A 228678-nucleotide genomic window follows, 5' to 3' on the forward strand; every position below is an offset into this window, starting at 1 on the left:
AAGGACGACCGGACCGTCGTCTACGCACTGCCCGGCGACTTCGGCGCCGACCTGTACGCAGTGCCCGCCGACGGCACGGGCGCCCCGGCCCCGCTGATGACGTCGGCCCTCGCCCCCGCCTTCCTCGGCGGATAGCCGGGGAGGGGACGGGGCGAGGGCCGACGGAGAAGGACCGTTACGCCGAATGCAGGACCGTTACGCCGGGACCAGCGTCTTGCGCCGCCGCCTGCGCGGCGCGGCGGGCGCCAGCCGGAGCTCGATGATCGAGCGGACGGTCGGCCACTCCTCGTCGAGGACCGAGTAGAAGGCCGTACTGCGCACAGCGCCGTCCAGCCCCCGCGAATGGGCCCGGCGCACCCCTTCACAGGTGAAGCCGAGACGCTCCATCGCGGCCCGCGAGCGGCCGTTGCGGGCGTCCGCGCGCAGCGAGACGCGGCGCACGCCCCAGGTCTCGAAGGCGTGGCGGAGCATGAGCAGCTTCGCCTCGGTGTTGATGCCGGTGCCCTGGGCCTGCGGGGACAGCCAGGTGTTCCCGATCTCGGCGGCGTCGGGGACCGCCGTCGCCGGATCGCCGAACGGGACCCCGGGCACGGCGGGCCACACGAGCGGTCCCTGCCAGTAATCGAGTTCCAGGAACCGGGTCGAACCGACGACCCGCCCGTCGGTGGCTCTGACCACCGCGAACGGGAGGGATCGACCGGCCGCCTGATCGGCGAGCGCGCGGTCGATGTACTCGTGGGACGCCTGCAACCCGTGCGGCACGGGAGTGAAGGCGTAAGTCGTACGATCCTCGGCACCGGCCACGGCCAGGGCCTCGGTGTGGTGGGGGGCGAGGGGCTCCAGCCGCACGGAGCGGCCGGCGAGGAGTACGGGTACGGGCACGGAGCCTTCGGTCCTTCTGGGCGGTGGGGTGGTTGCACAGTCTGCGCTCCTGACGTCACCCCCCGCGCAAAACGCGGGTGAAAGGCAACGGGCTGTCAGGTGAACGCGAGTGGCTCAATGTAGCTCCTTAACGTGCTCCCATGAACCCCCAAAATGGCAATGCCGCGACGATGTTTTCGGCGGACTTCGGTCCCGGGGGCGCGCAGGCCGTTCCGCTGGTTCACGGACACCCCTCCGACCGCACGATGTGGGTTCCCCAGGCCACCGCCCCGGCTGCCGTCGACTACCGCGCCACCAGTCCTGACCTGCGGGGATACCGAGAGAATCCGGCGCGCCCGGGCGCCACGCCGGGCGCCGCGTCCGCGGACGGCCCCGTCGCCCTCCTCGACCACCTGGCCATCGAACAGGCGGTCGTCGGCGCGGTGAGCACGGGCGGTCGGATCGCGTACGGCTTTCACGGCCCCGCGGGGCGTGCGGCAAGTGGCCCGCTGAAACGCTGCCCGACTGGCCCACGGGGCGGGGCCAGTGGGCTGGTCCAATGATCAGGTGACCCTACGCTTCCTGCCCCCGCCCGGAGCGCCGCGCCGACTGGCCGCCGCACAGCTGAGCAATTCCGTCGGAGACGGCGCCTACTACGTGTGCTCGGCGCTCTACTTCACCCGGGTCGTGGGCCTCTCGCCCGCCCAGATCGGCCTCGGTCTCACCGTGGCCTGGGCCGTCGGCTCGGTCGCCGGGGTACCGCTCGGGGCCCTCGCCGACCGGCGGGGTCCGCGCGGCACCTCGGTGTTCCTCGCCCTGGCCACCGCCTGCTCGGTCGCGTCCTTCCTGGTCGTCCGCTCCTTCTGGGCGTTCCTGCTCGCGGCGGTCTGCTACGCCGCCGCCCAGTGCGGGCTCTCCGCCGCCCGGCAGGCGCTGCTCGCCGGAGTGGTCGCGCCCGGCGAGCGGACCGGGGTACTGGCCCACCTCCAGGCCGTCCTCAACGGCGGGCTCGCCGTCGGCGCCGCCCTGGGCGGGCTCGCCCTGGGCGCCGGCACCGAGCGGGCTTACCTCGCCGTGTTCGCGCTGGACGCGGCGAGCTTCCTGCTGTGCGCCGCCTTCCTGCTCCGACTGCCCGCGGTGGCACCCGTACCGGGGCGGGCGGCGGGCGAACCCCGGCTGGCGGTGCTCCGCGACCGGCCGTACGCCCTGGTCACCCTGCTGAACGCGGTACTGCTGCTGCGGATGCCGCTGCTGAGCCTGGCGATCCCGCTGTGGATCGTGGAGCGCACCAGCGCCCCCGGCTGGCTGGTGTCGGCGCTGTTCGTGCTCAATACCGCGGCCGTGATGCTGTTCCAGGTGCGCGTGGCCCGCCCGGTCACCGGCCTGGACAGCGCGGGCCGGGCCGTACGCCGCTCCGGGCTGGTGATGGCCGCCTCGTGCGCGGTGTTCGCCCTCTCCGCGCTGCCGGGGGCCGCGTGGGCCGCGGCCCTGCTGCTGGTGGCGGGCGCCGTGCTCCAGGTGGACGCCGAGATGCGCCAGTCCGCCGGGTCCTGGCAGATCGGCTTCTCGCTGGCCCCCGCCGAGCGCATCGGCCAGTACCAGGGCTTCTTCGGCACGGGCGTGCCCCTCGCCCGCACCCTGGGGCCGGTGCTGCTGACCTCGCTGCTCCTGCTGTGGGGGATACCGGGCTGGCTGCTGCTCGGCGCCGTCCTGCTGGGCGCGTCGTACGCCATGGGCCCCGCGGTCCGCCGGGCCGGGGCGGTTCACCCTGAAGTCCTTCGTGCGGCGGCCGCCTGAGATCATCGCCGGATGGAGCTGACCGGGATGGAAGACGTACTGGAGCGGCTGGCCGCCGTCGGGCCGTTCTTCCGCGTGCCGTACGGCGAGGAGCCGCCCGGGCCGGGCTTCCGTCCGCTGGCCGAGCTGTACGGGGAGCCGCTCGGGCCCTACGTCGCCGAGACCGGACGGCGGCTCGGCAGCGGGCCGGGCCGGGTCGCCGCCTCGACCGCGGAGTTCGGCATCGCCGCACGGCTGTGGTCGCTCGGGCTCGGGTGCGCGGCGCTCTCGGGGCGGGTGCCGGATCTCGGACCGGACCGCGTGTGGTGGCGGCTGCCCGGGGCGGGCTCGCTGGAGCTGTGGCTGCCGGACCCGGACCACGGCGTACGGCCCGCCGGCTCGCTCGGGGAGATCGTGCCCGGTCACCTCGGCGTGCTGGACGCACGGCTGCGCGAGCGGTTCGCGGTGTCGCCCCGGGTTCTGCGCGGAAACTCCGCTTCGGCGCTGGTGGGCGCCCTGCGCGTGCTGGTGGACCGGGTGCCGGGAGGCGCGGCGGTACGGCTGGCCGAGGCGCTGCTCGCCGACGGCGGTCCGCTCGGCGGGACGGGCACCTTCATCCACGAGGAGGGCCTCGGGGTGGCCTTCGTCCGCCGCAGCTGCTGTCTCTACTACCGGGCCCCCGGCGGCGGCCTCTGCGGGGACTGCGTCCTGCGGAGCAGATGACGCGACGGGCCCCGGGGTGCGGTGGCGCCGCACCCCGGGGCCCGCGGGGCCGGGAGACCTAGAAGGTCAGGTTCCAGGCGTCGATCTTGCCCGTGTCGGAGGCGGCGTTGTCGTTGACGCGCAGCTTCCAGGTGCCGTTCGCGACCTCCGAGGAGGCGTTCACGGTGTAGGTCTGGGCGATGTTGTCGGCGCTGCCGCCGGTGTGGTTGTGCAGGTTGTAGACGGTGCCGTCGGGCGCCACCAGGTCGACCTTGAGGTCACCGATGTAGGTGTGCTTGATGTCCACGCCCACCTTGAGGGTGGCCGGGGCGTTGCCGGTCACGCCGGAGACGGTGATCGGGCTCTCCACGGTCGCGTTGTCGTTGACGGCGAAGTCCGCGAGGTTCTCGAAGTACTTGCCGGGCGGCGGGGTGGTCCCGACCGCCTTGAGGGCGTCGACCTGTCCCTCGCCGAAGAACGAGTTGTTGGCCGTGGTGCCCGTGCAGCGGCCGTCCGACGGGCAGGCGATGTCGTTGGCCTGGGCCGCCAGCTTGTCGCGGATCTGCGCCGGGGTGATGCCCGGGTTGGCGCTGGCGATCAGCGCCGCCACGCCGACCACGTGCGGGGTGGCCATCGAGGTGCCGCTCTTGGTGCCGTAGCCGCCGCCCGGGACCGTGGAGTACACGTTGCTGCCCGGCGCCGCGACGTCGATGACGCCCTGGCCGTAGTTGGAGAACGAGGCCTTGGTGACGCCGGTGCCGTTGGCCGCGACCGTGACCACGCCCGGCAGCTCGGTCGGGATGTCGAGGCAGGCGTTGGTGATGGTGCGGGTGACCGGCGTCGAGTCGTTCGGGCTCGCGGAGTCGGTCGTCTTGTGGGCGAGGTCGTAGTCCTCGTTGCCCGCCGCGGCGATCTGGAGCGAGCCCTTGCCCTCGGCGTACTCCTGGGCGCGCTTGACGCCCTCGATGATGGCGGCCTGGTCGATGTTGTCCGGGCAGTTGAACTGCCACGGGTCCGTGTAATAGCTGTTGTTGGTGACCTTGAAGCCGTGGTCACCGGCCCATACGAAGCCGCAGATGGTGTTCTCGGCGAAGAAGAACGAGTTGCCCGGCTCGGCGACCCGGACGGCGGAGATCTTCACACCGGGGGCCACGCCGACGACGCCCTTGCCGTTCTTGGCCGCGGCGATGGTGCCCGCCACGTGGGTGCCGTGGGTGTCCACGTCGCGCCAGGCGCCCGTACGGGTGTCGGGCTTGCCGTAGGCGCAGGAGACCGAGTCGGCCGCGTTGAAGTTCGGCGCGAGGTCCTGGTGCTGGTCGTCCACGCCGGTGTCCAGGATGCCGACCTTGACGGAGGCGGAGCCCGGGTTGACGGCCCAGGCCTGGTCGGCCTTGATCTGGCTCATGTCGGCCCGGACCGGTTCTCCGGCCGGGGTCGAGGCCTGGGCCGGGTTCGCGGGCAGCGCCGGGTTGTAGGCGTCGGCCGGGACGTCCGAGGTACGGGTGGCGCCGACCTGCTGGACGCCCGCGACGCCGCGCATCGCGGCGGCGAAGCCGCCGGACGCCGAGTGGGCGACGATCACGCCGATGGCGTCGAAGTTCGAGAAGACGGTGCCGCCGTTGGCCGCGACGGCCGAGCGGACCGCCGAGCTGTCACCGGGGGCGGTGATCACGAGGTAGGCGCGGGTGCCGGCAACCCAGGTCGCACTCTGGGAAGCCGGCGCGGCGGCCGGAGCGTGGGCCTTGGCGGCCGGCGCGGTGGAGGGGGCGACGGGGAGCGTGCCCGCGAGGGCGCCGGGGGCGCCGAACGCGAGGGCGGCGCCGAGGGCGGCCGCCAGCACCAGCGTGCGTCGAGGTCGGCTGGATATGTGGGGTATCAATGCGTCCTCCGGAGACGGCCCGGCGGTACTGGTGGCACCGGCCGGGCCGTACGAAACGAGTGGTGGACGCAAGATGTCAGACGCGTGCCCCTGTGCGGAAGTACCTTTCAGTGCCAGGCGGTTACGAGGGGTATGGCTGAAACCCGATGGTTTCCGAGGAGGGGGGAGCCGGCCGGGCCGGGCACCGTGGGGGCGAACCCCGCCCGGCCGGTCCCGGATTCAGGGCGCCACGCCGTCCTTGCCGGCCCCGCTCTGGACGGGGACGGGCGCCGGTGGTTCGCCCGGCAGCGGCGCGTGCCCGTCCTCGGCCGGTGCGTTCTCGGCCGGCGCGGTCTCGTCGAACGGCAGCCGACCGGAGAGGACTTCGGCGGCCCGGGCCCGGTCGAACTCCTTGGTCCACGTCCCGATGAGGACCGTCGCGATCGCGTTGCCCGCGAAGTTCGTCATCGCCCGCGCCTCACTCATGAAGCGGTCGATGCCCACGATCAGGCCCACTCCGTCGACCAGTTCCGGCCGGTGGGACTGGAGGCCGCCGGCCAGCGTGGCGAGGCCCGCGCCGGTCACCCCGGCCGCGCCCTTCGAGGCCACGATCATGAACAGCAGCAGCGAGATCTGCTCGCCCAGTGCGAGGGGTTTGTCCATCGCCTCGGCGACGTACAGGGAGGACATCGTCAGGTAGATCGCGGTCCCGTCCAGGTTGAAGGAGTAGCCCGTCGGCACCGTGATGCCGACCACCGGACGCGAGACGCCCACGTGTTCCATCTTCGCGATCAGCCGCGGCAGCGCCGACTCCGACGAGGAGGTGGACAGGATCAGCAGGAACTCCCGGCCGAGGTAGCGCAGCAGGGCGAACACGCTGATCCCCGTACACAGCCGCAGCAGCGTCCCGAGCACCACGAAGACGAACAGCAGGCAGGTGACGTAGAAGCCGATCATGATGACGGCCAGCGACTTCAGCGCGTCGATGCCCGTCGCCCCGACCACCGCGGCGATCGCCCCGAAGGCGCCCACCGGCGCCGCCCACATGATCATCGCCAGGACCCGGAACACCAGCTTCTGCAGCTGCCCGATCCCGCGCAGCAGCGGTTCGCCCGCCGTTCCCATCGCTTGGAGCGCGAACCCGCAGAGCAGCGCCACCAGGAGGGTCTGCAGCACCTGGCCGCCGGTGAAGGCGGACACCAGCGTCGTCGGGATGATGCCCAGCAGGAACTCCGGCGTGCTCTGCGCCCCGCCCGCCTTGGCCTGCGCCTCCCCGGCGTGCCGCGCCGCCTCGGTCAGGTGCAGCCCGCTGCCCGGCTCCAGCAGGTTCCCCACCAGCAGCCCGATGGCCAGCGCCACCGTGGACATCACCATGAAGTAGCCGAGGGCCAGACCGCCGACCGCGCCCACCTTCGCGGCCTTGCGCACCGAGCCGATGCCCAGCACGATCGTGCAGAAGATCACGGGCGAGATCATCATCTTGATGAGGTTCACGAAGCCGGTGCCCAGCGGCTTGAGTTCGACGGCCACGCCGGGCGCGGCGAAGCCGACGGCGATGCCGAGCAGCACCGCGGCGATCACCGCGATGTAGAGATAGTGGGTCCTGTCGCGCCTGGCGGCCACGATGCCTCCTGGTGGTGAATGCGTTCCGGGAGACCATCGCCCACCCTGTGACCCCGGTCACCGTTGCGTTCATTGAGTTCACGGCCGGGTGCACACTGAACGGCATGTTCCGCCTCCCCCGACCGCCCCGCAGCCTCGCCGGGCAGCTCTTCGCCATGCAGGTGCTGCTGGTCGCCGTCGTCGTCGCGGGCTGCGCGGTCTTCGCCTACGCGAGCGCCCGCGGACAGGCCGAGGACGCCGCCCGGCGTCAGGCCGGGGCCGTGGCCAGGGGCGTCGCGGACTCGCCGTCCGTCCGGGAGGCGGTGCGGGGCGGGGAGCGCGGGAGCGACCCCTCGGCCGCGCTCCAGCCCTACGCCGAGCGGGTCCGGGCCGACTCCGGCGTGGACTTCGTGACGATCATGGCGCCGGACGGGCGGCGCTGGACCCACCCCGACCCGCGGCGCATCGGTGAACCCTTCCTCGGCAACACCGCCCCCGCCCTGCGCGGCGAGACCTTCAGCGAGACCTACACCGGCACCCTCGGCCCGTCCATCAGGGTGGTCACCCCGCTGCTGGACGACGGCCGGGTCATCGGCATGGTCAGCGCGGGCATCACCGTCCGGGCGATCAGCGCCCGGCTCGCCGAGCAGCTCACGGCGCTCGCCTGGGTCGCGGCCGCAGCCCTGGCGCTCGGCGGCGCCGGGACGTACGTCGTCAACGCCCGGCTGCGCCGGCACACGCACGGTATGAACGCCGCCGAGCTCAGCCGGATGTACGACTACCACCAGGCGGCTCTGCACGGCGTCCGCGAGGGGCTGCTGATGCTGGACGGCCGGCGCAGGATCACCCTGATCAACGACGCCGGGCGCGAACTGCTTGGCCTGTCCGGGGAGGTGCGGGGAACCGGCGCGGCCGACCTCGGGCTGCCCGCGCCGCTCACCGGGGCGCTGCTCGCCGACCGGCCCCGGGTCGACGAGGTCCACCTGACCGCCGACCGGCTGCTCGTGGTCAACAGTTCCCCCGTCGCGGGCGGCGGCCGCCGCGGTACCGTGGTCACCCTGCGCGACCACACCGAACTCCAGGCGCTGACCGGGGAATTGGATCATGAGCGGGGATTCACCCAGGCGCTGCGCTCCCAGGCCCACGAGGCGGCCAACCGGCTCCACACGGTGGTCTCCCTGATCGGCCTCGGCCGGGTGGACGAGGCGGTGGAATTCGCCACGGCCGAACTGGAACTGGCGCAGGCCCTCACCGACCAGGTGATCACCGCCGTCGGGGAGCCGGTGCTGGTGGCGCTGCTGCTCGGCAAGGCCGCGCAGGCCCACGAGCGCGGCGTCGAGCTGGTCGTCACCCCCGACAGCAGCGGCGTCGACGGCGGCCCCGGCACCCCGCCCGCGCGGGACCTCGTCACGGTGCTCGGCAACCTCCTGGACAACGCCGTCGACGCCCTCACCGGGGTCCCGGGCGGGCGGGTCGCGGTCACCGTCCGCTCCGACGGCCGGGCGCTGCTGATCCGTGTCGCCGACAACGGCCCCGGCCTGCCGGAGGGGCCCGGGACGGACGTCTTCCGGCGCGGCTGGTCCGGCAAGGGCGAGGGCCGCGGGCTCGGCCTCGCCCTGGTCCGCCAGGTCGCGCACCGCCACGGCGGCACGGCGGGGGCCGCGCGGGGGCCGGAGGGCGGAGCGGTCTTCACCGTGACGCTGCCGCTGGGCGCCGAGCGGAGCCGGCCGTGAGCGCCGCCGAGGTCCGGCCGTGAGCACCGAGGGGCCGGACGTGCGCGCCGGCGGCGACGTACGGGTGCTCGTCGTCGAGGACGACCCGGTGGCGGCCGACGCGCACGCGCTGTACGTCGGCCGGGTGCCCGGCTTCAACGCCGTCGGCGTGGCCCACTCGCTGGCGGAGGCGACCCGGGTCATGGAACGGACCCGCGTCGACCTGCTGCTGCTCGACCTCGCCCTGCCCGACGGCCACGGGCTGCGCTTCGCGCGCGGCCTGCGGGCCGCCGGGCACCCCGTCGACGTGATCGTGGTGACCTCCGCGCGGGACCTGGCCGTCGTCCGCGAGAGCGTCTCGCTGGGCGTGGTCCAGTACGTGCTGAAACCCTTCGCCTTCCCCACCCTGCGCGAACGGCTGCTGCGCTACGCCGCCTTCCGCGCGACGGCGGGGGAGGCGGCCGGCCAGGGCGACGTCGACCGGGCCCTCGCGGCGCTGCGCGCCCCCGGCCCCGCCGAACTCCCCAAGGGCCTGAGCGCCCCGACCCTGGACCGGGTCGCGGCGCTGCTGCGGGCGGCCCCGGACGGGCTGACCGCGGCGGGGGCGGCCGAAGCGGCCGGGACCTCGCGGATCACCGCCCGCCGCTACCTGGAACACCTGGTGGACACCGGCCGAGCGGACCGCACCCCCCGGTACGGTCAGGTCGGCCGGCCCGAACTGCACTACCGCTGGCTGGCGGCGGCCGGTTCGGCGTCGAAGGCGTAGAACTTCCGGTGGTCGAGCATGTCGGCCGGGGTCACGTCGTTCCAGGGCCGCATGGTGTCGTTCAGGTCCACCACGTTCGGCGTACCGGCGGCCGGCAGGTACGGGGACTGCGGATGGCGGGTCTGCCATTCGGACCACAGCTTGTCGATGTAGGCGTGGTGCAGCCAGAACACCGGGTCGTTGGGGGACACCCCGGTGGCCATCTGGCCGCCGACCCACACGTGCACCCGGTTGTGCAGGTTGGCGCCGCGCCAGCCCTCCAGGTTGTTGCGGAAACCGTTCGAGGAGCTGTTCCAGGGGGCGGCGTCGTAGACCGGGATGGCGAGGACGGCCTCCACCTCGGCCTTGGTCGGCAGCTGGGCGACGCCCTCGCCGAGGGCTCGCCGCAGGTACGCGCGTCCGTCCACCCGCACGTTCACCTCCCACTTGCCCGCCGCGTACGCGAACGGTCCGTCCAGGACCTGTCCGTCACGGGCCCGTCCGGTGCCGCCGAGGAAGTCGGCGGCCCAGAGGGAGGCGCGGGGCGTGCGGTCCGTGGTCCAGTCCCAATAAGGCAGCGAAACGCTTTTGTCCACGGCTTGCAGGGCCGCCTCGAATTCGAGCAGGAACCGGCGGTGCCAGGGGAGGAAGGAGGGGGAGCGGTGGCCGACCCGGTCGCCCGAATCGGTGTCGCCCATGATGAACCCGTTGTGGGTGGTGACGAAGCGGTCGTAGCGGCCGGTGCGCTTGAGTTCGAGCAGTGCGTTGGTGAAGGCGCGCTTCTCCTCGGCGGTGAGCGCGGCCTGGTTCTTGCGGACGGTCATCACATGCCACCCATCGGGACGAGGGCCGCGCCCTGGAGTTCGCGCACCGCGGCGCGGGCGAGCGTGAGTGGGTCGGCGAACGTCTCGTAGTGGTTGACGACGCTGATCCAGGTGCCGTCCGCGTTCTGCATCACGTGCAGTTCGCGGCCGTCTATCCGGACGCCGGGCAGGTCGGCCGAGTGGTGGCCGCCGTGGTGGGCGCCCCCGGTCGCCGGGGTGATCTCGATGCGGCGGCCCTGGTAGACCTCGTCGACGCGGCCGCCGGACAGCGCGGTGCGGGAGTCGGTACCGGCGGCGTACGCGGTGGCGCCCGCCAGGCCGAGGACGGTGAGTGCGCCGGCAGTGGTGCCTAGGGCCTGCCGGCGGGTGATCTTGTTCATAGCCCGTAGAACTACCAGTACGTCCGGGGCAGTTGACCGGTATCCGGACATCGGCTGACAAGTTGCGCATAGAACGAAATGGGTGATCTTTTCGTCCCGGCCGCCGGCGGGGATGCCGACCGGAAGATCTGCGCCGAAAAGCCTACTCGTCAGTAATTATTACTGCCATGTGGCGACGGCATGAACGGGATCACACCGGTGACTCGGCCGGAAGAGGTGAGGTTGGTTCAGCGGGGATCGCCCCGGTCTGTCACTTATAGTCCGGACATGGCACTTCATGAGATGAAGGACGCACACGCCGACGACGCCGAAACGGACGTGTTCGCGTCCGCCCTCAGCGGCCAGGTCCTCCCCAAGCGCCGGATGCCCGACGACCACTCGCCCACCGAAGTGGTCTACGAACTGCTGCGCAACGAACTCCTCCTCGACGGCAACGCCGCCCAGAACCTGGCGACGTTCTGCACCACCTGGTCCGACGACGGCGTGCACCGCCTGATGAACCAGTGCCTCGACAAGAACATGATCGACAAGGACGAGTACCCGCAGACCGCCGAGATCGAGTCCCGCTGCGTCGGCATCCTCGCCGACCTGTGGAACGCACCCACCGGCGGCGCCGCCACCGGCTGCTCCACCACCGGCTCCAGCGAGGCCGCCATGCTCGGCGGCCTCGCCCTCAAATGGCGCTGGCGCAACCGCCGGCGCGCCGAGGGGCAGCCAACCGACCGGCCCAACCTCGTCTGCGGCCCGGTCCAGGTCTGCTGGGAGAAGTTCGCCCGCTACTTCGACGTGGAACTCCGCCAGGTCCCCCTGGAGGCCGGCGCCACCGGGCTGCGCCCCCACCAGCTCGCCGAGTACGTCGACGAGAACACCATCGGGGTCGTCGCCATCCTCGGCGTCACCTACACCTGCGTCTACGAGCCCGTCGCCGAGATCTCCGCCGAACTCGACCGCATCCAGGCGGAGCGGGGCTGGGACGTGCCGATCCACGTGGACGGCGCCAGCGGCGGCTTCGTCGCCCCCTTCCTCCACCCGGAGGTCGTATGGGACTTCTCGCTGCCGCGCGTGGCCTCCATCAACGCCTCGGGACACAAGTACGGGCTGGCGCCCCTCGGCGTCGGCTGGATCGTCTGGCGCACCGCGGACCTCCTCCCCGCCGACCTCGTCTTCGACGTGGACTACCTGGGCGGCGACATGCCGACCTTCGCCCTCAACTTCTCCCGCCCCGGCGGCGAGGTCATCGCCCAGTACTACCTCTTCCTGCGCCTGGGCCGGGGCGGGTACCGGCGCGTCCACCAGGCCTGCGCCGACACCGCCCGGTACCTGGCCCGGGAGATCGACGGGCTCGGCCCCTTCACCCTGCTCTACGACGGCCAGGGTGCGCTGCCCGCCGTCTCGTACACGCTCACCGATGCCGAGGGCGCCGGGTTCAGCCTCTACGACCTCTCCGACCGGCTGCGCACACGGGGCTGGCAGGTTCCCTCGTACCCGCTGCCGGCCGACCGCGGCGAGACGGTCATCCAGCGCGTGCTGATCCGGCACGGGGTGACCCGCGACCAGATCGCGCTGCTGGTGGCGGACATGGGGCGGTCCGTGGAAGAGCTGAAGGCCGGGCCGCGCGCCGCTCCGGCGTCGGCGGCCCGCTCGGGGTTCCACCACTGAGCGGCGCGCCCCCCACGGGCCGCTACGGCGCGGTCAGGACGAGGACGCCGACCACACCATGTCCAGGGCCGTCAGGTCCGCCACCCGCTCCGCGCTGAGGGTGGCGGACCGGGCCCGCTGGTTGGCGATCCAGGACCCCAGCCGGAACTCGCGCCCGGCCACCCGCTCCACGTGCGTACGCGGCACCCGCAAGTGCCGCTCGCGGGCGTGGAACTGCCGGGCGGCCGCCAGGTGCGCGGCCCACGCGTCGGCGTGGCTGCGCCGCGGCCGGGGCAGCTCCGCCCCGCTCGCCGGCGTCAGCCCCAGGGCGTGCTCCAGCAGCCAGCGCTGCGCCCAGGACAGCCGGTCCCACGACAACCGCTGACCGCGCACCCACCGGCCCAGGTCCTCGCCCTGCGCCAGCACCTCACCCGGGGCCAGCGGCAGCCGGCCGCCCGCGTCCAGGTGCACCCGCGTCAGGTGGAAGGCCCGCTGCCAGGAGACGTCCCAGGCGGGGCACCAGGACGCGTCGATCTCCTCCAGGGCCTCCCGCCGCTCCTGCGACAGCGCCCCCGGCCCCTCCCGGCGGGCCGCGGCCCGGTTGTTCTTGACCCACACCCCGACCGGTAGGCCGTGCCAGGTGGCGTCGACGGGCGGCAGCAGGTGCCCGTGCTCCGCCGCCCAGCCGCGGGCCGCCGCCAGCCCCTCCTCGAAGGCCACGTCGAAGTGGCTCCACACCATGCCGATCCCGTCCAGCTGCGCGGCCCGCTCCCGGCCCAGGGCGCCGCGCCGGTAGGTCCGCCGTACGTCCGCGATCCACTGCCCCAGCGGGAACCGGGCCAGCCCGGCGGGCCACCGGTCGTCCCCCGCCGGCACCTTGTACGCGAACGGCACCTTCAGGTCCCCGTACGCGGCCGCGTACGTCCGGGCGGCCGCCACCCCCCGCCGCCACTGCTCGTGCTCCGGGTTCAGCACCCGCAGCCGGATGAACGCCGCCAGCAGCGCCGGGTCCCGCGGGGTGGAGAAGCTCAGCAGCGCCTCGGCGCCCGGCCGGTGCGCCTGCGATCCGGTCCTGCCGCCCGGCGCCTGCGGCTGGGCGAGGGCCTCGACGAGCCGGCTGTCGTGGGCCCGCAGCGCCTCCAGGAGCCGCGCGAGGTCACCGTACGCCCGGGAGGTCAGCATCGACTCAGGTGTCTCGCCCGGACCCAGCAGCACCGGCACCACCAGCGAGGCCACCTTCCCCTCGCCCGGCCGGATCCGCAGTGCCCGGCCCACCGCCTGCACCAGGTCCGGCATGGAGCCCCGTACGTCGGCCCAGAAGACGGAGTCGCACTCCTTGGTGTCGACGCCCTCGCCCAGCACCCGGACGCTGCCGAGGAACGCCTTGTCGGCGATCCGGCCGTCGGCGAAGGCGTCCAGGACCCGCCGCCGGTGCGGGGCCGGGTGCTGCCCGCACAGCCAGTCCGCCCAGACCGTACGCGGATACACCGGCAGCGGGGTCCGGCTCGCCTGCCGCAGCCGGGCCGCGACCGCCGGGAGTCCGGCCGCGAAGGCCTCCGCCTCCTTGGTCAGGTGGTGGAAGACCAGCGTCCGCCGGAACCCCTGGTCCGCGGCCGCCTTCACCAGCGCTGCCTGGAGCGCCGCGAGCCGGGCCCCGCGCACCGCGTCCGAACGCCCTTCGGGACCGAGCAGTACCGCCGACTGGAACCCGGGGTCGGACACGTCCACGCACACCACCCGGTACGGCGCGCAGATCCCCCGGTCGATGGCCTCCGACAGCGACAGGGTGTGACAGCGCGCCCCGAACGGACCGTCCGGGTCGTCCTCCATCGAGGCGACCAGATCGCCCCGGCCCCGGTCGGCCGGTCCTGTGCCCGCCCGGGCGCCCGAGGACGCGGGCAGGGTCTCCTCGGGCGGTTCGCCGTCCCGCCACACCCGGGGCGTGGCCGTCATGTACAGCCGCCGGACCGACGGGATCCGGGCGTTGTCGTGCACCACCGCCCACGGCTTGCCGATCCGCCCGGACGTCCGGTGCGCCTCGTCGACCACGATCAGGTCCCAGCCCGGCAGCCCGGCCCGGTGCGCGCCCTCGACGGTGCCCAGGCCCAGCGACGCGTACGTGGCGTACACCGTCAGCCGCTGCACCGGCGCGGCACCCCAGCGCGCCAGCTCCCGCGCGTCGGTGGTGGTGGGCATCCCCGCGTCCTCGGGCCGCAGCGAGCACACGGCCAGCGCCCGCCCGGTCCGGCCGCCCTCCCGCCAGGCCGCTGTCGTCTGCGTGAGCAGGTCGAGCGAGGGCACCAGCACGAGCACCCGGGCCGCCCGCAGCTGCTCGGCGGAGCGCACGGCGACGAGGGACTTGCCGGAACCGGTGGCCATGATCACCTGGGTGCGCAGGCCCCGTTCGGGCACCCGGCCGGTCGCGGGCAGGTCCAGGGCGCGCACGACCGCCTCGACGGCCTCGCGCTGGTGCGGACGGAGTTCTTTCCTCGCCAATGACCTCATCCCGCCCACTGTGGTCTGCTTCTTCGGTTCCAGCTCCCATCTTGCCCGGATTCCGAGTCAGCGGGGGGACGCGGGGGACGGCCGCGGCCGCAGCCGCGCCGACGTCACATCCGGGCGCCGAAGTTCTGCGTCCACCAGGGCCCGCCCGGGCCCTGGTGGACGCCCACGCCGATGTCCTTGAAGGAGCAGTTGAGGATGTTCGCGCGGTGGCCCGGGCTGTTCATCCAGGAGTCCATCACCGACTCGGGCGTCTGCTGGCCCCTCGCGATGTTCTCCCCGTACGTCGACCAGCGGTACCCGGCGGCGGTCGTCCGCGTCCCCGGGTCGCCGCCATCGGGGTCGGTGTGCGAGAAGTAGTCCCGCTGCGCCATGTCGTCCGAATGCCCCTGGGCGGCGTTGCGCAGCTGCGCGTCCTCCTTGAGCGGGCCGCAACCGGCGGCCGCCCGCTCCTTGTTGACCAGGGCGATCACCTGGGCGGCGGTTCCGCTCGGCGCGGCCGGCGCCGGGGCGGGCGCCGCCGCACGCGTCGCGGGCGCGCTGGTCTTGGTCCGCGACGGCGCCGGGGCGGCGCTCGAACTCGCCGGGGCGGAGGGCGGGGCTGAGGCCGACGGGGACGCCGACGCGGAGCCCGACGGCGAGGCGGAGCCGGTGGCCGAGGGGGACGCGGAACCCGCGCCGGTGGCCGACAGCGCGGCCAGCGGGGAGGCCGGAGCGGCGCCCCCCGCCTCGGCGGAACCGGAACCGGGCAGGGTGCCGAGGTAGGCCAGACCACCGCCCGCGACGCAGGCGGCGATCACCGCGCCGGCGACGACCCGGCGGCGGTGCCGGCGCCGCCTGCGCTGACCCCCGCGGCCGCCCGCCGGGTCGGCGCCCGCCTTGTCCGGGTCGCCCGACCGGCGCCGGGCGGCCCGGCCCGGGCCCGCCACCACGGGCGCGAGCTGGGTCGCGGCGTCCGAGAACGCCGCGTCAGCGCCGGGCACGGTGCCCGGGGCCGCGAAGGCCGCGCCCGCCGGGGCGAGACCGGCGCCGCCCGCGACGGCCGACCGTACGCCTGCCAGCAGTGCCGCCCCGACCGGAACCAGGGCCAGCCCGGCCAGCAGCCCCTCCGCCGGGACCAGCCCGCTCCACAGCCCCGAGCACCGCACGCACTCGCGGGCGTGCCGGGCTATTCGCTTGCGCCACAGCGCCGACGGCTGCCCGTCCCAGCTCGCCGCCACCGTCCGCAGCGCCTCGCACGGCGGCTGCGCCTCCAGCGCCCGCTCCACCACCCGCGCCGCTTCCAGCTGGGCCTTCATCCGCTGGACCCGGACCGCCGTGTGCTGCGGCGAGAGCTCCAGGGCCAGCGCGACCTCGGCCCGGGTCAGCTCCCCGGCGCACTCCAGCCACCACAGCGACAGCAGCGCCCGGTCGTCCGGCTCCAGCCAGCGCGTGGCGCGGGCCGTCTCGCGGCGCTGGCCGGCCAGGTTGAGCCGGACGACCGTGAGGTCCGCGAAGTCGGCGCCCGGGTCGGCCACGTCCGCGGCCGCCTCCAGGCCGGTCGGGCCGGTGCTGCGGTCCTGCCAGTGCGCCCGTATCCGGTTCATCGTGATCGCCACCAGCCAGGACCGGAAGCTCTCGTCCGCGCGTAGACCGGGCAGCCCGTCGAGCGCCCGCAGCATGGTGTCCTGCACCACGTCGTCCACGTCGCAGGACCCGTTCAGGGCCCGCCCGACGATGTTGTAGACGAGTGGCAGGCAGGCGCTGACGAGCTCGTCCTGCGCGCGGGGATCGCCCGCGCGGGCCGCTGCCACCAGAGCTGCCGTGTGCTGTGTACTCATGTGAAGTTTCCCTGTCCGTACCGGCGGTCGATGATGCCCACTGATGGGGAGACCGTCCAGGGGCGCCCCGATAACACTTATCCGGTAACTCTTATCCGGAAGTCGGATCGTCCGCGAGCTCGGGGGGCCGGCGCCGCCCTTCCCGTTGACAGCGCGGCTCCCGGCGCGGGTAAGGTCTGGACCAGTGAAGTGCCGGTGCGCGGAGCCTGGTCGGGGGTCCGCAGAACGGGTGGGGGTTCGCTTGTCCTGTCATCCCTTCGCGGTGCTCACCGCCCAACGGCTGCTGCCGGTCCTGCGGGACGCCGACGCGGGACGGGCCGTCCGCCGGACCGCCGCCCTCCTCGCTGCGGGCTGCCGCGCCGTGGAGCTCACCACCTCCACCTCCGGCTGGGCCGAGGCGGTCGCCGGTACCGCTGCGCTCACCGACGCGCACGGCAGGGCCGCCCTGATCGGCGTCGGTACCGTCACCACCGCCGCACAGGCCGGGCGGGCCCTCGACGCCGGCGCCGGCTTCCTGGTCTCCCCGTACCCGGCCCCCGAGGTCCGCGCGGTCGCCGCGGAGCGCGGGGCGGTGTTCCTCGAAGGCGCCTTCACCCCGGGCGAGGTCGCCGCCGCCGTACGGTCCGGGGGCGCGGCGAAGGTCTTCCCGGCCCACGTGGGCGGCCCGGGCTTCATCCGCTCCCTCAAGGCCGTGCTCCCACAGGCCCTCCTCGTCCCGACCGGCGGGATCCGGCCCGCGGCGGTACGGGAGTGGCTCGCCGCGGGGGCCGCCGCGGTGGGCATCGGCAACGGGCTGCCCGCCGGCCCGGGCGAACTGGCCGCCGTCTTCGCCGACCTGGCGGGGCCGTGCTGCTGCGACCACACCCGGGAGGACCGCTGACATGGCCGCGATCCCCGCGCAAGGGCGCCCCGACGCCCCCTACGACGTCCTCGTCCTCGGCGAAGTCCTGGTCGAGATCCACGCCGCCACCGCACTGCACGCGGCCGCCGACGGCACCGCCGCCCGGATCTCCTACTCCGGCGACGCCCTCAACGCGGCCGCCGCGGCGGCCGCCGCCGGGGCCCGTACCGCCCTCCTCGCCGTCGTCGGGGACGACGAGCTGAGCGGGCCCCTGCTGGAGCGGGCCGCCCGCCTGGGCATCGACGTCTCCCACGTACGCCGCTCCCCGCGCCCCAACGGCGCGTACCTGCTGTGCGCCGACCCCGACGGCGACCGCGCGTTCGTCTACTGGCGCACCGGCAGCGCCGGCGCCACGCTCTCGCCCCGCCACATCGAATCCTGGCGGGAGCTGCTCACCGCCTCCACGGCCCTCATCACCAGCGGCATCACCGGCGCCCTGGCACCCGGCGCACGCGAGGCCGTGCTCGCCGCCGCCGAAACCGTGCACACGGCCGGCCGGCACCTCTCGTACGACCCCAACTTCCGCTCCCGGCTCACCGGCCGGGCAGAGGCCCGGGACCTGCTGGCGCGCGTCGCACCCATGACGGGGCTGCTCAAGACCTCCTGCCCCGGTGACGCCCTGGCCCTGGTCGGCACCGACGACCCGCGGCTCGCGGCCGCCCGCTACCGGGCGCTCGGGGCCCGCGCGGTCGCCGTCACCGCGGGTCCCGGGAGGCTGCTGCTGCACGACGGGGTGCGCGCCGCGTACCACCCGGTCCCCGTCAACCCCGATCCGGTCGACGCGACGGGCGCCGGCGACTGCTTCACCGGCACCGCCACCGCCCGGCTCGCCCTGGGCGACCCCCTCGCGCGGGCGGTGGCGTACGGCACGGCCGCCGCTTCGCTGTCCGTATCCGGCCGGGGCGGCACCGGCCGCGTCCCGGCGTTCACCGAGACGGCGGCCCTGGCGGGCCTTTGACACCGCCTGACCGCGGTCCGGCTTCCCCGTGCCCGACAGTGCCAGTAAGGGGGGGACCGCGGTTCAGGGTCCAGGCGGGTCGCAGCTGGGCCGCGCGTCCGGGGCGCCCACCCCCCCGGCCTCCTCGCCCGCTCCCGCGATGGCGAAGAACGGTACGAACGCCACCCCCTGCCGGGCACACGCGTCGAGGAACGCGTGGTCCTCGGCGGGGCACCGATCCGGTACGGGTTCTGCACGCGGACGACCCGTGCGATCGCCCTCGCCTCGGCGAGGTGGCCGAGGCGGACGTCGGACACGCCGAGGTGCCGGATCAGCCCGGCGGTGCGCAGCCCGGCGAGCGCGCCGGTGCTCGCGCGCGGCCGCTGCACGCGGAGGTTGACCACGTCGAGGTGGTCGCGCCCCAGCTGGCGCAGGTTCTCCCCGACCTGCCCGCGCATCTGGCCCGGCTCGGCCCGCGACCAGGCGCCGGAGGGGTCGCGGTCGGCCCCGGCCTGGTGATGAGCTCGTCGCCGTGCGGGGCGAGCGCCCGGTTGATCAGCTCATTGGCCGAGCGCAGGGGGAGGAATGGAACGCCGCGGTGTCGATGTGGCTCAGGCCGAGTTCGACGGCGCGGCTCGGCAGGCCCGTCACCCCCGGTCGCGGTCGCGGGGTGCTCCGTCGGCCGAGTGCGCCAGGTGCGTGGCGCCGAAGGCCGCCGAGCCGCCAGGTCCCGGCGGCCGCCGCGTCGATCGATTCGTTGATCACGGTGGGCAGCCTCCCGCATGCCCGTCCGGGCTCCGGTGTCCGTCGGTGAGTCCGTCGGCACCGGGAGCCAACGCCCGCGACGGCGCGGCCCCGATGGGCGTTCGCCCCGCCCGCACGGGGCGTTGGAGCCCGCCCCGCGCGGGCGTGGCCGGCCCTCACCCGTGGCCGGCGGCGAGTCGCGGTACGCCCCGCGGCCGGCCGGGGTGCACTTCGGCCACGGGCAGGGTGAGCACGTGGTCCGGCCGGATGCGGTGGAAAAACCTGCTTCATGGCACTGGGCACCTCCGCGGCCCCTCGCTACCCTCCGCGCATGATTCCCACGGTGGTCTGGGGCACCGGCAACGTCGGCCGCGCGGCGATCCGCGCCGTCGACGCCCATCCGGCGCTCGAACTTTCGGCAGTCATCGTCCACGACCCCGCGAAGACCGGCCGCGACGCGGGGGAACTCGCCGGGCTGGCACACCGGCTGGGCGTCGCGGCGAGCGACGACATCGAGGCGGTGCTGGCCAACCGGCCGGCCGCCGTCGTGTACGCGGCCTCCGGCGACACCCGCCCCGACGACGCCCTCGCCGACATCACCCGGGCCATCACGGCCGGGGCCGTCGTCGTCAGCCCCGCCCTCTACCCCCTCTACGACCACCGCAACGCCCCGCCGGAGTTCCGCGATCCGGTACTGGCGGCCATCGCGGCCGGCGGGGGCTCGCTGTTCGCCTCGGGCGTCGACCCAGGCTGGGGCAACGACGTCCTGCCGCTGCTGATCAGCGGACTCGGCAGCACCGTGGACGTGATCCGCTGCCAGGAGATCTTCGACTACTCCACGTACGACCAGCCCGACTCCGTCCGCTACCTGGTCGGCATGGGACAGCCCATGGACTTCGAACCGATGATGCTGATGCCGTCCGTCCCGACCATGGTCTGGGGCGGGCAGATACGGATGATGGCCCGGGCCCTCGGCGCCGAACTGGACGAGATCCGCGAGACGTCCGCCCGGCGCGCCCTCGACACGACGGTGACCACCCGCACGATGGGCGAGTTCGAGGCCGGTACCCAGGGCGCGATCCGGTTCGAGGTACAGGGCATCGTCGGGGGCGAGGCCCGCCTGGTCATCGAGCACGTCACCCGCATCCACCCCTCCTGCGCCCCCGACTGGCCCCAGCCGCCCGACGGGGCCGGCGCACACCGGGTGATCATCGAGGGCCGCCCGCGCATCGAGGTGACGATCGAGGCCGGCGACGAGGGAGAGAACCGTTCCGCCGGCGGCAACGCCACTGCTGTCGGCCGGCTGGTGGGGGCGATCGACTGGCTCGTGGACGCGCCCCCCGGCATGTACGACGCGCTCGACGTCCCGCTGCGGCCGGCCGTCGGAAAACTCGGAAGGAAGCAGCCATGAGGATCGACGTTCCGGAAGGTCAGCATCCCATCGAGTACGTCTGGGGCGACCTGGTCCCCGGCATCGGGACGGCCGCCGCCAACTTCTCCCTGTCCGTCTACGCCCACACCACACTGGGCCTGCGCGAGTTCGAGGCGGCCCGGCTGCGGATCGCGCAGATCAACGGGTGCGTCTTCTGCCTTGACTGGCGCACCGACCGGGACGGCGAGAAGGTCGAGGAGGGGTTCGCCGACGCCGTCACCGAATGGCGCACCACCGACGCCTTCGACGACCGCACGCGACTGGCAGCCGAGTACGCGGAGCGCTACGCACTGGACCACCACGGGCTCGACGAGGAGTTCTGGGAGCGGATGACGGCGCACTACAGCCAGGTGGAGATCGTGGAACTGAGCATGAGCATCGGCTCCTGGCTCGCCTTCGGCCGCCTCAACCATGTCCTGGGTCTCGACAGCGTCTGCGTGTTGCCGGGCGGCTGACGCGGTCCGGGGCCGGCCGGGCCTCCGCTTCGCGCGGGAGCCCGGCCGGCCCCGGTTCGGGTCCGCGCCGCTACAGGTCGCTGGCGATGATCTTCTCGATGTTCCGTTCGGCGAGCGCCGTGATGGTGACGAACGGATTGACGCTGGTGTTGCCGGGGATCAGCGCCCCGTCGATCACGTACAGGCCGGGGTGGCCGTGCAGCCGCCCGTAGTTGTCGGTGGCCTTGTCCAGCACCGCGCCGCCGAGCGGGTGGTAGGTGAGGTGGTCGCCCCAGATCTTGTTGGTGCCGAAGAGGTCGCTCCGGTAGATCGTCCCCTCCTTCGAGTTGATCTTGTCGAAGATGGTCTTCGCCATGTCGATGGCCGGCTGCTTCCAGGCCGTCTGCCAGTTCAGCTCGGCCTTGCCCGCCGCCGCGTTCCAGGTGAACTCGGCGCGGTTGGGGTTCTTGGTGATGGACAGGTAGAAGGAGGCGTACGTCTCGATGCCCGTCGGCAGCGGCGCCACTTCGGCGAACGCCCCGCCCGCCGCCCAGTTGTCGATGCCGCCGCAGGGGATCGTCGCCTGGAGCTTGCCGGTGGGGTCCCAGAGGTGGTTCGCCCGGCCGCACATGACGTTGCCGTTGTCGCCCCAGCCCTTGCCGATCTCGTTGTTGAGGTTGGGGAGCGCGCCGGTGGCCTTCAGCTTGACCAGCAGCTTGCTCGTACCGACGCTGCCCGCCGCGAAGAACACCCGGTCGGCGGTGACGGTCTTGGTGGCGATCGTGTCGCCGGTGGTGTCGAGCTGTTCGATGACGACGGTGTAGCCGCCTCCGGTCGTGGGGGAGACCGTGGTGACCTTGTGCAGGGGCGAGATGGCGACCTTGCCGGTCGCCTTGGCGGCGGCGAGGTACGTCTTCTGCAACGACTTCTTGCCGTGGTTGTTGCCGTACAGGATCTCTCCGTCCAGCGCCGACTTGGTGGCCGTGCCGGCCGACTCCTGCTTCATGTAGTCCCAGTCGTAGACGTCGGGCACGAAGACGAACGGGAAGTTGGAGCGCTGGGCGTGCTTGCGGCCGACCCGGGCGAACTGGTAGCAGTCGACCGTGTTGAACCAGTCCGGGTCGATGAGGCCGACGCCGAGTCCGGCGTTGGCGCGCGGGTAGTAGACGTCGTACATCTCGTCCGCGTTCACGGACGGGAGGACGGCGCCGAAGTTCTCCCGTTTGGGAGTGACGGCCATACCGCCGTTGACGAGGGAGCCGCCGCCGACCCCGCGGCCCTGGTAGACGATGATTCCGCCCATTTCCTCGGCGTCCAGGATGCCCGTGTACTTGGGGATGTCGCGGTCGATGGGGAACCCGAGGAAGTAGTTGAGCGGTGCCTTCGTCCGGGTGCGGAGCCAGTACGAACGCTGGTCGGGGCTGAGGGTGTTGCAGAAGATCTTGCCGTCCGGACCGGGGGTGTCCCAGGCCATGCCCATTTCGATCATGTGGACGTCGACACCCGCCTGGGCCAGGCGCAGTGCGGCGACGGAGCCGCCGTAGCCGGTGCCGATGACGAGGGCCGGGACATGGGCCCCGGTGTCGATGGGTGCGGAGGGGGCGGTGGCGGCTCCCGCCCGGGCCGGGGTGGGGTTGACCGCCAGGGCCATGGCTCCAAGAATGGAACCGGTTCCAGCGATGAAGCCGCGGCGTGAGATGCCGTGGGACACCTTGTTGTGCAGGGATTTGTCACTCATGTGACGTTCCTCACTCTCGACGGAGTGAGAACAAGTTCTACTGTCGGGCGCGTGGTAAGTCACTACACGCGGCGCGGTAATTTCTGGCTGGTTCCGTAGGGAGGGAATGGCCGGCCGCCTCCGGACCGGGGCGCCTCGGCTGCCTTCCGTCTCATGCAGCGGACAGCCTGCGGAATTCGTTGGATCTTCGGGTCGCCCCGTGTCATGGTTGGTCTCGCCGAAGGGGTGTAGCTCAGTTGGCCAGAGCAACGGTCTCCAAAACCGTAGGTCGCAGGTTCGACTCCTGCCGCCCCTGCCAGTACGAACACGCCGGACGCCCGGCCGGGACCTGTTCCCGGCCGGGCGTCCGGCGTTGAAATTGGAACGGGTGGTTCAGGAACGCCCGTAGACCGCCTCGACGTTGTCCTGGGCGGGGTGCGTGCGACCGGCCGGGCCCGCCGCGAACACGCGCAGCAGGTTTTCCGTCACCCGTGTCGTCAGCGCGCCCGCACGGGCGTCCAGGCCGTGGTTGGACCCGCTGCGGCCGTCGCCCGTGGCGTCGAGCGCTTCGACCCAGCGCATCGTCCCCGTGGCGAAGACCCCCGCGCCGCTGGGAACGGTGTAGTACGCCGTGTCCTGGTGGCTGGGGCGGCCCTCGCAGACGACGGGGGAGTGGGCGAGGATCTCGATCGGGCGGGGCGTCGGGAAATCGGTGACGACCTTGTCGTACTCGACGCCGACCAGATGCGGGAAGCCGTCCCCCGCCCTCACCCCGGTGCCCGCGAACAGCCAGTGGGAGGGATTGGTCACGACGTACGGGGCGTCCACCGGATAGCCGTCGTAGATCACGCCGAGCAGGGAACTCTCCGGGTCGGCGGCGGGAGGCGAGCGGAAGTCGACGGTGGCCGGATGGCCGCGCCGGAACCCCGGGTCCTGCTCGTAGGAGGACTTGTAGCAGACCACCGTGCGGTCCGGGCCCAGGTCGGACGGCTCCAGCCGGATCCGGCGGAAGCAGCAGTTCGCGCCGAGGACGGCCACGTTCGTCCCGGCGTCACGGGCGGCGGTGAAGTGCGCCCGCTGCTCCGGCGACCAGTACTCGTCGTGGCCGAGCGACAGCACCGCGGCGGCCCCCTCCAGCAGCCGCTTGTCCCGCGCGACGTCGGTGGTCGTCGCGTAGGCGAGGGGGATGCCGAGCCGCTCGGCGAGGGCGACCAGCGGCGCCTCGTACACCAGGAACAGGCCCGCGCCGTCGTCGTACTCGTACGGCCGGTCGAAGGTCACGGCCAGCGAGCGGGTTGCGTACGCGCCGTTCGGGCCGTCGTAGCTGCCGTAGCCGCCCCAGCGGTTGTAGGCCTGCCAGGTCGCCACCGCGTTCACGATGACGGTGCGTCCGGCCGTGGCCGGCGAGCGGACGGTGAGCGGTACGAAGCGCTGGCCCTCGCCGCCCTGCGCGTCGAGCCGGAGCAGGTAGCAGCCCTCGGGCCAGTCCTTCGTCTCGACCGTGGTGGTGCGGGACCAGTGGGTCCGGACCATGCGGGTCGCGGAGTCGACGGTGTGCTCGGGCTGCCGGACCCCGGTCAGCGCCTGCGAACGCCACACCAGCCGGGCCCGCGCACCGCCGTACCAGCCCATCCGGTAGGCGGAGACGGTGAAGCGGGGTGCGGTGGTGGACACGTGGAGGCCGAACCCTTCGCCCGACAGGACGCTGACCTTGTCGGCGAAGCCCTCGATGGCGCGGGCCGGCCCGGCCTTGGTCACGGGCCAGTCGGCGTGGCCGGGCCGGGCGTTCTCAGCCCGGACGTCGAACCCCCGCGCCGCCGCACCTGCCGGAGCGGACGCCGAGCCACTGGGCGCCGCCCCCTCGGGCGCGCCGGCGCCGCTTCCGCAGCCGGCCAGCGCCCCCAGCCCGGCGGTGGCCGCCCCGGTCGCGGCGATCGCCAGGAAACGCCGCCTGCCCGCCCCTTCGGCCGCCCCGGCCGTCTGCTCCTGTTCCATGCGGGGCACGTTATGCCACGCCCGCCCTCCTGCCCGTACCGCCCCGTGCCCCCGGGCCCAGCCGGGCGGGACGGCGGCGGGGTGTTCGGGTGCACGGGGGCTTCACGGCAGGCGTAGCACCACCTCCTGGCCGGCTCCCGCGGCCCCCGTGAGGTCCCCGAAGGTGAGCCGGAGCCGGGCGCCCGGCTCCGCCGATGCCACGCTCGGCGGCCGGGACAGCACCGCCGCCACGGGCCGGTTCCACACCACGGTCAGCGCGGTGAGCGCCCTGGCCGGGTCCGCGACGGACAGGGCGGCCGTGCCGTCGGGTCTCTCCCGCACCGTGACGGAGCACGCGCCGCTGGCCTCCAGCGCACCGGCCCTCCCCGCCTGCCAGAAGTTGACGCCCGTGAATCCCAGCGAACCCACCGACACCCCTTGGGCCGCTCCGGTGTTGGCCAGCACCTGCAGCCAGCCCGTCGAGGCGGCCCGGGCGGCCGTCTGCGCCGCCGTGGCTCCCGGGAGCATCTGGTGGACGTATCCGGCGGCGACCGGATCCGTACCGTGGTCGTACCAGAGGGTGAGGTAGCGCCGGGTCAGCGCGGTCGTGGCGCCGCCCCGGTTGATGTCGCTCCAGCGGCCGGTGCGCGCCTCCCGGAGGGCTTTGAACGCCCCCGGACCGGACATCACGTACCCGCCGAAGCCCGCCACGTGGGCCCAGCCGGGGGAGGGGAAAGCAGCCGACCAGCCCAGGACGGCCGGCTGTACCGTGCCGCCGACGGTCAGGGCATGCGTACCCGCCGCGCCCAGGTTGCGGTTGTCGACGACCGACTCGACGGGTACCCCGTCCGTCGAACCGATCTCCGCACCCAGGCAGACGATGGTGTCGGCCAGGAAGAACCACGATTTCCGCGCCGTCAGTGTGCTGCCGAGACCGCGCAGGTGCTGGCCGACCGACGCGAACTCCCCGTCCGTCGTTCCGCCCACCCATACCGCGTCCGGCCGCGAGGCGCCCCAGTCGCCTCCCGCGCCGTCGGCCAGCGCGCGCCGCGAGACGGTGGTCCCCGGCAGCCGGTAGGGGTCCACCGTGGGCCAGAAGGCGTCCGCGTACTGGCCGTTGCCGTACGTGGCGCCCCACCAGGAGAGCATCCCGCTCCCGGTGTGCCAGCCGCGCAGGTTCTCCCCGTTGCCCGTCTCGTAGTGCGCGATCCGTCTCGACGCCATGGAAAGCGATGCGGCCCAGCCCGGCCGCCGGTGCGTGGCCCGGTCCATCGACGCGAACAGCCGGTGGCCGACCGGTTCGGGCAGTGCGGCCACCGTCGTATCCGCTGCCACCTCCGCCAGCCGGGCCAGGGCGGACAGCCCCAGTGTCCGGTCCGCCATGGGCGGCCCGTAGTAGTCCCGGGCCGTCCACCCTTTGACCAGCCCCCGCCAGCGGGCCCGTTCGGCGCTGCTCGCTCCCTCTGCCAGCAGCAGGATCCCGGCCAGCACCGCGTGGCCCCGCGTGTGGTCGTCCTGCTGGATCGGCCGGACATCCAGGGCGGACAGGCCCCGGCTGACCGCCCGGCCGGACACCGCGTCCATGACCAGCCCGTTGAACAGGAACGGAGCCCAGGCCCGCTCGACGGCGTCGAACACGATCTGCGCGCCCGGATCAGTCACCTCCCAGGGTGTTTGCCGCAGCAGGGCGAACAGCATGCCGAGTCCGCCGAGGAGCACCGCGCCGTAGGTACCGGTGTAGGGCACCCAGGTGTGCTGGACGAAGGAACCGTCCCGGTAGAGCCCGTCACCGGAAGAGACGTACGGGAAGACCGGCGCGAGCGCGTCCCGGGCCAGGGCGACCTTCCCCGCATCGGAGCCGACCACCCCGCGCAGGGCCAGGACGCGGCAGAGGTCCACCCGGTTCGCTCCCGTACTCGTCCCGCTGTAGGAGGCGACGACCGAATCGGGCACGAAATGGTCCACCGCGGCCCAGGCATCCGCGATCCGGGCCGGAGGCAGGTCCGTTTCGAGCAGGACGCAGAGGTCGAGCAGCGCTTGCGGGGCGCCGATCTGCCAGCAGTACCAGTTGCCGTACGGCACTTGGCCCGCGTGGTAGACCTCCGTGTGCAGATGGTCGAGCCCGGTCAGCAGCGCCGTGCGCAGCGCGGCCCCGCCGGTGCGTCCGGTGCCGGGCCGGACATAGGCCTCCGCCATCGTGCGCAGCCGGTAGTAGCTCTGCATCATCATCTCGGGATTCGTGGCGAACCCCAGATCGGGCCAGAGCGCTTTCGGAGCCGGAGCCATGGCGGCGCGCCAGCCGTCGGCCTGCTCGCCGAGTTCGGCGAGCCTCGACCGGAACGGCTCGGCCGTCGCGGGGAAGCCACCACCCAGGTAGAGCCCGCGCCAGACCGAGCGCATCGTCCCGTACGTGTCCGCGTCTGTGTCCGCGTCCGTGCCCGTTCCCGCGATCGGGCCGGCCTGGACACGCGCGTGCGGGACGCCGAGCCACAGCGCACCTCCGCCCGCCGTGGAGAGGAAGGCGCGCCGACTCCATGGGTCTGTCATCGCATTCTCCTTTTCCGGCACTCACCGTCTGCTGCTGCCTACTGCCGGCCCTGGGCGGCGCCCGGGCCCTCGTCTCACGCGACGTGCTCGCGAAAGCGCTCGATCACCTCCCGCAGCACCTCGGACCCCTGCCGGGCCCACAGCCCCGGATGGAAGATCTCCACCTCGACCGGGCCGTGGTAGCCCGCCCCATCGGCCAGTTCGCGCAGTCCCCGGAGATCGATGCAGCCGTCACCGAGCTGCCCCCGCCCCAGCAGCACCCCTTCGGGCAGCGGGGTCACCCAGTCGGCCACCTGGACCGACACGATCCGGCCGCCGGCTCCGGCCCGGCGCAGGTCGGCCGGGAGCCGCTCGTCCCACCACAGGTGGTAGGCGTCCACCACCACGCCGACCCGCTCCGCGGGGAACCGCTCGGCGAGGTCCAGTGCCTGGCCCAGGGTGGAGACCACGCAGCGGTCCGCCGCGAACATCGGATGGAGGGCCTCGATGCCCAGCCGCACCCCGTGCCCGGCGGCCCAGGGCATCAGCTCGGCGAGGACGTCGGCGATCCGCTCCCGCGCACCGACCAGGTCGCGGTCCCCGTCGGGCAGCCCGCCCGATACCAGGACCAGGGTGTCCGCCCCGAGCTCGGCGGCCTCCTCGACCGCCCGCCGGTTGTCCTCCAGGGCCGCTGCCCGCCCCGCCGGATCGGCGGCCGTGAAGAACCCGCCCCGGCACAGCGAACTGACCCGCAACCCCGCCCCGGCGATCAGTTTCGCCGTCTTCCGGACTCCGAACCGCCGTACCGGCTCGCGCCACAGGCCGACCGCCCCCACCCCGGCCGCCGTACAGCCGCTCACCAGCTCGGGGAGCGACCACTGCCGGATCGTCTCCTGGTTGAGGCTGAACCGGGCGGGAGCCGGCGCCCGGTTCACGACGCCACCCCGTACACCGCGAACAGCTGCCGCATCCGGGCCTCGGCGAGCCCCGGGTCGGGGAAGAGACCCAGCCGGTCGGCCAGTTCATAAGCCGTGGCCAGGTGGGGGAGCGACCGCGCCGACTGGTGCCCGCCCAGCATCGTGAAGTGCTCCTGGAAGCCGGCCAGCCAGGCCAGCAGGACCACCCCGGTCTTGTAGTGGCGGGTCGGCGGCGCGAACAGGTGCCGGGCCAGTGCCACCGTAGGATCCAGCAGTTTCCGGAAGGCCGACGGGTCGCCCCGGTCGAGTGCGCCCGCCGCCCGCGCCGCGATCGGGGCGATCGGATCGAAGATCCCCAGCAGGGCGTCGCTCGCCGGCCCGCCGTCCCCGCCGATGAGTTCCGGATAGTGGTAGTCGTCGCCCGTGTAGCAGCGCACGCCCGCCGGCAGCCGGCGCCGGATGTCCACCTCCCGGTCCGCGTCCAGCAGGGAGACCTTGATCCCGTCCACCTTCCCGGGATACTCGGCGATGACCTTCAAGAAGACCTCGGTGGCCTCCTCGGGGTCCTCGTGCCCCCAGTAGCCGGTCAGTTCCGGATCGAACATCGGGCCCAGCCAGTGCAGTACGACCGGTCCGGCGCTCTGCCGGAGCAACTCCCCGTACACCTCCAGATAGTCCTCCGGGCCCCGGGCGGCCCTGGCGAGCGCCCGGGACGCCATCAGCACGGTCCCCGACCCGCACGCCTCGCTGTGTGCGAGCTGTTCCTCGTACGCGGCGGTGATCTCGGCGAGCGAGTGGTCCCCGGCCGCGGCCAGTTGGTCGGTTCCGACGCCGCAGACGATCCGGCCTCCCACCGCCCGCGCCTCGGCCGTCGAACGGCGGATCAGCTCGGCCGCCACCGGCCAGTCGAGGCCCGCCCCGCGCTGCGCGGTGTCCATGGCCTCCGCGACTCCGAGCCCCAGCGCCCACAGCCGGTGCCGGAAGGCGAGCGTGGCCTCCCAGTCGACCTCGGGCGGCCCTTCGGCGCAGGTGGCGAGCGGATCGGCCACCACGTGGGCCGCCGCGTAGAACACCCGGCTCCGGGCCGGACCGCAGGTCAGCGGGGGCAGCGGGTCGGGGTTGGGCCGGTACGCGCGGGAGCCGCCCGCCGCGGTGGGCAGCAGGATGGCGTTCACCGGATCACCTCCGGGACCGGCAGCCGACGGCCCTCCGCCGAGGACCGCAGGCCGAGCTCGGCCAGTTGCACCCCGCGGGCCCCGGCCAGCAGGTCCCACTGCCAGGGCCCGTCCCGGACGACATGGCGCAGGAACAGTTCCCACTGGGCCTTGAAACCGTTGTCCGCCGGGGTGTTGTCGGGTACCTCCTGCCATTGGGAGCGGAAGGACTCGGTCTGCGGAAGATCCGGATTCCACACGGGCTTGGGCGTCCCCGCCCGGTGCTGGATCCGACAGGAGCGCAGCCCCGCCACCGCCGAACCGTGGGTCCCGTCCACTTGCAGTTCCAGCAGCTCGTCGCGGTGGACCCGGACGGCCCAGGATGAATTGATCTGTGCGACGGCGCCGCCCTCCAGTTCGAAGACGCCGTACGCCGCGTCGTCCGAGGTCGCCTCGTACGGTTTGCCGTCCTCGTCCCAACGGCGGCCGATGTGCGTACGGGTGAGGGCCTGCACCGAGCACACCCGGCCGAACAGCTCGTGCAGCAGGTACTCCCAGTGCGGAAACATGTCGGCGGTGATGCCGCCGCCGTCCTGTGCGCGGTAGTTCCAGGAGGGCCGCTGGGCCGGCTGCCAGTCCCCCTCGAACACCCAGTAGCCGAACTCCCCGCGCACGGACAGGACCTCCCCGAAGAAGCCGCCCTCGACCAGCCGCCTCAGCTTCAGCAGACCCGGCAGGAACAGCTTGTCCTGGACCACGCCGTGCTTCACTCCGGCCGCCTGCGCCAGCCGCGCCAGCTCCAGCGAGGACGCGAAGGACAGCGCGGTCGGTTTTTCGCAGTAGACGTGCTTGCCCGCGGAGACGGCCTGACGCACGGCCGCCTCCCGGGCACTGGTCACCTGCGCGTCGAAATAGACCTCCACCTCGGGATCGGCCAGTACCTCGGTCAGATCGGTACTGACGTGTTCGAGCCCGTGCCGGTCGGCGATCTCCCGCAGCGCCGCCTCCCGCCGTCCCACCAGCACGGGCTCGGGCCGGAGCACGGTGCCGTCTCCCAGGTCGAGGCCCCCCTGCTCGCGCAGCGCGAGGACGGATCGCACCAGGTGCTGGCGGTATCCCATCCTGCCGGTCACGCCGTTCATGGCGATCTTGATCGTCCGCACCGAGCCGTGTGTCTTGTCGACTGCCTTGTCTTCCATGGGACACCTCCTTGATGGAAAGCGCTTTCACTCGCCTCAGGCTAGGTCTGAGCCAGCTCCTGGCACAACACCCGTACGAGTGATGGAAAGCGCTTTCCGATTGGGGCACACTGAGATCACGACGGACGAGACGACGGCCCGGCACCGAGTGTGCGGGGCAGAAGGAGGGGTGCGAAATGGCGGTGACTCTCGCCGAGGTCGCGGCGCACGCGGGCGTTTCGCCCGCCACGGTCTCGCGTGTACTGAACGGCGGCCACCCGGTGGCCGGAGGCACCCGGACCCGGGTGGAACAGGCCATCGAAGAACTCGGCTACATCGCCAACGGCCCGGCCCGGGCCCTCGCGGCCGCCACCTCCGATCTCGTGGGCGTACTCGTCCACGACGTCGCGGACAGCTTCTTCGGCATCCTCGCCGGATCCCTCCAGAAGGAGCTCGCGCCGACCGGCCGAGGAGACGGCCGCAGGCTCGCCATCGTCTGCAACACCGAGGGCGTCCCCTCGGCCGAACTCGACTACCTCTCCCTGTTGGAGGGCCAGCGGGCAGGCGGAGTCGTCCTGACCGGCGGAGCGGTCGAGAAGCCGGACCACACCGACGCGCTCGCCGCCCGGATCGGCCGGATGGCGCTCGCGGGCACGCCGGTGGTGCTGTGCGGGAGACCGCCGCTGCCGGTGCCCGCCGCGCTGCCCGTGGCCACCGTCATGTTCGATGACCACGGGGGCGCCTTCCGCCTCGCCGAACACCTGCTGGCACTCGGCCACCGGCACATCGCCTACGTCGCCGGCCCGCCGGGCCTGAGCACCAGCCGGGAGCGGCTCGCAGGGCATGCCGCCGCCCTGCGACGGCACGACCCCGCCCTGCCCGACGCCTGTGCCCCGCTCATCGTGCACGCCGGCTTCGAGCGCTCCGCCGGCTACGACGCCACCCGCGAACTGCTGCGCCGCGGGTCGCCGTTCACCGCCGTGGCGGCGGCCAATGACACCGTCGCCGCCGGAGTGGCCGCGGCCCTGGGCGAAGCCGGGCTGCGCATTCCCGAGGACGTCTCGGTCGCCGGCTTCGACGACTTGCCGTTCAGCGTGGACACCTCGCCCGCCCTCACCACCGTCAGAGTCCCGCTGCGCGAGGCGGGCGTGCTCGCCGCGCAGTTGGTCACCGGCCGCAGACCGGCGCCCCCGGGGCGCATCACCACCCTGCCCACCGAGCTGATGGTGCGGGCGTCCACCGCACCACCGCCCCGCGAAGGGAGCCGGCCGTGAAGTACGCCTTCTCCACGCTCGGCCTGCCCGGCACCCCGCTCGCGCGCAGCGCCGCCCTCGCCGCCGAGCACGGGTACGACGGCCTCGAACTGCGGGCCCACGCCGAGGAACCCCTGCACCCCGCCAGCCCCGCCGGCGACCGGGCCGCCGCCCGGCGTACCCTCGCAGCCGCCGGAGTCGCAGTCCTCGCGGTCGCGGGGTACGCCGAAGTGGCGGCCGCCGGGGAGGACGAGCCGGTCCTGACCGAGCTGCGCTCCCTGGTCCGGCTCGCCGCCGATCTCGACGCCCGCTACGTACGCGTCTTCCCCGGCGGCGGGAACCTGCCCCCGGCCGACGCGGACGCCCACGCCGTCCGCAGACTGCGCGCCGTGGTGCCGTTTGCCGAACGGCACGGCGTACGGATCCTGCTGGAGACCCACGACTCGCACCGCACCGGGGCCGCCGCCGCCCGGGTACTGGACCGGGTCGGGCAGCCGGGCGCGGGCGCGCTGTGGGACGTACTCCACACCTGGCTGGGCGGCGAGCGGCCCGCCGACTCCTGGTCCGGCCTCGCCCCGCACCTGGGGTACGTACAGGTCAAGGACGTGGCCTCGGCCCGCGACCTGACGCCCCTGGGCCTCGGTGACGGAGTCCTGCCGCTCGCCGAGGTGACCTCCCGCCTACCGTCAGGAGGCTGGCTGTGCTGGGAGTACGAGAAACGCTGGTACCCGGGAGCCCCGGAGCTGGCGGGGCAGCTGACGCGGGGCCGGGAGTACCTGGCGCGGCTGCGGCGCGAGCGCCCCGGCGTCCCGTCCGCCGAGCCGGTCCGGCGCCCGGTGAACCCGGACGGAGCCCCGCCATGACGCGCCGCGACCCGCGAAGTGCGCGGGCAGCCCTTGAGGCCCCCGTCGGCCCGGGCCGCAAGGGTGTCCTGCCGGAGCCGGCCTTCGCGGCCGGACGGCGCTGGTCAGGCCGAGTAGGCCAGCCGGGCCGGGTCGACCGGGTACCGGAAGGCCAGGCCGTGGGCGTAGCGCTCCAGCTCCCCGACGGCCGTCGCGGCCAGGCGGTCCAGCTCCCCGCCCAGCGAACCGGCCACATGGGGGGTGAGGAGTACGTTCGGCAGGTCGAAGAGCGGCGAGCCGGGGGGCAGTACCTCGGGCTCCGTGTGGTCGAGCACGGCGTGCAGCCGTCCGGTGACCAGTTCCTCCGTCAGCGCCTCGGTGTCCACGAGCGAGCCCCGTGCGGTGTTGATCAGCGTGGCGCCGTCCGGCATCAGGGCCAGCCGGGTGGCGTCCAGCAGGTGGCGGGTCCGGGGCAGCGCGGGCGCGTGCAGGCTCACTACGTCGCTGCGGCGCAGCAGTTGGTCGAGGGCGCAGGCCTCGCCGCCCAACTCCGTGATCTCGGCCGGGTCGGCGTACGGGTCGTGCACCAGCACCCGCAGGTCGAAGGGCCGCAGCAGCTCCATGACCCGACGCCCGATGAGCGAGGCGCCGACCAGTCCCACGGTGCGGCGGTAGTTGCCGATGGCCGGATAGCGGCCCAGCAGGTCCATGGGACCGCGCGCCGAACGGTAGGCGTGGGCGGATTCCAGCACCCGCTTGTTGGTGAACAGGATCGCGGCGAGCGTGTACTCGGCGACCGGTACGGCGTTGGCGGCGGCGGCGCTGGAGACCAGCAGGCCGCGGTCCCAGCAGGCGGCGGTCACATGGTGCTTGACGCTGCCCGCGGCGTGGACGACGGCGCGCAACCGGGGCATCCGCTCCAGTGCGCCGGTATCCAGGGGCGGGCACCCCCAGCTGGTGAACAGCACCTCGGTCTCGGCGAGCCGGTGGCCGAGCGCCGGGTCGTCGTCTGCGAAGTCGGTGAGCAGCAGATCGGGATCGAGGTCGGCGACGCGGGCGAGCTCGGGCAGCATCCGGCCGCTGAGTACGGCCGCGCGGGTCCCGGGGCTCATGGCGAGGACCGTTGCCGGGCGCCGCACCGGATACGAAGGGGGAGGGGTCACTTGACGGCTCCTGCGGTGAGACCCGAGCGCCAGAAGCGCTGGAGGCCGAGGAAGGCGAGCACGAGCGGGACGACGGCGACGAGAGAACCGGTGATGACGAGCGGGTACAGCTCGGGTTGCTGGTAGACGCTGCGGTTCCACATGAACAGGCCCAGACTGACGGGATAGAGCCGCTCGTCGTTCAGCATGGTCAGGGCCCCGTAGAAGTTGTTCCAGATGGCCGTGAAGGTGAACAGGAAGATCGTCACAAAGCCCGGCCACAGCATCGGCAGCGACACGTGGGCGAAGAGCCGCAGTTCACCCGCCCCGTCGACGCGGGCGGCTGCCAGTACCTCGTCCGGGACGTAGCCCTCCGCGAAGACGCGGGCCAGGTAGACGCCGAAGGGGTTGACGAGGGCGGGCACCAGGTAGGCCCAGTAGGTGTTCACGGCCCCGGCGGCCGAGGCCATGAGGTAGAGGGGGAGCTGGAGGACGGCGGCCGGTACGAGCACCCCGGCGAGGACCACGCCGAAGAGCCGTTCCTTGTGCCGGAACTCGTAGGCGTGGAAGGCGTAGCCGCAGGCCAGGCTGATCAGGGCCGAGAGGGTCGAGCCGGCCACGGTGTACAGGAGGCTGTTGCCGAGCCACCGCCCGAAGATGCCGTCGTCGTAGGTGAAGAGGTCGCCGAGGTTGATGAGGAGGTGGAAGCTGCCGGGGGAGTACGGGTCGGTGGCGAGGAGGTCCCGGCGGCTCTTGGTCGCGGCCAGCACCAGCCAGGCGAGGGGCATCAGGGTGTAGGCGGCCACGAGCAGGAGCACCGCGTTGACGGCCGCTCGCGAAAGGACTCGTGGGCGGGTGCCGGAGCGGCTCCCGGGGCGGGTCGCGGGGCGACGGCGCGGAGGACTGGGGGCCGGGGTGGTGGTCATGCGGTCCTCCAGCGGTTGCCGAGCCTGGTCACGACGTAGGAAGCGGTGCCCGCGACCAGGGCGAGGAGCAGCGCGCTCGCGGCGGCCAGTCCGTAGTCATGGCTCTTGAAGGCGGCGCTGAAGACGTACATGGTCGGCGACCACGACTCGCCCATCTCGGTGGCGCGCAGCTGGAGCAGCTGGGGGGCGTCGAACAGCTGGACAGCGCCCACGCAGGTGAACAGGACGGTCAGTATGACGGTGGGTTTGATGCTCGGCACCTTGATCTGGAAGGCGGTGCGCAGCGCGCCGGCGCCGTCCATGGTGGCGGCCTCCAGGGTTTCGCGGGGGACGGCCTGGAGCCCGGCAAAAAAGATGATCATGTTGTAGCCCATCCACTGCCAGGCCGAGATGTTGACCACGGACAGCAGGGCCTCGTCCCGGCCGAAGAAGTTCCAGGACAGGCCGGCCGTGTCGAGGACATCGAGGACGGGGCTGAGACCGGGTGTGTAGAGGTAGAGCCAGATGGCCGCCGAGATCAGGCCGGGCACGGAGTGCGGCAGGTAGAAGGCGATCTGGAAGAAGCGCTTCGCGCGGGCGAAGACGGAGTCGAGCAGCAGGGCGAGGACGAGGGCGCCGCCGACCATGACGGGGATGTACAGGAGGCAGTAGACGGCGATGTGGCGGAAGGAGGCGAGGAAGAGCGGATCGGTGAGTGCCTTGGTGTGGTTTCCGATCCCGCTGAAGATCCGTTCGGTGCCTGCGAAACCCAGCCCGGACTGTTCGTCATGGAAGAGGCTCAGCCAGCCCGCGTAGCCGACGGGGGCGACGGTGACGAGCGCGAAGAGGACGAAGAACGGCGCCATGAAGAAGGTGGCGGCGCCCCGCCCGGGGGGCCCGCCACCCCGGGCGCCGCCGCCGGGCGGCGCGGGCGGCCCGGTCACGGGTCGGTGGCGGCGGCCGGCGGCGTCGGCCCGTGGAGCGGTCACCGTGGCACCGGCGCCGCCCCCGGGGCGGGCCCCCGCTCCCTGGCGGGCTCCCGCGTGCTCCGGCGAGAGCCGGTGGCCCAGCACCCGGCCGCCCAGGGGCCGGCGGCCCGGAGCCTGCGCGCGGCCGGCGCCGCTCACGGGCGGCGTGGGCGGCGTGGGGGTGGTGGGCATCAGCCGGCCAGCCCGAGGCCGCGGTCCTTGATGGCTTTCTCGGCGGCCGACTGCCCCTCGGACAAGGCCTTGACCAGGTCCGGCCCGGCCGCGTTCTGCGCCGCGTTCACCTGGAGCTGGGCCGGCCCCCAGGTCCAGCCGGGCACGATCGTGGCCGCCGCCGCACCCGCCACGGCGTACGGGTCCTGCCCCTCGAAGTACGAGGCGTCGAACAGCTTCGCCGCCTCCGCCCGCATCTCCGGGTTGGCCGGCAACGCGCTGCTCGGGGACTTGAGCGAGCTGAGCCGGGCCCGGATCGCCTCCGGCTCGGTGGTCACCCAGCGGATGAACTCGGCGGCCGCCTTGGTCTGCTTGCTGCCCTTGGGCACGACGTACGAGGTGCCGCCGTACATCCCGGTCGCCGCTCCGCCGTCCCAGGTCGGCAGCGGGGCGATGCCCCACTTGCCCTTCAGGTCCGGGTAGTTCGCCAGGAAGGTGCCGGCCGTCCAGGCTGCGCCGATGACGGTCGCGACCTGCCCGGAGGAACGTTCCTTCGCCTCGCCCTCGCCCCACAGCGGCGTTTTCGAGGCGGCCCCGGACGCCATCAGCCCGTTCCAGTACTCGGCCACCTTCTTCGAGGCGGGGTCATCGATGGCGACCTTCCACTTGTCGCCCTGCGTCCCGTACCACTTGGCGCCCGCCTGCCACGAAAGCCCTGCCAGCACCGCCGGATCACCGCCGCCCATGTTGGTGATCTTCACGGAGGGATCGGCCTGGTGGATCTTCTCCGCCGCCGCCCGGTACTCGTCCCACGTCTTCGGCACGGGCACCGCGTACTTCTCGAAGATGTCCTTGCGGTAGAAGAGTTCGAGCGGGGTCACGTCGAAGGGGACCGCCCAGGTCTTGCCGCCCAGCTTCACCAGGGACTGGAGCGCGGCCGGGAACTTCTCGGCGACGAGAGTGCCGGACGTCCCGCTCAGATCCTCCAGGTTGCCGCCGCTCGCGAATTCCGGGAGCGCCGAATAGTCCATCGTCGCGACGTCGGGCGCGTTCCCGCCCTTGACCGCGTTCGCCAGCTTCGCCGCCCCGTCAGGGCCGCCCGGCACCGCCGAGAACCTCACCTGGATGCCGGGGTGCGTCTTGTTGAAGGCGTCGGCGGTCTGCTGGGCGCCCGCCGAGGAGGACCAGTACGTCACCGTCACCGGCGCCTTCGCCGCGCCCGCAGCCCCGGACTCCGGCGCGGTCCGCCCACCGCCGCATGCCGTGGCGAGCAGGACCACCGACACCGCCGAGGCGGTGACGGCGGCCCGGGGCGGGCGGGACGGGCGCCGGGTTCCCGGCGCGGGTGAGAGGGAGGGGAGGCGGAAGCTGCGCGGCATGGTTCGGCTCCTACGGACGACCGCTGGACGCGGCGGATGGGAGAACGCGGCCCATCTTTTGCGCGAACATGCACACCGTCAAGAGCGAATGCGCAACTCGATCAAAACAATCATCTGAGTGCGGCGACCACCGCTCTCCCGGCGATCCCGGTCCTCACGAACGGATCGTCAGCCGCGGCAGCAGTTCCAGGTGCTGGCCCGGCTGGTCCTTCCCCGCCCCCGTCAGCCGGTCCAGCAGCAGCCCCGCCGCCCGCGCGCCGACCTCCCGCTTCGCCGGTGCCACCGCCGACAGCGGTACGTCGGCCAGTCCCGCCACCTCGTCGTCGTACGTGATCACCGCCAGGTCCTCCGGCACCCGTACCCCGCGCGCCTGGAGCCGCGGGATCAGCATGATGGCGTCCGTGTCGCTGTGGATCAGGGCGGCGCTCACCCCGCCCGCCGTGACCGCCTCGCACAGGTAGTCCAGCGTCCGCGCGAACCGGTCCGCCACCGACAGCCGCTGTGCCGCACCGGCCGCCGGCCACGGCGGAGCCGGTTCCAGCCCGAGCGCCGCCACCGCCGCCTCGTACCCGGACCGCAGCCGCGCCGTGGTCGGCGTCTCCTGGCTGGCCAGCGCGATCCGCCGGTGCCCCCGCTCCACCAGGTGCTGCACCGCCAGCGCCGCCCCGTGCGCGTGGTCCGACCCCACCCGGTCCAGCGCGGCCGCCGGATGCCCGGCCGGGGCCCACCGCTCCACCAGTACGGTCGGCACCGCGAGCCCGGCCGTCCACGCCCCCTCCCCGGGACCGGGCGAACCCGCCTCCCAGTTCGGCGTCAGCAGCAGCCCGTCGGCCCCGGTGGACAGCAGCCGGTCCGCCTGGGTGCGGTCCTCGCCCGGCAGGTACCGGGTCAGGCCGACCGTCAGCCGGGCCCCCCGGGCCTCGACCACCTCCCGGGCGCCCCGCACGACATCGGCGTAGTAGTACTCGGTGGTCGGCACCACCATTCCGACCACCAGTCCCGCCCGCCCGCCCGGCCGCTCGGGGGACCGGGCGGGCGACGCCTCGGCCGGCCGGTGCTCCACCCGGCTGATCACCCCGTGCATCCGGTGGATCTCGCCCCGGGCCGCCATCGCCTCGATGTCCCGCCGCAGCGTCACCGGCGAGATGCCGAGCTCCCGGGCCAGGTCCGCGACGCGCACGCTGCCCCGCTCCCGGACGAGCGCGAGCACCTGCGCCTGGCGCTGGTCGACGTGTGGTCTCAAGGTCTGCCCCCTGCGGTCGCGGTCGTCCGCGGTCCTCCCGCGGCCGGTCCCCGCCCATCATAGAGAATCGAAACGATCGATTCGATCGAAGACGTTCAACCGGTCATTGACGGAGCGGCCGGGGCGTTCATATATTCGGCGGCGACCCGCTTTCCACGCCAGCTTCTCGACCTCTCCCGGGAGCCCGCGCCATGCTCACGTACGACCAGGACGGATTCCGGCGCGCAGGCCGCCCCCACCGCATCGTCTCGGGGGCCCTGCACTACTTCCGGGTCCACCCCGGCCTGTGGGAGGACCGGCTCACCCGGCTCCGTGCCCTGGGCGTCAACACCGTGGACACCTACGTCCCCTGGAACTTCCATGAGACCGCTCCCGGCAAGGCCGACTTCACCGGCCCCCGCGACCTCGCCCGGTTCCTCACCCTCGCCCAGGACCTCGGCCTCGACGCCATCGTCCGCCCCGGCCCCTACATCTGCGCCGAATGGGACTTCGGCGGCCTGCCCGCCCGCCTGCTCGCCCTCGACGGCCTGCACCTGCGCTGCTCCGACTCCCGCTTCCAGGCCGAGGTGGACGGCTGGTTCGACGCCGTCGTACCCGAACTGCTGCCCCTCCTCGCCGGCCGCGGCGGCCCGGTCGTCGCCGTACAGATCGAGAACGAGTACGGCTCGTACGGCAACGACGCCCGCTACCGCGCGCACGTCGAGCGGGCCCTGACCGAACGCGGCGTCGACTGCCTGCTGTTCACCGCCGACGGCCCCGAGGACGCCATGCTCCAGGGCGGTATGCTCCCCGGCCGGCTCGCCACGGCCACCTTCGGGGCCGAACCGGCCGAGCGCCTCGCACACCTGCGCCGCTACCAGCGGACCGGCCCGCTCGCCGCCATGGAGTTCTGGATCGGCTGGTTCGACCACTGGGGCGAGGAGCACCACGTCCGCTCCGCCGAGGAAGCGGCGCGATCGCTGGACGAACTCCTCGCCACCGGAGCCTCCGTCAACCTCTACATGGCCCACGGCGGGACCAACTTCGGCTTCTGGGCCGGCGCCAACCACACCGGCTCCCGCCCCGGCGACCCCGGCTACCAGCCCACCACCACCAGCTACGACTACGACGCGCCGATCGGCGAAGCCGGAGAGCTCACCCCCAAGTTCCACGCCTTCCGCGAGGTCATCGGCAGGTACGTGCCCCTCCCGGACGGCCCGCTGCCCGCATGCCCGCCCCGCATCGCACCGGCCCTCGCCACCCCTGCCGGCGCCGCGCCGCTCCTCGCCCACCTCCCGCTCCTCGGCGGCGACCCCGTCGAGCGCCCCGCGCCCGAACCCATGGAGAAACTCGGCCAGGCCCACGGCCTGATCCACTACCGCACCACCGTCACCGGCCCCCGCCCCGCCATGCCCGTCCGCATCGACGGCCTCGGCGACCGCGCCTACCTGTTCGCCGACGGCCGCCCCCTCGGCACCCTCGACCGCAACATGCCCGACGACGGCATCGACCTCCCGGTCGGCGAAGGCGGCGTCGTCCTCGACGTCCTCGTCCGCGCCCAGGGCCGGGTCAACTACGGGCCGCTCCTGGACGACCGCAAGGGCATCTGGCGCGGCGTCCGCCACGGCCACCAGCACCTGTTCGAGTGGGAGATACGGACCCTGCCGCTCACCGCTCTCACCGGACTGCGCTGGTCAGCCGAAACCCCGCAACCGGGCCACCCCGCCTTCCACCGCTTCACCCACACCCTGCCCACCGGACCCGCCGACGCCTTCGTGGACGTCCGCGACTGGGGGACCGGCCTGCTGTGGCTGAACGGCTTCCTCCTCGGCCACTACGACACCCCGCGCGGCCCGCAGCGCACCCTCTACGCCCCCGCACCCCTGTGGCGGACCGGCGAGAACGAGCTCGTCGTCCTCGAACTGGAACGCCCCGGCGCCGAACTGCCCCTGCGCGACCGGCCCGACCTCGGCCGCCCCACGGTCGTCACCCTCCAGTGAGAGAAGGCCCGTACGTGAAGCGCACCGCCGCCCGGCTCGCCGACGGCCGCGAGATCCTCTACTACGACACCGGCGACGGCGCCGCCCGCGCCTTCCCCGACACCCGCCCGCTCGACGCGTCCGCCCACGCCACCACCTCCGAGGTACGGCGCGACCCGCTGCTCGGCGACGCCGTCGTCATCGCCTCGCACCGCCAGGGCCGCACCCACCTGCCGCCCGCCGACGCCTGCCCGCTCTGCCCCACCGCGCCCGGCCGGACGAGCGAGATCCCCGCCCCCGACTACGAGGTGGCCGTATTCGAGAACCGGTACCCCTCCCTCGCCGGAGCCACCGGCCGCTGCGAGGTCATCTGCTTCACCCCCGACCACGGGACCTCCTTCGCCGAACTGGACGAGGAGCGCGCCGCCCTGGTCCTGGCGGCCTGGACGGACCGCACCGTCGAACTCTCCGCCCGCGAGGGCGTCCGGCAGGTCTACTGCTTCGAGAACCGGGGCGCCGAGACCGGCGTGACCCTCGCCCATCCGCACGGCCAGATCTACGCCTTCCCCTACGTCACCCCGCGCACCACCCGCATGCTCGCCACCGTCGCCGCCCACCGCGAGCGCACCGGGCGCAACCTCTTCGAGGACGTACTGGCCCGCGAGCTCGCCGACGGCGGCCGGGTGGTCCTCGAAGGGGAACACTGGAGCGCCTTCGTCCCCTACGCCGCGCGCTGGCCCTACGAAGTGCACCTCTACCCGCGCCACCGCGTCCCCGACCTGCCCGCCCTCGGCGACGCCGCCCGCGCCGAGTTCCCCCGCCTCTACCTGGAACTGCTGCGCCGCTTCGACCGGCTCTTCGAGCGCCCCGAACCGACGCCGTACATCTCCGCCTGGCACCAGGCCCCCACCGGCCCGGGCCGCGACCGCGACGACTTCGCGCTGCACCTGGAGCTGTTCACCGTCCGGCGCGCCGCCGACAAGCTCAAGTACCTCGCCGGAACCGAATCCGGCATGGAGGCCTTCATGAACGACATCCGGCCCGAGGACGCGGCCGCGCGGCTGCGCGAGGCGGCGAGCCCGTGAACGCGACCGCGCGCGAGTTCCGCGCCCTGTACGGACGCCCGCCCCACGGGGTCTGGGCGGCCCCCGGCCGGGTCAACCTGATCGGTGAGCACACCGACTACAACGACGGCTTCGCCCTGCCCTTCGCCCTCCCGCACCGGACCGAGGTGGCCGCCGCCGCGCGCCCCGACGGCCTGCTGCGGCTGCACTCCGCCGCGACCGCGTCCGGAGCGGTCACCCTCGACCTCGCCGCCCTCGATCCGGCCCGCCGCCCGCGGGGCGCCGACGCCTGGGCCGGCTACCCGGCCGGGGTGGCCTGGGCGCTGCGGGAGGCGGGGCTCCCGGTCGGCGGCGCGGACATCCACGTACGGTCCGACGTGCCGGCCGGCGCCGGACTGTCCTCCTCCGCCGCCCTGGAGGTGGCCACCGCACTGGCCCTCGCCGAGCTGTACGGGCTCACGCTCACCCGCCCCGAACTGGCCGCGCTCGCCCGCCGCGCCGAGAACGCGTACGTCGGCGTGCCCTGCGGGATCATGGACCAGACGGCCTCCGCCTGCGCCACCGAAGGCCACGTCCTGCGCCTGGACACCCGCGGCCCCGAACACCGCCACATCCCCTTCGACTGCGCGGCGGCGGGCCTGCGCCTCCTGGTCATCGACACCGGCGTCAAGCACGACCTCGCCGACGGCGCCTACGCCGAACGCCGTGCCTCCTGCCACCGGGCCGCCGCCCGCCTGGGCCTGCCGGCGCTGCGCGACCTCCCGTACGGGGAACTCGACCGCGCGCTGGCCCGGCTGGACGATCCGGTCGCCCGACAGCGGGTCCGCCACGTCGTCACCGAGAACGAACGCGTCCTGCGCGTCAGCGCCCTGCTCGGCGCCGGACGGCTGCGCGCGACCGGCCCCCTGCTCACCGAGGGCCACGCCTCCCTGCGCGACGACTACGCGGTGTCCTGCCCGGAGCTGGACCTCGCCGTGGCCACCGCGAACGCGGCGGGCGCGTACGGTGCCCGGATGACGGGAGGCGGCTTCGGCGGCTCCGCCCTGGCCCTCATCGACGCGGAAGCCGAACCTGCGGTGACGCGGGCCGTGACGGACGCGTTCGCCCGGGCCGGCCACGCCCCGCCCCGGATCACCCCGGCCACCCCGTCACCGGGCGCGGCCCGGATCGCGTAGGCCCGTCACTCAACACCCCGCGGTACAGAAGACGCACCCCTCCCACCAGGGCAGCGCGTCCAGCACCCGGTGGCGCACGCACGAGGCGCACGCCGCCTCGTGCGCGTCCGGCAGCACCTTCCACTCCGGGGGGCCGGCCTGTTCGGGGTCGAACCCCTCGACCAGGGACCGGAACTCGCGCAGGTATCCCTCCGCGCGCGCGGGCTCGTAGGACAACTCCTCCCACCGGTGCCGGCCGAGCGCCAGATCGACGACGCGGAGCAGGAAGTCCTTCGCCGCCGCCCGCTCGTGCGGGCCGTCACCCCAGTCGAGATCGCCGAGGTCGAAGCCGACCGCGCCCCGCCCCAGCACGCTCTGGTCCTGGAGCGTCAGCAGGGCGGCGAAGCGGAAGTGCCACGGCTCCCGGGCGAGCGCGGACACGGCCAGGACCAGCACGTCGACGAAGACGGCGGTCGCGCTGTTGTTCAGGTGCAGGACACGGCCGGCGCCGCCGCGGAAGGAGTTGGACACGACACCAGGTTGCCGCACCGGGAAGGTTCCGGAGGCCCGGGCCAGGGGCCGGTGCGTAGACTGCCGGCTTGATCCATTACGTGCCGGTCGAGTGTGGAGGAAGAACCCGTATGCGCTATCTCCCCCTGGGCAATTCAGGGCTCCTGGTCTCCGCCGTCGGCCTCGGCTGCAACAACTTCGGCGGCCGCCTCGACGCGCGGGCCACCCGCGCCGTCGTGGACGCCGCACTCGACGCGGGCGTCACCCTGCTCGACACCGCCGACATCTACGGCGGGGCCGGCGGCTCCGAACGCCACCTGGGCCAGGCCCTCAAGGGCCGCCGCGACCAGGTCGTGCTCGCCACCAAGTTCGGCTTCGAGGGCGTCGACATGGGATACGGGCCCGCCGCCGGGTCGCGCGGCGGCCGCGCCTACATCCGGCGCGCCGTCGAGGAGTCGCTGCGCCGCTTGGAGACCGACCACATCGACCTCTACCAGCTGCACAGCCCCGATCCGGCCGTCCCCATCGCCGAGACGCTCGGCGCGCTCGGCGAACTCGTCACCGAGGGCAAGGTCCGCTACATCGGCCACTCCAACCTCAGCGGCTGGCAGCTCGCCGAAGCCGCCCACATCGCCCGCGAGACCGGAGCGACGCCCTTCGTATCGGCGCAGAACGAATGGTCGCTGCTCCAGCGCTCCGCCGAACGGGACCTCGTCCCGGCCGCCCTCCACTACGGGGTCGGCGTCCTGCCCTACTTCCCCCTCGCCAACGGCCTGCTCACCGGCAAGATCCGCCGGGGGGCGCCCGTCCCGGCCGGCTCCCGCCTCGAAGGGCGCGACGCGTACCTCACCGAGGAGCGGCTCGACACCGTCGAGGCCCTCGCCGCGATCGCCGAGAAGCACGGCCGCACCGTGCTGGAACTCGCCATCGGTTGGCTGTCCGCCCAGCCCGGCTGCGCCTCCGTCATCGCCGGTGCCACCTCCCCCGAGCAGGTCCGCGCCAACGCGGCCGTCGCCGACCGCCCGCTGGAAGCGGAACTGCTCGCGGAGATCGACGCCGTCGCCTGAGCCGCCGCACGCACGGGGAGAGCCGTCGAAGACCCGGTCCTCGACGGCTCCCCACGGCCTCCGCCACCCGCTCAGGACACGATGTCCTTGTGGGCGAACCCCCGGAACGCGAGGGCGAACAGCACCACCGCGTACGACACCGACACCGCCGCGCCCTTGACCATCCCGCCCCACTCCAGCTGCGGCTGGAGCGCGTCCGCCCACGCGAACTGCCAGTGTGCGGGCAGGAACTCCCGCCAGGAGCCGAGCGCGGTCACCGCGTCCAGCACGTTCCCGACGATGGTCAGCCCGACCGCCCCGCCCACCGCGCCCAGCGGTGCGTCGGTCCGCGTCGACAGCCAGAACGCCAGTCCCGCCGTCGCCAGCTGCGACACGAAGACGAAGGCGACGGCCAGCGCCAGTCGCGGTACCGCGTCACCGGCCGCCAGCGCGCCGCCCGTGGGGAGTTTCAGCGGTCCCCACCCGTACGCGGCCGTGCCCGCCGCCAGCGCCACCACCGGCAGCAGCACCATCGCCGCCAGGCTGAACCCCAGCGCGACCACCAGCTTGCTCCACAGCAGCCGCGCCCTCGGCACCGGCGAGGCCAGCAGGTAGCGCAGCGAGGACCAGCTCGCCTCCGACGCCACCGTGTCCCCGCAGAACAGGGCCACCGGCACCACCAGCAGGAACCCCGCCGACACGAACAGGCAGGTCGCGGCGAAGTTCGCGCCCGAGGCGGTGGCGGTGTCGATGAGCGTGACCCGCCCGGCGCCGCCGCCCCGGCCGCCGTCCTGGCCGCCGCCCACCGCGAACGCGATGATCATGACGAAGGGCAGCGCCGCCAGCACCCCGCCCATCACCAGCGTCCGCCGCCTGCGCCACTGCCGCAGCGCCTCCACGCGCAGCGGGAGCGTCCGCCCGGGCCGGTACCCGGGGGCCGTTTCCACGACAGCCGTCATGCCGCACCTCCGATCAGGGTCAAGAACGCGTCCTCCAGCCGCCGGTGCGGCCCCACCGCCGACACCGGCACCTCCAGCCGGACCAGTTCGGCGATCAGCCCGGCGGCGCTCGCGCCGTCGAGCCGTACCAGCAGCCCCGCATCGGCGGCCACCACGGAGCCCACTCCCTCCAGCGCCGCCACCTTCTCGACCACGCCCTCGTCCACCGGCCCGGCCAGGGTCACCAGCAGGGTGTCCCCGCCGCCCGTGATCTCCGCGACCTCGCCCGCCCGCACGAGCCGCCCGCGGTCCATGACCACCAGGTGCGTGCACGACTGCTCGACCTCCGACAGCAGGTGGCTGGAGACGATGACGGTCCGCCCGCCGGCCGCGTACCGGATCATCACGTCCCGCATCTCCCGGATCTGCGGCGGGTCCAGACCGTTCGTCGGCTCGTCCAGGATCAGCAGGTCCGGCATCCCCAGCATGGCCTGGGCGATCGCGAGCCGCTGCCGCATGCCCTGCGAGTACGTCCGCACCGCCCGCTCCAGGGCGTCACCGAGCCCGGCGATCTCCAGTGCCTCCGCCATGTGCGCGTCCTCGGCCGGGCGGCCGGTGGCCCGCCAGTACAGCTCCAGATTGGCCCGGCCCGTCAGGTGCGGCAGGAAACCGGCGCCTTCCACGAAGGCCCCGACCCGCGAGAGCACCGGGGACCCGGCCCGCACCGGATGCCCGAACACCCGGATCTCCCCGGCGTCCGGGCGGATCAGCCCCATCAGCATCCGCAAGGTGGTGGTCTTCCCGGCGCCGTTGGGCCCGAGCAGACCGAGCACCTGGCCCTGCTCCACCCGGAACGACAGGTCCCGCACCGCGTACCGGTCGCGGGCCTTGGCGTAGCGCTTCGTCAGCCCGGTGATCTCCAGCGGTACGTCGGCCAGTGCGGGGTCGGGCTGCGGTGCGCCCGGCCGGGTCCCGCCGCGGCCCCCGCCGGTCCTGCGGACCAGCAACAGCCCCGCGGCCAGCGCCACCGCCGCGAGCGGCAGCCACCAGGTCCAGGCGGGCAGCGCGCCCGCCGCTGTCCGCACCCCGGCGGCGACGGGCACCGCCAACGGCCCCTCCACCGCCACGGTGTACGCGGCGGGCTCGACGGGGGAGGCGTAGCCCAGGTCCGTGGCCGCCACCACCAGCCGCAGCCGGTGCCCGGCCTCGACGGCGTGGTCGACGGCGGGGAGCCGCAGCTCCACGCTCCGGCCCTGCCCCGCGTCCGTCACCCGCACCGGCGCCACCAGCTGACTCGGCAGCACCGCCTGCCGCCCGTCGGGCCCGACGTCGTACAGCTTGCCGAACAGCACCGCCGAACCGTCCGCCGCCGTGGAGCGCACCCTCAGGCTGACGGTCGGGGTCCCGGTGATCCGTACCCCCTCGCTCAGCGGCTCCGACTCGAACCGGGCGTTCTGCCCGGGGAAGTCCAGCGACAGCCCGGCTCCGAGGGCGGCGAGCTGTCCGCCGACGCCGGGCAGCGAGGACACCGACGGCGGGCTCGCGCCGGCCGGGTTGGCGAAGCCCTGCTCCCGGCCGGCGAGGGCGAACCGGTGCGGGCCGGAGGTCAGCCCTGGGTAGGCGTCGCCGCTCGCGCCGCGCAGCCGCACGGCGCCGTCCGTGGAGTCCAGGCCGCCGGAGCGCGAGACCCGGAACGCGGGACCGGTGGCCGCGTCCGCGTCGCCCTTGAGGTACCGGTCGAACCAGGCCGTCACCCGCGACTCGACCCGGCCCGCCTCGCGCAGGCCGCCGTCGTGACCGCCCGCGGCCCAGTCCACCGCCACCGGCGCCCCGTTGGCGGCTATCGCCCCGGCCATGGCGTCGGCCTGGTCCAGCGGGAAGAGGGAGTCGTCCTGGCCCTGCACGATCAGGGCCGGCACCGTGATCCTGTCGCCCACGGCGGACGGGCTGCGCCGCTCCAGCAGCGCCCGGGCCTCGGCGTCGGGCTTCCCGGACACCGCGACCCGCTCGTACATCGCGCACAGCTCCGGCTGGAACCGTCCGCAGCCGGTGCCGGTGTGCGCGGGGCCCGCGGGCGGCTGGTCGGGCGTCGGGGCCTGCGCCGTACCGGTGGTGAAGAAGACCCCGGCCCACAGCTTCTTGAACACGCCGTTCGGGAAGAGGGAGTCGGCGAGGTTCCAGTACGTGATCTGCGGGGCGATGGCGTCCACGCGGCGGTCGTACCCGGCGGCCAGGAGCGCGGCCGCGCCGCCGTAAGAGGCCCCGGCCACCCCTACGCGCGGGTCGCCGGCCCCGTCGAGCCGCACTTCCGGGCGCCGGGCGAGCCAGTCGATGAGCCGCGAGACGTCCTTGACCTCGTAGTCCGGGTCGTTCAGCCCGATCCGGCCGCCCGAGTGGCCGAAACCGCGCGCCGACCAGGTCAGGACGGCGTACCCGGCGCCGGCCAACCGCTCCGCCTGCGCGCGGACGTCGTCCTTGCTGCCGCCGAAGCCGTGGCCGAGCAGCACGGCGGGACGTTTCCCCGTGCCCCGCTCGCCCCCGCCGGCGGTGAAGTAGGAGATGTCGATCCCGGCGTCGGGCATCTGCACCACTTGGTCCAGGCGGTGCACCGCCGGCCCGTCGGCGGAGGCCACGGCCGTGACCGTGCCGGTCCCCGCCAGCACGGCGACCGCGGCGGCGCCGGCGAGGAGGCGGTCCCGGCGGCGCCGGGGGAGTCGGAGCTTCATACGGGAACCCTACGGGTCCGGCCCCGGGGCGCCGGAGCGCCCTCAGGCTGAGCCCGGGACGTCCTCGAGGAGTACACCGGCGGTCCTGGATACCGCACTCGCGGTACGCGGCCTCCGCGCGCGCCGCGCCCGCCCGACCGCGCCCGCCCGCGCCCCGACCTGCGCGGGACGCCGAGCGGCGGCACTATGGTCCGCATGCTGCTGGCCGAGGTCGCTCGCGTGTCCCGGGAGGTCGCCGAGACCTCCGCCCGCTCCCGCAAGACCGCCCTGCTCGCGGAACTGTTCGGCGCCGCGCCGTCCGAAGAGGCCGCGCTGGTGATCGCGTACCTCGCCGGACGGCTCCCGCAGGGCCGCCCCGGCATCGGCTGGAGCACCCTCGGCCGGGAGACCGCGCCCGCCGACCGGCCCACCCTCACCGTCAGCGACGTCGACCGGGCCGTGACCCGCCTCGCCGCGGTCTCCGGCGCGGGCTCGCAAGCCGAGCGGCGCCGCCTCCTCGACGGCCTGCTCGGCGCCGCCACCGAGCCCGAACAGCGGTTCCTGCGCAGCCTGCTGTCCGGCGAGGTGCGCCAGGGGGCCCTGGACGCCGTCGCACTGGAAGGCGTGGCCGCCGCAGCCGGGGTGCCCGCCGCGGCCCTGCGCCGGGCCGTGATGCTGGACGGTTCGCTGCCCCGGGTCGGGGCCGCGGCCTTGGCGGAGGGCGCCGAAGCGCTGCGGGGCGTGACCCTGCGCGTCGGGCAGCCCGTCCAGCCGATGCTCGCGGGCACCGCACCCTCGGTCGCCGAAGCGGTGGCCGCGCTCGGCCCCTGCGCCGTCGAGGAGAAACTGGACGGCATCCGCGTCCAGGTCCACCGCACGGGCGAGGACGTACGGATCTACACCCGCTCCCTGGACGAGATCACCAGCCGGCTCCCCGAAGTGGCCGCCACGGCCCGGGACCTGCCCGGCGACCGGTTCATCCTCGACGGCGAGGTCATCGGGGAGGGCGCCGACGGCCGTCCGGTCCCCTTCCAGGAGATCGCGAGCCGGGTCAGCTCCCGGCTGGACGTGGCCACCGCCCGCCAGACCCTCCCCGTCAGCGCCTACTTCTTCGACGTCCTGGCCGCCGGCGACGACGTCCTGCTCGACCTTCCGGTCGGCGACCGGTACGCGGTGCTCGCGCAGCTGGTGCCCGAGCACTCCCGGGTGCGCCGGCTGGTCGTCGACGACCCCGGGGCGCAGTCGGCCGACGCCGAGGCGTTCGCGGCAGAAGCGCTGCGCCGCGGGCACGAGGGCGTGATGGTCAAGGCCCTCGACTCGCCCTACGCCGCCGGCCGGCGCGGCAAACAGTGGCTCAAGGTGAAACCGGTGCACACCCTCGACCTGGTCGTACTCGCCGCCGAATGGGGCCACGGACGGCGCACCGGCCTGCTGTCCAACCTGCACCTCGGCGCGCGGGCCGCCGACGGCAGCTTCGCGATGCTCGGCAAGACCTTCAAGGGCCTCACCGACGAGATGCTCCGCTGGCAGACCGAGCGGCTGCGGGAACTCGCGGTGCGCGAAGACGGTTACACGGTGTGGGTGCGGCCCGAGCTGGTGGTGGAGATCGCCTACGACGGCTTGCAGCGCTCCCCGCGCTACCCGGCGGGCGTCGCCCTGCGCTTCGCCCGGGTGCTGCGGCACCGCCCGGACAAGAACGCGCAGGAGGCGGACACCGTGGAGACGGTGCTCGGCGACCGGACGAACTAATGGATTTGCCTCAGAGGCAAGAAGAATTGCCCGAGCGGTAAATATCTGGCTCAATCGAGGCATGACAACCGGTCCCGCCCCCGGCGCCGACGCAGCGCCCGCAGGCGAAGAGCTGCCCGCCGTCGCCCCGCAGCTGCGCGAGCTGCGCCGCCGCGCCGGGCTCACCCTGGAAGCCGCCGCCGCCCGGGCCCGGCTCTCGCCCGCCCACCTGTCCCGGCTGGAGACCGGCCGGCGACAGCCCTCGCTGCCGCTGCTCCTCGGCCTCGCCCGCACCTACGGCACGACCGTCTCCGAGCTGCTCGGCGAGACCCCGGCCGTGGCCGACCCCATCGTACGGGCGGGCGGACCCGGGGCCCGCGAGGCGGACGGCTGGACGTACTGGCAGGCCGGCGGCTCCGGCCGCGGCATGCAGGCGCTGCGGGTACACGTCCCGGCCGGCCGCGGGCCGGGCGAGCTGGTCCGCGTCCACCCGGGCGAGGAGTGGCTGTACGTGCTCACCGGCACGCTCCGGCTGCACCTGGGCGAGACCGAGCACCTGCTGGAGCCGGGCGACAGCGCGCACTTCGACTCGCTCACCCCGCACCGGATCGGCGCGGCCACCGCCGCCGGCGCCGACCTGCTGTTCGTCCACACCCTGCTGCAGAGCAGCCTCGCCGGGCTGTGCCTCGGCGGGGCGACCACCGACCACCGCTGACCGAGGAGCCGCCGCCATGTCCCACACCCCGCCCGAACAGCCGCTGAGCGTGCTCAAGCGGATCGAGTCCAAGTTCCCGCGCGGCCTGGTCATCCGGCTGGTCGCCTACCTCTTCGTGGGTCACCTCTTCGCCGCCTTCGTCTACCTGCTCTTCGTCCTCGGCGCCCGCAACCAGTGACGGTTCAGCGCCGTCGCCGCACCCACCCGAGCACGAGCACCGCCGCCACCGCCGCGAAGGCGCACCAGGTGGAGGCGAACTCCAGCCGCCACAGCCCCGCGCAGACCACCGCGCCGACGGCCAGCACCGCCCCGAGCAGCCGCAGCCGGCGGTCACCGGTCAGCAGCAGGGCGCCCAGCGTGGCGAACAGATAGCCGGCCAGGACCGGCGCCGGGTACGGCACGTCGACGCCGTAGCCGACGGCATGACCCCGGAGCCGCGCCGAGACCGGCCGGGTGGCCAGGCAGTACGCCAGCACCCCGGCCACGGCGAGACCGACGGCCACCGGACCCCACAGCCGCCGTGGCGCCCCCGGCCCGGCTGCCACCAGCACCCCCAGCGACACCCACACCGGCAGCACCGGCAGGGCGATCACCGCCCACGCGGTGGCGGCGACGCCACAGCCCCCGCCCGCGTCCCAGACGGCGGCCTCCACCAGCTGGTGCACCCCGAGCAGCAGCGGCAGCGCGGCGACGGGCAGATCACGGGGCCGCCGTACCCGGACCACACACACGGCTCCCACAGAGGTGACGACGGCGCCCGCCGTCAGGTCGGCCGTCGCGCTCCAGCACATCGCGGTGCGAAGGCCTCACCGCTCCGCCGCGCGCGGCGGTTCCAGCGGCGGCGAGGTCACCCCGCAGCAGGTCCGGCACAGCGGGTGGCACGCCGCGGGCGCCGGGTTGCGTACGGTCGCCCACGCCAGGACCGACCCCGCCACCAGGATCCCCGCGCACCACAGCATGGCCCGCCCGAAGGCCGCGTCGAAAGCCGGCGCGGAGAGGTAGGAGTCGGGGCCCATCCCCGCCAGCAGCGGCAGCGCGGCCACCGCGAGCAGCCCCGCCGCCCGCGCGGCGGCGTTGTTGATGCCGCTGGCCAGCCCCGCCCGGCCGGGGTCCACCGAAGCCAGCACCGTCGCCGTCAGCGGCGCCACCAGCGTCACCATCCCCATCCCCATCACGATCAGCGCGGGCAGCACGTCCGCCGGGTACGAGGCGCCCGGCCCGACGCGCAGCATCAGCACCATCCCGCCCGCGCACAGCAGCGGCCCCACCGTCAGCGGCAGCCGCGGGCCGATCCGCTCCCCGAGCGCCCCCGCGCGCGCCGACAGCAACAGCATCAGCACGGTGGTCGGCAGCAGCGCGGCCCCGGCGGCGAGCGCCGAGTACCCGACGACCACCTGGAGCTGGAGCACCACGAGGAAGAAGAAGCCGCCGAACGCCGCGTACACGCACAGGGTGACGAGGTTGACGGCGGTGAACTGCCGGGACGCGAAGATCGACGGCGGCACCATCGGATACTCGCGGTGCCGCTCGACGTAGACGAACAAGGCCCCCAGCAGCAGCCCGCCCACCGCCGCGGCGAAGACCAGCGCCGTGCCGTTGCGCGCCTCGATCAGCGCGTAGGTGAGCAGGCCCAGCGCGCTCGCCCCGATCAAGGCGCCCGCCACGTCGAACCGCCCGTGCGCCTGCGGATCGCGCGACTCCGGTACGTGTCTCAGCGCCACCGGCACGCACAGCGCGGCCACCGGCACGTTGATCAGGAACACCCAGCGCCAGCCGGGCCCGTCGACCAGCCAGCCGCCGAGGAACGGCCCCACGGCCGCCCCCACTCCGCCCAGCCCGGACCACAGGCCGATCGCCCGCGCCCGGTCGCCGGCCCGGATCGAACCCTGGATCAGGGCCAGCGAACCGGGCGTCAGCAGGGCCCCGCCGATGCCCTGGAGCGCGCGGGAGGCGATCAGCACGCCCTCGTTCGGCGCGAGGCCGCACAGCAGGGAGCCGACGGCGAACCAGACCACGCCCAGCACGAAGATCCGCCGGCGCCCGAAGCGGTCCCCGAGCGCCCCGCCGACCAGGATCAGCCCGGCCAGGGTCAGCAGATAGGCGTTCACCGTCCACTGGAGCACCGCGAGGTCGGCGTGGAGATCCCGGCCGATCCGCGGGAGCGCGACATTGACCACGGTCGAGTCCAGCAGCGCCATGCTCGACCCGAGCACCGTGGTGAGCAGGATCCACCGGCCCCGTCCGGAGGCGAGCGGGACGTCGGGAACACCGGACCCGGCCGGCGGCGGAACCGGCCGCCCGGGCATCCCCGACGCGTCGGCGGACGGTTCGGGCGGCGGCTCAGCGGGTGCGGTCATGCCCCCAGGCTGACCCGCCCGCCCCCGAAAGGCCACCCGGCCGGGCCACCCCGGCACCGACGTCATCGAACCGGCCGGGGCGGCGGCGCGCGGGACCCCGCGCGGGGCGCCGCGGGTCGCAGTCGTACCTCCCGCGTCCGCCTCGATCACCGACCGGCGGCCGGCCGCGAGACCGGCACCGACCACGATCGCGGCCGCAGCGTCCGGCCCCGGGCCGAGGCTCAGCCGGCCGGCCTCGGGGGAGGGGTTCAGCGGATGGACCGCGCCGTCCAGCAGGTACCTCCGGTACGCGGCGGTGGGCCGGACCACCGCCGCGTACCGGCACCCGTGTCCCCGTCGAGCGCGTCGAGCGCGTCGAGCGCGTCGAGCCCGGGCAACCGGGAGCCGTCGGGCTGCCCAGCGCCGGAGTCCGCCGGTCGGCGGCTTGCGAGGACCGGCCGGCGCGGCCCCGTCTCCGCGCCGCGGCACCCGGGCGGGCTGCACGCCGTACAGCCGGACTGCCCCCGGCAGCCCAGCGCTGGCGCGCGCGGCGGGTGCACGGGTCCGGGGTGCGCGGGCGTCGGGCCGGGCGGGACCCGCGGACCCAGGCGCATGCGGATAGTCGTACCGGCATCCGGGTGGAGCGGGCCGGGCGCGCCGCAGTACGCCGACGGGACCGGGACCGCGGCCCGCTAGCGTGGCGGACCATGACGCTGCGGAGCGAGCCGGCGGACCCGGCCGGGCAGGACGAGGAGCCGGCGGCGTGGCAGCGGGACCTGGCCCGCGCCGCCGGCCCCGACGCGGTCTGGGCCGTCGGGGACCCCGAGGAAGCCCTTGCCGCGGGCGGTGACCAGGACGGCGGCCTCGACGTCAGCGGGCTCGCCGCCGTACTGGCGCTCTGGCCCGTGATCGGCGGCCTGGTCGCCCAGGGCGAGCTGGCCCTGCACACCCCTCTCACCGCATATGGGCCCCGCACCGCTCACGGCCCCCTCGCCTCCTACGGCCCCCTCACCGGCCAAGGGGCCGAGGCACCCGACGGCAGCACCGCCCACCACCTCCTCACCCGCTCCGGCGGCGTCCCCGTCCTGACCCGGCTCGCCGAGCACCTCTGTGGCGGCCCGCTCGCCGAGCACGCCCCAGCCCGCGTCTGGCGACCGCTCGGCATGACCCGCACCCGCTTCACCGGCGCCGCCCTGCACAGCACCGCGGCCGACCTCGCCCGGTTCCTGCGCCACCTGCTCTCCACCGCCGACCACCCGGTGCCGCGCGCCTGGACCGCCGAGTCGCTGCGCATCCGTACCGGCGAACTGGTCCCGGCCCGCGGCCTCCTCTGGCGGCCGGCACCCGCCGGCGTCTGGACCCACGGTGACGGCCCGGCCCTGTGGATCTCACCCCGCCGGCGCCGCTGGGCGGTACTCGTCCCCGCCTCCCCGGGCGGCCCGTCGCCCACCGCCTTCCGCGAGACGGCGTTCACCGTCCCGCGGCGCCCCGGGGCGGTTCCACTCCCGTAGCGCACCCGGAGCGCGCACCCACCACCTCCGACGTACGGTGATCCCGATGTCACCGACCGTTGAACCACGGCTGCGGCGCTCCGCCACCCCCGGGAGCCCGCCCGACCAGGCAAGGTGGTCCCGGCCATGACCCAGTCGACCACGGCGGCCGGCCGTCCGGCCGAGGCCGCAGCCGGGCAGCCCGCCAGGGCCGGACGGGCCGAGACGGTCCGCTTCGCCGCCACCCACGCCCTGCCGGAACTCGTCCGCGGCTTCGCGAGCCGCCCCCCGCACCCGGCCCGGCCCTGGCCGGTCCTCGCCCGGCCGCACTGGTCCGCCGCCACCCTGCGGGCCATGCGCGCCCGGCACGGCGGAGCGCCCGTACTCGTCCGCGGTCTGTCCGGGACGCTGCTCGTCATCCTCGACCCGCAGGACCTGCACCAGTTCTACTCGGCACCCGTCACCGCCCTCGCCGCGGACCCGCCCGGCACCTGCGACGGCCGCGGGCCCGTACCGCCGGCCGGTCCGTTCCGCACGGACCGGCGCGGCATCAACGACGCCGTCCTCGCGCCCGGCCCCACCGTCCACCCCTCGTACGGGCCGTTCCTCACCCTCATCGCCGACGAGGCCCGGCAGTTCACCGCCCCCGGCACCCTCCGGCTCGCCCGGGCCCGGCACGCCGTCGCCCGGGCCGGCCGCCGCATGGTGCTCGGTGACGCGGCCGCGGACGACGAGGAACTGGCCGGCTGGCTCCGCCGGTTGCGGGGCGCGGACGGCCGGCCGGGCCGGCGCGGAGGACTGCCGCGCGCCCTGCGCGAACTGTCCGACAAGGCCGCCGCCCGCATCGAGCGGTACGCCGCCCACGCCGAGCCGCACACCCTCGTCGGGAGGGCCCGCCGGCACGCAGGTCCCACCGGCGCCCTCGTCCCCACCGGACAGGCCCGGCAGTGGCTCCAGGCCATGGACACCGTCCCCGCCACCCTGCTGCGCACGCTGCTGCTGCTCGCGGCGCACCCCGCCGAACAGGACGTGGCCGCCGCCGAGGCCCGGGCGGCCGACGCGGCCTCGGGCGAACTGCCCCGGCTGCGGGCCTGCGTCCGGGAGTCGCTACGGCTCTACCCGGTGGTGCCGGACCTGATCCGGGTCACCCGCGCCGAGACCGAATGGCGCGGTGTGCGCCACCCCGCGGGGACCGCCGTACTGCTGCCGGTCCTGTTCCACCAGCGCGACCCCGAACACGTGCCGGCCGCACACGTCTTCGTCCCCGGGCGGTGGGCGTCCCACGGGGCCCACCAGGACATCCGGATGGCCCCCTTCAGTCACGGAGCCGGCCGCTGCCCCGGCGACCAGCTGGGCCTGCTCGTCGTGGCCGCCTTCTGCGCGGAAGTGCTGCGCGGACACCGGGTCCGGGACGGGCGGCCCGCCCTGGACCCGATGGGGCCGCTGCCCGCGACGCTCGACCCGCGGGGGATCCGGCTGCGCCTCGCCCGCCGGTGAGCCCGCCGCTTGGAGCGCCGGTGAGCCCGCCGCTCCGGCCGCCGCCGCGGCCGTGGAGAGCCCGCCGGCGAACGCCTTCGCCGGAGCCCGCCGCCCGGATCCGAACCACCGAGGTGCCCATGTCCGACACCCCGACCCACGCGTCCACCACCGAGGACGCCGAACTGCTGCGCGCCCTGTGCCGGGAGCTGGCCGAGGCCGCCGACGCCGTGGACGAGGCCGCCCGGTACGCCTCCCGACTCGCCCTCGGCGGCCGCCTGCCCGTCACCGCGCTCGGCCGCGGCGGCGGCCCCCGGCTGGCGTGGCGCACCCTGCTGCGCACCCTCACCGACCCGGCGGGACTGGGCTGGGCGGCGCGCGGCCGGGGCGCGGCCCGGGCCGGGTGGCTCGCCGGGATCCTGGCCGGCCGGGAGAGCCTCGCCGTCAGCCTCGCGGTCTGCGGCCTCAAGACCAGGCTCCGGGCCGCGCGCGAGACCGAGCCCGCGCTGCTGGCTGACCCCGACTCCGCGGCCGTGTTCCGGGCGGTCGAGGACAACCGGCAGGGCGAAGCCGTCCGGCTGTTCCGCGCGGTGCTGCGCGACCGGGGAGCCGAGCGCGCGTACGGCCTGCTGGCCCCGTCCTTCGCCGACCTCCTGGCCTGGGACGCGCTGACCGACGACAACCCGTTCAACGATCACGCCGGCTGGCAGATCGCCACCGGCCGGGGCCGGCCCGCCCCGCGGCTGCTCGGTCTCGGCGCGGCCCTGCGGGCCTTCATCGGCCGGGGTCCCCGCCCCGCCGACCCGGTCACCGCAGCCCCCGGCCCGGTCGGGGCCGCCCCCGGGTACGTCCGGTACGAGGGCGGCCCGCCGCCCTGCGATCCACCGCCACCGGGACCGCCCGGACCGGACCCCGACGCGCTCGACACCTCCGCCACCCTGGCCGGGTACGCCCGCAACCTGGCGCTGATCGGGGCCGCGGGCGCCGTCCTCGTCCAGCAGGTGACCGGCCCCGACGGAGTCCCGCGCCACGTCGTGCAGCTCGCGGGCCCGGCCGGTCCGGCCGCCGGGAGCGGCCACTACCGGCGCGAAGTGGCCCGGCTGGTCCGGGTGTCGGTGCCCTCGGGAACCGAACTGGCCCTGGTGGGCCGCGGGGAGGGCGGAGCCACCGCGCTGGAACTCGCCGCGGACCGGGACTTCACCACCCTCTACACGGTGACCCACGTCGTCACCCTCGGCTCTCCGCCCCGCGCGGGCGGCCCCGCGGGCCCCCGCACCGCCGTCTTCGCCCTGCCTGCCGAGGGCGATCCCACCGAGGGTGGCCCCGCCGAACCGGACGCCGCCGGGGTGAGCCCGCTGGTGGCGGCCGAGGACTCGATGGCCACCGCCTACCGCGGCCCGGTCACCGCGAGCCTCGTCCACCGGCCCGGCGCCCGGTGAGCGCGGCCCCGACCCCCTGGAGGACCCCGTGAACCGCCTGCCCGCCACCCCGGTCCGCCCGCGCCCGGCCGCCCCCGTCGACGGCCTGCGGGCCCATTCCGCCGCCCTGCGCTCGCACGCCGAGCGGCTGCGCTCCGTCGCCGCGGACCTCCGGCGCCGGGGCCCGCACACCGACCCCCTCGGCACCGAGGTCAGCGCCCTCGCCGAGCGCTGCGCCGTCGCGGCCGCCGCGTTCACCCTCGCCGCCGCCCAGTTCGGTGCCCGGCGGCGGCCACGGGGTACGACCGGACCGGCCCTGCGCCGCACCGATCCCTAAGCGCCGCCCGGGTGTTCGGCAGCCAGCGCGCGCACCGCGGTCACCGCCCGCTGCGCGGTCTGCTCCGGCGTCCCGGCGACATCGACGACCACACCGGCCTCGTCGTCCTGCAGCGGCTCCAGCGCGGCGAGCTGCGAGTCCAGCAACGCGGCCGGCATGAAATGCCCCGTGCGCCCCGCCAACCGCTCCTCGATCAGCGCGCGCTCCCCGGTGAGGTGTACGAAGACCACCCCGGGGGCCGCGGCGCGCAACCGGTCGCGGTAGACGCGCTTGAGGGCGGACGCAGCGACCACACCGCCGCCCCGCCCCGCCGCCCGGTCCCCGATCCACTCCCCGACGGCGTCCAGCCAGGGCCACCGATCGGTGTCGTCCAGGGGCGTGCCCCCGGACATCTTGGCCACGTCGGCCGCCGAATGGAACGTATCGCCCTCCGCGTACGGAAGGCCGAGCGCCTCCGCGAGCAGCCGGCCCACGGAGGTCTTCCCCGAGCCCGCCACGCCCATCACCACGAACACGCGCCCGGTTCGGGCCGCCTGTTCCGTCCCCTGCCCCACGTCCGGGCACCTCCCCGCTCCTTCGCCGCCGGTCCTTCCCACTGAAGCCGGTCGGGTACGACGCATTCAAGCGGAGCCGGGGCCCGGTGGGCGCCGTCATACCGGGCCGTCCCGGCCCGTGGCCGGATACCGTCGACAGCCCGGGCAAACACCCCCCGGGGAGAGATCACCGCTTCGAGGTAAACCACCGGCTTCCCAGGGCCGATCGGGCGTAGCGGCCGCTAGCGTTCCCAGAGATCTGGATTCCCGAACGTTCGCCCTGTTGTTTCCGCTTTCACCGGCGGACGCGCGGGTACGCCGGTCACCGCCCCCGCGAAGGAGAGCCCGCCCGATGACCGTTGACACCAGCCCGGAAGCGCAGCCGGCGCCCGCTCCGCGGTCCAGCCTGGGCACGGCGGCCGCCCGGAACCTCGCCACCACGACCAAGTCCGCCCCGCAGATGCAGGAGATCACCTCCCGCTGGCTCTTGCGGATGCTCCCCTGGGTGGAGGCCAAGGGCGGCGCCTACCGGGTGAACCGCAGGCTGAGCTACGCCGTCGGGGACGGGCGCATCGAGTTCGTCCAGGACGGCGCCCGCGTCCGGGTGATCCCCCGCGAGCTGGGCGAACTGGGCATGCTGCGCGGCTTCGACGACATCGAGGTGCTCGCCGCGATCGCCGGGCGGTGCGTCCAGCGCGACTTCCGGGCCGGCGAGGTGCTGGCCGAGCGCGGTGACCCCGCCGAGCAGATCCACCTGATCGCCCACGGCCGGGTCAGGCAGACCTCCGTAGGCAAGTACGGCGACGAGGACGTAGTCGCCGTACTCGCCGACGGCGACCGGTTCGGGGACCACGCCCTGCTGGACGGCGCTGCCCGGTGGGACTGCACCGCCACCGCCGAGACCGGCGGCACCCTGCTCACCCTGTCCCGCACCGACTTCGCCGCCGTGCTGTCCTCGGCACCGCACCTCCAGGACCACGTCCGGCGGTACGGCTCGCTGCCCCGTCGGCGGCAGAACCGGCACGGCGAGGCCGAGATCGCGATGTCGGCCGGTCACACCGGTGAGCCGGAACTGCCCGGCACCTTCGTGGACTACGAGCTCGAACCGCGCGAGTACGAACTCTCCCTCGCGCAGACCGTGCTGCGGATCCACACGAGGGTCGCCGACCTCTACAACGAACCGATGAACCAGACCGAGGAGCAGCTCAGGCTCACCATCGAGGCGCTGCGCGAGCGCCAGGAACACGAGCTGATCAACAACCGGGAGTTCGGTCTGCTCCACAACGCGGCCTTCAAGCAGCGGATCCAGCCGCACTCCGGTCCGCCCACCCCCGACGACATGGACGACCTGCTCTGCCGTCGCCGCGGCACCAAGCTCTTCCTCGCGCACCCCCGGACGATCGCGGCGATCGGGCGCGAGTTCAACGCCCGCGGGCTCTATCCGGACCACGTCGACGTCGGCGGGCATCAGGTCCCGGCCTGGCGCGGGGTCCCGATCCTGCCCTGCAACAAGATCCCGATCAGCAAGGAGAACACCAGCTCGATCCTCGCCATGCGCATCGGCGAGGACAACCAGGGAGTCATCGGCCTGCACCAGACCGGTCTGGCGGAGGAGTACGAGCCGGGGCTGTCGGTGCGCTTCATGGGCATCGACGAGAGGTCGATCATTTCCTACCTGGTCACCGCCTACTACTCCGCCGCCATCCTGGTGCCCGACGCGCTCGGCGTGCTGGAGAACGTGCAGATCGCCCACCGGCGCGCGTAGCGGACCCGCCCGAAGGCGCCGACAGCCACCACCGTCACGACAGCCCGTACCTTCCCGGGCCGACCGAGCGTGCCCGGGATCCGGGACAGCCCGCCCACACCACCAAGGAGCCATGGATGCCCGATCCCGGGCCTTCCCCCCTGCAATCGAGCCTGCCCGCCGCTGCCGCCCGCTTCGGGGCCGATCTCCTCCTGGGCGCCCTGGCCCACGCCCCGGGCCCGGATGCCGGGCACGCGCCGCCCGCCGTCCCGGCCCCCGCTCCCACCCCCGCCGAGGGCGCGCTCCCCGTGGAGCTGCCCGCGGACGTGCCGGTGCCGGAGGGCGCCGCCGTAGTCGTGCAGCGGAGTCCCGCCCTGGAGCGGGTCCTGCGCGGCCCCAGCGGTCTGGGTACGGCGAGCCTGTACCCGGCCCGGCGCGTGGCGCCGGGCCTTCCCGAGGTACCCGAGCCGGCGGCGGAGGGCCGTCCGGTCCCGGGCCTCTACCACCATCCGGTGGCGGAACCGGATCCCGCGCGGGTGGCGGAGGTCAGCCGGAGGATCAAGGCCTGGGCCCTGGACGAGGTCGAGCTCTACCCCGAGGACTGGGAGGACCAGTTCGACGGCTTCTCCGTCGGGCGCTACATGGTCGCCTGCCATCCGGACGCCCCGACCGTCGACCACCTGATGATCGCCACCCGGCTGATGGTCGCCGAGAACGCGGTGGACGACTACTACTGCGAGGACCACGGGGGTTCGCCCATCGGCCTCGGCGGCCGCCTCCTGCTGGCGCACACCGCCCTCGACCCGCTGCACACGACGCAGGAGTACCAGCCGCAGTGGGCGGAGTCGCTGCACGCGGACGCCCCGCGGCGGGCCTACCGCTCCGCCATGGAGTACTTCGGCCGGCAGTCCACGGCCTCCCAGGCCGACCGGTTCCGGCACGACATGGCCCGGCTGCACCTGGGCTACCTCGCCGAGGCGGCCTGGGCCCAGACCGACCACGTCCCCGAGGTGTGGGAGTACCTGGCGATGCGGCAGTTCAACAACTTCCGCCCCTGCCCCACCATCACCGACACCGTCGGCGGCTACGAACTGCCGGCCGACCTGCACGCGCAGCCCGCCCTCCAGCGGGTCATCGCGCTCGCCGGCAACGCCACCACCATCGTCAACGACCTGTACTCGTACACCAAGGAACTCGCGAGCCCCGGCAAGCACCTGAACCTGCCCGTGGTGATCGCCGACCGGGAGGGCGTCTCCGACCGCGAGGGCTATGTGAAGGCGGTCGAGGTCCACAACGACCTCATGCACGACTTCGAAGCCGAAGCCGCCGCCCTGGCCGCCGCCTGCCCCGTACCGAGCGTGCTGCGCTTCCTGCGGGGAGTGGCCGCATGGGTCGACGGCAACCACTACTGGCACCAGACCAACACCTACCGATACAGCCTGCCCGACTTCTGGTAAGGACGGACCCCACTGTGACCAGCACCGATCTCACCGCGGCCGCCACCTCCGTGTTCATCCCCCGCCCGGCGACGCCCTACCAGGGCGACATCGCGCGCTACTGGGACGTCGAGGCCAGGCCCGTGAACCTGCGTCTCGGCGACGTCGACGGCCTCTACCACCACCACTACGGCATCGGTGACGTCGACCACGCCGCCCTCGGCGGGGCCGGCGACAGCGGGTACGAGAAGAGGCTGGTCGCCGAACTCCACCGGCTGGAGTCGGCGCAGGCCGAACTCCTCCTCGACCACCTCGGCCCGATCGGGCGCGATGACACGCTCGTTGACGCCGGCTGCGGCCGCGGCGGCTCGATGGTCATGGCCCACCAGCGCTTCGGCTGCAAGGTCGAGGGAGTCACCCTGTCGGCCAAGCAGGCCGAGTTCGCCAACCGGCGGGCCGGCGAACTCGGCATCGACGACCACGTCCGCGCCCGCGTCTGCAACATGCTCGGCACGCCCTTCGAGACCGGGCAGGCCGCCGCCTCGTGGAACAACGAGTCGAGCATGTACGTCGACCTGCACGACCTCTTCGCGGAGCACTCCCGGATCCTCGCGGTCGGCGGCCGCTACGTGACCATCACCGGCTGCTGGAACCCGCGTTACGGCCAGCCCTCGAAGTGGGTCTCCCAGATCAACGCGCACTTCGAGTGCAACATCCACTCCCGCCGCGAGTACCTGCGCGCGATGGCCGACAACCGTCTCGTTCCGCAGGCCGTCATCGACCTGACCCCCGCGACCCTGCCCTACTGGGAGCTGCGGGCCACGTCTTCCCTGGTCACCGGCATCGAGGAGGCCTTCATCAACTCCTACCGGGACGGCTCCTTCCAGTACGTCCTGATCGCGGCCGACCGCGTCTGACCGACCGCCGCCCGGGAGGGCCGGGCCCGTCAGCCGACGGTCCCGGCCCCGGCCACCGGATCGAAGCCCTTGGCGATGAGCCGGACGGCCAGCGTCACCTCCCACGCGAAGACCGGGAGCGCCGCGAGCGAGCCCGCCGCCGAGACCTGCTGGTAGAGGCCGAACAGCACGGCGACCGCCGAGGCGCAGATCATGGTTCCGCCGACCAGGCCGAGCACGGCGATGAAGCGCGGCACGAGCCGGGCACCGTACATCAGTGACGCCAGCACCAGGGTGTTCGCCCCCAGTACGAAGTTGGGGCCGAAGAGGAACGTCCAGTCGTGGACGGCGATCAGCGTGTCGCCGGCCGTGGCGAGGGAGCCGGCACCGTCGGTGCCCGCTCCCGCCGCGTCCCTGCGCAGCGTCACGACCGACAGCACGCTGATGATGCCCACGACGATGACGGCCGCCTCCAGCAGCCGCCCGCAGACGTAACCCAGTGCGGCTCCCTCACCGTGCCGCTTCACGACCGGGAAGAGGACGACGCCGGTACCGATGACGGCGAGGGCGAGGACGAACTCGCACAGTGCGCCGAGGAACACCCGGGTGTCGGCGCCGGAGCCGGTGACGTACGCCGCGCCGTGCAGGGCGGGGCCGTAGAGCGTGAGCCCGCCGATCGCCGCTGTCTCGGTGACGAGGAACAAGACGCCCGCCACTGCGGCCGTTCTCCTGGTTGAGCTCATCCGGACCTCCTTGGAGGTGTACGGCGTACACCTGACGTGCACCCTAGGTGTACGGCGTACACTCGTCAAGCCGGGCCTTTGGCACCGCCTTCGAAGGGAGCTGACCGGGATGGCCGAACCGACCGGGGCCGTACGCCGGTCCCCCCTGAACCGGGACCGGGTGCTGCGCACGGCCGTCGCACTGGCCGACCAGAGCGGGATCGACGGCCTGAGCATGCGCAGGCTCGCCCAGGAACTGGGCGTCGTGCCGATGGCGCTCTACAAGCACGTCGCCAACAAGGAAGAACTCCTGGACGGGATGGTGGACGTCGTCGTCGGCGAGATCGGGCACCAGCCCCCGGGGACCGACTGGAAGGACGCGGTCCGGCGCCGGATCCTCGCGGCGCGGAGCGCGCTGCGCACACACGCCTGGGCGTCCCAGGTGCTCCAGTCCCGCACCAGCCCGACGCCCGCCGTGCTGGCCCACCTGGACTCGGTGATCGGCACGTTCCGGGCCGGCGGCCTGTCCGTCGACCTCACCCACCATGTGATGCACGCCCTGGGCAGCCGGGTACTGGGCTTCACCCAGGAGCTGTTCGAAAACCCGCCGCCGCAACCCGGCCCGCCGCCCCAGGCGTTCGCCGCCGCCGCGCAGCGGTACCCCCATGTCACGGAGCTGGCCCGGGCGGTGGCTCACGACCAGGGGTCCGTCGTGGGGCAGGGCTGCGACGACCAGTTCGAGTTCGAGTTCGCGCTGGACCTGCTCCTGGACGGTTTCGAGAAGCTCCACCGGCAGGGATGGAAGTCCTCGGACGCGAACGGCGCGCGCCGTTAGGCTGACGGCGTGGCAGATGTGGGCGGGGCACTGATCGGCGGCCGGTACCAACTCCTGGAGCTCATCGGCCGGGGCGGCATGGGCCGGGTGTGGCGGGGCCGCGACGAGCGGCTGGGGCGCGAGGTCGCCGTCAAGGAGGTCATGCTCCCGCCGGGCATCGGCGAGGAACAGCGTGCCGTGCTGCTCCAGCGTGTCCTGCGCGAGGCGCGGGCCGCGGCGCGGCTCAACCACCCGGGGATCATCACCGTGCACGACGTGGTCGAGCACGAAGGAGCTCCGGTCATCGTCATGGAGTACGTGACGGGCCCCTCGCTGGCCGCCGCCGTGACGCGGGCGGGCAGGTTACCGGTAGGCAGGGTCGCCGAGATCGGCATGCTGATGCTCAAAGCGCTCTCCCGGGCGCACGCCTCGGGCATCGTCCACCGCGACCTCAAGCCGGACAACGTGCTGCTGATGGACGACCGGGTCGTCATCACCGACTTCGGCATCGCCCACATGGCGGACGCGACGATGACGCTCACCCACACCGGCACCCTCATCGGCACGCCCGCCTACATGGCCCCGGAGCAACTGGAGGGCAAACCGCCGACGCCCGCCACCGACCTCTGGTCGCTGGGGGCCACGCTCTACAGCGCGCTGGAGGGCCGGCCGCCGTTCCGTGCCGATACGTTCTCCGCCCTGTGCGTCGCCATCGTCACGAAGGAGCCGCCGGTGCCGGAGCGCGCGGGCCCGCTGGCCCCCGTACTCGCCGCCCTGCTGACGAAGGACCCGGACGGCCGGGCCACCGCCGAGCAGGCGCTGGCCGCGCTGGAAGCCGTCGGTCGCGGCGCCGGGGTGGCGGAGGCCGCAGGGCCCGCGGAGGGCGGCCGTATGACGGCCGCCGAAGGCGCCGCCCAAGGGGCAGGCCCACCGGGGTCGCTGCTGCTGCGCGCCGCGGGCTGCTTCGCGCTGGTCTGGCTCGGCACCGTACTGCCGTGGAACGCGGTGCGGGGCTGGCACGGCTACAAGCGGGAGGTGCTCATCTCCGCCACCGCGGGGGTGATCGCCCTGGTGAACGCCGTCCTGCGGCCCCGATGGCCGGTGGCCGTCGGATGGCCGCTGTTCGTCCTGGTGAACATGTGGCTGTTCTTCGGCGTCGCCGCGATCTGGCCCCTCTGGGGCTTCGTCGGGGTCGTCGCCAACGGCCTGCTCCTCGGGACGGGTTGCTGGCTCCTGTGGTGGCTGGTGCCGGGCGGCGGCCGCCGTCAGCCGTAGGGATCGAAGGGGACGGGCGGCTTCGAGGCATTGAGGGCGTCGTTGAAGCGGGCGTCGGAGATCTTGATGGTGGCGGCGCCGAAATCGGCGTTCATGAGCCTGTCGCGCAGGCCCGCCGGGTAGCCGTTCCAGCCGACGAGGCGGGGGAAGAACCAGTTGCCGGTGTGGTTCTCCGCCGGCTCGTCGTTCCCGTTGGCCAGCCGGAAGAAGTGCGTCGAAGCGCCGTCCTTGTGGTAGACGACCTTGGCGTGCGTTCCGTCGAACCGGACCTGGGAGCGGGGGTACCACTTCCAGCCGCTGTGCTGGGAGGTCGACACGTACTCCACCTGGTTGTCCTTGATCCAGACGACCACGTGTTCGAAGTCGTGCCGGTGGCCGATGGCCGCCGGGCCGAAGGTGGCCTGATCCTTCTCGAAGTAGCTCGCGTACATGACCGCGCACCAGCCGTTGTTGCACTTTTCGCGGGCGTAGGTGTTGGAGTTCTGGAGCTGCGCGTAGTCCCGGCAGTGGCCGTTGACGTCCCCGCCCGGTTTCAGCCCGGGGTTGAGGGTGCCGTCCGGGCTGATGGCGGCGGTGGCGTAGCAGCCGTCGTGGTCGTAGTCGTAGGCGGGGGAGAAGGTCTGCTCCAGGCCGTCCGCGTGCTGCGGGAGCTGGGGAATGACGGCGGCTGTCGCCGTGGTGGGGAGCGCCATGAAGAGGGACGCGGCTCCCAGGCCGGCGGTGGTCAGTACCCGGCGGAACCGGCGCCGGGGCTCGTTCCTGGGCGAGGCGTTGCGCACATCGACTCCTTGGGGTGGGCGGGGAGGTGGCCGGGGCAAGCGCCCCAGTACACCCCGGCCGCCCGGCCACGGGAATGACCGCCGGGTGAACTGCCGGTGCGAGCACCAGAAATGGCGCGAAGGCCCCCCTCCGGCTGGCGCCGCGCGACTCGCTCCGCCCAGCCCGGCGGCCAGGCTCCCTCGACGGCCCGGGCGGCCCAGCCGCGCACTCGCCCCGAACCCCGGCCGGCACCGGGCGGGGGGCATCTGACGGGCGGTTCTGGCCCGTCCGGGATACCGCGGGGTGCCGCGGTGGTGGTCCGGGTCCCGCAGCCGGTCGCCTGACCGGTGGTTCCGGCCGGCCGGTTCGGGGCCGCCCGGCGTGCCTCGGTACGGGTACGGGCCGCGACGGCGGCCCGTACCCGTGCGGCCGTGGCGGCGGCGTCGGATGTCCGGTGCGCCGCCCGGCCCGTTCGGCGCTGCCGTCCAGCCGCCCGGCGGCCGGTTCGGGGCCGCGCCTGGCGGCCCGTACCGGTCCCGCCGTGGTGGTGGTGTCGGTTCTCCCGTACGCGTCGTGGCCGACGGCGGCCATCTGACGGGTGGTTCCGGCCGACCGGCCGGGGGGCCTCGTGCGGTGCGTTCGGCGGTGCCGGCGAGCGCGACAGCCGGCAGCAGGCCCGCGTCAGGCGCCCGGGACCGGTACCGCGTCGTCCGGGGCGGGGCCGACGGTGGCGGCGGGGGCGAACTGGGTCCGGTACAGCTCCTCGTAGCGGCCGCCCACCGCCAGCAGCTCGGCGTGCGTCCCCCGTTCCACGATCCGGCCGTCCTCCACCACCAGGATCAGATCGGCCGCCTGCACGGTCGACAGCCGGTGCGCGATGACCACCGCGGTACGCCCCGCCAGCGCCTCCGCGAGGGCCTCCTGCACCGCCGCCTCGGAGGTGGAGTCGAGGTGGGCCGTGGCCTCGTCGAGGATCACCACCCGCTGGCGCGCCAGCAGCAGCCGCGCGATCGTCAGCCGCTGGCGCTCGCCGCCCGACAGCCGGTAGCCGCGCTCGCCGACGACGGTGTCCAGGCCGTCCGGCAGCGAGGCGACGAGCCCGTCCAGGCGGGAGCGGCGCAGGGCCTCCCAGAGTTCCTCCTCGCTCGCCCCCGGCCGGGCCAGCAGCAGGTTGGCCCGTACCGACTCGTGGAACAGGTGGCCGTCCTGGGTGACCATGCCGAGGGTCTCGCGGACCGAGTCGGCGGTCAGGTCGCGTACGTCGATGCCGCCGAGCCGGACCGCGCCCTCGTCGACGTCGTACAGGCGCGGGAGGAGCTGCGCGACGGTCGACTTGCCCGCGCCGGAGGAACCGACCAGCGCGATCATCTGGCCGGGCTCGGCGCGGAACGAGACGTCGTGCAGCACCCGGGTACCGCCGCGCGCGTCGAGGGTGGCGACCTCCTCCAGCGAGGCGAGCGAGACCTTGTCGGGGGAGGGGTAGCCGAAGGAGACCCGGTCGAACTCCACGGCCACCGGCCCCTCCGGGACCCGCCGGGCGTCGGGCTTCTCGGCGATCAGCGGCTCAAGGTCGAGGATCTCGAAGACCCGCTCGAAGCTCACCATCGCGCTCATCACCTCCACGCGGGCCCCGGCCAGGGCGGTCAGCGGCGAGTAGAGCCGGGTGAGCAGCAGGGCGAGGGCGACGACGGAGCCCGCTTCGAGGGTGCCGTGCACGGCGTAGTACCCGCCGAGGCCGTAGACCAGCGCGAGGGCGAGGGCGGAGACCAGGGTGAGGGCGGTGATGAACGCCGACTGGGCCATCGCCGTGCGGATGCCGATGTCCCGGACCCGGGCCGCCCGCGCCGCGAACTCGGCGGACTCCTCCGACGGCCGTCCGAACAGCTTGACCAGGGTGGCGCCGGGCGCGGAGAACCGTTCCGTCATCTGCGTGCCCATCGCGGCGTTGAGCGCCGAGGCCTCCCGCTGCATGGCGGCCATCCGGGCCCCCATCCGCCGCGCCGGCAGCACGAACACCGGGAGCAGGACCAGCGCCAGCAGGGTGATCTGCCAGGAGATGCTCAGCATCACGGCAAGCGTCAGCAGCAGGGTGACGATGTTGGAGACCACCCCGGACAGGGTGTTGCTGAAGGCCCGCTGCGCGCCGATCACGTCGTTGTTGAGCCGGCTGACGAGAGCGCCGGTACGGGTGCGGGTGAAGAAGGCGACCGGCATCCGCTGCACGTGGTCGAAGACCGCGGTCCGCAGGTCCAGGATCAGCCCCTCGCCGAGAGTGGCGGACAGTTTGCGGGTCAGCAGGCCGAGGCCGGCCTCCGCCACCGCGATCAGCGCGATGAGCAGGGCGAGCCGGGTGATGGTGGTGCTGTTCCCGCCCGCGACGATCGTGTCCACGACCCGGCTGGCGAGCAGCGGGGTCGCCACGGCGAGCAGTGCGGTCACCACGCTGAGGAGCACGAAGCCGCTCAGGCCCCGTCGGTGCGGGCGGGCGAAGGCGGCGATCCGGCGCAGGCTCGCCCGGGAGAGCGGGCGGCGGTCCTGCTGCGCGTTCATGGCGCTGTGCAGCGATGTCCAGGCGGTGACTTCCATATTCATAGACCGAACGTTAAGACCTCAAGTAAACTTGAGGTCAACCGTTTCCAGTGCCGTGCCCCAACTACGCCGTACAGCAAGGACGTTCACGCCCCCTCCGATGTCCGTGCCGGGTGGCATCATCGGTCCATGACGCAGGGATCAGAGACCACCCGCTCAGAACGGCAGGCCCTCGACAGTGTCCTCCGGCGTTTCGAACAGTGGGCGCACGACGCCCCCGGGGCCCCCGCGCTCATCGCCGGACCGGACAGTCTCACGTACGGGCAGCTCGACGCCCGCGCCAACCGGCTCGCCCACCACCTGCTCGCCGCCGGGCTGCCCGGCCAGAGCCTCGTGGCCGTGGCCACCGCCCGGCAGCCGGAACTCGTCGTCGCCCTCCTCGCCGTCCTCAAGGCCGGCGCGGCCTACGCGCTGATCGACGTCGCCGACGCACGCACCGGACGGCGGCAGCTCGCCGCGATCCGGCCCGACGCCGTCCTCACCCACGCCGCCCACCACGCCCGGCTCGACGACGGCCGGGACCTGCGGTTCATCCGCCTCGGCGCCGACGCGGCCGCCATCGCGGCGCGGCCGGCCGACCGGCCCGCCCCCGCCGCGCGCGACCGGGCCACCGCCGCCCTGTTGTTCACCGGGGCGGCCGAACCGCGCCCCGTGCCCGTCAGCCACACCCTGCTGCTCGCCGCCTGCGAGAGCTGGGCCGAGGTCGCGCCGCCGGCCCCCGCCGACCGGCACCTGATCACCGCCGGGCCCGACGTGACCGCCTTCGCCGCCGGCTGGCCCCGGGCGCTGGCCACGGGCGGCGCCCTGGTCCTGGCCGTGCGGAGCCCCTGGTCGGCGCAGGACGTCCGCGCGGCGGTCGAGGCCGACGGGGTCACCGTCCTGCACACCGACCCGGCCGGGGCGGTCCGGCTGATCCTCGGCGACCGCCCGCCCGGTGCCCACGGCGCAGTCCGGTCGCTGCGCCTGGTCACCGTCACCGGAGACCGCCTCTACCTGGACGAACACGCCGCCCTGCAAGCCCGGCTGCGGCCCGGTGCGCGCGTGCTCGCCCTCTACGGAACCGCCGAGAGCGCCGGGATCGGCACCTGGTTCGAGCTGTCCCGGCTGTCCGCGCCGCCCGCCGTCCCCGAACGGCTCGCGCTGCTCGGTACCCCCTTCCCCGGCTGCCGCGCCGACCTGCGCGACGGACAGATCCTGCTCACCCCGCCGGACGGCGGCGACGCGATACCCACCGGCGACCTCGGCCTGTCCCTTCCGGACGGACTGCTGGAGTTCCGCGGCCGGCTCCGGGACCGGATCACCGTCGAGGGCCGCCCCCTCGACCCCCACCACCTGGAGTCCCTGATCCGGGGTCATGAAGGCGTCGGCTCCGCGCTCGTCGCCGGCACCCGCCCGGACGACGGGCCCGGCAAACGCCCCCGAGCGGGGTTCCGTGGGCTCGTCGCCTACCTCGCCCCGCCACCCGGTGTCCGGCCGGGCACCGATCTGCCCGACATCGCCGTGCTGCGCGCCCATCTGGCGGACCAGGTCCCTCCCGAGCACCTCCCGCACGCCGTTGTCCCGCTGCGCGCCCTGCCCCGCGGCAGGGCGGCCCGCGAAGACCGCGCCGCCCTGCCGCTGCCGGTCCTGCCGAACAGCACCACGCGGACCGCCCGCGGCTCGGGCAAGTACGGCGGCGCCGGCGGCGAGGCACTATCGCCGGGCTGCGCCACCGGCTGCGTGGTGTTCCCCCTGACCCTCTTCGCCCTCGCGTTCACCGACGTGTTCTGGCCCGGTTCGACCGACCTCACCGGGGTGCCGGCCCCCTGGGCGGCGCTCTTCTTCGTCCTCTACGTCTTCGAGGCGCTGGCCTTCGCCCTCGGCGTCGTCTTCCTGTTCGGCGGCGGCTCCCCGATGCGGCGCCAGGGCCGGGGCCGCGCCCTGACCAGGGCCGCCCACCTGGCTGTCTGCTACCTGCTCGTCGCCTGGTGGCCCCAGGACAACCTTTACCGGCTCGCCGCCAAGCACGACTGGCCGCGCCAGGCCGCCCTCGTCTACGCCTTCAACATCCCCCTGATGATCGCCGGCGCCGTCGTGGCCTTCTACCTGACCCGGAAACCCGCCCCGGCGGTCGGGGCCGACGACTGAGGCCACCGCCCGTCCGCGAACGGCCGTCCGACGGCGAGCGCCTCGGCCCGCACCAGTGCCTCGGCCGCGTCCAGCACCTCTCTGCTGTGCGCGGCCACCAGAACGCCCAGCCAGGGCGCCGGTTCGAACGCCGCCGTCGGGATCGCCGGGACGAACACCGCCCCGAGCCGGGCGCAGGCCCGCGCCAGTTCCCCGCACAGCTCGTCGAACTGCCCGTCCGGCAGCCGGGCCCCCAGTTCCACCCGGTCCGCGATCCGTACCAGGTGCCCCGCGCCCCGCAGCGCGTCCAGCCGGGCCGCCACCATGAAGGCGACCGCCGGTCCGGTCAGCCGCAGGTTCGTCTCGGTCGGTGCCAGGCCACCCGCCCCGTCGGTGACGAAGTCGACGTCGAACCAGCCCCGGTAGCCGGCCGCCGCCAGCTCCCGCCCCACCGCCGAGCCGAAGGCCAGCAGCGGCCCCTCGGCCTCGGCGGCCACCACTCCCGGGCCGACCGTCGCGCCCCGGTAGCCGCCGTCGGCCACGTCCATCACCGCCGCGCCCACCGGGTGGACGCGGCCCGCGCCGTCCACGAACCCGTCGTACGTGAGGTCCCGCGGGCCGCCGCCGGGTTCGCCCGCTGCCGGGCCCGGCACGTACTCCTCCACGAGCAGCGGGCCGCGCGGCAGCCGCCGCAGCAGCGCCCGCGCCCCGCCCGCGGTCCGCAGCCGCTCGGGGGTGACCACCGTGACCCCCGAACCACCCACCCCGTACTCGGACTTGAGTACCGAGCCCGCTCCGGCGGCGGCCCGCCGCGCCAGGATCCGGGCCGCCGTCCGCCGGGTCGGGGCCCGCCACTGCGCCGGCAGCCTGATCCCGGGATGTCCGCCGCCCGCCAGGACCCGGCCGAACAGGTCGTGCGCGGCCGACTTGGACTCGTAGCGCAGCTCGCCCGGGTGCCAGGGCCGGCCCGCGAGCCGCCCGAAGGGCTCCGTCAGCCCCCACGGTACGAGGGGCAGCCCGGCCCCCGTCAGCCGCTCGGCCAGCGCCGGCCGGGCCCGTACGGCTTCCGACAGGCCCGGCCCCGCCCCCGCCAGGCCGTCGTACACCTCCACCTCGCCCCAGCCCAACTGCCGCCCCACCAGGCCCGGCCACCCCGTCGGCACCGGCCTCGGCAGCACCAGAACCGCCGGATCGGGGCTGTAGAACGCCGCCAGCGCGGCGTAGTGGTGCGCGGGGAGCTGCTCCCGGTCCAAGGAGGCGTCGGCGAACTGCGCGTTGAACTCGGCGACGTTGCCCACGTGCACCGCGCGGGCCCCGCCCGTCCACGCCCGCGCCCACCCGGCGAGGGCGGCCGGAGCCACTTCGAACCGCACCAGCCCCGCCGGGGCCCCCGCGACGGCGACCGCGCCCATCACCCGGTAGAACCCGGCCGCGTGCGGATCGGCGTCGATCAGCAGCCTGCGCACGCCCAGCCCGACCGCCCGGCGCAGCACGTCCCGGTACAACAGCCGCCCCACGCCCTGTCCGATGGCCGCAGGCTCCACGAACAGCAGCCCGAGCCGGGCCCGTACTCCCTCGCCCTCCAGGGAGGCGAGCCCCAGCACGGCGCCGCGCGCGTCCTCGGCGACCACCACCCGCCGGGCCGGCACGTCGTCCGGCCGGAGCGTCAATTCCGCTTCGCAGGCGGCCAGGAACCGCGCGTCGTACCCCCAGTGGGCCTTGGACCGCAAGACGAGCGCGGTCAGAGCGCGCGCCTCCCCGGCCCGTGCCGCCCTCAGCCGTACCACCTGCCGACCTCCCCATGGTCCGCCGCCCGGACCTGCGATAGATTCGCCCGGCCCCCGGCGGGGTGCAACCCCTTCCCGCCCGCTCCCCGGTTCCCACGCGCAGACAGGCTTCCCCATGAGCGACATACTCGACGGACTCGGCCGGACCAGCGCCTTCGGCGCCCTCGGTCTGGTGCTGCTGATCCTCGGCATCGTCCTGGTGGACGTACTGACGCCCGGGAAGCTCCCGCAGCAGATCTGGGAGGAGCGCAACCGCAACGCCGCGCTGCTGCTCAGCTCCGCGCTGCTCGGCATCGGCGGCATCGTCTTCACTTCGATCTGGACGACGTACGAGGACTTCGGCAAGGGCCTGTTGTCCACCGCGGCGTTCGGCGTGCTCGGGCTGGTGCTGATGGCGGTGGCGTTCCTGGTGCTGGACCTGGTGACCCCCGGAAAGCTCGGCGCCATCGTCGTCGACCCGGAGCCCCACCCGGCGGTCTGGGTCACCGCGTCCTGCAACCTCGCCGTGGCCGCGATCGTCGCCGCCTCCATCGCCTGACGGTCCGCACCGGCACCCTCACGCCAGGCCCAGGGCGAACACCGCGTATCCCGCCGCCAGTACGCCCGCCAGCGTCCGGCGGACCGCGGTCGCCCGGGTCCACGGCTCCTCGAAGCGGCGCGCGTAGCGGGCGATGCCCACCAGCAGCGCCGCGAACACGGGCGTCCAGGCGAGGCGCGCCGCGATCCAGCCCAGGCTGTCGGGGGCCGTCGTCAGACCCGCCAGTTCCCCGACGAACGAGCCGGGCACGGCAGCGGCCAGCATGGCGCTCTGGTGCCAGCACAGGATCGTCATCGCGCACAGGTTGACCACCACGACCGGCGCCCACAGCGCGGGCCGCGACAGCAGCGCCGCCAGCCGGTCGCGCACCAGCATCGCCGCACCCGACTGGGCGGCGGCCAGTGCCAGTACCAGCAGCGACGGCGGGTGCGAGTTGGTCCGCGCCGCGCCCGGCACGCCGACCATCGACGCCGGGTAGTGGAACACCACCAGCAGCGCCGCGAACAGCGCGACCCCGCCCGCCAGCAGCGCCCACGCCCCGCGCCGCCCGATCCGGCCCTCGCCCCAGGCCACGCCCAGCTGGTACGCGAACAGCCAGCCGGGCAGGATGTTCAGCAGCGACAGCCAGCCGGGTACCGAGCCGGCGAGCGGCCCGTAGCGCAGGAAGTCCACCACCGCGACGGAGGCCAGCGGGGGGGCCGCCGCCCACCCGCCGAGCCGGCGCGCCGCCCGCACGCAGTACGGGGTCAGGGCGGTGACCACCACGTACACCCCGACGAACCACAACGGCTGGACCACCAGCGTCGCCCCGGTCCGCAGCGTCGCCTCCGGCACGCCGAGCGCGTACAGCGCCGGAGCCGCCAGGGCCCACACGGCCGTCACTCCGAGCACCGGCCGGCCGAGCCGGGCGATCCGGCCCGCCAGCCAGGCCCGCGTCGAACCCGCGCGGCGGTGGAAGGACAGCACGGAGGCGTAGCCGCCGACCAGGAAGAAGACGCCGAGCATCTGGAGCACCCAGCTCGCCGGGGCCAGGCCGCCGAAGGCCGACAGCGGGCTCGCGTTGTGCAGGCCGCCCCCGGCATCGAGGGTGAAGCCGCCGAGCAGCCAGTGCCCGGTGGGCACGGCCAGCAGCGCGAGGGCGCGCAGCCCGTCGATAGCGCGGTCCCGGTGCGCGGGGGTGCGCTGCTCGATCCGGGCGGCCGTCGCCCGCAGCGCGGTCAGGGCGCTCATCGGGCGTCCCCCATCGCGATCGCGGCGAAGGCCGCCAGGGACTGGGTGCCGGGCGTGAAGTAGCCGGTGTGGCCGTCCACGTCGGCGGCGGGTACCCGGCGGGCGCCGAACGCCGCGGAGGTGGGGTCGGCGCCGTGGCCGAGACCGGCCAGCTCGACGTTCGGCACGTCGGCGATCCAGTCGGAGGGGCCCCGGGCCGCCCAGACGCGGGCGCCGGTGCGCAGCGCGGCGGCGCTGCCGGCCCGCATGCCCGGCGAGCCGAACACGACGATGTCGGCGGCGTCCGTGTGCCGGGCCGCGAGCCCGCAGACCACCGAGCCGTAACTGTGGCAGAACAGCGCCGGATCGGGGGCGCCGACCGCGTCGAGCCCCGCCGTGAACCGGGCCAGCCGGACGGCGCCGGCCTCGGCCAGCCGCCCCTCGGCCGCGTCCAGGCCGACCCCGACGGGAGTGGTGTAACCCGTCCAGGCCACCACGGCGGTGCCCGAGCCCTCCGTCGCGCTGTGCAGCGCCCGGGCCATCCCGGCGGGTCCGGTGCCGGGCTCGCGCGGGTTGTCGTGGCCGGTGGCGTCGTTGTCGGAGCCCGGGACGATCACCGCGACGTGCGCCGCGCGGGCCAGGTCGCCGAACACCTCGGCGACCTGGCCCCGGCCGCGCGGGTCGAAGGACAGGATCTGCCGGCCGGGACGGGCCAGGGAGGCGTACCGTGCCTCACCCGTGGCCGTGATCGCGAGCCGGTTGGCCTCGTACCGCAGGGTGACCGGCGCGCCCTCCAGATTGCCCACCACCAGCGGGTGGCGGCTCAGGAGTTCGCGCCGCCGGGTGTCGTCGAGCCCCGCGAAGAACCGGGCGACCTCGGGCGCCGACGCGGTCGCCGGATCGGGCAGCGGCCGGCCCGGCAGCGACTCGGCCAGCCAGCCGGCGGTGCCCGGCGGCGGACCGGTGACCGGCACCGCACTGTCCGCACCCGCCCATCCGGCGGTGCCCGCGACCAGTGTGGCGGTCAGCGCGGCGGCTGCCAGCGTCCTTCCGAAGCGGCGCATCCGCTTCCCCCTCTCCTCGTGGTGAGGCAGAAGGTAGGAAGGAGGTACGGACCCCCACGTCGGACCGTGGAGCCAAGTCGCGGTTCATACCTGGGTAGGGGGTGGAGGAGACGCGGCCCCGGAACTCAGGCGCTGTCGCCGGGCCGGACCAGCCCCGCCTCGTACGCGAAGATCACCGCCTGGGCCCGGTCCCGCAGGTCCAGCTTGCCCAGCACCCGCCCGATGTGCGTCTTGACCGTCTGCTCCGCCACCACCAGGTGCCCGGCGATCTCCTGGTTGGACAGTCCGCGCGCGATGAGCTCAAGTACTTCGGTCTCACGGGGCGTCAGGCCGTTCAACCGCAGCGCCGGGTCCTTGCGGGGCGCCGGGCGCTGCTGCACGAAGTCCGCGATCAGCCGGCGCGTCACCGAGGGCGCCAGCAGCGCCTCGCCCGAGGCGACGATCCGGACCGCCGCGATCAGGTCGGCCGGCGGGGCGTCCTTGAGGAGGAACCCGGACGCGCCCGCGCGCAGCGCCTCGTACACGTAGTCGTCGATGTCGAAGGTGGTCAGCATCAGCACCTTCGGCCGGTGCACCACGCCCGGCGGCGGCGTGAGGATCTCCCGCGCCGCCGTGAGGCCGTCCATCTCCGGCATCCGTACGTCCATCAGCACCACGTCGGGGTGCACGGTGCGTGAGACCCGCACCCCCTCCCGGCCGTCCGGCGCCTCGCCCACCACATCGATGTCGGCCTGTGCGGACAGCAGTGCGGCGAACCCGGCGCGCACCATCGCCTGGTCGTCGACGATGATCACGCGGATGGTCAACTGGCCTCCTCGGCCGTAGGGTTCACGGGCAGGCGGGCGGCGACCCGGTAGCCGCCGTCGGGCAGCGGGCCGGTGTCGAGCGTCCCTCCCGTCAACCGTACGCGCTCGCGCATCCCCACCAGGCCGTGGCCCGTCCCCGAGGTCTCCACCGCCACCACGGCGTCGCGCGCCGGACCGTTGACGACCAGTACGAGCACCTCGTCGGGCCCGTCCGCGGACCGGGTCACCGAGACCCTGGCCGGCGCCCCCGGCGCGTGCCGCACCACATTGGCCAGCGCCTCCTGCACGATCCGGTACGCCGACAGGTCCACCGCCGGCGGCACGCCCAGCTCCGCCCCCGCCGCGAGGGACAACTCCACCGGCTGCCCGGCCCGTACGGTGGCCTCCACCAGCTGCTGGAGCCGGTCGATCCCCGGCTGCGGAGCCCGTTCGCCGGCGGGCCCGTCGCCGCCGTCGCCGCGCAGCACGGTCAGCAGCCGGCGCATCTCGCCCAGCGACTCGCGGGCACTGGCCGCGATCGCCGCGAACTCCTCCCGGACCGGCTCCGCCATGCCCGGCAGCCGGTACGGCGCGGAATCGGCCTGCACCGTGATCACCGACATGTGGTGGGCCACCACGTCGTGCAACTCCCGCGCGATGCGGGCCCTTTCCTCCAGCAGGGTGCGCCGGGACCGCTCCGCCTCGCTGATGCCCTCCTGCTCCGCGATCCGCTGCTGGGCGTCGCCCAGTACGCGCAGCGCCCCCGTCAGCGCGAGGAACGTGCCGCCGAGGACGAAGAGGAGGGCGGCCGTGTCCGTCACCCCCGCGGGCGCGAAGAAGCCCAGCACCACCCCGGCGGCGCCGGTCGCCAGCCACACCCCGACCAGGGTCCGGACGGACTCGCGCAGCCCCAGGCAGACCATCAGCAGCAGGTAGCCCACGATGCCCATCGGCGTCCACGGCCAGGCGTGCCCCGCCACGTGGTCGGCGTGGATCAGCAGCACCGCCCCGGCGGCGTCCGCGAACAGCACCATGCCCCAGGCGGCCAGCGGCCGGGTGACGGCGAGCAGCAGCGGCACCGTCTGCGCGACGCCCAGTGCCCCCGCCCAGCCGCCGCCCGCCCGGTAGTCGTTGGTCAGCACCGCGATGGTCACCGGCAGCAGCGACACGGTGAAGACGGCGGTCACGACGAACGGCACCCAGCGCTGCCAGCGGCGCGGCGCCCGCGCGAAGAGCGGTTCCCCGGGCCGGGCCGGCGTCCGCAGCACCATGGCGAACCGGGTGACCGCACGTGGTCCCCGGACGGGGGCGGGCGAGGGGGCCGTCGGCCCGGGTGCGTCGCTCATGACGGACCAGCCTATGCGGCCGCGGCGGCGAAGGAGCGTACGGATAGGCTGCACCCGGTCGATCAAGGAGGACCGTACCCATGGGCGGGGCAGCCGCACTCGAAAAGCTGGTGCCGGTATTGCTGGCCTTCGGCGGCGGAGTGCTGCTGGCGCGGCGCAAGACGGTCCCGCCCGAGGCGTCCAAGGTGTTCGCCGACTACGCCTTCCTCTTCGCGGTCCCCTGCTACCTGTTCGGCAACATCTACGCGAGCGACCTCGGCGCCCTCTTCGACTGGCGCGCCATCGGCGGCTACGCGGCGACGGCGGCCGTCGCGGTGCTCTGCGTGGTCCTCGGCGCGGTCGCCTACGGGATACGCGAGCCCCGCGCCGTCGCGCTGCGCGTCATGGCGGGCGTCCAGGTGAACACGGCCTACTTCGCCGTCCCGGTCTTCATCACCGTGTTCGGAACGGCGGCGCCGATCTTCCCGGTGCTGCTGTTCCAGGTCTGCGTGCTGTCCCTGGTCGTCATCGCCATCATGGAGCTGGGCCGCGCGGGCACGGCGGCCGGCGGCCCCGGCGTCCGCCTCGCCCGGGCGGTCCGGGCCTCCCTCGTCACCCCGCTCGTGCTGGCCTGCAACGCGGGCATCGTGTTGAACCTGCTGTCGGTGCACCTGCCGAAGGTGGTGCTCGACGGCGCCGCGTTCGTCGGCGACAGCGCCTCTCCGGTCGCACTGTTCGCGCTCGGCCTGCACCTCGGCGGCACGGGACTGGGCCTGCGGGACACCACGCGCGAGGAGCTGGCGCTGATCGCGGTCAAGTGCCTGGGCTTCCCGCTGCTGGCCTGGCTGGTCTGCGGGGCCGTGTTCGGTGTCCGCGGGGACTGGCTCGCCTACCTCGTGCTGATCGCCGCGATGCCGACCCCGCAGAACCTCTTCATCTTCGCGCAGCGCTACGACGTGGGCGTCGACCTCTCCGCCTCCGTGGTGATCAAGAGTTCGGTCGTCTCCCTCCTGCTGCTGCCGCTGTGGCTGCAGACTGTCGTCTCGTGACCACCTCCCCGACGCCGCGACCCGCCAACGCCGTCACCCTCGGGCTGGCGGCGGCCTGGGCCGTGCACGACCTCGAAGAGGTCCGCACGATGGCCCGCTGGTCCCGCACCCGGGTACCCGCCCTGCGCGCCCGCCTTCCCCGCGTCCCGGCCCGGGTATGGGCCCCTTTCACGGACGTCGACGGCCGCGAGTTCGCCACCTCCGTCGGCCTCATGGGGCTCGTCGTCGCGGCGGCCGCCGCCGACGGGTACCGCACGGGCGGCCGCTCGGCCTTCTACCAGGCGTCCCTGAACGGTTCCGGCCTGCACGGCCTGGTCCATCTCGCCCAGTCGGCCGCCGCCCGCGGCTACCCGCCGGGCGTGGTCACCTCGCCGCTGGCCGTCATCCCCTTCACCCTGTGGGCGCGCGGACGCCTGCGCCGGGCCGGGGTGCTGCGGCCCGCCCGGGCCCGGGACGTGGCGGTCGGCCTCGGCCTCGCGGGGGCGGCGACCGCCGCCGCGCACGCGGTGGCCCGGCGGATCCGGTAGGGCCCGTTCGTTCCCCCCGGCGGGCTCAGGTCGTTGACCCGGCATGGAGCTGCTGCCGATCAACGCGGCGCCGGGTGTCGGTGAACGGGCCGACGCCGCGGCCGATGCCGCCTGTCACCTCTACGACGCCGTCGCGCCCCTGGGCGCCGGCGGGCCCGGCGGGTGGAGCCGGACCGCGGCCGAGGACGCCGCCGAGACCATCGAGACCACCGCGCACGCGCTGGCCGGCATCCACCCGCGCGCCGAGGTCATCCTCGCCCCGGTGCACGCCGCCCTCGCCGAACTGCGCCGTCAGCTCGCCCTGGCCCCGGCGGACCCGCTGAGCGCCGAGGAGGTCCCGGCGACCCCGCCCACCGTCGGCAACCCGCGCCGCACCCGCTGGGTACGGGTGCACGCGCAGCCGGGGCCGCTCACCCGGCCCGGCCCGTCCACGTCGCCCGCGCCGCCCGCCCCGAGGCGACTGCCGTCTCGTACAACGCCCTGATCTCCGCCCCGAAGTAGGAGCTGTACGAGGTGTCGTCGGTGTCGCCGCCGGTCTTCCAGCCGCCGATGACCCCGATCACGTCACCGGTGCGGCTCCGCCGGTCGAAGTGCGTCAGGAAGGGCCCGCCGCTGGTCCCTCCCGGATAGCCGGTGCAGTCGATCCGCTGGAAGGAACCCGGGATCTTCGGATCGGCGCTGATGAACTTCGTCGTCCGGTTCACGCACAGCCGCGGCCGGGCGGCGGCCGCCGGGTAGCCGACGAGGGTGACCGAGGACTGCGCGTAGGCCGCGCCGGTCACCAGCCGGTTCCCGCCGACGACGTCCTCCACCAGGGCGCCCGAGGAGTTGGGTCCGACCTGGGCGAAGGCCACGTCGAGCGTCGCCGCGCGGTCGGCCCCCTCCCGCCGGTAGCGCGGGTCGATCCACACCTTGGCGCGCCCGGCGGAATCGCGCAGCACCGGGAACATCCCGTACGGCTGCGGCTTGTCGGCCCGGTAGTGCGGTACGAAGGCCACCTGCCGGGCGTCCGCGCCGAGCAGGCAGTGCGCGGCGCTGATCACCAGGTCGCGGCCGGGGGAGGAGACCACGCTCGCGGTGCAGAAGTACGCCCCGCCGCCGGTCATGACGAACATCCGCCCCACGACCGGCATGCCGTCGAAGTCGCGTCCGACGCCCGGGTGGGCGGCCGCGGCCGCGTAGGCCGGATCGGGGGCTCCGCCGGGCCGGCCGGCCGCCACGGTGGGCGAAGGCACCGGCGTCGGCGTCACCGCGGGCACCGGCGTCGGGACCGGCGTCGGGACCGGCGTCGGCGTCGCCGTGGGGGAGGGCGACGGAGCCGGAACGGGGGCGCCCGCGGCGGGATCCGCGGGATCCGCGGGATCCGGGGACGCGTCCGGCTCCGGGGACGCGTCCGGCTCCGGCGGCGCGGGCCTGGCCGAGGCCATCCGCTCGGGCGTCCAGAAGGCCTGCGCCTCCACGGCCGACCAGCGCCCGAGCACCGGGGCGCCGCTCGCCTCGGTGACCGCCAGCGGCCCGCCCACCAGCGTCAGCGCGGCCGTGGCCGCCGCCATCGTCAACGTACGTCGCATGCAAGGGCTCCCTAGATGGCTTGCGGAAAGCGGAACAGCCGGGCGGGGTCGTAGGTGCGCCGTACCTCTTCCAGCCGGGCGAGGTTCGGGCCGTAGTAGGCCTCGCGCCAGCCAACGAGCTTCGGGTCGACGTAGTTCTGGTACGCGCTGCCGCTCGCCCAGGGCCGCAGGTCCCGCCAGAGCCCGTCCAGCCACCGCTGGTGCCGGGCCACCTCGGCGGCCGACGCCGAGTCGGGCCAGTAGGCCAGGTACTGGGCGAGGAAGGCGTGGTCGCGGTGGGCGAACGCGGTGGCCGTGGCCGCCGGGCGGTTCATGGCGCCGCCGCACTCGCCGAGGAACTGCACCACCCCGCGGCCGCCCGCGGGCACCGCCTCCCGGTAGCGGCGCACGGCGTCCAGCACGGCCCGGACCGCCGCCTCCGGAAGCCCCGGCTCCGCCCAGAAGTCGGAGCGGCCCGCGTAGGAGTGCCGGCCGACCTGCTCCCGCGGGTCCCGGCCGGGCAGCCGGCCCGGCAGCCGGCACTGGGCGACGCTGCGTCCGGCGCACCCCGACATGGTCCGGACGGTGTCGCCGTACCCCTGCACGGTGACCGAGCCGTCCTGCGGCTCGCGGCCGACCAGGCCGGACAGCCGGGTCAGCTCCCGCTCCAGCTCGTGGCGCCCGTCGAAGCACAGCACCCTGACGGCCGGGGCGTCGTCGCCGCCCGCTTCGACGAGGAACTCCAGGTGGCTCCAGAACGGGTCCGGGAGCCCGCCCAGCCAGCGCTGCCAGCCGTCGAGCACCGCCGCGCCGTCCGCACCGGGCCAGCGCAGCTCCGCCGAGGCGACGTCGCCGACCGGGTGGGTGCGGAAGCGGAACTCGGTGACGACGCCGAAGTTCCCGCCCCCGCCGCCGCGCAACGCCCAGAACAGATCGGCGTCCCGGCCGGCGTCGGCCTCGCGGACGACCCCGTCCGGGGTGACCACCCGTACCCCGGTAAGGGCGTCGGAGGTGGTTCCGTAGGCCCGCGACGCCAGGCCCATGCCCCCGCCGAGCGCCAGCCCGGCGATCCCGACGGACGGACACAGGCCCGTCGGGATGCCCAGGCCCCGTGCGGCGAGGCTGCTGTTGAGGTCCCCGAGCCGGGCCCCGGCGCCGATCCGCACCCCGTCCCCCTCGACGGCCAGCGCGGCCATGGCCCCGACGTCGACCACGAGCCCGGCGGTGGCGGTGGACCAGCCCGCGTAGCTGTGCCCCCCGCCGCGCGGCACCACGGGTAGGGCGCAGCGCCGGGCGAATTCCAGACAGACGGCCACGTCACCGGCGTGCGCCGGGTAGACCACCGCGCCGGGCGCGACGGCGTCGTAGCGGGGCTGGAAGAGCTGCCGGGCCTCGGAGTAGTCCCGGTCGCCGGGGACGATCACCCGGCCGTCCACCGCGCGGGCGAGCGCCCCGAAACCAGGGCCTCGCGAAAGCCTGCGGGAGGAGGCCCGGGCACCCGGCCCCACGGTGGAGAGTACGGCGGCGGCCGTGCTTATCAGGACCAGGCGGCGGTGGAGACTCATCCCTCCTTCCTGCCACCGGCCGCAGCGTTCGGGACGAAGGCGGGCCAGCAAAGCCCCAGTTGCCCCCCGAACGGCCCAAACCGCTGTTACCTTCCCGCGCCGTGGGCGGCGCCGGCCCGGCCCGGCGTCACGCCGAGGGCTTGCGCGCCGGCCGGAACCCCTGCGGCGACATCTCCTGGCCCTCCGGCTCCCGCACCAGCCGCACCCGCTCGTCCCCGGCCTGGAACGCCACCGGCGCGCACCCGACCGGGCGCGAGGACGCGGGCGAACTCCGCACCCAGGGGCCCCGGTTCCCCGGGCCGGGTGTGCACCGTGGAGTACCGGGCCACCACGCCGCCCAGGATGTCCGGCGCGGCCGTCGGCCCCACCTCGAAACGCAGCCGCGGCTACGTCCTGCGGGCCGTCGCCTCCGTGGCGGGCGAGAGCCCGACGCCGAAGGCCCGTCCCCCGAGGCCGGCCCGCCGTGCGGCATGGCGGTACGAGGTACCGGTCATGCTCCCGGACCCCACGGCGCGCCCCGCCGGGCGGCGATCGGATGGGGCAGCTCCGCCCACTGGTCACCGGGTACGCCGGGGCTCAGCCGCATCAGGGTCAGCGCCTTCACCGGGAGCGGCTCCCGGGCCAGGGCCGCGCTGTCGGCGGTGGCCGCGAGCGAGTCCAGCTCCGCCAGGGCTTCGCCGAGCGCCCGTGCGGAGCCCACCGTGGCCGCGAGCGACCCGGCCACCGCCGAGCCGAACACCTTGCGCCGAAGCGCCGCCACGTCGTCCGTGATCTGCCGGTCCGCCACCGCGGGCACCGGCAGGCCGTGCCGGGCCAGCCGGGCCGGGCTGATCCGGATGTCGCCGAGGTCGCGGTAGACGAGCCGGACGGGGGCGCCGTCGGGGGAGAGGACCACCAGCAGGTTCTGCCCGTGCGCCTCCAGCGCGACCCCGAGGTCCAGCACCTCCAGGCACACCGACAGGACGAGCCGGGCGAACCGTCCCCGCCAGGCCGCCGACCGTACCGGCGCCGTGCCCGCGAGGGCCGCGATCGGCACCACCCGCTCGCCCGGGCCCGCGTACGCCTCCGGCGGCTCGCGGAGCACGGCCGCCAGGTCGGGGCTGTGCGCGCTGACCGCGCCCAGCGTGCGGGTGACGTGCAGGCGGCCGCCGAGCCGCTCGCACAGCAGCTGCGCGAAGTCGGAGACGGCCGTCGCCGTCTCGACCGACCGGCCGGAGATGTCCCGTACGGAGGAGGTCAGCCGGGTGCTGAGCGCCGTCTTCACATGGGCGCCGCCGGCCGCCGGGGCGAGGGTCCGCAGCGCCATCAGCGGATGCGCGCTGATGCCGGGGCCGGCCGGAGCGGCGTCGGCCGGGACCTTCAGGACGTGCTCCGCCTGCCAGGGGTGCACCGGGATCAGGATCCGGTTCCCGTCCCGCAGCCGGTCCGGCCAGTTCCCCGTCACCAGGTACGCGCCGGCCGGGACGGCCACCGTCCCGAGTTCGACCACCGGCCGGTGCTCCGGTGCGTACGCGAGCTGCTCCGCGACCGAGAAGCCGGGACGGGAACGGCAGTTGGGGTGGTACGGGTGCCCGTCGACGACCCGCTGCTCCCACTGCCAGCCGGTCTCGGGGGCGTGGTCGAGGTCCGCCCGGGGCTGCCCCGCCCGGGACAGCGCGAGCGAGGCCGTGCTGTGGTCCAGTTCGGCGGCGAACCCGGCGCCGTGCGGTACGTCCAGCGCCGCCATCAGCCGCGCGGGGTGCCGGTGGACGCGCCCGTCCAGGCGCAGCTCCGTCACCCGGTCGGCGGTGGCGTACGGGTCGGGCAGCGGGCCTTCCAGTCGGCCGCCCCCGGCCGTGTACACCACCAGGGAGTCCGGCCCGCTCTCCCGGCGCTCCACCCAGGGCAGCGGTTCGAACGCCAGTGCCCGCCACAACCGGGTCAGCACGGCCGCCCGCGCGCCCTCCAGCGCGGCTGCGTAGGGCGCGCCGAGCCCGGGGCGGACTTCGGCCAGTTCGGCGGCGACCGTTTCCTCGGCCGAAGGGCGACGGGTGTGCGTACTGCGGTCCAGGGTCCCGTTCCTCTCTCATAATTGTCTTACCCGATGATCGGTGATGATCATCGAATGGATCGAATGGAACCAGTGGACCTCAACGCCGCCGCCGATGCCTACGCCTCCACCCCGCTGCTGAACTGCCTGCTGCGGGAGGCGGCCGATCCCACGGGTGAGGACGGCGTCCACCGGCTGCGCGGCAGCGGGCGGCTGCTGCGGGCGCGCGGGGGCCGCCGGGCGGTGCGGCCCGAACTGGGCACGGCGCACGGCTGGCGCCTGCTCAGCCATGCGGAGCTGGTGAAGCTGAGCTCCGACGAGCTGCGCCAGTACACCGGTGTCCCCAACGACGAACTGCCGGCCGAGATCAACGACAGCCGGGACACGGTCGCGGCGCTGCTGGCCGCCCGTGCCACGGCCGAGGCCCCGGCGGACCCGTACGTCCGCTCGGAGCAGGCGCTGGTCATGGGGCATCCGCACCACCCGGCCCCCAAGGCCCGCGGGGGCGCCCCCGCCGCGAGCTGGCTGCCGTACGCCCCAGAGGCGCATGCCCGCTTCCCGCTCCACTTCCTCGGGGTGCGCGAGGACCAGGCCGTGCAGGAGGGGGGCCCGGGCGTCGGCGCCGCGATCGAGGCGCTGGCCGCGCTCCTCGACGGCCCCCGGGCGCCCGCCGGGTACCGGCTGCTGCCCGCGCACCCGTGGCAGCTGGCCCTGGTCGAAGACCGCCCGGCAGTGCGCGAGGCCTTCGCCGACGGGCGGCTGGTGCGGCTCGGCCCGGGCGGCGGGACCGTCTGGCCCACCGCCTCGGTCCGGACCCTGTACGTGCCGGACCCGGCCCGGGACATGTTCGTCAAGTTCAGCCTCGATGTCCGGATCACCAACGACGTACGCCGGCTGTGGCGGCACGACCTGCTGCGGCTGCGGCGTACGGACGACGCGGTCCGGGCCGCCTTCGCCGACCTGCGCCGGACCGGATCGAACGCGGTCTGGCTCTCCGACCGGGGTTACCGGACGGCCGGCTTCGCCTTCGAAGAACTCGCCGTCGTGGTCCGGGACGGGCTGCACGGGCGGCTCCTGCCCGGGGCCGGCCCGCTGCTGGCAGCCGCACTCGCCGAGGGCTTCGAGGGAAGCCCGCTGGCGGCCGCCCCGGACCCGGCCGCGTGGTGGCGGGCGTACCTGCGCCAGGTGGTGCCGCCGGTGCTGGGGCTGTTCGCCCGGCACGGGATCGTGCTGGAGGCCCACCTGCAGAACTGCCTGGTCGCCGTCGACGGGCAGGGCCTGCCGGTCCAGGCGGTCTTCCGCGACGCGGAGGGCGTCAAGCTGCCGGCCGACCTGCCGCGCGAGGCCGCGTGGCAGCGGCTCGTCTACTGTCTGGTCGTCAACCACCTGGCGGAGATCGCGGAGGCGCTGGCGGACCGGCACCCCCGGGTCGCCGGGCAGCTGTGGCCCGCGGTCCGCGAGGAACTGCTGCGCTTCGACGCCGCTCACGGGCTGCCCGAGATCGCCGGACTGCTGACCGCCCCCGCCCTGCCCGCGAAGACGAACCTGCTGCTGCGGTGGACCCGGGCGGACGGCGCGGAGGCGCGCTACCTTCCGCTGCCGAACCCGCTGCGGAATTCTCTGCGGAACCAGGAGGGGTAGGGATTCGGCCAAGGTGGTTCCGGTTGCCCGGCGCACCCGTGTCAAAGGTATAGACCACTGCTACGTTGGACGGGCAGACCGCAGCCCTTGGCCCCCGTCAGAGGAGAAGTCATGCCCGGCCCGGCCGCCATGCCCAAGTACCAGCGGATCGCCGTCGCCCTGCGCCAGGAACTCGACCGAGCGGCGCGGAGCCCGGGCGGGAAGCTGCCTTCCGAGCGCAGCCTCGCGGCCCGGTACGGGGTCAACCGGCAGACGGTCCGGGCCGCCCTCCAGCAGTTGCGGGCGGAGGGGCTGATCGTCACCGGACGGCGCGGCACCCGCCCCGCAGGGGCTGCCGACCCCGCGCCCCCGGCCGCCCCGCCGGGCGGCCGCCCGGCCGCCGCCACCCAGGGCCGGCTCACGCTCGTCAGCGTGCCGCCGTCCTTCGCCGCGATGCTCGGGATGCGCGGCGGGGAGCGGACGCTGGTCCACCACCACCGCGCACTCGGCCCGGCGGGCGAGACGCGCCGGCACGCCGTGACGTACCTCTGCCCGCGCGTCGTGGCGCGGACGCCGGAGCTGGCGGACCTGCGGGACCGGGTGGCCGTCCGGGATCTGGACCTGACCCCGCTGGAGCGCTGGCTGGAGCGCGCCGCGAACGAGGGGCGGACCGTCGAGACCCTCACCATGACCCGGACCACCCACCCGGCGGCCCGCGCGGCCCCGGCCTGCGGACTGACGGTGCGCCGCGCCCTCTACGACCCCTCCGGGGCCCTGCTGGCCCTCACCGACCTGGCCTTCCCCGCCTGGGACCGGCTGACCTTCCACCGGGACCGCCCGGCGGACGCGTTCCGGGTGATCTGAAGGTGATCCCGGCCACAGTGCTGGCCGGCTCCCGCTAGCCGCCGACCCCGACGCCCGCCCCCGCTTCGGACTCCGTGCCGGTCTCCGGGTGGTGCTGCGTCGGGGCGCCGGCGAGGAGGGCGAGGAGGCCCGCCACCTGGACGCCCGCCTCGGCCGGGTGGCGGAACAGGGCGTTGCTGGAGATCTCGTACCGGTTGCGGCGGCCGTCCCGTACGCGCCGCAGGTAGCCGTCCGTCTCCAGGTCCGTGACGATCGCCTGGACGGTGCGCTCGGTCAGCGCGCAGGTCATCGCCACGTCGCGCAGGCGTACGCCCGGATCCCGGGCGATGGCCACGAGGACGCGAGCATGATTCGTCAAAAATGTCCAATTATGTCGCTGAGACGGACTGCCCATACGCTCATGATGCGACACCCGATTCAGGTGGCGCAATACGCGAAACGCGTTTCCGGTATTTCTTGACGTAAGAGCGGAAGCAGTCCAACATCTACCGCAGTCAAGGTCCCGCGCCGCAAGCCGACCAGCCCAAGGAGCGAACCCCCATGCCGGTCCCTGTCCCCTCCTCCCGCACCGCCGACACCGCTCGTCCGGCCGACACGGGAGTCCCCGCCCCCCGCCCCCGTCCGTACACGGCGGGTCTCCCGCTGATCGAGGACCCGCGGGAGGTGGCCCCCTCGGACGCGCGGGAACTCTCGAAGGTCTTCTTCTCCCGCCTGCGAGAGCTGTCCGAGGGCACCCCTGAGTACCAGTACGTCCGCAACACGCTGATCGAGATGAACGCCTCGCTCGTCCAGTACGCCGTCCGCCGCTTCCGCAGCCGCGGCGAGGGCGGCGACATCGAGGACATCGTCCAGGTCGGAACCATCGGGCTGATCAAGGCCATCGACCGCTTCGACCCGACGCTGGAGAACGAGTTCTCCACCCTCGCCATGCCGTACATCACCGGCGAGATCAAGCGGCACTTCCGTGACACCAGCTGGGCGGTCCACGTCCCGCGCAGGCTCCAGGAGCTGCGCATCGACATCGCCAAGGCCAAGGAAGAGCTGACGGTGCGGCTCGACCGCTCGCCGACCGTCGCCGATCTCGCCGCGCACCTGCGACTCAGCGAGGAGGAGGTCGTCGAGGGCCTGGTCGCCGCCAACGGTCACACCAGCGGCTCCCTCGACGCCCCGCAGTCCGAGCACGGCGACGCGACCGAGGGACAGAGCCTCGCCGAGGTCATGGGCGAGGAGGAGCCGGCCATGGGGCTGGTCGAGGACATCCAGACCCTCGCCCCGCTGCTCGAACAGCTCACCGACCGCGAGCGCCGGATGCTCCAGCTGCGCTTCGGCGAGGAGCTCACCCAGGCCCAGATCGGTGCCGCCCTGGGCATTTCGCAGATGCAGGTCTCGCGGCTGCTGACCCGGCTGCTGGCCCACCTCCGGAAGTCCATGCTGGCCGACCCCGAGCCGTCCGAGGCTCCGGCAGGGCGTCCCGCGCCCGCGCGCCGCGGCTGAGCCGCTCGCACCCGCGAAGGCAACCGCCGAAGCCAGGCACCACCCCGACGCACGTCGCCACCCCAGGCGGCGTGCGTCGTCGTATGCCCGCCGCTACCCGCTCCCGCACCGTGAGGTAGATCACCTTTGCGTTTGCACTGAATAAAGCCGGGAACGAGGGGATCTGGAACGGAACCTTCCACCAGCCTGTCCCACGGCCGGCGGAGGGGCGGGCGGATCCCGCACCGCTCCACGGTCCGCGCCGCCCCACCGCGCGCGAGCCGTATCCCCACGACCCGCGAGGTGTATGTGTCCACGCTCCAGGCCGAGCACGTGTACAAGGTGTTCGGCAGACGACCCGGCGACGCCGAAGGCGACGCGCAGGTGATCCGCACGCTGGAAAGCGGCACCGACCGCGAGGAACTGCGGGCCGACGGCGTCACGGCCGCCGTCATCGACGCCTCCTTCCGCGTCGAGCCCGGCGAGATCTTCGTCGTCATGGGTCTGTCCGGATCCGGCAAGTCCACCCTCCTGCGCATGCTCAACGGACTGCTGGAACCCACCGCGGGACGCATCCTCTTCGACGGCGAGGACCTCACCGCGCTCGCCCCGGCCGAACTGCGCCGGGTCCGCTCCACGAAGATCAGCATGGTGTTCCAGCACTTCGCGCTCTTCCCGCACCGGAACGTGCTGGAGAACGCCGGTTACGGTCTGGAGGTCCAGGGCGTCCCCCGGGCCGAGCGCGAACGGCGCGCCGCCGAGGCGCTGGCGCTGTGCGGGCTCGGCGGCTGGGAGAACTCCTGGCCCGACGAGCTGTCCGGCGGCATGCAGCAGCGCGTCGGCCTCGCCCGCGCCCTCGCCACGGACGCCGACCTGCTGCTGATGGACGAGTCCTTCAGTGCCCTCGACCCGCTGATCCGCCGTGACATGCAGGACCAGCTGCTCGAACTCCAGCGCACCCTGAAGAAGACGATCGTCTTCATCACCCACGACCTCAACGAGGCCATGCGGCTCGGCGACTCGATCGCCGTCATGCGCGACGGCCGGATCGTCCAGCAGGGCACTGCCGAGGACATCCTGGTCCGGCCCGCCGACGACTACGTCGCCTCCTTCATCCAGGACGTCGACCGCTCCCGGGTCCTGACGGCCGACGCCGTCATGGACGAGCCCGAGCCGCATGCGGACGCCTGCGACTGCCCGACCGTCAGCGCCGACACCCCGCTCGCCGACCTGTGCGCGATCAGCGCCCGCGTCCCGCACCCGGTCGCCGTCACCGGCGCGGACGGCGCCGTCGTCGGCACGGTGGGGCAGGACCGCCTCGTCGCCTTCATCGGCGACGAACAGCGGCCGCCGATGCACTGCGCGGAGGTGGCAGCCTGATGCCCCGCATCCCTCTCGGCGCCTGGGTCGACAGCGGCGTCGACTTCCTCCAGCGCCACCTGAACTGGCTCTTCGACGCGATCAGCGCGCTGGTCAGCGGCCTCTACGACAGCATCGACGCCGTCCTGTCCGCCCCGGCCCCGCTGCTGTTCGCCGGCATCCTCGCCATCGGGGCGTGGTGGCTGCGCGGGCTGCTCGCCGGCCTGCTGGCCTTCGCCGGGTTCGCACTCGTCGACTCCGTCGGCCTGTGGGACGACGCGATGTCCACGCTCTCCCTGGTCCTGGTCGCCACTCTGGTCACCCTCGTGATCGCGGTGCCGCTGGGCATCTGGGCGTCCCGCTCGGACCGGGTGAGCGCCGTACTGCGGCCCGCTCTGGACTTCATGCAGACCATGCCCGCGATGGTCTACCTCATTCCCGGCATCATCTTCTTCGGGGTCGGCGTGGTGCCCGGCATCATCGCCACCATCATCTTCTCGCTGCCCCCGGGCGTCCGGATGACCGAGCTCGGCATCCGCCAGGTCGACGGTGAGCTGGTCGAGGCCGCGAACGCCTTCGGCACCACCCCGCGCAACACCCTGGTGCGGGTACAGCTGCCGCTCGCACTGCCCACGATCATGGCCGGCGTCAACCAGGTCATCATGCTCGGCCTCTCCATGGTCGTCATCGCCGGCATGGTCGGCGGCGGCGGACTCGGCGGCGCCGTCTACCGCGCCATCGGCAGCGTCGACATCGGCCTCGGCTTCGAGGCCGGCATCTCCATCGTCATCCTGGCCATGTACCTGGACCGGATGACCGGCGCCCTCGGCCGCCAGGTCTCCCCGCTCGGCCGGCGCGCCCTCGCCAAGGCCCGCGCCGCCACCCGGGGCGCCGCCCGGGTGTGGCAGCACCGGCCGCAGCCCGTCCACGCCCTGAGCGGCGTCGTGGTCCTGGCCCTGGTCGCCGGCGGCCTCGGCGTGTTCGGCGGCGGGACGCCGGCCGCGACCGCCTCCGGCCTGCCCAACACCGGCAAGGGCCGCACCGTCAGCATCGGCTACATCCCCTGGGACGAGGGCATCGCCTCCACCTACCTGTGGAAGGAGCTCCTGGAGCGGCGCGGCTACAAGGTCGACGCCCGCCAGCTGGAGCTGGGCGCCCTCTTCACCGGCCTCGCGGGCGGCCAGATCGACGTCCAGACCGACGCGTGGCTGCCGGTCACCCAGTCCGAGTACTGGAAGAAGTACGGGAACAAGCTGGACGACCTGGGTTCCTGGTACGGCCCGACGTCCCTCGAAGTGAGCGTCCCCTCGTACGTGAAGGACGTCACCTCGCTCGCCGACCTCAAGGGCAAGGGCGACCGGTTCAAGGGCCGGATCATCGGCATCGAGCCCAGCGCGGGCGAGATGAAGATGCTCAAGGACAAGGTGCTGCCCCAGTACGGCCTCGACGGCGAGTACCAGGTCGTCGACGGCTCCACCCCCGGCATGCTCGCCGAACTCAAGCGGGCCTACGCCAAGCAGGAACCGGTTGCGGTCGTGCTCTGGTCCCCGCACTGGGCCTACGCCTCGTACGACATGAAGAAGCTCCAGGACCCGCAGGGTGCCTGGGGCAAGGGCGACGGCATCCACACCGTCACCCGCAAGGGCTTCGCCGCCGACGAGCCGGAAGTCGCGGCCTGGATGCGCTCGTTCAAGCTCACCGAGCAGCAGCTGACCGGCCTGGAGGCCAAGATCCAGGAAACCGGCAAGGGCAAGGAACAGCAGGCCGTCCGGGCCTGGCTGGACGCCCACCCGGAGGTCGCGAAGCTCGGCTGAGCGGGCACGCACACCAGCGCCGGTGCGCGAAGGACCGTACGGTCCTCCGCGCACCGGCGCTTTCGCGGCAGCGGTGCGGGGGCGGACGGGCGCCTGGCGGCCGGACCGGCCCCGGGCGCGGCCCGGTGACCTGCCGGAACCCGGGGCGAATCGGCCGTGCGTACGAAGTGCCGGGCGTGGCACAGTGCCAGCAGCACAACCCCCGGACCAGGGAGCCGCCATGCGTGACCCGCACACCGCGCCGCCGCCGCTCACGGCCGCGTCCGAGAGTCCCGGGCCGCGGCCCGGACCGCTGCCGCCCTGCCCGGTGTGCGCCGCCCGTACGGAACGGATCTCCTGGCGCCAGCGGCCGGGGGAGCCCGTGGTCCTGGTGTTCGACCCCTGCGGCCACCGGCACGCCGCGGTGGCCCCGCCGCGGCTGGCCGTCACCCCCGGCGTACCGCTCGACTTCTGACCCCCGTACGACCGTCGCGCGGGCCGCCCGTCAGAGCGTCACCCTGCTGGTGGGCCGGGGCCCCTACGAGTGCTTCCCGAGCGGTGTGGGCCCGGGCGGTGGCCGGGGCGGATACCGCTCGGCCGGGGGCGTGCCACTGCGCGGGAAGGAGCGGCGCGGGTGTATGCAGGAGTCATGGACCTACGCCCGCAGCACGGAGGTACTCACTGGTACCGGGAACCGCGCACGGCGATGTTGTCCGTCCCCCTGGCGCTGATCGCGATCGTCACCACCGTCGACGTGCTGGCGCCGCCGGACGTCCATCTGGGCCCCTTCCTGGCCGCCGCCCCGGCCGTCACCGCCTCGTTCGCGGGGCCCCGGGCGACCGCGTTCGTCGGCGCCGTGGCGGTCGCGGCGCAGGTGGCGGTGGCCATCGCCAGGACCACCGTCACCGACCTGAACCACACCTTCCAGATCATCGCGCTCATCCTGATCTCGGTGTTCGTCACCTTCTTCGCGCACCTGCGGGAGGTGCACGAGGCGCAGCTCACCCAGCTCCGTTCGGTCGCCGAGACGGCGCAGCAGGTCCTGCTGCGGCCCCTGCGCGAGCGCATGGGACCGCTGCGGCTTGCCTCGGTCTACCTGGCCGCCGATGCCGAGGCGCGGATCGGCGGTGACCTGTACGCCGCCGCCCGCACCGACGACAGCACCCGGCTGCTCATCGGGGACGTCCGGGGCAAGGGTCTGGAAGCGGTCGGCGAGGCGGCCATCGTCCTCGGTGCCTTCCGCTCCGCCGCCCACCGCAAGGCCGCGCTGAACGACCTGGTCGCCTACCTCGACGGTGCGGTCGCCGCCGACATGGACGACGACACGCACGAGGACGGGGGCCCGCCGCCGGGGGAGGGGTTCACCACGGCCGCCGTGGTCGACATCCCGGACGCCGAGATGGTCCTGCGGGTGATCAGCTGCGGCCACCCGCCGCCGCTGCTGCTGCGCGGCGGCCGGGCCGTCCCGCTCCAGGTGGCCCAGCCGGCACCGCCGCTGGGACTTTCCGAACTGGTGCTCGGCGGCTTCACCCCGCAGTCGTTCGCCTTCGAGCCCGGCGATCTGCTGCTCCTGTACACGGACGGGGTCATCGAGGCCCGCAACGAGGCCGGTGCCTTCTACCCCCTGACGGAGCGGGCCGCAGCGTGGCCCGGCGGCGGCCCGGACAGCCTGCTGCGCCACCTCTGCGCGGACCTGCTCCGGCATTCGCCGCGAGGCCGGCTGGAGGACGACGCGGCGCTGGTGGCGATCGAGCGCCTGGACGGCGACGCCTGAGCCACAGCCCGGAGCGCCGGGCGATTCCTGCGCGAAGCTGCTTGCTAGGGCGCAATTTCGAGCATCTTCCTTCATCCGGCCCTCAAGAGCCGCTATCTTGGCCGTGTTGTTTGCCAGGCGCATGCCAAAGCGGTGTGTCCGTGACCCCGGACCGCACGAGGAGCTGCCCCATGAGACTGACCCTGAGGCGCATCCGTCCCGTCCCCACCCCCACCAGAGCCCGGGCCCGCGGGCGCCGCCGCAGCCCCGGCGCCGCCCTGCTCGCCGGCGCCCTCGCCACGGCGGGACTCGCCGCCGCCGGCCCGATGGCCGCACCGGCCGATGCGGCCCCGGCCCCCGCCACCGCGGGCAACGCCACCGGCCTCACCCAGTCCGGCAACACCTTCACCGTGACCACGTCCTCCGGCGCCAAGGCCCGCGTGGTCGTCGCCCGAGCCGACATCTTCCGGCTGTGGCTCTCGCCCGACGGCGCCTTCACCCAGGACCCGGCCGGCTCCGACCTCGCCACCACCACCGACTTCGGCCCGGTGAACACCGGCTACACCGACGCGGGAGCCTACTACCGGATCACCACCGGCGCCCTCTCCGTCCGCGTCAACAAGACGCCCCTGCGCTTCTCCGTCTACCGCGCCGACAACACCACCCTGGTCTGGCAGGAGACCCAGCCCACCTCCTGGACCGGCACCCGGACCACCCAGTACCTGGCCCGCGGCGCCGACGAGCAGTTCTACGGAACCGGCCTGCGCCTCGGGGAATGGGCCCTGCGCGACAAGACCGTCCCCGTCGCCGTGGACAACGGATGGCGCGAGAACGACAACGCCAGCCCCGCCCCCTTCTACATGTCCACCAACGGCTACGGCGTCATGCGCAACACCTGGGCCCCCGGCTCGTACGGGTTCAACGCGCCCACCACCCTCGCCCACGACGAGAAGCGCTTCGACGCCTGGTACTTCACCGGCGACTCCCTCAAATCGGTCCTCGACGCCTACACCGACGTCAGCGGCAAACCCTTCATGGCGCCGATGTGGGGCTTCGAACTCGGCAACGCCGACTGTTTCAACGCCTCCAACCCCGCCTACCAGGGCGACCACGGCCGGCTGCGCCACCAGACCACCCCCGACGTGGTCGGCTACGCCGCCGACGCCCGCGCCGCCGACATGCCCTCGGGCTGGTTCCTGCCCAACGACGGCTACGGCTGCGGCTACACCGCGCCCCTCAAGTCCACCGTCGACGCCCTCAGGGCCAAGGGCTTCCAGACCGGCCTGTGGACCTCCACCGGCCTCACCGACATCGCCACCGAGGTCGGCGCCGCCGGCACCCGGGGCGTCAAGACCGACGTCGCCTGGATCGGCGGCGGGTACAAGAACGCCTTCACCGGCGTCCGGCAGGCCGTCGACGGCATCGAGCAGAACTCCGACGCGCGCCGCTACGTCTGGACCGTCGACGGCTGGGCCGGCACCCAGCGCAACGCCGTCGTCTGGACCGGTGACACCAACGGCACCTGGGACGACATGCGCTGGCACGTCCCCGCCATCACGGGCGCCGGCCTGTCCGGCCTCAACTACGCCTCCGGCGACGTCGACGGCATCTTCGGCGGCAGCCCCAAGACCTACGTCCGCGACCTCCAGTGGAAGGCCTTCACCCCGGCCTTCATGACCATGTCCGGCTGGGGCGCCACCAACCCGGCCGCCGGCTACCAGGACAAGCAGCCCTGGCGGTTCGCCGAGCCCTACCTGTCCATCAACCGCAAGTACCTCCAGCTCAAGATGCGGCTGATGCCGTACCTGTACACCATGAGCCGTGCCGCGCACGACACCGGTGTGCCCAGCACCCGCGCGATGGTCCTGGAGTACCCCGACGACCCGGTGGCCCGCGGCAACCTCACCAGCGGCCAGTTCATGGCGGGTGACTCCTTCCTCGTCGCGCCCGTCGTCTCCGACACCTCGGTACGCGACGGGATCTACCTCCCCGCCGGCACCTGGACCGACTACTGGACCGGCACGACGTACGCGGGCCCGGGCTGGCTGAACGGCTACCGGGCGCCCCTCGACACGCTGCCGCTGTTCGTCAAGGGCGGCGCGATCGTGCCGATGTGGCCGCAGATGAACTACACCGGGGAGAAGCCCGTCTCCACCCTCACCTACGACATCCACCCGCGCGGGAACTCCGCCTTCAGCCTCTACGAGGACGACGGCCGCACGCGCGCCTACCAGTCGGGCGCCTTCGCCCGCCAGCAGGTCGACGTCAGCGCCCCCAGCGCGGGTACGGGCACCGTCACCGTCTCCGTGGGCGCCCCCACCGGCAGCTACGCCGGCCAGCCGGCCTCCCGGGGGTACGAGTTCAGCCTGCACGTCGCCTCGGCGCCCACCGCGCTCACCGTCGACGGCGGTGCGCTCACCCGGCTCACCACGAAGAGCGCGTACGACGCCGCCGCCACCGGCTGGTTCTTCGACCCGGCCGACCGCTCCGGCGTCCTGTGGGTCAAGACCGGTACGAAGCAGGGCGCCTTCACCGTCACGGCCACCGGGGTCACCCTCCCCACCGCCGGCGCCATCCCGACCGGCTCCGCGCCGCTGCCGCAGTCGGCCTGGCGCCTGCTCTCCGCCGACAGCCAGGAGACCGCCGCCGAGAACGGGAGCGCCACGAACGCCTTCGACGGCGACCCGGCCACGATCTGGCACACGGCATGGTCCTCCGGCACCCCCGCGCCGCCGCCCCACGAGGTGCGGATCGACCTCGGCGCCCGCTACACGGTGGACGGCCTGGGCTACCTGCCCCGCCAGGACGGCGGCGTCAACGGCCGCATCGGCTCCTACGAGGTCTACGTGTCCGACTCCACCACCGACTGGGGCCCGCCGGCGGCCACCGGAACCTTCGCCGACAGCGCCGCCCTGAAACGGATCACCCTGCCCGCCACGACGGGCCGCTACCTGCGGCTGCGCGCCTTGACCGAAGCGGGCGGCCGGGGACCTTGGACCAGCGCGGCCGAACTCACCCTCACCGGACGGGCGACCCCCCTCCCGGCCGACGCCACCCTCGTCAACTCGGCGGCGGGCGGCTGCGCCGACCTGCCGCACAGCAGCACCACACCCGGCACCGAACCCACCCTCTACACCTGCCACGGCGGCCCCAACCAGCGCTGGACCCTGGGCGCCGACGGCCACCTCACCGGCCTCGGGGGCGTGTGCCTGGGCGCCACGAACGCGGCGGCCGTCACCGTACAGCCCTGCGGCGCGGCCGGCGGCCAGACCTGGCAGCCGGGACCCGACGGCAGTCTGCGCAACGCCGGCCAATGCCTGACCCCGGAGGGATCGGCCACCGCCAACGGCACCCGCCTCACCCGCACGGCCTGCGCCGGCACCCCCGCCCAGCGGTGGGCCTTCACGCCCTGAACCCCCGGGGTGGGTCGGCACCCGGAACCCCGCCCGCCCGGAGTCCGGACTCCGGGTCGGGCGCGGTCCCGGGTTGCCGCCCGGGCCCTGTACCGATCCTCACCGAGCCCAAAACCCAAGTCAATCCCCGGGTTTCGACGCCGGACCCAAGCTGTAGCTTTGCCCCCATGACCCTCGACGACCTCCGCGTCTTCGTCGCCGTGTGCCGCGCCGGCAGCCTCAGCGCCGTCGCCCGTGAGCTCGGCCGGACCCAGCCCGCCGTCAGCCAGCACGTCCGGCGCCTGGAGCAGGAGACCGGCGCCGCCCTCCTGGAACGCCACGCCCGCGGGGTGGTCCCCACCGAAGCCGGCCGGATCCTGCTCGCTGCCGCCGCCGACGGCATCGCGGGCCTCGACGGCGCCCTGCGCCGCCTCGACGACCTCGTCCACGGAGACGCCGGATCCGTCCGGGTCACCACCGGCGCCACGACAGTGCGGCACTTCATGTCCGAGGCCGTCGTCACCTTCCGCCGCCGCCACCCCGAGGTGAGCCTGGAGTTCCAGACCGAGAACTCCAGCCGCAGCTGCTTCGCCGCCCTCGCCGCCGACGACCTCGACCTCGCCTGGATCACCATCGGCGACCCCGTACGCGGCATCGAGCAGCGCCCCGTCATGCACCTGCCGTGGGTGCTCGCGGTCGGCGCGGAGGACCCCCTCGCCACCCGGGCCCGCGTCGAGCCCGCAGAGCTCGGCGGCATCCGGCACATCCGGCTGCCGGAGAACTCCGCCTCCCGCGCCCACCTCGACGCCGCCCTCGCCGCCCGCGGGGTCCGGATCAGCCGCTCCGACACCAGCGTGGCCGACTGGGACACCGCCCTGCTGCTGGCCGAACTCGGGCTCGGCCACGCCCTGATACCCGCGCTGCCCGGCTGGCAGGTCCCCGGTACCGAGGGCCCGCTCCGGCTGCTGCCCGTCCCCGCCCTGCCGCCCCTCGCGGTCGGCTGGGCCGTGCGCCGCTGGAGCGCCCTGACCCCGCCGGCCCGGATCTTCGCCGACGAGGTCGCCCGCTCCTGCACCGCCCGCCCCGCCGGCCCTTTCCGGTCACAGCACTAGCCGCACTCCCGAGGCGGGGCGGGCGCGCCGGCCGGGGGCGTCGGGGCCGGGCCCAGTGTCGTGGCGCCCGGTACCGCCCGGTGGCCGAGGCCGGTGCGGTACACGTCCAGGGCGGCCTCGGGGCGCCCGTCGCGCCGCAGCAGGTCCCCCAGGAGCCGGCACAGGTCCGCGAGGTCCCCCGTCGCCCCGCTGCGCTCCAGCAGTGCCAGCGCCCGTACGTAGTGCCCCTCGGCCGCCCCGGTGTCGCCCCGCTCCTCCGCGATGAGGCCGAGCAGCCGGTGCGCTCCGCCCGCGTGCACGGCGCCGTGCCGCTCGCCCAGCTCCAGCAGCGCCGCCAGCAGCCCGGTGGCCTCGTCGTACCGCCCGAGCCGGCGCAGTACGTCGGCCAGCTCGACCTCCACCTGGGCGGTGTAGAGCGCCGCCCGCTGCGCCGCCAGCACGTCCCGCGCGGCACGCAATTCCACTTCGGCCGCGGCGAGTTCCCCCCGCTGGGCCTGGACGTAGCCGCGCATCCAGTGGCAGTGCGCCAGATCGGTGCGCATCCTCAGCTGCCGGTAGACCGCCTGGGCCTGGGCGAGGGAGGCGTCCGCGTCGGCCGTGCGCCCCTCCGCGAGGAAGGTCCGCGCGACCTGCCGGTGCATGCCCGCCACCAGCGCCGGGTTCTGCACCTGCGGGGCGAGCGCCAGGGCGAGTTCGGCGGCGTGGGCCGCCCGGGCGTGGGCGCCCATGTCCATGTAGGGGCTGATCACCGCGGCGTAGAGCAGCACCAGCGCCTCGGGGTCGCCCAGGCCGCCCGCGGTCAGCCCGTCGATGGCCGATTCGAGGAGGTAGCACGCGTAGCGCAGTTCCCCGGCGAGCAGATGGGCCACGGCCCGGCCGCGGACGGCGCGGGCCCGGCGGGGGAGCGGCTCCTGGGCCAGCAGCCGCTCGGCCGCTTCGAAATGACCCATGGCGTCGGTGAGTTCGCCGCGCTCCAGGGCGCAGTCGCCCAGCCCCAGCAGCGCCTCGGCCCGCTCCGGCTCCAGGCCGAGCCGCTCGGCGTCGGTGAGCAGCCGCCGGAAGAGGACGGCGGCCTCGTCGGCGGCGCCGGTGGCGAGGGCCCGCTGTGCGTCGGTCAGGGCCAGCCGCAGCTCGGTGGCCAGCCGGGCGGGGCGGCCGGTGGCGAGTTCCTCGTAGGAGGTGCCGAGCCGGTCGGCGAGGAAGCGCAGCGCCGCCTCGGAGGGGCGGACCCGGCCCGACTCCAGGGTGGAGATGTAGGCGGGCGTGTACTCGGGCTGCGCCAACTGCCGTTGGGTGAGGCCGCGCTCGGCGCGCAGCCGGTGCACGCGGCGGCCGATTTCGGCCGGTTCATCCATGAAATTCCCCCTGGGCTTGCGAACTCCCCATTATTCAGAGGGAGATGGCCATTGCGCGCGTCCCGTGCGCGCCCCTAACTTAAGCACCCGGTTAAGCCTGCTTATCTTATTGTTTATGTTCCTCGGGGAGGGACTTCATGGGGTCACCCGTCCGCTCGACCGTCCGCCTGGCCGTCGCGGCCCTCGGGGCGAGCGCCGTTCTCCTGGCCGCCGTACCCGCCGTACCCGCCGCAGCGGCCGCCCCGCCGTCCGGTCCGTCGGCGCCGCACCGGGTGGAGGTCGAGGTACCGGGGCCCGAAGAGGGCGGCGAAGCCGGATCCGGCCACGTCCGCGTCCCGGCCACCGGCCGCGGCACGGCACCGCCCGGGCTCTCCGCCGCCGAACGCGAGGCCGACGGGGAGGTCAACAAGACGGTCGACAACGGCCCCACCGCCGACCGCCTCGACGTCGTCGTCATCGGCGACGGCTACACCGCAGCCGAACTGGGGAAGTTCCACGACGACGCCCGGCGCAAGTGGGCCGAGGTCACGGCCGTCGAGCCGTACGCGACGTACCGCAACCTGTTCAACGTCTGGACCGTCGACGCCGTCTCCCGCGAGTCCGGCGTCTCCGGCGACCCGGACCCCGCCACCACCCGCGACACCGCCCTCGGCTCCTACTTCTGGTGCGAGGGCATCGAACGGCTGCTGTGCGTGGACCAGCCCAAGGTGGACGCGTACGTGGCGAAGGCCCCCGCCGCAGACCTCGTCATCGTCCTGTCCAACAGCACCAAGTACGGCGGGGCCGGCTACAACGAGCCCAGCCCCGGCCTCGGCTACGAGGGCATCTCGACCGCCTCCGCGGGCAACGCCAAGTCCGGCCAGGTGGCCGTCCACGAGACCGGCCACTCGCTCGGCAAACTCGCCGACGAGTACTTCTACCCCGGCACCCCCGGCTACGAGCAGTACACCGGCCCCGAGCCCGCCGAGTCGAACACCTCCACCCTCACCGCCGACCGCATGCGCGACGCCCGCGCCAAGTGGTACCGCTGGCTGGGCGAGCCGTCCCCGGACGGCGGCACGGTGGGCGCCTACGAAGGCGGCGGATACTTCGTCACCGGCCTCTACCGGCCCACCGACAGCTCGATCATGCGGGTGCTCGGCAAGCCGTTCAGCCTCCCCGGCGTCGAGGCGATGATCGCGGGCTTCCACCGGCACGCCCGCACCCTCACACCGCTCACCCCCACCGGCCGCACCCTGCGCCCGGGCGACCGCGCGAAGGTCTCCGTCCCCCGCCTCACCGGCCCCGACGGCCGACAGCTCGTGGTGCGCTGGTACCTGGACGGCCACGAGCTGAAACGATTCGCCGGACGGACTGACGTCCGGGTGGGGGACCTGCCCCTCTCCGGCTGGAAGGCCCACAGCCTGACGGTCACCGCCGAGGACCGGACGCCCTCGGTGCGCGACCCGCAGATCTCCGCGAGCCTGCGCACCACGGTCGGCTGGCGCGTCCGGCGCTGACCGCGGGCCCGGTCAGGACCCGGCCGCGTACCGCCAGAACTCCTCCATCAGGGCGGGCGAGGCCGGGCCGGCCAGTTCCCGCTGGGTGAGCAGGACCGTGACGGAGCCGGTGGCCGGGACGATGTGCGACGCCGTCCCGGTACCGCCGATCCATCCGTAACGCCCGGGCTCGTTCCAGGGGTTGCGGCGCTCCACGTCCACGCTGCCGCCGAACCCCCAGCCCTGGCCCTCCAGGAAGAGCGCGCCACCGGCCCGCTGGGCCGGGGTCAGCCAGTCGCCGGTCAGCTGCCGGACCGACTCGGCCGACAGCAGCCGGCGTCCGTCGGCGGCGCCGCCGGCGAGCAGCATCCGGCCGAACGCGTACAGGTCGTCCGCCGTCGAGACCAGCCCGCCCGCGGCGGAGGGGAAGGCCGGCATCCGGCTCCACTGCCCGTCGGGGGCGTCGACCAACTCCAGGCCGCCGCCTTCGCCGCCGCCCCGGTAGTACCCGGTGAAGCGGCCGAGATCGGCCGCCGGGACGGCGAAGCCCGTGTCCCGCATCCCGAGCGGTTCGAAGATCCGCTCCGCGAGGAACTCGGGCAACGGCTGCCCGGCGACGCGGGCGATCAGCACGCCGAGGATGTCGGAGCAGGTGTTGTAGAGCCAGGCCTCACCCGGCTGGTACAGCAGCGGGATCCGGGCCAGCGCCTTCATCCACGCGTCCGGCTCCGCGATCAGCTGGGGTTGCGGGGGACCCTGTCTGAGCTCGGTGAACAGCGCCTGCACCGCGGGCAGCGAGAAGTCCGAGGGAAATCCGTACCCCGCCCGGAACGTCAGCAGGTGCTCCACCGTGATCGGCCGCTCGGCCGGCACCACGTCGTCCAGCGGGCTCGACGGCGTACGGACGACCACGGGCGAGGCGAGCTCCGGCAGCCGGTCGCGGACCGGTTCGTCGAGGGCGAGCCGGCCCTCCTCGATCAGCGTCATCGCCGCCGCGGCCGCGACCGGCTTGGTCAGCGAGGCCACCCGGAAGATCGTGTCCCGGGCCATGGGGGCGGAACCGCCGGTCCCGGCCGAGCCGACGGCCGCCACCTCGACCCGGTCGCCGTGGGCCACCAAACCCACCGCCCCGGGCAGGTATCCGCTGCTCACGTACGGTGCCAGGATCTCGCGCAGGCCGGTCATGACTCCACCTTCCCGAAGGCTGTGAAGGGGCCGCGTCCGGCAGTGGACCGGCTCCCTGGAATCAGGACCGCCGCGGCGCCCCGGACTCATCGGTGCGCCGCCCACGACTTACCCGCGGGATCCCGGTACCCGCGGGATCCCGGTACCCGCGGGATCCCGGCAACCGCTACCGGCGCTCCAGCACGCCCCGGGCGAAGGCCGCCTGCCCGGCGTGCTGGAGGTCGTCGGTCAGCACGCTCACCAGCCGCACTCCCAAGGTGACCGGCGGATCCCAGCGCTCGTCGACCACCCGGCCCAGGTCGGCGGCCCCCAGCCCCCGCACGAAGCGCAGGGTCTGCTCGTGCACGGCGTCGAAGTAGCCCAGCAGCAGCTCGCCCGAATCGACCCGGACCTTCCCGGCCTCCCGCGCCGTGTGGCCGTAGCCGGTGGCGCCCGCAGGCAGCGGCAGAGCGAACCGCTCCGCCCAGCCCTGGGCCTGCCAGACCTGCTCCAGCCCGGCCGCGTCCGCCACGTGGTCGTCCTGCACCCGGGTCAGGTGCCAGACCAGCCACGCGACGGAGTTCGCCGCCGGGTCGACCCGCGCGTTGAGTTCCTCGGCCGAGAGCCCGTCCAGCACCTCGTGCACCACCTCACGGACCCGTCCGTAGGCGTCGGCCAGTACCTCCGTGGCCTTCACGGCGCGCCCCGTCCGCTACCGCGGGTCCATGCCGGGATCGTCCATGATGCGGCTCTCCATCTCGCTCTGCTCCTGGAGCCGGCGGGCCTTGTCCTCCAGCCGCTTGCGCTCCTGGGGGTCGTCGGACCGCGCCGCCGCCGTCCTCATCTCCTGGGCCTTCTCGCGCAACTGCCGCGACCGGCCACCGGATCCGCCTGCAACGCTCATGATCTGCTCCTTGGCTCAGTGGTGGAGAGCGGGCGGAACCAGGGAATCAGCAGCGCGGCGCACCCGCATCTCGAAGCCCCGCCCCGGCCCGTCACCGCAGGTCGGCTACTCGCCGGCGATCCCGGTGATCACGGGATCCCCGAGCGGGGCGGTCCCCGGATCCAGTCCCGCGCCGTGCAGCGCCGACGACGCCAGGTCCCGCGCCTTGTCCACCGCCGACGCGGTGTCGGACGCCTCCACCTCCACGTGGAGGCTGAACGCGGAGGAGCCGGAGTAGAACGACAGGATGTCCAGGTCCTCGGCGACCCCCAGCTCGGTGCCCCGCGGATCCGCCGGCCGCAGCGCGCCCACCAGCCGCGCCCGGGCCTCGGGGGTGAGCTCGGTCAACAGGGTGCCGGGGATGGTGACGAGATAGACAGTCATGCAAGACCGCTTGCCCCGAGGCGGCCCGGGAAATCACCGGCGCCCGCGCCACCCCCCGTTTGCCCGCCCCGAATGGCGCAGTACCCGCATATGCCGCTCAATGCAGCTAAGCGTGCGATTCCCATGACGCACGATGACCGGCGTGCGATGTGTAGACCCCGTGCGTCGGCGAACGGAGCTGTCCATGAATGACCGCAACACCCGCGCGGCGGCGCAGTACGACGACCGCGACGGCACCCCCGAACCCCTCCAGGACCGTGCCCCCGCCGCCGAGGAGCGGGCCGGGGAAACCGACAGCCCCGGGCGTCCCCCGTCCCCCGGGCCGGCCGGTGAACCACCGGAGTCCGTACGGACCCTGCTGGACACCGCGGCCACCTGCCGGCCGGTCGAGGAGGTCACCGCCCTGGTGGGCCTCCTGAAGGAGACCGGCCTGCTGTCCCGGTCCGGACGGGAGGCGTTGGCCGCGGCCGCCGTGTCGCGTTCCGTCGACGACGTCCGGCACATGGTCGCCCTGCTGGGCGAGCCGCCCGACGGAGAGGTGGAGGCCGGCATCACGCTGCGCGCGGCCGCCCTCGGCCGGCCCATCGAGGACGTGGCCCTCCTGGCCAGGTCGCTCGGCGGTAGCTCCGACCAGTCCCCGGAACCCGCCGCCTGCGCGCCCGAACCGCCCACCGGCGAACCGCCTCCCGGCGGGCCGCCCGCCGCCGAGCCGCCCGTCACCGGGGCGCCGCGCGCCGACGACACCGCGGCGGGGGGCCCGGGCGGCGGCCGTCCCGCGGACCCGGCCGCGGCGCAGCGCCACGAGCCGGCCCCCGCGCCGCCCGCCCCCGGCCGCGAGCCCGGCCCGCCCCGGCGCGGCGTCCTGCACCACGTGCTGCGCTGGCCCGCCGCCGCCGCCCTGCTGCTCTGCGGGGTCATGCACCTGCCCAGCAACCTCGCCGCCCTGCCGGCCGTGAACCCGGTCGGCTACCTCCCCACCGCCGTCTCGGTGTTCTGCCTGGGGCTCGGCGTGCTGCTGGCGGTGTGGGACACCCAGACGGTGTGGCGGGCCGCGGCCGTCGCCACGCTCGCGGTCGTCGCGCTGCACCTGGCGGGCGGGATCGCCGTGTTCGACCCACTGGCTGGAGCCCTGGGCGGCCCCCACGCCTGGTCGGGCGTCATCACCGTGCTGTGCGCCGGCGCGGGTTCCGTGCTCGCCGGACTGGCCCTGACCTACGGCCCCCGGCGGGCCGCGGTGGCCGAGGAGGGCGACGGCGCCTGACCCCGGGACCGGCCCGCCGGGGGCCCGGGCGGCGCGAGGCCGCCCGGGCCCCCGCGGTCCGTCAGGCCAGCAGGTTGACCGCCCGCGTGAACACCCCGGGCAGCCGCGCGGCGGCCGGCACGATCCGCCCGGCCAGCCAGGGCCGCCCGCGCGCCCACAGCAGCGACCCGGTCAGCGCGCGGTAGCTCCGCGACACCTCCCGCCAGGCCCGCTCGTACTCCTGCGGCCGGCCCGCCCGTACGCACCGTACGAGTTCCCCCGCGGCCGCCAGCGCCAGCGTGAGGCCCTCACCGGTCAGCGCGTCGACGTACCCCGCGGCGTCCCCGACGAACAGCACCCGCCCCGCCACCCTGACCCGGGAGCGCTGGCGCAGCGGACCCGCACCGCGCACCGCGTCGCCCGGCCCCGGCGGCGGCAGCCGGGCCGACAACAGCGGGAACCGGGCCAGTTGCTCCTCGAACGGGGCCTGCTCGCAGGTCAGCACCGCCACCCCGATCCGGCGCGGCCCGAGCGGCGTCACGTACGCCTCGCACCGTGCCGCCCAGTGCACCTCCACCAGATCGCTCCACGGCGCCACCGCGTAGTGCCGGCGCAGACCGTAGCGGGCCGGCCGCCGCGGCGCGGGCGGTGCCGAGAGGCCCAGCGCGCGCCTGACCGGCGAGTGGAGGCCGTCCGCCGCCACCAGGTACCGGGCGGTCAAGCCCGCCGCCCCTACCCGGTGTTCGTCCTGCCGGACCTCCTCCACCCGCCGCGCGACCACCCGTACGCCCAGGTCCGCGGCCCGGGCCGCGAGCGCCGCCTGGAGGTCCGTACGCCGTACCCCGCGCCCGGGGCCGTCCCGGAACAGCCCCTCCGCCCGCTGCCCGGTCACCCCGTCGACGTAGCGGATGCCGTGGAAGGCGCGGCCCGTCACCGGGACGCGCAGTTCCGTCAGCCGGCGCACCGCGCCCGGCATCAGCCCCTCGCCGCAGGCCTTGTCGATCGGGGTCGGGCGCGGTTCGGCGACCACGACCTCCAGCCCGGCCAGGGCGCCCTGGATGGCCGTCGCCAGCCCGGCCGGACCGCCGCCCGCCACGAGCAGGTCGATCACGGCGCGGCGCCCACGAGGCCGCTGCCGGTACGGGCGGCCGCCAGCGCGGAGTCCTCGCAGCGGATCCGCACCCGCAGCAGCAGCGCGTTCAGTACGCCGAATCCGGCCGCCGTCACCCAGGCGCAGTGGACCAGCGGCAGCGCGAGCCCCTCCACCACCACCGCCAGGTAGTTGGGGTGGCGCAGCAGCCGGTAGGGCCCGGCCGAGATGGGCGTCAGCCCGGGCACGACCAGCACCCGGGTGTTCCAGCGCGGGCCGAGCGCGGCGACGCACCGCCAGCGCAGCCCCTGCGCGGCCAGGGCCAGGACGAGCGCCGGCCAGCCGAGCAGCGGCAGGAACGGCCGTCCCGCGGCCCACGGTTCGACGGCGCATCCGGCCAGCAGCGCCGTGTGCAGGGCCACCATGGCCGGATAGTGGCCGCGGCCGTACTCCCGGGCGCCGCGGGCCAGGCTCCAGGCCGTGTTGCGGCGGGCCACGGCGAGTTCGGCGAGGCGCTCGCCCGCCACGAGGGCGAGGAGCAGCAGGTACCAGGTCATCGGCATGAGGGCATCACCAGCGCAGGAGGACGAGTTCGGAGGCGAAGCCCGGACCGAAGGCGATCATCAGCCCGACCGAGCCCGGCGGCGGCGGCCCGGCGCTCTGGACCTCGCCGAGGATGTGCAGCACGGAGGCGGAGGAGAGGTTCCCCGCCGTCGCCAGCGAACGCCGGCTGGCGGCCAGCGCCGAGTCGGCGAGCCCCAGGGCGTCCCCGAGGGCGTCGAGGATCTTCGGACCGCCCGGATGGCAGATCCAGGCGGCCACGTCGGCGGGCTTGAGGTCGTGCCCGGCGAGGAAGGCCTCGACCTCCTCGGCCACGTGCAGCCTGATCAGTCCGGGCAGCTCCCGGCCCATCACCATGCGGAAGCCCCAGTGGCCGATGTCCCAGCCGAGCAGGGCCTCGGTCCCCGGGTAGAGGCGGCTGCGCGCGTCCACCACCGTGGGCCCGGCGGCGCTCCCGTACCGCGGATGACCGGCGCCCACCGCCAGCAGCGCCCCCGCCCCGTCCCCGAAGAGCGCCCCGGCCACGAGATTCGCCATCGAGGTGTCGGTGGGCTGGAGGGTGAGCGAGCACAGCTCCGTGGACAGCAGCAGCGCGGCGTGCCCCGGCCGGCCCGTGAGGTGGTCGTGCAGGTGGCCGAGGCCGGCGGCGCCCGCCGCGCAGCCCAGCCCGAACAGCGGCAGCCGCCGGACGTCGGGCCGCAGACCGGTCCGGGCGGCGAGCCGCGCCTCCAGCGAAGGGGTGGCGAGCCCGGTCACCGTCGTCGACATGACCAGGTCCACGCCCCGGGCGGGGAGGGCGCCCCCGGCCAGGGCGTCACGGACGGCGCGGGCGCCGAGCTCCAGCGCCGCCTCCACGAACAGGGCGTTGTTGGTCCCGAAGTCGTTCCCGGGGCCGTACCGCTCCAGCGGCAGCGCCAGGTGGCGGCGCTCGACCCGCACCGAGGCGTGTACCCGGCGCAGCAGGCCGCGGTCGGACCCCGGCGGCAGGCAGCGGGCGAGCGCCTCGGTGATCTCCGACTGCCGGTACGCATGGGGCGGGAACACGCTGCTCACTGCCAGGACACGTGTCATCGCCCCAACATAGGGAAGAATCGGCATTTTTCACTGAACCGTACGAACCGGGCGTGCCGCCTCCCGTCCGGCCCGCGCCCCGGGGCGCACGGCCCTTAGCGTGGGGCCGTGCCCACCACCCGCGAGACCGCACCGCCCGGGGAGGCCGCCGCCCGCCCCGGCCCCGGCCCCGGGCCCGTCGCCGCGGCGCTGCTGGCCGCCTGCCACCCGCTCCCGGCGGCCGCCGTCACCCTCTTCACCGCCGTGCTGGCCGCGGCCGCCGGCCGCGGACCCGCCGGCTGCGCGGTCTCCGCCGGCGCCGTCGCGCTCGGCCAGCTCTCGGTGGGGTGGTGCAACGACCGGGCCGACCTGCGGCGCGACCGGCTCACGGGCCGGCCGGACAAGCCCTTGGCGGTGGGGGCCGTCAGGCCCGCGACCGTGAGCGCAGCCGCGGTCGCGGCGCTGGCGCTGTGCGCGGCGCTCTCCCTGGCCTCGGGGTGGCTCGCGGGCACCGTGCACCTGTGCGCGGTGGCGGCCGCCTGGGCGTACAACCTGTGGCTCAAGAGCACCCTCGCGTCCTGGCTCCCGTACGCCCTCGCCTTCGGCCTGCTCCCGGCCTTCGTCACGCTCGGCCTCCCGGGGCAGCCGTGGCCGCCGCTGTGGCTCGGCGCGGCCGCCGCACTGCTCGGCGTCGGCGCCCACTTCGCCAACGTGCTGCCCGACATCACGGACGACCTGGCCACCGGGGTGACCGGGCTCCCGCAACGGCTCGGCGCCCGCCGCTCGGCCGCACTGGCCGCGCTCCTCGTACTCGGCTCGGCCGCCGCGCTGGTCGTCGGACCGCCGGGGCCGGTGACCCCGCTCCGGTGGGGGCTGCTCGCCCTCACGGCGGCCGTGCTGCTCGGCACCGGCCGGGGCCGCGGCCGCGCCCCGTTCCTCGGCACGCTCGCGGTCGCGGCCGCCGACGTCGTCCTGCTCCTGGCCCGCGGCGCGGGCAGCCTGTGACCGCTCCGGCTCAGCTCCGCGCGTGCAGCGCCGCCGTGTGCTCGCGGACCTGCTCCGGCGTCAGGTAGGAGTCGGTGTGCTCGAAGTCCCGCAGTGTGGCGGGCCGCTCGGCGAGGAAGCCGGTACGGACGAAGTCGTCCCCCGCGACGGCGTTGAGCAGCCAGTTCGTCAGCACCCGGGTCTTGGCCACGTTGGTCCGCAGTGCCGACCAGTGGTAGCCGCGCGCCACCGCCTGCGCCGGCAGGCCCCGCAGCTCGATGCCGAGCGGCTTGGAGACCGCGTCCCGCCCGCCGAGGTCCACCACCAGGCCGAGGTCCTTGTGCACGTACGGGCGCGGCGCCGCGCCCCGCAGCGTCGCGATGACGCTCTCGGCGGCGGCCCGCCCCTGCCGCATGGCGTGCTGCGCCGTCGGCGGGCACAGCGCGTCCCCGCCCGTCGCCAGGTCCGGCACGGCCGCCGCGTCCCCGAGGGCGAGCACCCCGTCGGCGCCCGGCACCGTCAGGTCCGGGCGCACCACCAGCCGGCCCTTGAGCAGCTCCGCGCCCAGCGTGCCCACCAGGGGGCTCGCGGCCACTCCCGCCGTCCAGATCAGCGTCCGGCTCGGCAGCACCCGGCCGTCGGTGAGCGTCACCTTCTCGGCGTCCACCTCGGCCACCGATACCCCGAGCGACACCTCGATGCCGCGCCGGCGCAGGATGTCCAGCGCGGTCCGGCCGAGCTTGTCGCCCAGCTCCGGCATCAGCTTGGGGGCCAGGTCCACCAGGTGCCACTTGATCCGGCGCGGGTCCAGCCGGGGGTAGCGGCCCGCCGCGTTGCAGGTCAGGCGCTGGAGGCAGGCAGCCGTCTCGGTGCCCGCGTAACCGCCGCCGACCACCACGAACTGCAGCCGCGCCGTACGCTCCGCCTCGTCCTGGCTGGCGTCGGCCAGGTCGAGCTGAGCGATCACGTGGTCGCGCAGGTACGCCGCCTCGGCGAGGGTCTTCATGCCCCGGGCGTACTCGCCCAGCCCGGGGATGTCGAACGAACGGGTGACGCTGCCGGGCGCGAGGACCAGCAGGTCGTAGGGCTGGTCCACGGTCTCGCCGGTGATCTTGCGGATCACGCAGACCTTGGCCTTCGGGTCCACCCCGATCGCCCCGCCCGGGATGATCCGGGTGCGGTGCTTGCTGCTGCGCCGCAGCGAGACGGCGACGGACTGCGGGGTCAGCACCCCGGCCGCCACCTGGGGCAGCAGCGGCAGGTAGAGCTGGTACGAGAACGGTGTGACCAGTGAGATCTCGGCCTCGGCGGGGGACAGCCGGCGCTCCAGCCGACGTACGCACTCCACCCCGGCGAAGCCGGCGCCCACTACGAGAATCCTCGATCGCGACACGGTGCAGGTCCCTTCGCAAGAGCTCGGTTGCTGTGTCCGGTACGTCTGCCCCGTCGCCGCCGGTCATGAACCCCCGGGCGCCCGTTCCACGCCTACGGGACGGCTTCGGACCGCCGCAGGGGCGGGCGCCGGGTGCGGGTCCAGGCGATCAGCTCGTCCGCCGGCCAGGTGTTGACCACCCGGTCCGCCGTCACCCCGCACTCCACCGCCCGTTCGCAGCCCAGCAGCTGCCAGTCCAGCTGCCCGGGGGCGTGCGCGTCCGTGTCGATGGCGAAGAGGGTTCCGGCCGCCACGGCCAGCCGCAGCAGCCGCCGCGGCGGATCCAGCCGCTCCGGCCTGCTGTTGATCTCCACGGCCGTACCGGACTCGGCGCACGCCGCGAACACCGCGGTCGCGTCGAACTCCGACTCCGGACGGGTCCTTCCCGTCAGCAGCCGCCCGGTGCAGTGTCCCAGGACGTCCATCAGCGGATTGCGCACCGCCGCGATCATCCGGCGGGTCATGGCCGGGGCGTCCATGCGCAGCTTCGAGTGGACGGAGCCCACCACCACGTCGAGCCGCTCCAGCAGCTCCGGGTCCTGGTCGAGCGACCCGTCGAGCAGGATGTCGCACTCGATGCCGGTGAGCAGCCGGAACGGCGCCCACCGCGCGTTCAGCTCCGCCACCACGTCCAACTGCTCGCGCAACCGCTCCGGCGAGAGCCCCCGGGCCACCTTCAGGCTCGGCGAATGGTCCGTCAGCACGGCCCACTCGTGGCCCAGCTCGGCGGCGGTACGGCCCATGGCCTCGATGGGACTGCCGCCGTCGGACCACTCGGAGTGCAGGTGGCAGTCACCGCGCAGGGCCGCCCGCAGCGCCCGGGCGGCCCCGGTGGCGGGCGGTCCCTCGGGGTGCGCCGCGACCTCGTCCTCCAGCTTCCGCAGGTACCCCGGGATCTCCCCGGCGAGCGCCTCCCGGACCACCTGGGCGGTCTTGGGGCCCAGGCCCTTCACGGCCTCCAGCGAACCGGCCCCCGCCCGCTGGGCCACCTCGTCCGGGCCGAGCCGTTCGACGACGCCCGCCGCCGTGCGGAAGGCCTGCACCCGGTACGTCGGGGCCCGGCCGCGCTCCAGCAGGAAGGCGATGCGGTTCAGCGCCGCCACCGGGTCCATCGCGCACCTCCTGTGCCCAGTGTGGCAAGGGACGACGCGCCGGGCACATCGGCGATCACGGCTCCAGCGGCGTCGACAGCGACGTGGTGAGGGTGAACAGGGCCCCGTCCGGATCGCGCAGCGCCACCCACCGCTCCCGGGCGTTGGAGGTGACGTCCGAGACGGTGCGGCCGCCGAGCGAGACGGCCGCCTCGATGGCCGGCTCCAGCCGCGGCACCCGGAAGTGGACGTGCCACCGGGGCCGGCTGTGCGGGCTGTACGCGGCCGCCTCCACGGGCCCGCTGTTCAGCCGGGCCACGGGCTCCCCGTCGTGCCGCAGCACCACCTGGTCCTCCTCGTAGGAGACCTCGCAGCAGCCCGGCCGGCCGGTCGCCCACTCCAGCACCTCCCCGTAGAACAGGGCCGCGTCGAACGCGTTGCGGGTCCGCAGCTCCAGCCACGCCGGGGCCGAGCCGCGGCCCACCCGCCAGTCGGAGGACACCGGACCCTCCCAGATCCCGAACACCGCGCCGTCCACGTCGGCCGCCAGCGCGCCGCGGCCGCCGATGGGGAAGGAGACCGGCCCCACGGCGACCGTGCCGCTGCGCTCCCTGATCCGGCTCACGGCCACGTCCGCGTCGTCCACCGCGAAGTACGGGGTCCAGGCCACGGCCACCGCCAGGTCCACGGCGAGGGCGCCGATGCCGGCCACCGGCACCCCGTCGACCCGGGCCACGGAGAACCCCTCACCGAGGCGCGTCCGCCGGAAGCTCCAGCCCACCACCGCCGCGTAGAACCGCTGGGAGGCCTCCAGGTCGCGGGCCATCAGACTCACCCAGCAGGGTGCCCCGAACACGTCCTTCGTCGAAATCTCCACCGCTTGTTCCGCCCTTCACCGCCACCGTGACCGCCCCGTCCGGTCACAAGAAGTAGCGCCCGAGCACCCTCGGTGGCGCGCAGGCGCGCCACTGTGGAGTCACCACCAATAGGCAGGGTACTTCGGGGCCTTCCGGCGGATGCGGGAGCCGGCGTAGCCGGTGAGGACGAGCAGGACGGTGGAACCGAACAGCAGCGGCACGAACCTGGCCGGCGCCGGGTTCTGGAGGACCACGATGACGGCGGTCGCGCAGGCCGCGGAGTGCGGGGTGCGGGCGAGGATGAGCAGGGCCAGGGTGACGCCCGCGGCGACGGCGGCCGCCCAGGCGCTGCTGCCGGCCAGCGAGAGCACCCCGTAACCGACGGCCGCACCGAGCAGGTGGCCCAGCACCACCCCGCGCGGCTGCGCCAGCGGCAGCGTGGGCGCGCTGTGCACCAGGGCGGCGCTGGCGGCGAGCGGCGGTATCAGCACCGGCTCGTGGATCATCGCGCCGATCGCCACGAGGCCCAGCAGTACGGTGGTCACGGCGCTGACGCTGTGGAAGGCGGCGGCCGGGGTGGGGCGCGCCGGAGCCCTGCCGGTCAGGGTCCGGGGTTGCCGGGACGGCTCGGCGACGACGGGTCCGGCCGGGGCGGGGCCGTCGGTGGCGGGCGGGGGCGGATACAGGGCGGTGTCGGAACTCATGTGCGGCAGGGCGATTCCGGTGCGGGCGGCCGGGCCGGGGCACACGGCGGCAAGGGCGGGACGGCAGACGGTGACCTGATCGGGGGATCGGTGTCCTGATTTTATCGGTCAGACGCACGACGACCGTTGTCGGGGGTCGGCGAAGTACCGATCGGCCACGAATGACCGGAACCGATCGTGTATGACTGCGGGGGCCACGGGCAGTCCCGCTGAGGGACCAGGAAGGACGAACATGACGACGCGCTCGCACCTCGCCGGTGCCCCCACCGACCTGGAGGCGGTCATCGCAGCAGCCCCCGCCGACGCCAGCGGCGCGCTCTGGCGGCTGACCGAGGCGGGACGCGCACTGGACGCCAACCTGATCCGGCTGCCGCCCGGCGGCGCGATCGCCGAACACCGCGAACCGCTGCTGGACGTGCTGCTGGTGGTGGTCGAGGGCAGCGGCCGGCTCGACACCGACGACGGCCCGCACGGTCTGCGTCCCCACACCGCCGCCCTGCTGGCCAAGAACACCCGGCGCGCCCTCACCGCGGGCCCGGACGGCATCGCCTACCTCACGGTCCACCCGCGCCGCCCCGGCCTCGGCATCGGTGCGCCGTCCGCCGCCGACGGGGGCGGCGAGCCGGCCTGCCTCCTGCACCGCGTGTGCGCCCAATGCGGCCGCCTCGCGGCCGAACGCGACGCCCGCTACTGCTCCCGCTGCGGCTCCGGCCTCCCCGACTGAGCGTACGGAGCCGGACCGGACCACGGACGGCCTAAGGTCGACGTCATGACGACCTTCACCGCCCGCGACCTCACCCGCACCGTCGCGGAAACGGTGGACGCCCTGCGCGAGGTGGCGGACCGCGACTGGTCCGTAGCGGCGGCTGGGCTGGAGTGGAGCTGTCATGACACGGCCGTCCACCTGGCCGCGGACCTGACGGCGTTCGCCGCCCAACTGGCCGGGCGCGTTCCCGCGTCCTGGCTGCCGCTCACGGTCGGCGCCGCTCCCCGCACCCCGCCCGGCGGCCTGATCGACCTCGTCGCAGCCGGCGGCCGGCTGTTGGCGGCCACCGTCCGCGCGGCCGCCCCGGGAGACCGGGCTTGGCACCCCGCGGGCGTGGCCGGCGCCGACGGGTTCGCCGCGATGGGCGCCACCGAGCTGCTGCTGCACGCCCACGACATCCGCCGCGGCCTGGGCGCCGCCGACCGGGCCGGTTCCGCCCGGACCAGTGCCCTGATCCTCGACCGGCTCTTCCCGCACGCCCCGCGCTCCGCCGCCGCGGACGCGTGGGGCTCGCTCCTGGCCGCGACCGGCCGGGCCCACCTCCCCGACCTGCCGGGCCGGCGCGATTGGCGCTGGTACGCCGACCCGGTCAGGGGCGCGGGCGTGGTGCTGTGCGAGATCGGCCCCACGGCCGCCGCCGACCTGCACGCCGGCGGCCCCGGCGGCTTCGTCTGGGCCGGGGACGGGCCGCCCGAGGGGACCCGGATCGCCGCCGGGATGCTGGGCCTGGCGCGCGAGGTGGGGGAGTACCACCCCGGCTGGGGCCCGTACGCCATCGTCCGCGAGGCCGACCACCGGGCGATCGGCGGCATCGGCTTCCACGGCGCCCCCGACCCCGAGGGGCGCGCGGAGATCGGCTACGACCTCGTCCCCTCGGCCCGGGGCCGCGGCCACGCCACCGAAGCCGTGCGCGCCCTGGCCGGGTGGGCCTTCGCGCAGCCGGGCCTGACCGCGCTGCGGGCCGTGGTCGAAGACGGCAACGCCCCCTCGCACGCCGTGGTCCGGCGGGCCGGGTTCGAGCGGGACGCCGCTGTGGACGGCACGGTCCACTACCTCCTGCGCCGCCGCTGAGCCCCCGCGCGGGGCCCCGATTAACCCTGGTGGGGCCGCGTTCGGCAGGATGAGGGCATGACCGAGATCCGTACCCCCCGCCTGCTGCTCCGCCGCTGGACCGACGACGACCTCGTCCCGCTGTCCGAGATCAACGCCGACCCCGAGGTGATGCGCTGGATCGGTGACGGATCCACGCTCGACCTGGAGGAGACGGCCGATGCCATCGAGCGCTGGGAGGACGAGTGGGACGAGGAGGGTTTCGGCCTGTTCGCCGTGGAGCTGCTGGCCTCCGGTGAGCTGATCGGCGTCGTCGGTCTCACGGTGCCGGAGTGGCTGCCCGCGGTGATGCCGGACGTGGAGATCACCTGGCGGCTCGGCCGCCCGTTCTGGGGCCAGGGGTACGCCTCGGAGGCCGCCCAGGCCACCTTGGAGTTCGCCCTCCAGGACCGCGGACTGGACCGGGTGATCGCGGTGAACCGGGCGGGCAACGAGGAGTCCGAGAACGTCATCCGCAAGCTGGGCATGGAATCGGACCGACGGGTCGAGGCCCCCGGGTCCGGCGCCCTGCTCGACGTCCACTCCATCGACCTCACGGAGTACGAGGCCTGACCCCGACCCACCCGCCCCCCAAGCAGCCCTTTGGGGTGCCATAAGAGCTGTTTATGGGGTCATAAGCAGGGGCCGGGTGCCGGGTTAGGGTCGCCTTAGTTTAGGGTTCCCTTGATCAGTCAGTTGTCGGTCGAAGGGAACCCACACCATGCCTCGCCCTCTGCGGGTAGCGATAGTCGGCGCCGGCCCCGCCGGCATCTACGCGGCCGACGCGCTGCTGAAGTCCGAGGCGGCCGCCGAACCCGGCGTCTCCATCGACCTCTTCGAACGCATGCCGGCCCCCTTCGGCCTGATCCGCTACGGCGTCGCCCCCGACCACCCGCGGATCAAGGGCATCATCACCGCCCTGCACCAGGTGCTCGACAAGCCGCAGGTCCGCCTCTTCGGCAACGTCGACTACCCGAACGACATCTCCCTCGACGAGCTGCGCGGGTTCTACGATGCGGTGATCTTCTCCACGGGTGCCACCGCCGACCGCGAGCTGCGGATCCCGGGCGTCGAACTGGACGGCTCGTACGGCGCCGCCGACTTCGTCTCCTGGTACGACGGCCACCCGGACGTCCCGCGCACCTGGCCGCTGGAAGCCGAGAAGGTCGCGGTCCTGGGCGTCGGCAACGTCGCGCTCGACGTCGCCCGCATCCTCGCGAAGACGGCCGACGAGCTGCTGCCCACCGAGATCCCGCCGAACGTCTACGCGGGCCTCAAGGCCAACCGGGCGCTCGAAGTGCACGTCTTCGGCCGGCGCGGCCCGGCGCAGGCGAAGTTCAGCCCGATGGAGCTGCGCGAACTGGACCACTCGCCGAACATCGAGGTCATCGTCAACCCCGAGGACATCGACTACGACGAGGGCTCGATCGCCACCCGCCGCGCCAACAAGCAGGCGGACATGGTCGCCAAGACCCTGGAGAACTGGGCCATCCGCGACACGGGCGACCGCCCGCACAAGCTGTTCCTGCACTTCTTCGAATCGCCCGTCGAGGTGCTCGGCGAGGACGGCAGGGTCGTCGGCCTGCGCACCGAGCGCACCGAACTCGACGGCACGGGCAACGTCACGGGCACGGGCCGGTTCACGGACTGGGACGTCCAGTCGGTGTACCGGGCGGTGGGCTACCTCTCCGACGAGCTGCCCAAGCTCCCCTGGGACGTCGAGTCCGGCACGGTCCCCGACGAGGGCGGCCGGGTGATCGAGGCCGGTGCGCACCTGCCCTCGACGTACGTCACCGGCTGGATCCGGCGCGGGCCCATCGGCCTGATCGGCCACACCAAGGGCGACGCGAACGAGACCGTGGCGAACCTGCTCGCCGACCACGCCGAAGGCCGGCTGCTCACCCCGGCCGCGCCCGCGCCGGAAGCGGTCGAGGCGTTCCTGGCGGAGCGCCGGGTCCGCTTCACCACCTGGGAGGGCTGGTACAAGCTGGACGCCGCGGAGAAGGCGCTGGGCGAGCCGCAGGGCCGGGAGCGCGTGAAGCTGGTGGAGCGCGAGGACATGCTCGGCGCGAGCGGCGCCTGAGCGCGAGGTGTGACAGTACGAGGGGGGCCCGCCGTCGGCGGGCCCCCCTCGTGCGTCGGATCGCGGATCAGCCCTCGATCGCGGTGATCTTGCGCGTCTTGAGGTCGGCCTGGACGTGGATCTCTGTGGTGTCGCCGCCGCCCCACGTCAGGGTGACGGTGGCGTTCGTCTTGCCCGTGCCGCTGCCGGTGGAGGCGACCTTCCACTGGAGGGGCACGTTCTGCGCGCGCAACACGCCGTTCGCATGGTTCGCGGCCTCCCACTGCTTCAGCTCCTGCTGGAGGGGCTTGGAGAGGTAGAAGGCGCGCAGCTGGTCGGCCGTCTTGCCGTCACCGTCGTACACGGCGTCGATGTAGGAGCCGTAGAAGTCGGCGATCCGGGTGAACGCGCCCTCCGGGCTGCCCGACACGGACGGCAGCGCGGCCGCGGCGTGCGGGGCGGGCGTGGCGGCGGCCGCGCCGGTGACGAAAGTGAGGGATACCGCGGCCGCGGCGGCGGTCGCCGCGGTGGCGAGGGCAATGGACGTGCGCCTGGCCGGAAGCTTGGGCATATTTTCGTACCTTTCCCCGTGTGCGATACGCGCCGGTACGGTCCCCGGCGCTGCCCCGAAAGACCGCACCCGGGCCACTTCGGTTCTCACGCCACGGAAAATGGCCGAAAAACCACCCGGAAGGACCGAGCGGGCCGGAATGCCGTGGCGCCCCGCGGGGTTCGGACGAAGGCGATACCCGAAACCGCGTACTGCACTGGAGAGCTCATGAAGATCGGCATCATCGGCGCCGGCAACATCGGCGGCAACCTCACCCGACGGCTCACCGCCCTCGGGCACGAGGTCGCCGTGGCCAACTCCCGCGGACCCGAAACCCTCACGGCGCTCGCCGAGGAGACCGGCGCCACGCCCGTCCCGGTCACGGAGGCGGCGCGCGGTGCGGAGGTCGTCGTCGTCACCGTCCCCCTCAAGAACGTGCCCGACCTGCCCGCCGGGCTCTTCGACGCCGCGGCGGACGGCTTCGCCGTCATCGACACCTGCAACTACTACCCGCGGGAGCGGGACGGCCGCATTCCCGGCATCGAGGACGACGGCCTGACCGAGAGCCGCTGGACCGAGAACCACCTGGGCCACCCCGTGGTCAAGGCCTTCAACGGCACCTACGCCGCCGACCTCCTGGAACGGCCCCGGCCGGCCGGGGACCCCGACCGGATGGCCCTGCCGGTCGCGGGTGACGACGAGAACGCGAAGAAGACCGTACGGGCCCTCATCGACGAGCTCGGCTTCGACACCGTCGACGCGGGCGGCATCGACGAGTCCTGGCGCCAGCAGCCCGACACGCCGGTCTACGGCCTGCGCGCGGGCACCGAAGCCGTCACCAAGGCGCTCGCCGAGGCCTCCCCGGAACGTCCGCGGTCCTTCCGCGGCTGACCGGACCGGGCGGGACCGGTGGAGGGTGACCGCTCCCGTGGCCCCGCCCGCACCGGCCGGGAATCCGGCGGCCTGCGAATATCTGTCGCCGTCGGTACAGAAATTCATCGAATGCCGGTGAAGATTCGCGGCGTTGGGAATGAAAAAGCGGAAACCTTCCGTGCCGGTGGGGCTGCACTGTGCTACGGTCAGCGCAGTTGCAGTTGTGGTTCCCAAAGACTTCAAGTGCCCCCCTCGGATTAACCTCCGCCGGGTGCACTTTTTATTTCCGGATGATTTTCGGACGGGGCAATCATTACTTCGACGCCGGTGCCCGCACAGTGTGGGTCCGGGAACAGCCCCAAAGGAGAAACTCATATGGCATCTGGCACCGTGAAGTGGTTCAACGCGGAAAAGGGCTTCGGCTTCATCGAGCAGGACGGTGGCGGCGCTGACGTGTTCGCCCACTACTCGAACATCGCCACCCAGGGCTTCCGTGAGCTTCAGGAAGGCCAGAAGGTGAAGTTCGACGTCACGCAGGGCCAGAAGGGCCCCCAGGCCGAGAACATCGTTCCCGCCTGACGCGCAATCGGCGTGTGACAGCCGTCGGGGCCCGCACCGTGAGGTGCGGGCCCCGACGCATGGTCAGGCGCAGGTGGGCAGGTGTCCCTTCCCCGGTGCGTTCCGCACCGGTGGGGCGGACGGCAGACTGTGCGCCGTGACGATACTGAGCAAAGGTGCCAACCTGACCGTCGACGCCTCCCGCGTCAGAGCCGTGCTCGGCTGGTCGCCCGGCCCGGGCGTACCGGACGTGGACGCCTCCGCCCTCCTGCTGACGGACCGCGGGTGCGTCCGCTCCGACGGCGACTTCGTCTTCTACAACCAGCCGCGGCACGCCTCCGGCGCCGTGTGCCACCTCGGAAAGCAGCCCGGCGCGGACGCGTTCGACGTCGATCTGGCCGCCCTGGAACCGCAGGTCGAGCGGGTCGTCCTGGGCGCGTCCGCCGACGGCGGCAGCTTCGGCCAGGTCCCCGGGCTGCACCTGCGGCTGCTCGACCCGGCCTCCGGGGTCGAGCTCGCCCGCTTCGACATGACCGCCGAGACCGAGACCGCGTACATCAGCGGCGAGCTCTACCGGCGCGCGGGCGCCTGGAAGTTCCGGGCGGTCGGGCAGGGGTACGCGAGCGGTCTGGCCGGGCTCGCGACCGACTTCGGCATCACCGTGGACGAGGAACCGCCCGCCCCGGTCCCCGCCCCGGCCCTCACGCCCGCCCCGGTCCCCGCCCCGGCCCTCACGCCCGCGCCGCTCCCCGTCCCGGCGGCCGAGCCCGCCGTTCCCGTCCGGCTGGTCAAGGGCGAGGAGCAGCTGCCCCCCGAGATGCGCGAGCGCCTCTCCCTGCGCAAGCAGCAGGTCGCCGTCAGCCTGACCAAGAGCGGCGCCGCCGGAGTGCGCGCCCGGGTCGTCCTCGTGCTCGACGCGTCCGGCTCGATGTCCTCCCTGTACGCGCGCGGCACGGTGGCCGGCGTGGTGGAGCGGATGGCCGCGGTCGCCGCGCAGCTCGACGACGACGGCGAGATGCAGGCCTGGACCTTCGCCACCCACCCCGCCCGGCTGCCCGACCTCACGATCGCCGAACTCCCCGAATGGCTGCGCCTGCACGTCCGCGTCGGTCAGATGAGCCTCTTCGGCCGCAACAAGCCGGCCAAGGGACTGCTCCCCGGACAGGTCGACATGCGCGCCGTCGGCTTCCAGAACGAGGAGCAGCGGGTCATCGCCGAGGTGCGCGCCTACGTACGCGACCACCCGGTGCCCGCCCCGACCCTGGTCCTGTTCTTCTCCGACGGCGGCGTCCACCGCAACGCCGAGATCGAACGCGAGCTGCGCGCCGCCGTCGAGGAGCCCGTGTTCTGGCAGTTCGTCGGTCTCGGCCGGGCCGGGTTCGGGGTACTGGAACGCTTCGACACCATGCCCGGCCGCCGGGTCGACAACGTCGGCTTCTTCGCCGTGGACGACATCGACCGGGTCTCCGACCCCGAGCTGTACGACCGGATCCTGTCGGAGTTCCCGTCCTGGATCCGCGCCGCCCGTGAGGCCGGCATCCTGCGCTGACCGGCGATGCCGCCCCAACCGGCCCGTGCCGGGGCGGGGTTGACCGCGCGCCCCGGCCCAGTCGGATTGGTCTGGACCCTTGACCTCGCGCTGGTCCAGACCAATCATGGGGCGTCCGCCCGTTCGCTCGCGCCCCACCGGGAGCTTCGATGAGACGACGTCCACGCCCCGTCCACTCCTTACTCACCGCCTTCGCCACCCTGGCCGCGTCGGCCGGCCTGGTCCTCGGGGCGGGCAGCGGCGCCGCCCAAGCCGCGACCCCGCTGCCCGCCCACGTCTTCGCCCCCTACTTCGAGGCCTACTCCTCCGGCAGCCCCGCCGACCTCGCCCAGAAATCCGGCGCCAAGTACCTGACCATGGCCTTCGTGCAGACCGAGGCCAAGGGCTCCTGCACCCCGTACTGGAACGGCAGCACCGGCCAGCCGGTCTCCGCGTCCGTCTTCGGCGCGGACTTCGCCACCATCCGCTCGCGCGGCGGGGACGTGATCCCCTCGTTCGGCGGCTACGCGGCCGACAACGGCGGCACGGAGATCGCCGACAGCTGCACCAACGTGGACTCGGTCGCCGCCGCGTACGAGAAGGTCATCACCACCTACGACGTCACCCGCCTGGACATGGACATCGAGGACAACTCGCTGACCAACAAGGCGGGCATCGACCGCCGCAACCAGGCGATCAAGAAGGTGCAGGACTGGGCCGCGGCCAACGGACGCCCCCTCCAGGTCTCCTACACCCTCCCCACCACCACGGCCGGCCTCGCGAGCAGCGGACTGGCCGTGCTCAAGAGCGCCAAGACCGCGGGCGCGCAGGTCGACGTCGTCAACCTGATGACCTTCGACTACTACGACGGCGCCACGCACCACATGGCCGACGACACCCGCTCCGCCGCGGAAGGCCTCTACAACCAGCTCGCCGCCCTCTACCCGGCCAAGACCCCGGCCCAGCTCTGGGGGATGACCGGCGTCACCGAGATGCCCGGCATCGACGACTACGGCCCCGCCGAGACCTTCACCACCGCCGACGCGACGGCCGTCTACGACTGGGCCGCCGCCAAGGGCATCAACACCCTCTCCTTCTGGGCCCTCCAGCGCGACAACGGCGGCTGCCCCGGAACCGGCGGTTCCGACACCTGCTCGGGCATCGCCCAGGACCCGTGGTACTTCAGCCACACCTTCGCGCCCTTCACGGGCGGCGGTGGACCCGTCGCGGACGACTTCTCCGTGTCGGTCACGCCCGGATCGGCCTCCGTCGCACCCGGCGGCACGGCCACCGCCACGGTCGCCACTTCGGTCGTCTCCGGCACGGCGCAGTCCCTCGCCCTGACCCTCACCGGGGCCCCCGCCGGGGTGACGGCCACCCTCACTCCCGCCACCGTCACGGCGGGCGGGTCCGCCCGGCTCGCCGTCGCCGTCGCCGCGTCGGCCGTGCCGGGGAGCTACCCGCTCACGATCACCGCCACCGGGAGCCGGCTCGCCCACTCCGCCGGCTTCACCCTGACCGTCCCCGGACCGGGCGGCGGCAGCGGGCCGCTGGTCAACGGAGGTCTGGAGAGCGGCTCGCTCACGCCGTGGACCTGCGAGAGCGGCGGCGCCGTCGTCAACGCCCCCGCGCACGGGGGCTCGTACGCCCTCAAGGCCTCGCCGACCTCCGCGCAGACCGGCGAGTGCGCGCAGAGCCTCACCCTCGCCCCCAACACCGCCTACACCCTGAGCGGCTGGGTGCAGGGCAGCTACGCCTACCTCGGCGTGCGCGGCGGCGCCACCGGCAGTACGTGGACCAGCTCGGCCGGCTGGACCAAGCTGACCGTGCCGTTCACCACCGGCGCCTCCGGCTCGGTCACCGTCTACCTGCACGGCTGGTACGGCCAGGGCGCCGTCTACGCCGACGACCTCGCGGTGGGCTAGCCGCTAGGCTCGGCCGGGCCCGGGTGCGTACCCGGGCCCGGAAGGGCGGCGACATGAGCGACGGCACCACCGACGGCACCGGCGGCGGGGTGCGCGTCCTGCGCGCGGCCGGCCGCGCGGCGGCTCCCTGGAAGAACGGCGGGGGAGTCACCCGGGAGATCGCGGTCCTGCCCGAGGGCGCCGGCACGGAGGACTTCCACTGGCGGGTGAGCCTCGCCGACGTGACCGCCGACGGCCCGTTCTCCGTGTTCCCCGGCGTGGACCGGACGCTCACCCTCGCCGAGGGCGTGGGCATGGAGCTGACCATCGGCGGTGCGCGGCGGCTCGTGGACGAACGCTTCGCCCCGCAGCACTTCCCCGGCGACCGGCCCACCGAGTGCCGGCTCCTCGGGGGCCCCGTGGTGAACTTCAACGTGATGTACCGCAGGGCCGCCGTCGCGGCCGAAGTCGCCGTCGTACGCGGCGAGCTGGTACTCACCGTGCCGCCCCGCGCCACCCTGCTGGTCGTCGCCCTGGACGGGCCGGCGACGCTCGGCGGCTCCCTCCGGCTCGGCCGCTACGACGCCGTCTCGGTCACCGGCCCGGACACCCGCGCGCTCAGCGCCTCCGGCCGGGCGGCCGTGGTCCGGCTGACCCCGCGCCCCTGACGACCGCATGCCGGACGGGGGCGGATTTCCGGAGCGGCGCCGACCGGTTTCTGTTCTACGCTGACCGCATGGCGAAGCAACAGCGTGGCCGGGCCACTGTCGACCTGGTCCTGGACTCCGCGCTGCGCGTCTACGCCGAGGCCGGACAGCAGGGGTTCACCGTCAACGCCGTCACCAAGGCCAGCGGAGTCAGCCTCGGCAGCCTCTACCACCACTTCGGCAGCTTCGACGGCCTCGCGGCCGCCCTCCACACCCGCTGCATGGGCGAGCTGTTCGATCAGATGACCACCGCCCTGCTGCGTACCCGTACGGCGCGCACCGGGATCGGGGCGCTGGTCCGGTCGTACCTGCGCTTCACCGAGGAGCAGCGGGACGCCGCGCTCTTCCTGCACGCCTCGGCCGGCTCCGGCCACCTCTCCGTCCACGCCGAGGAGATCTCCGCGGCGAAGGCCGTCATGCTCCGGCCGATGGCGCAGTGGTTCGGTGTCCAGGTGGCCAAGGGCGAGATCGCCCTGATGCCCGGTCCCGTCATCGAGGTCCTGGTCATGGGGCCGGTCGCGGAGGCCGCCCGGCGCTGGCTGTCCAGCACGTACGAGATCGACCTGGCGGAGGCCGCCCGGCTGCTCCCGGACCGCATCTGGCTTTCCCTGCGCCCGGAGTGAGCGGTGCTGCGCGCCGCGGCCCGCGGGGGCCCGCGGCGCGCATCCGGGTCAGGCGGCCCGGTTCAGTGGAACAGCATGGAGGCGCCGCCGGCGTCCGTGGTGACCGAGCCCGGACAGAGGAAACTGCCCGAGACCTTGGTCGCCGTGAAGGCCTGGTTCAGGTACTTGCGGGTTGAGCCGTCACGGTTCCAGACGATGTTGGTGGCCTTGTAGCGGCAGGAGATGAAGCTCTGTTTGCCGCTGATGTCGATGGCGTCCGTCCTCGCGACACCGCTCGCGTCGTCGAAGGTGAACGCCGGGTTGTTGTTGAGGGTGGCGGTGATGCCGCCGCCGCAGGCCAGGTTGCCGCCGGGGGCGTTGATGCTCGTTCGGTCGACGGTCAGGGTGCCGGGCGGGACCGCGCTGGTGCGCGCGTTCGTCCAGCTACAGGTGTTGCCCGCGACGACGATGACGCCGTCCACCGTCTGGCCGACGGTGGGCCCGAGGGCCAGGGCCGTGCTGGATCCGCCGAGCACCACCGCGGCGACCAGCGCGGTGACGCCCGACCAGGTCGGAAACTTCCTCATGTCGCTCCTCCTTGCCACGTACGTGTGGGGGTGTACGGGCGGGGCCCGGGGGGCCGCGCCGCAGTGCGCCCGGCCGTGGCGGGAGGTGGGGACCCCGTGGGCCGGCCGGGGGAGAGAGCCTGCGTGCCCGGACCGGAGACCGTCCGGGGGACCGGTGCGGTCCGGTCACGTCCACGGAAGGTGCCACAGGGGTCTTGAAATGTCAGGCCCATGCCAAAGATTTGGCCGGATGGCGTCATTTGGCGGGAGGCCGCCCCCGGGCCGTACGGGGCTTGTGCGGCGCACGAGTGAGTCACGACCGCGCACTCGCACACTTGTCCCGTCCACCACCACGTACATGCCGACCCGCCGGCGCGTCAGTCGCCGGGGCAGCACCCTCGGGGGAACAGTGATCAGTCGTAGGACCGTCGTCCGGGCAGGCGTGGCCGCCACCAGCGTCATCGGAACGGGCGGCATGCTGCTGCCCGTCGTGAACGCCGCCGCCAACGAGCCCCGTGCCGCCGGAGCCGAGCTCGACCCGGCCGGCATAGCGAAGTTCACGCAGCGGATGCCGCTGGCGCCGGTACTCCAGCCCTACCTCACCACCAGCACCACCAGCTTCTACCGGATGACCCTGAAGGAAGCCACCAAGGAGGTCGTGCCGGGTCTGAGCACCACGCTGCGCACCTTCAACGGCTCCTTTCCCGGCCCGGTCATCAAGGCCGAGTCGGGCCGCCGGGTCGTCGTCAAGCAGACCAACTCGCTGGACGTGCCGACCTCGATCCACCTGCACGGCGCCCATGTCCCGCAGGACAGCGACGGTTCCCCGATGGACCTGATCGCGGCCAAGGGCGGCAGCAAGACGTACACGTACCCCAACACCCAGCCGCACGCGAACCTCTGGTTCCACGACCACGCCCACCACATGGAGTCGGAGAACGTCTTCCGCGGCATGACGGGTACCTACATCCTCACCGACGACACCGAACGGCGGCTGGGCCTGCCGTCCGGCGGCTACGACATCCCCGTCTCGCTGCGCGACGCCCGCTTCACCGACACCGGCGAACTGGTCTACGAGATGGGCGACTTCCGGCACCGCAACGTCATCCTCGCCAACGGCAAGGCGTGGCCGTACTTCGAGGTCGCGGCGCGCAAGTACCGGCTGCGCTTCACCAACACCGCGAACCAGCGGTTCTTCGGCCTGAGCCTCGCGGACAACTCGGAGCTGGTGCAGATCGGCACCGACGGCGGCCTGCTGGCCGAACCCTTCCGCACCGACACGGTGTCCATCTCCCCGGGCGAGCGGGCCGACGTCGTCATCGACTTCTCCCGCTACCCCGTCGGCACCACCATCGAGCTCCGCAACAAGCACATCGACCGGGACGAGCCGGCCAACGAGATCGGCGCGGTCCTCCAGTTCCGCGTCACCCGCTCCGCACGCGACGACAGCGTGGTCCCGGCGAAGCTCAGGACGCTCCCGGCGCTGCCCGCCGCCACCGTCGACCGCAGCATCGAGATGCGGATGGACGAGACCGGCGCCCCGAGCAGCATGGCGTACATCAACGGCAAGACGTACGACATGGACCGGATCGACACCGAGATCGCCTACGGCGCCACCGAGATCTGGACCGTCCGCAACGCCAACCAGTACGCCCCGCACAACTTCCACATGCACCTCGTGCAGTTCCGGGTACTGGAACGCAACGGCCAGCCGGTGACCGAGGGTCCCGAGACCGGGCTCAAGGACACCGTGCCGCTGAAGCCGGGCGAGACGGTGAAGATCCAGGCGACCTTCACCGGGTACCGGGGCACGTACGTCTACCACTGCCACCTGTTCGACCACGGCGCGATGGGCATGATGGCGAACATGCGCATCTCCTGACCGGGCACGGCCCGTCAGGGCCCACCGGGGGACGGCTTGCGGCCCAGGACGGCCCAGGCGCGCACATCCAGGGTGAGGGAGCCGTCCGGCCGGGCCGGCACGCAAGCGCGCAGCGCTTCGCGCAGCCGCTCCCGTTCGGCCGGGGCCAGGGCCGCCACGTAGCCGGGGGCGGGGCCCTGGCCGGCCAGGAACGGCTCCCACAGCTCGGTGAACGCGGCGAACTCGGCCCGTACCCCGATCGGGGCGACGTGTACGTCCTCCAGCCCGGCCGAGGACCACAGCGCGCGCAGTTCCTCCGGGCGGCAGAGCGCGAAGCGGCGTCCCTCGTCGAGCGCGGCCGCGCCCGGATCCAGCAGGACGGCCGCGTCCCAGAAGCGGCGCAGCAGACCCATGCCCTCGGGGTAGTCCCACACGTAGCAGGCGACGAGTCCGCCCGGTCGGGCCACGCGCGCCGCCTCGGCGACCCCGGCGCCCGGATCGGGCAGGAAGTTGAGGGCGAGCGCGCTGACCACGACGTCGCAGGCGCCGTCGTGCAGGGGCAGCGACAGCGCGTCGGCGAGCACGAACCGCGCCGCCTGGCCGGCGGCGGCGCGGGCCGTCGCGAGGAACGCCGCCGACAGGTCGGCCCCCACGATCAGCCGGGGGCGGGCCCGGGCGGTGACCGAGGAGGTCAGGGCGCCGGTACCGCAGCCCACATCGAGCCACACGGCGCCGTCCCCGACGCCCAGCCAGTCCACGAACCGGTCGGCGACGAGCCGGCTCCAGCGCCCCATGTACCGCTCGTAGGCGTCCCCCGCCGCCCACACGTCGAACCTCTGCTCCGTCATGGGGCAACGATGGCGCACCCGGCGCCCGCGCGGCGCCGTGACAGGCCGTAGCGGCCGCCGGAGAGACGGCTCAGCCCGCGGCGGGCGCCCCGTCGAGTTCCCAGGCGTGGCGCTTGAACTCCCGCGCGAAGTCGGGGTGGTCCTCCCACTGGCGGGCGATGCCGCGCAGCACGTCCCAGTGGTGCTCCACCGACTGGTCGATGACCCGGCGCACCGCGGGTTCGGCCGTGGCCCGCGTCTCGATGAGGCCCTTGACCGCGGACGCCTCCAGCACCGCGTTGCGCAGCGCGCGCAGGGCGCGGGAGGTGTCGTCCATCGCGAAGCCGTTCTCGCTGCCGGTCTCGGCGGCGAACAGCGGGGTGAGGCGCGCCTCGATGAACGCGGTGATCCGCGCGAAGTGCTGTACGTCCATGGGGGGCTCCGTCTCCTGCCACACGGCAACAAAAAACCCCGGACCTCAATGGCGACCGGGGCGATTCCCTGCGTATATTGGTTATTTCACGTCGACCCACGAGGGAGACGTGGAGAAGCTTTACGTAGACACTGTATCGCGTCAGGAGTGGAATTGTCAACCGAGGAATTCCGGAATGAGCAGCAATTCATCACCGGGCTCTACGCACGCCTCGATGACCTGCGTGACCAGGCCGAACGCGCCGTCCGGAGCGCGCTCGCCGAGCCGGGAAGCGGGTTGCAGGCACGCCTGGAGCGGGATGTGCTGGTCGCCGAGCAGTCCGGTCTGCTTTCCGCTCTGAACTCCGGAGAGAACGGTCTGTGTTTCGGCCGGCTGGAGTTCTCCGACGGCCGCGACCACCACATCGGCCGCATCGGAATCAGGCAGGACGACCCCGACCGCACCCCCCTGGTCCTCGACTGGCGGGCCGAGGTCGCCCGCCCCTTCTACCTCGCCACCGGCCACCACCCCATGGGACTGCGCCGGCGCCGGCACCTCACCACCCGGGGCCGCGAGGTCACCGCACTGCACGACGAGATCCTGGACCTCACCGACACCGAACGCACCGGCTACGAAGGGGCCGACGCGGACGCCGTGCTGCTCGCCGCCCTCGACGCCGCCCGCACCGGGCGGATGCACGACATCGTCCGGACCATCCAGGCCGAACAGGACCGCATCATCCGCTCGCCGCACGCCGGCGTCCTGGTGGTGGAAGGCGGCCCCGGCACGGGCAAGACCGCGGTCGCCCTGCACCGCGCCGCCTACCTGCTGTACGCGTACCGGGAACTCCTCGCCAAGCGCGGCGTGCTGATCGTCGGCCCCAACCCGGCGTTCCTCGGCTACATCGGCGAGGTGCTCCCCTCCCTCGGCGAGACGGGCGTGCTCCTGGCCACGGTCGGCGAGCTGTTCCCGGGCGTCCACGCCACCCGCACCGACCGCCCCGGAGCCGCGGCCGTGAAGGGCCGCGCGGCGATGGCCGACGTCCTGGCCCGGGTCGTCGGCGACCGCCAGGCGCTGCCGGAGACCGTCCCGGCGGGCAGCGGCGAGGACACCTCCGTGGTCCCCGAACCGGCCCTGGAGATCGACCACGACGACTACGGGACGCTGCTGCTGGACCGGACGATGGCCCACGAGGCCCGCGACCGGGCCCGCGGCACCGGACTCCCGCACAACCTGGCGCGGCCGTACTTCGCGTTCCGGATCATCGACGCGCTCACCGAGCAGCTCGCCGACCGGCTCGGCGCGGACCCGTACGGCGGACCCAACCTGCTGGGGCCCGACGACGTCGCGCAGCTCGGCAAGGAGATCGCCACCAGCGCCGAGGTGCACGCGGCCATCGACGCCCTCTGGCCGCCGCTGACCCCCGAGCAGCTGATCGCCGACTTCCTGGCGGACCCCGCCCACCTGGACGCCGCCGACGCCGAGCTGATCCGGCGCCCCGCGACCGAGACCGGCTGGACACCCGCCGACATCCCGCTGCTCGACGAGGCGGCCGAACTGCTCGGCGAGGACGACAGCGCGCGGCGCGCCGCCGAGGAGCGGGAGCGGCTGGAGCGGATCGCGTACGCGCAGGGCGTCCTGGACCTCTCACAGGGCTCGGAGTCCTATGAGTTCGAGGACACCGAGAACGAGTACCTCGCCGCGCACGACATCATCGACGCCGAGCGGATGGCCGAGCGGCACGAGGAGGCGGACCACCGCAGCGCCGCCGAGCGCGCCGCCGCCGACCGGACCTGGGCCTTCGGCCACGTCATCGTGGACGAGGCCCAGGAGCTGTCGGCGATGGCCTGGCGGCTGCTGATGCGGCGCTGCCCCACCCGCTCGATGACCCTGGTCGGAGACCCGGCCCAGACGGGCGACGAGGCGGGCTGCGGCTCCTGGAAGCGGATCCTGGCCCCGTACGTCGGCGACCGCTGGGAACTGGTCCGGCTCGGTGTGAACTACCGTACGCCCGCCGAGATCATGGACGTCGCGTCCGCCGTGCTGCTGGCCCGCCACCCCGGGTTCGAGCCGCCCCGCTCGGTCCGGTCCACGGGCGTACGGCCCTGGTCCCGGGCGGCGGACGACCTCCCCGCCGCGGTCGCCGAGGCGGTCCGCGCCGGCACCCCGGCGGAGGGCCGGCTCGCGGTCATCGCCCCGCGCCCGCTGCACGAGGCCCTGGCCGCGGCGCTGCCGGACGTACGGGCCGGAGCGGAACCGGACCTCACCCACGCCGTCGTGCTCCTCGACCCGCGCCAGGCCAAGGGGCTGGAGTTCGACACGGTGCTCGTCGTGGAGCCGGCGGACATCGCGCCGAGCGACCTGTACGTGGCGCTGACCCGCGCCACCCAGACCCTCGGGGTCCTGCACACCGGCCGCCTCCCGGAGGAACTGGCGCGAGCACTGCAGGAGGAGCTCCCGGCGGGGTGAACCGGCGCCCCCACGACCACCGCGCAGTCTCTGGCCCCGACGGACCCGCGCGGTGATCATAGGGGGGCGCCGGCCCACCGGGCCCCGCGCGCACCACCGATCCGGGAGGCCGTGTGTCAGCAGAATCCAGCGCCGCAGAGTCCAGTTACGCGTACGGGGTGCACGAGGTGCCGCTGCTCGGCGACACGATCGGCGAGAACCTGGACCGCACCGCGCGCCGGTTCCCCGAGCGGGACGCCCTGGTCGACCTGCCCTCCGGGCGCCGCTGGACGTACGCGGAGCTGGTGGCGGACGTCGACGCGCTCGCGCTCGGCCTGCTGGACCTCGGCATCGCCAAGGGCGACCGGGTCGGCATCTGGGCGCCGAACCGGCCCGAATGGACGCTGGTGCAGTACGCCACCGCCAAGATCGGGGCGGTCCTCGTCACGGTGAACCCGGCCTACCGTTCCCACGAGCTGGAGTACGTACTGCGGCAGTCCGGGATCCGGCTGCTGGTGGCCGCCGACCGGTTCAAGACCTCCGACTACGCGGCCATGATCGAGGAGGTGCGGCCGCGCTGCCCGGAGCTGGAGTTCGTGGTCCTGCTGGAAGGCGGCGCCTGGACCTCGCTGCTGGAGCGCGGCCGGCAGGGCGACCCGGCCGTACTGGCCGGCGCGCAGGCCGCGCTGAGCCCGGACGACCCCGTCAACATCCAGTACACCTCGGGCACGACCGGCTTCCCCAAGGGCGCGACGCTGTCCCACCACAACATCCTGAACAACGGGTTCTTCGTGGGGGAGCTGTGCCACTACACCGAGCAGGACCGGGTCTGCGTCCCGGTCCCCTTCTACCACTGCTTCGGCATGGTGATGGGGGCACTGGCCTGTACGAGTCACGGGGCGGCGCTCGTCATCCCGGCGCCGTCGTTCGAGCCGGCGGCCACCCTGGCCGCCGTGGAAGCCGAGTCCTGCACCTCGCTGTACGGCGTGCCGACGATGTTCATCGCCGAGCTCGCCGACCCGGACTTCGCCTCGTACGACCTCTCCAGCCTGCGGACCGGCATCATGGCGGGCTCGCCCTGCCCGGTCGAGGTGATGAAGGAGGTCATCGACCGGATGGGCATGACGGAGGTCTCCATCTGCTACGGCATGACGGAGACCTCACCGGTGTCGACCCAGACCCGCGCGGACGACTCCGTCGCACGCCGGGTGTCGACCGTGGGCCGCGTCGGTCCGCACCTGGAGGTCAAGATCGTCGACCCGGCCTCCGGGCGGACCGTGCCGCGCGGCGAACCGGGCGAACTGTGCACCCGGGGCTACTCCGTCATGCTCGGCTACTGGGGCGAGCCCGAGCGGACCGCCGAAGCCGTCGACGCGGCCCGCTGGATGCACACCGGGGACCTCGCCGTCATGGACGACGACGGCTACCTGAGCATCACCGGCCGGATCAAGGACATGGTGATCCGAGGCGGTGAGAACGTCTACCCGCGCGAGATCGAGGAGTTCCTCCACGGGCACCCGGACGTGCTCGACGTCCAGGTGATCGGCGTCCCCGACGCCAAGTACGGGGAGGAACTGATGGCCTGGATCAGGATGCGCGAGGGCGCCGAGCCGCTGACCGCGGAAACCGTCCGCGCGTACTGTGCCGGCCGCCTCGCCCACTTCAAGATCCCGCGCTACGTCCACGTCGTGGACGAGTTCCCGATGACCGTCACCGGAAAGATCCGCAAGGTCGAGATGCGCGAGACGGCCCAGCGCCTCCTCGGCACCGGCTGAGGTCAGCGGCACCGGCTGAGGGTCAGCGCGCCGCCTTGGCGCCCTTGTCCAGGACCGTGTTGCCCGTCGGCGTGCCGTCGCTCCCGGAGAGGGTGACGTCGTGCCGGACGCCGTCGGGACCGAGGACCACGGCCTCCCACGCGCTCGCGCCGCCCTGCTCCACCACCACGCGCAGGGACTCCACCTTGCCGCCCGACACGGCTCCCGCCGCCTTGTCCACGGCCTGCGCGGCCGGCAGCGCGGGGAGCTGCGCGGGGGCCGCCGCCTTCGCACCTGCGCCGCCGGAGAACTCGCGGCCCGGCCGGAACCGGCCGGACGCGCCGTCCTCGCCGCCCTGGCGGCCGAAGGCGCGGGGGCCGCCGTCCTCCCGGCCGTCCTCCCGGCCGCCCTTCGGACCGTGGCCGCGGCCGTGCTCCCCGGCGGAGTCCGAGTGGCCCTCGTGCGCCTCGTGGCGGTGTTCCGCCACGGCGACGGCCGCCGCGGCGGCGCCGCCGCCGACCAGCACCACCAGCCCGAGGGCCACCCACCGTGTGCGGCCCTGGCGCGTCAGCCGGACGAGCCGGCCCCGACGGCCGGCCGCGGGCACCGCTTTCGTCTCGCCGGCGTCCGCCGGGTGCTCGGGAGGCTGGGGAGTGGACTGGGTCATCTGATCGCTCCTCGCGTACTCCGGGCGCTCCGCCCGGCAGGGCAGATCGTGCGCCGCGCTTCCTGAAGCTGCGCTGAAGCGAGCTGAAGACCCCTTCAGCAAGCCCGCCGGGCGACCTGCGAACCTTGACCCCATGCGCGTACTGGTGGTCGAGGACGAGCGGCGGCTGGCCGCCGCCCTGCAGCGGGGGCTGGGAGCCGAGGGCTTCTCGGTGGACGTCGCCCACGACGGCACGCAGGGCCTGTGGCTCGCGGCGGAGCACGACTACGACGCCATCGTGCTGGACATCATGCTGCCGGGCCTCAACGGCTACCGGGTCTGCGCCCGGCTGCGCGCGGCGGGCTGCGAGTCGGGCATCTTGATGCTCACCGCGAAGGACGGCGAGTACGACGAGGCCGAAGCCCTGGACACCGGCGCGGACGACTTCCTGTCCAAACCCTTCTCCTACGTCGTCCTCGTGGCCCGGCTGCGTGCGCTGATCCGGCGCACCGGCCGCCGCAGCCCGCAGGTCATGACGTTCGGGGACCTGGTGGTCGACCCGGCGGCGCAGCGGTGCACCCGCGGCGGGGCCGAAGCCCGCCTCACCTCGCGGGAGTTCGCCGTGCTGGAGTACCTGGCCCGGCGGGCCGGGGAGGTGGTGCCCAAGCGCGAGATCCTGGAGAACGTGTGGGACGCCGCCTACGACGGTGACCTGAACGTGGTCGAGGTCCACGTCAGCGCCCTGCGCCGGAAGATCGACGCGCCCTTCGGACGGGCCGCCGTGGAGACGGTGCGCGGCGCCGGTTACCGGCTGGCGGCCGACGGTGGCTGAGCCGACGCCCCGGCCCGGGGCACGGCCGGTCGCGCGGCCGGTCGAGCGGCTGGGCGCACGGCTGGGCGCACGGGCCCGTGCGCTACGCGGACTCCTCGCCGGCGCTCCACGGGCCCGTGCGGTACGCGGACTCCTCGCCGGCGGTCTGCGGCCGCGTTCGGTACGCGCCCGGGCGACGCTCGGGGCGTCCGCCGTGGTCGCCCTGGCCCTCGGGGCGATCTCCTTCGCCTTGCTCGGGCTGCTCCACGGCAACCTGCTGCGCAGCGCCCAGGCCGACGCCGAGCGGCAGGCCGTGGCCACCGCCGGGCTGGCGGCGGGGGGCCGGCTCGATCCCGTACTGGCCGCCGGGCGCGGCACGGACTTCCTCCAGGTCGTGGACGCCCAGGGCCGGGTGCTCGCGGCGAGCCCCAACCTCGCCGGCCGGCCCGCCGTCTCCGGGGCGCGCCCCGGCAGCCCCGGGACGGTCCGGGGCACCTGGCAGGGCGGCCCGGTCCGGGAGGAGCACCGCCAGCGCGTCGTACAGGTCACCACCGCCACCGCGTCGGGGCTGGTCACCGTCTACGCGGGCACGTCGCTGCGGCAGGCCGACGCCGCCGGGGACATGATCACCGCCGCGCTGGCGGTCATGGCGCCGTTGCTCGTCCTGACCGTCGCCCTCGTCACCTGGCGCGTGACGGGCTGGGCGCTGCGGCCCGTCGAGGCGATCCGCGCGGAGGTCGCGGAGATCAGTGAGCGCGACCTGCACCGCCGGGTGCCCGTGCCGCCGAGCCAGGACGAGGTGGCCCGGCTCGCGGTGACGGTGAACGCCACCCTGGACCGGCTCGAAGCCGCCGGGATCCGGCAGCGGCAGTTCATCGCGGACGCGTCGCACGAACTGCGCAGCCCCATCACGGTGCTCCGTACCCAGTTGGAGGTCGCGCAGGCGCACCCCGACCCGGCCCTGTGGGGCGAGCTGGTCAGCGGCGCGCTGGAGGACACGGTCCGGCTGCAGGACCTCGCGGCGGACCTGCTCCTGCTGGCCCGGCTGGACACCGCCGAACCGGCTCCGGCCGCCGCGGTCGACCTCACCGGAGTCGCCCGGGAGGCGGCGCGCCCGCGCCGGGACGACCGCGTCCCGGTCGAGGCGGTCCTCGCGCCCGACGTGACGGTGCGCGGCAGCACGCTGTGGCTGTCCCGGCTGGTGACGAACCTGCTCGACAACGCGCAGCGCCATGCCGCCGGGCGGGTCTCGCTGGCCCTGCGGGTGGACGAGGAACGGGACGTGGTCGTGCTGGAGGTGTGCGACGACGGGCCGGGCATCGCGGAGGCGGACCGGGAGCGGGTCTTCGAACGGTTCACCCGGCTCGATGACGCCCGCAGCCGGGACGCGGGCGGCTCCGGCCTGGGCCTGGCCATAGCCCGCGACATCGCCACCAGCCTGGGCGGCTCCCTCGCGGCCCACGCCGCCCCCACCGGAGGGGCCCGCCTGGTGGCGACCCTGCCGAGGACGCCCTAGCGGCGGCGGGCGGCGCCGTTGACGGGGAGGGCGTCGGTGATCAGGCGGACGCCGCGGGCCAGGCGGGCGAGCTGGTCGAGTTCGACCGCGTACATCCGGATGGTGTTCTCGATGACGGACTCGGCGACGCCCAGCGCGGGCAGTTCGGCCCGGCAGGTCTCCAGGGCCACCCGTACGGCGCGTATCTCGTGCTGGAGGTGCAGGCGCGCGTGCCGGGTGAGGAGGACGGGGTGGCGGTTGAACGTCGAGTAGCCGGCGTAGCGGGCCGGCAGCAGGTCGCGCAGCCAACGGATGGCGGTGCGTTCCCAGTCGTGACTTCCGGGGGCCTTGACCTGGCAGGGCCAGTCCGGGCTGAGGGTGGCAGAGGCCGTCTGGGGCATTCTCGTCGCTTCCGAGTGGTGTCGAACTCTGATCGAGAGGGGTGGGCGGCCTCGACCCAGGGGTTGATCGAGGCCGCCACGGCGGTCGACGGGATCCGAAAGCCCGGATCGGGTACCCGGAAGCGGGCGTGAGGAGGAGGCGCTCGCTGCTGGGTGCTCGCTCGGGAGGGCGTGGGGTCGCTCTCCCTGGCATCTGGTGGATTCCGGCCGCGCCTCAGTAAACATATATACCGTCGAGTAAGCAAGCGTATGAAAAAATTCATACGTCTCTCACGTGAACGCATCCATCCGGAAAGGGAGGGGCGGCTTCCGCTCTAGAGGAAGAAATCGTGCAGGTCAGCGGCCTGCTCATAGCCTTCGAGGCGGGCCTGCGTCCGCTCCGGGTCCGCGTCCGCCATGGCCTGCAGCAGGGCCGCCGACAGCACCCCGGGTGCCGCGTAGGAGTCGAAAACCAGCCGCGAACCGGTGCCGGCGGTGAGCACCACGTCCGCCTCTTCCACCAGCGGGCCCAGCGTCGGATCGGTGATCAGCGCGACGCGCAGGCCGGCGCTGCGGGCCGTCCGCACCGCGGCGAGGGTCTCCTTCGCGTGCCGCGGCATCGCGAAGGCCAGCACCCAGCTGCCGCCCGCCGCCCGGGCCTGGAGCAGCGCGTCGTAGGCGACGCTGCCCCCGCCCGTCACCAGGCGTACGTCGGGGTGGATGCGCCGGGCCGCGTAGGCGAAGTACTCCGCGAGGGAGACGGAGATGCGCAGGCCGAGCACGGTGAGGGGGACCGACCGGGCCAGGTCCCGGCCGATGTCGAGGATCTGGTCGGTGTCGGCCAGCAGCCGGCGCACGTTCTCCAGGTTCTCGATCTCCGCGTCCACCGCCGCCTGGAGCTCGTTGTGGCGGAGCTGCTCCCGGCTCTCCTGATGGCCCGCCACGGCGTTCAGCGCGATCGGCTGCAACACCTCGCGCAGGGCGGGATAGCCGCTGAAACCCAGCGCCGCCGCGAACCGGGTCACGGACGGCTGACTCACCCCGGCCCGTTCCGCGAGCTCGGTGATCGAGAGGAACGCGGCCTCGGTGAGGTGGTCGATCAGGTACTGGGCGATGCGCCGCTGGCCGGGGGACAGCGGATGCCCGTCGAACAGCGCCCGAACCCGGTCGGCGGGGGCGCGCTCGTGCTCCGCGGCCTGCCCGCCCGGGGTGATGGCGGCCGCCTGAGCGCGTTCCTGCTGACCCGATGACACCGACGGGCCTCCTTCTCATCACTCGTGATCAAACATAGCTCACCGCTGAGTCACGAGGTCAGACGGTACAGACGCAGGGCCAGCTGGAGCTCCAGCGCCGCGGCCGGGGCGTTCCAGTCGTCGCCGAGCAGCCGGCGGATCCGGTCCAGCCGCTGCACCACCGTGTTGACGTGCACGTGCAGGGCCTCCCTCGCCTTCGACAGGCTCGCGCCGTGGGCGAAGTAGGCGTCCAGCGTACGGACGAGATCGGTGCCGCGCTGGGCGTCGTACGCGATGACGGGGCCCAGCACCCGGTCGACGTAACCGCTCACATCGGCGCGGTCGCCGAGCAGCACGCCGAGGAATCCGAGGTCGGCGACGCCCGCGCCCCGGCCCGGCTGCCCGAGGGTGTGCAGGGCCTCGACGCACCGCAGGGCCTCCGCGTACACGGCGGGCAGCGCGTCCGGGCGGTCCGCCGGGCCGGCGGCGCCCACCGTCACCGGGGCGCCGAGGGCGAGTCCCAGCTCGGCGGCCAGCGACCGGGCGAGGTCGCCGGGACGGTCGGCCGGGACCACCATCACGACGAGCCCCTGGTGCACGCCCGACAGGCCGTGGGCGGCGCGTGCCCGGCGGGCCGTCTCCGACGCCAGCCGGGCCCGTACCCCCGGCTCGCACCGGAGCGCCAGCACCGCGTGCGGCCGGGTCAGGTCCAGGCCCAGCCTGCGGGCCCGGATCCGCCGGCTCGCCCCGTCGTGGACCCGCCCCGCCCCCTCCGGGGTGAGCAGGTCGGTCAGCAGTTCGCCGCGCACCCGGTCCTCGGCCTCCGCTATGGAGCGCCGCAGCAGCAACAGGAGGGCCGTCACCAGGCCCGCCCGCTCGAACAGGCGCCGTTCGGAGTCGGTGAGTCCGGGCCGGCCGGTCAGGGCGACGCTGCCGAGGAGTTCGGGACCCGCCATGACCGCCCAGACGAAGACCCCCTCCACGGCGACGGCGCGGCCGCCCGTACGGGAGTCCGTCACCCCCTGGACCGGCGGGGCGAGGGGGCCCGCGCCGACCCGGGCCAGTTCGGTGCCGTCGGCGTCGTGGACCACGATGCCGCCGCCGAGCAGGGCGGCGACGTCCCGCGCGAGATCACCCACGTCGCCGCCGCGCAGCACGAGTTCGGTGAGCCGGTCGTGCGTCTCGGTGGCCAGGCGCATCGCCTCGCTGTGGGCGCGGACCGTCTCGTTGGCCCCGTTGAGCTCGACCAGCGCGGCCCGGGTCTCCTCCAGCAACCGGGCCCCGTCAATGGCGACCGCGGCGTGGTCGGCGAGCGAGGACAGCAGCGCGACCGCGTCGGGCGCGAAGGCCCGGACCGCGCGGTCGGCCGCGTAGAGCACGCCGATCACCCGCGTCCCCACCCGGAGCGGGACGCCCAGGATGCCCCGCAGCCCCTCCTCCCCGACACCGCGGTCGATGGCCGCGGTGTGCTTGAACCGGCCGTCCGACCCGTAGTCGCTGGTGGCGTAGGGGCGGGCCGTCTGCGCGACGAGGCCGCCGAGCCCCTCGCCCATGCCGAGGCGCAACTGCTGGAACGCGGCGGAGACCGAACCGTCCGTGACGCGCATGAACGTATCGCCCGCGGCCGGGTCGTTGAGGGTGAGGTAGGCGACGTCAGTACCCAGCAGGGTCCTAGCCCGCCGGACGATCGCCCGCAGTACGGCGTCCAGGTCGCGCAGCGCCGCCAGGTCGCCGGCCGTGTCGAACAGGGCGGTCAACTCCGCCTCCCGGCGCCGGTGCTGACCCAGGGTCCGGCTGATGTCGAGGGCGACGCGCGTGGCGTCCTCGACGAAGGCGAGGTCCGCCGGGGCGGCGCCGCCGGTCCGGACCTCCGCTGCGGCCGCCGCGAACCGCTCGGCCGGCGCGCCCTCGGCCAGCAGGTCGAGCAGCGTGCGGAGCGCGGCCGCCACCGGGTGGCCGGCGGGCGGGCGGGGGCTGGAGGCATCGTTCACGCGGCCCATGCTGACAGCCCTCCCGGCGGCCCTTCCCGGCAGGCCTCCGCTGCGGGTGGCCTGCCGGTCGCTGCGGTCGGACGGCGGCTGCTCCGCGCTCAGGCCGCGTCGGACGGCTGCCCCGCCCGGGCGGCGCCGGCCCGCTGCCCCGGGACGGCCGGGCCGTGGCCGACCGCCGCCAGGTTCCGGCCGCGGGTCTCCTTCGCGAACGCCACCGTGAGGGTGGTGATCACGGCCGCGCCGCAGAGGTAGACCGAAACCGGGAGGGCGGAGCCGTAGTCCTTGAGCAGCTCGACGGCGATGATCGGAGCCAGCGCCCCGGCGACGATCGAGGCGAGCTGGGAGCCCATCGAGGCACCGGAGTAGCGGACCTTGGTGTCGAACATCTCGGAGATGAAGGCCGCCTGCGGCCCGTACATCGCCCCGTGCAGCAGCAGACCGACGGTGACCGACACCGTGACGACCGCGAACGAGCGCGAGTCGACCAGCGCGAAGAAGGCGAACGCCCAGATCGCCATGCCCACCGAGCCGATCAGCGTCACCGGCCGGCGGCCGATCCGGTCCGACAGCGCGCCCCAGGCCGGGATGGTGACGAAGTGCAGGGCCGAGCCGATCAGTACGGCGTTCAGCGCGGTGCTCTTGGGCAGCCCGAGGTGGGTGGTGACGTAGACGAGGAGGAAGGAGGTCAGGACGTAGTACGAGATGTTCTCGCCGAACCGGGTACCGATGGCCGTCAGCACCTCGCGCCAGCTCCTGCGGAACACCTCGACCACCGGCGCCTTCGCCCTGCCCGCCTGCTCCGTGCCCGTCCCCTCCTCCTGCCGGGCCCGCGCCTGCGCGGCGAGGAAGACGGGGGACTCCGAGACGGAGATCCGGATCCACAGCCCCGCGGCCACCAGGACGCCGGACAGCAGGAACGGGACGCGCCAGCCCCAGGCGAGGAAGGCCTCCTCGGACTGGACGGACGCCAGCAGCGCCAGTACCCCGGTGGCGAGCATGTTCCCGCCGGGCGCGCCCGACTGCGGCCACGACGCCCAGAACCCCCGGTGCTCCGCACCCCCGTGCTCGGAGACGATCAGCACGGCGCCGCCCCACTCGCCGCCCAGCGCGAACCCCTGCACCAGCCGCAGCACGGTCAGCAGCACCGGCGCGCCGACGCCGATGTCCGCGTACGTCGGCAGCAGCCCCATCGCGAAGGTGGCACCGCCCATCATCAACAGGCTGAGCACCAGCAGCTTCTTGCGCCCCAGCTTGTCCCCGAAGTGCCCGAAGACCACCCCGCCGAGCGGGCGGGCCAGGAAGCCGATGGCGTAGGTGAGGAAGGCGATCAGGGTCCCGGTCAGCGGGTCGGCGGTCGGGAAGAACAGCTTGTTGAACACCAGGGCGGCGGCGCTGCCGTACAGGAAGAAGTCGTACCACTCGATGGTGGTCCCGATGAGACTCGCCGCGACGATCCTGCGTATGCCTGACGGGCTCGTTCTGCTCGCTGCGGGGGAGACCATGTGCACCACTTCCAGGGGATCTGCGGGGACGTCGGGTGTCGCCACAACGTAGAAGTCCCCAGGTCAGCGGCATATGTGGCGGGCCATCACATTCGCAGGCCCGGTTGTGTGCCGCATCACCACACGACCGCGGCTGACTCATTCTCGCCCCCGGCGGAAACCCTCCGCATAGCGGATCTCGGCGCCGAGCGACCGTGTATCCGCGTCCTGCGCCGGGCTTCTTGAGACAGATTGGCCCTCCACGCGGACCTGGAGGCCCTGTTCATCCGGGACGATCTGCGGGAGACGGCATAGGGCACAGGGCAGCGACCACCTGGCCACGCCCTGGTGGCTCCCGGTTCTCCCGGGGCCGGCCATCGCCGCCACGGTCCTCGCCCTGCACCACGACGTCGTTTCAAATGGCGGCAGCACTTGTTGACGGAGGGGTGGGCGTGAGCTGTGCTGGGCTCCTGGTACAACCGGCGCATGACATACAGGTTTACAGCCCGTGCGGTGGCTGCCGAGGTCGACGTTGATGGCGAGATGCAGGCTGGCGTGGCGGAGGAGGACGAGGGCTTCTTCCTGCTGTTCACGAGCACTATCGGTGAGCCGTCCGCACAGGACATCTCGCTCGGGCTCGACACGTACTGCGTGATGACCCCAGACCAGTGCACGGCCTATGGCTGTGTCCGCGAGGTGGCTCTGACAGGCAACCTGCTCACGGTGTCGCTGGACCCCGGCTGTCTGGATGACTTGGAGTTGGAGGACGCGGAGATCGAGGCGGTGCTCGACGTGCCGGCCGAGGGCATTGACGAGATGCGCGAGGTACTTGCGAAGGTGCTGGCCTTCGGACGCGAGGAAGCCCGGCCTCGGCTCACTGGTTTCTCAGTTTGATCGGCCTCCCGAGGCGGCGGTATCCGACGAGCAGGCCACAGCGAAGGGCGGACTGGATCCACTGCAGGCCTCCGCTGCTGAAGAGGGCGTCGCCGCCCCTGCCGCGTCACCGGCACTGACCGGCAGCCCGGTCGGGACGGCCCGCCGACGGGTCTCCCGGCGGCCCCTGCTCGCCGGAGGGAGGTCTCGCGGTGCTGGCCGGCGGCGGGACCGTCACCGCCGGGGCGCTCCGCAGCGACGGCGGGACAACCGCTGCCGCTGTCATTCCCTTCCACGGCCCCCACCAGGCAGGGATCCTGACGCCCCGCCAGCAGGATGTCCGGGTGGCAGCCTTCGACTTCGGCACCCGTACCGACGAGGACGCGCCGCCGCGTTGCTCCTGCGCTGGACGTCCGCCGCGGAACACCTGGCCCGGGGCGAGGCCGTGCCCCCCGAGCTGGAGCCGCCCGGCTCCCGGGCCGCCGAGACCGGGGCGCTGGAGGGCAGCGCCCCGGCCAGGCTCACGGTGACCTTCGGGCTCGGCCCGAACTTCTTCGACCGCACCGGCCTGACGGCTGCCCGCCCCGAGGCCCTCGCTCCGCTGCCGGCCTTCCCCGAGGACGAGCTGGACCCCGCCCGCAGCGACGGCGACCTCCTCGTGCAGATCGGCGCCGACGACGCCTTCGTCACCGCACACGTACTGCGGAACCTCCAACGCCTGGCTCGTGGCGAGGCCAAACTCCGCTGGACCATGACCGGTTTCACGGCCGCCGACGGCCGCCGCAACCTGATGGGGCAGATCGACGGCACGAACAACCCCGAGCCCACCCGCGCCCTGCTGCACGGGCCGGACGTCCCGCCGTGGCTGGCCGGCGGCTCGTACGTGGTGATCCGGCGCATCCGCATGCTCCTGGACCACTGGGACACCCTGCCGCCCACCCACCGCGAACAGGCCCTGGGTCGGCGCGCCGCCGACGGCGCCCCGCTGACAGGCGGCACCGACACATCCGTCGACCTCGCGGCTGCGCGGTCCGACGGCGTCCCGGTGATCGCCACCAACGCGCACATCCGGCTGGCCGCCCCCGACTCCAACAACGGCGCCAGGATGGTGCGGCGCAGTTGGTCGTACCACGACGGCCTGCGCGCGGACGGTACTCCGGATGCCGGCTTGCTGTTCATGGCCTGGCAGCCCGATCCGCGAACCGGGTTCATCCCCGTCCAGCAACGGCTCTCCCGCGGCGACGCCCTCGCCCGCTACCTGGTCCACGAGACGTCCGCGTTGTTCGCCGTACCGAGCGGCATCCGCCCCGGAGCGTACGCCGCCCAGGCACTCCTGGAAGGCTGATGCCCGCGCCCGAACCGATCAGGATTCAGAGGGTGACCAGGGTGATTTCGGGGGCCTTGATGCTGCACCACACCCGGGCGCCATCGGCGATGGCCAGCTCGGCGGCCGCCTGCGCAGTGATCTCGGCGACCACGCCGGCGGCGACTGTAGACGTGATCAGGACGCGGAGACGGCTGCCGGCCGTAGTGACCTCGCGGACGGTGCCCGACCAGACGCTGCGTGGGCTGCCGGTGGGTTGGTCGCGGTGTAGGGAGACGGCCTCTGGGGCGACGATGGCAAGGGCCTCGGAGCCCTCCGGTTCAGGATCGGCGACCACCACGGACCCGCTTGTGGCGAGCTTGAGCCCGTCCGCGGTGGTGGTGCCCGGCCATGCGTTGCTGCCCAGCATCCGCGCCACCCAGGGTGATCGCGGATTGCGGGTGACCTCCGTCGGCGGTGCGTCCTGCAGAGCGCGGCCGTGCGCCAGTACGAGGACACGGTCGGCCAGCGACACGGCCTCGACCGGGTCGTGCGACGATCAGGCAGACCCCGCCGAAGGAGGCCAGGTGGGTGCGCAGGGTGTGACGGACCCGGGCCCGGGGCGTCTGGTCCAGCGCGGCCAGGGGTTCGTCCAGGAGCAGCAGGCGCGGCTCGGCGGCCAACGCCCGGGCCAGGGCGACCCGCTGGGCTTGGCCGCCTGACAGCTGCGCGGGCTTGCGGCCGGCGAGGTGGCCGACGCCGAGCCGGTGGAGCCACACCTTCGCCCGTCCGCGTGCCTCCTCACGTGACACGCCCTGGGCGCGCAGCCCATAGGCGGTGTTGGACAGCGCCGTCAGGTGCGGGAACGGCGCGCCGTCCTGCGGCACCCACGCCACCCCGCGGCGGTGCGGCGGCATCGCCGTCACGTCGTCGTCACCGAGCTGGAGTTCGGCGTGGGCGCGTGGAGTGAGGCCGAGGAGGGCGCGCAGCAGGGTGGTTTTTCCGGCCCCGTTCTCACCGACCAAGGCGATGGTGGTGCCCGGCTCGGCGTCCAGGGTGAGCTGGGTGAAGCCGGTGACGTCGGCGTGCAGGGCCCAACGGCCGACCGGGGCGGGTAGGGCGTGTGTGTCCGGCTCGGGAGCGTCGGCGATCGGATCGTCGGTGGGCGCCGTGTAGTGGGCCTCAGGCACGGAGTGGCCGGAGGTCCAGCGGCCGCGGAGCGCGACCAGTACCGCCATGGCGACGACGAGCAGCGGCAGGGAGAGGGATGTCGCGGCCCCGGGGGAGTCCTGGAGCAGCAGGTAGACCTGGAGCGGCAGGGTTTGCGTGACGCCGGGCAGGTTACCGGCGAAGGTGATGGTCGCACCGAATTCGCCAAGCGCCCGCGCCCAGGTGAGGGCGGCTCCGGCGATCAGACCTGGCACGACCATCGGGACGGTGACGGTCAGGAAGACCCTCAGCGGGGAGGCGCCGAGCGAGGCGGCCGTCTCCTCGAAGCCGGGCCGTAGTCCGCCGAGCGCGTCCTCGAGGCTGATGACGAGGAACGGCATCGCCACGAAGGTGGCGGCGACGACGGCCCCTGAGGTGTGGAGGGGCAGGGGATGCCGAAGACGTCGTCGAGGAAGGGGCCCAGCAGGCCTCGCCGGCCGAACCCGAGCAGCAGGGCGACACCACCCGCGGTCGGCGACGAGCGAGAGCTTCAGCGCCTCCACCGAACCGGGGGTGGTCAGGTGCGCGCCGAGCTCGCTCCACTGGGTGCGGACGAGGATCCCTACCAGCGGGATCATCGGGAAGGAGATCCCGAGGAGGGCGGGAAGGGCCAGTACGAACGGCGGACGGGGCCGAGGGGTACGGCGTGTCATCACGTGACCCGGCCTCCGGGCGGCGACGGGGCGACGGACGCGCGGGTTGCCGGAAAGAGCCCGGTATCGACGAGCCACGCGCTCCCTCCTGCATCGCGGTCAGGGCTGCTGGAACCCCGCCTGCTGAAGGATCTTCTGCGCCTCCGGGGAGGAGAGCCACGTGACGAAGGCGTCCGCGGCAGCGGCGTTCTTCGTGGCCTTCAGCGTTGCAGCCGGATAAGAGGCGACGGCGTTCTGGTCGGCCGGGATGTCGACCGCGTCCACCTTTCCCTTGGCCGCGGCCGCGTCCGTCTTGTAGACGAGCCCGGCGTCCGCCTCGCCCAGTTCGACCTTGGACAGCACGGCTCGCACGTTCGGCTCCTGCGAGACGGGCTTCACGGTGATCCCCTGCTTGGCGAGGATCTGCTGGCTGTAGCGGCCGGCGGGCACCTCGGGAGCGGCCAGAACCACCTTCAGCTTGGGATCGGCGAGGTCCTTCAAGGAGCCGATCTTGTGAGGGTTGCCCGGCGCGGTGGCGATGACGAGCCGGTTCTTCGCGATCACCGTGGGGTCGCCGGTCTCCCCTTTGAGGCCGTCCATGGTCTTGGTGTCCGCCGTGACCAGGGCGTCGGCTGGGGCGCCCTGCTTGACCTGGGCGGCGAGCTCCTGGGACCCGGCGAACGAGAAGTTCACCTTCGTGCCCGGGTGCGCCTTCTGGTAGGCCGCGCCGGCGGTCTTGAACACGTCGGTGAGGGAGGACGCGGCGAGCACGGTCAGGTTCGCTGCGGGCACCTGCCCAGACCCGCTAGCCGACGGCGTGGCGGAGGCGTCGCCTCCGCTGTCACCGCAGGCGGTCAGAAGGGGGACGAGCAGGGCGCCAGCGAGGAGGCCGACGGCTCGGCGTCGGGCGGTGAGGAGCGAAATCATGGCGAGAAATCTTCTCCGGTTCAGCTGTTTCGGTGATCGGGCAATTGCGGTGTGAGTCCGGCTGGTCGGCGCCGTATTTGCAGCAACTGAAGCACTGAAAGTGCCGCATCTGCATTTCGACGCTCCCTGTGGCCGGCGAGGCCATCCTTTCCCAGACAGGCCGAAAGCCCCAGGTCAGATGGGTCTTGTGCGCGAGAATCGAGGGGTTCCGACGTGCTCGAATACGCCAGGTGGTGGCGGCCATTCGGTTGGTGAACGAGATACCGCCACGCGGAGCGTGATTCCTCATCCGGTAGTGTCGAACATGACGCAAGTCACAGAAGTGCTTGCCGGTTCGTTTCCGAGTTTGTGAGGCGTGTTTCGATGAGCCTGTCCATCCGCAACCAGATCGCCGGCACCGTCACCGCTGTCACCACGGGTGAGGCCATGGCCTCGGTGAAGGTCCGCCTCGCCGGTGGCCAGGACATCACCGCCGCGGTCACCACCGACGCGGTCAAGGATCTGGGCCTGGCAGAGGGCTCCGCCGTCAAGGCGCTCGTGAAATCCACCGAGGTCGCCCTGGCGACCGGCCCTGTTGAGGGCATCTCCATCCGCAACCAGCTCGCGGGCACCGTCACCGACGTCGCGACCGGTGGCGCCATGGGCTCGGTCAAGGTGTCCGTCGAGGGTGGCGAGCTGACCGCCGCGATCACCAAGGATGCCGTCGAGGCCCTCGGCCTGGCCTCCGGCACCTCCGTCGTCGCCCTGATCAAGGCGACCGAGGTCTCCCTCGCCTCCGCCTGATCCTTCGTGCACCACCACGAAGGCCGCGCACCGTGAACGGTGCGCGGCCTTTGGCATGCCGGGCGGCGGGCTCACAGCTACGGAACGCGGTGCGTGAACGGATGGGAGCGCCGAAGCAACCCTCTCGGCGGAGCTTTGAAACGACCCGGGGCGAGAGTCGTGCCCATGTCTGCCGTGTCCGTCACTGCCCCGTCCATCTCAGGCCCTGATCGCGACTTCGCTCCTGGTGAGCCACATGGCAACGCCTCCGTGCCCTGGGCGCAGGCCCGCCTCCTCGCACACCGTGCTCCGAGACCCTTGAGTCCTCGCACCGTGCCTCTGGCTGCCGCCCCAGGGCTCACCTTGGCCCAGCAGCTCACCGCCCTGCAGCCACTCCCGTCCTTCGACACGGCCGCGATGGACGGCTATGCGGTGGCCGGCTCCGGCCCGTGGCGGCTCCGAGGGGTCGTGCGAGCTGGCGCGACCTGGCTGGGTGGGCTGGGGGCGGGGGAGTGTGTGGAGATCCCGACCGGGGCGCAGGTCCCGGCTGGCGCATGTGCCGTGCTGCCGCTGGAATCGGCGGTGCCCGTGGACGGCAACCGTGTCGACGGTCCCACGCCGCCACCGGACAGGCACATCCGGCGCATCGGCGAAGACGCCCCGGCGGGAAGCGCCCCCGCCCCGGCGGGTACACGGATCGGCCCGGCATTGCTCGGACTCGCAGCATCCTGCGGCCATGACTCGCTGACGGTCCGGCCGCGTCCCCGGACCGGCGTACGGATCACGGGCGACGAGCTGGATCACACGGGCCGGGCCGGCTCGGGGCGGGTCCGCGACGTACTTGGGCCGCTCCTCCGGGCCCTCGTCGTCCAGCTCGGCGGCGAGACCTGCCAACTGCGGCACGTGCCCGACCAGCCAACGGGGTGGTTGGCCCGGGCCGTTCACGCGATGCAGGACGCCGACGTCGTACTGGTCACGGGCTCCACGTCCCTTGGTGTCACGGACCAGCTGCGCCGCCTGCTCGACGAAGCAGGAGCGCGGCTGATCGTCGACATGGCCGCCTGCCGCCCCGGCCACCCGATGCTGTTGGCTCAACTCACGGCGGACCGGTGGGTGGTGGGGCTTCCCGGCAACCCGTACGCGGCACTCGTCGCCGCGCACACGCTGCTCGGCCCACTGATCGCCGCCCCGTCCGGGCGGGTCCTCCCGAAACTCCCGCGGGTATCCGTAACGGGGCGGGTGCGGCGGGCCGCTGCCGGACTGACCCGCCTCGTACCCGTCACCTGGGACGGCGACGCAGCCCGCGTCGCTGACGGACAGCGCGCCGCGTTCCTAGGCGGGGCAGCCGTGGGCGACGCGCTCGCGGCGCTCCGGGCCGACTGGAGCGACGGCGGGCCGGCGCCACTGGTCCTCACGCGGAGCTGACCGTTGCGGACCTCACACCAGATCGAGGAGCGCCTTGTGCGAGCCGCCGAAGCCCGCGTGCTCGTCGACCAGGTGGACCTCCAGCAGCCAGTGAGCTTTCCACCCGCCCGATGTCGTACGGCGCAGCGGCCGGTCGTTGCAAGGCTCGATGTACGCGTCGGCCTGCGCGCCCGTCGGGTTCGCGGCCGGCGCTTCGCCCACCAAGTGCCCGGCGTGCCATCCGCCAAGTGTCCAACCGGACTTGGCGGCGAGGGCCTGGAGACGGGCGTACAGCTGCCGACCGGTGATCCGGGGTTCCGCGTGGAACGCCTCGCGCCCTGCGGCGAAGATCTTCGGCAGGTCCTCGCGGAGTCGCAGCCTGCTCGGCTCGTCGCCGAGGACGACGGTGCGGGTGAAGTCCGTCCCGTGGCCGCCGAGGAGCGGACCGAAGTGGGTCGTGACCGTGTCGTCGGCACAGATGACGCGGTCGTCGGGAGGTTCCTCGCCGGACGGGAGCACGGCGTGCGGGCCGGAGCGGACGATCCGCCCGGGCCACCGCACGCGCGTGCCCCACAGCTCCCTCGCCAGGTCCCCGATCCGGTCGGTCAACTCGAACTCGCTGCGGCCGGCCGTTATCAGCTCGCGCCGGGCGACCTCGGCAAACAGGGCCAGGGCTGTCCGCTGCCCCTCCACCAGGCCCAGGGCCCGGAGTCGTTCGTCCATCCGGTCGGGAATCGCCATCGTGCCTTGTCTCTTTCTCGCGCTGCTGCGCTCAGGGGGTCGCGCGCACAATGACGAGCGAGCCCTCGTACGTGGGTTGACGACGCAGGTGGCCGAACTCCGCGTCCCAAGCCCCGGATCCCAGGTCGTGGCGCAGGTCCTTGTCGAAGCGCTCGCGGACCTGGTCGTCGACGAAGCTCCAGGCCGAGCACGCCTGGCGGGCGGCCGGGTCGAGCAGCATCTCGGGGCGGCCGTAGTAGGCCTCGTTGAACCCGTCGGTGCAGTGGAGCGGGATGGGCACGGTCTGCACGGCTCCGGTCCCGCCCAGGGCTGACGCCAGCTCCTCCACGGTCGGGTAGCGGCGGGCTTCGGTGTCCAGCACCTCAGGGGCGTACCGGTAGAGCCAGAAGTCGCGCACCAGGGACGGGTCGCAGGTGAGGATGACCACAGGGCCGCGGGTCACGCGCCGCATCTCGCCCAGACCTGCCCGCACGTCGGACCACTGGTGCACGCTGAACAGCGTCATCGCCACGTCGAACTCCCCGTCCTCGAAGGGGAGGTCCTCGGCGACGGCGTCGATCGCGCCGGGAAGCTGTGCCGGCCGCTGGGCGCGCATCGCCTCGGAGGGCTCGACGGCGGTCACCGTGCGCGCCGCGTTCTCGTACGACCCGGCGCCCGCACCGACGTTGAGGACCGTTCGGGCGCCGCCCAAGGCCTCGGCGATGAACCGGGCGATGTGCTCGTCCGGTCGGCGGTATGAGGCGTAGCCGCCGCCGATCGTGCCGTAGTCGACGTCACCGGCGCTGCCGTCCTGGGTACGTGTCGTCATGGGGGTTACCTCGCCTTGTGAGCAGGGATGGTGGATGGGCCGAGGCTCACGACCAGAGTCGGAAACGTTCCCAGCCTTTCGGGGTCCGCTCGTAGCGCAGCCTGGTATGGACGCGGCTCTTCGCTGCCTGCCAGAACTCCACTTCCATCGGCGACAGGGTGTAGAGCGTCCAGGCGGAGTCGACGAGCGACGGTTCCTTCTCGACCATCGCCAGCGCCTTCTCCAGGGCCTGGTCACGCTCAGCCGTGTACGACAGGTACTGGCTCTGGCGGCCCAGCAGGGCCTCGGCGCGTGCGGTGGTCGACCGGGCGAGGAAGTCTTCTGCGTTGTCCTGCGCGGACCCGGGCGTCACCGGCCCGCGCAAGCGGACCTGACGGCCGTGCTCGGGCCAGTAGAAGGTCAGCGCGGCCCGCGGGTGCACGGCCAGCTGGTGCCCCTTGGGGCTGAAACCGTGCCCGGCGAACTGCCAGCCGGTACCGTCCACGCCCTTGAGGATCAGCACACGTGCGTCGGGGTCGCCGGCCTCGTCGACAGTGGCCAGGGTCATGGCGTGCGGATCGCGCAACCCATCCGCCACCGCATCGGACAGCCAGGACAGGAACAGGCGCACCGGGTCCTCCGGGGCCTGCTCGGGCGCGAACTCGGGAAGCGGCCCTGCGAAGACCTCGATGCCCCGAAGCCAGTTGCGGAGCCCATTGCCCTGGTCTTGGTCGCTCACCTGCCGCCTCCTCCATCGGACACCTTCGAGCCTTATCCTGCATCTGCGGTGAATATTCGACAATCACCTGGCAAATGCTTGTCGAAACCCCCAAATGATGCATCGTGTGCGCAGGAGATGCTGGACGTAGCGACAACCCGTGCAGCGTCCGCCCTGCGGAACCGGGCCGGATACCGCCACGAGGAAGGGCGGCTCTGGTGACAGAGGCAGGGCGCGTCGCGGGGCTGGTCGCCGCCCCAGGCGGAAGTCGAGGCGCAGGGGCTGGTAGCACCAGGCAGGGGCGAACGTGAGGTCGCACTGGAGGTAGCAGCGCGCTCTCGTCGTCTTTCAGTGGTTGATTCGCCAGAACCTGCGGCCTGTGGGCCACCAGACTTGGGTGCCCGTCCAGAGGGAGCGCATGCGCGGTCGCAGCCGTGGCCGCGCTCTGGTGAGACCGAACGTCGACCTCCCCGGCGCCTTGGCGGCCGCGGGGCGGCCGGCTCACCCGAAGAAGGGCTGCTCGCTGCCCATCGGACGGTCAGGTGCGGCCGACCGGGAAGTGGGGCCGCTGGATTTCCTCCGGGTGGGCCGTGTGCCGCACGGCCTCCTCGTGGGCGATGGTGCCTGCCGCGACGAGGGCGTTGATGCTGGTTTCGAGGGTCTGCATGCCTTCACGGTTGCCGGTCGCGATCATGTTGCGGATCTGGCGGGTCTTGCCCTCGCGGATCAGATTGCGGATCGCCGAGGTGCCCACCAGCACCTCGAAGGCGGCCACCCGGCCGCCGCCGATCCGGGGGATGAGCGTCTGGTTGAGGATGCCGACCAGGGTGTGCGCCAACTGTAGCCGGATCTGTGGCTGTTGCTCGGCCGGGAACACGTCGACGATGCGGTCCAGCGTCTGCGACGTGTCGTTGGTGTGCAGGGTGGCGAACACCAGGTGCCCGGTCTCGGCGATGGTCAGGGCCGCGGAGATGCTCTCCGGGTCGCGCATCTCGCCGAGGAGCAGGACGTCAGGGTCCTCGCGCAGGGCCGAGCGCAGCGCGGCGGGGAACGAGTCGGTGTCGGTGCCGACCTCGCGCTGGTTGACCGCCGAGCGCTTGTGCCGGTGCAGGTACTCGATCGGGTCTTCGATGGTGAGGATGTGCACCGACCGGTGCGTGTTGACGTAGTCGAGGAGCGCTGCCAGGCTCGTCGACTTCCCCGACCCGGTCGGCCCGGTGACCAGCACGAACCCGCGCGGCATGCCCGCCCACCCAGTGACGATAGGGGGGAGCCCGAGCTGTTCGGACGACGGCACGTCGAACGGGATGATCCGCAGCGCCAGCGCTGACGCGCCGCGCTGCACGAAGGCGTTCCCGCGCAACCTGGCCTTCTCCCCCCAGCTGAACGCGAAATCGACCTGCTTCTCCCGGCGGAACCGTTCCGTGAGTTCCTCGCCCAGCACCCCGGTCACCAGCCGATCGACCTCCGGTTCGCTCAGCGCGGCCCCCTCGACCGGTCGCAGGGCGCCGTCGACGCGGAGGAACGGCGCCGATCGGGCGGTGAGCAGCAGATCGCTGCCGCCCCGCTCCCACAGTTCACCGAGCAGGTGGTCGATGATCACGGAACTCGGCCCGGACATGGTGGTCTCCAAGGTGGTGTACTTGCTCATGGCAGGACCGTCCACTGCTTGACGGTGCTGGCGTGGCCGTCGAAGGACACGGCGGCCTCGACGAGCGGGCCGGACAGCAGGTCGATCCGGGTGCCGCCGAGGTGCTCGGTCGCGCCGCCGTTCCCGGCGGTGACGGTGTAGGTGACGGTCAGCCCGGTCAACTGGGAGGCGTTGGTCAGGCCACACGGTGCCAGGTCGACATGGTCGGTCACCGGGGCGCTCGAGCCGAGATGGGCCGGCACGTCCAGTGAGTTGACGCCGGTGCAGGTGCTGCCGGTGAAGTCCACCGACATCTTCACCGATTCCACGTCGCCGTCCTCGTGGTGCGCCACCTGGAGGACGGCGTGGTCGAGCGGTGCGGTCGTGGCCGGTGCCGGCCGGGCGTAGCGGCCGAACGTGAGGGACGCCCGGCCACCGCCGGGGACGGTGGCGTCCGTGACGTCGACGGGCGCGCCGGAAGCCGTGGGCGTGAACCCGGTGATCGCGGTGACCGACGCCGGTTTCGCGATCACGGCCGGATAGGTCGTGAACAGCACCGGCTCCGGTGGGATTCCGATCACCGGGCGGAGGTATCCGGTGGCCGGGCTGATGCCGAGACCGATGGTCCGGGCGATGATGCCACGGGTGACGACCTGCGAGCTGACCTGGCTCATCGACAGGTCGACGGCAGCGGTCGGCGCGTAGACGGTGCCGTTGATCACCAGGCGGCTGTGATGGGTGCCGGTGTCGGCCTCGTCGGTCGACTGGAGCACCGCGCAACGGCTGCCCGCGGTGAGACAGCCGGACAGGGCCCTGATGGACGGGGCTCGGAACACGATGCCGAGCTCGACGCCGTCGAGCTGGACGGTGGCTTCGGTACCGCCCGTGCCCAGCCTCGCCGCGTAGTCGACAGCGAGCTTGGACAACTGGTCGGCCTTCGTGACCCCGCAGGCGCCGAGGTCGACCACGTCGACACCGAGTGCGCCTTTATGGGCGGTCAGGGCGTGGTTCGCGTCGCAGGCGGTACCGGTGCCGGATACGGTCAGCGCGGCCGTGGGTGGCCCCGTCGGCCCGGGTGGCTCCGCCGGCGAGGGCGGTGCCGGGGTGGTGTCGTCGTCCTGGTGCGATACGCGCAGCACGACCTTGTCGATCACCGCGCCCGCCGGCAGGGGCAGCATCGCGAACGCGCCGAGCCGGATCGACGCCGACGGGGTGGCCGTGGAGAGCCTCGCGGTCGAGGTGGTGGTGTCGAGCGCTTGCGCGTTCTTCGGGTCGAGGAACGCCGCGGCGGTGGGCGTCGCGGTGCTGATCGCCTGGGTGGGCCGTACCGCGATCGCGGGTCGGTGGGCCAGTTCCAGGCTGACTCCGTCGAGCTGAGCGGTGGCGGTGGCGCTGCCGGCGCCGAGGGTGGCGGTGTAGGTCACGACCAGGCCGGCCAGCTGGGCGGGGTCGGTGACCCCGCAGGTGGCGACCAGATCCAGGGTGTCGGTGGCCAGGGCGCCCTGGTGTGTGGCGAGCTTCTGCGGGGTGGTGCAGGAGCGGGGTATGCCGGGCCCGGTCAGAGTGAGCGCGACCGTCGGCGGCGTGCCTCCGGCCACCCCGGGATCGTCGCGATGCGCGACGTGCAGCAGGGCCCCGTCCAGGACCGAGCCGGGCGCCACCGCAGGGGTGTCGTAACCGCCGAGGTTGATGGTGGCGGTCGGCGTGGTCACCCGGTCGAGTGTGGCGTGGGCCGTGTTGGCGCCGTCGATCGCCTGGGCGTTGGTCGCGCGGATGAACGTCGTCGACGACGCGCTCGTCGCCGGCCGGGGCGGCGGCGGCGGGTCGTAGACGATTTCGAGCCACATGCCATCCAGGGAATCGGCGCCTGCCGTGCCACCCGCGTTCAGACCGGCGGCGTAGCTCGCGGTCAGGCCGGTCAGCCGTGCGGGATCGGTGATGCCGCATGCCTTCAGATCGACGCGGTCGTCGCCCAGACCGGCCCGCGCGGTGAGCAGCAGGTTGGTACAACTGCCACCGCCGCCCGAGGGGGTGACGCTGATCCTGGGCGCCGCCGCGTCACCGGTCTCCTGATGGGCAACCCGCAGCACGGCAGAGTGGATCGTCGACCCCGGCGGCAAGGGCGGCTGGCCGTACCCGGCCAGGGTGATCGACGCGGACGGGGCCGCCTTGGTCAGATCGGCGCCGGCCACCAGCGGTGTCGGCTGCTCGCCGATCTCCAGGGCGTTGCCGGGATCGGTGCCGGTAGCGATGAACCCGGTCGATGCGGCCACGGCGGTCGGCTTGAACGTGGCCGGCGTGCGGTAGGCGACCTCCAGCCAGATTCCGTCCAGGCGTTCCGTGGCGGTGGTGCCGCCGGTGTCCAGGGTGGCGGCGTAGGTCACTGTCAGGCCGGTGAGCCGAGTCGGGTCGGTGAGCCCGCACGCGCCCAGCAGGTCGATCGGGGGATCCTCGGCGAGCGCCGTGTGCCGGGGCAGGTCGTCGGTGCGGCAGGGGTCTGCGCCGACGGCGGTGGTGACCTTCACCGCGCCGGGGGCGGTCAGGCCACCGTCGTCCTCGTGCCTGACACGCAGCGTCGCGCCGGTGATGACCGAGCCGGGCGGCACCCGCGGGGTGAAGCCGGCGAGCTGCATCGAGGCCGACCGACGATTCGTCGGGTCGAGGACGGCGTCGGCCGTGCAGCCCGCGCTGCCCGTCGGCTGCGAACACCCGGGCAGGGTGGCCCTTTCGCCACTGGCCAGGGCATGGCCCGGGTTGACGAAGCCGGCGTTCGTGACCACCGCTGTCGGCTTCAGCGTGTGTGACGGCTTCGGCGACTGGACCCCGTACACCGCCACCTGCTGCGCGTCCGGGGCCACCGGGGCGCACAGTTCCACGTGTCCACGGTCGACCCGGAACTGGCTGCCGCCGCCCATCATGACCTCGACGCCTTCGGGCCGCGTCGTGGCGCAACCGCCCGGGGCGGGGACGTTCGGGCGGGTGGTGGCCCCGGGGTCCCAGCCCGCCTGCGTGCCGCCGACCACGCTGACCGTGGGGTCGGCTACCGTCCAGACCGCGGAGCCGCCGGTGAAGGTGAAGTCGAAGTAGTAGAGACCCGGCTGTAGCCACACGACGACGCCCGGGCAATCGCCACCGGTGAGGCGGGTGAGGGCGCTGGCGTCGTCGTAGTAGCCGGGCTGCAACCGCACCAGCCAGGAACCGGGGGCGGGGCACGCGGGCACCGTCCGCCGGACGGGGACGGCCGTGGCGGGAGGCGTGTAGTCCGGGTCGGCGCCCACGACCTTGTCGGCGGGAGCCGGCGGGGTGTCATTGGCGCAGTCGTGCACGTACTGCGCCTGGGTCGGGGGCAGCTGGCTCTGTGACACGGCACGGGAGCAGTCGCCGACGGCCGACACGTCGCCCGACACCACCATCGAGGCGCCGGGGCCGGTGTTGACGTTCGAATGGGAGAACACGCTTCCTTGCACCCGCAGGCCCGGCGTGGTCACGTTGATGCCGTCCTCCGCCGTCTGTCCCAGGCTGCGCAGCGCGTCCTGCGGTTGGGTCGCGCGCGTGATTACGGGAGACGCGTTGAGGGGGTCGCAGTGGACGATCATCTGCCGGCCGTTGATCGGGGGGGCGGTGTAAGGGGCGCACGGGTTGCCCTGCGAGAAGTTCTTGATCGCGAGCTGCGTGGCACCATCCGCGCTGTAGTCCCGCTTGCCCTGGTCGACGTACACACTCGCGGCTTTCAGTCCCGTGGCGGCGAAGGACAGGACCGACACGGCGACCAGGCTGAAGACGACGACGAAGGCCAGCGCGAGGATCAGGGTCGCGCCCTGTTCGTCGTCGCGCAGGCGGCGCGGATCCAGGCGGCCGGTCATGATGAACTCGATCGTCGGACGGCGGTGAGGGCCGTCGGGGGCGCGGCGGGGTCGCTCTGCACGGTCAGCGTTACCTCCATGGGCGTAGTGCACGAGCTCTCGGCACCGCAGCTCAGAGTCACCGGATGGGTCGGTGCGGCGTTGTCGAAGCGGCCCAGCAACGTGGTGACGACGCCTCCGTCCGTGCACTTCACCCGGTTCAGGGCACCGGTCGGTTGGTCGTAGCTGTAGACGATGTCGGTGCCGGGCCGGCTCAGGTGGACGATCACGTCGGCAACGCCGCATGCGGGGCCGGTCGTGACCCCGTCCGCGCTCTGCACGTCGCCGTAGAAGTAGCGGTTGAGGGTGCCCACCGCGCTGGTGGCGGCCACTCGCTTTTCGGTGTGCGCCGTGAACTGCAGTCCGAGGATGATCGCGGTGGGCAGCAGTGTCGCGATGATGCCCACGATGACGATCGTGACCAGCAACTCGGTCAGGGTGAATCCCGACTCCGAGCGATCGGTCGGCCGTTGGGTCGTCATGACAGCATCGACTCCCGCTTGACCACTTCGAGTCTCGCGTCCTTGACGGGGTGCGGGCTGGTCGAGTGCACGGTGAGCGTCACCCTCTGCACTCCGGTATCGGCCGTCAGGCAGGCATGGCCGAACGCACCCACCCCGTCCCAGTACTCCATCTCGATGGTCACGGTGTACCCGGCCGGTGGCCTCGGAGTCTCGTAGCCACGGGCGCAGGACACGTACGGGGCGCTGACGACCTGCTCGGCGGCGCTGCGGACGACCGAGTCGGCGCTGGTCACCTTCTGCTGCGTGACCGAGCTGATGATCGCGGTGCCCATGCCCCCGAGGATGGCCACGAAGGCAACGCCGATGAGCACCACGGCGACGAGAACCTCGACCAGGGTCTCGCCCTCTTCGCCGCGGCGGTGCCGCGTGCGGTGTACCGGGCCGGTCACTGGACTTCGACCTGGTTGTAGACGCCGTAGATCGCAGAGATGAGGGCGACGGCCACGAACCCCACGACGACCCCGACCATGATCACCACGGTCGGCTCGAACAGGCTGGTCAGCCGCTTGAGTTTGTGCTGCAGTTCCTTCTCGTAGAATTCCGACACGTTCTCGAGCTGGTCGTCGAGGGTCCCGGTCTCTTCCCCCACGCGCATCATCTGGGTGACCGCCCCGGGGAACAGCTTGGTACGGGCGATCGGCCCGGAGATGCCGCCGCCTTCGAGCATCTCCGTCCGGGCCGTCCCGATGGCCCGCTCGAACACCAGGTTGTTGGTGCCCGAGCCGGCCAGGCTGAGCGCCTCCGGGATGGGCACGCCGGCTTTGATCATCGAGGTCAGGATGCGGCAGAACCGTTCGATGACCATGTAGCGGACCACGTCGCCGACCACCGGCAGCGCCAGCAGGAACCGGTCGCGCAGTACCCGTCCCCGCTCGGTCCGCAAACCGGCGATCAGAGCCGCGACGAGCGCGACGAGCACGCCGACGATGACCGGGTACCAGGCTGTGACGAAGTCGGTGAAGCCCAGCAGGATCCGGGTCGGCAGCGGCAGTTGCGCGTTGAAGGACTCGAAGAACAGCTTGAAACGGGGCAGCACGAAAATGACGAGGACGAGGACGACGGCGACGGCCAGGACCATCACCAGGCTCGGATAGGTCAGGGAGGAGCGGATGCTGCGCCGGGCCTCGACGTCGCGCTCGATGTAGCGGCCCAACTGGGCGATCACCACGTCGAGTTCACCGGTCGCCTCCGCCGAGCGCAGGACGGAGACGTAGAACGGCGGGAGTGCCTTGGTGTGGACGGCCATGGCGGCGGCGAAGCTCTCGCCGAATCGCAGCGAGTCCATGACGTCGACGAGCACCTTGCCCAGCTTCTTGTCCTTGGTTTCGGCGCGGATGATCTCCAGGGCGTCCAGGATGGGCACTCCGGCCTTGATGAAGGCGGCCATCTGGCGGGAGAAGTTGCTCAGCTCGACCAGGTCGATCTTTTCCGCGGTGAGTTCGAGCTGCAGCAGGTTGCGGCCCGCGGACTTGACCGACTGCACGTCGTAGCCCTGCCGGGTCAGGCTGTCGGTCACGCCCTCGACACTGGAGCCCGTGAGTACACCGGTGGCCCGCTTCCCGTCCGTGCCGACCGCGACGTACTTGAAGGTGGCCATGCCGATGCCCTTCCTGGTTTCCGGTGTCAGAGGTTCGTGTCGTCGCTGTGTGGATGCGGCGTCCAGCGCGCCGGGCACTAGACCACGTACACGCTGGACATGATCTCGGCGATGGTCGTGGTCCCCTCCTCCACGAGACGGACGCCTCCGTCCAGGAGGCTCTCCATGCCCTGCTCGCGGGCGGCCTTGCGCAGGCTGCTGATCGGCGCCTTCTCCACCAGCAGCCGCTTGACCGCGTCGCTCATCACGAGCAGTTCGAAGACTCCGATCCGCTCCTGGTAGCCGGTCCGGGAGCAGAAGTTGCAGCCCCGTCCCTGCCAGAACTCGGTATCGGTCGACCCGCCGGCCTTTGCGAAGAAGGCCAGTTCGTCCACGCCCGGCTGGTGGGGCTCGCGGCACTGATCGCAGATCCGGCGCACCAGTCGCTGACTGACCACCCCGGAGACCGTGGAGGTGATCAGGAACGGCTCGATGCCCATGTCGGTGAACCGGTGCAGCGCGGAGCAGGCGTCGGCGGCGTGGATGGACGACAGTACGAAGTGGCCGGTAAGAGCGGACTCGACCGCGATCCGCGCCGTCTCGGCGTCCCGGATCTCGCCGACGAGGATCACGTCGGGGTCCTGGCGGAGGATCGAGCGCAGCCCGGTCGCGAACGTGATGCCCGCCTGGTCGTTGATCTGGATCTGGTTGATCGACGGGAGCACGTACTCCACCGGGTCTTCGATGGTGGTGATGTTGCGCTCGCTCTGGTTCAGCTCGCCGAGCGTGGCGTACAGCGTGGTCGTCTTGCCGCTGCCGGTCGGTCCGCCGCACGCGACCATGCCGTAGGGGGAGCGCAGCAGGGACGACAACCGTTCGTAGGTCGCGGCGGGCATGCCGAGCTCGCCCAGCCGGAGCAGTGTGCGGTTGCTGTCGAGCAGCCGTAGCACCGCCTTCTCGCCCCAGATGGTGGGAGTGGTCGCGACCCGGATGTCGACCGACCTGCCGTCGATCTCGGTGGAGATCTGTCCGTCCTGCGGGCGCCGCCGGTCGACGATGTTCATGTTCGCCATGATCTTGATCCGGCTGACCAGGGACGGCCCCACGTTCTCCGGCAGGCTCAGCACGTCGTGCAGCGCGCCGTCGATGCGGTACCGGACCCGGACCCGGTCGCCGTGCGGTTCGATGTGGATGTCCGAGGCCCGGTCGCGCAGGCCCTGGGTCAGCATGAGGTTGACCAGGTGCACCACCGGCGCGTCCTCGCTCACCACCCTGGCCCCGGAGGCGGCGCCCCGGCCGGTCTCGGTCGCCTCGAAGGCCTCGACCAGGCTACTCACGCCGGACAGCGCCCGGTAGGAGCTGTCGATCGAGCGCCGGATGTCCGAGGGAGCCGCGATCGCCAACTGCACCCGATCCGGCGCGACGGCCCGGCCGACCTCGTCGAGCACGCGCGGGTCACCCGGGTCGCCGGCCGCGATCAGCAGCGTGCCCTCGGACCGCCTCACCGCGACGACGCCCAGCGAGCGGGCCAGCGCCTCCGGCACCCGGGCGGCCGCCTCGGGATCGGGCTCGCTCTGGCGGAGGTCGGCGACCGGGACGTCGAGTTGAACCGCCAGCGCCTCGATCAGTGACCGCTCGTCGACCATGCCGAGTTCGACCAGCAGGGCGCCGAGCCGCTTGCCCGACGCCGACTGCTGCAGGAGCGCCTCGTCCACCTGCGCCGGAGTGATCAGCCCGCGCTGCACCAGGAGTTCCCCGATGGGCGGCCGCTCCTGCACCGTGGGCGACGACTGCGCCGCGCCGGACGTCGCGTCCCGGGCGGGTTCGTCCGCCGCGGCCGGAGTCGACGCCGGGCCCCGCGCTCCATCGGGCAGGGCGTGGTCCTCGCCCGCAGGACTTGTCGTCGCCGCGCGGCGCCGGAGAAACCGGCCATTCGCCAAGGAACCCACCCCTTCCGTGCATCCAGAACAGCGGCCGATGGTCCCCTGCGAACGCGTCGCAGTACTGGTCAGCCGCTGATTAGTCAGCGGCACACTACCGCACGGGCGCCACGCCGTCTCGGCACCCTCTCCGGGGGTTCGACCCTTGTGAGTCCCTCTCTCGCTCAGTAGTCTACTGCTGATTAATCAAGGTGTTACTAACGCTCGGTTTTGCTTGAACCGGTCGCCGTAGATGGAGAAAGATGTACACAAACCTGCAAGGCGCGTTGCGTCAGCGAATGCGTGCACGGAACGAGACCGTGGAAGCCGGCTTCACGCTCGTCGAGCTTCTCGTGGTCATCGTGATCCTCGGCATCCTGTCCGCCATCGTCGTCTTCTCCGTTCGCGGCATCAACGACAAGGGCCAGGGCGCGGCGTGCCGGACCGATAAGGCCACGGTCCAGACCGCGGAAGAGGCGTACTTCGCCAACAACAACAAGTACGCCACCGTGAAGGAACTCGAGACCACTGGGCTCCTGTCCACCGTGTCCCAGTGGTACGAGGTCAAGGATCCCGCCGCGTACGCGGTCACGCTGATTCCGTCCACGGTCGACTGGAAGAACCCCTGCGAGACCACCCCCTGATACGGGGGTTTCGTCAGGAGGCCGAGTTGGCCAGGTGGCAGCGGAAGCGCCGCCTGGCCGGCCCCGTTCGGCGGCCGAGTGGTGACGGGGCACACGCGGTACGGCACCATTGCGCCCATGTCATCCATATTTGTCGTGATTATCGGCCTGTTGGGGCTCGCGGTGGGGTCGTTCCTCAACGTCGCCGTCTCCCGGGTGCCGGCCGGCCAATCGGTCCTGCGGCCCCGATCCGCCTGCCCGGGATGCGCCACCCCGATCGCGGCCCGGGACAACATCCCCGTCGTGTCCTGGCTCCTGCTGGGCCGGCGCTGCCGCGACTGCCGGGTTCCGATCCCCGCGCGCTACCCGCTCATCGAAGCGCTCACCGCGATCCTGTTCGTCGCCGAGTCGCTGCACTTCGGCCGGTCGGAAGTGCTACCTGCTGCGCTCGTCTTCACCGCCGGGCTGCTGGCCCTGGCCGCCTGCGACGCCGAACGGTTCCTGCTCCCCCGGCGGCTGATCTACCCGACTCTCGGGCTCACCGCCGCTTGTCTCCTCGCGGCCGCGGCGGTCACCGGCCAGTGGCATCGGCTCGGCGTGACCGCGGCGTGCGGAGTGGGCGCATTCGCCGTCTTCTTCGCCCTGCACTGGGTGCGGCCTGCCTGGCTCGGATTCGGTGACGTACGCCTGGCCGGCCTGCTCGGCACCGGGCTGGGCTGGCTCGGTCCGTGGTACCTCGTCTTCGCGCTGATGGCCGGCAGCGTCGCCGGGTTGCTGGTGGGCGTCGCGCTCATGGCGGCGGGGCGGGCGACCCGCAGCACCCGCCTCCCGTTCGGCGTGTTCCTCGCCGCCGGCGCCATCGCCGCCATCCTCGTCGGCGCTCCTGTCGTCCACTGGTACGAGACTGTGGGTGACCGGAACGCGACGGGAGAGTCGCTCACATTCGTCCGCCACCGGCCGTGACCCGGTCCCCGCGTCAGCCTTTCCGGCCCCGGACCCGGTAGAGATCGCAAGCAGCACCGACGATCCTTACCCTTGTCACCATGACGGAACCTGACCTCCCACTGGCCGAGTGGATCGTGCTCGCACTCATCGCCGAACGCCCCAGCCACGGCTTTGCCATCGCGACCCTCACTGCGGAGGGTGCGGAGATCGGTGAGTTCTGGTACATCTCGCGACCCATGGTCTACCGGTCGATCACGCGGTTGGTCGAGCGCGAACTGATCACGTCGGTCGGTACCGAGGAAGGCAATCGCGGGCCGCAGCGCGTGATCTACGCCGCCACCCGCCCGGCGAAGACGACGGTCACCCGGTGGCTCAGCGAACCCGTGACCGAACTGTTCGACGTCCGCGCCGAGCTCACGTGCAAGCTCCTGCTGCTCCAGCGTCGCGGCATCAGCCCCGCTCGTCTGGTCGAGCGTCAACGCGTCGTCATCGACGAGATCGAGGAGTCGCTGCGCGCCAAGGAGCAGGCCGCCGAGGACCACATCGCCCGCGCGAGCTATGCCCTGCGACTGGAAGACGTCCGCGCCGCGCGCCGGTTCCTCGACGCCGTCGACGTCGACTCGACGCGGTCGGCCGTCAAGAGCAGCTGACGTCACGCTCGTACTCGCCCGCCCCTCGGTATCCACCTCACCGCTGCGGGCGTGCGCACGATCGATCCGGCGGACGCCGGCCGGCCACGACCACGACAGACGGGCTCGGCGATCGCCCCTTCGCGATCGCCGAGCCCGTCTCGCACGTCAGTGCCTCATGGGCAGCCGCAGGAAAGCGGCCGGCAGATTACGGCACCTCGACGACGGTCTCGCAGGAGCCGCCGGTCGCGATCGAGTCCGTGCCCGGGAGCGTCGGACCGCCGTTGGCGTCGCCGGCGCAGACGTCCGTGTCGCTGCCGCCGGAGAGGGTGTCGCTGTCGGCGCCACCGACCACGGTGTCGTTTCCGGAGCCACCGGAGAGGGCATCGTCGCCGGCCCCGCCACGGACGACGTCGTTGCCGCTCCCGCCGCTGATGGGATCGTTGCCGTCACCGCCGTCGAGGTAGTCGTCGCCGCTGCCGCCCGAGACGGCGTCGTTGCCGGCGAACGTGCAGATCGTGTCGTTGCCGCCGTTGCCGCTGACAGTGTCGTTCCCGTTGCCGGTCACGATCACGTCGGCGCCGCTCGTGCCGTTCACGATCCCGTTGCCGGTGATCGTGGCGGCGAGACCGTTGCAGCCGGCCGAAACGTTGATCGATACGGTCGCGACGTTCGAGACGACGGTGCCATCAGTCGCCTTGTACGTGAAGCTGTCGCTTCCGACGTAGGCGCTGGCGGGCTGGTAGCTGAACGAGCCGTCCGGGTTGAGCGTGAGGGTGCCGTGCGCCGGTCCGGTCACGAGGGACGCCGTGAGCGCGTTTCCGTCGGGGTCCGTGTCGTTGCCGAGGACACCGGGAGCGCCGACGACGAGCGGGGTGTCCGCCCCGACGTGGCCGTACGACTCGTTCGCGGCCGTCGGCGTCCGGTTCGTCGCGTTGAGCAGCACCGACGCGTCGTTGACGAACGTCGCCGAGCCGTTGCTGTTGGCCGTGACGACATCGGGACGCCCGTCGCCGTTGAGGTCGGCAACCGCGGTGGCCTGCGGGTTGGTGCCGCCGTTCAGCCCGAAGGCGAGCGGGCTGCCGAACGCACCCGTGCCGTCGCCCTCGAGCACGATGACCTGGTTCGAGCCGGCGCTGGAGAGGGCCAGGTCGACGTGGCCGTCGCCGTTCAGATCGGAAACCGACGCGGAGGTGAGGTTCGACCCCGCCGACAGGAGGCCCGCGGTGCCGAACCCGCCGGCGCCGTCGCCGAGCAGGACGGCGGCGCGCCCTGGTGTGCCGGGTGCCACGACGACGGCGTCCTGCTTGCCGTCCTCGTTGACGTCGGCGAGCTTGAGCTTGGACGGCAGCGTCATGCCGGCCGGGAAGCTCGACGCCGTTCCGAAGCCGCCGTCCCCGTCGCCCAGCAGTACGGAGAGCGTGCCGGCCGAGGGGTTCGACGTGACGAGATCCAGGTGGCCGTCGCCGTTGAGGTCGGCAGCCGCGATGCCCTGCGGGCCGGTGGCGCCGTTCAGGCCGAACTGGGACGACGCACCGAACGTACCGTCGCCGTTGCCGAGCACCACCGCGACGTTGTTCGTGTTCGCGTTGGCCGTCGCGAGGTCCTGCTTGCCGTCCTCGTCGAAGTCGCCCAGGCCCACCCCGTACGGGAAGCGCGCGACACACGGGTTGTCGCCCGTGGTGTCGCACCCGGGCGTCGGGTTGAGCTGTACCGCGGCTCCGGCGCTCAGAGCGCCGGAGCCGTCGCCGAGCCAGACCAGGGCGACATTGCCGCGCGCGTCCTGGCTGATGACGTCCTTTTTGCCGTCGCCGTTGACGTCGCGGATCTCTGCCGAGTTGAGGAAGAGGCTCGTCGACGTCAGCGGCGCCGCGTACTTCGTCACGGCACCGAAGCTGCCGCCGCCCGAACCGAGGAACACGCCGAGGCCTTCGGCGCGGATCGCCGTCACGAGGTCCGGCGTCCCGTCGTTGTTGAGATCGCCGATCGCGACGGCGGTGCTGCCGCGGCCGTTGTCGTCGAGGTTCGCCGCGGTACCGAAGCCGGTCGTGTTGGCGCCGGTCGCCGAGGCAGGGGTGGCTGCCATCATGACGGTCGCTACCGCGAAGACGAGCGCCGGGATCCGGCGTGGCCGACGTGATGATCTGTTCATGGGGGAGGCCCCTCCTCAGGGCCTGGTGGATCGAGAGCGGGTGACGCACCGGGTGCGCCACCCACTTCATTAGTCAACAGTTGACAACTGTTGCAGAGTGTCCGGACCGTCGGCGGCTGTGTACCTGCCTGGCCGACGGTCCGTTTGCCCGGCGTTCCGGATCTCCTAGTAGCCGTAGGCGGCGAGGGTCCCCTGGATGGTGCCGTCGTAGTCCCAGTCGTTGGTGAACAGGTCCGTCCAGATGGCCGCTGCGCCGACGTGTCCGCCGTTCAGGGCGACGCCGTACTGCGCGATGTCCCCGTAGCCGGAGTACGCGCTCGGATTGACCTCGGTCCACGTGTTGGGGTCATTGCTCGTGGTGCCGTTCAGCGAGCTCGACGTCCAGCTCACGTTCACGATGTTCGACTTCGCGACGAGACCCAGCCGGGTGTTGCCGCCGGCGTTCGCCGTGACCGCGCCACGGACCTGGCTGATCCCCGATTCCAGGCGCACCTTGCACGCGGTGCCCGCGCTGTCGCACGCGCTGCCCCGGAACACGTTCTGGCCCGGTCCGCTGTCGGTCCAGGTGAACCCGTTCTGTACCAGCGCCTGCTTGGACGCCGCACCGAACGGCGCGGACGCCGGGTCGGCGACCGCGATCCGGTTCCCGCTCGTTCCGAGCCAGGTCACCACGCCCGAGATCGTCGTGGGCGCGCCACCCGAAACCGGCGATGCGTCGCAGCGGGGCGACTGGGCCTTGCCGTTGCCGCTGCCGTTGGCGTCCGCGCCGAGTGCCAGCGGCGGGCTGCCGGCGTTGGACGGGTCATCGCCCTTGGTCGAGCCCGCCCAGCTGCCGCTGCAGCTGTAGATCGCCAGGCGCCCGACTGCCACGAGGTGCTTGCTGTTGATGTCGCCGTTGCACTCGACGCTTCCGCTCGCCGTGCACGTGCCGCCGTCCGAGGTCGGGATGACCGCGTCGACGTTGGTCTCGTCCGCCGAAAGGAACGCGTCGATGTGCAGCGGCCCGTTGACGCAGTTGTTCGACGAAGAGGGGTTGCAGGTGGTGTAGGGGCCGGCGCTCTTCAGCTGCTGACGCAGGCTTCCCGACGTGATGCCCCGCATCGTCGACGTGTCGATCGCCGGCTTGTTCCAGAATCCGCCGGTCTGCGAGGCGCCGTTTGCCGTGAACGGCGTGAACGACTTGAACGTCGCGATGTAACCCTTCATGTCCTTCATGGCGGGGTACATGTTGTTCGCGATACCGACCTCAGAGCCAGTCGATGCGGACGCTGCCGGTGCAGTGGCGGTGATGACCGCTGCCGCGAGGGCACCCACTGCGAACGCCTTCCGTACCCGGCTGAACCTTATGTGCATTTGCTACTCCTAGTCGATCTGGTCGGCGGCGGCTGCCGGACGGCCGCCCGGCTGGTGGCACCAGGCAAATGCCGGTAAGTCCTGGGCATCTGCGAGGTTTTCGGCATGGCGATGCCGCACGCGCCTAGATGGTGCTCACGCGGGGACTCGGTAGTCAATCATTGACAACCTTGCTCGCTGTGGATGTAATGCACGCATTCAGACTGCAACGGGCCTGGTGGGTGAGTGTCGTCCGCCCGCTCAGGACGCGGACAAGGAGCTGGCGGCGCGATGGGCAGAGGCGTGGTATGGCAGTGTTGAGCAGACTCTCGGGCTCGCGCGCGATCAGACGGGGTCTGTTGGCCCTCGTGGTGGTCGCGGTCGCGCTGGGCGTTGTGGTGTTCGTGCGCGGTGGATCGGATACCGCCGGCCAAGCGCAGAGGCCCGACCGAGAGTGGTGCACGCCGGGTACCCCGCGCAGCCAGCTCTGTCCGAACAACAAGGTGTTCGACGCGAAGGAATACGTCACGCACGGTGACGCCTTCGAGTGCCTCAACTTCGCCAATCAGGCGGATGCCCAGGCGGTGCTGCGGGCCGACCCCAGCGATCCGAACCGCCTCGACGGCGGAGGCGGCGTCGCGTGCCGCGGATTGCCGGAACCGCGCGACACCAAACCGGTTGCCCGTGTGGGACAGCAGGTCGCGTGCGGTCCCGGCGACAGCCGCAACGCGCTCTGCCCGCAGCCGGAGAGGTCCTTCGACGCCCGGTACTTCCTGCGCTACGGCAATGACGCCTACGACTGCCCTGACTTCGCCAGCCAGGCGGACGCACAGGCCGTCCTGCGCTTCGCGCCGACCGACCCGAACCGCCTCGACGGTGACGGGAACGGCATCGCGTGCCCGGAACTGCCGGGACCCAAGGACGTCAAGCCCGTGCGACGGGGGACGCCGTGACGTGGCAAGGGCCCGCGCGTGCGCTCGGGCTGAACGCGACCCATCGATCGAAAGAAGCCCCGACTGTCATGACACCGGACCATCGCCCGTTCCCCTTGCGTGCCAGACGTGAGGACGGCTTCACGCTGATCGAGTTGCTCGTGGTCATCGTGATCCTCGGCGTCCTTTCCGCCATCGTGGTGTTCTCCATCAGGGGAATCGGCGACAAGGGCGAGAAGAGCGCGATCGCCGCGGACGCGGCCACCCTGCGCACAGCGGAAGAGGCTTTCTGCGCGAAGCACGGGCACTACGGGACGATCGAGGATCTGAAGACCGGCGGGCTGCTGTCGGGCGAACCGGTCTACAACATGGTGACGGTCGGCCAGGAGAACAAGTGCGGTCGAGGCGAGAAGTCGTCGTACACGCTGTATGACACCTCACCGTCGGAGCGCGCTGCGGACCCGATCTCGGTGGGTACGAACTCGCAGGACCTCGCGGTCGATGAGAAGGCCAATCGCGTGTACGTCGTGTCCACCACCGACAACAACGTGACCGTGATCGACGGCAAGACCGACAAACCGATCGGTGCTCCGATCAACGTCTCCACCGCCGTGTCGACTCCGACCCGGATCGCGGTCAACCCCGGAACGGGGCAGATCTACGTCGGGGGTACGGGCAGTGTCGCGATCATCGACCCGGCCAACGGCAACCAGGTGACCCGCGTCGATTTCCCGACGACGGTCAACGCCCTGGCCTTCTCTCCCGAGAACGGCGACGTCTACGTCGGCGGGGGTACCGCAAACGCTTCGGCGGTCGCCTACATCGCGGCCGGCAGCTCGTCGGCGACGCCGATCCCGCTGCCCGCTACGGGACTCACGACCGCACTTGCCGGCATGGACTTCTCCCTCGACACCGTTCACCACGCGGTGTACTTCGTGAAGCAAGGTCTCGGCACCGGTTCGAGCCCCAACATCGGCCTCTTCGCCATCTCGACGCAGACCCATGAGGCCAGGGTCGTAGCGGAGCTCCCGACGAAGTCAGGAGCGTGCAACGCCAGCAACATCGGACAGCTCACGCCCGGCTCCGCCAAAGGCATGACGGCCGTCGATCCGAACCGCAACCTCGTCTACCTCCTTGCCGGCAGGTGTGCTCAGGACGTGAATCCCAACGGGGCACGAACAGTCGGGGCGACGATCATCATCAACCCCAGCGACGGCAGTTCGACGGTGATCGACGAACTGCCGGGATCGAACGTCGGTCACTTCAACGTGGCCTACAGCGCCTCGGCGGCGTCTGTCTACGTGTACTCCGCAGGCGGGTCAACCATGCCGGGATGCGGAACTTCCGGGGGCCGCATCACCCGACTCGAAGGGAAGACGGTCACGGGGCAGGCGCCGTCCTGCGGAAATTCAGCTGCCGCCGCGAACCCGGCACGCAAGCTCACCGTGATGAAGAACTTCAACAGAATCTTCGTCGCACAACTCGCGAACAAGGACCCCCAGGGCGGCATCGTTGCGCCGGGCGGAATCGCCGTGACGGACGGCACCACGCTGCTGACGCAGGCCTCGCTCGGCAAGCCCCGCCAATTCGGCTCGCTGGCCGTGAACAACACCACGGCGAAGGTGTACGCGATCGATCCGGAGAGCAAAATCGTCGAGGTGTTCCGGGCGGGATCGGCATAGGACCATGTCAGACCAGTCACGCACCATCCACGAGGGCCGGGGTGACCGGCCACGACCGGGGCGTCGTGCCGCCATCGCGGCGGTCGGTGTGATCGCGGCGATCACGCTGGCCGCGTGCACCGGCAGTGCCCCGGAGCACAAGTTCGACGTCGCCCCTTATGTGAAGAAGGGGCACGTGGTCGACTGCGGCGCGTTCAAGGCCCAGGCCGACGCGCAAGCCGTGCTGAGAGCGGACTCACTCGACCCGAACGAACTCGACCGAGACGGCGACGGCATCGCATGCCCGGACCTCCCCAAACCTAGGGACAAGAGGCCGGTCCACCGCGACTTCAAGACGGACCTGGACGGCGCGCCGATCACCGAGCCGGTCAAGCCGTCGGCGACGTAGTACGGCCGGTCGTCTCCCCCCGCTCACGGGAGGGAGACGACCGGCCGCAGTCGGATCAGACGAGGTCGAGCAGTTCCGTGTGCGTGGCGGAGTGGCCGCGGTGCTCGTCGACCAGGTGCAGATGGAGGATCCAGTGGGCCCGCGACCCGTCGGCCAGAATCCGGCGCAGGGGCAGGTCGTTGTCCGGAGCGATGTGGGCATCCGGCCGTGCCGCCCCCACGTGCGGGGTGGGCGCGGTGCCGGTCAGCCGACCGCAATGCCAGGCGCCCAGGCTGCGGCCGGTCCTGGCCGCCAGGCTGCGGACCTCCCCGTGGAGTTCGCGGCCGGTGATGGAACCGTCGGTCCGGAACGCGTCCCGGGCAGCGGTGGCCACGGCGGCCAGGTCGTGCACGAGGCGTCGGCGCACGAGATCGTCACCGACGGCCACGGTCCGGGCGAAGCCCGTCTCGTACGGGGCCAACAGGGACTCGAAGTCCAGCACGACCAAGTCCTGCGCGCCGATGACCCGTTCCGGCCATCGCCCGCCCACCACGGTGTTCGACCCCGACCGCACGAACCGACGGCGGACCCGGCCCGCTCGTACGCCGAACACGTCCCGGGCGATCAGAGCGATCCGGTTGTCCACCTCCTCCTCGCTGCGCCCTGGCCTGATCACCTGCGTGCCGACCACGTGCGCGAACAGGCGCTGCGCCATGCGCTGGCCTTCCAGCAGGTGCAGGGCCCGCAGCCGTACGTCCATCCGGTCCAACGTCGCCATCATGCGTCCTTGCTGTCAGCCCATACCCGCGCCGCTTGCTGCCGGGTCCGTCGGCGCCGGGGCTACCTCCCGAACCGGCCGTGGCGCGCCGGCGGGGTCCCGAAGCGGGGTGGTGTTCGACCGGAGCGAAGGGGGGAGGGGGAGCCCTGACCACGCAGCCGAACCTAACAACGTCCGCCCGCGCGGCATCACCGGTTGATCATCCAGCGCTCGGCTGATTCCGGTCGGCTACCTTGGTCCGCCGTACAAGGGCCGGCGGCCGAGAGAACAGCTGCGGAGCGGCCGGGCCGCGTCCTGGGCTGCCTTCGGACGCGTGTGCCGCGCGGCCATGGGGTCAGGTCATGGCACCGACGCCGCCAAGCGGGAGATCTGGACGGCGACGGCGTCCGCGGCTGCGGCGACCAGGCCCGGGTGGGTCCACCGACACGAACCACGTGCTGGGCGTTGCGCAGCACGTCCAGGTCGTTGATGTGGTTGCCGAAAGCCTTGCACCGGCCGCTCCCCAGATCGGTCAGGGCCCCCCACCTGTCGCCGTGCCGGGCGCTGACTGATCGTTTCAGAATGAGTCGGGCCGCGGGTCCTGTGCTCGGCGATCTTGGTCGGCAGGGTGTCCGGAGGGTGTCCGGGTGCGTGCTGATCTTGTTCCTGACGACCTGTGGGAGCGGGTGGCCCCGCTTCTGCCGTCCGCTCCCGAACGGCGCCGCCGCTACCCCGGTCGGCTGCGGGTTCCCGACCGGGCGGCACTCGCCGGCGTCATGTACGTGCTGCGTCGTGCCGACCTGCTGGACCTGGACTGGACCTGGACGACCGCTCCGTTGGACGGATCGCACGTCCGGGCCCTCAAAGGGGGGATCACGTCGGCCCGTCGCCCGTCGCCCGTCGACCGCGCCCGTTCCGGCTCCAAGCACCACCTGATCGTCGATTGCCACGGAACCCCGATCGCCGTGACACTGACTGGCGGGAACCGGCACGACGTCACCCAGCTCCTGCCCCTGCTGGACTGTTAGACGACTCTCAGCGTGGTGATGAAGCGGGGTGCCGGCGACACACCCGTGGCACACGGGATGTAGTTGTGTTCGGGACCGGCCTGTCCCTTCGTGTGCGACGACACGGTGAACACGAGCGAGTCGTAGAGCCGTTGTTCGTTCAGAAGGCATCGACGTGAGGCCGTACCGACGGCAGCTCCCACAATTCCAATGCTCCGCTGATCAGGTCGGCGAGGAACTGAACCGCGCCTCCCATGTAATGCCACCAGCCGCCGTTGCGTGAAGCCACGGTGACGGTCCAGTCCTCAGGGCTGGACCCTGTGGTGCTCCAGAGGAAGTAGTCGCCCTGGTTCGATGTGGCCCAGGGCAGTAGGCCTCCAGGGGCGGGAAAGGGGTACAGAGGGATGGACATCTCTGCGTCCGCGCACCACTCAGCGAGGATCTCAAGATCTTCGGGGTCCTCTGACCAGGCCCTTTCCTGCCCGGGGCTCGGGAAGCCGACGCAAAGGAAGTCCCCGAAAGCCAAGGACGGGTAGCTGTTGGCAAGCAGCTTGTAGTCGGAGGGCAGCTCCGTGGTCAGGCATTCCTCGACCCGTGCCCAGTCGATGCCGGCGGGAGCCGTACGTCGAAGGAGGCCGAGGCCGGGAACGGCCTGCTCCAAAACCGCGACCGCCGAGGCCGGGTCAGTCAGTCGCTGACGAGGTACTTGAGTGCCGATGAGAGCGTCCACCAGGACAGCGTGCCAGAGCCGGGATCACGGGCCTTCACTGACCTCCTGCGCCCGTCTCGAGCGATGCCTTGAGCAACATGATCCTTTGGGGTTTGCGCAGGCTGGCGGTACTTCGTCCGTTCTCGGAGCCGAGCACATCTGGGCAGGCTGTCGGTGCTGATCGTGGACTCGGACGTGCTGCTGGTGGAAGGGCAGCTGCGGGGCGGTCGGCTGACGTGTCCGTCATGCGGTGCGGTCCTGGCCCCGTGGGGACATGGCCGGGCCAGGGTGATCCGGGGTGATCTGGGGGCCCGGTTGTTTCTGCGGCCGCGTCGTACGCGGTGCTCGGGCTGCGGCGTCACGCACGTGCTGCTGGCGGAGGCACTCTGGCCGCGGCGGGCGGATGCGGCCGTGGTCATCGGCCCAACCCCGAGGTCGGTATGCGCGGCCTCTATGACCGCATCGTCACCAGCCTGGGCGGGACCCCCAAGTTCCACCTGGCCGCTCTCGCCACCCAGGCGTCCGCCGCGCTGGCCGCGGAGGTCGACGAACGGGGAAGGACGCCGGCCGTGGTGATCGACGAGTCGTACCTGCTCGACCGCCAGGAGCTGGACGCGATCCGCATGCTCACCAACTACGACATGGACTCCACGACGCCGTTCGCAGTGTTGCTGATCGGCCAGCCCGCCCTGCGCAAACGCATGAAGCACGGCGTCCTGGCGGCCCTGGACCAGTGGATCTCGATCAGCTACCAGATGCCCACGATGAGCAAGGAGGAGACCGCCAGCTACATCGAGCACCACCTCACGATCGCCGGACGCGAGGACACCCTGTTCTCCGACGACGCCGTCGAACTCATCCACCTCACCAGCCGTGGCCTGCCCCGCTCGGTCAACAACATCGCCTGGCAGTCCCTCATCGCCGACTTCACCGAGGAGAAGGGAATCGTCGACGAGTCCTCCACCCGCACCGCCATCACCGAGATTCACGCGACAGAGTGAGCACGAAGCCGACACCGTGTTCACGACGACTCCGGCGGCCTGACGGCCGCCGGAGTCGTTTCGTCCCCATCCCATCGACAACCAGCACGTCGCCTTCATGCACATCTTCAGCCTCGCTCAACACTGGACGCCGTCCCACCGATTCGCGGTCGGCGGGGACGCCCCGCCGCAAACCCCGACGGCTGTACGCCGACCGAGGCTACGACTTCGACAAGTACCGCCGCCTGTTGTCGAAGCGCGGCATCAAGCCGCTGATCGCGCGACGCGGCGTCGCCCACGGTTCCGGACTGGCCAAGGTGCGCTGGGTGGTCGAGCGCGCCTTCGCTGGCTGCACCAGTCCAAGCGGCTCCGCATCCGATACGAACGACGGGCTGATCTCCACCGGGGCCTGCTCGAACTGGCATGCAGCCTGATATGCCTCCGCCGCCTGCGAACCTCATTCTGAAACGATCAGTAACTCCGAGAGCCGTCCGTCCGGATGGTTGATCACGGGGTTGCCGCTACGCGTGAGGGAGATGTGCAGGTGGAGGCCGCTGACCAGGCCGGTCTGGGGGGAGGCCATGAACGTGGCGGTGATGCCGGAGCGGCCGGCCAGGGTGCGCACCGCGTGCTTGAAGACGAGGTGGTTGTCGCATGCGGACAGCGCGGGACCGTAGGGGAAGGTGACCTCTACTTGGCCGGCGCGCCTTCCGTCTTGACCGCCTCCACAGGCATGCCCGCTTTGCCCAGCGAGCCCTGGAGGCGACGGAAGAACCGGTCGGCCTCCGGCGTGTGGTCGAGGGCGTAGTCCAGGTTTTCCTCGGTCACGGGAACGAGTCTCTCGTGGCCGACCCGGGAGGCAGGGGTGTGGCTGCCGCCGTAGAGCACGAACTCGGTCTCCAGCCCGGCTCTGGGCGTGTAGCCCGAGGGCGGCCAGGCGGGTCAGCTGGTGGCGCAGGATCTGCCGGGGTGCGACCTCGATGGGATCCTCGTCGAGGTCGACGGCGTTGCCCGAGGACCAGCGCGCTGCGCGGCGTCCACGGCAGAATCCGCAGTGTCGAGGCATCGGGCACGACCGTCACGTCCTCGTACCCGGTCGCCCACGAGGTGAGCACGAAGCCGTCGGACGGCGTCATGTCGGCGTCGGTGGCCAGGATGTACGCGCACATGCCGGCGCCGCCGTCGAGGACGCGGTCGAGGAAGTGCCGCGCCCCGTACCGCTTGCCCTTGAGGCGTCCCTGCAGGTCCGGAACGGCGAGGAGAACGGTGTCGATCAGGCCGGCGCCGAGGGCCTTGCGCAGCTTGGATCTTGGCCATGTCCGACCCGGCGTCGGCGGACCTTGATGGTGTCCATGACCTCCCCGAAGCGGGTGCAGCGGGCGCGTCGGCGCCAGTGAGGACGAAGCCCAGCGGCCGGCCGCCACCGTCGCAGGCCAGGTGGATTCTCGTGGTCAGTCCGCCCCGGGACCGCCCGAGGGCGTGATCACATACTTCGTCCCCCCCGCCCTGCCCCCTTTTGCGGGCGCCCGCAACATGCTGATGGGCCCGCGCGACCGTGGAGCCGACCGACACCAGCCAGTCGATGTCACCGGCCGCGTCCCTCTCCGCCTGGACCACGGCCGACATCCGCGTGAACGTCCCGTCCAGCGCCCACCTGCGGAAACGCGTGTACAGAGTCCGCCGGGGCCCGTACCGTGCTGGCACATCACGCCACGCCGACCCCGTCCGCAGCTTCCACGCGATCCCGTTCAGCACCCGCCGGTCGTCCAACCGCGGCCGCTCCGAGGACGACCGCGGCAACAGCCCGGACAGCACTTCCCACTCCACATCCGTGAGCCCATGACGACGCACCATGCCGACATGATCCTCCATCAGAACCATTTGGATGCACTGCCCAGTCGGACGAATGCTGAGCTTTGCCGGCTCCACTGACGAGTAGTTAGCCTGCAGGGGGAGTGTGGGCGCGCCTCGGCAGAGGAACCTCATGCCGAGAGGTCTGGTCCCCGGGCTCCTCGGCTGCCGCGGGCAGCTCCGGGCGGGCCCTCCTCTGAGGCCGCAGCCCGCTGTCCGTCTGTCGTGGAAGCTGGCGTGCGGTGCTGTGGACAGTCAACAAAGTGCGGGGTTGAGGCAGCCGCCATCCGGCAGGCTCGCCAGATCCGCGGGCGCTGCGCAGAGGCGTGCGGACGCATCGGTTGCTGTGACTCCTCGCCCTCGCGGTCGACCCCGGGGCCGCGGGGCAAAGCCCCGGCGGACTGGCGGCGTCACCTGCACTGACCTGGTCCGGGCTCCGGGGTCGGCGGGTGGGGAGAATCGGCCCCGTTTGACATGCTTCGAACGGATGGCAGGGTGGTATGCGGGGCCACTGTTGGGAGGCTCGGCATGGCATCCGGTTGGGCACGATGCTCCGCAGCGCGGCAGCTTCCGCTCAGGCTCACGGTCGGCGCGTTCTTCCTGCACTCCGGGCTCTCGAAACTCGGTGCGGACGAGGTCACCGCCGAGAGGCTGCGGCAGTTCGCCGCCACGACCTACCCGTTCCTGGGCAAGCAGGACGCCCGGAAGTTCGTCCGGCTGCTCTCCGCCGGGGAGCTCGCCATTGCCACGACACTGCTCCTGCCGGTCGTCCCTGCCGCTGTCGCCGGGGTTGCGCTGACCGCATTCTCCGTCGGCACGGTCGGGCTTTACCTGCGTACACCGGGGATGCGGCAGGAAGGCAGTCTGCGCCCGACCGAGCAGGGAATCGTGCTGGCCAAGGACGTCTGGATGCTGGGCATCGGCATCTCCCTCATCGCCGAGGGCCTGAGCGAGCACCGGTGACACACCACGAGCACGTCGGTCCCCACGGCTGCCGTACGCGCTCCATGACTGTCATCGGATCCGTCCTGGTCGAAGGGGCAAGTCAGGGGCGCACATGACCATGACCAAATGGTTCTTCGAGCCCGGTCATACCGCGGCGGAGTTCCGCGCCAGGCACATGATGGTCACCTACGTGCGCGGGCAGCTCAAGAACGTGCACGGCCTGCTGGAGGTCGATCCCGACGAGCCGGAGAAGGCGCGCGTCGAGGCGACGGTCGACGCGACCCAGGTGTACACCGGCCAGCCCCAGCGCGACGCCCACCTCCGCAGTGCCGATTTCTTCGACGTCGAGCACCACCCCACCTGGACGTTCGTCGGGTCGCGCATTCATCAGGTGAGCGGAACCGAGTTCGAGGTGACCGGAGATCTCACGGTGCGCGGCGTGACGCGCCCCGTAATCTTCGACGTCACTTACCTGGGACAGTGGGATACCCCTTGGTGGGAGGAAGGGCGGGACCTCGGGCCCAGGCGCCGCGCCGGATTCACCGCCACGACGCGTATCAATCGCCATGACTTCGGGGTGAGTTGGAACGACGTGGTCGACCGCGGCGGAGTGGTCGTCAGCTCCATGGTCGATGTGACGGTCGACGTCGAGGCCGTCCTCGTGCCCATCGAAAGGGCCGCCTGAGCGCGACCGGCTCGGGCTGCGAGCCAGCGGGTCGCCCTCGGACAGTTCGAGGACTTCGAACTCGACCTGTGGCGGTGGCGTCAGGTCCAGGCGGTGAACGTCGAGTCGGCACTGCTGCTCACCCAGGCGTTCGTGCCGGGGATGCGTGAGCGGGGCTTCGGCAGGATGGCCTTCATCGTGTCCAAAGCGTTCTGGCGTCCCCCGAGCGCGCACGTGCTCGCGTACGTGGTGCCCAAAGGGGCGTTGATCGGCATGACCCGCGCCCTCGCCGTCGGGCTCGGCGGCCACGGGATCGCAGTCACGGCGGTGGCCTCGGGGCTGACTCGCACTCCGGCTATCGGCGCCGTGTCTGCGGAGGAGTTCGAGGAGGTCGCGGCGCGCCAGGCGCTGCCCCGGCTGCTCACCCCCGACGACACCGCAGCTGTGGTGTCGATGCTCGTCGGCGACGATGCCGCCGCGCTGACGGGTTAAGTACTCACGGTCGACGGCGGCCTGGTGATGCGTTAGGGAGGGCGGGCGGGAACCCCGACGGGGACTCCCGTGCGCGGCGTACGAAGCGCCGGTCCCGACGACTACGTGGAAGGGCCCGGGGTCGGGTTGTCGGCGCTGGTCCCGTCGTGCGTGGACAGCAGCCAACCCTGCGTCTCGGCGCATCGCCGGGCGCTTTCGACAAGACGTGTGACGGCGGCGGACCGGGTCCGCGCGGACCATAGGATCGACCACTCCACGTGGATCTCCGGCTGGACGATTCGGCGCGCGGCGTAGCCGCGGTCGGCCGCGGCGGTGTGGCAGGCGAACGAGGCGGGCGGCAGGCCGACCTCCCGGTTCATCCGTAGCCGGGCGACCATGGCCTGGGGCGGCGGGTCGGTGAAGGTCTGGATCCGGGGCTGGAAGCCTGCCTCCTCGCAGGCGGCGACGACCCGGTCGTAGTAGCCGGGCGCGAGCTCGCGCGGAAACAGCAGCACCGACTCGTTCTTGAGGTCGGAGACCGGGACGGGGTCGGTGTCGGCGAGGCGGTGGTCCTTGCCGCACAGGAGCGCGAGCGGCTCCGATCGTACGAGGGCGGTGCGCACCCCCTTCATCGGCTCGGGGAACAGGGCGATCCCGGCATCCAGGTCACCGGCGAGCACGCGGCCGGGGATCTCGGAGCTGAAGTGTTCGGTGGCGACGACGGTCAGGTTGGGGCTGTCGTGCTCGACGGCGGACAGGATCGCACCGAGGGTGTCGTATCCGGCCATGGGCGCGTAGCCGAGTCGCACCGTCCCGGCGACACCCGCGCCGGCCTGCTGCGTGCGTTCGGCGGCGCGTTCGAGTGCGGCGAGGGCACGGGGTGCCTCTTCGAGCAGGACGCGCCCTGCCACGGTGAGTTCGAACTTGCGGCTGGAACGCACGAACAGGTCGACCCCGAGTGTGCGTTCGAGATTGTGGATCTGGTTGCTCAGGGAGGGCTGGGCGATGTAGAGGCGCGCGGCGGCGCGGCCGAAGTGCAGCTCCTGGGCGACGGCCAGGAAGTACCGCAGCTGGCGCGGGTCGAGAGCCATAGCCGGAAGCTATCACCGGTGCGGAGGGGAGATATTGGACGCCGCCAAGTTGGGCGCGTTGACTTGCCCCCATGAGTTGAGTCTTCAAGCGAGGGAGTCAGGTCGACATGCCTACGACACCCGCAGCCGACCCCGGCGTCAAGAACTACTACGCGGGCCTTCGCCGGTCTTTCCCGGATCTCCACTTCGAGGTGCACGAGAACATCGGCGTCCTGGTCGAAGGCGACCAGGTCGCGCTGCGCACGGTCATCATCGGCACCCATCAGGGCGAGTCGGCGTCAAAGAGTCCGAGGGTGAGCTTTTCCCGGAGACGCCGGGCACCGCGTTCGGCAAGGGCGCCGGGCGGCCGGTGAGCCGGGAGGAGTCCCGGGCCGTGGTGCGTCGCCTCTACGACGGTGTGATCACCACGGGGAAGGCCGGGGCGTCGACGGGGTCGGCGAGGAGTACCTTGCAGAACTCGGGCTGGACACCCGACGGCCGCGATGCGTTCGCCGGCGCGTTGGCGATCAGCCGCGGGGCGATGCCCGACGGGCGGCCCCTGCACACGCACACGGTCGCCGAGAACAACCGGCTCGCGTCCCGGAGCCTGTGGGACGGCACCATCACCGGGAGCGGGCGGGCGGCCGGCTTCATCACGCTCGACTTCTTCCGCATCGGGGACGGGCCGATCGTCGAGCACTGGGAGTCGGTCGACCGGGTGCGGGCGTATCAGGCATTCGGGCTGCTGTCCGACGACGTCCGGGATGCCTGAGACATCTGGGACGTGTGGAACACCGAGGATTGAACTGATTCCACATCAACGGAGAGGAAGGTCGGAGATGACCACTGCAATCGTGGGCGTCGGCAACATCGGAGCCGTGCTCGCCCGGAACCTGGTGGCCGGTGGCGAGAGCGTCGTCCTGGCGGGAAAGGGCGCCGCGCGAGCCGCGGCGATCGCGGACGAGCTCGGTCCCCGCGCCCGCGGCGCCTCTGTGGAGGACGCGATCACCGATGCCGACACGGTCGTGTTCGCCGTCTGGCTGGACGCCATGAGGGACCTGATCCCGCAGGTCGCGCCCCTGCTGGAGGGCAAGGTCGTGATCGACCCCTCGAACCCGATCGCTTTCGACGAGAAGGGCCAGATGGTGCGGTCGCTGCCCGAAGGCGAGTCGGCCGGGTCGGTGGCCGCCGCCCTGTTGCCCAAGACGGCCCACTACGTGAAGGCGTTCGGCACTCTCGCCGCGGAGGTGCTCGCCGCGAGCGCGAACCGCACGCCGCGACGGGCGGCGCTGTTCTACGCCACCGACGACGAGGGCGCCGCGGCGACGGCCGAGCGGCTGATCCGCACGGCCGGGTTCGAACCCGTCAAGGCCGGCGGCCTGGCCGATGTCGGACGCATCGAATCGCCCGGCGGTGACCTGGATCAGTACGGCTCCGGGGGCGAGGTCGTCGACCTCGAACAGGCGGCCTCCGCCGTGCACGACGCCGGCCACTGATTTCCACACGCGCAGGAGCACGGCACGACTCGGACCGGTGTGTTCCTCAGAAGGACCCGGCCCGGCTGCGACGGCGACTGGGCCGCCGACCGAGTACGGGACGGGCTCGCCTCGGCCTCCTCAGGGTCCAGGCCGAGGCGAAGCCGTCGAGGGTCAGCCGGCGGCCTGGGCGGCCTGTTCGATGAGGCGGGCGGTGGTGCGCGGGTGGCCGATCATGGCGACGTGGGACGCCCCCCGTGCCTCGACGACCTGGCGGGCACGTGCCCGGTTGTAGAAGAAGTGCTGGAGGGCGGGTGGAATGGCCTTGTCGGTGTCGGCGACCAGTCCCCAGGAGGGGATGGTGCGCCAGGCGACGGCGGTCGTGGCGTCCGTGCAGCAGGTGGCGCTGAACGGCCGTTGGGTGGCCTGCATGAGACGGGTGGTGGCAACCGGCAGGTCGGCGGCGAACGCGGCCCGGAACTTGTCCGGCTCCAGATACAGGTCGGTTCCCGTGGTGCCGTCGGGGCCATCGTAGGGGACCGGCCGGGTCGCGGCCTCGATGATGCTGCCGGGGTACTTGTTGATCAGCACGCTGAGTTGCTCGCCCTGGTCGGGGACGAACGCAGCGATGTAGACGAGTGCCTTGACGTTGGTGGCGCTGGCGGCGGCGTTGGTGATGGTGGCGCCGCCGTAGGAGTGGCCGACCAGCACGACCGGGCCGCTGATCGAGCGCAGGAGGCTGGCGATGTACGCGGCGTCGGTGGGCAGGCTGCGCAGCGGGTTGGCGGGGGCGATGGTCGGGTAGCCGCCCTGGTGGAGTTGCTCGATGACGGCGTTCCAGCAGGAGGCGTCGGCGAATCCGCCGTGCACCAGCACGATGGTCGGCTTGGTCCCGGCCTCGGCGGGGGCAGCGGCCGAGGCTGCCGAGGAGAGCGGTCCCAGCAGCGCTGCCGTGCCCGCTACGGCGGCGCCGCCGACGAGGACTCGACGGCGGGTGAGCTCAGGGTCCATGGGGACTCCCAGGGTGGTCGCGGTGGGGTGTCTCATTCCGGTGACGCGGTCACGGGTGCCGGAACGGGGTGTGGAGCGCAAGCGCCGGTGTACCGTCAGGAGTGCGTGCTGAGGCCGTGCGCGGCCTGGGCGATGACGGCGGCCACGACGGCCGGGCGGGAGACGTAGACGGCGTGGCTGCCGGGGGTCTCGGTGACGGTCGCGCCGGCCCGCTCGGACATGGCGCGCTGAGAGGCGGGCGGGATCATACGGTCGTCGGTGGCGACCAGGTACCACGACGGCTTGGTCTGCCAGGCCGGTTCGGAGACCGCCCCGTCGAGGGCGTCGACGCCCCAGGGGACCTGGGAGTCGGCCATGAACGCGGCCGTCGCTTCGGGGACATCGGCGGCGAAGGAGGCCGCGAACCTGTCCCGGGCCAGGAACAGGAAGCCGTCCTGGGGCAGCAGGATCGGCGGGACCGGCGCTCCGGGCGCCGGGTCGGAGATCAGGGAGCCGACCGACTCGCCCTTGTCCGGTGCGAACGCGGCGATGTAGGCGAGCGCAGCGACGTGCGGGTGGTTGCCGGCCTCGGTGATGACCACCCCGCCGTAGGAGTGGCCGACCAGGACGGCCGGGCCGTCGAGGCCGTCGAGGACCTGGTGGGTGGCGGCGACGTCGCCGGCCAGCGAGAGGGTCGGGTTCTGGACGACGGCCACCCGGTAGCCATCGGCGGTCAGATGGTCGTAGACCCCCTGCCAGCCCGAGCCGTCCACGAACCCGCCGTGCACGAGCACGACGTTCTTGATGATTGCCATGATCGTCTCCGGTCCGGAGGGACAGGCCCGGTGCCTGTCCGGCACCCTCCATCCAAGTCCTCCAAGGGGCCGCAGGACATGCAGAGCAGCACGCAGAGTTAGAGCTCAGGGCCGACCGTGTGCCGTGTGCCGTGCTCCGTCCGCGTCAGGCGGCGCCGGTCGCCAGGGCCCGGCAGCGGCTGCTCGCCGTCGTGTCACCGATCGATTCGAAGACCTGCGCCGCCCGCACGTAGGCACGGCGACTCTCGTCGGTCCGGCCTTCGTCGGCCAGCAGGGACGCCAGCGTCTCCAGGGCGTCCGCCTGCCGGTAGTCGGACGCCCCGAGCACGTCCACGAGGTCGATTCCCTCGCCGAGCGCCGTGATCGCCTCCGCGTGACGGCCGAGGTGTCGCAGGCAGGAGCCGATGCGCAGCAGCGCCAATGGCCGGCTGTGTACGACGACGCTCGGTGTCATCCCCGACTCGGGGTCGTCCAGCACGGCGAGCAGCCCGAGGTAGCGCTCCAACGCCTCGGCGTAGCGCCCTTCGTCAAAAAGGCATTTGGCGATGGCGGCGTTGCTCTGTACGTAGGAGTCGATGTCGCCGATGGCCCGGAACATCTCCGCTGCCCGGGAGGACGACTCGACGGCCCCGTCGTGCCGGCCGAGCAGGAGGAGCGCCTCAGCGGTGTACTCGTGTGACCAGGCGATCTGCGCGGTGGCATCGGCTCGGGTGGCCAGCTCCAGTGCCTCGGCCGCGTACCGCAGGACCGCCTCCGGGGCACCGGGCGGGACCGAGTGGACCCAGGCCAGATAGTTCAGCTGGGTGGCCTGCTGTGCCGGGTCGCCGAGGGCACCGGCGGCCGCTGCTCCCAGCGCGAAGACCTCCCGCCAGTGCGGGCTGTGCGCCCAACGGTCGGAGAACCAGTGCATCGACTCCGCGCAGTCCAGCACGAGGGGGTGCCGGCCGCTGCTTGCCGCGGCCCGCAACGCACCCAGCCAGTTGTCCACGTTCACCCGCAGCCATCCGTCGGCCTCCTCCGCGGAGGTCAGGATGGCGAGATCGGGGTCGGGCCGGTCGGGACGGCCGTAACCGGGCTCGAACCACCGCCCGGACATCGTCGCCATCCGCAGCAGCCACGAAGTCACCCGTTCCGTCAGCGCGCGTTGCCCAGCGGCCGTCTCCTCTTCCTGGAGCCGGTCACGCGCGAACAGGCGGACGAGGTCGTGGAACCGGTACCGGCCCGCGGGGCCGTCCTGCAGCAGACCCAGGTCGACGAGCTCGTCGAGGGCGTCCCAGGCGTCCGCGATCGGTATCCCGCCGGCGACGCCCGCCAGAGCGGCGTCGAGATCCCGGCCGGGTACCACGGCGAGGTTGCGGAACACCCGGCGCGTGGAGTCGGCGAGCTGCTCGTACGACATGCCGAAGGCGTTGGCGATCTTGAGGTCACCGGCCTTGAACTGCTCCAGCCGACGCTCCTCGTCCGCCAGCCGGGCGGCGAGCTGGGCGGCGTCCCAGTCGGGGCGGCTGAGCAGCCGGTTCCCGATGATCCGCAGCGCCAGGGGCAGCCCCCCGCACAGATCGGAGAGCCGGGCGAGCGTCGATTCCTCGTCCCGTGCGGAGCGCTCGCCCAGGATCCCGGTCAGCAGTTCCGTGGATTCCGCCAACGGCAGGGGGCACAGGACGAGTCTGCGGACCCCCTCCAAACCTGCCAGCAGCCGCCGCGTCGTGATCAGCGCCCTGCTCGCGCCCCCTCCTGGCAGCAGCGGACGTACCTGCTCCTCCGACGCGGCATTGTCGAGGACGACCAGGACACGCTTGTCCCTCAACAGCGACCGGTACAAAGAGGCGCGGTCCCGGACATCGCCCGGGACGTGCTGGTCCGCGACACCGAGCGCGCGCAGCAGCAGCCGTAGCGCGTCATCGGCGGGCAGGGGCTGCTGGGACATGCCGAAGAGGTCGAGGAACAGCACCCCGCCGGGGAAGCTCGGCCGTACGGAATGCGCGGCACGGACGGCGAACGTGGTCTTCCCCAGTCCGGCGGAGCCGGTGACGAGCCCCACGACACCGACACCCGGCGAACTCTCGGCGTACACCAGCTCGCTCAACCAGATCAGTTCCTCGGCGCGGCCGGTGAAGTCCTCGACGGACCGGGGGAGTTCGCACAGGCCGCGGTGTCGCGTCCAGTGGTCCCGCAGCCGGCCGTCGCGCGCCAGCTCGACCAGCCTCGCGCGACCGCTGTCGTCCAGCTTCAGCGCGTCCGCCAAGGCGGTCACGGTCCGGGCCTGAGGCCCCTTGCTCCGTCCCCGCTCCATGTCGGACAGGGTCCTGGCACTGACGCCCGATACCTCGGCCAGCTGCTCCAACGTCAGCCGTGCCGCGCGGCGGTGACCACGCAGCACCTCTGCGAAACCGGGTCGGTCCGTCTCGCTCATGGAGTCACTCCCGATCAGCGGCGATGGCACGGACCCTCCAGGACGAGGCGGTGTTGACCTGGGCCACGGTGGCCCGGCCCAGCCTCTTGTAGCGGGTCGCGATCCTCTCGGCCCACCCGGCGGGCAGCGCCCCGCCGTGTTCCTCGGCTCGCGCGATGATCTCTTCCGGCCCCAGGTTTCGGTTGGCCAGCACGATCGCGTTGACGGTCGGTCGGCGCATCCGGTCGTAGCGGCGGAGCGCGGCCACGGGGTCTTTCTCCCGGGCCAGGCACCAGGCCAGGACCCGGGTGTCGACGACGGACTGCGATCCGCCGTTCATGCCCATGGGGAACATCGGGTGCGCGGCGTCGCCGAGGAGGGTGACGCGTCCGAAGCTCCAGCGCGGCAGCGGATCGCGGTCGAGCATCGGGTACTCGAAGATCGCCGAGGAGCGCTCGGCGAGCGCCGCGAGGTCGATCCACGGCAGGCTCCAGGACGACAGCCCGGCGTGGGCCTCCGCCGCGGCGACGCGACGGCCGACGCCGCCCGGAGGCGGGGTGGACGGCCCGTGCCGTACCTCCAGTACCCAGTTCACCAGGGCATCGTCGGCCCCGGTCGCGGGGTCCTCGATCGGGTAGGCGACGAACTTCGCGCCGGGGGTGCCCCCGGCCACCACGATCGAGCGGCCGTCGAGGACGTGCGGGTGGTGCGCGACCCCGCGCCACATGTGGACGCCGTTCCCCTTCGGGTGGCTCTCGTGCGGGAAGAGCTGGGCGCGGACCGCGGAGTCGATGCCGTCGGCGCCGACGAGTACGTGGGCGTCAGCGACCACGGGCAGGCCGCTCGACCGGTCCAGGAAGTGGGCGCGGACGCCGCCCGAGATCTGCTCGAACCTCTGGAAGAGCAGCCCGGTACGGACCGAGTCCGGCCCCAGCCGCTCGCGCACCGCCGCCAGCAGCAGCATCTGCAATCGGCCCCGGTGCACGGAGTACTGCGGCCATTGGTATCCGGCCGCTCGCCCCAGCGGCTCCTCCCAGACCACTTCGCCCGTCCGGTCTCGGTAGCTGATCCGGTGCGGGGGCAGTGCGACTGAGGCCAGCTCGCCGTCCAGCCCGAGTTCGGAGAGTTCCCGGACGGCGTGCGGTAACAGATTGATCCCGACGCCGACCGCCCCGACCGTCCGCGCAGCTTCGTACACCCACGGCTCGAAGCCGGCGGCGTGCAGGCTCAGGGCACAGGTCAGCCCGGCGATACCTCCGCCGACGACGGTCACTCTCATCGGTCTGTCCTCGCCCTTCGCCGGGGCCACGGGCATGGCCGACGGTCTGCCACCAGCCTCGGGACACCGGCCGCGCACGTCCAATAGGCAGCGGTGATGGCTGCCGTCACGATCACTGATCGAACCGCGGATGACCGTACCGGCGCCGGACCGGTCGGTAGTCGTCACAACCATGGCTGCGAGCTGCCGAGTTGATAGTTTGTCGGTCATGGAGCTCCGTACGCTTGAGTATTTCGTGGCGGTGGCGGAGGAGCGGTCGTTCACCAGGGCGGCGGCCCGCTGTCATGTCGTGCAGCCGGCGATCAGCCAGCAGATCCAGGCCCTGGAGAAGGAGCTGGGAGAGCCCCTGTTCGAACGGTTGCCCCGGCAGGTGGTGCTCACCTCCGGCGGCGCCGCCCTGCTGCCCCACGCCCGCGCATGTCTGGCGGCGGCCGCGTCGGCCGTCCTGGAGTTCGCCGACCGTTCCGGTCTGCTCAGCGGCACGTTCGCCCTGGGGACCGTCGGCGGTCTGGAAGGCACCGCCATCCCCCGGCTGCTGGGGGAGTACCACCGCCGGTATCCCCAGGTCGCGGTGAGCCTCACCGGGGCGTCGAGCCCGTCTCTGCTGGCGAAGGTCCGCGACGGGGAGATCGATGCTGCTGTGGTCGCGGGACCACCGGATGGTGTGCCCGCCGCCGTCGCATCGCGCGTGCTCCTGGAGGATCGGATCGTCGCGGTCCTCCCCGCCGGAAGCCGGCCCGTGAATCGTCCGATGACCCTCGACGAGGCGGTCCGCAGCCCGGTCATCAGCTACGGCCCCGACAGCGGTGTGCACGCGTTGATCCGTGCGGCCTTCGCGGCGAAGGGGCTTCGGCTGGACATCGCCTGCGCGACGAACGACGTCGCCCTCCAGCTCGCGTTGGTCGCGGAGGGGATCGGTGTCGCCCTGACCTCCCACGCCAGTCCGGTCCTCGGCGCCGACCCGCGGTTCGTCGTCGTGCCGCTGGAGCCCGCCATCCGGTTGCGGAAGGCGTTCGTCTGGCGCGCGGGCACCCGGCCGAGTGCGCCGCTGCGGGCCCTTCTCGCCTTGTGGACGGAGCTGTCCGAGTAACGCGAACCGACGCGGCGGCTCAGCGCACCGCGACCGCTTCGATTTCGAGGAGGACACCGGGCCGGGCGAGGTGCTCTGCGCCGACCTCTCGATGTGCTTCTAGGAGCACAAGAACTACGGCGGTCTCGGGTTCAGGATCGGCCCCGGCGAGTGGTGGGCCACCATCCCAGCCCGACGCCGTCGCCGACCTGATCCGGCAGGCAGCCCGCAGCTGAACCCGACGACAGTCGGCCGAGCCTGCTTGACGAGCTCCGCACGTCGTGCCCGGGACCATGGCGGCAGTCCGCCGGTCCCCGGCATGGCTTTGGTCACGAGATTTTGTGAACAAAGCCAGTGGTCGGTCCGCATCGGGGTCGGCCGAGGGTCTCGCACGTTTTCCGTGCGGATTCCGGAACAGCGGTGAACACCGTCATCAGTGCGGTTCATTTCAGGCGGTGCCGAACCATGCGTGGGGCATATGTCAGGATGTGTCCTGGTGAGGCATATGGACCTGGTCGGCGATCCAGGATTCCGCGAATTTCGTCCAGGTGGCGGTATCCCCGGCGCCCTGGGCAAGACCGAGACTGTGCGGGCCGTGGGCGAAGACGTGCACCGTGTGCGGTACCTCGTGCGCGGCCAGTGCCGATGCGAGCCGGTAGGTGTGCTCCGGCGGGACGTAAATGTCTTCGGCGGTGTGCCAGAGGAAGAAGGGCGGAGACGCGGTGGTCACCAGCGCGTCGAGGGATGTCTGGCTGCGCAGGTGCCGTGAGGCATTCTCCCCGAGCAGGATCAGTCGGGCGGGTCGGTAGGTCTCGGTCTCCATCGATGTGATCGCGTAGCCGAGGACGGCGAACTGCACGGCCTCGCGTTGATCGTCGCCGGGTGTGAGTGCGGCCAGGCCCGCGAGGTGCCCGCCGGCCGAGAAGCCGACCAGCCCGATGCGGTCCGCCCCCTGTTCGCGCCTGTGGCGGATCTCGGCCCGCAGCGCCAGGAGGGGCTCGGGATGCCGCACGTGGAGGGGGTAGCGGAAGACGCTTGCCGACAGGCCCAGTGTGGAGAGCCACGCAACGATCGGCTCCGCCTCATGTGGGGCATGCGAGGCATAGCCTCCGCCCGGCAGGACGATCAGATGTGTCGTCGGGGGGTGCATCCGCTCGCTAGGTCCGCGAGATGCGGTTGCCGTCTCGAATCGATTGCTCATGCCCGCCTCCGAGCTTGCTCATGGACGCCGCGAACGACCCTGACCACAAGGCTGTACCAAGGTCAGCACCCCGCCGGGTCTTTCCGCATCACGCGATCGGGTGAGGGCCGCAGTCGTGCGATGGTGGGCCCGGCACTCCGGTTGGAACCGCCGACCTGCGGCGTGCTGCGGCACGGTCGCTGCTGAAACCAGCCGCCCACAGCAGCGGCGATGGGGTCGGCGCCCGGCTCGCGCAGGGCGTAGATCGTCTTCGCGCCGACCCACAGGAGGGTCTTGCCGTAGGGGAGGTCGGGGTGGCGGTCGACCATCGTGTGGAGGGAGCGGGGACAGACGCAGGCGTTTTGTGGCGCCGTCCATACCAGCCTCCAGCGCCACACGGACGGCGGCCGTGGCAGCGGCAGCGCCCCGGCCGAACTCATCAAGACGGCCGGCCCGGGCGCCGCCACCGCCATCGTCGTGGCCACCTCGCCCCTGCTGGGGGGCATCGACGGCCGCTACTACTCCGACTGCAACGAGGCCGAGGGCATGCGGCGGGAGCGGGACACGCCGCGTGCTCGCAGCGGTTCCCGGCTGCGTCCCGCCTACGACGGCTGACGGGTCTCGGTGACGATCGTGTAGAGCTCGATGACGACGCCGTGCCTGACTCGGGCGATGTCCATGCCACTGACCATCGGTGGTTGACCGCCGGGCGGCCCGTACTGGAAACCGAGGTGGCCGATGTCGTCGAGGGCCGAAGCGGGGCCGGCGGGTCGGAAGACCCAGTCCGGGTTCTCGGCAAGGAACTCTGCGGCGCGGCGCACGAATTCCGTACGCCCGTGGTTGATGCGGTCCGGTTCGTGCCACACCACGTCTTCGGCGTAGTTCTCGGCGATGACCGCGGCCCGACGGTCCGGGTCGGGTTCGTTGAACACATCGAGCAGGTTGACTCGCATCAGATCGGCGGGGGATCTGGTCATGGTGCGTCCGTTCGTGTGGGCAGGTCGGTCGGTGTGGCGGAGGGCCATCTGCCGGCGCGGCCGAGTGGGTCAGGTTGCCGTGACCGGGGCCGCGCGTAGCGGGGCCAGGGCCGTGGTCCAGGCGACGACCTGGTCGAGCATGGTGTCGAGGGCGCGGAGGTTGTGGTCGCCGGGTTTGAAGATGCTGAAGTTCTCGAACTCGGTGATGAGGGAGAGTGCGACCTGCTGGCGTACGTCGGCCATCTGGAGTTCGGCGGCGACCAGGCGCAGGTGCTCGGCGGACCGTACGCCGCCCGCGGCGCCGTAGGAGACCAGGCCGAGGGCCTTGTTGTTCCATTCGGCGTACAGGTAGTCGAGGGCGTTCTTCAGTACGCCGGGGATGCCGTGGTTGTACTCGGGGGTGACGATGACGAATCCGTCGTACGCGGCGATCGTGTCGGCCCAGCGCCGGGTGTGCTCGTTCTGGTACTGGCCGAGGGAGGGCGGCATCGGCTCGTCCAGGTGGGGAAGGGGGTGGTCGCGCAGGTCGAGCAGCTCGAAGCCGGCGTCGGTCCGGCGCGAGGCGTGGTCGAGGACCCAGCGGGCCACCTGGTCGCCGACGCGGTTGGGCCTGGTGCTGCCGAGGATGATGCCGATGGTGGGCATGGTTGGCCTGCCTCTTTCGTGGTGCCTTGCGTCTGCGGGCCGCGCGCTGCCCGGAAGGTTGGTGATCGGGCGGGCGCGCTGCCCAGCAGCAGGTTGCCGGGTTACGGGGAGGGGGTTCGGGTCACCTCCGCGCGGCGGTCGACGCCGTGACGGCGGAGGTGAAGTCGGGCTGCACGCCGAGCTGGGCGAGCATGACGCTGAGGCCTACGTAGCAGTTGAACTCCTTGATCTTGCCGTCCTCGACGTACCAGAAGTCGGCCGTGGGGACGTTGAGCTGGGCGCCGGTCGGCCGGACGGTGCCGGCGGGCGTCTCGAACGGCCCCGTGAAGGTGCCCTGGATCGTCAGCTCGACGGCGACGACGTTGCCCATGACGTGGAACCGGTGCAGTTCGCGGTGCACGTCGGGGGCGAGGGCGCCCATGTAGGCGACCGGGTCGCCGAGGTGCTCACCGCGGTAGCTCTTGCCGGCTACGACGTTGTTGAAGACGCCGTCCCCGGCGAACAGGTCCATGAAGCCCTGTACGTCCAGGACGCTGCCCTCGGCGGCTCGGTACGCCGCCCGGACCACGGCCTCCGCGTCGGTGTTCATGGTGCCCTCCCGTGTTGAGAGAATCCATTCAAACCCTTGATTGAAATTGTGGACAGCGTTTGGCCGGACTGTCAAGCAAGTGATTGAATTCATCGTGGCGCTGAGCCGCCGCCGCCCATTTGCCCACATCAAACGCCTACCGGGCTCCCTGAAAGGCCCCGGCCACCACCGGGATCAGCATCCGCTCCACCTGGTCGGCGGGCTGGGCGGCCAGCTCGGCTCCGATGGGTGCCAGTGCGAGCCAGTTCAGCATTCCGGCCGCGCATCGGACACGGAAGACGAGCTCCCGCTCGTCGGTATCGGGGAGGTTCGCGGTCAGTACCCGGACAGCCTGCCGTCGGGCCTGCTCGAACTTCCCGGCCAGCCTCGCCCACCCTTCGGGCGGATGGATCCCCACCCGCGCCACGGTCCGTATCACGGCCAGGTCCCGCCCCCCGGCCGCGAGCGCGCTCATCATCGGCCGGGCGAAAGCTTCGGCCAGCTCGCTCAGCGTCGCGTTCTCCGCCAGAGTGTCGAGCTCCCGGATCTGCGCGTCCAGGTACCGCTCCAGCGCGTGCTCGATCGCCACATCGCACAACGCCTTCAGCGATCCGAAGTGGTAACTCACCGCAGCGACGTTGGCTCCCGCGTTCTGGGTGATCTCGCGGAGGGTCACCCCTTCCTGTCCCCGCTGTGCGAGCAGTTCGAGCGCGGCCGACAGCAGATCGTCCCGCGTTCGCTGACCGGCCTCGCGGCGTAGGTCCGTCTTCTCTGGCCTCACGATAGAACTCAAGCGACTGATTGACTTCATTGTCAAGCAGTCGCCTGAACCGGAGCACACATCCGCACGCCCGAACCCAGACGTCCGCAACAAGGCTCAGGACCCGGGTTCGGTGACGTCGCACGGGTCGGGGGTGACGTCGCAGGCGATCCGGCCGAGCAGGGTCCGGAACGATCGGCGCTCATTCTCGTCGAGCGCCTCAAGGAGCCGGTCTTCGGCTTCCCGTACTTGCCGCTGCAGGTCCAGGAGGGTGCTGACGCCCCGGGCGGTGGCGACGATCTTGCGCTGACGTCGATCGGCAGGGGTGAGCCGGCGCTCGACCAAGCCGGCCGCGGCGAGGTCGTCGATCAGGTAGGTCATCACCGTGCGGTCGATCCCTAGGTACGTGGCCAGGGCGAGCTGATTCTGCTGGTCGCCTCGGACGACGACGGCGAGCGTCTGGTAGCCGCGGGCACCCTGCGGGACGTCATCGAGGACTGACGCGACGGCGGTGCGGTACGCGCGCATCAGGACCAGGAGGGAGAGACCGAAGTCCCCCGCCGAGTCGACACCGTCGGCAACCGAGGTGATCGGTGTCTCGGCGCTCATACCAGGAATGATACGCGCCCATTCGTTGTTGCACAGATCATCTGTACAGCATGCGATCTATCAGACAACGCACTTCTCTTTCGACGAAGCGCTGCAGATGAGAAGGCAACCGTCATGCTCAAGATCGGCATCATCCTCGGCAGCACCCGCCCCCACCGCAACGGCGAACAGGTCGCGAAGTGGGTGCTCGACACCGCCTCGCGCCGCGACGACGCCACGTTCGAGCTCATCGACCTCCGCGACCACCCCCTGCCACACTTCGACGAGCCGATGCCGCCCTCCCTCGGCCAGTACCAGAACGAGCACACCAGGCAATGGGCCGCCAAGATCGCCTCGTTCGACGGGTTCGTCATCGTGACACCCGAGTACAACCACGGCATCCCCGGCGTGCTCAAGAACGCCGTCGACTTTCTCTACGCCGAGTGGAACAACAAAGCGGTCGGCTTCGTGTCCTACGGCGGGGTCGGCGGCGTGCGGGCCGTCGAACACCTCCGCGCCGTCGCCGCCGAGCTCCAGATGGCCGACGTGCGCCAGCAGGTCGCATTGTCGATGATCACCGAGTTCGAGGATTTCAGTGTCTTCAAGCCCGGTGAGCACAACCTGCCTGCCTTGGAGACGATGCTCGACCAGGTCGTTGCCTGGAGCGCCGCGCTCGCACCGCTGCGCACGGCCTCGGCCGTCGCCGCTTAGCCAAGGCAGGTCCGCTCTGCACCTACAGATCATCCTTTTGGCGCATCACCCGGACCGTGAACGACGGGAGTTCGACATGAGCGAAGCAGTCGACCGGAACGCGAAGGTCATCGCGGAGTTCCGGGCGAACGAGGGCAGGGTCGGCGGGGTATTCGAGGGCGCTCCGCTGGTCCTCGTCCATCACCGCGGCCGCAAGAGCGGACAGGAGCACGTCAGCCCGATGATGTACCTCCCGCACGACACCGCGCCGGACACCGTCTATGTCTTCGCGTCAAAGGGCGGAGCACCCGCGGACCCGGACTGGTACCGCAATCTGACTGCCTCCGGTGAGGGCACCATCGAACGCGGCACCGCGACCTACCGGGTGACCGTTCACGAACTGACCGGCGCCGAACGCGACCGCATCTACGCCGAGCAAGCGCGGCGTTACCCCGGCTTTGCCGAGTACGCACGAAAGACTGCTGGAATCCGCACCATTCCCGTGCTCGAACTCCGGCAGGCGTAGCCCACACCCCCGTCGGCTTCAGCGAGTCGAAGGAGAGAGATCATGCCCAAGGCGGTCAGGTACGACGAGTTCGGCGGGATCGACGTGTTGCGGGTCGACGAGGTGGAACGACCGGTGCCCGGGGAGGGGCAGGTCCTCGTACGCGTGAAAGCGGCCGGTATCAACCCCAGTGAGGCGGTCATCCGCACGGGCGCGTTGGCGGACATGTTCCCGTCGACGTTCCCGTCTGGGCAGGGCAGTGACCTCGCCGGGGTCATCGAGGAAGCCGGCGGTGGGGTCGCCGGATTCTCGCCCGGCGACGAGGTGATCGGATTCAGCCAGAAGCGGGCCGCCCAGGCCGAACTGGTTCTGGTCGAGGCCGGTGACCTCACGCCCAAGCCCGAGAAGGTCTCGTGGGAGGTGGCCGGCAGCCTGTACGTCGTCGGTGTCACCGCATGGGGGGCGGTACACGCCGTCCAGCTCAAGGAGGGCGAGACCGTCGTCATCTCCGGAGCCGCCGGGGGAGTCGGCTCGCTCGCCGTCCAGCTCGCGCGCCGTACCGGGGCCACGGTCGTCGGCCTGGCGAGCGAGAGCAACCACGCGTGGCTGAAGGGCCACGACGTGATCCCGGTCGCGTACGGCGAGGGCGTCGCGGACCGCATCAGGGCCGCCGCCCCCACCGGCGTGGACGCCTTCATCGACTGCTTCGGCGACGGGTACGTCGAGCTGGCCCTCGCCCTCGGCGTCCCGGCCGATCGGATCGACACCATCGCCGATTTCGCGGCCGCCGAGAAGTACGGGGTGAAGACCGACGGGGGGATCGCGGCCGGGCCGGGCGCCAAGGTGCTCGCCGAGCTCGCGGGCCTGATCGCCGACGGACACCTCGAGGTGCCGATCGCGAACGTCTACCCGCTGGCGCAAGTCCGCGAGGCCTACACCGAGCTCGAACGCCGCCACACCCACGGCAAGATCGTCCTCAGGCCCTAGCACCCGTGCGGTGGCTCGGGGTGTGGGTGACCGGCCCGTCACGGTGGGCCGCCTACCTACCCGCCCTTGGGGCCACTGGCAGCGGTCGCCGGTGGGCGTAGCGGCTGCGCATGGCGTCGCTGGCCGCAGGGCCCGCTGCGAAGATGTAGGCACGGCTGTCGTCGAGCCGGCGGCCGGTCCCAACTTCCCCGGAGGCAGGGTCGACCTGCGCTATCAGTTCAGCCTCCGCGACGACCTGATCGAGCGCCTGGTCATCGAGCCCTGATCATCCTGGGCATGCTCCTTCCGGCCCTCGGTTCTTATGCCTGCGCTGGAGGCCATGTGCACCACTTCCGGGGCGTTGACGGGGACCGTCGGTGTCGCCACAACGTAGAAGTCACCAGGGCGGAGCCGTACGTGGACGCCCATCACATTCGGGCACCCTCCTGTGTGCCCCACGGCCACACACGCGAGGGCGACGTGCGTCACAGCCTCGGACACCCCGGCGAGAGGGCCCTGGCGCAATTGCCGAGTCGCGCCCCGTCCAGGAGTGGTCGATGAGCGTGGTGCGGGCGCGCTGGGCGTGACGGACGTCAGCTCGTGAAGGAGCGCTGACGAGGCACCGGCGCTTGGCCAAAGGGATTGTGCTGTTCGGCAGGGGCGAGACGGACGAGGGCCTTGAGACACCTCGTTCCAGTGCAGGCCACTACGAGGCCGCCGCGCTGGCGGGCGGTGGTGTGTCGAGGAGGCCCAGGTCCGCGATGCGCAGGGCCGCCTGGAAGCGGGAGCGGGCGCCGAGGCGGTCGAGGAGGACGGAGACCGTCCTGCTCAGCGTGCGGGTCGAGACTCCCAGCTGGCGGGCGATCGTCTCGTCCTTCACCCCGGCCGCGAGCATCCTGATGATCAGCTGCTCCTGAGCGGTGAACTCGATGTCCTGGCGGGCGTCGTGCGCGTAGTGCTCCAGCGGCTGCGCGCTGTTCCAGCAGAAGTCGAAGAACGTCTGGAGAGAGCGGACCAGTTCGACGCCGCGCACCGCGAAGGCCCCTTGCGAGGTGTCCATCGGGTCGATCGGCAGGAGCGCGAGACTGTCGTCGAAGATCAGCATGCGCAGCGGCAGTTCCGTGGCGAGGCGCACCTGCATGCCGAGCTGAGCCGTCGCGACGAGGTAGTCGCGCATGTGGGGCACGTCGGCGATGTGCCGCGCGTACAGGGTGCGGACGCTGATGCCGCGGCTCATGACCTCGGCGTCCCGCAGCAGCATGGCGTCCATGAGCTCCACGGGCGGGATCCCGCCGGGGTGCATGGTGCACTCGTGTGACTGGACCATGCTGACCGCGTCGTCCAGGAAGGCGTTGACCCGCTGGCCGCTGCGCAGCGGCTCGATCTCGACGACCTCGCGTTCCTCGGCCCGTAGTTTCATGAAGCCGCTCACGACGGTGCGGATCGACTCGCGCGTCCTGGCCGTCTGTTCCCGGTGGCGCAGCTCCAGCCGTTCCTCGGTGGCGAACAGCCTGCCCAGGGCGGCATCGGGGTCGATGGCGGCGTACCCGACGGGGTTCGCGGTGGACGGCGCGAGCAGGCCGGTGCGCTCCAGGGATTCCAGGGCCGCTTCGACCTCGGCCGTGGAGACCTGCGCGGCGGCCGCGAGATCCTCGACGAGCCAGGCCGGGTTCTTGTGGATCAGGCGGTACATGTCCTGGACGACGGACATCTCCGTCGCACCGTCCATTCTCGGCTGTTCACGTCGCGACACTCGTCCCCCTCGCTCCGGCATGCGCACCGGGACCCGTCGGGCGGGCGGCGGGCCGTGCGCTCCCAGCAAGATACCGGTGGTTCAGCGGAGCGCACTCCTCCCGTTCGATCTCACTCTGTGAGACCCCTCATATGCCTGTCCGCTACCCGTCATGGCGTAGAGGCGCAGCTCACAACCCTGGCTGGAGCCGTTCCCAACGACAACGATGGGGTGCACCGGAGCAGTCGGCGTCCGAACGCCAACGCCGAGCGAATCCCCCCACCACACCACGGGAGTCAGCCATGTCCAAGGGCCTCAACGTCGTCGTCTCTACCGCCTGCCTGACCGGCCTCCTGCTTGTCGGCGCGAGCGCCACCGCTGTCGCGGACGAGGCCCCGGCCACCGGCACGGCCACCGTGGTGACCGCTCCCGCATCTGCGACCCCCGAGCCCACCGCGGCCGCGAAGGACAGCAACGGCTGGTGGTAGTCGCGTCCGCAGGTCGCCCCTCCCCGCACTCCAGCCCCAGGAAGGACCTGGCATGACGACCGCCGCGACCGACCGGACGGCCCCGGCACTTGCGCCGCTCTCCCCGCCGTACTCCCCCCGTGTCGAGGCCCTGAAGGACGAAGCGATCCACATCCTTCGCGAGGCCGCAGGCCAGTTCGAGCGAGCGGCCCTGCTGTTCAGCGGCGGCAAGGACTCCGCCGTGGTGCTCCACCTGCTGCGCAAAGCCTTTTGGCCGGCGCCCGTGCCGTTCCCGCTCCTGCACATCGACACCGGGCACAACTTCCCCGAGGTCCTGGACTTCCGGGACGAGGCGGCCCGCCAGGCGGGAGCCCGGCTGGTGGTGGCGCGCGTACAGGACTCGATCGACGCCGGCCGAGTGCGGGAGCGCCCCGACCTCCTGCGCAACACGCTCCAGACCACCACGCTGCTGGACGCCGTCGCGGAGCACCGGTTCGACGCGCTCATCGGCGGGGCACGCCGTGACGAGGACCGGGCCCGCGCCAAGGAGCGCGTGTTCAGCCTGCGCGATGAGTTCGGCGGCTGGGATCCGCGCCGTCAGCGTCCCGAGCTCTGGCACCTGTACAACGGGCGTCATCTGCCAGGTGAGCACATGCGGATCTTCCCGCTGTCCAACTGGACCGAGTCCGACGTCTGGCGCTACATCGAACGCGAGGGCGTCGCACTGCCCTCCCTCTATCTGGCGCACCGCCGACGGGTGGTCCGGCGCGACGGCATGTGGCTGGCCGAATCCCCGCTGCTGACGCTGCGGGCCGGCGAGCGGCTCGAGGAGCGCACGGTGCGCTTCCGCACCGTCGGGGACGTCACCTGCACCGGTGCCGTGGAGAGCACCGCCCGGAGCTACGGCGAGATCGTCGCCGAGATCGCGGAGACCCGTACGACGGAACGCGGCGCCACCCGCGCCGACGACCGGGTGAGCCAGTCCGCCATGGAAGACCGCAAACGTGAGGGTTACTTCTGATGACCGACATGCAGGTGAAGGTGGTCACGGCCGGCTCGGTGGACGACGGCAAGTCCACGCTGATCGGCCGCTTGCTCCACGACTGCCGGGCCATCCCCGACGATCAGCTCACCGCCCTGGAGGCGGCGGGTGACGCCCGCGGGACCGGCCTGGACCTCTCGCTGCTCACCGACGGGCTGCGCGCGGAACGCGAACAGGGCATCACCATCGACGTCGCGTACCGCTACTTCGCCACGCCCCGGCGGTCGTTCGTCCTCATCGACAGTCCCGGACACGTTGAGTACACGCGCAACATGGTCACCGGCGCGAGCAACGCCGACGTGGCACTGCTGCTCGTCGACGTGCGGTCGGGAGTCACCGAGCAGACGCGCAGGCATGCCGCGGTGGCCTCGGTGCTACGGGTTCCGCACGTGGTGCTCGTCGTCAACAAGATGGACCTGGTCGGCTGGGACGAGGAGCGGTACCGGGCGGTGGAAGGGGAGTTCCTGTCCCTGGCAGCCGCCCTCGGCTACCGGCGGACGTCGGCCGTCCCGGTGTCGGCGCTGCGCGGGGACAACGTGGTGACGCCCTCCTCTGCGATGCCCTGGTACGCGGGCGTGCCGCTGATGGGGATCCTGGAGTCCGCGGAGCCCTCCGTCGACCGCACGGCGCCGGCGCGGTTCCCCGTGCAGACGGTGCTGCGGGCCGGCGAGTACCGCGGATACGCGGGCAGGGTGGAGTCGGGGGTGCTCCGAGCGGGCGACGGCGTCGTGGTGCTGCCGTCGGGGCGGCGCAGCCGGATCGCGGGGATCGACTACGACGGGCGGGAGGTGGCCGAGGCCGCCGCGGGGCGCTCGGTGTCGCTGCGGCTGTCCGAGCAGCTCGATGTCGCGCGCGGCGATCTGATCGCCTCGGCGGGTACGGCCGCGCCGCCCACCCGGGAGTTCGCCGGGGTCGTGTGCTGGTTCGCCGAGCAGCCGCTGATCGCGGGCTCCCGCGTGCTGGTGCGGCACGGCTGCCGGGTCACGCGGGCGATCGTCCCCGAGGTGACGGGGCAGCTCGACCTGGCGACCGGCTCCTGGGTGCCGGCCGGTGCCCAGGTCGTCATGAACTCGCTCGCGGGGGTGACCGTACGGACCCTGGAGCCGCTGCCGCTCGACCCGTACGAGCGGGTGCGCGCCACCGGTGCCTTCCTGCTGCTGGACGAGCACTCCGGCGACACCCTCGCCGCCGGGATGGCCGGGGCCGGGGCTGCCGTGCCCACCGCCGTGCCGGCTTGACCGGCTTGACCGGCCGCCGTTTCCGTTCGTGCTGCCCTTTCCCCTCTCCCCTGCGTACAGAAGGAGGTCCGCCATGCCCACGAGTGCGTCGCCCCGCACGATCGCGGTGGTGGGAGCCGGTGCCGCGGGCACGCTGACCGCGGTCCAGCTACTGCGGACCGCCGATCTGCGTGCCGTGCGGTGCGAGGTCCTGTTGGTCGACTCCGCCGAGGTGGCCGGCCCGGGCCGCGCCTACTCCACGTCCGACGCGCGCCACCTGTTGAACGTGCCCGCGGGCCGGATGAGCGCCTTCCCCGACCTGCCCGGACACTTCACCGGCTGGCTCGACCGCGAGATGCCCGGCGCGTACGACGCTCAGTCCTACGTTCCGCGCACGGTGTACGGCCGCTACCTGGCACGGGTGCTGTCGGATGCCGCGGTGCAGGCGCGGTTCGGCCGGTTGAGGTTCGTACGGGAGCACGCGACCGGGCTGCGGCGGGTGGACGGGGGACTGCTGGTGGAGCTGGGCGCGGGCTGGTCGCTGTCCGCCGACGCCGTGGTCCTGGCAGTGGGCGCGGCCCCGGGCGGCTGTGCGTGGGCACCCGAGGCGCTCCGCGGATCCGGGCGCCTCATCGCGGACCCGTGGGCACCGGGCGCCCTGGCCGGGCTGCCGCGGGATGGTGATCTGCTGCTCGTGGGCACCGGGCTGACCATGGCGGACGCGGCGCTCACGCTGGCCGCCCCCGGCCGGGTCGTGCACGCGGTGTCGCGGTCCGGGCTCGTACCGGACCGTCACGGCGCGGCGCCCGCACCGGCGGTGGGACCGCCCGACCTCGACGGTCTGAGCGGATTCGACGAGATACGCAGGGCGGTCCTGCGGCACATCGCCGGATGCCGACGGCTGTACGGCGACTGGCGGACGGGGATGGACAGCCTGCGGCCGGTCACCCCCCTGCTGTGGCAGCGGCTGCCCGCCGCCGACCGGGACCGGTTCCTGCGCCGGGACCTGCGGGTGTGGGAGACGCACCGGCATCGACTCGCCCCGGCCACCGCGACCGCCCTCGACGGACTGAAGGCACGCGGGCTGCTGGAGACGGGACGGGCCGAGGTGGTGACGGCGGCGGAGACCGACGGCGCGGTGGAAGTCGGGCTGAGCGACGGCCGGACCCTGAGGGTGCAGGCCGTGGTGAACTGCACCGGCCCGGGAACCGGCACTACGCCCCTGGTCGGCGGCCTCCTCGCGCGCGGCACCGGCCGCCCCGGCCCCAGCGGAATCGGGCTCGACACCGCTGCTGACGGCAGGCTCCTGACAGCGGGCCCGCGGATCCCGCTCTGGGCGCTCGGAGCGCTCCGGCGCGGCAACCTCTTCGAATCGACGGCCGTGCCCGAGATCCGGGCCCAGGCCGCGCAGGTCGCGGCCTCCGTGTTCGACGCCGTGCTGCACGCCGCGCCCGACGCGCTGCCGGTCGGCAGGCCGGCACCGGCTCCCTTCTCCTTCGCCGCGGAGGTACGCGATGTCGCTGCGCAGCATCGGTGACGCCGGCCGGTCCCGGCGCCGGCTGCGCGCCGTTGGGCGGGCGGACGCCGTGGAGTGCGTCGGCGTGGCCGTCATCGGCTTCGGCGTCGCGGGCCGGCAGCATGCGGAGGCCCTGGTGGGTGCGCCGTTTGCGGAGGTCCGGACGGTCCTGGAGGCCGACGCCTCCGTGAACACCGGTGCGCTGCCCCGGGGCACCGACTGGGCACGAGTGCTCACGGATCCGGCCGTGCACCTCGTCGCGCTGTGCGTTCCGCCCGGCAGCCGGGCGGGGCTGGCCGAGGAGGCGTTGCGGGCGGGCAAGGCCGTGCTGCTGGAGCGTCCCCATGCCGCGTCCCCGGCCGAACTCGACCGCATCGTCCAGCTGGGCCGTCAGTGCGGCCTTCCGGTCGGCGTGATGCTGCAGGAGCGCCTGCGCATTCCCGAGACCATGCTGGGCCTGGACTGGGGGGCCGGGGCCTCGGCCGTGCTGGAGGTCTCCCGGTTCCGGCCCAGTTCCTACTTCCACCGTCCGGACCGGGACCGCGGTCCGGCGGCCTGGTTCGACGGGGTCATCGCCCGGCTGAGCGTGGACTACCTCGACCTGGCCTGCCAGTTGCTGGGCGAACCACAGTGGATCCAGACCGGCGGGCGGCGCCGGCACGGTCCCGGGATCGATTCCCGGGTCGCGGGGATCGTGGAGTTCCGCGGCGGGGCCGTACTGAGCTTCGTAGTGACGTCGGAGTCCACGGTCCGTACCGAGCGGCTGGAGATCCTTGGCACGGATCTGCGGCTCCTGATCGCCGACGGGGCGGTGACCACCGACGTCTCGGGCACGGTCGACGACCATCCGAACCTGTCCACCCGGGAACTGAGGCGCGCGGTCTACGAGGAGATGGCGTGGGCGGTGGCTTCCGGACGGCCCCCGGTCCGCTGTGCGTTGTCGGGGGCCGACGGGGTGTCGGCCATTCTCCGGGCTGTCGCCGGGCCGGACCCGGACTCGCTCTGACGGCGCCACGCCCTCGCCTCTCGGTGCTCCTTCCCCGTACCCATCCGTACCCATCCGGAACGGTCCCACCGTCCGCACCACACATGCTGGAGTGATTCAGTTGTCCGACGACGTGCTCACGCGGTTCGAGCGGCAGGTCCGGCAGGCACCGGACCGCCTGGCCGTCTCCGGCCCCGACGGAGCCCTGACCTTCGCCCAACTCGATTCTGTCAGCAGTGAGTTGGCCGAGCGGCTCACTGCGGCCGGGGTACGGGCCGAGTCGCGCGTGGCCCTGTGCATGACCCGCGGGGCCGGCCATGTCGCCGCCGTGCTCGCGGTATGGAAGGCGGGCGGGGCCTACGTACCGCTCGATCCCGCGCATCCCACGGCGCGGCTACAGGCCTTGGCCGACGACTGCCGGCCCGACGCCATGCTGACCGCGGCGCACTGCGCGCACCGACTGGAAGTGCCCTGCCCCACGGTGGTGTTCGACACCGCCGCCCCGCACGGCGGGCCCCGCGGCGGCCCAGCCCTCGGCCCGCGCCCGGCGGTCGATCCCAGTCGGCTCGCCTACATCATGTACACCTCCGGGTCCACCGGCGCCCCCAAGGGCGTGCAGATCGAGCGCGGCTCGCTCGCCCACCTCCTGCAGGCCAACACCCACGTGCTGCACACGGCCCTCGGCGAACGCCCCGCCCGCGTCGCCGTCACGGCCTCCTTCGGCTTCGACGCGTCGGTCAACCAGATGTCGTGGATGCTGCGGGGCGACACGCTCCACATCGTGGACGACGAGACCCGGCGCGACTCGGCGGCCCTGGTCCGGTACCTGCGCGAGCACCGCATCGACGTCATCGACGTGACCCCCTCCCAGCTGTCGGTGATGGTCTCCCTCGGCCTGTTCGACGGGACGGGATACGCTCCGCGGCTCGTCGTAGTGGCGGGCGAGGCCACCGGTCAAGTCCTCTGGGACGAACTGCGAGCCGTGGCCACGACCAGGTTCTTCAATCTGTACGGCCCGACCGAGGGCACGGTGTACGTCACCGCGGAACCTCTCGTACCGGGTCCGTCAGGCGACCGTCCGAACATCGGCCGCCCGGTCGGCGAAGCCCGGGTGTACGTCGTGCGGGACGGCTCCGAGGTTGCGGACGGGGACGAGGGAGAGCTGTGGATCGGCGGCCCCGGGGTGGCCCGCGGCTACTGGGACCGCCCCGGGCTGACGGCCGAACGCTTCCTGGACGACCCCTTCCGTCCGGACGGCCGGGTCTACCGCACCGGTGACCTGGTGCGGCGCATGTCCGACGGGCGACTGGAGTTCCTGGGCCGGGTCGACGACCAGGTCAAGATCCGTGGGATCCGGGTCGAGCCCGGCGAGTCCGCCGCGACCCTCGCCGCCCATTCCGCCGTCGACGCCGCCGCCGTCGTCGCCCGGCCCGACGGGCACGGGCGGATACGGCTGGTCGCCTACGTGGTACCGGAGCGACGGAGCGAGGAGGACGGGCCGGCCGGGGACGACGGCCCGGCTGAGGGCAGCGGCCCGGACGCTGCCGTCGAGCAGTGGCGCGCCGTCTTCGAGGCGGCCCACGCGGGTCCGGATTCCGAGGACGCCGAGTTCGACATCCGCGGGTGGGCCAGCAGCTACGACGGGCAGCCGCTGCCCGCGCAGGACATGCGGGCCTGGATCGACGAGACCGTGGACCGCATCCGCGCGTTGCGCCCGCGCCGGATCCTGGAGATCGGTGTCGGCAGCGGCCTGCTGCTGTGGCGGCTCGCCCCCGACTGCGAGCGCTACGCCGGAACGGACATCTCGGCCACCACGGTGGAACTGCTGCGCAGGCGACTCGACGAGCGGCCGCTGGCCGGGGTGTCGGTGCACCACGCCGAGGCCACGGACCTCGGTGCGGTCGCCGGAGAGTCCTTCGACTGTGTGGTGATCAACTCGGTCGCCCAGTACTTCCCCGGCCAGGACCACCTCGACGCGGTGCTCCGGGGTGCGTTGCGCCTGCTGGAGCCCGGCGGGCACCTGTTCGTCGGAGACGTACGCCACCTCGGGCTGGCGGACGCCTTCCATGCGGGGGTCGCCGCGGCACGGCTGCCCGGCGCCGGCCCGGACCGGCAGCGCGCGATGACGCTGGAGGCCCGGGACGCGGAGCGCGAACTGCTGCTCGCACCCGCCTGGTTCGATCGGTTCGCCGCCGAGGCGGGCCTGGGATCGCCCCGGATCGCCCCGAAGACGGTGCCGGTGGACAACGAGCTGACACGCTTCCGGTACGACGTTCTCCTGCCCTCGGGGCACGGCGGTCCTGCCGCCGGCGATGAGGGGCTCGGCGGGGATGCGGAGCCGTACGCGTCCGCCGAGCTCGCGCCGAGCGCCGAGCGGCTCGCGGAACTCCTGCGGCAGCAGGGCCCGGTGCGGCTCACACGGGTGCCGCACGCGACGGTGGGCCCGCTGGTCCGGGCTGCCGCGGCGCTGCTGGCCGACGACGGTCCGGCGCGGGGCGTGGACACCGCAGCGGCCATCGCGAGCGAGCCGCCTGCCGCGGCCCTCACGCCCGCGATGCTGGTCCGGCTCGCCTCGGACCACGGGCGCACCGTCGCCGTGAGCTGGCGCGCCGGATATCGGGACGGCTCGTTCGACGCGGTCGTCGGCGCACCGCTATGGGCCGACGTCTTCCCCTCCTCCGGCGTCCTGCCTGCCAACCCCGGTGCGGGGGAACCTCTGGCGTGTCTGGCCAATGTGCCCCGGCCGGTGGCCCGGGCGGCCGCAGCACCGGCCGCGCTGATCGACGTACTGGCGGCGTACGCGGCCGACCGGCTGCCGGAGCAGCTGCGTCCCGCCCGCATCGTCCTGATCGAGGGGCTGCCGCTCACGGCCAACGGCAAGCTCGACCGGGACGCCCTGCCCGACCCCGCGGAGGAGTCCGCTCCCGGGCCGGACCCCGCGGCGGCGGCCGCGGAAGCGCCCCGTACGGAGACCGAGGAGGCCGTCGCCGGCCTGTGGGCGCGGGTTCTCGGCCTGGGCTCCGTCGGGCGGCACGACCAGTACGTGGCGCTCGGCGGGGACTCGCTCAACGCGACGCGGATGCTCGCGCTCGTACGGCAGGAGTTCGGCGTCGAACTGTCCCTGCGCCAGCTGCTGTCCACGGCGGACCTGGCCGACTTCTGCGCACTGATCGACACCGAACTGCTGGCTGCGGTCGACGACCTTGAGCTGGAACGGCTGCTCGCGGAAATGGAGAACCACTCGCATGAGTAACACCCTCACCTGGAGCCTGTTGCCCAGGGGTCGTGCGGCGCAGCGCCTGGCGCTGGCCTGTGCCAGTGCCTGGACGGCCGTGGCGGTGATCGCGCTGGCCATCGTCCTGCAGGTGGTCGACGCGACCGGCTCGTTCTCCACCGCCGGTATGGCAGCGGCTGCCTACGGTCTGGCGGCGGCCTTCCTGGGCGTGCCGCGGAGCCGGCTGGTGGACCGCTATGGCCCGCGGCGCACCTTCCCGGCGCTGACCGTGGTCCATGTCGCAGCGCTGTGCGTGATGATCCTCGCCGGACGCTCCGGGGCCCCCGGTACCGTCTACGTGGTCCTGGCCGCGGTGATCAGCGGTTCGACCCCGCCACTCATCGGCTATGCCCGCGGCCGGTGGTCGGACGTGGTGCCGGCCGAGGAGCTGCCGCGGGCGTACGCCCTCACCGCGCTGCTGGGTGACCTCGCGCAGATCGGGGGTGCTCCCGCAGCGGGCCTGCTGGCCACCCTCGTCGACCCGGCGGCGGGCCTGGCGACCGCCGCGGTCTTCACCACGATCGGCATGCTGCTGCTCCTGCGCCCGGCGCGGGACGCCACTCGGCCCGAGGAGGGCGGGGCCGGTGCACCCGTGGGGCCGACGGACGGCGAGGGCGCGGCCCTGGCCGAGGAGGCTTCGGCCGGTGCAGACACGGCGCGCGGCGCGGCGATCCGGTTCCCAGGTCTGCGTACCCTCACGGTCGGCGGTATCGGGGCCGGCGTGGCGCTCGGTGCGGTGGACATCGCCGCGACCGCGCTCGCGGCCTCGCGCGACAGCAGCTGGGCCGTGGGCCTCGTGCTCGGCGCCCTGGGCGTCGGAGGCGTGGTCGGCAGCATCTTGTCGCCGAGGCTCGCCGAGCGGTTCCCCGCCGATCTGCGGTACGTGGGCGGGCTCACCGCCCTGCTGCTCAGCTCAGTGCCCCTGATCGCGGCTCCTCCCCTGGCCGTGGTGGCCGCCCTGCTGCTGCTGGCGGGCCTGGCCTGGGGAGTGACGAACGTCGTCATCTACGAGCTGCTCGACATGGTCGTCCCGAAGAACCGGGCGACCGAGGCGTGGGCATGGCTCAGCACGTCCGAGTCCCTGGGTGCCGCCGGCGGTGCCTCGCTCGCCGGAGTCATCGCCTCGGATTCGGTGTCCATGTCGTTCGCCCTGGTCACCGGCGCCGTCCTCGCGGCGCTTGCGGCCGGGTTGGTGGGCCGCCGGACCCTGACGGCCGTCGAATCCGAACCGCCGGCCATGGCCCAGAAGGCCTGAACGCCTGCGTCCCCCGTGCCACCACTCTGATGTCACCTGATGGGAGAAGTGTGCGACCGAACGGGTTGGAAGAACCCCATTCCCCTTGCTCGGCGGCGGAATTCACCCGAGTTCCCTACCGCACCGACACGACGATCCTCGAACTGTTCCACGAGCGCGCTTCCGAGGCGCCCGACGCCATCGCGGTCGAGTACGGCGACGAACGGCTCACGTACCAGGAGCTGAACGGAAAGGCCAACGACCTCGCCGCGCAGCTCGCCGCGGCCGGTGTCGGCCACGGCGACCTGACCCCGATGCTGGTGGGCTCCGGTCCGGCCTTGCTGGTGTCCGCGATCGCGCTGATGAAGCTGGCCGCCCCGTTCGTCCCGCTGGACGAATCCTGGCCCGCCTCACGGCTCGATGCGGTACTGCGCCAGCTCGACCCCAAGGTGGTCCTCTGCTCGCCCGCCCTCGTCGGCCGCGCCGGGCCTTCGGCCGATCTCGGCAGGCCGGTGGTCCCGGTCGACACGGGACGCCTGCGGACCGGAGCCACGGCACCGGACGTACCGCGCCCCACCAGCGAGGACCTCGTCTACGGCTTCTTCACCTCGGGCTCGACAGGGGTTCCCAAGTGCGCGCTCAACGCCCACCTGGGCCTGCTGAACCGGTTCCTGACGATGACCCGCCGGTTCGAGGCGGACGGTGGAGTGGTCCTGCAGAACAGCAGGCACGTCTTCGACTCTTCCCTCTGGCAGTTGCTGTGGCCCCTGACCACCGGGTCCAAGGTCGTCATACCCGTCCGCGACGGCATCCTCGATCTCGCCGAGACCGTACGGGTGATCGCCAGGCACGGTGTGACCATGACGGACTTCGTGCCGTCGATCTTCAACACCCTGGTCGCGCTGGTCGACGCGGATCCGCGGCTACGGGCCGAACTGGGCTCCCTGCGGCGGATCCTGATCGGCGGTGAGGAGATCTCCCCCAAGGCCGTTCAGCACTTCCGCCGTCTGATGCCCGGCGTCCACATCACCAATACCTACGGTCCCACGGAGTGCTCCATCGGCTCCGTGTTCCACGAAGTCGGCGACGAGGATCCGATCCCGCTGGGCCGGGCGATCGACAACACCGCGGCCGTCGTCCTCGACGGGGAACTGCGACCGGTCCCGGCCGGCACGGTGGGCGAGATCCACATCGGTGGCGACTGCATGGGGCGGGGCTACCTGGGTGATCCGGAGAAGACCGCAGCGGCGTTCGTCCGCAACCCCCTCCCCGGCATCCCCGGGCCGCTGCTGTACAAGACGGGCGACCTCGGCCGGACCGACGAGAACGGCCTGCTCCACTTCATCGGCCGCCGCGACAACCAGGTCAAGCTGGGCGGGATCCGCATCGAACTCACCGAGGTCGAGGCGGCTCTCACCCAGCACCCCGAGGTGCGCGACGCCAAGGCGGTGATCGCGGGGCCGCCGGACCGGCAGCGACTCGTCGCGTTCGTCCTCGGGACCGGGTCCAGCGCCCTTACCGGTACCGGTACCGCTACCGGCGCCACGGACACGCGGCGGCTGCACGAGCACCTGGCCGCGCTGCTGCCCGCCGTGTCGGTGCCCAAGGAGATCATCGCGCTGCCGGAGTTCCCCCTGACGCCGAACGGCAAGACCGACCGGCGGGCCCTCGTGGGGCTGGCCGAGTCGGAGCTCTCCCGCGCGGGCACGGACGCGGCACCAGCGAACGACCTGGAGCGGCGGATCCACGGCATCTGGGCCGGACTCCTCGGCAGCACGGCGATCGGCACCACCACCAGCTTCTTCGACCTGGGCGGGGACTCGCTCACGGCGCAGCGGCTGGCCGCGGCCTTGCGCACCGTCATGGGACGCACCCTCTCGGTTCGCGAGATCGTCGCGCATCCGACGGTCCGGGCGCAGGCGGCGCTGGCCGGCGGCAAGCCGGCCGAGGCCGGGAAGGCGGTGGTCGGGCAGTTGCTGGCGGACGCTGAGCCGACCGAGGACATCAGACGCGCCCCGGGTACGGCCTGGGCGCCCGGTTCCGTGCTGCTGACCGGGGCCACCGGCTTCATCGGCGCCCACCTGCTGCACGAGCTGCTGACCCGGACCCGCGAGCGGGTGGTCTGTCTGATCCGCGCCGAGCACCCCGACAGCGCCATGGAGCGGATCACCCAGTCGCTGACCCGGTACGGGCTACTGGAGTCGGTCTCGCTCGAACGGGTCGTTCCGCTCGTGGGCGACCTGTCCGCACCGCGCCTGGGCCTCTCCCCGGGCGAGTACGCCGACCTCGCGGCGTCGGTCGCCACGGTGGTGCACAGCGGGGCCATGGTGAACCTGCTGCTGGGTTACGACTCCCATCGTCCGGCGAACGTGTCGGGCACCGCCGAGATCCTGGGGTTGGCCGCCACCGGGCGCCGCAAGCACGTCCACCACGTGTCCACACTGGGGATCTTCCCCGCCGGGGCCCTGGCCGGCATGCCGGTGACCGAGCACACCGGGCCGCTGGAGAGTGCCGTCCCCACCGACGGCTACGCGCAGTCGAAGTGGGTCGCCGAGCGGCTGGTCCTGCGCGCACGCGAGCGCGGGGTGGACTCGTCCGTCTACCGGCTCGGCGAGGTCGGGCCGCACTCGGACACCGGTGTGCCGAGCGAACGCGGGCTGGTCGACGGGCTGCTGTGCGCAGCGGTCGACCTCGGCATGCACCCGCGGACCTCGGTCTCGGTGGACTACACCCCGGTCGACCACATCGCGCGGCTGATCGTCGCGGCAGTGGTCGGGGGACGCGTCGGCGAGACGTACCACCCCTTGCGTCCGGGGGGTTTCGGGCTGGACGAACTGTTCCGGGCCCTCGGCCAGTGGTCGCCTGTCGCGCAGGTCTCGTACGAGGAGTTCTGGCGGGCGCTCGGCAGCAGCGGGGACCACGCGCTCCGGCTGCGGGCGATGCTGCCGGACCCGGAGGAGGCGCACGGGGACGCCCTGGCCCAGGTGTTCGGCGATCCGACGAAGCGGTTCACCACCGAGCGAGCCGACCGGCTGGCCGCGGAGGCGGGGATCACGCACAGGGATCACGCGGCGGTCGTCCAGCGCTGCGCCGCGGGATGCATCGAGCGCGTGCACGGAATGCAGGGAACACGGCCGGGCCTGCCGGTGCCGGTCGTCGACGGAACGGTGGGGGTGCACTGATGCGGTACCGACGGATGGGCCGGCTCGGCCTCGAAGTCAGCGAGGTCGGGTACGGCATGTGGGGCGTCGCCGGCGGCGAGGGCGGCTGGACCGGCGCCGACGACGAGCAGGGCATGGCGAGCCTGCAGTCGGCCGTCGACGGCGGCTGCACGTTCTTCGACACGGCGTGGATCTACGGCCGCGGCCACAGCGAGCGGATGCTCGGCGAGCTGCTGCGGGCCAATCCGGGCCACGAGCTGGCCGTGGCGACGAAGATCCCGCCCAAGGACCGGGCCTGGCCGTCGACCCGCGCGTCGAGGCTGGCCGATGTGTTCCCCACCGAGCACGTGCGCGCGTACACCGAGGAGAGCCTGCGCAACCTCGGCGTCGACCGGATCGACCTCATGCAGTTCCACGTGTGGGAAGACTCCTGGTCCCACGATCCCGCATGGGAGCGGGACGTCGCCTGGATGAAGGAGCAGGGTCTGGTCCGCGGTGTCGGGATCAGCGTCAACCGCTGGGAGCCGTGGAACGTGCTGCGGGCGCTGGAGACCGGGCTCGTCGACAGCGTGCAGGTGATCTACAACATTTTCGACCAGGCGCCCGAGGACGAGCTCTTCGCGGCCTGCGCGAAGTACGACGTGGGCGTCATCGCGCGGGTCCCCTTCGACGAGGGCACCCTGACGGGCACGCTCACCGCCGAGAGCAGCTGGCCCGAAGGCGACTGGCGCAACAGCTACTTCGTGCCGGAGAACCTCATTCCGGCCGTCGAGCGCGCCGACCGGCTGAAGGAGCTCACCCCGCCCGGGACGAGCCTGCCCGAGATGGCGCTCCGCTTCATCCTCGACAATCCGGCGGTCAGCACCGTCATCCCCGGCATGCGCTCGCGCGAGCACGTCCGCACCAACCTGGCCGTCAGCGACGGGAAGCCCCTGTCGGCGGAGCTCACGGCCGAGCTGAAACAGCACCGATGGGATCGCGAACCGACGGAGTGGTCACAGTGAACCGTACGTCCGCCCAGCCTGCCGTGATCGCGCTCTGGGGACCTCCCCGGTCGCTGTCGACCGCGTTCACCCGCATGATGATGGAGCGCGAGGACCTGTACGTCCTGCACGAGCCGGTGTCCAACCTCCTCAGCGTCGGGCACTTCGATGTCGACGGGGTGCGGGTGTACACCCCGGCCGACCTCTTCGACCGCGTCCTGGCCCTCGGTGCGCACCGCACGGTGTTCTTCAAGGACACCACCGAGTACGCGTACCTGCCGTACTTCGACGACCGAGTGGTCCGGGAGATCACGCACACCTTCATCGTGCGGGACCCGGCGGCGGCGCTCGCCTCCCACTACGCGATGAACCCGGGGATGAGCCTCGAAGAGGTCGGTTACGAGCTGCAGGCCGGGATCTTCGACCGGGTGCACACCGCCACCGGCTCCCTGCCGGCGGTCATCGACGCGGCCGACCTGCTCGCCGACCCCGCGCGCGTGGTCGCGGCGTACTGCGAGGTGGTCGGGCTGCCCTATCTGCCGGAGGCCCTGAACTGGTCGCCGGGTACGCGGGGGGAGTGGCAGCGCACCGAGCACTGGCACCGGGACGTCAGCTCCAGCGGATCGTTTCGGCCCAGTGGAAACACGTACGCCGACACGGTCGACAACAACGCGACCCTCGCCCGCTACCGGGACCACCACCAGCCGTTCTACGAGCGCCTCGCGCGGGTACGCGTCGGCGCCGCCCACAGGAGCAGCGTTTCATGAGCACACTCAGCATGTCCGGCGAGCGCGTCGGATTCAGCGTGTCCGAGGGTCTGCCGTCGCGTGCCGTGGCGGTCTGGCTGGCCGAGCAAGGTGTCGAGGTGCACGGGTTCCTCGCGGACATCGGGCAGCGGCCCCGCGCCGACCTGGAGCGGATCGCCGGGGAGCTCGGCCGGGCGGGCGTGTCCACCGAGGTGGTGGACCTGCGCCGGCGGATGGCGGAGTTCTGCCTGGACGTCGTGCGCTGCGGGGCGCGCTACGACGACGGTTACTGGAACACCACCGGCGCCTCCCGGGCCGTCCTGGTCAGCGAGCTGTCGGCGCTCATGGTGGAGCGCGGGATCGGGTCCTTCGGGCACGCATCGGTGCACGGCGGCAACGACCAGCGGCGGTTCTCCGCGTACGTCGCCGCGTTGCGGCCGGGGATGCACGTCTTCACGCCGTGGACGGACTCGCGGTGCGGCGAGACGTTCGCGGGCCGCGCCGAACTGGCCGCCTACGCGGCCGCCCACGGCCTGTCCCTGGAGGGCGACGAGGCGACCCGGTCGCTCGACGGCAACCTGGGCGGGTTCTCGCACGAGGGCCCGGAGCTGGAGAGTCTGACGGCCGACGGCGGGGTGCACCGGGTGCTGAGCGTGGCGGCGCAGGACGCCCCGCAGACACCGGAGCGCTTCGCCCTCGGGCTGCGCGGCGGCCGGCCGGTCGCCGTCAACGGTGCCCGGGCCGGTGCGCTGGAGGTGATGCTGCGGGCGAACGAGACGGGCGGCCGCAATGCGCTCGGCTTCCTCGACGTCCTGGAGAACCGGCTCAACGGCACCAAGTGCCGGGGCGTGTACGAGGCTCCCGGCCTGGACCTGCTCAGCCGCTGCACCCAGCGGCTCTACCAGGCGACCCTGCCCATCGAACACGCCCGCCGGGTACAGGCCCTGTCCGCTGCGCTCGGCGCGGACCTCTACGGGGGGCGGTGGTTCTCGGACGGGGCGGTGGCCGCCCGGGAGGAGATCGATGCGCTGGTCGCCCCGGCGACCGGGACCGTCGAGGTCGAGCTCTACAAGGGCAACGTGTTCCACCGCTCGCTGCGCGACGTACCGGCGGAAAGCGCCGTGCCACGACAGGCCAGGTTCGGGACCGGCGGCTACCGGTGGCAGGTCATGGAGAACAACGAGCGTCAGGAGACCAGTCGTGTCTGAATCCACCGGACTGCGGGAGCGGCTCACCGCCGAGCAGCGGGCGGCCCTGGCCGGGCGGCTGGCCGCCCGGCGCGGCGGCGGCGCGGGCGACCGCATCCCGCGGCGCGATCCGGCTCTGGCCGAGCTCCCGGCCTCCTTCGCGCAGCAGCGGCTGTGGTTCCTGGACCGCCTCGCGCCCGGGCAACCGATCTACAACGTGCCGTTCCTGCTGAGGTTGCGCGGTGAGCTCGACGTCGCCGCGCTGCGCCGGGCCCTGTCCGAGATCGCCGCACGGCACGAGATCCTGCGCACCGGGCTGGTCGAGCGGGACGGCGTGCCCGTCCAGATCGTGCGCGCTCCGGCCGAGCTCCCGCTGCCCGTACGCGACCTCGGCCGCCTCTCCCACGCCGCCCGGGTGCGGGAGGCCGAGCGGTTGGCCCGCACCGAGGCCGCCGCGCCGTTCGACCTCGAGACCGATCCGCTGATCCGCGCCGCGCTGCTGCGGTGCGCGCAGGACGAACACCTGCTGTTGCTGACCGGTCATCACATCGCCTTGGACGGATGGTCGCTGGGTGTGCTGAGCGGCGAACTGTCCGAGCTGTACGGGACCTTCAGGGCGGGTGGGACGCCAGAGCTGGATCCGCTTCCTGTGCAGTACGGCGACTTCGCGCTCTGGCAGCACGCGTGGACGGGCGGCGCCGCCGCGGCCCGGCAGCTCGACTGGTGGAGTGCCAGGCTGGCGGACCTCCCCACACTGGAACTGCCGACGGACCGCCCCCGGCCGGACCATCCCCCGTACGCCGGCGAGCGGCGTGAGTACCGGCTCGACCCGGAGCTGGTGCCCGCCCTGGAGCGGCTGTCGCGCGAGCAGGGCGCCACCCTGTTCATGACCGCGCTGGCGGCCTTCCAGATCCTGATGCACCGCTACACCGCGCAGGAGGACGTGGTGGTCGCCGCCCCGTTCGCGGGACGCACCCGCAGCGAGGTCGAGCCGTTGATCGGCATGTTCGCGAACATGCTGGTGATGCGGACTCCGGTGCGGGGGGACATGACCTTCGTCGAGGTGCTGTCCCACGTGAAGGAGTGGGTGCTCGGCGCCGAGGAGCACCAGCACGTGCCGTTCGAGCGGCTCGTGGAGGAGCTGCGCCCGGAGCGCGACCGCTCCCGCAACCCGCTGTTCCAGGTGTCGTTCGCGTTGCAGAGCGCGACGGGTGCGGGGTTCCGGCTTCCCGGCCTGGAGGTCGAGGAACTGCCGGTCGACTCCGGTACCTCCCGCTTCGATCTCGCGTTCAACGTGGAGGAGCGTCCGTCCGGCTACCACCTCTGGGCGGACTACTCCACCGAGCTGTGGGACGGCGACCGCATCGACCGCATGTTCGGTCACTTCGAAACCCTGCTGCGCGCGGTGCTCACGGGCCGCGACGGCCTCGTCCGCGAGCTGCCGATCCTGACCGACGAGGAACACCGCCTGCTGGTCGGTGAGTTCAACGCGACTGCGCGCGAGTTCCCCGCGGACACCACACTGGACGCGCTGGTGGCACGTCGGGCGGCGGCCCAGCCCGACCACCCGGCGGTGGTGATGGACGGCTCCGCCCTCACGTACGGACAGCTCGACGCGCAGGCGGCCGCTCTCGCCGCCCGGCTGGGCGGCCTCGGTGGTCCCGGGCGGATCGTGGCCGTCTGCCTGGACCGTTCGCCCGCCCTGGTGGTGGCCCTGCTCGGCATCCTTCGCGCCGGCGCCGCCTATCTGCCGCTGGACCCGAACGACCCGCCCGGCCGGCGGGCCGCGCTGCTCGCCGACACCGGTGCGACGGCTGTGATCGCCGCGCCCGGCCACGACCTCGGACTGCCTCCGGAACTGCCGGTGCTGGCGCCGTTGACGGACGGCCGCGGGCAGACCCCGGCGCAGGCCGCCCCGACGCACGGCCCGTCCGACGCCGCGTACGTCATCTACACGTCCGGATCCACCGGCAGCCCCAAGGGCGTCGTGGTGGAACACGCCGCGGCCGTCAACTTCGTCACCCAGATCACCCGGCTGTTCTCGCTCGGCCCCGACGACCGGATGCTTCAGTTCGCCAACCCCACCTTCGACGTGTCCGTGTTCGAGATCTTCGCGACGCTCGTGTCCGGCGGTACTCTCTGCATGGCCTCCCGCGAGACCCTGCTGGCCCCGGACCGGGTCGGCGCGTTCATTCAGCGCTACGGGATCACCGTCATGGACATGGCTCCGGCCGTCATGGCGCTGCTGCCCGCCGACCAGTTCGCCTCACTGCGCATCGTGTTCGTCGGCGGCGAGGCGTTCCCCAGCTCCCTGGTGAACGCCTGGAACCTGCCCGGCCGACGCTTCTTCAACGGCTACGGCCCGACCGAGGCCACCGTGACCTGTGTCGTCCACGAGTGCCAGGGACAGTACGACACGTCCCCGCCCATCGGCCGCCCCATCGGCAACTACCAGGCGTACGTGCTCGACCAGTACGGCAACCCGCAGCCCGCCGGTGTCCCCGGCGAGCTGCACCTGGCGGGAGCCGGCCTGGCCCGCGGTTACCTCAACCGCCCCGAGCTGACGGGTGAGCGCTTCCCCCGCAATCCGTTCGGCGGGCAGGGCGAGCGCATGTACCGCACGGGCGACCTGGTACGGCAGCGCCGGGACGGTGAACTGGTGTTCCTCGGCCGCCTGGACCGGCAGGTGAAGATGCGCGGGCTGCGGATCGAGCTCGGCGAGATCGAGGCCGTGCTCGGGGCGCATCCGGCCGTCAGGCAGACCGTGGTCGAACTCGTCGGCCAGGGAGCCGACGCCCGGCTCGTCGCCCATGTGGTGGCGGACGGCGCGGTCGACACCGCGGCGCTGCGCGCCCACCTGGGGGCTTCGCTCGCCGCGCACATGATCCCCTCGCAGTTCGTATGGCTGGACGCGATGCCGCTGACCTCCAGCGGCAAGGTGGACCACCGGCGCCTGACCGTGCCTGCGCCGGGCGCGGAGCGGGAGGTCGCGTACGTGGAACCGCGCTCGGAGACGGAACGTCTGCTCGTGGACCAGATCGTCGGCGGCCTGCTGCCGGCGGCCGAGGTCGGCGTACTCGACAACTTCTTCGACCTCGGGGGCAATTCGCTCCAGGCCACGCAGCTGGCGGCCCGGATCCGCTCCACCTTCGCTGCGGAGGTCGATCTGCAGGCCGTCTACAGCGCCGGCTCCATGGGCGAGCTCGCGCGCCTCATCGACGAGGCGCGGTCCGAGGCCGACCGGGCCGTCGAGGACGAACGCCGGTCCTACGAGGCAGAGGTGGCCGACTTGACCGACGAAGAGGTCGCCGCGCTGCTCGGCGACGGGGACGAGGAGCCCGGAAATGACTGACATCACCATCGACCCGGCCGAGGCCCGGCAGCGACTCGTCGAACGCCGGATGCGGGCCGCGGCCCGCAAGCGGGCCTCCGAGGAGCGGATCCAGCCCCGCCCCGCAGCCATCACGGGACTGCCCGCGTCCTTCGCCCAGAGCCGGCTGTGGTTCCTCGACCAGTGGAACCCGGGCCGGGCCACGTACAGCATCCCGTTCGCCTTCCGGATCCGCGGCGGCCTCGACGTACCGGCGCTCCGGGCCGCGTTGAGCGAGATCGTCGCCCGGCACGAGATCCTTCGGACGACCTTCGCCTCCTCCGACGGGGTGCCGCTGCAGGTCGTCGGCGATCCGGCGGCGCTGCCCCTGCCGGTCACCGACCTGAGCGGGCTGCCGGATCCCGACCGGGACCGCGAGGCCGCGCGGAGGGCGCGGGACGGTGCCGCACGGGCCTTCGACCTGGCGGCCGGGCCGTTGCTGCGGGCGGAGCTGCTCCGCCTCCGCGAGGAGGAGCACGTCCTGCTCCTGACCTTGCACCACATCGTCTCCGACGCCTGGTCCTTCCGGATCCTGTTCGCCGAGCTCGACGCCCTCTACTCGGCGTTCGCCGAGGAGGCTCCGTCACCGCTGGCCCCGCTGGCCCTGCAGTACGGCGACTACGCCGTATGGGAGCGGCAGCGCGTGCGGAGCGACAGCCTGACCCGTCATCTGGACTACTGGACGGAGCGGCTGGCCGACGTGCCGGTCGTGGAGTTCCCCACGGACCGGCCGCGGCCCCCGGTGCTCAGCGGCGCGGGTTCCCGGATCCGGCTGACCTGGGACGGGGAACTCGCCGAACGGGCCGCGCACTGCGCCCGGGTCAACGGCGCGACCGTTCACATGCTGCTGGTCGCGGCGCTCGCGGGCATGCTGCACGTCCACAGCGGCCCCGGTGACCAGGTGTTCGGCGCGGCGGTGGCGGGGAGGACCCGCACCCAGACCGAGGATCTCATCGGCTTCTTCGTCAACACCCTCGTGATGCGGATCGAGACCGGTGACGATCCGTGTCTGGACACGCTCGTCCAGCGTGCCCGGGGAGCGGTGATCGAGGGCTCCTCGCACCAGGCCCTGCCGTTCGACCGCCTCGTGGAGGAGCTGCGGATCCCGCGTGAGCTCAACCGTAATCCGCTCTTCCAGATCATGATCAGCACGCAGGGCGCCGGCCAGGCCCCCTCGGCGTCGCTGGGTGAGCTGAGCGTCACGGTGGAGCCCGTCGACCTCGACATCGCCAAGTTCGACCTGACGTTCATCTTCACCGAGGCGGCCGACCACCTCGGCGTCGAGATCGAGTACAGCACCGACCTGTTCGACGAGAGCACCGTACGTCTCCTCGCGGACCGCTTCGAGCGGATGCTGCGGGCGATCGTCACCCGTCCGAGGGACCGGCTCGGCAGCGTGGACGTCCTCGGCGAGGAGGAGCAGCGGCAGCTGTTGGGCCTTTCGGCCGCGGAGCCCGCCCCCTGGCCGCAGGAGCCCGTCACGGCCGCTTTCGCCCGCTGGGCCCGCACCACCCCGGACCGGCCGGCCGCCTCCTTCAACGGGCGCACCCTGACGTACGGGGAGTTGGACGCGTGGGCGAACAGGCTCGCGCAGCGACTGACCTCCCGGGGCATCGGCCCCGGCTCACGGGTCGGCCTGTGCACCCCGCGGTCCGTGGAACTGGTCGCGGGCATGCTGGCCATCGTGCGGACGGGCGCCGCGTACGTCCCGCTGGATCCGGCCAACCCGGCCGAGCGACTGGCGTACATGCTGGACGACGCCGAGGTCCAAGCCGTGCTGTTCGAACCGTCGGTCGCGCACGTGCTGCCCCGCGGTTCGTACGTCCTCGTGCCGCTCGACGCCGCCGCGGACCAGCCGGCCCTCGATCCCGGGGTCCGCAACGACCCGGACGACATGCTGTACGTCATCTACACCTCCGGGTCGACCGGCAGGCCCAAGGGAGTCTGCATCTCGCACCGCGCGGTCATGGGCCTGGTCTGGCAGGCCGACTTCGTACGGCTCGGCGCTGACGACGTCCTGGGGCAGGCGTCCAATGCCTCCTTCGACGTGGCGACCTTCGAGGTATGGGGGGCGCTGTGCAACGGTGCCCTGGTCGTCGGAGTGCCGAAGGAGGTGCTGCTGTCGGGACCCGCGCTGCGCGAACACATCGCCGTGCACGGGGTGACCGTCATGAACGTCCCCTCGTCCCTGCTCGGCGTACTCGTCCGGGAGACCCCGGACGTATTCGCCGGGCTGCGGACGCTGCTGTTCGGCGGAGAGGCGGCCGATCCGGTGGCGGTCGCCTCGGTGCTGCGTCGCCCGCCCGGCCGCATGCTGAACGTCTACGGCCCGAGCGAGACGACGACGTTCTCCGTCGCGGGGCTGGTCACGGAGATCGGAGAGGACGACGCGTCCGTGCCCCTCGGCCGTCCCGTCAGCCACATGTGGGTGTACGTGATGGACGCCGAGGGCCGCCTCGCGCCCTTCGGGGCCGAGGGCGAACTCTGGATCGGCGGCATCGGCCTGGCCTCCGGCTACTGGGGGCGGCCCGAACTCACCGCCGAACGCTTCGTGGAGGACCCGTTCCGTCCGGGCGAGCGCGCCTACCGGTCGGGGGACCTCGGGCGCTGGCGCGCGGACGGCGTCCTGGAGTTCTGCGGGCGCATCGACGACCAGGTCAAGATCCGCGGCTACCGCATCGAGCCGGGTGAGATCGCGGCGGTCCTCACCGAACACCCCGCCGTGAGCGAGGCCGCCGTCATCGCACATCGCGACGGCGCGGAGTCAATCCGGTTGCTGGCCTACGTCGTGCCGTCGGGCGCGGAGGACCTGGACGCGGCGGCGGTCCGGCGGTTCGCCGCCGGGCGCCTTCCCGAGTTCATGGTGCCCGCCGCGGTGGTCCTGCTCGACCGGCTGCCGCTGAACGCCAACGACAAGGTCGACAAGGCCGCGCTTCCCGTGCCGGCGGCGGGTGAGGCCGTCGCCGCCGAGGAGTTCGTGGCTCCGCGTACGGCGACCGAGGAGGTGCTCGCCGCGATCTGGTGCGAGGTGCTCGGTTGTGCCCGTGTCGGAGTCAACGACGACTTCTTCGCCCTTGGCGGGCACTCCCTCCTGGTCACCCAGGTCGTGTCCCGACTGGAAACCCGCCTGGGCATCCGGATCCCGCTCCGCACGGTCTTCGAAGCCCCCGTCCTCGAACGCCTCGCGCAGGCGGTGGACCGGCTCTGCGGCGAGAGCACCGGCGCGGCGGTGGCGCCGGCGATCGTCCCGGTGCCCCGGGGGGACACCCTGCCGGTCTCCTTCGCCCAGCAGCGTCTGTGGTTCCTGGACCGGCTGGTGCCCGACAGCGCCTTCTACAACATGCCCGACGGCTTCCGGGTCCGCGGCCCGCTGGACGTCGAGGCGCTCCAGACCGCCGTTGACACGGTGGTCGGCCGTCACGAATCGCTGCGGACCACGTTCGCGGAGTACGACGGCGCCCCGCAGCAGCTCATCCACCCCTCCCTCCCCGTTCCCGTTCGCGTCGTCGAGGCGGCCGACGAGGAGCAGGCGGGTGTGATCACGGCGGCCGAGGTGCAGCAGCCGTTCGATCTCGAACGGGGACCGCTGCTGCGCGTCCTCGTGGTACGGCTCTCGGCGGACGAGTCGCTGCTGCTGCTCACTCTGCACCACATCGTCTCGGACGGCTGGTCCACCGGTGTGCTGTGGGACGAGCTCGCCACCGCCTACGACGCGACCGTGGCCGGCGTTGCGCACGGTCTCCCCGAACTGTCACTCCAGTACGCGGACTTCGCGGTCTGGCAGCGCGCTTGGCTGCAGGGTGAGGTCCTGGATGCGCAGCGGGCGTACTGGCTGGACGCCCTGGACGGCCTGGTCCCGCTGGAACTGCCCGGCGACCGGCCGCGGCCCCCGGTCCAGTCCCACCACGGGGCGGCCCTGGAGTTCTCGGTTTCGGCTGCGACCGCCGACGGGTTGCGGCGTCTGGCCCGCGAGGGCCGTGCCACGCTTTTCATGTGCCTCTTCGGTGCGTTCGCCGCCGTTCTGTCCCGGCTCAGCGGGCAGACGGACGTCGCGCTCGGCTACCCGATCGCCAACCGCAACCACGGTGACACCGAACGCATCGTCGGCTTTTTCGTCAACACTCTCGTCCTGCGTACCGACCTTTCCGGAGATCCTGCCTTCACCGACATCCTCGACCGGGTCAAGGACACGGCCCTCGGCGGGTACGCCCACCAGGACCTCCCCTTCGAAGACCTTGTCGAACAGCTCAAGCCCGAACGGGACCTCAGTCGCAACCCCCTCGTCCAGATCACCTTCCAGCTGCTCAACAGCATTCCGGACGCGGGCTTCGGCGGCGGGCTCGACATGCGGCGCCTGGACACCGGCAACACCGTCTCCCAGTTCGACGTGTCGATGGACATGGTGGATGAGGCCGACCGGCTCTGGGGCTGGATCAACTACAGCACCGACCTCTTCGACGCCGCGACCATCGAGCGGCTCATCACCCGGTTCGTCCATGTCCTCGACGCCGTCGCCGCCGACCCGGGCCTGCGCCTCAGTGAACTCCCCGTGATCGACGCGGCCGAACGGGCCCTGCTCCTCGACACGTTCGTGCCGTCCGCGCTGCCCACGGCACCGGTCCGCGCGCACCAGCTCTTCGAACAGCAAGCCGCCCGCACCCCCGACGCCGTCGCCCTCGTCCACGGCGATGCGTCGTGGACGTTCGCCGAGCTGAACAGCACCGCGAACCGCCTCGCCCGGCACCTCGTATCCGAGGGTGCCGGCCCGGGGTCCCGGGTCGCCTTGTGCACACGGCGCGACATGACCACCGTCGCGGCCATCCTCGCCGTCTGGAAGGCCGGCGCCGCCTACATCCCGCTCGACCCCGACTACCCCGACGCCCGGCTCACCGGCCTGATCAACGACAGCGACCCCCACCTCCTCCTCACCGACCGTGAAACCCGCAACCGCCTCACCGCCCACCACGACCACCGCACCCTGGCTCTCGACGAGCCCTGGGGCGAACACCCAGACCACAACCTCGACCTCCCCGGCGCCCCCCAGGACCTCGCGTACGTCATCTACACCTCCGGATCCACCGGCACCCCCAAGGGCGTCCAGATCGAACACGGATCGGTTGCCCATCTGACGGCCGCCCTGCAGGCGTCCTTCGGGGTGTCCGAGCCCTCCCTCACGGGCACCCGGCTGCGGGTGGCGCACACGGCCCCCTTCAGCTTCGACGCCTCGGTCGAGCAGCTCTCCTGGCTGTTGAGCGGTCACGAGCTGCACCTGATCGCCGACCTCGTCCGGCGGGATCCGGAAGCTCTTGCCGCGCACCTGCGCTCGCAGGCTCTCGACGTCATGGATTCCACCGCGTCGCAGCTGGAACTCCTGATGGCACTCGGCCTGTTCGCCGGGCGGGACGAGGCCGGCCGCGGTCCCGGACCACGTCTGGTGATGGTGGGCGGCGAGGCGATCAGCCCCGCCCTGTGGGCCGCCATGCGCATGACTCCCGGCACCCGTTTCTTCAACCTCTACGGCCCCACCGAATGCACCGTGGATGCCACCGTGCAGCCGCTGGAGTCGGCAGACGAGCGGCCCGCGATCGGCCGGCCGCTGCCGGGCACCCGCGTGTACGTCATGGACTGCGAAGGCCGCCTCGCCCCCATCGGAGTCACCGGGGAACTCTGGATCGGCGGCACCGGAGTAGCCCGCGGCTACTGGGGGCGGCCCGAACTCACCGCCGAACGCTTCGTGGAGGATCCGTTCCGTCCGGGCGAGCGCGTCTACCGGTCGGGGGACCTCGGGCGCTGGCGCGCGGACGGCGTCCTTGAGTTCTGCGGGCGCATCGACGACCAGGTCAAGATCCGCGGCCACCGCATCGAACCCGGCGAGATCGCGGCGGCCCTTGCCGAGCACACCGGCGTCCGCGAGGCCGCCGTCATCGCCCACCAGCGGGACGGTCTCCCTGCGCGCCTCCTCGCGTACGTCGTGCCGTCGGGCGCGGAGGACCTGGACGCGGCGGCGGTCCGGCGGTTCGCCGCCGAGCGCCTTCCCGAGTTCATGGTGCCCGCCGCGGTGGTCCTGCTCGACAGGCTGCCGCTGAACGCCAACGACAAGCTCGACCGGAGCGCGCTTCCGGTGCCCACGGCCGACGACGCGGGTCCGGACGAGAAGTTCGTGGCCCCGCGTACGGCGACCGAGGAGGCGCTCGCCGCGATCTGGTGCGAGGTGCTCGGTTGTGCCCGTGTCGGAGTCAACGACGACTTCTTCGCCCTTGGCGGGCACTCCCTCCTGGTCACCCAGGTCGTGTCCCGACTGGAAACCCGCCTGGGCATCCGGATCCCGCTCCGCACCGTCTTCGAAGCCCCCGTCCTCGAACGCCTCGCCGAGGCCGTTGAGGCACACATGGGCGAGGCTTCCCCGGGCAACAGCAGGGCCGCCCGCCAGATCGTGCGCGTCGAGCGCGGGGCGCCGTTGCCGCTGTCCTTCGCCCAGCAGCGTCTGTGGTTCCTGGACCGGCTGGTGCCCGACAGCGCCTTCTACAACATGCCCGACGGTTACCGGGTCCGCGGCCCGCTGGACGTCGAGGCGCTCCAGACCGCCGTTGACACGGTGGTCGGCCGTCACGAATCGCTGCGGACCACGTTCGCGGAGTACGACGGCGCCCCGCAGCAGCTCATCCACCCCTCCCTCCCCGTTCCCGTTCGCGTCGTCGAGGCGGCCGACGAGGAGCAGGCGCGCCACGAGGCGGTGGCGGAGACCCAGCAGCCGTTCGACCTGGAGCGGGGCCCGCTCCTTCGGGTGACCGTCGTACGGCTGCCCGGCGACGAATGCTTGCTGCTGGTGACGATGCACCACATCGTCTCGGACGGTTGGTCCTCGGGAGTGTTCCTGTCGGAGCTGTCTACCGCCTACTCCGCTGCCGCACGCGGGCAAGCGGCCGTGTTCCCTGAACTACCGGTGCAGTACGCGGACTTCGCGGTCTGGCAGCGCGCTTGGCTACAGGGTGAGGTCCTGGATGCGCAGCGGGCGTACTGGCTGGACGCCCTGGACGGCCTGGTCCCACTGGAACTGCCCGGCGACCGGCCGCGGCCCCCGGTCCAGTCCCACCACGGGGCGGCCCTGGAGTTCTCGGTTTCGGCTGCGACCGCCGACGGGTTGCGGCGTCTGGCCCGCGAGGGCCGTGCCACGCTTTTCATGTGCCTCTTCGGTGCGTTCGCCGCCGTTCTGTCCCGGCTCAGCGGGCAGACGGACGTCGCGCTCGGCTACCCGATCGCCAACCGCAACCACGGTGACACCGAACGCATCGTCGGCTTCTTCGTCAACACTCTCGTCCTGCGTACCGACCTTTCCGGAGATCCTGCCTTCACCGACATCCTCGACCGGGTCAAGGACACGGCCCTCGGCGGGTACGCCCACCAGGACCTCCCCTTCGAAGACCTTGTCGAACAGCTCAAGCCCGAACGGGACCTCAGTCGCAACCCCCTCGTCCAGATCACCTTCCAGCTACTGAGCGAGGCCGATCCGGCCGTAGTCCTCAGCGGATGCGAGGTGACCCGGTTCGAGCGCGGGGAGCTGACCAACCGGTTCGACGTGTCGATGGACATGGTGGATGAGGCCGACCGGCTCTGGGGCTGGATCAACTACAGCACCGACCTCTTCGACGCCGCGACCATCGAGCGGCTCATCACCCGGTTCGTCCATGTCCTCGACGCCGTCGCCGCCGACCCGGGCCTGCGCCTCAGTGAACTCCCCGTGATCGACGCAGCCGAACGGGCCCTGCTCCTCGACACGTTCGTGCCGCCCGCGCTATCCACGGCACCGGTCCGCGCGCACCAGCTCTTCGAACAGCAAGCCGCCCGCACCCCCGACGCCGTCGCCCTCGTCCACGGCGATGCGTCGTGGACGTTCGCCGAGCTGAACAGCACTGCGAACCGCCTCGCCCGGCACCTCGTATCCGAGGGTGCCGGCCCGGGGTCCCGGATCGCCTTGTGCACACGGCGCGACATGACCACCGTCGCGGCCATCCTCGCCGTCTGGAAGGCCGGCGCCGCCTACATCCCGCTCGACCCCGACTACCCCGACGCCCGGCTCACCGGCCTGATCAACGACAGCGACCCCCACCTCCTCCTCACCGACCGCGAAACCCGCAACCGCCTCACCGCCCACCACGACCACCGCACCCTGGCTCTCGACGAGCCCTGGGGCGAACACCCAGACCACAACCTCGACCTCCCCGGCGCCCCCCAGGACCTCGCGTACGTCATCTACACCTCCGGGTCCACCGGCACCCCCAAGGGCGTCCAGATCGAACACGGATCGCTGGTCGGGTTCCTCGGTGCGGACCGTCCGCGGCTGCCCGCATCCGCGGCTGGCGGTCCGGTCCGGACGGCGCACATGGCCCCGTTCAGCTTCGACGCCTCGGTCGACCAGCTCGCCTGGATGATGACGGGGGGCCACGAACTGCACCTGGTGCCCGACGACGTACGGCGGGACACGCACGCTCTGGCCGAGTTCGTGCGCGAGCGGCGGATCGACGTCCTCAGCGTTACGCCCTCGCAGCTCGAACTCCTGATGGGGATCGGCCTGTTCTCTGATGTGGAGGACGGCGAGACCGGCCCGGCGCCGCGTCTGGTGATGGTGGGCGGCGAGGCGATCAGCCCCGCCCTGTGGGCCGCCATGCGCATGACTCCCGGCACTCGATTCTTCAACCTTTACGGCCCCACCGAATGCACCGTGGAAGTGACGATCCACGCCTTGGATACGGCCGACGAGCGGCCCGCGATCGGCCGGCCGCTGCCGGGCACCCGCGTGTACGTCATGGACTGCGAAGGCCGCCTCGCCCCCATCGGAGTCACCGGCGAACTCTGGATCGGCGGCACCGGAGTAGCCCGCGGCTACTGGGGGCGGCCCGAACTCACCGCCGAACGCTTCGTGGAGGACCCGTTCCGCCCCGGCGAGCGCGTCTACCGGACCGGCGACCTCGGACGCTGGCGCCCGGACGGCGTCCTGGAGTTCTGCGGGCGCATCGACGACCAGGTCAAGATCCGCGGCCACCGCATCGAACCCGGCGAGATCGCCGCCACGCTCACCACACTCCCCGGCGTCCGCGAGGCCGCCGTCATCGCCCACCGGCAGGACGGTCTCCCTGCGCGCCTGCTCGCGTACGTCGTCCCCTCCGCTGCCCGGGAGCCGGAAGGTGCGGGAGCCGGTTCCGGGCAGGAGGACGCGGCAGCGCGGGACCGTGTCGAGAAGTGGCGCTCGGTGTTCCAGACCACCCACGCCGAGCTGAACGACCGCAGCAGCGACTTCGACATCTCCGGCTGGACCAGCAGCCTTACGGGTGAGGAGCTGCCCGCGGAGGAGATGCGCGACTGGGTGGAGGAGACCGTCTCCCGGGTCCGGGCCCTGCGGCCGCGACGGGTGCTGGAGATCGGTGTCGGCACCGGACTGCTGCTGTGGCGGCTGGCGCCGGACTGCGAGCGCTACGTGGGCACGGACTTCTCCGCCACCACCCTCGAAGGGCTGCGTTCCCGGCTGGATCAGCGCCCCCTCGACGGCGTGGAGCTGATGCACCGCGAGGCCACCGACCTCTCCGGTTTCGGCCCGGGGGAGTTCGACTGCGTGATCGTCAACTCCGTGGTGCAGTACTTCCCGGACGAGTCGTATCTGCGCGAGGCCCTGTCCGCGGCGCTCGGCGTGCTCTGCCCGGGCGGCCGGCTGTTCGTGGGCGACGTCCGCCACCTGGGTCTGCTCGATGCCTTCCACCTCGACGTGGCCGCCGCGCGGACGGCGGGCGGTTCCCGCAAAGTGCTCCACCAGGAGTTCCTGCGGCGCCGCGAACAGGAGAAGGAACTGGTGCTCTCCCCGGCCTGGTTCGAGGAGTTCGCCTCCGCGCACGGACTTGCGGGGGTGTCCGTCGCACCGAAGGCGGGGGCCTACGACAACGAGCTGACCCGCTACCGGTACGACGTGGTGCTGGCGTCCGAAGCGGCCTGCGCACCCACCGGGTCGGCCGACTGGCACGACTGCGCCCGGCGGCCCGTCACCCTGGCGGACGCCCGTGAGCGACTGGCCCGGGAGGGGCGGCTGCTGCTCACCCGGGTCCCCAATGCCCTGGTACGGGATTCCGCGCGGCGAGCCGCCCAGCTGCTCGGTGAGGACACGTCAGCCGCGGCCCCCGGGCCCCTGTCGGTGACCGCACTGGCCGCGTTGGCGGCCGAGCAGAGTCTGCCGGTGGCCTTCAGCTGGCGGGCCGGCCACCCGGAGGGCGCCTTCGACGTCGTCATCGGGCCGGACGCCGGACCCGAGGTCTTCCCGGCCCCGCCGTCGGTGCCCGAGGGTCCCACCGCCAACGACCCCGGAGCCCGGGACGGAGTCTCCGACCTCGGCGGCGCCCTGCGGGAGGAGCTGGCGCGGCTGCTGCCCGAGTACCTCGTGCCGGACGCGGTGATCGCCGTACCGGCCCTGCCGCTCACCCTGAACGGGAAGCTCAGGACGGAGGCGCTGCCGCTGCCCGGTGTCACGGCGGGGGCGGTCGCGCCGAGCACCCCGGCCGAGCGCTTGTTCGCCGGTCTGTGGTCAGAGGTGCTGCAGCTGACGGGCATCGGCGTGCACGACAACTTCTTCGACCTCGGCGGCAACTCGCTCGTCGCCACCCGGGTCATCGCCGGGGCCGCCCGGGCAGGCGTCCGCATCTCCCTCAAGGACCTGTTCCAGAACCAGACCATCCATGAGCTCGCGACCCTCTGCGGTCCCGCCGGGCCCGGAGAGGACCACTGACATGACACTAGCTGCACTGGACCGCGCGGAGCACACGCACACGCTTCCCCGGTTCGCACTGGACGAAGCGGAACGCTCCCGGACTCGCGAGCTGGTCGCCGGCCTGGCGTCACTCGTCGGCGAGGACCGCGGCGAGGCGGCCATCACCGAGGCACGGACGGCCGCGCGGAGGCTTCCCCCGCGGCTGCTGGCCGCCCTCGACGAGATGCGCCTGTGGGAGCGGCCCGGCGGGCTGCTGATCACCGGCTACCGCGTGGACGACGAAGCCATCGGCCCGACGCCGCCCGGGTGGCGTTCCGTCACCCGGCGGCTGGCCGACGAACTGCTGCTCCTGCTGCTGACCTCGCCGCTCGGCGAGCCGTTCGCCTGGACGACCCAGCAGAACGGCCGGCTCGTGCACGACATCCTTCCCGCTCCCGGGGACGAGGACGTTCAGCTCGGTTCGAGCAGCGCGACGGAGCTGCTGTGGCACACCGAGGACGCCTTCCACGAGATGCGGTGCGACTATCTCGCCCTGCAGTGCCTGCGCAACGACGACCGGGTCGGTACGACGTTCGCGCTGCCCGACCTGGCCCGGCTCTCGGAGGGGGCCCGGCAGGCCCTGTTCGAGCCGCGGTTCCACGTACTGCCGGACGACTCGCACCTGAGCGCGCGCAACCCCGGGCGGCAGGTGACCGACGAACTCGCGCGACAGTTCGAGGACGTGGAGCAGCGGCTGAACGCCCCGGAGCCGGTGTCCGTGCTGTTCGGACCGCAGGATCGGCCCTACCTGCGGATCGATCCGGCATACATGTCACCGGTACCCGGCGACCAGGGTGCGGCGCTCGCCCTCGCCGAAGCTTACGAACTGGTCGAGAGCAGCCTTCAGTCCATCGCGCTCGCCCCCGGCGAGGTGCTGCTCCTCGACAACTTCCGCGGCGTGCACGGCCGCCGGCCGTTCCGTGCCCGCTACGACGGCAGGGACCGCTGGCTCAAGCGCGTGAGCGTCACCCGTGACCTGCGCCGCCAGCGGGTGACCACCGCCGACTCGACCTCGTGGATGGTGTGACGTGTTCACCGCTTTCCGACAGCCTCTCGTCGAAGATCTCCGCATCGTGTGCCTGCCGTACGCGGGCGGCAGCGCCAACGGCTACCGCCCGTGGGTCGGGCGCATCCCGGACGCCGACATCCTGGCGGCCCGGCTGCCGGGCCGGGACAGCCGCTTCAACGAGGCCCCCCTGACCCGTTTCGAACCCCTTCTGGAGCATCTTCTCGAAGAGCTCCTGCCCTATCTCGACGGGCGGTTCTGCCTGTTCGGGCACAGCATGGGCGGCCTGCTGGCCTACGAGCTGGGCCGCCGTCTGGAGGCGCTCGGCCTGGCGCCGGAGCGGGTGATCGCCTCCGGGACCGCCGCGCCGGGCCGGGTGTCCCGGCCGCGCCGGTTCGCCGGAGCACGCGGACCGGCGGAGCACGCATCAGCCGGGTCTGCGGAGCGCGGCGCCCCCAGGGCTGCGGACGCCGCGGCGCCCGACGACGGGTCCCTGCTGGCCGCGCTGCGGGCCGACCAGGCCGCCCCGGAGGAAATCCTCGCCAACAAGGAACTGATGGCTCTGCTGCTGCCGATCCTGCGCGCCGACCTGGAAGTCGTCGCCGACTACACCTACGATGCCTCGGCTCCCGCTCTGCGCGCGCCGCTGCACCTCTACTACGGCCAGGACGAGGTGGCCGATCCCGCGGCGCTGCTGGCGGAGTGGGCGCCCGCCGCCGAGGCCGCGGCCGAGCTCCACGGGTTCCCCGGCGGTCATTTCTTCGTCGATTCGGCCCGCGAGGCCGTGTTGCGCAGGCTCGCCCTCGACGTTTCGTCCCGCAAGGAGGCGGTCCTGTGACCACCGTGGCAGCCGACCACGTACAGCGGCCGACGGCGACGGATCCGGCCGCGGATTCGGCTCCGGCGTCGGCGTCGGAGAGTGGGATCCGCGCCGAGGTGCGCGCCTTCCTGGCGTCGCCGGACGCCGCGGAGGTGCTGGCCGGGCTGGGCCGGCTCCCGGTCGGTGAGGAGCCCGGGCACTCGGAGATCTTCCGGATGCTCGGGGAACGGCGCTGGCTGGCGGCCAACTGGCCCACCGAGTACGGCGGTCTGGGGCTGAGGGCGGTGGACGCGGCCGTGGTGGCGGAGGAACTGGCCCTCGCCGGCGTGCCGGACGTCGCGCACGTGCTGAGCGTCGACATCGTGGGCCTGTTCGTCCTGCTGGCCGGAACCGAGGAGCAGAAGGCCCGCTATCTGCCGCCGTTGGCCCGGGGCGAGCACATCGCCGCGGTGCTGTACTCAGAACCCGGCATCGGCTCGGACCTCGGCTCCCTGCGTACGACCGCAGAGCGCGAGGGTGATGCGTGGCGGGTGACCGGGCGCAAGATCTACAGCCAGAAGTCGCAGTTCGCCGAGATCAGCTTGTGCGCCGCGCGCACCACGGACGAGAACGGCACCGGCATCACTCTGTTCATGATCGACATGTCCGCGCCGGGCGTTCGGATCGCACCCATCTGGAACGCCACCGAGGAGCGCTTCGACGACGTCACCCTGGACGTTCGCGTGGGCGACGACGCGGTGATCGGTCCCGTCCACGCCGGGTTCGGCGTCCTGAACACGGTGCTGGCGCTCGAACGAACCGGCATCGACTACCAGGGGCGGGTCCGCCGCTGGTTCGACGCCGTCCGACGGGTGGCCGAGCAGTCCGGGCTCGGCGGGGACGAGACGCTGCACGGGCGCATCACCGCTCTCGACACCCGGATCCGGGCGGGCCGGCTGCTGGCGTACGAGGCGGTGGCGGCGATCGACTCCGGAGCGGTGGACCCGGTGGTGTCCGCGCGGGCCAAGTGGTTCAACACCGAGCTCGCTGCGGAGGTCGTGGAACTCGGCCTGGACGTGGCCGGCCTCGTCGGCACGGCCACCCGCTGGGACGGGGAGCAGGGCTGGCGAGAAACGATCGAAAGCATGTACCGGGAGAGCCCGCAACTGACCCTCTCCGCAGGGACGTCGGAAGTGATGCTCAAGGTCATCGCGACCCTGGGCCTGGGAATGGAGGGCTGAGCGATGGACTTGGACCAGCTGGAACCGTTGCTTCGCGCGCGCTTCGCGGGGTTCACCGCCGAGCACACCCCGCCGCTGCCGTCCCACCCGGCCGACCTGGCCGCCGTACCGCCCGCTGCCCCGCCGGCCGGGACGTGGCCGGCTCTGGTGGAGCGCGGCGCCCTGTCGCTGCTGACACCGCGCCGGTCCGGCGGCCTCGGGCTCGGGGACGTCGCCGTGACGGTGGTCGCGGAACTCATGGGGGCCGCGGGGTTTCCCGCCGGACGCTACCTCGACACCCTGCTCGGGCTGGAGATGCTGCGCGGCTGCCGTCCGTCCGAGGAGCGGGACCGCCTGCTCACGGAGGTCACCGCGGGGCGCCGCGCCATCGCCGTGGCCCACCGGGACGACGCCGGCGGCCGGTCCCCGGAGCGGCCTGCGCCGTGGCCGTCCTGGGAGCAGCGGGGCGAGCACGTGGTGGTGAGCGGGCGGCGTACCTTCGTGGAGTCCGCCGACGAGGCCGACACCCTGCTCCTGGTCGGGTCCGGTGCGCCGGGGATAGCCCTGCTGCCCGCGGATTCCCCCGCGCTCCTCTTCGACGCAAGGTCCACGCTGGGCAGCCGTCGGCTGTTCGACCTCGACGTGTACGAGGCCACGCTCTCGCCGTCGCAGGTACTGACCGTCGGTACGGGCGCGGCCGGCGACCTGGAGCGGCTGTGGACCTCAGTACTGGCTCGGGCCCGGATCTGGCAGGCCGCATACCTGACGGGGCTGGCCGCCGGCGCGCTCGACGCCGCGACCGGGTACGCGAAGAACCGCAGGCAGTTCGGCCGGCCGCTGGCCCGCTTCCAGTCGATCGCGTTCCGCCTCGCGGCCAGCAGCGCCCGGGTACACGCGGCGCGGCTGCTCGTACGGGACACCGCGGCCCGTGCCGACGCCGGCCAGGACGTGCGGGCTGCTGCGGCCGAGGCCCTGGCCCTGGCGGCGGAGCTGAGCCGGGCGGTGACTGCGGAATCGGTGCACTTCCACGGCGCCTACGGGATGACCCTCCAGTGCACGGCTCAGCGGTACCTGCGCGATGCCGGCATGGAAAGCGTGTGGCTGGGTGTCGTCCCGGAACTACGCCGGCAGACGCGTACACCCGCCTGAACGGCCCGGGCGTGGGGCGTTCCGCGCACCGGGACGCCCTGCGTCGGCGGTGCTCCGCGGACGGCTGTCTCGCCCTGCCCGCGCTCTTCAGCCCGGCCGGCCTGGAGACGCTCGCCGCGGAAGCGCGAAGGCTGGAGGCCGACGGCGGCGTACGGCGCGACTTCCGTATGCCCTGCACGGCGGACAGCCCTCGGCACATGACCACGCTCGGGGGGCAGCGGATCGCCCACGCCTCACGGGTCATCACGAGCCTGTACGGGGACCGGGACCTGATGCGGCTGCCCTCCCCGCTGCTGGGCGACGCCGTCGTGGCCGGGCACGACCCCGTCGAACGGCACGCGGCGACCTCGCCGCGCTCGACGTCCCCGGCGCTCGGCGGGCGCACCACCGGCCCGGCGACGGCTACCTCCCGTTCAGCGACCGCACGCCCCACCGGGTCACCCCGCTCACGCGTCCCGGGGTCCGGCGCACGGTGTTCGACTTCGCCTACACCACCCCGGGCCGACAGGACGCGAGGACACCGTCCGCCTCGCTCCTCTACGACTGAGGACCGCGTGCCGGTCCCCGCGCCCGTCCCGGTTCACTTCGAGGGCTGGTCGCCTCGGTCGTCCTGGAGCATGTGGCGGCGTTCCTGTTCGCGCTTGGAGTACGCGGCTGCCCGGATCGCCTCGTCGCTCTCCAGGCCGGATCCCAGTGCGCCGCCCACGGTGGCGACCGAAGCGACGAACCACGACAGCGTCAGGTACTCCGTGGCGTGCAGCGGGGCTCCTGTCGCGGAATGGAACACGCGGTCGTTGACGATGAAGAGCGCCCACACCAAGTTGATGACGATCAGGCCGCCGTAGCAGACGAGCACCCCGATGCCCACGGTCAGCACCGTCGAGGCGTTGTAGAGCCGCGCCCGCTGCCTCGCCTCCGGCGAGCGCTCACTCGATCGATGCCACAGCTCCCCGTCCACGATCAGCCAGCCGATCATGACCCAGACGGACCCGACCATGGCGATGACGAGGCGCGGCGCGCTGAGGGCTTCGGCCAGGCTCCAGGTGGTGGAGTTCACGGTGGCGACCGCACCCGTGGCGAGCGCGGCCGCCAGGGCCTTCGACAGGCCCGGCACCAGCCGCCACGGCCGGTTGGCGCGGACCATACCGGCGAGCACCCTCAGGTAACCGCGCACCCCGCTGATCACGTAGCGGAGATCGGTGGTCTCCTCCTCACCGACCGGGCTCCGGTGGATGGGCGTGAGACGACCGGCAAAGGGCCCCATGAGGGGCTGACTCCGCGGACGTCCTTCGTCCCCGGAGGCCCGCGCACCCGCCAGACCGAGCACGGTTTCTTCCACGGCCCGCAGGGCCCTCGTCTGGAGCCGCAAGCCCCCCAGCGGAGGAAGGGACAGCAGCGCCAAGCCGTGCTCGTGGCTCAGTTCCACCACCACCTTGCGCCCGTGCGAGTGCAGCGGAAGATCGGTGAGGGCCACGATGACATCCCAGTTCTCCGCATCTCCGCGGTCCACGATCCGGCGCATCAACGTGGGCAGGTCCTCCGTCCCCGAGGTGAAGGGCTCGCTGACCACCTCCACGTCGAACCGTCGCCCGGGGCCCGCTTTGTCGGCGAGCCGAGCGGGAAGCAGCCGGGCCATGCGCTGCGCGATCTCCGTCGGCGCATCCGGATCTGCCAAGAGGGCCACGACCGTCACGCCCTGAGACGGCTCCCGCATGGCCGGAACCTCCTTCGTCCGCGCAGGCGGTGCGCGGTCAGCGCCAGGACACCGACTCGTCCGCCACCGGCCGACGCCCCTCGGGCCCAGCGGTGACCACGCTGCCCCTCCTCTCCCGGTGCTCGTGCACGAGACGGATCGCCATGGCGCCTTCACCGGTCGCCGAGGCCACCCGTTTCACCGAGCCGCTCCTGACGTCGCCGGCGGCGAAGACCCCGGGCAGGGTGGTCTCCAGCAGCAACGGGCCGCGGCCGAGCGAGGCCCACCGGTCCGCGTCGGCCACCGCCCGGGCGTCGGCGCCGGTGAGGACGAAGCCCTTCTCGTCCAGGGCCAGCACGCCGCTGAGCCATTCCGTGCGCGGCCGGGCCCCGATGAACACGAACAGCGCCACGGCCCGCAGCTCGCGCCGCTCACCGCTCGCGTTGTCCTCCACCGTCAGCGAGTCCAGCTCCTCCTCGCCGTGGACGCCCCGGACCTCGGTGTGGAGCAGCACCTCGATCTTGGGGTGCCGTTCCACCTGGTCGACCAGGTAGCGGGACATGTCCGCGTTGAGGTCACCGCCCCGGACGAGGAGGCGGACGCTGGACGCGTGGTCGGCGAGGAACAGCGCCGCCTGCCCTGCGGAGTTCCCGCCGCCGACCACGGCGACCGGGTCCGCCCGGCAGAGACTGGCCTCCTGGACGGTCGCCGCGTAGTAGACGCTGATGCCTTCCAGGCGGTCGATGCCGGGCACCTCGAGCCTGCGGTACCACACGCCCGAGGCGAGCACCACGGCGCCTGCCCGCGTCGTGGACCCGTCGGTGAAGGTGACCACGTACTCGTCGTCCTGCGGGGCGAGCCCCTCGACCTGGGCCGGCACCATGAGGCGGGCGCCGAACTTGTGGGCCTGGAGCACCGCGCGTTCGATGAGCTCGCCCCCGGAGATGCCCGACGGGAAGCCGAGGTAGTTCTCGATGCGGGACGAGGTGGCGGCCTGGCCCCCGGTGGCCACGGCGTCGACGGTGACCGTGATGAGGCCGTCGGAAGCCCCGTACACGGCGGCGGCGAGTCCCGCCGGGCCGGCGCCGACCACCATCACGTCGCACCGTCCGGCCCCGGGCGAAGGGGCGGGCAGCCCGATGAGCCGGGCGAGTTCGGCGTTGCTCGGATTGCGCAGCACCCGCTCGCCCTTCCACAGGACCACCGGAGTCTCCTCGGGACGGATGGCGAACCGGCGCAGCAGCGCCTCCGCCTCCTTGTCCTTCTCCAGATCCACCCAGCGGTGCGGCAGCCGGTTGCGGGCGGCGAACTCACGCAGCCGCAGCGTGTCCCGTGAATAGCACGACCCCAGGATCCGGAAGCCGGCGCCGAGGCCGATGAGCAGGTACCGGCGGCCCAGGTAAGCACGGAGGATCAGGTCGCCGAGGACGGGGTCGCCGCCGACCAGGGCGCGTTGCCGTTCCACCGGTACGGCCAGCAGCTCGCCCGCCTCGCGCACCACGGCGGTGTCGAACGCCGCCTGCCCCTCCAGCAGCCCGAGTTCACCCAGGAACCTGCCCGGTCCGTGCACCGCCACCGAGCGCTCGTCGGGCCCGCCGTGGTCGTGCAGGATCTCGACGGCCCCGCTGAGGATCGCGAGGAACTCCCGGAACGGCTCTCCCTCGCGGTACAGCACGTCGCCCTCGGCGGTCCTGCGGCGCTCGCCGTGCGCGCTCAGCTCCTTGAGCTGCTCCGGTGTCAGGCGCGGGAACGCCCCGTACCGGTCCGGTGTCTCGCGGACCGCACCGACTGCCCCGTGTTCCCGGTCCATCGTGTTCACCCTCCCGCAGTGGTGTGCCGGCCCGCCAGCGCCTGCTCGACCCACGAGCGCAGGACGGGCGCGGGGGCCGCGCCGGCCTGCCGGGCGACCGTCTCGCCCCGGTCCAGGACCAGCAGGGTCGGCACCGCCTGCACCTCGAACCGCCGGCTGAGCTCCGGGTTCTGGTCCACATCGACCTTGACGAGCTTGATCCGTCCGGCGAGGTCGCGGGCGACCTGTTCGAGGGCGGGACTGACCATGCGGCACGGGCCGCACCAGGTGGCCCAGAGGTCCACGACGACGGGAGTGGTGGCCCGGTCGGCGATCTCGGGGAAGTCGTCGTCGCCCGCGTCCACGATCCAGGGCAGCGGCTGCTTGCAGTGGCCGCACCTGGGGCGGCCCGCTGCGGCCACGGGGATCCGGTTGCCGCGCCCGCAGTTCGGGCAGGTCACCGTCGTCGTGCGGGTGGTGTTCACGCCGCCCTCGCTTCCCCGGCCTCCTCCTGCCGGCCGTAGGTGACCGCCAGTTCTCCGTGCTCGGCATCGACGCGGATCGTCGCGCCGTCCTGGACGTCGCCGCGCAGCAGGGCCCGGCCGACCAGTGTCTCGACCTCGTGCGAGATGTAGCGCCGCAGCGGCCGGGCCCCGTACACCGGGTCGTAGCCCTGGTGGGCGATCAGCTCACGAGCCGCGTCGGTCAGTTCGACGGTGATGCGGCGTTCGGCGAGCCGCCGCC

Annotated in this window: 191 protein-coding genes, 1 tRNA gene and 6 pseudogenes (2 of these 198 running past the window's edge); 105 read left to right on the forward strand and 93 right to left on the reverse strand. The window is 72.8% G+C overall.

The genetic code is table 11. The features are described 5' to 3' along the window. On the forward strand, window positions 1-135 hold the final stretch of the coding sequence (locus tag ACZ4M3_RS03395; protein ID WP_467729710.1) for a hypothetical protein. The gene continues 897 nt to the left of window position 1, outside the view; the window shows 135 of its 1032 coding nt (coding positions 898-1032); its start codon lies off the left edge, out of view; the stop codon is at window positions 133-135. A 60-nt stretch (window positions 136-195) separates the two neighbouring features. Here ACZ4M3_RS03395 and ACZ4M3_RS03400 read toward each other — a convergent pair whose 3' ends face one another. After that, window positions 196-882: a GNAT family N-acetyltransferase gene (locus ACZ4M3_RS03400; protein ID WP_467729712.1), complete on the reverse strand. Its 687-nt coding sequence runs from the start codon at window positions 880-882 to the stop codon at window positions 196-198. Window positions 883-1022: 140 nt separating this feature from the next. Here ACZ4M3_RS03400 and ACZ4M3_RS03405 point away from each other — a divergent pair, with 140 nt between their 5' ends. From ACZ4M3_RS03405 to ACZ4M3_RS03415, 3 genes are read left to right on the forward strand one after another with little or no spacing between them, the layout of a single operon-like run. After that, window positions 1023-1424, forward strand: coding sequence for an alpha/beta fold hydrolase (locus ACZ4M3_RS03405; RefSeq protein WP_467729714.1), 402 nt, complete (start codon window positions 1023-1025; stop codon window positions 1422-1424). A 4-nt stretch (window positions 1425-1428) separates the two neighbouring features. Further along, on the forward strand, window positions 1429-2658 hold the full coding sequence (locus tag ACZ4M3_RS03410; RefSeq protein ID WP_467729716.1) for an MFS transporter: 1230 nt from the start codon (window positions 1429-1431) through the stop codon (window positions 2656-2658). A 12-nt stretch (window positions 2659-2670) separates the two neighbouring features. Further along, entirely contained in the window at window positions 2671-3360 is a 690-nt protein-coding gene (locus ACZ4M3_RS03415; RefSeq protein ID WP_467729718.1) for a (2Fe-2S)-binding protein, read from the forward strand. 58 nt (window positions 3361-3418) lie between these two features. Here ACZ4M3_RS03415 and ACZ4M3_RS03420 read toward each other — a convergent pair whose 3' ends face one another. Continuing rightward, window positions 3419-5179, reverse strand: coding sequence for a S8 family peptidase (locus ACZ4M3_RS03420; protein ID WP_467730124.1), 1761 nt, complete (start codon window positions 5177-5179; stop codon window positions 3419-3421). Between the two features lie 258 nt (window positions 5180-5437). Further along, window positions 5438-6820 carry a cation:dicarboxylate symporter family transporter gene (locus ACZ4M3_RS03425; protein WP_467729720.1) on the reverse strand — a complete coding sequence of 461 codons (1383 nt, stop codon included), beginning with the start codon at window positions 6818-6820 and terminating at the stop codon, window positions 5438-5440. Window positions 6821-6924: 104 nt separating this feature from the next. Here ACZ4M3_RS03425 and ACZ4M3_RS03430 point away from each other — a divergent pair, with 104 nt between their 5' ends. Further along, window positions 6925-8532 carry a sensor histidine kinase gene (locus ACZ4M3_RS03430; protein WP_467729722.1) on the forward strand — a complete coding sequence of 536 codons (1608 nt, stop codon included), beginning with the start codon at window positions 6925-6927 and terminating at the stop codon, window positions 8530-8532. Between the two features lie 19 nt (window positions 8533-8551). Further along, complete coding sequence (locus tag ACZ4M3_RS03435; RefSeq protein ID WP_467729724.1) at window positions 8552-9277, forward strand: response regulator; 726 nt, start codon at window positions 8552-8554, stop codon at window positions 9275-9277. Here ACZ4M3_RS03435 and melC2 read toward each other — a convergent pair. Continuing rightward, complete coding sequence (melC2, locus tag ACZ4M3_RS03440) at window positions 9235-10080, reverse strand: tyrosinase MelC2 (protein ID WP_467729726.1); 846 nt, start codon at window positions 10078-10080, stop codon at window positions 9235-9237. The two genes, ACZ4M3_RS03435 and melC2, sit on opposite strands and share 43 nt — an antisense overlap. Continuing rightward, a complete protein-coding gene (gene melC1, locus ACZ4M3_RS03445; RefSeq protein WP_467729728.1) occupies window positions 10080-10460 on the reverse strand; it encodes an apotyrosinase chaperone MelC1 in 381 nt (126 codons plus the stop codon). Before melC1 ends, melC2 begins: the two co-directional genes overlap by 1 nt. A gap of 267 nt (window positions 10461-10727) precedes the next feature. Between melC1 and ACZ4M3_RS03450 the strand changes: the two genes are divergently transcribed. Then, entirely contained in the window at window positions 10728-12119 is a 1392-nt protein-coding gene (locus ACZ4M3_RS03450) for a glutamate decarboxylase (RefSeq protein ID WP_467729730.1), read from the forward strand. 33 nt (window positions 12120-12152) lie between these two features. Here the strand turns inward: ACZ4M3_RS03450 and ACZ4M3_RS03455 are convergent, their stop codons facing one another. Further along, on the reverse strand, window positions 12153-14603 hold the full coding sequence (locus tag ACZ4M3_RS03455; RefSeq protein ID WP_467729732.1) for a helicase associated domain-containing protein: 2451 nt from the start codon (window positions 14601-14603) through the stop codon (window positions 12153-12155). Window positions 14604-14707: 104 nt separating this feature from the next. Next, window positions 14708-16420: a sigma-70 family RNA polymerase sigma factor gene (locus ACZ4M3_RS03460; RefSeq protein WP_467729734.1), complete on the reverse strand. Its 1713-nt coding sequence runs from the start codon at window positions 16418-16420 to the stop codon at window positions 14708-14710. A 241-nt stretch (window positions 16421-16661) separates the two neighbouring features. Here ACZ4M3_RS03460 and ACZ4M3_RS03465 point away from each other — a divergent pair, with 241 nt between their 5' ends. Both ACZ4M3_RS03465 and ACZ4M3_RS03470 read left to right on the forward strand, forming a co-directional pair. After that, window positions 16662-17300: a bifunctional 4-hydroxy-2-oxoglutarate aldolase/2-dehydro-3-deoxy-phosphogluconate aldolase gene (locus tag ACZ4M3_RS03465; protein WP_467729736.1), complete on the forward strand. Its 639-nt coding sequence runs from the start codon at window positions 16662-16664 to the stop codon at window positions 17298-17300. A gap of 1 nt (window position 17301) precedes the next feature. Continuing rightward, entirely contained in the window at window positions 17302-18279 is a 978-nt protein-coding gene (locus ACZ4M3_RS03470; protein ID WP_467729738.1) for a carbohydrate kinase family protein, read from the forward strand. Between the two features lie 15 nt (window positions 18280-18294). Here the strand turns inward: ACZ4M3_RS03470 and ACZ4M3_RS03475 are convergent. Further along, window positions 18295-19023: pseudogene (locus tag ACZ4M3_RS03475) on the reverse strand (aldo/keto reductase); the annotation flags it as partial. A gap of 310 nt (window positions 19024-19333) precedes the next feature. Between ACZ4M3_RS03475 and ACZ4M3_RS03480 the strand changes: the two are divergent. Next, window positions 19334-20413, forward strand: a complete 1080-nt coding sequence (locus ACZ4M3_RS03480; protein ID WP_467729739.1) for an NAD(P)H-dependent amine dehydrogenase family protein — start codon at window positions 19334-19336, stop codon at window positions 20411-20413. After that, complete coding sequence (locus ACZ4M3_RS03485) at window positions 20410-20889, forward strand: carboxymuconolactone decarboxylase family protein (protein WP_467729741.1); 480 nt, start codon at window positions 20410-20412, stop codon at window positions 20887-20889. The genes ACZ4M3_RS03480 and ACZ4M3_RS03485 overlap by 4 nt, the downstream gene beginning before the upstream one ends. Before the next feature lie 70 nt (window positions 20890-20959). On the opposite strand, the gene ACZ4M3_RS03490 is transcribed toward ACZ4M3_RS03485, so the two are convergent. Continuing rightward, window positions 20960-22606: a GMC oxidoreductase gene (locus ACZ4M3_RS03490; RefSeq protein ID WP_467729743.1), complete on the reverse strand. Its 1647-nt coding sequence runs from the start codon at window positions 22604-22606 to the stop codon at window positions 20960-20962. A 221-nt stretch (window positions 22607-22827) separates the two neighbouring features. Between ACZ4M3_RS03490 and ACZ4M3_RS03495 the strand changes: the two genes are divergently transcribed. Next, window positions 22828-22904, forward strand: a tRNA-Trp gene (locus ACZ4M3_RS03495). A 74-nt stretch (window positions 22905-22978) separates the two neighbouring features. Here the strand turns inward: ACZ4M3_RS03495 and ACZ4M3_RS03500 are convergent. The 5 genes from ACZ4M3_RS03500 to ACZ4M3_RS03520 all read right to left on the reverse strand — a co-directional run bounded on the left by ACZ4M3_RS03500 (window position 22979) and on the right by ACZ4M3_RS03520 (window position 30355). Beyond that, entirely contained in the window at window positions 22979-24580 is a 1602-nt protein-coding gene (locus ACZ4M3_RS03500) for a N,N-dimethylformamidase beta subunit family domain-containing protein (RefSeq protein WP_467729745.1), read from the reverse strand. Between the two features lie 102 nt (window positions 24581-24682). Further along, the gene (locus ACZ4M3_RS03505) at window positions 24683-27106 is read right to left on the reverse strand and encodes a polysaccharide lyase 8 family protein (RefSeq protein ID WP_467729747.1); all 2424 of its coding nucleotides are present in this window, start codon (window positions 27104-27106) and stop codon (window positions 24683-24685) included. A gap of 74 nt (window positions 27107-27180) precedes the next feature. Further along, window positions 27181-28020, reverse strand: coding sequence for a sugar phosphate isomerase/epimerase family protein (locus ACZ4M3_RS03510; RefSeq protein WP_467729749.1), 840 nt, complete (start codon window positions 28018-28020; stop codon window positions 27181-27183). Continuing rightward, window positions 28017-29177, reverse strand: a complete 1161-nt coding sequence (locus tag ACZ4M3_RS03515; RefSeq protein WP_467729751.1) for a dihydrodipicolinate synthase family protein — start codon at window positions 29175-29177, stop codon at window positions 28017-28019. The genes ACZ4M3_RS03510 and ACZ4M3_RS03515 overlap by 4 nt, the downstream gene beginning before the upstream one ends. Continuing rightward, window positions 29174-30355, reverse strand: a complete 1182-nt coding sequence (locus ACZ4M3_RS03520) for a Gfo/Idh/MocA family protein (protein ID WP_467729753.1) — start codon at window positions 30353-30355, stop codon at window positions 29174-29176. Before ACZ4M3_RS03520 ends, ACZ4M3_RS03515 begins: the two co-directional genes overlap by 4 nt. A 176-nt stretch (window positions 30356-30531) precedes the next feature. On the opposite strand from ACZ4M3_RS03520, the gene ACZ4M3_RS03525 reads away from it, so the two are divergent. Both ACZ4M3_RS03525 and ACZ4M3_RS03530 read left to right on the forward strand, forming a co-directional pair. Then, window positions 30532-31608, forward strand: a complete 1077-nt coding sequence (locus ACZ4M3_RS03525; RefSeq protein ID WP_467729755.1) for a LacI family DNA-binding transcriptional regulator — start codon at window positions 30532-30534, stop codon at window positions 31606-31608. Continuing rightward, on the forward strand, window positions 31605-32450 hold the full coding sequence (locus tag ACZ4M3_RS03530; protein ID WP_467729757.1) for a sugar phosphate isomerase/epimerase family protein: 846 nt from the start codon (window positions 31605-31607) through the stop codon (window positions 32448-32450). The genes ACZ4M3_RS03525 and ACZ4M3_RS03530 overlap by 4 nt, the downstream gene beginning before the upstream one ends. Before the next feature lie 104 nt (window positions 32451-32554). On the opposite strand, the gene ACZ4M3_RS03535 is transcribed toward ACZ4M3_RS03530, so the two are convergent. The 5 genes from ACZ4M3_RS03535 to ACZ4M3_RS03555 all read right to left on the reverse strand — a co-directional run bounded on the left by ACZ4M3_RS03535 (window position 32555) and on the right by ACZ4M3_RS03555 (window position 38237). Beyond that, the gene (locus ACZ4M3_RS03535) at window positions 32555-33541 is read right to left on the reverse strand and encodes a hydroxyacid dehydrogenase (RefSeq protein WP_467729759.1); all 987 of its coding nucleotides are present in this window, start codon (window positions 33539-33541) and stop codon (window positions 32555-32557) included. 47 nt (window positions 33542-33588) lie between these two features. Then, window positions 33589-34497, reverse strand: a complete 909-nt coding sequence (locus ACZ4M3_RS03540; RefSeq protein ID WP_467729761.1) for a carbohydrate ABC transporter permease — start codon at window positions 34495-34497, stop codon at window positions 33589-33591. After that, complete coding sequence (locus ACZ4M3_RS03545; RefSeq protein WP_467730126.1) at window positions 34494-35342, reverse strand: carbohydrate ABC transporter permease; 849 nt, start codon at window positions 35340-35342, stop codon at window positions 34494-34496. Before ACZ4M3_RS03545 ends, ACZ4M3_RS03540 begins: the two co-directional genes overlap by 4 nt. Before the next feature lie 293 nt (window positions 35343-35635). Continuing rightward, window positions 35636-36994 carry an ABC transporter substrate-binding protein gene (locus ACZ4M3_RS03550; RefSeq protein WP_467729762.1) on the reverse strand — a complete coding sequence of 453 codons (1359 nt, stop codon included), beginning with the start codon at window positions 36992-36994 and terminating at the stop codon, window positions 35636-35638. A 154-nt stretch (window positions 36995-37148) separates the two neighbouring features. Next, entirely contained in the window at window positions 37149-38237 is a 1089-nt protein-coding gene (locus ACZ4M3_RS03555; RefSeq protein ID WP_467729763.1) for a LacI family DNA-binding transcriptional regulator, read from the reverse strand. A 191-nt stretch (window positions 38238-38428) separates the two neighbouring features. On the opposite strand from ACZ4M3_RS03555, the gene ACZ4M3_RS03560 reads away from it, so the two are divergent. The 3 genes from ACZ4M3_RS03560 to galK are packed head-to-tail and all read left to right on the forward strand — an operon-like array spanning window position 38429 to window position 42434. Beyond that, on the forward strand, window positions 38429-40216 hold the full coding sequence (locus tag ACZ4M3_RS03560; protein ID WP_467729765.1) for a glycoside hydrolase family 35 protein: 1788 nt from the start codon (window positions 38429-38431) through the stop codon (window positions 40214-40216). A 14-nt stretch (window positions 40217-40230) separates the two neighbouring features. Beyond that, the gene (gene galT, locus ACZ4M3_RS03565; protein WP_467729767.1) at window positions 40231-41280 is read left to right on the forward strand and encodes a galactose-1-phosphate uridylyltransferase; all 1050 of its coding nucleotides are present in this window, start codon (window positions 40231-40233) and stop codon (window positions 41278-41280) included. Then, complete coding sequence (galK, locus tag ACZ4M3_RS03570; protein WP_467729768.1) at window positions 41277-42434, forward strand: galactokinase; 1158 nt, start codon at window positions 41277-41279, stop codon at window positions 42432-42434. Before galT ends, galK begins: the two co-directional genes overlap by 4 nt. Before the next feature lie 9 nt (window positions 42435-42443). Here galK and ACZ4M3_RS03575 read toward each other — a convergent pair whose 3' ends face one another. Beyond that, on the reverse strand, window positions 42444-42944 hold the full coding sequence (locus ACZ4M3_RS03575; RefSeq protein ID WP_467729769.1) for a hypothetical protein: 501 nt from the start codon (window positions 42942-42944) through the stop codon (window positions 42444-42446). Between the two features lie 110 nt (window positions 42945-43054). Between ACZ4M3_RS03575 and ACZ4M3_RS03580 the strand changes: the two genes are divergently transcribed. Then, window positions 43055-43990, forward strand: a complete 936-nt coding sequence (locus tag ACZ4M3_RS03580) for an aldo/keto reductase (protein ID WP_467729771.1) — start codon at window positions 43055-43057, stop codon at window positions 43988-43990. A gap of 71 nt (window positions 43991-44061) precedes the next feature. On the opposite strand, the gene ACZ4M3_RS03585 is transcribed toward ACZ4M3_RS03580, so the two are convergent. Beyond that, a complete protein-coding gene (locus ACZ4M3_RS03585) occupies window positions 44062-44928 on the reverse strand; it encodes an ABC transporter permease (protein WP_467729772.1) in 867 nt (288 codons plus the stop codon). Beyond that, window positions 44925-47633, reverse strand: a complete 2709-nt coding sequence (locus ACZ4M3_RS03590; protein ID WP_467729774.1) for an alpha/beta fold hydrolase — start codon at window positions 47631-47633, stop codon at window positions 44925-44927. The genes ACZ4M3_RS03585 and ACZ4M3_RS03590 overlap by 4 nt, the downstream gene beginning before the upstream one ends. Before the next feature lie 195 nt (window positions 47634-47828). Between ACZ4M3_RS03590 and ACZ4M3_RS03595 the strand changes: the two genes are divergently transcribed. The 3 genes from ACZ4M3_RS03595 (at window position 47829) to ACZ4M3_RS03605 (ending at window position 50233) form a co-directional block, all read left to right on the forward strand. Further along, entirely contained in the window at window positions 47829-49361 is a 1533-nt protein-coding gene (locus tag ACZ4M3_RS03595; RefSeq protein ID WP_467729776.1) for an ATP-dependent DNA ligase, read from the forward strand. A 61-nt stretch (window positions 49362-49422) separates the two neighbouring features. Next, window positions 49423-50055 (forward strand): helix-turn-helix domain-containing protein, encoded by a 633-nt coding sequence (locus tag ACZ4M3_RS03600; protein WP_467729778.1) that lies wholly within the window; start codon window positions 49423-49425, stop codon window positions 50053-50055. A gap of 16 nt (window positions 50056-50071) precedes the next feature. After that, window positions 50072-50233 (forward strand): DUF6126 family protein, encoded by a 162-nt coding sequence (locus ACZ4M3_RS03605; protein ID WP_467729779.1) that lies wholly within the window; start codon window positions 50072-50074, stop codon window positions 50231-50233. Between the two features lie 4 nt (window positions 50234-50237). On the opposite strand, the gene ACZ4M3_RS03610 is transcribed toward ACZ4M3_RS03605, so the two are convergent. Both ACZ4M3_RS03610 and ACZ4M3_RS03615 read right to left on the reverse strand, forming a co-directional pair. Continuing rightward, window positions 50238-50846, reverse strand: a complete 609-nt coding sequence (locus tag ACZ4M3_RS03610) for a DUF6629 family protein (RefSeq protein ID WP_467729781.1) — start codon at window positions 50844-50846, stop codon at window positions 50238-50240. A gap of 15 nt (window positions 50847-50861) precedes the next feature. Then, a complete protein-coding gene (locus tag ACZ4M3_RS03615) occupies window positions 50862-52361 on the reverse strand; it encodes an MFS transporter (RefSeq protein ID WP_467730128.1) in 1500 nt (499 codons plus the stop codon). A 737-nt stretch (window positions 52362-53098) separates the two neighbouring features. On the opposite strand from ACZ4M3_RS03615, the gene ACZ4M3_RS03620 reads away from it, so the two are divergent. The 4 genes from ACZ4M3_RS03620 to ACZ4M3_RS03635 all read left to right on the forward strand — a co-directional run bounded on the left by ACZ4M3_RS03620 (window position 53099) and on the right by ACZ4M3_RS03635 (window position 57112). Further along, window positions 53099-53902: a serine hydrolase domain-containing protein gene (locus ACZ4M3_RS03620; RefSeq protein ID WP_467729782.1), complete on the forward strand. Its 804-nt coding sequence runs from the start codon at window positions 53099-53101 to the stop codon at window positions 53900-53902. A 126-nt stretch (window positions 53903-54028) separates the two neighbouring features. Next, window positions 54029-55378: a cytochrome P450 gene (locus tag ACZ4M3_RS03625; RefSeq protein WP_467729784.1), complete on the forward strand. Its 1350-nt coding sequence runs from the start codon at window positions 54029-54031 to the stop codon at window positions 55376-55378. 119 nt (window positions 55379-55497) lie between these two features. After that, window positions 55498-56796: a hypothetical protein gene (locus tag ACZ4M3_RS03630; RefSeq protein ID WP_467729786.1), complete on the forward strand. Its 1299-nt coding sequence runs from the start codon at window positions 55498-55500 to the stop codon at window positions 56794-56796. 28 nt (window positions 56797-56824) lie between these two features. Further along, window positions 56825-57112: a hypothetical protein gene (locus tag ACZ4M3_RS03635; protein ID WP_467729788.1), complete on the forward strand. Its 288-nt coding sequence runs from the start codon at window positions 56825-56827 to the stop codon at window positions 57110-57112. Here the strand turns inward: ACZ4M3_RS03635 and ACZ4M3_RS03640 are convergent. Next, complete coding sequence (locus tag ACZ4M3_RS03640) at window positions 57109-57615, reverse strand: gluconokinase (RefSeq protein WP_467730130.1); 507 nt, start codon at window positions 57613-57615, stop codon at window positions 57109-57111. The genes ACZ4M3_RS03635 and ACZ4M3_RS03640 overlap by 4 nt on opposite strands. A gap of 382 nt (window positions 57616-57997) precedes the next feature. On the opposite strand from ACZ4M3_RS03640, the gene ACZ4M3_RS03645 reads away from it, so the two are divergent. From ACZ4M3_RS03645 to ACZ4M3_RS03655, 3 genes are all read left to right on the forward strand, one after another. After that, window positions 57998-59410, forward strand: a complete 1413-nt coding sequence (locus tag ACZ4M3_RS03645) for a family 2B encapsulin nanocompartment shell protein (RefSeq protein WP_467729790.1) — start codon at window positions 57998-58000, stop codon at window positions 59408-59410. A 116-nt stretch (window positions 59411-59526) separates the two neighbouring features. Continuing rightward, window positions 59527-60846, forward strand: coding sequence for a family 2 encapsulin nanocompartment cargo protein terpene cyclase (locus ACZ4M3_RS03650; protein ID WP_467729792.1), 1320 nt, complete (start codon window positions 59527-59529; stop codon window positions 60844-60846). Window positions 60847-60860: 14 nt separating this feature from the next. Then, entirely contained in the window at window positions 60861-61742 is an 882-nt protein-coding gene (locus tag ACZ4M3_RS03655; RefSeq protein WP_467729794.1) for a geranyl diphosphate 2-C-methyltransferase, read from the forward strand. 29 nt (window positions 61743-61771) lie between these two features. On the opposite strand, the gene ACZ4M3_RS03660 is transcribed toward ACZ4M3_RS03655, so the two are convergent. Beyond that, window positions 61772-62464 (reverse strand): DUF4386 domain-containing protein, encoded by a 693-nt coding sequence (locus ACZ4M3_RS03660; RefSeq protein WP_467729796.1) that lies wholly within the window; start codon window positions 62462-62464, stop codon window positions 61772-61774. A 109-nt stretch (window positions 62465-62573) separates the two neighbouring features. Between ACZ4M3_RS03660 and ACZ4M3_RS03665 the strand changes: the two genes are divergently transcribed. Together ACZ4M3_RS03665 and ACZ4M3_RS03670 are read left to right on the forward strand one after the other, a co-directional pair. Further along, the gene (locus tag ACZ4M3_RS03665) at window positions 62574-63278 is read left to right on the forward strand and encodes a TetR/AcrR family transcriptional regulator (protein ID WP_467729798.1); all 705 of its coding nucleotides are present in this window, start codon (window positions 62574-62576) and stop codon (window positions 63276-63278) included. Window positions 63279-63287: 9 nt separating this feature from the next. Beyond that, a complete protein-coding gene (locus ACZ4M3_RS03670; protein ID WP_467729800.1) occupies window positions 63288-64532 on the forward strand; it encodes a serine/threonine-protein kinase in 1245 nt (414 codons plus the stop codon). On the opposite strand, the gene ACZ4M3_RS03675 is transcribed toward ACZ4M3_RS03670, so the two are convergent. Further along, window positions 64523-65224, reverse strand: coding sequence for an NPP1 family protein (locus tag ACZ4M3_RS03675; protein ID WP_467730132.1), 702 nt, complete (start codon window positions 65222-65224; stop codon window positions 64523-64525). The two genes, ACZ4M3_RS03670 and ACZ4M3_RS03675, sit on opposite strands and share 10 nt — an antisense overlap. Window positions 65225-65972: 748 nt before the next feature. Next, window positions 65973-67883 (reverse strand): ABC transporter ATP-binding protein, encoded by a 1911-nt coding sequence (locus ACZ4M3_RS03680; protein WP_467729802.1) that lies wholly within the window; start codon window positions 67881-67883, stop codon window positions 65973-65975. Between the two features lie 126 nt (window positions 67884-68009). Between ACZ4M3_RS03680 and ACZ4M3_RS03685 the strand changes: the two genes are divergently transcribed. Then, the gene (locus ACZ4M3_RS03685; RefSeq protein WP_467729804.1) at window positions 68010-70007 is read left to right on the forward strand and encodes an AMP-binding protein; all 1998 of its coding nucleotides are present in this window, start codon (window positions 68010-68012) and stop codon (window positions 70005-70007) included. On the opposite strand, the gene ACZ4M3_RS03690 is transcribed toward ACZ4M3_RS03685, so the two are convergent. After that, window positions 69962-71773 (reverse strand): GNAT family N-acetyltransferase, encoded by a 1812-nt coding sequence (locus ACZ4M3_RS03690; RefSeq protein WP_467729806.1) that lies wholly within the window; start codon window positions 71771-71773, stop codon window positions 69962-69964. The genes ACZ4M3_RS03685 and ACZ4M3_RS03690 overlap by 46 nt on opposite strands. A 115-nt stretch (window positions 71774-71888) precedes the next feature. On the opposite strand from ACZ4M3_RS03690, the gene ACZ4M3_RS03695 reads away from it, so the two are divergent. Beyond that, a complete protein-coding gene (locus ACZ4M3_RS03695; RefSeq protein WP_467729808.1) occupies window positions 71889-72311 on the forward strand; it encodes a DUF350 domain-containing protein in 423 nt (140 codons plus the stop codon). A gap of 18 nt (window positions 72312-72329) precedes the next feature. On the opposite strand, the gene ACZ4M3_RS03700 is transcribed toward ACZ4M3_RS03695, so the two are convergent. The 4 genes from ACZ4M3_RS03700 to ACZ4M3_RS03715 all read right to left on the reverse strand — a co-directional run bounded on the left by ACZ4M3_RS03700 (window position 72330) and on the right by ACZ4M3_RS03715 (window position 76715). Continuing rightward, complete coding sequence (locus tag ACZ4M3_RS03700) at window positions 72330-73541, reverse strand: acyltransferase family protein (protein WP_467729810.1); 1212 nt, start codon at window positions 73539-73541, stop codon at window positions 72330-72332. Further along, window positions 73538-74584 (reverse strand): alpha/beta hydrolase, encoded by a 1047-nt coding sequence (locus tag ACZ4M3_RS03705; RefSeq protein WP_467729812.1) that lies wholly within the window; start codon window positions 74582-74584, stop codon window positions 73538-73540. The genes ACZ4M3_RS03700 and ACZ4M3_RS03705 overlap by 4 nt, the downstream gene beginning before the upstream one ends. A gap of 125 nt (window positions 74585-74709) precedes the next feature. Next, on the reverse strand, window positions 74710-75390 hold the full coding sequence (locus tag ACZ4M3_RS03710; protein ID WP_467729814.1) for a response regulator: 681 nt from the start codon (window positions 75388-75390) through the stop codon (window positions 74710-74712). Further along, window positions 75387-76715, reverse strand: coding sequence for a sensor histidine kinase (locus tag ACZ4M3_RS03715; protein ID WP_467729816.1), 1329 nt, complete (start codon window positions 76713-76715; stop codon window positions 75387-75389). Before ACZ4M3_RS03715 ends, ACZ4M3_RS03710 begins: the two co-directional genes overlap by 4 nt. Before the next feature lie 80 nt (window positions 76716-76795). Between ACZ4M3_RS03715 and ACZ4M3_RS03720 the strand changes: the two genes are divergently transcribed. Genes ACZ4M3_RS03720 through ACZ4M3_RS03730 form a run of 3 tightly spaced genes read left to right on the forward strand, consistent with a single transcriptional unit; the run spans window position 76796 to window position 78754 of the window. Then, on the forward strand, window positions 76796-77743 hold the full coding sequence (locus ACZ4M3_RS03720; protein WP_467729818.1) for an AEC family transporter: 948 nt from the start codon (window positions 76796-76798) through the stop codon (window positions 77741-77743). After that, window positions 77740-78270 (forward strand): HXXEE domain-containing protein, encoded by a 531-nt coding sequence (locus tag ACZ4M3_RS03725; protein ID WP_467729820.1) that lies wholly within the window; start codon window positions 77740-77742, stop codon window positions 78268-78270. The genes ACZ4M3_RS03720 and ACZ4M3_RS03725 overlap by 4 nt, the downstream gene beginning before the upstream one ends. Window positions 78271-78313: 43 nt before the next feature. After that, on the forward strand, window positions 78314-78754 hold the full coding sequence (locus tag ACZ4M3_RS03730) for a hypothetical protein (protein ID WP_467729822.1): 441 nt from the start codon (window positions 78314-78316) through the stop codon (window positions 78752-78754). Here the strand turns inward: ACZ4M3_RS03730 and ACZ4M3_RS03735 are convergent. The 3 genes from ACZ4M3_RS03735 to ACZ4M3_RS03745 form a co-directional block, all read right to left on the reverse strand. Continuing rightward, entirely contained in the window at window positions 78681-79841 is a 1161-nt protein-coding gene (locus tag ACZ4M3_RS03735) for a hypothetical protein (RefSeq protein ID WP_467729824.1), read from the reverse strand. The two genes, ACZ4M3_RS03730 and ACZ4M3_RS03735, sit on opposite strands and share 74 nt — an antisense overlap. Before the next feature lie 11 nt (window positions 79842-79852). Continuing rightward, window positions 79853-81385, reverse strand: coding sequence for an FAD-binding oxidoreductase (locus ACZ4M3_RS03740; protein WP_467729826.1), 1533 nt, complete (start codon window positions 81383-81385; stop codon window positions 79853-79855). A gap of 490 nt (window positions 81386-81875) precedes the next feature. Beyond that, on the reverse strand, window positions 81876-83435 hold the full coding sequence (locus ACZ4M3_RS03745; RefSeq protein ID WP_467730134.1) for an IucA/IucC family protein: 1560 nt from the start codon (window positions 83433-83435) through the stop codon (window positions 81876-81878). Window positions 83436-83489: 54 nt separating this feature from the next. On the opposite strand from ACZ4M3_RS03745, the gene ACZ4M3_RS03750 reads away from it, so the two are divergent. Together ACZ4M3_RS03750 and ACZ4M3_RS03755 are read left to right on the forward strand one after the other, a co-directional pair. Continuing rightward, entirely contained in the window at window positions 83490-85055 is a 1566-nt protein-coding gene (locus tag ACZ4M3_RS03750; RefSeq protein WP_467729828.1) for an IucA/IucC family protein, read from the forward strand. Between the two features lie 111 nt (window positions 85056-85166). Next, window positions 85167-85898, forward strand: a complete 732-nt coding sequence (locus ACZ4M3_RS03755; RefSeq protein WP_467729830.1) for a GntR family transcriptional regulator — start codon at window positions 85167-85169, stop codon at window positions 85896-85898. 34 nt (window positions 85899-85932) lie between these two features. Here ACZ4M3_RS03755 and ACZ4M3_RS03760 read toward each other — a convergent pair whose 3' ends face one another. Beyond that, window positions 85933-86292, reverse strand: coding sequence for a MarR family transcriptional regulator (locus tag ACZ4M3_RS03760; protein ID WP_467729832.1), 360 nt, complete (start codon window positions 86290-86292; stop codon window positions 85933-85935). 146 nt (window positions 86293-86438) lie between these two features. Here ACZ4M3_RS03760 and ACZ4M3_RS03765 point away from each other — a divergent pair, with 146 nt between their 5' ends. From ACZ4M3_RS03765 to ACZ4M3_RS03795, 7 genes are all read left to right on the forward strand, one after another. Beyond that, the gene (locus ACZ4M3_RS03765; protein ID WP_467729834.1) at window positions 86439-87392 is read left to right on the forward strand and encodes a SigB/SigF/SigG family RNA polymerase sigma factor; all 954 of its coding nucleotides are present in this window, start codon (window positions 86439-86441) and stop codon (window positions 87390-87392) included. Between the two features lie 288 nt (window positions 87393-87680). Continuing rightward, on the forward strand, window positions 87681-88751 hold the full coding sequence (locus ACZ4M3_RS03770) for a quaternary amine ABC transporter ATP-binding protein (protein ID WP_467729836.1): 1071 nt from the start codon (window positions 87681-87683) through the stop codon (window positions 88749-88751). Next, window positions 88751-90544 (forward strand): ABC transporter permease/substrate binding protein, encoded by a 1794-nt coding sequence (locus tag ACZ4M3_RS03775; protein WP_467729838.1) that lies wholly within the window; start codon window positions 88751-88753, stop codon window positions 90542-90544. The genes ACZ4M3_RS03770 and ACZ4M3_RS03775 overlap by 1 nt, the downstream gene beginning before the upstream one ends. A 220-nt stretch (window positions 90545-90764) precedes the next feature. Next, on the forward strand, window positions 90765-90998 hold the full coding sequence (locus ACZ4M3_RS03780; protein WP_467729840.1) for a hypothetical protein: 234 nt from the start codon (window positions 90765-90767) through the stop codon (window positions 90996-90998). Window positions 90999-91229: 231 nt separating this feature from the next. Further along, window positions 91230-92297 carry a PP2C family protein-serine/threonine phosphatase gene (locus ACZ4M3_RS03785; protein WP_467729842.1) on the forward strand — a complete coding sequence of 356 codons (1068 nt, stop codon included), beginning with the start codon at window positions 91230-91232 and terminating at the stop codon, window positions 92295-92297. A gap of 170 nt (window positions 92298-92467) precedes the next feature. Continuing rightward, window positions 92468-95689, forward strand: a complete 3222-nt coding sequence (locus tag ACZ4M3_RS03790; protein WP_467729844.1) for a TIM-barrel domain-containing protein — start codon at window positions 92468-92470, stop codon at window positions 95687-95689. A gap of 167 nt (window positions 95690-95856) precedes the next feature. Next, window positions 95857-96780: a LysR family transcriptional regulator gene (locus ACZ4M3_RS03795; RefSeq protein ID WP_467729846.1), complete on the forward strand. Its 924-nt coding sequence runs from the start codon at window positions 95857-95859 to the stop codon at window positions 96778-96780. Here the strand turns inward: ACZ4M3_RS03795 and ACZ4M3_RS03800 are convergent. Then, window positions 96777-98135, reverse strand: a complete 1359-nt coding sequence (locus ACZ4M3_RS03800) for a tetratricopeptide repeat protein (RefSeq protein ID WP_467729848.1) — start codon at window positions 98133-98135, stop codon at window positions 96777-96779. The genes ACZ4M3_RS03795 and ACZ4M3_RS03800 overlap by 4 nt on opposite strands. Before the next feature lie 137 nt (window positions 98136-98272). Between ACZ4M3_RS03800 and ACZ4M3_RS03805 the strand changes: the two genes are divergently transcribed. After that, window positions 98273-99634 (forward strand): M64 family metallopeptidase, encoded by a 1362-nt coding sequence (locus tag ACZ4M3_RS03805; RefSeq protein WP_467729850.1) that lies wholly within the window; start codon window positions 98273-98275, stop codon window positions 99632-99634. Between the two features lie 12 nt (window positions 99635-99646). On the opposite strand, the gene ACZ4M3_RS03810 is transcribed toward ACZ4M3_RS03805, so the two are convergent. The 4 genes from ACZ4M3_RS03810 to ACZ4M3_RS03825 all read right to left on the reverse strand — a co-directional run bounded on the left by ACZ4M3_RS03810 (window position 99647) and on the right by ACZ4M3_RS03825 (window position 102104). Beyond that, window positions 99647-100798, reverse strand: a complete 1152-nt coding sequence (locus ACZ4M3_RS03810) for a serine hydrolase domain-containing protein (protein ID WP_467729852.1) — start codon at window positions 100796-100798, stop codon at window positions 99647-99649. A gap of 166 nt (window positions 100799-100964) precedes the next feature. After that, window positions 100965-101474, reverse strand: a complete 510-nt coding sequence (locus ACZ4M3_RS03815) for a mycothiol transferase (protein WP_467729854.1) — start codon at window positions 101472-101474, stop codon at window positions 100965-100967. A 15-nt stretch (window positions 101475-101489) separates the two neighbouring features. Further along, the gene (locus ACZ4M3_RS03820; RefSeq protein WP_467729856.1) at window positions 101490-101681 is read right to left on the reverse strand and encodes a DUF6381 family protein; all 192 of its coding nucleotides are present in this window, start codon (window positions 101679-101681) and stop codon (window positions 101490-101492) included. Window positions 101682-101786: 105 nt separating this feature from the next. Continuing rightward, window positions 101787-102104, reverse strand: coding sequence for a hypothetical protein (locus tag ACZ4M3_RS03825; RefSeq protein WP_467729858.1), 318 nt, complete (start codon window positions 102102-102104; stop codon window positions 101787-101789). 184 nt (window positions 102105-102288) lie between these two features. On the opposite strand from ACZ4M3_RS03825, the gene ACZ4M3_RS03830 reads away from it, so the two are divergent. Further along, window positions 102289-103365, forward strand: a complete 1077-nt coding sequence (locus ACZ4M3_RS03830) for a hypothetical protein (protein ID WP_467729860.1) — start codon at window positions 102289-102291, stop codon at window positions 103363-103365. Window positions 103366-103426: 61 nt separating this feature from the next. On the opposite strand, the gene ACZ4M3_RS03835 is transcribed toward ACZ4M3_RS03830, so the two are convergent. Genes ACZ4M3_RS03835 through ACZ4M3_RS03845 form a run of 3 tightly spaced genes read right to left on the reverse strand, consistent with a single transcriptional unit; the run spans window position 103427 to window position 106066 of the window. Then, a complete protein-coding gene (locus tag ACZ4M3_RS03835) occupies window positions 103427-104455 on the reverse strand; it encodes an NAD(P)/FAD-dependent oxidoreductase (RefSeq protein WP_467729862.1) in 1029 nt (342 codons plus the stop codon). After that, window positions 104452-104991, reverse strand: a complete 540-nt coding sequence (locus ACZ4M3_RS03840) for an isoprenylcysteine carboxyl methyltransferase family protein (RefSeq protein WP_467729864.1) — start codon at window positions 104989-104991, stop codon at window positions 104452-104454. Before ACZ4M3_RS03840 ends, ACZ4M3_RS03835 begins: the two co-directional genes overlap by 4 nt. A gap of 13 nt (window positions 104992-105004) precedes the next feature. Beyond that, the gene (locus ACZ4M3_RS03845; protein ID WP_467729866.1) at window positions 105005-106066 is read right to left on the reverse strand and encodes a type III polyketide synthase; all 1062 of its coding nucleotides are present in this window, start codon (window positions 106064-106066) and stop codon (window positions 105005-105007) included. A gap of 108 nt (window positions 106067-106174) precedes the next feature. On the opposite strand from ACZ4M3_RS03845, the gene ACZ4M3_RS03850 reads away from it, so the two are divergent. Further along, a complete protein-coding gene (locus ACZ4M3_RS03850) occupies window positions 106175-107050 on the forward strand; it encodes a UbiA family prenyltransferase (protein ID WP_467729868.1) in 876 nt (291 codons plus the stop codon). 10 nt (window positions 107051-107060) lie between these two features. Here ACZ4M3_RS03850 and ACZ4M3_RS03855 read toward each other — a convergent pair whose 3' ends face one another. The 4 genes from ACZ4M3_RS03855 to ACZ4M3_RS03870 all read right to left on the reverse strand — a co-directional run bounded on the left by ACZ4M3_RS03855 (window position 107061) and on the right by ACZ4M3_RS03870 (window position 111113). Continuing rightward, window positions 107061-108422, reverse strand: coding sequence for an NAD(P)/FAD-dependent oxidoreductase (locus ACZ4M3_RS03855; RefSeq protein ID WP_467729870.1), 1362 nt, complete (start codon window positions 108420-108422; stop codon window positions 107061-107063). Between the two features lie 92 nt (window positions 108423-108514). Further along, entirely contained in the window at window positions 108515-109573 is a 1059-nt protein-coding gene (locus ACZ4M3_RS03860) for a PHP domain-containing protein (RefSeq protein WP_467729872.1), read from the reverse strand. A 55-nt stretch (window positions 109574-109628) separates the two neighbouring features. After that, window positions 109629-110378, reverse strand: coding sequence for a VOC family protein (locus ACZ4M3_RS03865; protein WP_467730136.1), 750 nt, complete (start codon window positions 110376-110378; stop codon window positions 109629-109631). Window positions 110379-110528: 150 nt separating this feature from the next. Then, entirely contained in the window at window positions 110529-111113 is a 585-nt protein-coding gene (locus ACZ4M3_RS03870; protein WP_467729873.1) for an HPP family protein, read from the reverse strand. A 232-nt stretch (window positions 111114-111345) separates the two neighbouring features. Between ACZ4M3_RS03870 and ACZ4M3_RS03875 the strand changes: the two genes are divergently transcribed. From ACZ4M3_RS03875 to ACZ4M3_RS03890, 4 genes are all read left to right on the forward strand, one after another. Further along, window positions 111346-111837, forward strand: coding sequence for a hypothetical protein (locus tag ACZ4M3_RS03875; protein WP_467729875.1), 492 nt, complete (start codon window positions 111346-111348; stop codon window positions 111835-111837). A gap of 45 nt (window positions 111838-111882) precedes the next feature. After that, complete coding sequence (locus ACZ4M3_RS03880; protein ID WP_467729877.1) at window positions 111883-112950, forward strand: GNAT family N-acetyltransferase; 1068 nt, start codon at window positions 111883-111885, stop codon at window positions 112948-112950. Between the two features lie 57 nt (window positions 112951-113007). Next, a complete protein-coding gene (locus tag ACZ4M3_RS03885; protein ID WP_467729879.1) occupies window positions 113008-113541 on the forward strand; it encodes a GNAT family N-acetyltransferase in 534 nt (177 codons plus the stop codon). Between the two features lie 148 nt (window positions 113542-113689). Further along, complete coding sequence (locus ACZ4M3_RS03890; protein WP_467729881.1) at window positions 113690-115051, forward strand: FAD-dependent oxidoreductase; 1362 nt, start codon at window positions 113690-113692, stop codon at window positions 115049-115051. A 67-nt stretch (window positions 115052-115118) separates the two neighbouring features. Here ACZ4M3_RS03890 and ACZ4M3_RS03895 read toward each other — a convergent pair whose 3' ends face one another. Further along, window positions 115119-115601, reverse strand: a complete 483-nt coding sequence (locus ACZ4M3_RS03895) for a hypothetical protein (RefSeq protein WP_467729883.1) — start codon at window positions 115599-115601, stop codon at window positions 115119-115121. Window positions 115602-115808: 207 nt separating this feature from the next. Here ACZ4M3_RS03895 and ACZ4M3_RS03900 point away from each other — a divergent pair, with 207 nt between their 5' ends. The 6 genes from ACZ4M3_RS03900 to ACZ4M3_RS03925 all read left to right on the forward strand — a co-directional run bounded on the left by ACZ4M3_RS03900 (window position 115809) and on the right by ACZ4M3_RS03925 (window position 121773). Next, complete coding sequence (locus tag ACZ4M3_RS03900) at window positions 115809-116471, forward strand: NADPH-dependent F420 reductase (protein WP_467729885.1); 663 nt, start codon at window positions 115809-115811, stop codon at window positions 116469-116471. Between the two features lie 357 nt (window positions 116472-116828). Next, a complete protein-coding gene (locus ACZ4M3_RS03905; RefSeq protein ID WP_453408745.1) occupies window positions 116829-117032 on the forward strand; it encodes a cold-shock protein in 204 nt (67 codons plus the stop codon). Between the two features lie 136 nt (window positions 117033-117168). Then, complete coding sequence (locus tag ACZ4M3_RS03910; RefSeq protein ID WP_467729887.1) at window positions 117169-118560, forward strand: VWA domain-containing protein; 1392 nt, start codon at window positions 117169-117171, stop codon at window positions 118558-118560. A gap of 149 nt (window positions 118561-118709) precedes the next feature. Continuing rightward, a complete protein-coding gene (locus ACZ4M3_RS03915) occupies window positions 118710-120464 on the forward strand; it encodes a glycosyl hydrolase family 18 protein (protein WP_467729889.1) in 1755 nt (584 codons plus the stop codon). A 53-nt stretch (window positions 120465-120517) separates the two neighbouring features. Then, window positions 120518-121111, forward strand: coding sequence for a HutD/Ves family protein (locus tag ACZ4M3_RS03920; protein WP_467729891.1), 594 nt, complete (start codon window positions 120518-120520; stop codon window positions 121109-121111). Between the two features lie 68 nt (window positions 121112-121179). After that, window positions 121180-121773 carry a TetR/AcrR family transcriptional regulator gene (locus tag ACZ4M3_RS03925; RefSeq protein WP_467729893.1) on the forward strand — a complete coding sequence of 198 codons (594 nt, stop codon included), beginning with the start codon at window positions 121180-121182 and terminating at the stop codon, window positions 121771-121773. Window positions 121774-121835: 62 nt separating this feature from the next. Here ACZ4M3_RS03925 and ACZ4M3_RS03930 read toward each other — a convergent pair whose 3' ends face one another. Continuing rightward, window positions 121836-122339 (reverse strand): hypothetical protein, encoded by a 504-nt coding sequence (locus ACZ4M3_RS03930; protein WP_467729895.1) that lies wholly within the window; start codon window positions 122337-122339, stop codon window positions 121836-121838. 421 nt (window positions 122340-122760) lie between these two features. Here ACZ4M3_RS03930 and ACZ4M3_RS03935 point away from each other — a divergent pair, with 421 nt between their 5' ends. After that, complete coding sequence (locus ACZ4M3_RS03935) at window positions 122761-124200, forward strand: multicopper oxidase family protein (RefSeq protein WP_467729896.1); 1440 nt, start codon at window positions 122761-122763, stop codon at window positions 124198-124200. A 14-nt stretch (window positions 124201-124214) separates the two neighbouring features. Here the strand turns inward: ACZ4M3_RS03935 and ACZ4M3_RS03940 are convergent, their stop codons facing one another. Further along, window positions 124215-125027: a class I SAM-dependent methyltransferase gene (locus ACZ4M3_RS03940; RefSeq protein WP_467729898.1), complete on the reverse strand. Its 813-nt coding sequence runs from the start codon at window positions 125025-125027 to the stop codon at window positions 124215-124217. Window positions 125028-125097: 70 nt separating this feature from the next. Further along, entirely contained in the window at window positions 125098-125439 is a 342-nt protein-coding gene (locus ACZ4M3_RS03945; protein ID WP_467729900.1) for a hypothetical protein, read from the reverse strand. Between the two features lie 153 nt (window positions 125440-125592). On the opposite strand from ACZ4M3_RS03945, the gene ACZ4M3_RS03950 reads away from it, so the two are divergent. Both ACZ4M3_RS03950 and ACZ4M3_RS03955 read left to right on the forward strand, forming a co-directional pair. Next, window positions 125593-127887, forward strand: coding sequence for a HelD family protein (locus ACZ4M3_RS03950; RefSeq protein ID WP_467729902.1), 2295 nt, complete (start codon window positions 125593-125595; stop codon window positions 127885-127887). Between the two features lie 113 nt (window positions 127888-128000). After that, entirely contained in the window at window positions 128001-129641 is a 1641-nt protein-coding gene (locus ACZ4M3_RS03955) for an AMP-binding protein (RefSeq protein ID WP_467729904.1), read from the forward strand. 22 nt (window positions 129642-129663) lie between these two features. Here ACZ4M3_RS03955 and ACZ4M3_RS03960 read toward each other — a convergent pair whose 3' ends face one another. Beyond that, window positions 129664-130287, reverse strand: coding sequence for a hypothetical protein (locus ACZ4M3_RS03960; RefSeq protein ID WP_467729906.1), 624 nt, complete (start codon window positions 130285-130287; stop codon window positions 129664-129666). Between the two features lie 133 nt (window positions 130288-130420). Between ACZ4M3_RS03960 and ACZ4M3_RS03965 the strand changes: the two genes are divergently transcribed. Continuing rightward, a complete protein-coding gene (locus ACZ4M3_RS03965; protein WP_453354782.1) occupies window positions 130421-131098 on the forward strand; it encodes a response regulator transcription factor in 678 nt (225 codons plus the stop codon). After that, entirely contained in the window at window positions 131091-132593 is a 1503-nt protein-coding gene (locus ACZ4M3_RS03970; protein WP_467729908.1) for a sensor histidine kinase, read from the forward strand. The genes ACZ4M3_RS03965 and ACZ4M3_RS03970 overlap by 8 nt, the downstream gene beginning before the upstream one ends. Here ACZ4M3_RS03970 and ACZ4M3_RS03975 read toward each other — a convergent pair. The 4 genes from ACZ4M3_RS03975 to ACZ4M3_RS03990 form a co-directional block, all read right to left on the reverse strand. Further along, the gene (locus ACZ4M3_RS03975) at window positions 132590-132973 is read right to left on the reverse strand and encodes a hypothetical protein (RefSeq protein ID WP_467729910.1); all 384 of its coding nucleotides are present in this window, start codon (window positions 132971-132973) and stop codon (window positions 132590-132592) included. The two genes, ACZ4M3_RS03970 and ACZ4M3_RS03975, sit on opposite strands and share 4 nt — an antisense overlap. A gap of 314 nt (window positions 132974-133287) precedes the next feature. Next, on the reverse strand, window positions 133288-134205 hold the full coding sequence (locus tag ACZ4M3_RS03980) for a MurR/RpiR family transcriptional regulator (RefSeq protein WP_467729912.1): 918 nt from the start codon (window positions 134203-134205) through the stop codon (window positions 133288-133290). A gap of 50 nt (window positions 134206-134255) precedes the next feature. After that, on the reverse strand, window positions 134256-136184 hold the full coding sequence (locus tag ACZ4M3_RS03985) for a helix-turn-helix domain-containing protein (RefSeq protein ID WP_467729914.1): 1929 nt from the start codon (window positions 136182-136184) through the stop codon (window positions 134256-134258). Between the two features lie 89 nt (window positions 136185-136273). Further along, the gene (locus ACZ4M3_RS03990) at window positions 136274-137677 is read right to left on the reverse strand and encodes an MFS transporter (RefSeq protein WP_467730138.1); all 1404 of its coding nucleotides are present in this window, start codon (window positions 137675-137677) and stop codon (window positions 136274-136276) included. Between the two features lie 465 nt (window positions 137678-138142). On the opposite strand from ACZ4M3_RS03990, the gene ACZ4M3_RS03995 reads away from it, so the two are divergent. Both ACZ4M3_RS03995 and ACZ4M3_RS04000 read left to right on the forward strand, forming a co-directional pair. After that, window positions 138143-138550, forward strand: coding sequence for an Imm10 family immunity protein (locus ACZ4M3_RS03995; RefSeq protein ID WP_467729916.1), 408 nt, complete (start codon window positions 138143-138145; stop codon window positions 138548-138550). Between the two features lie 373 nt (window positions 138551-138923). After that, window positions 138924-139874, forward strand: coding sequence for a Dyp-type peroxidase (locus ACZ4M3_RS04000; protein ID WP_467729918.1), 951 nt, complete (start codon window positions 138924-138926; stop codon window positions 139872-139874). A 25-nt stretch (window positions 139875-139899) separates the two neighbouring features. Here ACZ4M3_RS04000 and ACZ4M3_RS04005 read toward each other — a convergent pair. Both ACZ4M3_RS04005 and modA read right to left on the reverse strand, forming a co-directional pair. Next, window positions 139900-141694 (reverse strand): annotated as a pseudogene (locus ACZ4M3_RS04005) (ABC transporter ATP-binding protein/permease). Between the two features lie 99 nt (window positions 141695-141793). Continuing rightward, window positions 141794-142600 (reverse strand): molybdate ABC transporter substrate-binding protein, encoded by an 807-nt coding sequence (gene modA, locus ACZ4M3_RS04010; RefSeq protein ID WP_467729920.1) that lies wholly within the window; start codon window positions 142598-142600, stop codon window positions 141794-141796. 363 nt (window positions 142601-142963) lie between these two features. On the opposite strand from modA, the gene ACZ4M3_RS04015 reads away from it, so the two are divergent. Both ACZ4M3_RS04015 and ACZ4M3_RS04020 read left to right on the forward strand, forming a co-directional pair. Continuing rightward, entirely contained in the window at window positions 142964-143383 is a 420-nt protein-coding gene (locus ACZ4M3_RS04015; RefSeq protein WP_467729922.1) for a TOBE domain-containing protein, read from the forward strand. Between the two features lie 165 nt (window positions 143384-143548). After that, a complete protein-coding gene (locus ACZ4M3_RS04020; protein WP_467729924.1) occupies window positions 143549-144787 on the forward strand; it encodes a molybdopterin molybdotransferase MoeA in 1239 nt (412 codons plus the stop codon). Between the two features lie 12 nt (window positions 144788-144799). Here ACZ4M3_RS04020 and ACZ4M3_RS04025 read toward each other — a convergent pair whose 3' ends face one another. From ACZ4M3_RS04025 to ACZ4M3_RS04065, 9 genes are all read right to left on the reverse strand, one after another. Continuing rightward, complete coding sequence (locus ACZ4M3_RS04025) at window positions 144800-145507, reverse strand: M24 family metallopeptidase (RefSeq protein ID WP_467729926.1); 708 nt, start codon at window positions 145505-145507, stop codon at window positions 144800-144802. Window positions 145508-145538: 31 nt separating this feature from the next. Further along, complete coding sequence (locus ACZ4M3_RS04030) at window positions 145539-146315, reverse strand: class I SAM-dependent methyltransferase (RefSeq protein ID WP_467729928.1); 777 nt, start codon at window positions 146313-146315, stop codon at window positions 145539-145541. Window positions 146316-146361: 46 nt separating this feature from the next. After that, the gene (locus ACZ4M3_RS04035) at window positions 146362-147033 is read right to left on the reverse strand and encodes a pyridoxine/pyridoxamine 5'-phosphate oxidase (protein WP_467729930.1); all 672 of its coding nucleotides are present in this window, start codon (window positions 147031-147033) and stop codon (window positions 146362-146364) included. 517 nt (window positions 147034-147550) lie between these two features. After that, on the reverse strand, window positions 147551-148663 hold the full coding sequence (locus tag ACZ4M3_RS04040; protein ID WP_467729932.1) for a type IV pilus twitching motility protein PilT: 1113 nt from the start codon (window positions 148661-148663) through the stop codon (window positions 147551-147553). Continuing rightward, window positions 148660-152505, reverse strand: a complete 3846-nt coding sequence (locus ACZ4M3_RS04045; protein WP_467729933.1) for a hypothetical protein — start codon at window positions 152503-152505, stop codon at window positions 148660-148662. The genes ACZ4M3_RS04040 and ACZ4M3_RS04045 overlap by 4 nt, the downstream gene beginning before the upstream one ends. Beyond that, window positions 152502-153026 carry a type II secretion system protein gene (locus tag ACZ4M3_RS04050; protein ID WP_467729934.1) on the reverse strand — a complete coding sequence of 175 codons (525 nt, stop codon included), beginning with the start codon at window positions 153024-153026 and terminating at the stop codon, window positions 152502-152504. The genes ACZ4M3_RS04045 and ACZ4M3_RS04050 overlap by 4 nt, the downstream gene beginning before the upstream one ends. Beyond that, a complete protein-coding gene (locus tag ACZ4M3_RS04055) occupies window positions 153023-153457 on the reverse strand; it encodes a prepilin-type N-terminal cleavage/methylation domain-containing protein (protein WP_467729936.1) in 435 nt (144 codons plus the stop codon). Before ACZ4M3_RS04055 ends, ACZ4M3_RS04050 begins: the two co-directional genes overlap by 4 nt. Next, a complete protein-coding gene (locus ACZ4M3_RS04060) occupies window positions 153454-154665 on the reverse strand; it encodes a type II secretion system F family protein (protein WP_467729937.1) in 1212 nt (403 codons plus the stop codon). The genes ACZ4M3_RS04055 and ACZ4M3_RS04060 overlap by 4 nt, the downstream gene beginning before the upstream one ends. Before the next feature lie 77 nt (window positions 154666-154742). Then, window positions 154743-156389 (reverse strand): GspE/PulE family protein, encoded by a 1647-nt coding sequence (locus tag ACZ4M3_RS04065; protein WP_467729939.1) that lies wholly within the window; start codon window positions 156387-156389, stop codon window positions 154743-154745. A gap of 473 nt (window positions 156390-156862) precedes the next feature. On the opposite strand from ACZ4M3_RS04065, the gene ACZ4M3_RS04070 reads away from it, so the two are divergent. The 3 genes from ACZ4M3_RS04070 to ACZ4M3_RS04080 all read left to right on the forward strand — a co-directional run bounded on the left by ACZ4M3_RS04070 (window position 156863) and on the right by ACZ4M3_RS04080 (window position 158781). Beyond that, window positions 156863-157207 (forward strand): type IV pilin protein, encoded by a 345-nt coding sequence (locus ACZ4M3_RS04070; RefSeq protein ID WP_467729941.1) that lies wholly within the window; start codon window positions 156863-156865, stop codon window positions 157205-157207. 117 nt (window positions 157208-157324) lie between these two features. Then, window positions 157325-158149 carry a prepilin peptidase gene (locus tag ACZ4M3_RS04075; RefSeq protein ID WP_467729943.1) on the forward strand — a complete coding sequence of 275 codons (825 nt, stop codon included), beginning with the start codon at window positions 157325-157327 and terminating at the stop codon, window positions 158147-158149. A gap of 80 nt (window positions 158150-158229) precedes the next feature. After that, window positions 158230-158781 carry a PadR family transcriptional regulator gene (locus ACZ4M3_RS04080; RefSeq protein WP_467729945.1) on the forward strand — a complete coding sequence of 184 codons (552 nt, stop codon included), beginning with the start codon at window positions 158230-158232 and terminating at the stop codon, window positions 158779-158781. A gap of 187 nt (window positions 158782-158968) precedes the next feature. On the opposite strand, the gene ACZ4M3_RS04085 is transcribed toward ACZ4M3_RS04080, so the two are convergent. Together ACZ4M3_RS04085 and ACZ4M3_RS04090 are read right to left on the reverse strand one after the other, a co-directional pair. Further along, window positions 158969-160912, reverse strand: coding sequence for an FG-GAP-like repeat-containing protein (locus ACZ4M3_RS04085; protein ID WP_467729947.1), 1944 nt, complete (start codon window positions 160910-160912; stop codon window positions 158969-158971). Window positions 160913-161077: 165 nt separating this feature from the next. After that, complete coding sequence (locus ACZ4M3_RS04090) at window positions 161078-162226, reverse strand: type 2 periplasmic-binding domain-containing protein (protein ID WP_467729949.1); 1149 nt, start codon at window positions 162224-162226, stop codon at window positions 161078-161080. A gap of 386 nt (window positions 162227-162612) precedes the next feature. On the opposite strand from ACZ4M3_RS04090, the gene ACZ4M3_RS04095 reads away from it, so the two are divergent. From ACZ4M3_RS04095 to ACZ4M3_RS04105, 3 genes are all read left to right on the forward strand, one after another. Then, window positions 162613-163197, forward strand: a complete 585-nt coding sequence (locus ACZ4M3_RS04095) for a hypothetical protein (RefSeq protein WP_467730140.1) — start codon at window positions 162613-162615, stop codon at window positions 163195-163197. Between the two features lie 68 nt (window positions 163198-163265). Continuing rightward, window positions 163266-164858 carry a prepilin-type N-terminal cleavage/methylation domain-containing protein gene (locus tag ACZ4M3_RS04100; RefSeq protein ID WP_467729951.1) on the forward strand — a complete coding sequence of 531 codons (1593 nt, stop codon included), beginning with the start codon at window positions 163266-163268 and terminating at the stop codon, window positions 164856-164858. 4 nt (window positions 164859-164862) lie between these two features. Beyond that, window positions 164863-165246 carry an excalibur calcium-binding domain-containing protein gene (locus ACZ4M3_RS04105; protein ID WP_467729953.1) on the forward strand — a complete coding sequence of 128 codons (384 nt, stop codon included), beginning with the start codon at window positions 164863-164865 and terminating at the stop codon, window positions 165244-165246. Window positions 165247-165301: 55 nt separating this feature from the next. Here the strand turns inward: ACZ4M3_RS04105 and ACZ4M3_RS04110 are convergent, their stop codons facing one another. Next, window positions 165302-166006 (reverse strand): M24 family metallopeptidase, encoded by a 705-nt coding sequence (locus ACZ4M3_RS04110; protein WP_467729955.1) that lies wholly within the window; start codon window positions 166004-166006, stop codon window positions 165302-165304. Window positions 166007-166629: 623 nt separating this feature from the next. Between ACZ4M3_RS04110 and ACZ4M3_RS04115 the strand changes: the two are divergent. After that, window positions 166630-167004: pseudogene (locus ACZ4M3_RS04115) on the forward strand (transposase); the annotation flags it as partial. Window positions 167005-167149: 145 nt separating this feature from the next. Here the strand turns inward: ACZ4M3_RS04115 and ACZ4M3_RS04120 are convergent. Continuing rightward, a complete protein-coding gene (locus tag ACZ4M3_RS04120; RefSeq protein WP_467729957.1) occupies window positions 167150-167719 on the reverse strand; it encodes an SMI1/KNR4 family protein in 570 nt (189 codons plus the stop codon). A gap of 183 nt (window positions 167720-167902) precedes the next feature. On the opposite strand from ACZ4M3_RS04120, the pseudogene ACZ4M3_RS04125 reads away from it, so the two are divergent. From ACZ4M3_RS04125 to ACZ4M3_RS04135, 3 genes and pseudogenes are all read left to right on the forward strand, one after another. Continuing rightward, window positions 167903-168106: pseudogene (locus tag ACZ4M3_RS04125) on the forward strand (DUF6431 domain-containing protein); the annotation flags it as partial. A 32-nt stretch (window positions 168107-168138) separates the two neighbouring features. Continuing rightward, window positions 168139-168699 carry an ExeA family protein gene (locus tag ACZ4M3_RS04130; protein WP_467729959.1) on the forward strand — a complete coding sequence of 187 codons (561 nt, stop codon included), beginning with the start codon at window positions 168139-168141 and terminating at the stop codon, window positions 168697-168699. 123 nt (window positions 168700-168822) lie between these two features. After that, a pseudogene (locus ACZ4M3_RS04135) lies at window positions 168823-169144 on the forward strand (transposase); the annotation flags it as partial. Here ACZ4M3_RS04135 and ACZ4M3_RS04140 read toward each other — a convergent pair. From ACZ4M3_RS04140 to ACZ4M3_RS04150, 3 genes are all read right to left on the reverse strand, one after another. Beyond that, window positions 169136-169342, reverse strand: coding sequence for a hypothetical protein (locus ACZ4M3_RS04140; protein WP_467730142.1), 207 nt, complete (start codon window positions 169340-169342; stop codon window positions 169136-169138). The pseudogene ACZ4M3_RS04135 and the gene ACZ4M3_RS04140 sit on opposite strands and share 9 nt — an antisense overlap. Window positions 169343-169368: 26 nt before the next feature. After that, window positions 169369-169506: a hypothetical protein gene (locus tag ACZ4M3_RS04145; protein WP_467730146.1), complete on the reverse strand. Its 138-nt coding sequence runs from the start codon at window positions 169504-169506 to the stop codon at window positions 169369-169371. 114 nt (window positions 169507-169620) lie between these two features. Further along, window positions 169621-170664: an IS5 family transposase gene (locus ACZ4M3_RS04150; protein WP_467729961.1), complete on the reverse strand. Its 1044-nt coding sequence runs from the start codon at window positions 170662-170664 to the stop codon at window positions 169621-169623. Window positions 170665-171057: 393 nt separating this feature from the next. Here ACZ4M3_RS04150 and ACZ4M3_RS04155 point away from each other — a divergent pair, with 393 nt between their 5' ends. The 3 genes from ACZ4M3_RS04155 to ACZ4M3_RS04165 all read left to right on the forward strand — a co-directional run bounded on the left by ACZ4M3_RS04155 (window position 171058) and on the right by ACZ4M3_RS04165 (window position 172630). Then, window positions 171058-171492 carry a MauE/DoxX family redox-associated membrane protein gene (locus ACZ4M3_RS04155; RefSeq protein WP_467729963.1) on the forward strand — a complete coding sequence of 145 codons (435 nt, stop codon included), beginning with the start codon at window positions 171058-171060 and terminating at the stop codon, window positions 171490-171492. 94 nt (window positions 171493-171586) lie between these two features. Next, entirely contained in the window at window positions 171587-172159 is a 573-nt protein-coding gene (locus tag ACZ4M3_RS04160; protein ID WP_467729965.1) for a YceI family protein, read from the forward strand. A 66-nt stretch (window positions 172160-172225) separates the two neighbouring features. Next, on the forward strand, window positions 172226-172630 hold the full coding sequence (locus tag ACZ4M3_RS04165) for an SDR family NAD(P)-dependent oxidoreductase (RefSeq protein ID WP_467730144.1): 405 nt from the start codon (window positions 172226-172228) through the stop codon (window positions 172628-172630). A 101-nt stretch (window positions 172631-172731) separates the two neighbouring features. Here ACZ4M3_RS04165 and ACZ4M3_RS04170 read toward each other — a convergent pair whose 3' ends face one another. Beyond that, window positions 172732-173700 carry a LysR family transcriptional regulator gene (locus ACZ4M3_RS04170; RefSeq protein ID WP_467729967.1) on the reverse strand — a complete coding sequence of 323 codons (969 nt, stop codon included), beginning with the start codon at window positions 173698-173700 and terminating at the stop codon, window positions 172732-172734. A gap of 107 nt (window positions 173701-173807) precedes the next feature. Here ACZ4M3_RS04170 and ACZ4M3_RS04175 point away from each other — a divergent pair, with 107 nt between their 5' ends. From ACZ4M3_RS04175 to ACZ4M3_RS04185, 3 genes are all read left to right on the forward strand, one after another. Further along, complete coding sequence (locus ACZ4M3_RS04175) at window positions 173808-174053, forward strand: ester cyclase (protein WP_467729969.1); 246 nt, start codon at window positions 173808-173810, stop codon at window positions 174051-174053. 20 nt (window positions 174054-174073) lie between these two features. Continuing rightward, window positions 174074-174451, forward strand: a complete 378-nt coding sequence (locus ACZ4M3_RS04180; RefSeq protein ID WP_467729971.1) for an ester cyclase — start codon at window positions 174074-174076, stop codon at window positions 174449-174451. 67 nt (window positions 174452-174518) lie between these two features. After that, window positions 174519-175175 (forward strand): NADPH-dependent F420 reductase, encoded by a 657-nt coding sequence (locus ACZ4M3_RS04185; RefSeq protein WP_467729973.1) that lies wholly within the window; start codon window positions 174519-174521, stop codon window positions 175173-175175. 153 nt (window positions 175176-175328) lie between these two features. Here the strand turns inward: ACZ4M3_RS04185 and ACZ4M3_RS04190 are convergent, their stop codons facing one another. The 4 genes from ACZ4M3_RS04190 to ACZ4M3_RS04205 all read right to left on the reverse strand — a co-directional run bounded on the left by ACZ4M3_RS04190 (window position 175329) and on the right by ACZ4M3_RS04205 (window position 180630). Next, window positions 175329-176165: an alpha/beta fold hydrolase gene (locus ACZ4M3_RS04190; protein ID WP_467729975.1), complete on the reverse strand. Its 837-nt coding sequence runs from the start codon at window positions 176163-176165 to the stop codon at window positions 175329-175331. A gap of 95 nt (window positions 176166-176260) precedes the next feature. After that, window positions 176261-176959, reverse strand: coding sequence for an alpha/beta fold hydrolase (locus ACZ4M3_RS04195; protein WP_467729977.1), 699 nt, complete (start codon window positions 176957-176959; stop codon window positions 176261-176263). 145 nt (window positions 176960-177104) lie between these two features. Next, window positions 177105-179372 carry a tetratricopeptide repeat protein gene (locus ACZ4M3_RS04200; protein ID WP_467729979.1) on the reverse strand — a complete coding sequence of 756 codons (2268 nt, stop codon included), beginning with the start codon at window positions 179370-179372 and terminating at the stop codon, window positions 177105-177107. A gap of 4 nt (window positions 179373-179376) precedes the next feature. Next, on the reverse strand, window positions 179377-180630 hold the full coding sequence (locus ACZ4M3_RS04205) for an FAD-dependent monooxygenase (protein ID WP_467729981.1): 1254 nt from the start codon (window positions 180628-180630) through the stop codon (window positions 179377-179379). A 208-nt stretch (window positions 180631-180838) separates the two neighbouring features. On the opposite strand from ACZ4M3_RS04205, the gene ACZ4M3_RS04210 reads away from it, so the two are divergent. Beyond that, complete coding sequence (locus ACZ4M3_RS04210) at window positions 180839-181720, forward strand: LysR family transcriptional regulator (protein WP_467729983.1); 882 nt, start codon at window positions 180839-180841, stop codon at window positions 181718-181720. A 460-nt stretch (window positions 181721-182180) separates the two neighbouring features. Here the strand turns inward: ACZ4M3_RS04210 and ACZ4M3_RS04215 are convergent, their stop codons facing one another. Both ACZ4M3_RS04215 and ACZ4M3_RS04220 read right to left on the reverse strand, forming a co-directional pair. Further along, window positions 182181-182900, reverse strand: coding sequence for an alpha/beta hydrolase (locus tag ACZ4M3_RS04215; RefSeq protein WP_467729985.1), 720 nt, complete (start codon window positions 182898-182900; stop codon window positions 182181-182183). Between the two features lie 62 nt (window positions 182901-182962). Then, the gene (locus ACZ4M3_RS04220) at window positions 182963-183208 is read right to left on the reverse strand and encodes a hypothetical protein (protein WP_467729986.1); all 246 of its coding nucleotides are present in this window, start codon (window positions 183206-183208) and stop codon (window positions 182963-182965) included. Between the two features lie 148 nt (window positions 183209-183356). On the opposite strand from ACZ4M3_RS04220, the gene ACZ4M3_RS04225 reads away from it, so the two are divergent. After that, a complete protein-coding gene (locus ACZ4M3_RS04225) occupies window positions 183357-183494 on the forward strand; it encodes a hypothetical protein (protein WP_467729988.1) in 138 nt (45 codons plus the stop codon). Here ACZ4M3_RS04225 and ACZ4M3_RS04230 read toward each other — a convergent pair. The 5 genes from ACZ4M3_RS04230 to ACZ4M3_RS04250 all read right to left on the reverse strand — a co-directional run bounded on the left by ACZ4M3_RS04230 (window position 183482) and on the right by ACZ4M3_RS04250 (window position 186438). Further along, a complete protein-coding gene (locus tag ACZ4M3_RS04230; RefSeq protein WP_467729990.1) occupies window positions 183482-183856 on the reverse strand; it encodes a nuclear transport factor 2 family protein in 375 nt (124 codons plus the stop codon). The two genes, ACZ4M3_RS04225 and ACZ4M3_RS04230, sit on opposite strands and share 13 nt — an antisense overlap. Before the next feature lie 69 nt (window positions 183857-183925). Then, entirely contained in the window at window positions 183926-184501 is a 576-nt protein-coding gene (locus ACZ4M3_RS04235; RefSeq protein WP_467729992.1) for an NADPH-dependent FMN reductase, read from the reverse strand. Window positions 184502-184622: 121 nt separating this feature from the next. Next, window positions 184623-185090 carry an ester cyclase gene (locus tag ACZ4M3_RS04240; RefSeq protein WP_467729994.1) on the reverse strand — a complete coding sequence of 156 codons (468 nt, stop codon included), beginning with the start codon at window positions 185088-185090 and terminating at the stop codon, window positions 184623-184625. Window positions 185091-185226: 136 nt separating this feature from the next. Further along, on the reverse strand, window positions 185227-185850 hold the full coding sequence (locus ACZ4M3_RS04245) for a TetR/AcrR family transcriptional regulator (RefSeq protein ID WP_467729996.1): 624 nt from the start codon (window positions 185848-185850) through the stop codon (window positions 185227-185229). A 96-nt stretch (window positions 185851-185946) separates the two neighbouring features. Continuing rightward, window positions 185947-186438: a MarR family winged helix-turn-helix transcriptional regulator gene (locus tag ACZ4M3_RS04250; protein ID WP_467729998.1), complete on the reverse strand. Its 492-nt coding sequence runs from the start codon at window positions 186436-186438 to the stop codon at window positions 185947-185949. Window positions 186439-186552: 114 nt separating this feature from the next. Here ACZ4M3_RS04250 and ACZ4M3_RS04255 point away from each other — a divergent pair, with 114 nt between their 5' ends. The 3 genes from ACZ4M3_RS04255 to ACZ4M3_RS04265 all read left to right on the forward strand — a co-directional run bounded on the left by ACZ4M3_RS04255 (window position 186553) and on the right by ACZ4M3_RS04265 (window position 188599). Continuing rightward, window positions 186553-187128 (forward strand): NADPH-dependent FMN reductase, encoded by a 576-nt coding sequence (locus ACZ4M3_RS04255; RefSeq protein ID WP_467730000.1) that lies wholly within the window; start codon window positions 186553-186555, stop codon window positions 187126-187128. Between the two features lie 76 nt (window positions 187129-187204). After that, window positions 187205-187633 carry a nitroreductase family deazaflavin-dependent oxidoreductase gene (locus tag ACZ4M3_RS04260; protein WP_467730002.1) on the forward strand — a complete coding sequence of 143 codons (429 nt, stop codon included), beginning with the start codon at window positions 187205-187207 and terminating at the stop codon, window positions 187631-187633. Window positions 187634-187675: 42 nt separating this feature from the next. Then, window positions 187676-188599, forward strand: a complete 924-nt coding sequence (locus tag ACZ4M3_RS04265; RefSeq protein ID WP_467730004.1) for an NADP-dependent oxidoreductase — start codon at window positions 187676-187678, stop codon at window positions 188597-188599. A 685-nt stretch (window positions 188600-189284) separates the two neighbouring features. Here the strand turns inward: ACZ4M3_RS04265 and ACZ4M3_RS04270 are convergent. Next, entirely contained in the window at window positions 189285-190307 is a 1023-nt protein-coding gene (locus ACZ4M3_RS04270; RefSeq protein ID WP_467730006.1) for a LuxR C-terminal-related transcriptional regulator, read from the reverse strand. A gap of 305 nt (window positions 190308-190612) precedes the next feature. Here ACZ4M3_RS04270 and ACZ4M3_RS04275 point away from each other — a divergent pair, with 305 nt between their 5' ends. The 18 genes and pseudogenes from ACZ4M3_RS04275 to ACZ4M3_RS04360 all read left to right on the forward strand — a co-directional run. Then, window positions 190613-190798, forward strand: a complete 186-nt coding sequence (locus ACZ4M3_RS04275; protein WP_467730008.1) for a hypothetical protein — start codon at window positions 190613-190615, stop codon at window positions 190796-190798. A 52-nt stretch (window positions 190799-190850) separates the two neighbouring features. Next, window positions 190851-191798: a sulfate adenylyltransferase subunit CysD gene (gene cysD / locus ACZ4M3_RS04280; protein ID WP_467730010.1), complete on the forward strand. Its 948-nt coding sequence runs from the start codon at window positions 190851-190853 to the stop codon at window positions 191796-191798. Then, a complete protein-coding gene (locus ACZ4M3_RS04285) occupies window positions 191798-193057 on the forward strand; it encodes a sulfate adenylyltransferase subunit 1 (protein WP_467730012.1) in 1260 nt (419 codons plus the stop codon). Before cysD ends, ACZ4M3_RS04285 begins: the two co-directional genes overlap by 1 nt. 73 nt (window positions 193058-193130) lie before the next feature. Next, window positions 193131-194573, forward strand: coding sequence for an FAD/NAD(P)-binding protein (locus ACZ4M3_RS04290; RefSeq protein WP_467730014.1), 1443 nt, complete (start codon window positions 193131-193133; stop codon window positions 194571-194573). Further along, on the forward strand, window positions 194551-195558 hold the full coding sequence (locus ACZ4M3_RS04295; RefSeq protein ID WP_467730016.1) for a Gfo/Idh/MocA family protein: 1008 nt from the start codon (window positions 194551-194553) through the stop codon (window positions 195556-195558). Before ACZ4M3_RS04290 ends, ACZ4M3_RS04295 begins: the two co-directional genes overlap by 23 nt. Before the next feature lie 91 nt (window positions 195559-195649). Then, the gene (locus ACZ4M3_RS04300) at window positions 195650-198790 is read left to right on the forward strand and encodes a non-ribosomal peptide synthetase (RefSeq protein ID WP_467730018.1); all 3141 of its coding nucleotides are present in this window, start codon (window positions 195650-195652) and stop codon (window positions 198788-198790) included. Next, window positions 198783-200066: an MFS transporter gene (locus ACZ4M3_RS04305; RefSeq protein ID WP_467730020.1), complete on the forward strand. Its 1284-nt coding sequence runs from the start codon at window positions 198783-198785 to the stop codon at window positions 200064-200066. The genes ACZ4M3_RS04300 and ACZ4M3_RS04305 overlap by 8 nt, the downstream gene beginning before the upstream one ends. Before the next feature lie 65 nt (window positions 200067-200131). After that, on the forward strand, window positions 200132-203227 hold the full coding sequence (locus ACZ4M3_RS04310) for a non-ribosomal peptide synthetase (protein ID WP_467730022.1): 3096 nt from the start codon (window positions 200132-200134) through the stop codon (window positions 203225-203227). Next, a complete protein-coding gene (locus ACZ4M3_RS04315; protein ID WP_467730024.1) occupies window positions 203227-204210 on the forward strand; it encodes an aldo/keto reductase in 984 nt (327 codons plus the stop codon). Before ACZ4M3_RS04310 ends, ACZ4M3_RS04315 begins: the two co-directional genes overlap by 1 nt. Then, entirely contained in the window at window positions 204207-204956 is a 750-nt protein-coding gene (locus ACZ4M3_RS04320; protein WP_467730026.1) for a sulfotransferase-like domain-containing protein, read from the forward strand. The genes ACZ4M3_RS04315 and ACZ4M3_RS04320 overlap by 4 nt, the downstream gene beginning before the upstream one ends. Next, window positions 204953-206143, forward strand: a complete 1191-nt coding sequence (locus ACZ4M3_RS04325) for an argininosuccinate synthase domain-containing protein (protein WP_467730028.1) — start codon at window positions 204953-204955, stop codon at window positions 206141-206143. Before ACZ4M3_RS04320 ends, ACZ4M3_RS04325 begins: the two co-directional genes overlap by 4 nt. Continuing rightward, window positions 206136-209474: a non-ribosomal peptide synthetase gene (locus tag ACZ4M3_RS04330; RefSeq protein ID WP_467730030.1), complete on the forward strand. Its 3339-nt coding sequence runs from the start codon at window positions 206136-206138 to the stop codon at window positions 209472-209474. The genes ACZ4M3_RS04325 and ACZ4M3_RS04330 overlap by 8 nt, the downstream gene beginning before the upstream one ends. Beyond that, window positions 209467-220257 (forward strand): non-ribosomal peptide synthetase, encoded by a 10791-nt coding sequence (locus tag ACZ4M3_RS04335; RefSeq protein WP_467730032.1) that lies wholly within the window; start codon window positions 209467-209469, stop codon window positions 220255-220257. The genes ACZ4M3_RS04330 and ACZ4M3_RS04335 overlap by 8 nt, the downstream gene beginning before the upstream one ends. Before the next feature lies 1 nt (window position 220258). Next, window positions 220259-221305 (forward strand): guanitoxin biosynthesis L-enduracididine beta-hydroxylase GntD, encoded by a 1047-nt coding sequence (gene gntD, locus ACZ4M3_RS04340; RefSeq protein WP_467730034.1) that lies wholly within the window; start codon window positions 220259-220261, stop codon window positions 221303-221305. Between the two features lies 1 nt (window position 221306). Beyond that, a complete protein-coding gene (locus ACZ4M3_RS04345; RefSeq protein WP_467730035.1) occupies window positions 221307-222122 on the forward strand; it encodes a thioesterase II family protein in 816 nt (271 codons plus the stop codon). Beyond that, a complete protein-coding gene (locus ACZ4M3_RS04350) occupies window positions 222119-223324 on the forward strand; it encodes an acyl-CoA dehydrogenase family protein (RefSeq protein ID WP_467730037.1) in 1206 nt (401 codons plus the stop codon). The genes ACZ4M3_RS04345 and ACZ4M3_RS04350 overlap by 4 nt, the downstream gene beginning before the upstream one ends. Before the next feature lie 3 nt (window positions 223325-223327). Continuing rightward, complete coding sequence (locus ACZ4M3_RS04355; RefSeq protein WP_467730039.1) at window positions 223328-224452, forward strand: acyl-CoA dehydrogenase family protein; 1125 nt, start codon at window positions 223328-223330, stop codon at window positions 224450-224452. An 11-nt stretch (window positions 224453-224463) separates the two neighbouring features. Further along, window positions 224464-224709, forward strand: a pseudogene (locus tag ACZ4M3_RS04360) (HalD/BesD family halogenase); the annotation flags it as partial. A 323-nt stretch (window positions 224710-225032) separates the two neighbouring features. Here ACZ4M3_RS04360 and ACZ4M3_RS04365 read toward each other — a convergent pair. The 4 genes in view from ACZ4M3_RS04365 to clpB are tightly spaced (at most 37 nt apart) and all read right to left on the reverse strand, a layout consistent with a single transcriptional unit that may run on beyond the window. Then, window positions 225033-226166, reverse strand: coding sequence for a hypothetical protein (locus ACZ4M3_RS04365; protein ID WP_467730041.1), 1134 nt, complete (start codon window positions 226164-226166; stop codon window positions 225033-225035). Window positions 226167-226203: 37 nt separating this feature from the next. Continuing rightward, window positions 226204-227955: an FAD-dependent oxidoreductase gene (locus tag ACZ4M3_RS04370; protein ID WP_467730042.1), complete on the reverse strand. Its 1752-nt coding sequence runs from the start codon at window positions 227953-227955 to the stop codon at window positions 226204-226206. Window positions 227956-227960: 5 nt separating this feature from the next. Then, window positions 227961-228419: a thioredoxin gene (gene trxA, locus ACZ4M3_RS04375; protein ID WP_467730044.1), complete on the reverse strand. Its 459-nt coding sequence runs from the start codon at window positions 228417-228419 to the stop codon at window positions 227961-227963. Continuing rightward, window positions 228416-228678, reverse strand: the final stretch of a protein-coding gene (gene clpB, locus ACZ4M3_RS04380) for an ATP-dependent chaperone ClpB (protein ID WP_467730046.1). It continues 2377 nt past the right edge of the window; the window shows 263 of its 2640 coding nt (coding positions 2378-2640); the start codon falls outside the window, past its right edge — the gene reads right to left on this strand; the stop codon is at window positions 228416-228418. The genes trxA and clpB overlap by 4 nt, the downstream gene beginning before the upstream one ends.

This window comes from Streptomyces sp. NPDC026522, from assembly GCF_055567555.1.

Excerpts from the sequence above, each read along its gene's own strand:
- ACZ4M3_RS03405 (WP_467729714.1), top strand. The coding sequence starts at position 1,023 with ATGAACCCCCAAAATGGCAATGCCGCGACGATGTTTTCGGCGGACTTC.
- ACZ4M3_RS03415 (WP_467729718.1), top strand. The coding sequence starts at position 2,671 with ATGGAGCTGACCGGGATGGAAGACGTACTGGAGCGGCTGGCCGCCGTC.
- ACZ4M3_RS03430 (WP_467729722.1), top strand. The coding sequence starts at position 6,925 with ATGTTCCGCCTCCCCCGACCGCCCCGCAGCCTCGCCGGGCAGCTCTTC.
- melC2 (WP_467729726.1), bottom strand. The coding sequence starts at position 10,080 with ATGACCGTCCGCAAGAACCAGGCCGCGCTCACCGCCGAGGAGAAGCGC.
- melC1 (WP_467729728.1), bottom strand. The coding sequence starts at position 10,460 with ATGAACAAGATCACCCGCCGGCAGGCCCTAGGCACCACTGCCGGCGCA.
- ACZ4M3_RS03450 (WP_467729730.1), top strand. The coding sequence starts at position 10,728 with ATGGCACTTCATGAGATGAAGGACGCACACGCCGACGACGCCGAAACG.
- ACZ4M3_RS03455 (WP_467729732.1), bottom strand. The coding sequence starts at position 14,603 with ATGAGGTCATTGGCGAGGAAAGAACTCCGTCCGCACCAGCGCGAGGCC.
- ACZ4M3_RS03460 (WP_467729734.1), bottom strand. The coding sequence starts at position 16,420 with ATGAGTACACAGCACACGGCAGCTCTGGTGGCAGCGGCCCGCGCGGGC.
- ACZ4M3_RS03470 (WP_467729738.1), top strand. The coding sequence starts at position 17,302 with ATGGCCGCGATCCCCGCGCAAGGGCGCCCCGACGCCCCCTACGACGTC.
- ACZ4M3_RS03480 (WP_467729739.1), top strand. The coding sequence starts at position 19,334 with ATGATTCCCACGGTGGTCTGGGGCACCGGCAACGTCGGCCGCGCGGCG.
- ACZ4M3_RS03485 (WP_467729741.1), top strand. The coding sequence starts at position 20,410 with ATGAGGATCGACGTTCCGGAAGGTCAGCATCCCATCGAGTACGTCTGG.
- ACZ4M3_RS03490 (WP_467729743.1), bottom strand. The coding sequence starts at position 22,606 with ATGAGTGACAAATCCCTGCACAACAAGGTGTCCCACGGCATCTCACGC.
- ACZ4M3_RS03500 (WP_467729745.1), bottom strand. The coding sequence starts at position 24,580 with ATGGAACAGGAGCAGACGGCCGGGGCGGCCGAAGGGGCGGGCAGGCGG.
- ACZ4M3_RS03505 (WP_467729747.1), bottom strand. The coding sequence starts at position 27,106 with ATGACAGACCCATGGAGTCGGCGCGCCTTCCTCTCCACGGCGGGCGGA.
- ACZ4M3_RS03520 (WP_467729753.1), bottom strand. The coding sequence starts at position 30,355 with ATGGAAGACAAGGCAGTCGACAAGACACACGGCTCGGTGCGGACGATC.
- ACZ4M3_RS03525 (WP_467729755.1), top strand. The coding sequence starts at position 30,532 with ATGGCGGTGACTCTCGCCGAGGTCGCGGCGCACGCGGGCGTTTCGCCC.
- ACZ4M3_RS03535 (WP_467729759.1), bottom strand. The coding sequence starts at position 33,541 with ATGAGCCCCGGGACCCGCGCGGCCGTACTCAGCGGCCGGATGCTGCCC.
- ACZ4M3_RS03540 (WP_467729761.1), bottom strand. The coding sequence starts at position 34,497 with ATGACCACCACCCCGGCCCCCAGTCCTCCGCGCCGTCGCCCCGCGACC.
- ACZ4M3_RS03545 (WP_467730126.1), bottom strand. The coding sequence starts at position 35,342 with ATGGCGCCGTTCTTCGTCCTCTTCGCGCTCGTCACCGTCGCCCCCGTC.
- ACZ4M3_RS03550 (WP_467729762.1), bottom strand. The coding sequence starts at position 36,994 with ATGCCGCGCAGCTTCCGCCTCCCCTCCCTCTCACCCGCGCCGGGAACC.
- ACZ4M3_RS03560 (WP_467729765.1), top strand. The coding sequence starts at position 38,429 with ATGCTCACGTACGACCAGGACGGATTCCGGCGCGCAGGCCGCCCCCAC.
- ACZ4M3_RS03580 (WP_467729771.1), top strand. The coding sequence starts at position 43,055 with ATGCGCTATCTCCCCCTGGGCAATTCAGGGCTCCTGGTCTCCGCCGTC.
- ACZ4M3_RS03585 (WP_467729772.1), bottom strand. The coding sequence starts at position 44,928 with ATGACGGCTGTCGTGGAAACGGCCCCCGGGTACCGGCCCGGGCGGACG.
- ACZ4M3_RS03590 (WP_467729774.1), bottom strand. The coding sequence starts at position 47,633 with ATGAAGCTCCGACTCCCCCGGCGCCGCCGGGACCGCCTCCTCGCCGGC.
- ACZ4M3_RS03595 (WP_467729776.1), top strand. The coding sequence starts at position 47,829 with ATGCTGCTGGCCGAGGTCGCTCGCGTGTCCCGGGAGGTCGCCGAGACC.
- ACZ4M3_RS03600 (WP_467729778.1), top strand. The coding sequence starts at position 49,423 with ATGACAACCGGTCCCGCCCCCGGCGCCGACGCAGCGCCCGCAGGCGAA.
- ACZ4M3_RS03605 (WP_467729779.1), top strand. The coding sequence starts at position 50,072 with ATGTCCCACACCCCGCCCGAACAGCCGCTGAGCGTGCTCAAGCGGATC.
- ACZ4M3_RS03610 (WP_467729781.1), bottom strand. The coding sequence starts at position 50,846 with ATGTGCTGGAGCGCGACGGCCGACCTGACGGCGGGCGCCGTCGTCACC.
- ACZ4M3_RS03615 (WP_467730128.1), bottom strand. The coding sequence starts at position 52,361 with ATGCCCGGGCGGCCGGTTCCGCCGCCGGCCGGGTCCGGTGTTCCCGAC.
- ACZ4M3_RS03620 (WP_467729782.1), top strand. The coding sequence starts at position 53,099 with ATGACGCTGCGGAGCGAGCCGGCGGACCCGGCCGGGCAGGACGAGGAG.
- ACZ4M3_RS03625 (WP_467729784.1), top strand. The coding sequence starts at position 54,029 with ATGACCCAGTCGACCACGGCGGCCGGCCGTCCGGCCGAGGCCGCAGCC.
- ACZ4M3_RS03630 (WP_467729786.1), top strand. The coding sequence starts at position 55,498 with ATGTCCGACACCCCGACCCACGCGTCCACCACCGAGGACGCCGAACTG.
- ACZ4M3_RS03640 (WP_467730130.1), bottom strand. The coding sequence starts at position 57,615 with ATGGGCGTGGCGGGCTCGGGGAAGACCTCCGTGGGCCGGCTGCTCGCG.
- ACZ4M3_RS03645 (WP_467729790.1), top strand. The coding sequence starts at position 57,998 with ATGACCGTTGACACCAGCCCGGAAGCGCAGCCGGCGCCCGCTCCGCGG.
- ACZ4M3_RS03650 (WP_467729792.1), top strand. The coding sequence starts at position 59,527 with ATGCCCGATCCCGGGCCTTCCCCCCTGCAATCGAGCCTGCCCGCCGCT.
- ACZ4M3_RS03660 (WP_467729796.1), bottom strand. The coding sequence starts at position 62,464 with ATGAGCTCAACCAGGAGAACGGCCGCAGTGGCGGGCGTCTTGTTCCTC.
- ACZ4M3_RS03665 (WP_467729798.1), top strand. The coding sequence starts at position 62,574 with ATGGCCGAACCGACCGGGGCCGTACGCCGGTCCCCCCTGAACCGGGAC.
- ACZ4M3_RS03675 (WP_467730132.1), bottom strand. The coding sequence starts at position 65,224 with ATGGCGCTCCCCACCACGGCGACAGCCGCCGTCATTCCCCAGCTCCCG.
- ACZ4M3_RS03680 (WP_467729802.1), bottom strand. The coding sequence starts at position 67,883 with ATGAATATGGAAGTCACCGCCTGGACATCGCTGCACAGCGCCATGAAC.
- ACZ4M3_RS03685 (WP_467729804.1), top strand. The coding sequence starts at position 68,010 with ATGACGCAGGGATCAGAGACCACCCGCTCAGAACGGCAGGCCCTCGAC.
- ACZ4M3_RS03695 (WP_467729808.1), top strand. The coding sequence starts at position 71,889 with ATGAGCGACATACTCGACGGACTCGGCCGGACCAGCGCCTTCGGCGCC.
- ACZ4M3_RS03700 (WP_467729810.1), bottom strand. The coding sequence starts at position 73,541 with ATGAGCGCCCTGACCGCGCTGCGGGCGACGGCCGCCCGGATCGAGCAG.
- ACZ4M3_RS03705 (WP_467729812.1), bottom strand. The coding sequence starts at position 74,584 with ATGCGCCGCTTCGGAAGGACGCTGGCAGCCGCCGCGCTGACCGCCACA.
- ACZ4M3_RS03715 (WP_467729816.1), bottom strand. The coding sequence starts at position 76,715 with ATGAGCGACGCACCCGGGCCGACGGCCCCCTCGCCCGCCCCCGTCCGG.
- ACZ4M3_RS03720 (WP_467729818.1), top strand. The coding sequence starts at position 76,796 with ATGGGCGGGGCAGCCGCACTCGAAAAGCTGGTGCCGGTATTGCTGGCC.
- ACZ4M3_RS03730 (WP_467729822.1), top strand. The coding sequence starts at position 78,314 with ATGGAGCTGCTGCCGATCAACGCGGCGCCGGGTGTCGGTGAACGGGCC.
- ACZ4M3_RS03735 (WP_467729824.1), bottom strand. The coding sequence starts at position 79,841 with ATGCGACGTACGTTGACGATGGCGGCGGCCACGGCCGCGCTGACGCTG.
- ACZ4M3_RS03740 (WP_467729826.1), bottom strand. The coding sequence starts at position 81,385 with ATGAGTCTCCACCGCCGCCTGGTCCTGATAAGCACGGCCGCCGCCGTA.
- ACZ4M3_RS03750 (WP_467729828.1), top strand. The coding sequence starts at position 83,490 with ATGGATCGAATGGAACCAGTGGACCTCAACGCCGCCGCCGATGCCTAC.
- ACZ4M3_RS03755 (WP_467729830.1), top strand. The coding sequence starts at position 85,167 with ATGCCCGGCCCGGCCGCCATGCCCAAGTACCAGCGGATCGCCGTCGCC.
- ACZ4M3_RS03760 (WP_467729832.1), bottom strand. The coding sequence starts at position 86,292 with ATGGGCAGTCCGTCTCAGCGACATAATTGGACATTTTTGACGAATCAT.
- ACZ4M3_RS03765 (WP_467729834.1), top strand. The coding sequence starts at position 86,439 with ATGCCGGTCCCTGTCCCCTCCTCCCGCACCGCCGACACCGCTCGTCCG.
- ACZ4M3_RS03775 (WP_467729838.1), top strand. The coding sequence starts at position 88,751 with ATGCCCCGCATCCCTCTCGGCGCCTGGGTCGACAGCGGCGTCGACTTC.
- ACZ4M3_RS03780 (WP_467729840.1), top strand. The coding sequence starts at position 90,765 with ATGCGTGACCCGCACACCGCGCCGCCGCCGCTCACGGCCGCGTCCGAG.
- ACZ4M3_RS03785 (WP_467729842.1), top strand. The coding sequence starts at position 91,230 with ATGTTGTCCGTCCCCCTGGCGCTGATCGCGATCGTCACCACCGTCGAC.
- ACZ4M3_RS03790 (WP_467729844.1), top strand. The coding sequence starts at position 92,468 with ATGAGACTGACCCTGAGGCGCATCCGTCCCGTCCCCACCCCCACCAGA.
- ACZ4M3_RS03795 (WP_467729846.1), top strand. The coding sequence starts at position 95,857 with ATGACCCTCGACGACCTCCGCGTCTTCGTCGCCGTGTGCCGCGCCGGC.
- ACZ4M3_RS03800 (WP_467729848.1), bottom strand. The coding sequence starts at position 98,135 with ATGGATGAACCGGCCGAAATCGGCCGCCGCGTGCACCGGCTGCGCGCC.
- ACZ4M3_RS03805 (WP_467729850.1), top strand. The coding sequence starts at position 98,273 with ATGGGGTCACCCGTCCGCTCGACCGTCCGCCTGGCCGTCGCGGCCCTC.
- ACZ4M3_RS03810 (WP_467729852.1), bottom strand. The coding sequence starts at position 100,798 with ATGACCGGCCTGCGCGAGATCCTGGCACCGTACGTGAGCAGCGGATAC.
- ACZ4M3_RS03820 (WP_467729856.1), bottom strand. The coding sequence starts at position 101,681 with ATGAGCGTTGCAGGCGGATCCGGTGGCCGGTCGCGGCAGTTGCGCGAG.
- ACZ4M3_RS03825 (WP_467729858.1), bottom strand. The coding sequence starts at position 102,104 with ATGACTGTCTATCTCGTCACCATCCCCGGCACCCTGTTGACCGAGCTC.
- ACZ4M3_RS03830 (WP_467729860.1), top strand. The coding sequence starts at position 102,289 with ATGAATGACCGCAACACCCGCGCGGCGGCGCAGTACGACGACCGCGAC.
- ACZ4M3_RS03840 (WP_467729864.1), bottom strand. The coding sequence starts at position 104,991 with ATGACCTGGTACCTGCTGCTCCTCGCCCTCGTGGCGGGCGAGCGCCTC.
- ACZ4M3_RS03845 (WP_467729866.1), bottom strand. The coding sequence starts at position 106,066 with ATGACACGTGTCCTGGCAGTGAGCAGCGTGTTCCCGCCCCATGCGTAC.
- ACZ4M3_RS03860 (WP_467729872.1), bottom strand. The coding sequence starts at position 109,573 with ATGGACCCGGTGGCGGCGCTGAACCGCATCGCCTTCCTGCTGGAGCGC.
- ACZ4M3_RS03865 (WP_467730136.1), bottom strand. The coding sequence starts at position 110,378 with ATGGCCCGCGACCTGGAGGCCTCCCAGCGGTTCTACGCGGCGGTGGTG.
- ACZ4M3_RS03870 (WP_467729873.1), bottom strand. The coding sequence starts at position 111,113 with ATGAGTTCCGACACCGCCCTGTATCCGCCCCCGCCCGCCACCGACGGC.
- ACZ4M3_RS03875 (WP_467729875.1), top strand. The coding sequence starts at position 111,346 with ATGACGACGCGCTCGCACCTCGCCGGTGCCCCCACCGACCTGGAGGCG.
- ACZ4M3_RS03880 (WP_467729877.1), top strand. The coding sequence starts at position 111,883 with ATGACGACCTTCACCGCCCGCGACCTCACCCGCACCGTCGCGGAAACG.
- ACZ4M3_RS03885 (WP_467729879.1), top strand. The coding sequence starts at position 113,008 with ATGACCGAGATCCGTACCCCCCGCCTGCTGCTCCGCCGCTGGACCGAC.
- ACZ4M3_RS03890 (WP_467729881.1), top strand. The coding sequence starts at position 113,690 with ATGCCTCGCCCTCTGCGGGTAGCGATAGTCGGCGCCGGCCCCGCCGGC.
- ACZ4M3_RS03895 (WP_467729883.1), bottom strand. The coding sequence starts at position 115,601 with ATGCCCAAGCTTCCGGCCAGGCGCACGTCCATTGCCCTCGCCACCGCG.
- ACZ4M3_RS03900 (WP_467729885.1), top strand. The coding sequence starts at position 115,809 with ATGAAGATCGGCATCATCGGCGCCGGCAACATCGGCGGCAACCTCACC.
- ACZ4M3_RS03905 (WP_453408745.1), top strand. The coding sequence starts at position 116,829 with ATGGCATCTGGCACCGTGAAGTGGTTCAACGCGGAAAAGGGCTTCGGC.
- ACZ4M3_RS03915 (WP_467729889.1), top strand. The coding sequence starts at position 118,710 with ATGAGACGACGTCCACGCCCCGTCCACTCCTTACTCACCGCCTTCGCC.
- ACZ4M3_RS03920 (WP_467729891.1), top strand. The coding sequence starts at position 120,518 with ATGAGCGACGGCACCACCGACGGCACCGGCGGCGGGGTGCGCGTCCTG.
- ACZ4M3_RS03925 (WP_467729893.1), top strand. The coding sequence starts at position 121,180 with ATGGCGAAGCAACAGCGTGGCCGGGCCACTGTCGACCTGGTCCTGGAC.
- ACZ4M3_RS03930 (WP_467729895.1), bottom strand. The coding sequence starts at position 122,339 with ATGAGGAAGTTTCCGACCTGGTCGGGCGTCACCGCGCTGGTCGCCGCG.
- ACZ4M3_RS03940 (WP_467729898.1), bottom strand. The coding sequence starts at position 125,027 with ATGACGGAGCAGAGGTTCGACGTGTGGGCGGCGGGGGACGCCTACGAG.
- ACZ4M3_RS03945 (WP_467729900.1), bottom strand. The coding sequence starts at position 125,439 with ATGGACGTACAGCACTTCGCGCGGATCACCGCGTTCATCGAGGCGCGC.
- ACZ4M3_RS03960 (WP_467729906.1), bottom strand. The coding sequence starts at position 130,287 with ATGACCCAGTCCACTCCCCAGCCTCCCGAGCACCCGGCGGACGCCGGC.
- ACZ4M3_RS03965 (WP_453354782.1), top strand. The coding sequence starts at position 130,421 with ATGCGCGTACTGGTGGTCGAGGACGAGCGGCGGCTGGCCGCCGCCCTG.
- ACZ4M3_RS03975 (WP_467729910.1), bottom strand. The coding sequence starts at position 132,973 with ATGCCCCAGACGGCCTCTGCCACCCTCAGCCCGGACTGGCCCTGCCAG.
- ACZ4M3_RS03985 (WP_467729914.1), bottom strand. The coding sequence starts at position 136,184 with ATGGGCCGCGTGAACGATGCCTCCAGCCCCCGCCCGCCCGCCGGCCAC.
- ACZ4M3_RS03990 (WP_467730138.1), bottom strand. The coding sequence starts at position 137,677 with ATGGTCTCCCCCGCAGCGAGCAGAACGAGCCCGTCAGGCATACGCAGG.
- ACZ4M3_RS03995 (WP_467729916.1), top strand. The coding sequence starts at position 138,143 with ATGACATACAGGTTTACAGCCCGTGCGGTGGCTGCCGAGGTCGACGTT.
- modA (WP_467729920.1), bottom strand. The coding sequence starts at position 142,600 with ATGATTTCGCTCCTCACCGCCCGACGCCGAGCCGTCGGCCTCCTCGCT.
- ACZ4M3_RS04015 (WP_467729922.1), top strand. The coding sequence starts at position 142,964 with ATGAGCCTGTCCATCCGCAACCAGATCGCCGGCACCGTCACCGCTGTC.
- ACZ4M3_RS04020 (WP_467729924.1), top strand. The coding sequence starts at position 143,549 with ATGTCTGCCGTGTCCGTCACTGCCCCGTCCATCTCAGGCCCTGATCGC.
- ACZ4M3_RS04025 (WP_467729926.1), bottom strand. The coding sequence starts at position 145,507 with ATGGCGATTCCCGACCGGATGGACGAACGACTCCGGGCCCTGGGCCTG.
- ACZ4M3_RS04030 (WP_467729928.1), bottom strand. The coding sequence starts at position 146,315 with ATGACGACACGTACCCAGGACGGCAGCGCCGGTGACGTCGACTACGGC.
- ACZ4M3_RS04040 (WP_467729932.1), bottom strand. The coding sequence starts at position 148,663 with ATGAGCAAGTACACCACCTTGGAGACCACCATGTCCGGGCCGAGTTCC.
- ACZ4M3_RS04045 (WP_467729933.1), bottom strand. The coding sequence starts at position 152,505 with ATGACCGGCCGCCTGGATCCGCGCCGCCTGCGCGACGACGAACAGGGC.
- ACZ4M3_RS04050 (WP_467729934.1), bottom strand. The coding sequence starts at position 153,026 with ATGACGACCCAACGGCCGACCGATCGCTCGGAGTCGGGATTCACCCTG.
- ACZ4M3_RS04060 (WP_467729937.1), bottom strand. The coding sequence starts at position 154,665 with ATGGCCACCTTCAAGTACGTCGCGGTCGGCACGGACGGGAAGCGGGCC.
- ACZ4M3_RS04070 (WP_467729941.1), top strand. The coding sequence starts at position 156,863 with ATGCGTGCACGGAACGAGACCGTGGAAGCCGGCTTCACGCTCGTCGAG.
- ACZ4M3_RS04075 (WP_467729943.1), top strand. The coding sequence starts at position 157,325 with ATGTCATCCATATTTGTCGTGATTATCGGCCTGTTGGGGCTCGCGGTG.
- ACZ4M3_RS04080 (WP_467729945.1), top strand. The coding sequence starts at position 158,230 with ATGACGGAACCTGACCTCCCACTGGCCGAGTGGATCGTGCTCGCACTC.
- ACZ4M3_RS04085 (WP_467729947.1), bottom strand. The coding sequence starts at position 160,912 with ATGAACAGATCATCACGTCGGCCACGCCGGATCCCGGCGCTCGTCTTC.
- ACZ4M3_RS04100 (WP_467729951.1), top strand. The coding sequence starts at position 163,266 with ATGACACCGGACCATCGCCCGTTCCCCTTGCGTGCCAGACGTGAGGAC.
- ACZ4M3_RS04105 (WP_467729953.1), top strand. The coding sequence starts at position 164,863 with ATGTCAGACCAGTCACGCACCATCCACGAGGGCCGGGGTGACCGGCCA.
- ACZ4M3_RS04110 (WP_467729955.1), bottom strand. The coding sequence starts at position 166,006 with ATGATGGCGACGTTGGACCGGATGGACGTACGGCTGCGGGCCCTGCAC.
- ACZ4M3_RS04130 (WP_467729959.1), top strand. The coding sequence starts at position 168,139 with ATGCGCGGCCTCTATGACCGCATCGTCACCAGCCTGGGCGGGACCCCC.
- ACZ4M3_RS04150 (WP_467729961.1), bottom strand. The coding sequence starts at position 170,664 with ATGAGGTTCCTCTGCCGAGGCGCGCCCACACTCCCCCTGCAGGCTAAC.
- ACZ4M3_RS04155 (WP_467729963.1), top strand. The coding sequence starts at position 171,058 with ATGGCATCCGGTTGGGCACGATGCTCCGCAGCGCGGCAGCTTCCGCTC.
- ACZ4M3_RS04160 (WP_467729965.1), top strand. The coding sequence starts at position 171,587 with ATGACCATGACCAAATGGTTCTTCGAGCCCGGTCATACCGCGGCGGAG.
- ACZ4M3_RS04170 (WP_467729967.1), bottom strand. The coding sequence starts at position 173,700 with ATGGCTCTCGACCCGCGCCAGCTGCGGTACTTCCTGGCCGTCGCCCAG.
- ACZ4M3_RS04175 (WP_467729969.1), top strand. The coding sequence starts at position 173,808 with ATGCCTACGACACCCGCAGCCGACCCCGGCGTCAAGAACTACTACGCG.
- ACZ4M3_RS04185 (WP_467729973.1), top strand. The coding sequence starts at position 174,519 with ATGACCACTGCAATCGTGGGCGTCGGCAACATCGGAGCCGTGCTCGCC.
- ACZ4M3_RS04190 (WP_467729975.1), bottom strand. The coding sequence starts at position 176,165 with ATGGACCCTGAGCTCACCCGCCGTCGAGTCCTCGTCGGCGGCGCCGCC.
- ACZ4M3_RS04195 (WP_467729977.1), bottom strand. The coding sequence starts at position 176,959 with ATGGCAATCATCAAGAACGTCGTGCTCGTGCACGGCGGGTTCGTGGAC.
- ACZ4M3_RS04200 (WP_467729979.1), bottom strand. The coding sequence starts at position 179,372 with ATGAGCGAGACGGACCGACCCGGTTTCGCAGAGGTGCTGCGTGGTCAC.
- ACZ4M3_RS04205 (WP_467729981.1), bottom strand. The coding sequence starts at position 180,630 with ATGAGAGTGACCGTCGTCGGCGGAGGTATCGCCGGGCTGACCTGTGCC.
- ACZ4M3_RS04210 (WP_467729983.1), top strand. The coding sequence starts at position 180,839 with ATGGAGCTCCGTACGCTTGAGTATTTCGTGGCGGTGGCGGAGGAGCGG.
- ACZ4M3_RS04215 (WP_467729985.1), bottom strand. The coding sequence starts at position 182,900 with ATGAGCAATCGATTCGAGACGGCAACCGCATCTCGCGGACCTAGCGAG.
- ACZ4M3_RS04220 (WP_467729986.1), bottom strand. The coding sequence starts at position 183,208 with ATGGTCGACCGCCACCCCGACCTCCCCTACGGCAAGACCCTCCTGTGG.
- ACZ4M3_RS04230 (WP_467729990.1), bottom strand. The coding sequence starts at position 183,856 with ATGACCAGATCCCCCGCCGATCTGATGCGAGTCAACCTGCTCGATGTG.
- ACZ4M3_RS04235 (WP_467729992.1), bottom strand. The coding sequence starts at position 184,501 with ATGCCCACCATCGGCATCATCCTCGGCAGCACCAGGCCCAACCGCGTC.
- ACZ4M3_RS04240 (WP_467729994.1), bottom strand. The coding sequence starts at position 185,090 with ATGAACACCGACGCGGAGGCCGTGGTCCGGGCGGCGTACCGAGCCGCC.
- ACZ4M3_RS04250 (WP_467729998.1), bottom strand. The coding sequence starts at position 186,438 with ATGAGCGCCGAGACACCGATCACCTCGGTTGCCGACGGTGTCGACTCG.
- ACZ4M3_RS04255 (WP_467730000.1), top strand. The coding sequence starts at position 186,553 with ATGCTCAAGATCGGCATCATCCTCGGCAGCACCCGCCCCCACCGCAAC.
- ACZ4M3_RS04260 (WP_467730002.1), top strand. The coding sequence starts at position 187,205 with ATGAGCGAAGCAGTCGACCGGAACGCGAAGGTCATCGCGGAGTTCCGG.
- ACZ4M3_RS04265 (WP_467730004.1), top strand. The coding sequence starts at position 187,676 with ATGCCCAAGGCGGTCAGGTACGACGAGTTCGGCGGGATCGACGTGTTG.
- ACZ4M3_RS04270 (WP_467730006.1), bottom strand. The coding sequence starts at position 190,307 with ATGGACGGTGCGACGGAGATGTCCGTCGTCCAGGACATGTACCGCCTG.
- ACZ4M3_RS04275 (WP_467730008.1), top strand. The coding sequence starts at position 190,613 with ATGTCCAAGGGCCTCAACGTCGTCGTCTCTACCGCCTGCCTGACCGGC.
- cysD (WP_467730010.1), top strand. The coding sequence starts at position 190,851 with ATGACGACCGCCGCGACCGACCGGACGGCCCCGGCACTTGCGCCGCTC.
- ACZ4M3_RS04285 (WP_467730012.1), top strand. The coding sequence starts at position 191,798 with ATGACCGACATGCAGGTGAAGGTGGTCACGGCCGGCTCGGTGGACGAC.
- ACZ4M3_RS04290 (WP_467730014.1), top strand. The coding sequence starts at position 193,131 with ATGCCCACGAGTGCGTCGCCCCGCACGATCGCGGTGGTGGGAGCCGGT.
- ACZ4M3_RS04295 (WP_467730016.1), top strand. The coding sequence starts at position 194,551 with ATGTCGCTGCGCAGCATCGGTGACGCCGGCCGGTCCCGGCGCCGGCTG.
- ACZ4M3_RS04305 (WP_467730020.1), top strand. The coding sequence starts at position 198,783 with ATGAGTAACACCCTCACCTGGAGCCTGTTGCCCAGGGGTCGTGCGGCG.
- ACZ4M3_RS04315 (WP_467730024.1), top strand. The coding sequence starts at position 203,227 with ATGCGGTACCGACGGATGGGCCGGCTCGGCCTCGAAGTCAGCGAGGTC.
- ACZ4M3_RS04325 (WP_467730028.1), top strand. The coding sequence starts at position 204,953 with ATGAGCACACTCAGCATGTCCGGCGAGCGCGTCGGATTCAGCGTGTCC.
- ACZ4M3_RS04335 (WP_467730032.1), top strand. The coding sequence starts at position 209,467 with ATGACTGACATCACCATCGACCCGGCCGAGGCCCGGCAGCGACTCGTC.
- gntD (WP_467730034.1), top strand. The coding sequence starts at position 220,259 with ATGACACTAGCTGCACTGGACCGCGCGGAGCACACGCACACGCTTCCC.
- ACZ4M3_RS04355 (WP_467730039.1), top strand. The coding sequence starts at position 223,328 with ATGGACTTGGACCAGCTGGAACCGTTGCTTCGCGCGCGCTTCGCGGGG.
- ACZ4M3_RS04365 (WP_467730041.1), bottom strand. The coding sequence starts at position 226,166 with ATGCGGGAGCCGTCTCAGGGCGTGACGGTCGTGGCCCTCTTGGCAGAT.
- ACZ4M3_RS04370 (WP_467730042.1), bottom strand. The coding sequence starts at position 227,955 with ATGGACCGGGAACACGGGGCAGTCGGTGCGGTCCGCGAGACACCGGAC.